We start from the raw sequence: 230,686 nt of genomic DNA on the forward strand, positions 1-230,686 counted from the left end.
TTTTTCTGCTAGCGAATCTATTGAAATAATCATAATATCACCTCAGAATAATCCAGTGATATTACCTTTAGCATCCACATCTATTTTTTCTGCATTTGAATGTTTTGGTAATCCGGGCATTCTCATAATTTCTCCAGCTAGCGCAACTATGAATCCTGCACCAGCGGATAATTCAAAATCTCTGATTGTGAAATTATAATTTGATGGAGCACCTAATTTTTTAGGATTATCAGAGATTGAATATTGTGTTTTAGCTACAATTACTGGTAAATGATCATATCCATATTTTTTTAGGAATTTCATTTTGCTTCTAGCAGCCATTTCATAATCAACATGTTTTGCTCTATATATTTCTTTAGCTAATTTCATAATTTTGACTTCTAAAGGATCATGCCAATTATATATAGTATTTAATTCGCTTTTAATTTCAGTAGCTTTTATAACTTTTTCTGCTAAATCCAATGCACCTTCTGAACCCTTGTAATATGCTTCGTTTATAGAAATAGGCACATTCATATTTTCTACAAAATCTACTACGTAATTTATCTCCGCATCTGTGTCTGTATCAAATTTATTAAGAGCAACAACTATTGGAATACCAAATTTTTGTAAGTTTTCAATATGTACTCTTAAATTTGCTATACCATTTCTTAATGCATCGATATTTTCTTCATTAAAATCTTTAGTTCCACCATTATATTTTAAGGCTCTAATAGTGGCAACTAAAACAATTGCATCTGGTTTGAAGCCTGCAGTAGGAGATACAAAATCCAGGAATTTCTCTGCACCCAAATCTGCACCAAAACCACTTTCAGTAACAACATAATCTGATAACTTCAAAGCCATTTTAGTAGCAATTAATGAATTTGTACCATGTGCAATATTAGCAAATGGACCCCCATGTATAAGTGCAGGAGTATTTTCTATTGTTTGAACCAAATTAGGATCGAGCGCATTTTTTAATACAGCTGCTAAAGCACCTTCAATTTTTAAATCTCCTATTGTTACTGGTTTTCCTTTTCTTGTTCTAGCTACAACAATATTTTGTAATCTTCTTTTTAAATCAGGAATATCTTCTGCTAAACATAGCACTGCCATTATTTCAGAAGCAGCTGTAATTATAAATCCATCTTCTCTTGGAGCACCATTAGAGTGCCCACCAAGAGCAATTACTATTTCTCGTAAAGCTCTATCATTCATATCCATAGCTCTTTTCCAGTAAATCCTTGTTGGATCAATATCAAGTTCATTACCATATTTTATATGAGCGTCAATAACAGCAGATACGAGGTTATGAGCTGTGGTAACAGCATGAATATCACCAGTAAAGTGTAAATTTATATCTTCCATAGGCAATACCTGTGCATAACCGCCTCCAGCAGCACCACCTTTTACTCCCATAACAGGACCCAATGAGGGTTCTCTTAATGTAACTATAGATTTTTTCCCTAATTTATTAATTGCCATCGATAATCCGATACTTGTTGTTGTTTTACCCTCACCAGCTGGTGTAGGATTAATAGCTGTAACAAGAATTAATTTCCCATTTTTTTTATGGTGCAATTCTTTTAAATAATGATGAGATATTTTTGCAATATGATTTCCACACTGATGTATATATTCTCCTTTAATATTTATATTCTCTGCTATTTTAATGATTTTTTCCATTTTCGCGTTTTTTGCAATTTCAATATCGTTAAGCATGTTCCTCCCCCTTTTTTATATTAATCTTCAGCTATTTTGGCTAAATTTAACAATTTATCTAAATTTACTTTTATTTCGCTTAATGCTTCTGAAGTTTGTTTAATACCTTCTAAAACTTCATTCATTGATAATCTTGTTGTATGAGAAAATCCTGTTAAAGAATCAACATTTTCAGCGAAATTTTCTACAACTTGAGAAATAGAATCTAATGAATTTTCTACATTTACTAATTCTTTTGAAATTTTTTCTGAAAGCAATACATTTGAAGTAATACTATTTTCTATTTCTTTTAAAACATTTTCTGAATTTCTAGATGTATTTCTTGCATCAGTTGCTAATTCATTAATAAGATCTGCTATTTTCGATATTCCTTCCTTATCAATATTTTCTTTACTTGTTTCAATTGATGAGTTAATTGATAAAATGGAAACTGTATCGGAAATATCTTTTATCTTATCATTTAATGAAGATAAATTGTTGATAAATTCAGCTATTTTTAAAGTCATTTGATTCATAGATTGAATATTTGAAAAAAATTCTTTCATATTCATCAATGTAGCGTTTAATTCACTTCTTCCTTCTTCAACTGAAGAAGAAAAGTTTTGTATTAATTCATCTAATTTTTCAACATTAGTCTGCGTATTATTTGCAACTGATTCTATTTCACTAGCTGCTGAGCTGTTTTCTGCAATATATGATGAAACATTTGTTGTAAATTCCTCAATAGTTTTTATTTGTTTTTTAAATTCTTTTCCTATCGCTTTACTAATAACAAAAGATAAAATATAAACAATTACAATAAATATAATTAATATAAAAATTAAAGTGTTCCTGGATTTTCTTAATCCACTAAATAGTTCAGATTCTTTTACAGCGTGAGCAAAATAATATGTAAAAGCGTTAAAATTAAATTTAGAAAAAGCAACATACCTTTTTTCGTTTTCATATACATATTCATAAACACCTTTTTCATTTTTTTTCATATATTCCCAAAGATCAGATAATTTAGCATCTTCAAGAATATTGATACCCACTTTTGTTTTATCAGAATGAAAAACCACATTGCCATTTTCATCTAAAATATAGTAATAACCCTTTCCTCCATTACCAAATCTTTCATTAAAATTTGTTTCATTAATACTATTAAAGTTATTTTTTAATCCTATAACTATTCCACTTATTGATGATAAATATTCATTTTTCATATCCTCTCTTATAATATTAGAAAATATAACATATGATAAATAAAACATAGTGCTTATTGCTACTGTAAAAATTATTGAAATCAAAAAAGAGTACTTTAATTCAATTTTCATTTTAATTCCTCCCCTGTAATTATTCTATTTTTCCCCAATTTTTTTGCTAAATATAATGCTTTATCCGCATCATTTATAAATTCAGTTAAACTTTTTCCTATGTAATTACAACATATACCTCCACTAAATGTAATTGGTTTTATTATCCCTAATTTCTTCCAATTATAATTTCTAATACTTTCTAATGCTCTTTCTAAGGCTAATTTTGCTTCATGGCAATTTGTTCCGGGCATTATAACTAAAAACTCTTCACCGCCATATCTACCAATAAAATCATTTTCCCTCATTTCAGAAACTAAAATGTCCGAGAATATCTTTAATACTTTATCCCCCGCTAAATGTCCATAATTATCATTTACTTGTTTAAAATCATCAATATCTATCATTGCTATTGATAAATCAAAATTTTTTCTTTTAAATGAGGTTATTAAATCACTTAATTTTTCTGTTATAACTTTTTTATTATATAAATTAGTTAATCCATCTCTTTCAGAAGCTGTTCTATAATCAAGAAAGACACTTAATGTTTTAAATAAAATACCAACCGAATCATTTAGAAAATTCATATAATATAATAAATTATTTTTATTTTCAACGCCATCAAAAACTATTATTCCCAAATCATTATTTTCATGCATAATATTAAATGATAAGAAATCAACAGGAGTGTTTGTATTTTTTTCATTAAATTCACCTTTAAAAAACCATTCAGTAGGTGTTATTGGCCTAATTAAATTAGAAAATAAAAAATTCCTTATACTATTTTGTGAATATTTTTCCTCTTTTGAAAAAGAATACACTCTACCTGCACTTGTTGAAAGTAATAATATATGTAGTCCTTTAAATGAAAAAAATTCTTTAAATAAAAGGTATAAATTATTCATTACAAATTCTTCATCATTCACTTTATCTACAAGATCTAAAATAGTAGATTTTAACACTTCCATCTTTAATGTTTCCTCTAATATATCTACTAATTCACTAAAAGGATTAATTCTGAATTTATAAAATTCTCTTGTCCATTCAATTGAAAAATTACTACTTTCTATAAATTCATTTATCTTTCTTACTAATTCATCTGGTTTTATATCTTTTCTTAAAAACATGTTGGCTCCACTTTTTTTGGCCCAAAATTCATTTATTGACTCATTAGCACCTGTTAATATCAAAATACCAACATTCGAAAAAGAACTATAACTTCTTAGAAATCTGCATAAATGCACACCATTCATTTTAGGCATAACATAATCTGAAATAATTATATCAGGTAAAAAATCAAAAAATTTATTTAAACCATCTAAACCATCTTCTGCTACTTGAACTTCATAACCTAATTCTGATATAGACTTTTTTAAAAACTCTCTCCACGATACGCTATCATCAATTATCAAAACTTTTTTCATCTTACCACCTTCTTATTTAATGATAATAATAATCCATTAAGTTCTTTTAATGTTTTTAAATTATATCGTTCTAGTTCACTCATTGCACTTTTTGTCATATATGGAAATTGTGCATCTTTTTGAATATAAATATTTGCATTTGTATTTTCTAATTTTATTAAACCATCTGTTCCATCATTTCCTAATCCACCAAGTAAAAATACATATGTATTAATATCTGCATATGGAGTTAAACTAGTAAAAAGATGGTTAATAGATGGTGAAACTACATCACTTTTTTTGTCTACTGCAATTGTAGATTCACTAAAAAATATCAAATCTTTCCCACCTTGAGGAATATATATTCCTTTATCTAAAACAGTTAATTTATCTACAATATGTACATTTTGTTTAGAAATACTATATATATATCTTTTAAAATTATCAGTTTGATTTTCCAAATTGTGCATTGCTAGAATAATAGGATATTTTAATTGTGTATTAAAATTAAATAATACTTTTAAAGCTTGTGGTCCCCCAGCAGATGCACCCACTACTACTTTTAAAATAATATCATCCCCTTAAAAATTTATTCAAAAGATTTAATATTTTTTCTGTATTTTCTCCTTTAACTACATATGCATTAGCTCCAGAATCAAGACCTTTTTTAATATCTTCTGTAGATGATTTAGTAGAAAGCATTATAACAGGTATATCCTTATTTTCTTTTTTTATATGCTTTACAACTTCATAACCATTTATTCCTGGAAGCTCAACATCTACAATAGCTACATCATACCCCTTTTTCTTAATAGCTTCTTCCCCTGTTTCAGCTTCGATAACATTATATCCATTGTTTTTTATCATCCTAGATATAACGAATCTTGTGAGTACAGAATCATCTAATACTAAAACAGTTTTCTTGTTAATATCAATATTTTCTTCTTTAGACAATGCTTTTTCTGGAGAAATAATAGGAATTGGAAATGAAAAAATATTTTTAGCAAATCCCACGATTTCATTAAAATTATATGGAGAAATAAACGCTTCAAAATGGCCTATAATTTCATCTGCAATAATAGCTCTATTATTTTTCGTTATAACAGCAAACTTAATTGTTCCATTTCCATAATCTATTATATCCAACAGTTTATTTCCATAATTTATTTTCCCATCAATTACTTCTATTTTATTAATAACTTCTTTTATATCATTTGAATCTACAGAGAATATATTATCACTTCTTTTTATAACCAATACCTTTTTAGAGGTTATTTTTGTTTTAAAGGAAATTATAAACTTTGAACCTTTATCTTTTGTAGTTTCTAATTTCACAAAACCACCTTTTGCTTCCGCAAATGCTTTTACAGAATCAAGCCCAACTCCTCTACCTGATGATTGATCTGCACTATCTTTAGTAGAAAAACCTGAGTAAAAAATAACCTCTAATGGATCAACATTAGAATAACCTAATTTTTCCGCTTTTTCTTTAACTTTTTCTAAATCTATACCTTTACCATCATCAATTACTTCTAAATATATAAAATCATTTTTAATATAACTTTTTACTGATATATTACCAACTTCATTTTTCCCTTTTTCTTTTCTTTCTTTGGGTGATTCTATGCCATGTGCAATAGAATTTTTTATTAAATGAACCAAAACATCTTTAAGACTTTCTGCATCATCTTTTTCTATCTTAGTATTTTCAACTTCTATATTTAAATTTACTTTTTTCTTATTAAAAACTGCCTCTTGAAAAACTAAATTCTCAAAACTTTTTATTATATTATATATAGATATAAATTTATTTTCTTCAATTAAATTTTGAGTATAAAATCTCAAATTTTTTGCTTCTTTTAAAGCAATTGTATAATTCTTATTTATTAAATTATTTTCTAACTTTAATATTCTTTCATAAAATTTTTCTAATAATTCGACAGATATCTTTTCTGATTCTATATTACCTACAGTGCCTTCTTTTAAACTGATTTCTCCATTTAAAATAGATTCAAAATAATTTACTTCTTCATCAGTTAAATCATTCTTCTTATTTATTATTTCTGTAGAAATTTTTATAACTCTAGCAATAAATTCTTCGTCTAAATCTTCATTCAGCTTTTCTTTAAAAGCTGATTCTAATTTATGCATAAACTCTCCAATTTTAGGTAATCCAACTAACCCTGCAGAACCTTTTAAAGTATGATAAATTCTATATAAATCCTTAACAATTACAGGATCATGTAACTGAAGATATTTTTTCATCAAATCTATGGCCTCATTTAGCTTTTCTTCCATTTCAGCAAAATAAATATCCATAAATTCCATAATATCACTCCAAAATAGGTAAAGTTTTATCTTTAAATTTTAATACTTTTTTATCTTCTGAATCAAAAATTTCACCATATTCGAATTCAATCTTTTCACTTAATAATGCCATTTTTTTACTTATTACAATCCATTTTGGATTATCAGATGTTTTCTTTACATTATAAATTTTATTTTTATATTCAACAAATCCATCATATTCATCTGATTTAAACGGACAAAATCCACTAGTATCAATAATACTTATAATATCATTTTTTAATATTGATATCTTGTTATCAATTACATATGCATTAGGTTTAATAACATGTTCTTTTTCCTCTTTCTTTTTACTTGGAGTTTTAACAACAATATTCTCAGGAATTTCATCATAAACTTTATCAATATTAAAAATAAAAATCTCCTCATTATTATATTCAAAATATCCTGAGAATATTTTTAAATGAGGAAATAATTCTAATGTTTCCTTATTAAATTTTTCAATTTTATCTATTTTTTCATTCTTTATTATATTAGTAACTCCAAACGCAAAAGATTTATATATTAAAAATATTTTTAATATAAATTCTTTTTTTTCAGGCAAAGTGAGAGCTGGATATAAATGATCTTTAAATTTAACATATCCCAAAAAATTTCCTTCTATATTCTTTTTTATAAACTCTGAAGATACTCCTATTATTTCATCTTCCAAAGCTATTTTTATAGATTCATTATTATTATTATCGACAATTTCACAAATATAGTATTTCATCCTCTCATCTCCCATAATTTTTCATATTCCATAGTTCTTCATCATCTGGATTTAGAAAAATTGCTTTATTCAGCGAATCTTTATAATCTAAATTTAATTGAATTTCTAAAAAAGCTTTATATTTCCATATTAGATAATTTAAAGATTTATCGGCTATTTTTTTGATTAAATTATATGCAAATATATAGTTTTTTTCTGATATTAGGTTCTCTATTATCTCTAAATATTCTTCTTCGGAAATATTAGCCATCGATTCTATTAATTTTTTCTTTTTATTAGATTCTATAGGCTTCTTTAAATTAGTATTCTCTTTTAATACACTTTTTCTAAATGTTTTAAAATTTTGCAGTTTATGACTAATATTTTTATTTATACTACTTGTTTTTTTCCATAATACAACATTATTTATTGTCTCAAATTCAAACAATTCTGTAATGTAAGGATAAAATTCTCCATGTCCTAAAATCAATAAACCTTCATTATTAAGTATATTTTTTATATTTTTTAAAATAGAATTTATCTGTATTTCTGTAAAATATATTAAAACTCTCCTTAAAAATATTATATCATATTTAATATCTCTTTTTATGTATTTTCCAATATCACTTACTTCAAAATTAATATTCTTTTTATATTTTTCTTTAACAAAATAATAATCATCCTTTTTTTCAAAATATTTATTAATTTCTATTTGAGATAATTTTCTAATACTCCAATACTTATATTTACCCTCTTTAGCCTGTTTAATTCTTTCAAAAGAAGCATCTACACCTGTAATTTTATATTCAATATTTTTAATGTCGTTAAGAACAAAAGATAGAGTGTATACTTCTTCACCTCTGGAACATCCTAAACTTAATATGTTATATTTATCCTTTTTATTTAAAGACAAATATTTTTTTAAACTATCCCATAATTCTTTATCTCTAAAAAAATATGATTCACCTATTGTATAATTTTCCAGGATTATATTTTCTAATTCGTCATATGACATATTTTTAAAATAACCAATTATATTTTCGATATTTTTAATTCTTTTTTTATCATATTTAAGACTATATTTATCTAAAATTTCTTTAATCTTTTTTTTAAGCATAAAATCCCCCTTTAAATTTGTTATAATTATTATATCAAATAATTAAGGTTTTTTGACAAAAACATCGAAAAATATAATGAGAGTGAATATTAATTATCTTAAAAATATTTAAACATAAAATTGAGTTTTAAGGGGAAAAATTTCTTGAGAAATAAAATTAATTGTGATATAATCTTTCGGGAAAGTTGAAATTAATTAATCAACTGATATATTAATTTTAAGTTAATAAATAAAATTTTATATTGAGAGGTCATAAAATGAGATATGGCGAGTTGATAAAAAAACATATAAAAAATTCCACAATACAAAATATGATTTTTATTTTAATTATATTAGTATTGTGGTCTTTAACTTTCTTAAATATTAACTCTACATTAAAATCTGTTTCTAAAATTAATTTAAATAATTTTAATGATATTATGAATCACTATTACTATCATTTAAAATATATTAGTATTATAAATGATGAAAAATTATTGGAGGATATTGACATATCAAAATTTTTTGTAATAAATAAAAATGGAAATATAAGAAAAACATTGCCATCTAATTTTAGTATAAATTCAGATATTTCAAATACAGTTTTTTATAATCAATTATTGAAAAATCATACAGGTATTTTTATTTTTAAAAGTAAATTTCCAGACAATATTTCTCATTTGTATATAGGTGGTAAATTTAATGAAAGTTATTTGGTTGGGCAGTTAAAAAAACCAGAATTTGAGACAGATTCCAATTATTTTTTAACCATAGAGGATGAAAAAGGAAATGTTATTTACTCAAGATATAAATTAAATCAAATAAACAAAATAATATTATTTAAAAATAGAATTTATATAAATACATCCTCAAAATGGAATAATTTAATATTAACGACTTTTTTAGATATAACAAATCAGCTATTGTATAATTTTATTATTTCTATGTTTATGTTTTTAATAATAATATGGAATTTTATTTCAAGAAAAAATAGTTTGAAATTTATGAATAGGTTTGATATCGAGTTTTCTGAAATAATAAAGAGCATGGAAAATTTTTTGAAAGAATTAAGAATATTAGACAGACAAAGTTTTTTAAATGTATCAGAAAATGATTTTCAGGAAGTTTTAAATCCTATAAAAAATGAAAATTTTTATTTTGAAGAGTTAAAAGAATTAAAGGAAGTGGAGTTTCTTTCAATAAAAGAGATGTTAGAGCTGTTTGATGAAATTAGTGCTTCTACAGAAGAGTTGGAAGCAACAAATAAGGAGCTTGAAGATTTATATTTACAGGTTGAAAAAGCATATAATGATTTGGAAGATTCGTATAGGAAATTTTCAGCGCATTTATCAGCTATTGCTGAAAAATATGATGAGATAACTGGTAATCATATTGAAAGGGTAGCAAAATATTCCAGATTAATAGCGGAGAAAATGGGATATGACTCTAAATTTGTTAATGATATAGAAGCATATGCCCCTTTGCATGATATAGGAAAATTGATGATTAAGCATGAAATTTTAAATAAACCTGGTGGTTTAACCAGGGATGAATATGAAGAAATGAAAAAGCATACAATATATGCAGACAAAATATTTGGAAATGATGAGCGCTTTATAATGGCTAAAAATATTGCTATGTATCATCATGAAAATTATGATGGAAGTGGATATCCGTTTGGATTATCTGGTGAAGAAATTCCTATTGAAGCCAGAATAGTAGCTCTTGCGGATATTTATGATGCTCTGAGAAGTGAAAGGCCATATAAAGATGAATATGATCATAAGGAAGCATATAATATCATAGTATATGGAGATTTTAAAACAAAACCGTCAATTTTTGATCCTGAAGTATTAGAAATATTTAAAAAGTATCATATTGAATTTGATAAAATATATACTGAATATAAAAAAATGGAGATTAAAAATAGAAATATTGAAAGCAAAAAAATAAAAGAATTAAAAAAAGTGAATTAACATTATTTTTTCAATTACTTAATTCTGTTTTATTAATTATTTAGTATTTTAGATTTGAAAAGTAAATAAGTGAACTCTTCCTATATAATCCTGGGAATATGGCTCGGGAGTTTCTACCAAACAGCCGTAAACTGTTTGACTATAGGAAGAGAGTTGTGGATTTTAACAATAATCGCACCTCTCTTCCTGAGAGGTTTTTTTATTTTATATGTAATATGAATATACGATTAAAGTTTACTTTATTTTAAAACTATAGAAAAAATTTAGCAAACAAATAACTATACAATATTGTTAAGGTTTTTTTATAATTATATAACTCAGGAGGTGTTAAGGGGTGGAAAAGTTTTTCAAGTTAAAGGAGAATGGAACAACAGTAACCACTGAGATTTTAGCTGGGTTAACTATTTTTTTGAGTATGGCATATATATTATTTGTTAACCCAAGCATTTTGGTAACGGCGATGGCACCTGGTGCAGGCCCAGAAACATCAGTGTATGCACAATATTTTGGTGCTTTGATGGTGGCAACTATTTTTGGTGCTGCAACAGCTACTTTAGTAATGGGGCTTTATGCTAATTATCCATTTGCATTAGCACCAGGTATGGGTTTGAATGCATATTTCACATACACAGTAGTCCTTAAAATGGGTATTCCATGGCAGATAGCTTTAGGAGCAATTTTTGTTGAAGGTATTATTTTTATTATATTAACCGCATCTGGAGCAAGAACATTTGTGGTAAGAGTAATACCTCAAAACATAAAATTTGCAACAAGTGCTGGTATTGGTTTGTTTATTGCATTTATTGGCTTAAAGAGTGCTAACATTATAGTATCTAATCCCGCAACATTTGTTGGATTAGGCGATTTAACAAAGCCGGATTCTCTATTAGCAATTATAGGATTAATTTTAACAGCTGTATTATTTGCTTTAAGAGTTCCTGGGTCAATTTTGTTAGGTATTATTTTAACAACAATTATAGGGGCCTTTCCGGTATTTGGGGTTACTCATTATCAGGGTATTATAGGTAAGATACCAAGTATTGCTCCTACTTTTCTTAAAATGCAACTTACCTGGGGAGATTTAATAACCGGATCATTCTGGGTTGTAGTTTTAACATTTTTCTTTGTTGACTTCTTTGATACATTAGGAACATTAACAGGTTTGGCTCAAAGTGCTGGTTTTATTAAAAAAGGGGAAAGTGATTTTCCAAGATCAAACAGAGCATATATGGCAGATGCTATTGGAACTACTGTTGGTGCTTTATTTGGAACATCTACAGTTACTACATACATTGAAAGTGAAACTGGTATTGCCCAGGGTGGAAGAACTGGTTTGACTTCTGTAACAGTAGCTGTTTTAATGTTGTTAATGCTTTTCTTCTCACCATTAGGGTTGACGATTCCTGCAGCAGCAACGGCTCCGGCATTGATTTTTGTTGGGTCTTTAATGCTTAAAAATTTAGTTAATATAAAGTGGGAAGATACAACAGAAGCAGTTCCAGCATTTATTACAATTATAATGATGCCTCTTACATATTCTATTGCTAATGGTATTGCTCTTGGTTTGGTAGTATATCCATTAGTTAAGGTTTTTTCTGGAAAAGGAAAGGAAATACATTGGTTCAACTGGTTCCTTGCTTTAGCCTTTGTATATTATTTGGTTTTCTTACAACATTAAAAAATTATCCCCTCGGTTAATGAGGGGGTAATTTTTTATCTTGTTTTTTAATTTTTGAGTATTTCTAAAAAAATATAAAAAATCCTTTCTTCGCCTTCTTCATGGATTAAGTGACTATGAGTTAATGTAAATAGCAAAGTTTCAATGTTTGAAATCTTTCCATTAAAGACTTTTTCTGAGAAATTTTTTAATAAATAACGTAATTCTTTTCTTGCTGTGTTTAAATTTAATTTGATTGAGTTTTTTTCAAATGGTTTAATAATTTTTTCTGAAAATACTATATATAAATCATAATTATTGTAATTTTTGAAAATATAAAGTCTTCCAATTTTTTCGTTTTTCAAAGTCGATAATTCATTTATATCGAAATTTTCTATATAATTTAAATTTATTCCGTTTTCAGTTAGTTTTATACCCACAGAAAACAATGATTTAAGTTCATCAATATCAAAAACTTTTTTTAATAGTCGTTTTAAAATCAAATTTTTAATTTTTAAAACTGTATTATATGAAACTTCCAAATCTTCAGAAATTCTTTTTATTAACCTTCCTTTTGAAAGTTCGTGAATTATTTTTAAGAATTTTAAAGGTTTTATTCTTATATCCTTAAAAATTGTACCATTATATTTAGACCATTCTCTTCTGCAACTCTTGCACTTAAAATGATTTCTTCTAATTGAATAAACTTCTGTACTACCGCAATACGGACAAACTTTATTTATTTTTAATACACCAATATCAATTAAAAAATTCTCTGCTTCTATATCATTTTTCAATTCTTCGATATTCATAAACTCACCCCTTCATTTTATATTTTACCACATTAATCAAGACTTAATTATTTGCCACCAAAATTTTCTTTATTTTTAAACAATAATGAAACAATCGAGGAGTAAAGTATATGTCGAAATAAGTATTTAACATTTGCCACCAAAGGAGGGAGAGTATGAAAATAAACAAGAAGAGTTCGATATTTATCGTTATATTAATATCGCTACTTACAGTATTTTTTGGCTTCTATGCAGCAAAAGTTAGTGTTAAAGATAATATAGCAAGTTATGTTCCCAAGAATGATCCAGACAAAAAGATATATGATGAAGTTGCAGATGAATTCGGATTAAACGGAATTATACTTACAGGTGTAAAGTTTGATAATGCATATAAACATTTTGGTGAAATAAATGCATTGACAGAAAAATTAAAAAAATTAAATGTAGTGGATAATGTTATTTCACCAGTCAATGCCCCAAGAATTAGCGTTACAGAAGACGGAGATATATCTGTTGGAAATTTGAAATCCAGTTATGATTTTTCAACAGATGATTCATATGACTTTGAGAAATTGAAAAATGAGTTATTAAATGATGATATGATAAAAGGTAAATTTATTTCAGAAGATGGAAAAAGTGTATTGTTTGCCATAGGATTAAAGAAAGATGTAGAAGAAAAATCCGCTGGATTAATGGTTAAAAATGTATTTAAAGACGCAAATGTTGATTATTACATTTTCGGGACAGCGATCGCAAATAGAGAAATTGAAGAAATAGTAAAAGATAATTTATTAAAATTAATTCCTATTGTATTGATTCTTGTTATGCTTGTTCTTTACTTTAGTTATAAAAATATAGCCGGAGTAATTTTACCTATTATCTCTGTGTTAATAGCAGATATATGGACTGTTGGAATAATGTATCTTTTAGGTATTAATTTTAATATTACAACATCAGCAGTGCCAATAGCTGTAGTTGGTATAGGAACAGCATATTCCATTCATATTATTAGTAAATATTATGAAGAATTACATAGAGGGATCTCTGCAGCAGATGCAGTTAATGAAACATTAAAACATGTTGGTACAGCGGTAGTATTAAGCGCTTTAACTACTATAGCTGGATTTTTATCATTATTAACAGCTGATTTGACTCCTGTATGGCAGTTAGGTATTTTTACATCATTAGGAATAGCTTTAGCTTTATTAATGGCTACAGTTTTTGTACCTGCTATGTTAATGATTTTTCAACCTAAATCAAATGCTAATCTTTCAGAAGAAGGTGAAAGTCATTTATTAAAAACTTTTACAAGTAAAATAATTCATCATAGAGCAATTACGTTATCAATTATTTTAGTTTTAATATTATCAACAACTTTCTTTATACCAAAAATTAAATCTGATATGCAAATTGAAAACTTTATGAGCGAAAAAACTCATATGGTTCAAGGTTCTAAATTTTTGAGAAAGAATTTTGGTGGAAATGATTATATTTTTATAGATTTTCTCGCAAAAAAAGATAATACATTTAGAGATTTTTACTTTAATAGAACAATAAGAGATATTTCGTTGTTTGCAAAAAAATATTCTGTAGTATCTCAGATTACTAATATAGGTGATGTTGTAGCGAATTTAACAGAAGGATTTACAGGTCATGAATATGTTCCCGGTTCTAATTATGCAATGGAACAAAACTATATGTTAATTGAAGGTAGTGAAGGAATAGATAAAATATTATCACCAGAAAAAAATGAAGCAATTTCTCAGATTATGGTAAATACAAAAAGTTTTAGCGATGTAAAGGTTTTAGAAAAAGCATTGAAGGAATATATTGACAAGAATATTATAAAAGAATACAAAGTAGAAGATTTTGATATAGAAAATCCAGAGCATATAAAAGTGTATGGTAAAGAAATAAAACAATTTGTTATTTCGAGAAATGGTCATTACAATGAAGATATTTTAAATACAATGATAGAAGCTAAATCAAAAGATATTGAAGAACTTGTATCAAATTTAGATAAAAAATCTTTATTTAACATGTTCAATGATTATCTTAAATACAATGATGAAGATAACATTGATTATGAAACATTTTTAAACTTAGTTAATGGTGGAAAAGTTGAAGATTATATTTCTGAATATTATGAGTATTTTTTATACGATTACGAACCAAATATAAGAGCTGATTATGCAAAAAACAAATTGTCTTCTTTAAATATAAATTTATCAGAAAAAGCATTAGATGAATTAGCTCAATATGTGAATGATGAACAGGTTCCTGTGGAAGGTGGGAATAATGTTCTTGAAGTTAGAGTAACTGGAATTCCTGTTTTAACAAATAAGGTTAACGATATGGTTTTTGATAATCAAAAAGAAAGTATGTTGTTAGCTTATGCGATGGTATTCATATTGTTTGCAATTCAAATGCATTCAATAATTTTAGGATTATTAGCATTAATTCCAATAACATTAACAATTATTGTAAACTTTGGAATAATGGGATTAACAGGTATTTCATTAAATGCAGCAACTGTTACTATAGCATCCATCACTATAGGTACTGGTATTGATTATACAATTCATTATTTATCAAGATTTAAAAAGGAATATAGAGAAAATAAAGACAAATTTAAGGCAGCTATAAGAACTTCTGCCACATCAGGAAGAGCAATATTAATCAATTCATTGGCAGTTATCTTAGGTTTCGCAACATTTATCTTTTCTGAAATAGGAATGCTTAAGCAATTTGGTATTTTAACAGCAACAGCAATGATTGTAGCGCCATTTTTAACTTTAACTATATTCCCTGTTTTAATGACTATGTTAACTGACAAATTATTAACTAAATTTTCCAAAGAATCAGTTATAAAAAGAAAATTAAAAAGTAGGAGGGTGAAAGCATGAAAAGAAAGGCAGTATTAATGACAGTTGTATTGATTTTAACTTCTTTTGTATTTGCTATTACAGGTCAGGAAGTACTTGATAATGTAAAGGATGCACATGATAACTTTAAAACAGAAAAATCTTTGATAATAATGAAATTAAAAGATTCAAATGGAGATATAAGGGAAAGAGAATTTGATATGTATTTAATGCATTCAGGTGATGATTCATTGGCTTTAGTAAGATTCAACAAACCATCAGAAGTTAAAAAAATTACATTATTGACTTTATCTGATGATGAAATATATTTATATATGCCAGCATATAGAAAGACAAAGAGGATTTCTGGTGGAGCAAAGAACGGAAAATTTGTGGGATCAGATTTTAAATATAACGATATCTCTTTATTGTATAACGAACAAACTGATGATTATGATGCTAATTTAATAAAAGAAACAGATAAAGAATATGTTGTTGAAGTTATTCCACATGAAAAAGACAATGATTATGGAAGAATAGTTATGACAATAAAAAAGGATCATATGTTATTTGAAAAAATTGAATTTTATAATCATGAAAATAAGTTAATTAAGATAATGAATTTTAAAGATGAAAAAGATTTTGATGGTCATATTTTAGCAACAACTATTGAATTAAACAATTTAGAAGAAAACCATTCAACAATTCTGGAAATAAAGGAAGTAGAATTTGATATTCCAATTACAAAGAAATTCTTTGATAGAAGAAATATATCAAAACCAGTATTGAAATATAAATGATGGGGGTGTAAAAGATGAAAGAAAGACTATTATTAATCTTAATGATATTATCGACACTTGTAATTTTCGGTTTTAACGGTGATTTGCAATATTTTTATGGATATAATTTTTCTGAAGATGCATCAACTACAATAAGTGGTTTAAAAACAAATATAACTTTTGAAAATTCTTTAGATACATTGTATTATAAATTATCTCTTGATTTATTTAAATTAAAAAATGGAAAAACAAATTTTGATTTTGATAGTAGTAATTATTCAATATTTTTACCTTCAAAAATGTATTTAATAAAACCTAATGTGCCATGGATGTTATATGTTTTAAATGAAGCATATGCTGATATATATTTTGATGAAGCAACTGTAAGATTTGGAAGATTTATTTTAAATAATGGTAGTTCTACATTATACAGCCCTTCAGTTTTGTTAAGTGCACATGATGGATTAAATCCATTTGAAAATTATAAAACATTGCCAGTAGAAGGAATTAATATAAATGGTTATTTGGGTGATTATGTATATGATTTAACAGTAATTCCAGAAACATATGATAATATACCTGATTTTGTATTATATCCAAAAACTATAAATGAAAATATCATTTTGGAAAATGCAGCAACACTGACTTATCAATTTACTGAAAGCAAAAAAGAAGTTGAAAAAGCAACTGAAGATCTTATAGCTCAATTAACAAACGCTGGATTAGATCAAAATACAATAACTGCGATGTTAGCAGATCCGGAATCATTAAAAAACGCTGGTTTGACAGAAGAACAAATTTATCAAGTATATGCCGGTCAAACATTAATGACATTACCTTCAACTTATGAAGTAAATATAATAACTGCTGAAGCAACAGATATAGATGAATTAAATGTAAAAAATATGAATTATGCAGCAAAAGTGTCTTTCAATGTTTTAGGATACGATTTAAAAATGGGATTTGTACATGATCATTATCATTTCATGGTTCCAGAAGAAATAAATATAAATTATTCTGATGACGGAACAGGCATTTCAAATACAGTAATGTATAGACCAGCAAGAAATTCTGTTACTTTAGATGTTCAAGGCATTTCAAATTTCTTTGATTCAATTAGTTATCATGGTGAAGCAGCATTTATTATGCCAGAGAAAAATTATGTAACAGTAAATACCAATTATTATGTTCCAAATACTTCAAAACCAACAGAAACAATTTTAACAAAAGATTCAACTGAAGTAGAAATATTTGATAAATATTATGTAAAAGTAATTGGAGGTATAGAATATACAAAAGGTGAAGACTTTACTTTAGGAATAGAAGGATTTAATGGATTACCAACTGAAGAATTAAAAGATCATATTTCATTTGGCGGAGATGTATATATTAAAGCTAAATATTCAAATATCTCAATAGAAGGTTTAGGATTAGCAGCTTTTTCAAAAATTAATGGTGAATACAAACCAGGATATATGACAAATTTAAAAATTACTTATTCTGGAATAGACAATTTTGAACCATCAATGCAATTAAAATATGCTTATGCTGAAGGTGATGATCATTCTTTAAAATCAATGGAAGAATTAAACTCAATCTCCTTAAATATTAAAATATACTTTTAAAAACACCTGCGCTCAAGCGCAGGTGTTTTAGTTTGCAAACAAACTCAAAATTAAATACAAAGTATTTTCAAAATTGGAATCAAAATAAAACTCATTCAAACGCTTGATTGCTAATCTGAAAAAATTAATCATTCTCGGTTTCCGTTCAGACTCGCATCCATGCTCGGCTTCACTCAAAATCACGTCCATGTGATTTTGGAAACCTCCATTCATAATTTTTTCAGGCAATCTTCGAGTTTTCATTCGTTTTATTTTTGAATTCCAATATATTCAATTCTATTCATGTTTTTTTCGGGAATTTTCAAGGATTTTTTCATATTATTTTTTTCATATTTTATTTTGTCGACAGTCTGAACTCGTTTTTCGACACAAGTGTTTTTTATTATTATGATATAATAAATAAAACAAGGAATTGAAGGAGGATTAATATGAGAATAGCAATCACAGGCGTTACAGGCTCAATTGGTACTCAAACTTTAGAAGTTTTGGAATTTTTAAAAACAAAAAATTTCGATTTTAAATTAGTAGGTATAAGTGCTGGAAGCAACGTTAAAAAAATGATTGAAATAATAAAAAAGTGGAAGCCAGAATACGCCGCTCTTGAAAATGCTGAACTTGAAGAATTTAATGAAACAAAGGTATTAACTGGAAAAGATTCAACAATAGAAATGTTAGAAAAATCCAAGCCAGACTTTGTTTTAGTAGCTACAGGTGGAGCAATTGGTATTAAACATACATTAAAAGCTATTGAAGTATCAAAAAGAATTGGATTAGCCAATAAAGAGTCAATAGTTTGTGGTGGAAAAATGTTGCTTGAATATGCTAAGAAAAACAATACGGAAATCATTCCTGTTGATAGTGAACATAGTGCTTTATTTCAATTAAAATTAGGTGATGAAAAGCCTTCTAAAATAATTATAACAGCTTCTGGTGGTGCTTTAAGAGATTGGCCTCTTGATAAGCTCAACGAAGTATCTGTTAAAGATGTATTGAATCATCCTGTGTGGTCAATGGGGAAAAGAATTACAGTAGATTCAGCTACTATGGTAAATAAAGGATTAGAAGTAATTGAAGCTTATCATTTATTTGATTTGAAAAAGGAAAATATAGATGTTTTAATTAATAGAAATAGTCATATACATGCTATAGTAGGTTATCCAGATGGTGTTATGAAATTCCATTATGGTATTCCAAATATGACAATACCAATTGCATATTCCATAACTTATCCTAAAAGAATATATGAATATCATTATCCGGATTTAACATTAGAGTCAATAAAATTTGAAAAGGTTGATTATAATAGATATCCTGCTTTAAAATTAGCTTTTGATATTTTAGGAGATCAAAAACTTCAAATTGTTTATAATGCAGCTGATGAAGTTGCTGTTCAATTATTTTTAGAAGGGAAAATCAAATATACAGAAATTTATAAATTAATATATCAAGCGATTAATAAATTTATAAATAAAAATATAAAAATTAATAATTTTAGTGATATAATATTAGTAGATAACAATACAAAAAATTTTGTGAAAGGAATGGTATTATGAAAAAAATTAAATTTCATCAAACTATGGGGTTCAAAACCATATTCATGGTATCTTTAGTAGTCGCATTAGCGTTTTTGATGAATGGATTTATTTCATATTATAATATGAAAAAATTAACGGATGATTTTGTTAAAGAAGGCCTAATGAAACAAAGTGTAGAAAATATTTCTGCTACCATTGAAACATTTAATGAGGGATTAAAAACATTAGAAAATACCTTGAGAAACGATGAAATAAATAGAATGAAAACGATAAATGATGCAACAAAAAGCTTGGTAAATGATATACTTGAAGATATGAAAAGTGGAAAAATTAATGAAGAAGAAGCAAAAAATAAAATAAAAGAAGAATTAAGAAAGATAAGATTTGACAATGGTCAGGGTTATTATTTTATATATGATGAAAATGGTGTAAATGTTATGCATGCGGTTAAACCATCGTTAGAAGGGAAAAATTTATATAATTTACAGGACAAAACAGGAATTTATTTAATTCAAGAGTTGATAAATGAGGCTAAAAAAGCTTATGAGAATAATGACAGTGGAGTAGTTGTATATTATTGGCCCAAACCAGGAGAACCTGAAGATAAATTGTTTCCAAAATTAGGAGTATCGTTTTGGATTCCAGAATTTAAATGGATGGTCGGAACAGGAGTATATATTGATGAAATCGATAAAAAGATTCAAGCAAAAAAAGAGGAATTTTTAAATAAATTATATAATGAATTATATTCAAGATCATATGTTGGAAGTAATACATACCCAATTGTTTATAATAAAGATGGATCATTCTTTATGTATAAAGATAAATCAAAAATAGGGACAAAATCTTCGGCAAAAGATCCAAAATCAGGAAAAATTATATCTCAATTAGCAATGGAAACGAAGAATGGATTTTACGAATATATGTATCCAAAAGTCAAAGGTTCAGATAAGTTATATAAAAAACTTGCTTATGTGAAAAATGTGGGTGATTTATATGTTGTTTTAGCAGTTTATGAAGACGAAATTTATCAACCATTAACGAAGTCAAATATGATAAATATAATAGTTTTACTTGCAACCATTATTATAATTATAATAGTTATATCTATTTCTATAAAAATATTGATTTCAAAACCTATTCATAAATTAATAGAAAATATTGGTAAGATTGAAAAAGGTATATTAAATGAAAAAGTTGAAGTTACATCTAAAACAGAAATAGGATTATTAGAACATTCTTTTGAAAATATGAGAAAATCATTAAAAGAATTAATTTCTTCTTTAATAAACGGAAATGAGATGATAGATAAAGGAAAAAATAAGGTTTTAGAAAGCGCAGATGAATTAAAAGAAATAGTAGAAAATGTTGAAAAATCACTTGAAGTAGCTTCTGAAGAGTCTGATAATGCAGCATCTTCTATAGAAGAAACAACATCTGGTATTGAAGAAGTAGCATCAGCAGCACAAATGGTAAGTTCTGCAGCACAGGATTTAAGTCAAAAAAGTAATGAGGTCGAAAACTCTATTAAGATTGGTGAAAATAGCATTGAAGAGATTCATAATATAGCAAATGAAGCAAAAATTGCTGCAGGGGATAATGCAGAAAAAGTAAAAGAATTACAGGAAAAATCCGCTAATATTGGTGAAATAGTGGATACTATAGTAAGTATAGCAGAGCAAACTAATTTATTAGCTTTGAATGCAGCAATAGAAGCAGCAAGAGCAGGCGAGGCTGGAAAAGGATTTGCTGTTGTAGCAGATGAAATTAGAAAATTAGCTGAGGAAACAAGAAAGGCAACAGAAAATATTTCAGAATTATTAAAAGGAATAAAAGATGAAGCGGATGCAGTAGGTGAAAAATCCACATCATTATCAAAAATAATTGAAAAAGTTTCTATTAAAAGCGAAGAAGTATCTGAAGAATTTAGAAATATTAAAGACGCAATTGAAAATATAGTATCCATGGTTGATGGGTTGGCATCAAGTTCTGAAGAACAAAGTGCATCTACTGAAGAAATGGCGGCAGCAATGGATCAAGCTTCTAAAAATGTAATTAATGTAAATGAGTATATTAGAAGTTCAAAAGATAATTTTGCAAATATTGAAAATAGAAGTAAAGAATTACAGAATGTTTCTAAAGAATTGGAAGATGCAGTTCAAAATATGAAAATCTTAATTGAAAAGTTTAGAATATAAAGGACTGGCGCAAGCCAGTTCTTTTTTATTATAATCAAATTTCTTAAGAATTATGTTCAATCTAAAAGTATATTTAACAAATTATTAAAATAATGTCTTGAAAAGTCCATATGAGGGTGTTAAAATAAATTGAAACTTATTAAAGTAGGAGGATTTATATATGAAAGAAAAACATTGTTCATTTTGCGGAAGACCAGCAAGTAAAGTAGAAACTTTAATAGCTGGACCAGGTGTGTATATTTGTAATGAATGTATAGAATTATTTTCTGATTTAATAGAAGAGGAATATGCTAAAGAAGAACCAAAAAACGCTAAATTAAATGAAAATAAAAAGTTACCAACTCCAGCTGAAATTAAAGCAGAATTAGATAAATATGTTATAGGTCAAGAACATGCTAAAAAAACTATTTCAGTAGCAGTATATAATCATTATAAAAGAGTATTTTATGGAAACACTCATGATGATGTTGAAATAGAGAAATCAAATGTGTTATTAATTGGTCCAACTGGAACAGGTAAAACATTAATGGCACGAGTTTTAGCAAAAATTTTAGGAGTGCCTTTTGCTATTGCTGATGCTACACCTTTAACGGAAGCGGGATACGTTGGCGAAGATGTGGAAAACATTATTTTAAGATTATTACAATCCGCCAATTTTGATCCTAAAAAAGCACAAATGGGTATTATATATATAGACGAAATTGATAAGATTACAAGAAAATCTCCAAATCCATCTATAACAAGAGATGTTTCTGGTGAAGGTGTTCAACAAGCATTATTGAAAATTGTTGAGGGAACAATTGCTAATGTGCCACCTCAAGGTGGAAGAAAACACCCTTATCAAGAATTTATAAAAGTTGATACTTCTAACATATTGTTTATTGCAGGTGGAGCGTTTGATGGTTTAGATGAAATAATTAAACAAAGAATTTTAACAACAACCATGGGTTTTGGTTCTGAAGTGAAAAGTAAAAATGATATGAAATTAGGAGAACTTTTAAAACATGTAACACAAGATGATTTAGTACATTATGGTTTAATTCCGGAATTTGTTGGAAGATTCCCTGTTGTAACAACATTAAATGATTTAAGTGCAGAAGATTTAGTAAAAATTATAAAAGAACCTAAGAATGCAATTTTAAAACAATATCAAAAAATGTTGGAATTAGATGGAATTGAATTAGAATTTACAGATGAAGCATTATTAGAATTAGCTAAAGAAGCATTAGAAAGAGGAACAGGTGCAAGAGCATTAAAGAGTGTGTTTGAAGATGTTATGTTAGATATAATGTTTGAAGCCCCAAGTAAAAAAGGTATAGTTGAAAAAGTAATAATAGATGAAGATGTTGTGAAAGGGGAAAAAGAACCAATTATGATTGAGCGGGAGAGTGCATAATGGAACCTATAATATTTTCAATTGAAACTTCCTGTGATGAAACAGCAGTTGCAATATTGAGGGGGAAAAATGAGGTTCTTTCTCATTTAGTAGTTTCTCAAATTGACATTCATAAGGTTTTTGGCGGAGTTGTGCCAGAAATTGCAGCAAGAAAACATCTTAATTACTTAAATAATTTGACAGAAAAAGCTTTTGAAGAAGCGGAAATAGAACCAGAAGAAATTTCTGCTATTGCAGTTACATATGGCCCCGGATTAGTCGGGGCTTTGCTTATTGGATTAAACTTTGCAAAAGGATTAGCTCTGAATTTAAATAAACCTTTAATAGGAGTTAATCATTTATATGGTCATATTTATGCGAATTTTTTAGCTTTTCCAGAATTAAAACCGCCATTTTTAGTATTATTAGTATCTGGTGGTCATACAATGATTTTACATGCAAAAGATTATTTGCATTTTGAAATAATTGGTCAAACTATGGATGATGCTGCAGGGGAAGCTTTTGACAAAGTAGCCAGAATGCTTAATCTTGGATATCCTGGAGGACCTAAGATTGATGAATTGTCTCAAAAAGGAGAACCAATATATGAGTTTCCTAAGCCGTTATATCATAAAGGATATGATTTTAGTTTTAGTGGATTAAAAACAGCGTTATTATATTTCACAAAAGAAAATGAGAATTATAAAATTGAAGATGTTGCAGCTTCATTTCAAAAAGCATTAATAGATACGTTAATACATAAAACAATAAAAGCTTCAAAAGATTTAAAAATCAATGATATTATTATAGCGGGTGGTGTTGCTGCAAATTCATATTTAAGAGAGAAAATTAATGAAGAAAAATCAAGAAATAAGAAATTAAATATATATTTCCCACCATTGAATTTATGTACAGATAATGCTTTAATGATTGCAAGAGCTGGATATGAAAAATATATAAGAAATCAGTTTGCTGATTTAAATTTAGATGCAGTTCCAAACTTGGGGTTGAAAGATATATGTTAAAAGGTAAGATAGGTTTAGCACCTATGGCTGATTATACAGATTATGCTTATAGAGAGTTATGTAGAGAATATGGTGCAGAATTTACATTTACAGAGATGATTAGTGTGGAAGCTTTGATAAGAGATAAAAAAGAGAGTTTTCAGATGCTTCCTAAAGAAAATGAAAAGAATATAGGAATACAATTATTTGGAGCGAATATTGAAAGTTTCGTAAAAGCAGGTTTAATGGTTCAAAATTATGGTGATTGGATAGATATTAATGCAGGTTGTCCTGTTAAAAAAGTAGTGAAAAAAGGTGCAGGTTCAGCTCTTTTAAAAGATTTAAATAAACTTGGAGAAATAATAAAAGCATTAAAAAATACAGTTGATATTCCTGTTGGAGTCAAAGTGAGATTGGGATTTGATGAGGATATAGGAGAAAAAATTATAAATACTGTTCAGGAAAATAATGCTGATTATGTAATTGTTCATGCAAGAACTCAAAAGCAATTATATTCAGGTCAATCTAATTGGGAAAGGTTTAAAGATTTAAGCGAAATATGTAATATACCGCTTGGTGCAAGTGGCGATATATACTCTTATAATGATGCTAAAGTATTAATTGAGGAATATGGTGTGGATTTTGTAGTAGTTGCAAGGGGAAGTATTGGAAATCCCTGGATTTTTTCTAATAGAAAACCAGACATTGAAGAATTAAAAGAGACTATGATAAAACATGCTAAAATGATGATAGATGATTATGGTGAAGAAAAAGCAATACGAAGATTTAAGAAAATTTTTATTGGTTATACAAAAGGATTAAAAAATGCTCGAGAATTAAGAAAAAAAGTGGCATATATAAACTCATATGGTGATTTATTAAATGTAGTAAGTGAACTAAAATAATATGTAAAGGTGTGATGAATATACTACGATTTGGAATAGTGCAGTATCCGAAAAAATTAAGCATGTCAGAGAAAGTGTTTAACAAATATTTTCAAGAAATAAATATTGATGCTGTTTATGAAGGGATTAATATAAATCCAAGTGATTTTGATTTTAAAATAAAAGATGTTTTGAATAATTATTATGGTTTGAATATAACCGTTCCTTATAAAGAGAGAATTTTCAAATATCTGAATGCAGCTACTGATAGTGCTATTTTTTTATCCGCAATAAATACAATACATAAAGGTATTGGTTATAATACTGATTGGATAGGTTTTTATAATTCTATAATAAATGAAGACTTAAACGGAGATATATTGGTATTGGGTGCAGGTGGAGCAGCAAAGGCTATATTATATGGATTGTATAAAATAGGAATAGATAGAGTAAAACTTATAAATAGAACATATGAAAGAGCAATTGAATTAAAAAAATTGTTTAATAAAAAAATTAAAATTGAGATTGAAAAATATGAAAAAATAAACACAATAATTAATGATGTGGATATATTTATAAATACAACTTCGTTAGGAATGTTCAATGAAAGATTACCAGTTAAACTAAATGAAAAATTAAGTTTAGTATATGATGTGGTTTATTTTCATACACCATTGCAGAAAAAAGCAGAAAGTCTTGGAATAAAGACAATTAATGGAAAAATGATGTGGTATTATCAAGCAGTTGAGAATTTAAAAATTTGGAATTTATTTAATGAAGAAAAATTTTTGAAAATTAAATTATAAGATAAAAATGAGGCGAAAGCCTCATTTTATTTTTATATGGTATAATTGAATTGGAGGTGGAAACGATGAAAAAATTACCAATAGGAATACAGGATTATAAAAAAATAATAGAAGGAAATTATATATATGTAGATAAAACAAAATATATATATGACTTAATAAGTTCAGAAGTACCAATATTTCTATCTCGTCCAAGAAGATTTGGAAAGAGCTTAACGATATCGACATTATATTACATATTCAAAGGTGAAAAAGAATTATTTAAAGATACATATCTATATAACAAATGGGAATTCAAAGAATATCCAATAATAAGGATAAGCTTATTAGATACAGCAAGTAACACAGAAGAAGAATTAAAAGAAGGATTATTGAAGATAATAAAAAAAGAAGCAATGAAAAATGAAATAGAAATAGAGAGTAATCATTATAAATATGCATTTGATGAATTAATATATAAATTATCCAAAAAAGGTAAAGTAGTAATATTAGTAGATGAATATGAAAAACCGATATTAGATAATATAAATAACAAAGAAAAAGCAGAAAAATATAGAGAAATACTAAGAGATTTTTATGTAACTGTAAAATCTAATGATGAATATTTAAAGTTTATATTCATAACAGGAATAACAGAATACACACTAAAAAGTGTGTATTCGGGTTTAAATAATTTAATGAAGATTTCTTTTGATAAAAATTATTCAAATTTTTTGGGTTTTACCCAAAAAGAATTAGAATATTATTTCAATGACCATATAGAAGAAACAGCAAAAGAAATGGGGATAAGTAAAGAAGAATTATTAAAAGAAATAAAAACATATTATAATGGATTCTCATTTGATGGAGAACATTTTGTATATAATCCATTTTCAGTATTAAGATTCTTTGATGAAAGGAAATTTCAAAATTATTGGTTTGAAAGTGGATCACCATCATTCATATACGAATACGTAAAAGGAAGAAAAATAGAATACGAAGATTTAGTAAAATACACAGTAGATTCATTAGACTTTACAACAAGAGAAATAGAAGAAGCAAATGCAAATATATTCTTTGCACAAGCAGGATACTTAACCTTTAAAGGAATAAAAAAATATGGAATAACAGAAAAGTATATCTTAGACTATCCAAATCTTGAAGTAAAAAATAGTTTTTCAAAACTAATATTAGAAGCAAATTATAGCCTAAACGAAGAATCATATGAAAAAATATATGAAATATATGAATTAGTAGAAGAAAATAAGATAGAGGAATTAATAGAAGAAATAAAAAGGATAATAAGTGCAATACCGTATAACTTACATCAAAAAAGAGAAAGTTATTATCACTCATTAATATATACAATATTAGCCTCAGCAGGATTAAACGTAACAGCAGAAGAATTAACAAATCTTGGAAGAATAGATTTATTATTAGAGCATAATGACAAAATATACTTATTTGAAATAAAACTAGATAAAAGCGCTAAAGAAGCAATAAATCAAATAAAAGAAAAGAAATATCATGAAAAATACAAAATTAAAAATAATGAAATATACATAATAGCGGCTTGCCCCCTGGATATTGGAGAATAAATAAGGAAAACTCATTTTTTCACACAAACAATAAAATCATTAAATTTAATAGATTTAATTTCGTCTAAGTTAGAATCAATATCTTGATTAGAAAAAAGATTAAAAACAAAATCAGGAGTAAAATAATTTAAAGAACCGTGAGGCCTTAAATTATTGTAAAAATAAATGTATGAAATATAGTAATTATAAACATCATCAATATGTTCAAATTCAATAGATTCAACAAATTCACGTTGAACACTAGAATGAAAAGATTCAATATAAGCTTGAGAATTAGGATTATTTTTGTAACCAAATTCATGAATAATATTTAATTCATCCATAAAAGCAGCAGTAATTTTAGCTTTAAATTGTGGTCCATTATCTGTCCTAATAATGAGATTATCAGGAGTAGCACCTCTAAAATTAATAGCTTTTCTTAAAGTTGAAATAAAATCTTTAGCTTTAATAGAATTACCAATATAAACACCAACAACAGCCCTATCAAAACTATCGATTATAGTAAGTATTGCGATATAACCATCATATTTAGTGGGGATAAATTTAATATCTGATTCCCAGTATTGATTAGGTCTGGTAATATCGTGATTTTTAGGTCTTCTTTTAGGATGTTTTGGATGATGACGATAATTTCTAATAAGATTTAATTCTTTTCTTAATCTATGAATCTTTTTGTGATTAATAATAATATTATACTTGTGTCTAAAAATAGCAGCTAACTTCTTAGAACCAAGAGTTTTGTAAAAGAACTCAGGATTCAAAGGGTCATCAATAGATAACAAATCAACAAGCAATTGTTTAATATAATCATCAGAAACTTTTTTACCGTCAGCAGTATAGGAATGACCTTTAAAATAAGACTTTCTGGTTCTTTTAACAACAAAAAACAACCTGGTATTATAATAAAAAGAACTGGAACTAATGTTATAACGATTGAGTAAAAAAGAAGTAGAAACACCAAAATCTCTATATTTAAAAACAATCAAAAGATTACCAATAAAAGTCACTTTTTCCAGTTGTGTTTTTTTTTCAAAAAGTTAATCTCATCTTCTTGCATTTTAATAAGCAACTCTTTTTCAATAAGAAGACGTTCATAATATTCAATTTTTTTCTTTAAAGAATTAGTATCATTGGAATTATTATCAGGTTTAACAATACCAGCAGACTCATAAATAAAAGGAGGAACCTTAGAAATATCAGAAATAATGGACTTAGGCCTTCCTTTCTTAGAATTGAAGATATTGTCATCATAACCAGAATCTTCATATTTTTTAACCCATTTATGTAAAGTATGAGGGGAAGGAATACCATTCTTACTAGCAATATCGGATAAAGACTTATCAGAATTAAGATATTCTTTAACAACTTGAAGTTTGAAATCAGGAGAATACTTATTTCTATTTTTCATACCAAACACCCCTTTCATTCCTTTAGTTTAATGATATCATTTTCTTATTTTTTCTCCAAATATTCCATGGGGTGATTACGAATAGGAATAAATATAAATTCAGAAAAGAGAAATATTGAAGATTATATTATAGAAAAAATATAATAATTAATATAGGCTATAAATAAAGCAATTATTTTAGTTTATAATATATAAAATTTCGCGAAGCGAAAGTTTAGGAGTGGTTTTATGAACTTTATTATATCAGGAGATTCTCATGGACCTATGATGATAGGTACAATAACTAATATTCCAGCAGGGCTAAAAATAGATATTGATAGTATTAATGAAGATTTAAAGAGGCGTCAGAAAGGTTATGGGCGTGGTAAAAGAATGAAAATAGAAAATGATAAAGTTGAAATCGTTTCAGGTATCTGGAAAGGTTATACAACTGGAGCACCGTTAACTTTGATCATTCAAAATAAAGGAAGTAATACAGAAAAAGAAGTTAGAAGTGTTCCAAGACCAGGACATGGTGATTACAATGCATATATGAAGTACAAAATTCCAGATTTGAACATCTATACTGAGAGAAATAGTGCAAGATGGACTGCGGTATTAACGGCATTGGGGTCTATAGGAAAGCAATTTTTAAAAGAATTTAATATTGAAATAAATGGATACGTTAAAAATATAGGAAAAATGAATATTAAGGATGGAGAAATAACCGAAGAAGTAAAAAAATATATTGATGAGATGAAAAATAGAGGCGATACATTAGGTGGTACAGTAAAAGTAGTTGCAAAAAACGCAAAAGCTGGTATAGGTGGATATTCAACTGTTTTTGAAAGATTGGATTCAAAAATAGGAAAAGTATTTATGTCAATACCATCTGTAAAGGGTATTATTATAGGTAATGAAGATTTTTCTTTAACTGGTAGTGAATACCATGATGAATTTTATATAGAGGAAAATAAAATTAAAAGAAAAACCAACAATGCTGGCGGAATAGAAGCAGGATTTACAAATGGTGAAAACATAGAAATAACCGTATTTTTAAAACCAATTCCAACATTGGGAAATCCCCTTAATTCTGTGGATTTAAAAGAAAAAAAGGAAGTGAAATCCCCATATATAAGATCTGATGTCACTGTAATTCCATCAAGTATAATAATTTTTGAAAATGCTTTAGCTTTAATTTTAATGGGGAGTATAATAGAAAGATTTGGAAATGATAATATAGATGAATTAGTAAGGAGGTACAATAGTGCCAATTTATTTGATTGGAATGATGGGTTCTGGAAAGACAACAATAGGTAAAATTTTAAGTGATATTTTAAATAAAAAATATATTGATATCGATGAAAAGATAGAAAAAAATGAAAATATGAAAATAAAAGAAATATTTTCCCAAAAAGGGGAAGAATATTTTAGAGAAATGGAGAGTAGAATACTTGAAAAAACAGAGAATGAAGATGCGATTATTTCAACAGGTGGAGGAATAATATTAAAAGAGAAAAATAGAAAAATTTTAAAGAAGCATAAAACGTTATTCTTATATGTTCCAATGGAGGAATTAATAAAAAGAGTAGAGGTAAAGAATAGACCGCTATTGAAAGAGGGAAAAGAAAAATTATATGAAATATGGGATAAAAGAAAAGAATTATATGAGGAATTTGAAAAGATAAACTTATCAAATTTAAATCCATATGAATCTGCAGCGAAATTATTATATTCTATATTAGAATCCGCTCAAGAAAAAATAGATAATGACTTTCAAAATGTAGTTTTAAAGATTAAGGGATTAAATGATTTAAAAGACAAAAATAATGTATTTGTTAATAAAGATGTATATAGGATATATAATGATAAATTCAATAATGTATATATTTTAGAAAATGGTGAAAAAATAAAAAAGATAGATAATGTAAAAAAAATATATAAATATTTAATAAAAAACAATGTAGGTAGAAATGATACAATTTATGCAGTTGGTGGAGGTACAGTAACAGATTTAATTGGATATATTGGAGCTACGTTTAAAAGAGGAATTAAATTTCAATTTTATCCTACCACATTATTATCTCAAGTTGATGCTTCAATAGGTGGGAAAAATGCAATAAATTTTGAAGGAATAAAAAATGTTATAGGAACATTTAAAGTTCCGAATAATGTAATTATAGACCCTTTAACAGTGATTTCGCAAAAAGAAGAAAATTATTTAGAAGGTATAATCGAAGCTTTTAAAATTGCAATTATCAATGGGAATGTTTCGTTATTTTTGAACAACATAGAAAAAATAAAAAAAAGAAATTTAAATTTAATTACAGATATTATAAAATATGCTGTAAAAGTAAAACTCGATATTGTTACCAAAGATCCTTTTGATAACGATATAAGGAAATTGTTGAATTTGGGACACACATTAGGGCATGCTTTTGAAAGCTATACAGGTATTTCACATGGTCTTTCTGTAGGTTGGGGGATAAAGAAAGAAATAGAATTTTTTAGTAAAGAGATTAAGTTAAAGGATAAAAATATTATTTTCGAATTTTTAGAACAAATTATGCCAGATGATGTTTTAAACAAAAAAATCAATATAAATAATTTATTAGAATATATTTTTCAAGATAAAAAAATAATCAATAAAAATAAAATTGATATTCCAATAATTAAAAACATAGGAAATGTTGAATTAAAAAGTATAGGTCTATTTTTGCAGTAACAATATTGGAAAGGTTGAGTTAAGAATAAAAATAATAAAAAAATTTATGGAGGAAGTATGATATGATATTAATAGTTAATGGTCCTAACCTTAATATGTTAGGGAAACGTCCTAAAGAAGTATATGGGAACTTTACTTATGAAGATTTAGTTAAAAAAATAAATAACTGGTCTGAAAAAAATGGTATTCCTGTTGAAGTTTTTCAATCAAATATTGAAGGAGAAATAATAAACAGACTTCAAAAAGAAAATTATAAAGGACTAATAATTAATGCAGGTGCTTATACACATTATAGTTATGCAATAAGAGATGCATTGGAAATTTTAAAATTACCAAAAATAGAATTGCATATTTCTAATATATATAAACGAGAAGAATTTAGAAATAAAAGTGTGATAGCCCCTGTGTGTGATGGACAAATTACAGGGTTAGGACTCGATGGATATCTTCTGGCATTGGAGTATCTGAAAAAATTATTATGGAAAGAGGTAGAAAATGGTAAAATTAGAAAAGTTTAGAGAGTTAGGTTTATCAGAAGGGACATTAAAAGCATTGAAAAAGAAAGGTTTTGAAGAGCCGACACCGATACAGGAAAAAGTTATACCATTATTATTGGCTCAAGATGTTGATATTATTGGACAAGCACAAACAGGAACAGGTAAAACTGCTGCATTTGGACTGCCTTTAATTGAAAAATTAAAACCTTCAAAGAAAGTAAAAGCTATAATCTTAACGCCAACAAGAGAATTAGCAGTACAGGTTGCTGAAGAAATAAATTCTTTAAAAGGTAGCAATAAATTAAATGTTTTACCTATATATGGTGGGCAATCCATAGAAAACCAAATTAGCAGATTAAAAAAAGGTGTAGATATTGTTGTAGGAACACCAGGTAGGGTTTTAGATCATATAAGAAGAAGAACACTAAATTTAAGTTATGTAAAGTATTTTATTCTTGATGAAGCTGATGAAATGTTGGACATGGGTTTTATAGATGATGTTGAAGAAATATTATCAAATGCTCCAGCTGATAGGCAAATCTTATTATTTTCAGCAACAATGCCTTCAAGAATTATATCTTTAGCTAAAAAACATATGAAAAATTATAAAATTATTTCTGTAAAACCAGAGCAATTAACAACAGAATTAACAGAGCAAATATATTTTGAAGTTTCAGAACAGGATAAATTTGAGGCATTATGTAGAATTATAGACATTGAACCGGAATTCTATGGCCTTGTATTCTGTAGAACTAAAGTAGATGTAGATACAGTATCTAATAGGTTAATTGATAGAGGATATAATGCAGAAGCATTACATGGAGATTTATCTCAATATCAAAGAGAAAGAATATTAAAAAAATTCAAATCAAAAAGAGCAAATATATTGGTAGCTACAGATGTTGCAGCAAGAGGTATAGATATTAATGATTTGACTCATGTTATCAATTATTCTTTACCTCAAAATCCAGAATCCTATGTTCATAGAATTGGAAGAACTGGCAGGGCTGGAAAAGAAGGAACAGCTATAACTTTTGTAACACCTGAAGAATATAGAAAATTATTGTTTATTAAACGAATTTCAAAAAGCAATATTAAAAAAATGCCTATACCAAAGGTTAAAGATGTTATAGAAACCAAGAAATTAAGGATAAAAAATGAAATAAATAGTATTTTAGAACATGGAACATATGAAAATTATATGTCTTTAGCAAAAGAAATGCTTGAGGATCATGACCCTCAGGAAGTAATGGCAGCAGTATTAAAATACGCATTTCAAGATGAACTTGATGAAAGAAATTACAGGGAAATTAAAGAGGTTTCTTCTGTTGATAAAAAAGGAAAAACAAGATTATTTGTTGCGTTAGGAAGAGATGATGATTTAACAATAGAAAAATTAAAGAATATGATAAAAGAATATACAAATATCCAAAATATATATTTAAAAGACGTTAGAATACTTGATAAATTCTCATTTATGACTGTACCATTTGAAGAAGCAGAAATAATTTTACAGGCATTTAAAAAGAAAAAGAGAGGCAGAAAGCCTATAATATCAAAAGCAAAAGAAAAAAAGAGAAAGGCGGACTAATATGAAAGTACAAAAAGGAAGTGTAGTGAAATTACATTACAAAGGAACATTAAATGATGGAACTGTATTTGACTCATCAGAAGGAAGAGAACCATTAGAATTTACTGCAGGCGCAGGGCAGGTAATTCCAGGTTTTGATAAAGCAGTTATGGATATGGAAGTTGGAGAAAAAAAGACGTTCACAATTCCAGCTGCAGAAGCATATGGTGATTACTCAGAAGACAAAGTTTTTGAATTGCCAAGACAAAGCTTTCCACCAAACATCAACGAAGCTTTAGGTCAAACAGTACAATTAGGCGATCAGTCAGGAAATGTATTTTTAGCTAAAATTTTAGAAGTTACAGATGAAACAGTAAAAATGGATACTAATCATCCATTAGCTGGAAAAGACTTAACTTTTGAAATTGAAATTGTAGAAATTAATTAATCAATTTCATTCATAGGAGGAAAGACGATGAAAAAAGTTGAGTTGCTTTCCCCTGCTGGTAATATGGAAAAATTAAAAATGGTTTTCCGCTATGGTGCTGACGCAGCTTACCTTGGCGGAAAATTTTTCAATTTAAGAGCATTAGCAGGGAATTTTTCAAATGAAGAGATTATAGAAGCAGTAAAATATGCACATTCTTTAGGAAAAAAAATATATGTTACATTAAATATAATTGCTCATAACAACGAAATAGAAAAGGTTGCAGATTATGCAAAATTTCTTGAATCTGCTGGCGTTGATGCTGTAATTGTAGCAGATTTAGGTATATTCAAAGTTGTTAGAGATAATACTAATTTAGAGATAAATGTGAGTACCCAGGCAAGTAATACAAATTGGATGAGTGTTAAAGTATGGAAAGAAATGGGAGCTAAAAGAATTATTTTAGCGAGAGAGCTTTCATTGAAAGAAATTAGAGAAATTAGAGAAAAAGTTCCAGATGTTGAACTTGAAGTGTTCATACATGGCGCAATGTGTATGTCTATATCTGGAAGATGTTTATTAAGTAATTATTTAACAGGTAGAGATGCAAATAGAGGCGCATGTGCTCAACCATGTAGATGGAAATATCATCTGGTTGAAGAAAATAGGCCTGGGGAATATTACCCGATTTATGAAGATGAACGTGGCACGTTTATAATGAATTCACGCGATTTGTGTACAATAGAATTTATAGATCAGATTTTAGACACAGGTATTGATAGTCTAAAAATAGAAGGTAGAATGAAGGGTATATATTATGGTGCAATGGTAACTAAAGTATACAGAGAAGCTATAGATAGATATTATGAAGGAAACTTTAAATATGATCCTAAATGGATGGATATGTTAAATTCTGTAAGCAATAGAAAATACACAAAAGGATTCTTTTTTGGAAATCCTGGTTCAGAAGGTCAAAATTATGATTCATCATCATATAATAAAACTCATGACATAGTAGCAAAAGTTATTGGAAAGTCTAAAGATAATAAAAGTGTTCTTGAAATTAGAAGTAAAGTAAATGTAGGCGATGAAATTGAGATTATAAAACCAAAAGGAGATCCTATTAAAGTGGTTATGCCAGAAATGATTAAAATGAGAAAAGGGCAAGAAGAAGGCAAAATAGAAACAGCAAATCCAAACGTAATTGTTAAAGTGGATCTTGATTTAGAAGAAATGGATATATTGAGGAAAAAGATAAACTAAGCCACAGCATTTGCTGTGGCTTTTAAATTATTTAAGAATGATATTATTACATTATAATATTTTCAATAAAGTTTTTTAAGTTATTAAACTGTTCAGCAAAAGATGGATTTATAATATTCCATATTAGATTTTCTTGATCTAAAATAACTTTTGTGGAATAGATTAATTTATTTTTAGGAGATATAATCATAAAAGTTTTTGGTAATAATACTTTCATTTTTTGTTGGATTTCGTCAAATTCATTTTCCATATTAATTGGAATAATTTTTATGTTTGGGTAAGTATTCTTGATATTATTTAAAACATCAGTATAACTACCATTGCAACAATTTTTATTATAAAGATACATATATTGAATTTCTACATTTTTTATATTAATATGATTCAAATAAGCAAGAACAGTTTTTATTTCATCATTAAAAATTCCAGAAACAAGGATTTTCCACTTGCCTTTTTCTATTTTTAATTCTTTATTGGAATATAAAATATCTTCGGGAATATCACTGTTAACAACAGGATTAATTATATTTTCATTTGTTTTTTCAAAAGTTAATTCATCTCCGTTACTAGATATACTTGTAACAATATAACTTTCTCTGTCAATTTGGAAATATTTATTAAATATTTCATAACTTTCGAAAATTCCATCATTATTTAAATCAATACCGGCAATAAAATTATTGAGATCAAATATACCATCAGAATTTGTTTCAGATATAAAAAGTTTATATTTTTCTCCATTTAAATCCACTAAACCTTCTTTCCTGGTGATTCCAAAAAACCCCCATTTATCTTGACATTTTTTTATTATAATATAATAAGGTTCAGAGTTGCCATTTGAAATAATATATAGTTTTGAAAGAATTACAGGTGTATTTTCATCATATCTTATTATTTTATTTGATGAATAATCATCCGTAAAGTTTTTATTCCTATTACTATCAACTATTGCTATTTCTTTTCCATTTGAAATTCCAATTATAACATTATAATATGAATTAGCTATATAAATCCTTCCAAATCTTATATTTTCAAGTGATGGATAAACTAATAACTCTGAAGAATTATTATGTAATTCTATAGGAACAAATAATGTTTGCATCATACCAGGAACAACATTTTCTAAAGAAACAGAAAAAGAAGCATAGATAAATATAGGTATAAATAACAAAATTAAAAAAATCATTTTTTTCATTATTCCGCCCCCTTAATCACAGCAACTAATATTTTTATAGCAATATGCCTCACTTCCAGCTGGATGACAGTCAATAGTACCAGAAACATTACCATAGCCATCAAAACTTTTACTTGAATTACAAAGAGTAACATTAAAAGAATTTTTACAATACATCGACATATTTAAAGTTACAGGTAATGGAGATCCATACTCGGTATAATGTTCTGCTGAAGCTTCAACAGACCATATAAAGTCTCCTAAATACATAGGTCCTAAAATCATTGTTACTGAACATCCTGGATCAACTACTTCCGGTTGTGGAAGATTATTAAGATTTGCTAACATAGAACTTGTGATTAACAATACAATCATAATGAATAAAAAATGCCTAAATTTCATAAAATCCCTCCCTTTAAAAAATGTTAATTTTTTAGAACGATAATTATAATATTTTACATATATGATATAATTATATATAATAATTATAATATTTATCACATGGTTTTCAAATTATTAGCTTATCAAAAAATAGATATAATAATAATTTAGTAGTACTTTATTTGTCAAATGTATTTTTTATTAGTTTTTAACATATTTTGAATTTAATGATTTTTTGAAAATTAATCTATATAGCAACTTCTATACTTTCAATTAATTAATCAATGATAAAATTTTCAATAATATAATAATTATAAAAAAATATTAAAATTCGATTACGTTTCTATGTCTGGGGGTAGGATAATGAAAAATATAAATGTTAAAGAGTTTAGGGAATTGCTTTTTTATTGTGATTATTCGAAACCAATAATAAATATTTTAAAAGAAAATATTGAAGACAAAGAAAAAAAATCATTTTTTCAAAATTTAATTAGAATTTGGAATTTTGAGTCGGGTGATTTTATTTATTATCAAAATAAAGAGAAAGATATGATTTCTATGATTTCATTGAGAGAAATAATTAGATTTTTTAGGATAAAAAGATTAATAGATTTTAAATATTATAATACCGCAAAAAAAGAAATCAATATATTAAAAAGAAATTTATCGCATTTACCAGCATACATCAGGGAAATAATTATACCTACTATAGTATTTATTAGTATTGAAAGTTATGAAAAAACTTTAATAAGGAAATACAATAAAAAAGCTTATTCAAATGATTTTTTAGAATTATTATATTTAAAAATATTGCTTGAAAAAAATAAGGGAAAAAAATATTATAATGAGTTAGACAATATTTTATCTAAAATGTACGAATATTCTCTTGAATTAAAACATCCACATTTGATATGTAAAACTCTGGAAGATACTATTAAAGTTTTTAAAGAAAAGGATAAAATAAAAGTATATTATGCATATAAACTACTTCAATATTATACTGGATATTATTTTGATGATTTTTTTAGAATAACAAAATGGTTAAGTCTAACTTTTGAAAATCAACTTTTAAATAATGATATTAGTATATTTTTTACTGCACAGATATTATTTGAATATAATAAAAATCATAAATTAGAAAACAAAAAAATAAGAAAGTATTTACCTAACTTAAAAGCAAAAAAATATATTCTTGATAAAGGTTTAAAAGATTTTATTTCTAAAAAAACAGGAGAAAAAATAAAGTCAAAATTTATAAATTCTAAAAAGGTTAAAGAACTTATAAATAATAATAATGTTAAATATCTTTCAAAAAAACCTTATGCAATTAAAAATGAGTTATATAAAATACAAATAAAAGATATTTTTAATATTAATATAAAAAAATCAAAAAAAATGAAGAAAAATATGATTATTTCCAATTTCATAGCAACTGTAATTTCATATGTAAATAAACCTAGGTTTTTAAAAAAATCATTATTATCCCTAATTCTTATTGGAAATAAAGCGAATATTATAAAATATTTTTCTGGTAGTCATGACAAAATGCTTTTTTTTAATATAATGATTTCAGAAAATATAATTAATTGTGATAGTCCATTTATATTAGGAAGAAAAAAAATCCTTTTAAATATTTTAAAAGATTTAAAGAATGTAAAAGATTTTATATATACATATTTTAACCTTAAAATATATAGGAAGTATAAATTTGATATTTTTTTAAGAAACAGTGCAAGATATAATGGGGTAGTAGGAAAAGAATATCTGCACTATGGGCAAAATGAAGTATTAATAAGAATAAGTAAGAAATATAATATAGAATTAGATAATCTAATTTTTGGATATTATAGTTTTGATTTTCGAGAAAGAATTTTATTAAACGAAATTTTGGAAAAGTTCTAATAACTGAATCAATATTTAAATTCTGGCGCCAGATAATTAAATCAAAAAGATTTTAGAATAAGAAGGGGGTTATTATGTTTTTACTAGGTAATTTGTTATTTATATTATTTGGTATTGTATCATTTATTTTAAAGCGAAAATACAAAGATATGTTTTATAGGTATTATCCTATTTTATTATTAGCATGGACAATAATAGGATTATATTTCAAATTTCACTTTATCACATTATTAGGACCTGTTTTTATCACAGCTTTTGAATATAAAAGAATTAATAATAATCATGTAGGAATTTTGCTAATTACGGTAGGTTTATTCTTTATTTTTACCATATTTGGAGTTGACAAAATTTTATCATTATATCTAATATCATTAATTTTAATAAACTATTTTATTATTTCTCTATATAAGAATGTAATAGCTATATTACTTCTTTCTTTATTATTTGTTTTTTCTAATTCTATTTTTAAATTTTCTTCGCTTGAAACCAGAATTTTATTATATAAGATTTTTTCATTATATTTACTAATAGCTTTATTTATTTATATATATACAATGATGGCAAAAATTTTAAAAAGAAAAGATATTTTAAAATAACAAACGGCTCTGCATTTGCAGAGCCGTTTGAGTATAGACAGTATTTTTATTTATTGAATAAATGACAACTAACTTCATGTTGATCATCTAATTTTATTGTTTGTGGTTCTTCAACTTTACATATATCCATTGCATATGGACATCTTGGATGGAATCTACATCCTTTTGGTGGATTTACTGCATTTGGAACCTCGCCTTTAGGAATAATTTTCTTTTTTTGTAATTTTGGATCTGGTTCAGGGACAGCAGAAATTAATGCTTTAGTATATGGATGTGCGGGATTCCTATATATATCTTCAAAAGTTCCAATTTCTACTATTTTTCCAAGATACATAACTGCAATTCTATCACATATATATTTGGTCGTTGCTAAATCATGCGTAATAAATAAATATGTAAGATTAAATTCTTCTTTTAAATCAATCATAAGTTTTAAAAGTTGCGATCTAACAGATACATCAAGCATAGCAATTGCTTCATCAGCTACAACAAATTCAGGTTTTAATACTAAAGCTCTTGCTATAACAACACGTTGTCTTTGACCACCAGATAAATCTCTTGGATATCGATTATAATATTCTTCTGCAGGTTTTAAATTAACTCTTTCCATAATTTCATAAACAAGCTTTTTTTGTTCAGAATAATTTTTCCCAATTTTATGAATTTGCAGTGCATGACGAATAGCTTCGCCTATTTTCATATAAGGATTTAATGCCGCCATTGGATCCTGGAAAATAATTTGTATTTTCTTTCTGAACTTCCTTAATTCCTCATTAGACAATGAAGTTATATCAATATCGTTAATTTTTATTGTACCTGATGTGGGTTCTAATAATCTTAGAACCATTCTTCCGGTAGTAGTTTTTCCAGAACCAGATTCTCCTACTAATCCCAGAGTTTCACCTTTTTTTATAGTAAAAGAAATATCATCAACCGCTTTAACATATTTTTGTTCTTTTCCAGTTAAAAATTCTGAAATGGATCTTTTTAAAGGAAAATATTTTTTTAGATTTTTTACTTCGATTAATGCATCACTCATACTCTCACCTTCTCATCTTTATACAACCAGCATTTTACTCTTGTTCCATCTACTTCAAATTCAGGTGGAACTTCTTTATGACAAATATCTTTTGCATATGGACAACGAGATGCAAATCTACAGCCCTTTGGTGGTTTAACTAAATTTGGTAAATCTCCTGGAATATATCTTAATTCTCTGTCATCAATATTAGTATTTGGTATTGATTTTAATAATGCTTGAGTGTATGGATGTTTTGGTTCATAATATATTTTTTCTGCTGTAGAAAGTTCAACAAGATGACCAGCATACATAACTCCAATTCTATCCGCTAATTCTGCAACAACCCCTAAATCATGGGTTATTAGGATCATAGACATTTTATGTTCATCCTTTAATTTTTTCAATACTTCCATAATTTGAGCTTGAACAATAACATCTAATGACGTTGTAGGTTCATCTGCAATAACTATTTCTGGTTTTAATACTAATGATAAAGCTATCATAACCCTTTGACGCATTCCACCAGAAAATTGAAAAGAATATTCATTCATACGAATAGGGTCTATACCAACATCCGATAATATTTTTCCTGACATTTCAAGAGCTTCATCTTCTGGAATTTCTGGATAATGAGCTTTTATTGTTTCTAAAAATAAATCTTTTACCTTCATAATGGGATTTAATGATGTCATTGGATCCTGAAAAATCATAGAAATATGTTTCCCTCTAATTTTTCTCATTTCTTTTTCATTATAATCAGCTATATTTTTACCCTTAAAATTTATTTCACCAAGTATTTTTGCATTTTTTGGAAGTATTTTCAATAATGATTTTCCTAATGTGGATTTTCCACACCCTGATTCTCCGACGAGTCCAAGTGTTTCATTTTCTGAAAGATCGATATTTACATTTTGAACAGCACTAACATAACCATTTTTTACTTCATAATTTATATTTAAGTCTTTTATTTGTAATATCATCAAGCGTCACCTTCTTTCACGAATAGTAGGATTCAATAGTTCATTAAGTCCTTCACTGAATAAGGAAAATCCTAAAACTATAGTAATTATAGCCATACCAGGATATAATATTCCCCACCATGCACGTGATAGAACAAATCTTTGGCCATTACTTAAATCATAACCCCAATCAGGAGTAGGTGGAGCAATTCCTAAACCTAAAAAGCTTAAACCGGCCTCTGTCATAATAGCATCAGCTAAGTTCATAGATAAAACAACAACAACAGAAGGCAATACGTTTGGAAGAATATATTTAAATAATATTTCCCAATTTTTTGCTCCAATAGCTCTTGCTCCTTCGACATATAATTCGTTTTTAATACCAGAAACTTGATTTCTTATTACTCTAAAATATGTAGGAGTATAAACAACAGCAATAGATAAAGCAATATTAATCATACCAGGTCCTAATACCGCTGCAATAGCTATTGCCAGAATTAAACCAGGGAATGAATATATTGCATCCATAATTAAAGTAAGAATTCTATCTAATGGACCTCCAATATAACCAGATAATAACCCCAATGGAATTCCAAAGACAGAAGCAAACCCAACAGAAATAAAAGCAATAGATAGAGCAATTCTTGCTCCATACATTATTCTGCTGAAAATATCTCTTCCAAGGTTATCTGTGCCAAAAATAAAATGATTATTTGGAGCACTTAAAGCTCTACCAACTCTTTGAATTGGATTATAAGGTGCTAATTGTGGTGCAAAAATAGCCATTAATATATAAAATAACAAAATCATAGCACCTATAAAAGTGATCCAGCCAGTCCCGGTTTTAAATAAATCTTTGAAAAATGAAGCTATTTTATGTGATAAAAATTTTTCTTCCATCATATCACCTCAATATCTAACTCTTGGATCTATAAGTGCATTAATTATATCAACAACAATACTAATAACTATGACAAAAAACGCAAAAAATACAATTGTTCCCTGTATAGCAGGAAAATCTCTATACCTTATTTTCATAACCAAATAACTTCCTAATCCTGGCCATGAAAATGTTGTTTCTGTCAAAACCGCACCTGCTAATAATATAGCTAATTGAAGTCCCATTACTGTTAATATAGGAACCATTGCATTTCTTAATGCATGTTTATATAACACTCTTCTTTGGCTTATTCCACGTGCTCTTGCAGCAGTAGAAAAATCTTGAGATAACATCAATATAGTGTTATTTCTCACCATTCTTAAAAAAATACTTGAAATTACCAACCCAAGCGTAATACCAGGCATTAATAAATGTTTTAGAACATCAATAAATGCTTCCCAATTCCATGTTATTATAGAATCGAGTAAGAAAAATCCTGTTTTGGTATCGAGAGATACGATAGGTGATAATCTTCCTGCAACAGGTAGCCATCTTAAAACCATTCCAAAATAATATTGCATCATTAAACCAAACCAAAATACAGGAATAGCATATATAAAAACAGAATATACTCTTGCAGAAACATCAAATATCCCATCTCTATGCGCCGCTGCCTCAGCGCCCCAGAAAATACCAATCAGAACTGCTACTAAAAATGCAAACAGTGTTAATTCTACTGTTGCTGGAAATCTATCTTTTATTTCATTCCATACTGGTCTTGAAGTTAAAGTGGATTTACCAAGATCTCCTTTCAATAAATCTCCAACATAATCAAAAAATTGAACTATGATTGGTTTATCCAATCCTAATTCATGACGTTTTTGATCTATAACTTCCTGTGGAGCTTTACCCCCTAAAATTGCAAGAACAGGATCTCCTGGTATTATTCTAAGAACAAAAAATATAACAATCAATAGTATAAACATCATAGGGATTGCTAATAAAATTCTTGTGAGTATGTAATCTTTTAAGGACACCAGTCATCACCTCTTTTAAAAACCCCGCCATTTGGCGGGGAGATTATTATTTCTTTTCAATAAGATAATATCTAAATATTTGTGTAGGTTCTAATAATACACCTTTTATGTTCTTTTGTGTAGCAACTACTGCAACACCCTGCCATAATGGAATATTTGGAACGTCTACAACTAAATGATTTTGAACTTGATCATAAAGATCTGATCTTGTATTTTGATCAACACAAACTCTTGCAGCTTTCATAACAGCTTCTGTTGTTGGGTTTTCATAGAAGCTCCCCATTGATTTTGCACCATTTACACTTAAGAATGGCCATAAATAATCGTCTGGATCAATATAATCTGGATACCAACCTAATAAGAATAATCCCATTGTACCATTTAAGAAATAATCTACATATGTTGACCATTCTGCATATTTAATATTAACCTTTATAATACCTGTTTCTTCTAATGATTCTTTTAATACTTGAGCAACATCTGCTTCAGTTGTACCATAATGTGTAGGTGAATACCATAAGTCTATTGTTAATGGCTTATCTGTCCAATATCCAGCTTGTTGTAGTAATCTCTTTGCCGCTCTTAAATTTCTTTTTGGGAATATATCTTCATGACTCCACATTCCCATTGGAACCATTGAATATAATGGTTGAGCTAATCCAACAAATACATCATCAACTATTCTCTGTCTATCAACAGCATACATTATAGCTTTCCTTACAAGAGGATTTGAGAATGGAGCTTGTTTTGTGTTTAATACTAAATATCTTATTTGAGGACTGCTACCTTTTATAACATTAATATTTGGATTATTTTCAAGATCAGAAATATCCCTTGGATCTAAATGTCTAAATGCAATATCAATTTGACCTGTTTCTAAAGCCAATCTCAAAGTTGCAGCGCTTTCATAGAATGTAATAACAACTTTATCAACTTTTGGTGCTGGCCCAAAATATTTATCATTCTTTTCTAAAACAATTCTAACATCTCTTATCCATTCAGCAATTTTGTATGGTCCTGATGAAGAAGGAGCTCCTTCATAAAATGCATTTTCAGGATATAAATTTGGGTTTACAGGCCATGCTACAGTATATCCTAAAACAGATAAAAATGCAGAGAATGGATATTTCAATTTAATTTGGAATGTATATTTATCAACAACTTTAGTGCTATCAACGATATCTGTTAATAAAAATGCAGGATCACCATTTAATTTCATAGCTCTGTCAATAGAATATTTCATAACAGAAGCATCAATAGCAGTTCCATCCTCGAATTTAGCATCCTTTCTAAGATGGAATGTGTAAACTAAACTGTCAGGAGAAACTTCCCAACTTTCTGCTAACGATGGAATGAGATTAGAAGTATTTACTTCATAATCAACTAATCCTGTTAATACATTCTGCAAAATATTACTGGAAAAATAATCATAACATTTTGCAGGATCTAATGTCCTAATTTTATCAGTTGTACCAACAACTAATACTTTTGATGAAAAAGCCAAAATAGAAACAACTAACAATAAAACAAGTAAAACTTTCTTCATACTATCCCTCCCTTATATAATGATGTATGTAAAAATAATACTACTGAAATGTAAAATTTAACAAACTTTATTTTTTTATAATCATATTATAACACAAAAAATATCTTATTTACAAGAGGGAAAAATAAAAAAGTGCAATTTCACTTGAAATTGCACTTTAAATGTATTTAAATGCTTATAAACAAAGAATTTTATAAATTAAATATTATTATTATTTTTTTAAATATCCTAATACAACTTCTCTAAAATCTGGAGCTCTTCCTATATTTTCGTCTGTTTTTACTAAAATTCCGTCATCTAAAGGGGTTATTATTTCCATTTCTTCTGTCATTTCACTCTGTTTAACAATTTTATGAGCAGATAATGCTTTTTCTATATTTCCTTCAAACGTAGTTTTTCCAGAATTTATTATAGCAAATCTTGTTGCAATTAATTCTACTTCTTCTATATGATGGGTAGACATTATTACCATATTTTCATTATTAGAAACAAATTCTTTTAGCATCTTTAAAATTTTATCTTTTTTAACTGGATCAATATTTTGTGTAGGTTCATCTAAAATCATTATTTTGGGCTGAGAAGCAAACATTAAAATTATATAAAATAATGTTTTCATACCTGAAGAATAAGTATGAACAGGTTTATTTATTGGTAAATTAAATTCCATCATTAATTCTTTATATTTTTTATCATTCCAATTTGGATATAATATTTTCCATAATTCTGCATAATCATATGGAAATAAACCTTTAAATGTAATTCTATCTTCCAATAAAACAGTTATATTTCTCTTTCTAAACTTATTTAATTTTTTGCCATTTATTAAAATTTTTCCTTCATCTGGTTTTAAATCTCCATATATACATTTTAATGTAGTTGTTTTTCCTGCACCATTTGGCCCAACTAATACATATATATCTCCGGGATTAATAGTAAGATTAACGTCAATTAGTGCTGGTTTTGGTCCATATGATTTTTCTAAATTTATAACTTCTATCATATTAATCACCTCAATGAATTTGTAATTAGCCATGCTACAATTATTAAGACAAAAATGAGACCAATAATAGTAAATAATTTATTTTTATTTTTTGTATAATTAGATGAATCAGAAAAATGAAAAATTATCATTACAGAAAAAAATAAGAATAGTGAGATAAGATTTATAAATATATTTTTTTGAGTAACCAAACTATAATTTTTTATCATATCATTAGATTTTAAGAATAAATCTACTAACCAAATAGAAATAGGTATATATATTCCACCTAAACCTTTAATTGAAGATAATACGCTTAAACTATAAAAAAAAGCAAAAAACAATAAACTTCCAAATAAACCCATCCAATCCGAATTTTTTGTTATTCCAAAATATAAAGCTTTTGAAAAAAAGAGTAAACTTGCTCCAAATATATAATATGATAAATAAAAATCCATTCTGGATATAGGCAAAGTTGCAATTAAGGAATAATTTTTATTTTCTATCTCTCGTGTCAATAATGTAGAAGCAAAAACAACTGCAAATAAATTTCCTAAATCATTTGGTAAAAAAAGTAATATAGAAATAAATATTAAATAATATGATCTTTGCCTAAATTCTTTTTCAAAAACAAATCTTATAGTTTTTATCATTATAATCACCTCATTATTTTATCGTTAGAACAAAATTAAAATCTGGAATATAATTTGTAATTATTAAAACAAATATAGCAAAGAAAATAATTAGATATAACCATTTACCTTTTTCAAATACCATGGAAAAAACAACAGCGGCCAATGCCTCTAAAACTATTGGTAATATTGGTATTTGTGAAAAAAAGACACCTAAAATAGCTATAAAAATAGCAGCATAAAAAATTAATATTTTCATAAAAACACCCCTTATTTATTGATATTGAAAACTTCTTGGAGCTTTAATAATGCGAACAATTTTTTAATTTTTTCATTCATATTTATTAGAACTAACTCTTTTCCCATTTCTTTTAATTTTCTTTGAAGGGAAATAAGCTGTCCTATTCCAGTACTATCAATTGTTATTAATTCTCTAAAATCCATAATTATTGTATTTATATCCTTTTTGGTTATTAGAGGCTTAACCTCATTTTCAAAATCATGAATATCATACAATGTAAATTCTCCAATAATTTTAACTGTATAAATCTTATTTCTTTGTACTTTTATTATTTTCATAAATCACCTCATTAATTAAAAATAATTTCAATATATATTATATCATATCACAAAAACCTCCTTTTCAGGAGGTTATATTACAAACCGTTGACAAAATAAAATATAAAAAAATAATATGAGTGAATCTTTGAAAATTCCCGAAAAAATGTGAATGAAGCCTGGCAATTTTGCATGGATGCAAAATTGAGCGAAACCGAACATGAATGTGAGTTTTCGTGACAGGCGAGAATGAACATTTTTGAGGAATAAGAATTTTCACTGGATGAACAAATATTATTTTGATTATTTTATTTTGTACTTTGTCTACAAACTGAAATATAAACCTCCTTTTCAGGAGGTTTTTTGTTGTTAAATATCAAATATTTTTCTTGAATTTTCTACTAAAATTTGTGAAGTATCTTCTATATTCATATTTTTAATTTCAGCTATTTTTTGTATTACGTATTTCACATATGTAGGATTATTCTTCTTTCCCCTAAAAGGAACTGGTGTTAAAAAAGGTGAATCTGTTTCTGGTAATATATATTCAATAGGTGTATTTTTTACAACTTCTACTAATGTATTATTATTTTTAAAGGTTATAGGACCATCAATACCAATATAAAATCCAAGATCTAAGAACTTTTTGGCCGTTTTCCAATCAGCAGAAAAGCAATGTACAACACCCAATTTATCTGGTAATCCTTCATTAATCAATATGTTAAATGCATCATCGTAAGCTTCTCTTATATGTAAAATCAAAGGTAAGTTTAATTCTTTAGCTATTTGAATTTGATTTATAAATGAAGAAAACTGATCTTTTTTAGATGTGTATTCCCTGTAATAATCTAAACCTATTTCCCCAATAGCAATAACCTTCTCATTTTGTGCAAGAATCTTAATTGTATCAAAATCTTTATTTGATAAATTAGATGAATCATTTGGATGGATGCCTACTGAGCAATAGATATTTTCATAAGAATTAGCTAACTCTACAGTTTTAAAAGAGTTTTCTACGTTTATTCCAACTTCTATTACAAATTCCATATTTTCTTTTTCAAATGAATTAATTATTTCATTCTTATTGTCTATTAAATTTAAATGGCAATGTGTGTCCACTAATTTCAATTATCATTCCCCTCCACTTTTTGGAATTACACAAATAAATTGACTTTCACCATCATTAATATTTTTAAATTGATGTTCAACATTTGGCGGAACAAAAACAAAATCTCCTTCTTCAGCAACAATGTATTCTTCACCATTAAATACTTCTAATTTACCTTTTAATACAAATACTTCGTGTTCCCAATTATGTGTATGTTTTGGGGAAAAACCATCTTTTTCTAAAGTAAATAATCTCATAACAAAATTTGGAGCACCTAACTTATTTCCAATTAAAACCCTTTTATGTGCCCCCTTTACAGTTTTACCACCGTCATCATATGTAATTGGTTCAACATCCATAGCTTTTCCAATATAAGCTTTTTCCATAATCTACCTCCTCAACAGAAGACTTATAAATTTTAATTTCTTTGATATTTTTTTAGCGTAAAATACATTATTATACCAATAAATATAAATAAAATACTAATTAATACAGCAACTTTCATTCCCGCGAACATTAATGAATCTGTTCTTAAAAGTTCTATCCATGCCCTTCCAGCAGAGTATAAAATTAGGTATAAAGAAATAATCTCTCCATCAAATTTCTTTTTATTTCTTGCATAATAAAATAAAAATAGAAATATTCCTAAATCCCATATTGATTCATATAAAAATGTAGGATGAAAATATTCGAATTTTTCATATCCTGGCATTCTATATGGAGCTGGAATATACATTTTCCACGGAAGGTTTGTAGGACCACCGTAAGCTTCGTAATTAAAAAAGTTTCCCCATCTTCCAATTGCCTGTCCCAAAGGTAATACGTGAGCCATTAAATCTAACCCTTTTAAAAAACTAAAAGTTATATTTTTTTTCAATTTGGTATAAAGATATACTGATAATAAAGCTCCCAAAATTCCACCATGTATAGCCATCCCACCATGCCATGTTTTAAATATTTCAGAAGGTGTTTTGGAATATATTTCCCAATTAAAAGTTACATAATATAATCGAGCGCCAATAATTGCGAAGACAATTCCTATTATAACAGCTGTAGATAAATCATCCTCGGAAATATTCCACATTTTTGCAGTATTGTTAGCCAGATAAAAACTAAGAAAAACTCCTGTTGCTATAAGTAGTCCATACCATCTAATTTGTAAATTTCCTAAGGTTAATAATACAGGATTTAAAATAATCTTGCCAGAAAATACACCAGGTAATAAAAAAATTATCAAAAGTAAAATAAAAGATGTAGAAATGATAAAAACATTTTTAAATAGTTTATCTTGCATAAAGTACCCCCTTGAAAAATTTTTCGAAAAATGATATAATAAATAACCGATGCGGGTGTAGCTCAGTTGGTAGAGCATCAGCTTCCCAAGCTGAGGGTCGCGGGTTCGAGTCCCGTCGCCCGCTCCATTTTTATTCTATCATAAGGTGATCCCTATTCTTATCGGCAAAGATTTCTTTAAAAATGGCGTGTAAATCAGCTTTTGAAAAAATTCCACCTTTCTTTGCTACTTCTTCATCGATTTTTTCCAAGCTTTCTAACCCTTTGACGTTTGAAACAATTATAGCTCCTTCTGGTTCAGACATAATTTTATTATATTTTGTGATTACATCTATATTTGGTTTAATAGTTTCTATATTATCTAAATTATCCATTTTTTCATTTTCTATAAAAGATTCAATATTATCATTTTCGTTTTTAATTTCCTCTTCGATTTCACTTTCGTTTGCATTTTTAGTTTCAATTTCGGAATGTTCTTCTGTATTTTCTGGAATTACGTTTTCTTCTTCTAAAACATCTTCGATATCTATATTAATATCTTTATTTTCTTCAGGTAAAGATTCTTCTAATAAGGAATTAACATCAAGTTCTTCCAGATTAGTTTCAACAGTTTCAACGGATTGATTATTTGGAACATTAATAGGTTCAATGGGTTCACTTTCATCTATATCCATTTTCTTTTTCATTTTTTCATATTCATTCCATAGTTCTTCTAACTCATCTATTTTTACTTCAAGTATTTCTTCCACAGGAATAGAAGCTTCTTCCTCAACTTCTTCGAGTTCGAGAGGTTCTTCGATAGTTTTAACTTCTGTTACTTTTTTACCAAATGAATATTTCTTTAGAATAAAAAAGTAAATTAAAAACGCCATAACTGCTACAACGAAAAATATTACGAATGAAACTAATATGTAATAAAACCAACCAATCTTCAAATTATTATTTGTAGTGGCTTCAGTAGCTGGTAATGAAGATTTTATTTTTAAAGATTCAAAATGTAAGTTTTCCTGAATATTTCCTTCTTCTATGCTTTTTAGAGCAAGTGCGACTTTTGGATCACTTGCATAATCTTTTAAATAATTTTTTGCCTCCTTATACTTTTTTAAATAAAATTTTGTCCAACCCAGCATATATCTAATATCAGGATATTTTATTTCAATTTCAGCGGAAAGTTTTAGAGCTTCTTCAAAAAATCTTTCGGCGCTTTTATATTCACCAGTTTGAAAAGCACTTTTTCCGTTAAAATAATATACTTCTGCCTTATCCAGAAATGTCTGGCTGTATAAGGACAATATTGATAGTAAAAATAGAATTAAAAAAATTTTTTTTAATAATGAGCTATCCATAACTCAAATCCCCCATCTTTTTTTATAAAAATTAAGAATGAATTTTTATCATAATACGTAACATCAATAATGTCTAACTTGTTAAATGTTTGATATTCACCAGGAAATACTTTGTTTTTCATATCAATATATGTAATATAGTTTTTATCAAAAATCCATAGTTTATCATTATTCTCTAACATTTTTAGTTTTCCAACATCGCTGTCACCAAGAATTTGAACCTTTGAATTTTTTGTATCATATACCAATAATTTATAATCTGAGGTTAGAAGGTATATGTAGTAGGAGCGTGAAAAATAATCTACAAAATAATCAATATCTTTTTTTATTATACTTTCAATTCCAGATTTAGTTACAACAGTTTTCCATTGTCCATCTTTTCTTTTTAATATTTTGTCTCCTAAAATTATATAATAGTCATTATTTAATACTTTTAAACCAATAAACAATTTTTTAGTGTCAATAAGTTGATCATTCTCGGAAATTTTAGCCAGTCCATCAGCGTAATCAACATAAATATATTTTCTTATTTCCGGTAAATAAAAAACATTATCATGAATATCAAAATCAATGTTTCTAATCTTGATAAATTCATGTGAACTATTGTCAATAGCATAAACGCCATCATTTGTTGTGACATATAGTCTGTTTTTATATTCTAAACTACCTAAGGTTTTTTTATTCAAAATATTTTTTCCATCCAGATCAAAAATCCCTTTATTTGTAATCAAGAGGACGTTACCATTTAGATTATAAATTTTTCCATATGTAATATTATTTAAATATAGTAATTGTTCTGAAAAATTTAATAAATTTTCTTTTTGATATTTTATAGGTTTTTTATAGATTTCAGAAATAACTTCTTTTTTCTTTTCTTCAGTAATAATTTTTTTAGAGAGTTCTTTTTTGTTTTCTGGAAAGTTATCATCTTTAATTTCTGGTATATTGACTTTCTCTATTCCATAAGAAAGATTTTTTTGTAACAATTTTAGAACATTGTTATCAGAAAACAATTTATTATATGGCAGTTTAAATGTATACATTTTAGCACCATCAAGTTTTGCGCTGTCGATTGTAACCAAACCGTCACCATATCCGCTAATAAATTCAGGATAAAAGGTAGCTAATTTAGTATTTTTTATATGGATAGTAATATCTGGTATAGTGCCAGTATAAATATAATATTTAATATCTTTTCTTCTTTCTAATGAATTTATTTTTTTAATAAATTTAGAATCTGGTAATAGTTCTTTATAATATGAAGAAATAAGTTCGATTTTAGATGAAATGTTTAAAAACAAAGAGTTATATTCTTCTTTATTAAGTCCATAGGTTAATTCTATAACCTCAGGACTTTTTTTATAAATAACGTTATAATAAATTGGATTAACTGTATTTATTCCTTTGTTTGGTGGTGAAAACATACTGATAGTTCTAACATTTTTAATCTCAGGATGTTTTTCTAAAGCATAACGAACAATTAAGCTTCCAATACCTTGAGTTATTATGTCGAATTGTTTATTTTGTTTAGCCTTTAGTTCTGAAGCAAAACGTTCAGCTTCAAATTCAAGATAGCTGTTTGACCCTGTTCTGATATAATATCCAAAAAACGCATCCATATAACTTTTGGGTTTTGTTTCCAATAATGGATATTTATAATACCATATGGTTCTATTAGGGAAATATAAACTCCATACATTTTCTCCATATATATTGTTTATGGTTTGTGTGTTGGGTATAAAACCAAGAAAGTTATTATCTATACCTGGTACTAATAACAAATCAGGTTCTAAAGAAGGTGGCTTATCTATTAATGTTTTTAAACCAAAAGAAACTTCTTTGGGACTAGGATCAACATATAATCCAAATTTTGAAAAATGAAAGGTATTTGCCTGAACAACATATGAACCTAATGATTCATCTTTATATATTTCACATCCTGGTAATTTTTTTATTATGGGTGGATTATCATCTGAAGCATAAATAATTGAGAAATTATTAAAATTATCACCATAATAAAGATCCATGGGAATTCTATATTTGATTTTAATAGGTTTTAAAGATGATTCTTCTTTTTTATCATCTGGGATTATTTCATAAATTGGGCCATAAAAGTTCCCCATAGTTTTTAAATTTTGATATTCTGCTGAGTTTTCTTTTAATGGTTTTATTGTAAAAGTTTTTTTATATTGAAAAGCATCTGGAGGAACATATAAAAATAAATCTGATATAGAAGCAGATTTAGCTTCTTTTTCGATTTTTAATCTTTTTGTAGTAAAACGAGGAATAAAGAAAATAATGCCAACAATTAATATGATAAAAAGCAAAAAACCTCCAAGCAACACTATCTTTTTCTTTTTCTCAAGCTGCTTGAAGTTTTTAATATTATTTATTATCTCTTTTAAGTTTATTTTTTTTCCTTTTTCTGCTTTTTTAAATTTAACCTTTTTAAAGATTCCCAACAATTTACTTAAATCGAACTTTTTCTCTTTTTTTAGCTCATTATTTTTTTCTTTTTTCTTTTCTTTTTTAGCCATTCTCATTTCCTTTCAATTAAGGATTTTATTTTTTGTAATTCTTCAATAAAGTCAATAAATTTTAGGCTTAAAAGTATTGAAATTGTTTCACTGAATAAATTATTGGCATAAATTTTAGCTTTTTCTGGAGATAAGATTTTTAAGAATGTAAATTTGTTTTCATCTCTATTTAAATCCTTTCCAACATCTTCGAAATTTCCATATATATCTTTTAAATCATCATAAATTTGAAAAGCTATTCCAAAATTCTTACCTGCTTTTTTTAAAGAATTGAATTCCTCTTTTTTATTTAACAATAATGGTGAACACGCAAAGGAAAATTCAAATAGTGCCGAGGTTTTTTTTCTATACATATTTTCTATATCTGACTTTGTTGGTTTGATTATATTTTTCTCAAATGCTACATCTAAAGTTTCACCTTCGATTAGGTTTAATATTGTTTCAGAAAAAAAAGCGTTTAAATATCTCGATTCATTATCATCAAATTCTGCAAATATTTTAAAGGGTAAAATAAAACCCAGATCTCCTGTTAAAATAGCTCTCCACTCACTAAATTTTTTATGATTTGACATATTGCCACGACGATAGTTGCTATTATCTATGGCTGGTAGATCGTCGTGTATTAATGAGGCCGTATGAATAATTTCAGTTGCAAAACCTATTTTAAGAAGTTTTTCTTCATCTATATCATAATATCGTCCAATATTGTAAATTATCCATGGGCGTAATCTTTTTCCTCCAGAAAAAAAAGAATATTCCAGTGAAGTTTTTAAAAGATTAGATAAATCTAAAGATTCAAAAAAAGAATGAGATTTTTTATCAAATAAATTTTTAAAATCACTTATTTTCATCGTTTTCATTATTTTCATTCCCTTCATCAAAAAAATGCTTCTTTATAGTATCAATATCAAAATTTTCCAGGAACTCCTTGAATTCTTTTCTTTTATTTTCCTCATTTTCGGAATCATGGTCTTCTATGGGGATAAAAGATATATCTATTCCATTATCGATAGCTAACTTATCTTTAACGTATATGGGTATCTTACTTTTAATAGCTAATATTAATGCATCAGATGGTCTTGAGTCAATTACTATTTCGTTATCATCCTTTTCAAGGAAAATGTTGGAATAATATATATCATTTTCCATGTTATTTATTTCTATTTTTTTTAAAGAATATCCTTCATTTTCTAATATATTCAGTAAAAGGTCATGAGTTAATGGCCTTGGAGTTTTTTGCTCATTAATAGCCAGGGCTAGATAAGTTGCTTCACAAGCTCCTATCCATATTGGAAGACCTATATGTGTGTTTTCTATTCGTAAAAAAACAACAGGGGAATTGGAAACTTTATCTAAACCCATTGTTATCACATCAACTTTTTTTAACATCAAATCACTTCCTTTTTATCTTTATTGACTTCAGAAGCAATTAAATTGTATACATAGTCTATTAAATCAGATTCATTTTCGTATTCTTTAGGATCTATTGCTTTAAATATTTTAACTTTAATTTTATGAGGCTTTATTAAATGCTCACCTTTTTTATTCATATAATAAGTTCCATCAATAGAAACAGGGACTATTTTAATACCATATCTATAGGGTATCATTAAAGACCCTTTTTTAAATTTTTTTACATTTCCATCTAAAGTTCTTGTTCCTTCAGGGAAAAGTGCTAATTTTCTGCCTTCTAATAATTTTTTTCTTAACTCCCTTAAAGCTTTTGCTGCCTGAGAAGGATTTTTTCTATCAATAAAAACTGAACCTAATGATTTAATAAAAGAAGATATAATTGGAGCTTTTTCTAATTCTTTTTTAGCTATAAACCCAACAGGATGAACATATCCTATAATTAGGGGGATATCAAATAAACTTTGATGATTTGCTACAACTATATAAGGGCTGTTTTCTAATTCTCTCAAGTCTATTTCTTTTTCCACATCAACTTTTATTCCCATTAATTTAAAAGATCTTTTACCAAAATTATAAACCACTTTCCTTAAATATCTCTCTGAAATGTTTTCTCCTTTTATTAATTTCAATAATTTTGAAATTAATAAAACTATAGAACCGTATATTACAACATATCCTAAAAAACCTATGTAAAACCATATAGTTAATAAAATGGTATGTATATAAAAAATTATTTTTTTCATCATAACACCTCATTATCAGAAAAAATATAATTTTCGAGTACTCTACCATTTTTTATTACATAAACCAAACTCTTATTTAAAACATCATTTTCTAGTTTTTCTAAATCATTTATTCTTTCCTCATATTTTTTTAATTTATCACTGTAAGATTTGGTAGCAGGATTTTTAGGTAAAAATGCTACACAGCTATCCTTATAAGGCCATATTGAAATATCATAAGTGCCTATTTCTTGAGATTTATTAACTATTTCCAGTTTTTCATATCCCACTAAAGGTCTTAAAATTAACATATTAGTTGCGTCTGATATGGTTATCATATTTTCCAATGTTTGAGAAGCCACCTGGCCTAAATTTTCTCCTGTGATTAAAGCCTGGCTGTTGGTATGTTTAGCTAACTTAGAAGCTATTCTTAGCATGGATCTTCTTTGTAAAATCAAAGAATAACTTTCCACATTTAAATTTTTAATTGCAATTTGAACATCTGTAAAAGGTATAATATAATGATAAAATTTAAATGGGTAATATTCACTCAATTTTTTACTTAATTCAATTAATTTCATTATTGTTTTTTCATTATTACTTGGGGGGCTATAAAAAGAAATTGCATTTAATTTCATTCCACGTTTCATCATTATCCATGCAGCAACTGGACTGTCAATTCCGCCAGATAGCATTATACTTGCTTTTCCTCCGGCGCCAACGGGATATCCTGCGAAACATTCTATATTTTCAAAGTAAACAAAGGATACTTCATGTCTAATTTCAACTCTAATTAAATAATCTGGATTATGAACATCTACAGATAAATTTGGAAACTCTTTTAAAATATCTGCACCAAGATTTTTATTTAGATCGAAACTTCTAATAGGAAAAAATTTATCGGTTCTTCTCGCGTCTATTTTGAAGGAACCAGAAATTATATTTTTGTTTTTTAATAATTTTATTATGTTATTTTTTATATCTTCATAATCCTTTTTTACTTCTATAGCTGGAGATATGGATTTAATACCAAAAACTTTTTTTAAAGAATTTAACATAGTTTCATCTATTTTCTCATTTTCTTTAGGAGTTACTATAATTCTTCCGTATATTTTTTTAGCATTTACTTTATGGTTCAATTGAAGAACTATGTTATTCATTAGCTTACTTTCAAACACTTTTCTGTTTTTGCCCTTTGTACCAATTTCACTATATTTTATCACAACAAAATCATACACTTTTATTCCTCCTCTATGTATATTATACTATACTTTTAATTTTTCAAAACCTTGTCCAAAAACTCCTGCTGCAGAAGACATTGAAATAAATGCATTTTTATCATGTTTTTTGATAATTTTTAAAACAATAGGTAGTTCTTTTCTTTTTATAATAGTTAAAATAATATTTTTATTTTCTTTTGTGTACCATCCTGTACCTTGTATGACGGTAACGCCTCTTCCAAGTGTTTTTGTGATTTCATCTGCAATATAACCATAGGATTCAGAAAAAACAAATAATTGAACAGAAGACTTTCTACCCTCTAAAACAAGATCGGTTGCATATCCTGCTATTGCCATAGTTACATAACCATATATAATTTTTTCAAAAGAACCAAAAATGAAAATTGAACTACCAATAATTATTATATCAAATAGAAACATGGTTCTTCCTGGACTAACATTTTTATATTTATTTATGATCATCACAATTATTTCCGTGCCGCCAGTAGTGCCTCCGGCCAAAAATACGATTCCAATCCCAGTTCCTAATAATATACCTCCAATTACGGTTGATAAAAATTCATCATAAATAATTGGAGAGTGGAAATAACCTTGTAAAAAAGTAATAAAAAAACTTGAACTTGCTATTCCATATATAGTTTTAAACCCAAATGATTTCCCAATTATTTTCATTGCTGCATATAATAAGACTATATTCATTAATAAATAACTTATACCTACTGGGATTCCAGTAACATAATAAATCATTGTACCTATTCCGCTTAATCCACCACCCACAATTTTCCATGGAATCAAAAATAGAGTCCAACCTATAGCATTAATAAAGGTTCCAGAAGTAATAAAAAAAAGTTCCTTTATAGTTTCTTTTTTCAATTCAAAGTCTCCTTTCAAATTAATTATAACTAATTATATCAAAATAATTTTAATTTACGGGTATTATTGTTAAAAATTTTTGATTTTTATAGTATAATATAAATAGTTATAATGTTTTTTCTAAAATTTTCTGCTTTTTTCATTGAGGAGTGATTATATGATAAATGAATTATTAAAAAATTTTTCTAATGAAAAACCATCAAATTTATTAAAAACAATATTAAATGATACAGCAAAAAGTTTGTCGAAAAAATTTAATAGAGATATATTTATATTTATTCATGAACCTCCAAGAAATTTAATTAAATTATTGGGCGCATCAAAAAATTGTGAAGCTGTTGAGAAATTTAAAATATATTTTCCTGATAATAAAGGATTATATGAAGACTTAATGGAAAGAAAAACACGTAAGATTACAATAGATGAATATGAAGAGTTGAAATGTCTAAATGTAGAAAATATTTATTTAATGCCAATTGTTTTAAATGGTTCATTAATAGGTGCTTTTGGTGTGCCAGATGAATTTGAAGGAGAAAAATTAAAAGAATTTTATAATGAAACAGAAAGTTACGGAATCATATTAAAATTAACGATGGAATTTCTTGTATTAGAAGAAACAAGAAATAGATTAGAATATATAGAAGAAATTACGGATTTATTTGAAAATATTCTTGATGAAAATACTCTGATGAGAAGAACAATGGAAACAATAAAAAACATGTTACATGCTCAGGGACTATTATTATGGAAAATTGAAGGGAATAAATTAATTTTAAAAGAATATATAGGTTTTTCAGAAGAAGATATCAAAAAAAATATATTGGACGATACACTTTCGCTTGAAGGACTATGTAAAAAAAATAAAAAACCATTTTTGGTTGTGGGAAAGAGTAGATTTGAAAAGTTTGATGTTCCGCTTAATACTGAAATATTATCAGCACTCTATGCGCCAATAATAATTGATAATATTGAATATGGCATAGTAAGTGTATATAATCGTAAAGAAGGATTTGGATTCAGACCATATAAGCATTTTGATAATTTTGATTTATCTTCACTGAGAAATATTACAAGAAGATTAGGATTGGCATTGAGTAGAATATATCTTTATGATAAATTAAAAGATGAGATTGAGAAATTAATTACATTAAAAAAGAACCACGAAAATTTAATTAAAATCCAAAGAGAACATCTGGATAAATTGAATTCATTACATAAAATCAGTCAGGCTGTTAGATCAACATTTGATAAAAACAATGCAGTAAAAATAATGTTAATGGGGTTAACAAGTGTTAGAGGATTGAAGTTTAATAGAGCACTATATCTTGAAAGAGATAGAACTCGAGGTATTTTAATTCCGAAAATTTGGGTTGGACCGTCTGACGATGAAAATGTTGAAGCTATATGGAAAGAGGCAAATAAAAGAGCATTAAAATATGGAGATATTGTTCAGTATTTAAGAGAAGAAGCTATACAGTTACCTTCTAATAACAAATTAACACAAAATGTAAAAAATAAAATAATCGTGTATAAGGGTCAAACAATTTTAGAAAGAGCTGTAACGAAAAAGCATATAATTCATGTTGTTCCACAAATGATTAAATTGAAAAATGATGAGCTTCAATATCTTTATGACATAATAAAATATGATGAATTTGTAATTATACCAATAACTGGGAAATGGGAAACAAAAGGTGTAGTTATAGCAGATAACAAATTTACTGGTCAGGAAATTACTTCTGTTGATATTGAAATATTAAGATTATTTCAAGATAGTATAGGACTTTCAATAGAAACTATTGAAAATTACGAAGAATTGAAAGATAAAACCAAATCTTTGGAAGAACAAAAAAATTTGATAGATTTTTATAGAAGATTTAATGAAAATATTTTACAAAACCTTGCACTTGCTGTAATTGTTATAGACAGAAAAGGAAAGATTTTAGAATGGAATAAAAAAGCAGAGTTATTTTTTGACAAAAGCAGAGAACAAATTGTTGGAGAAAGTGCGGAAATATTAAAAGAAAAATTAGGAGTAGATGTTATTAATTCTATAGAAAGTATTTTTTTCACACGAGAAGAAATGAAGATGCCAAAATATGTAATATATCAGGGTAATGAAGAGAAAGTTTTTGACATTCAATTAGCTCCTTTATGGAATAGAGATCTGGATGTAATAGAAGGAGTTATTGTTACCTTTGATGATGTTACAGAAAATTATAAAATGGAAAAAGAGATCGCTCGAAGGGAAAAATTAGCAGCGATAGGAGAAATGACAGCCAGGGTGGCTCATGAAATAAAAAATCCTTTAACTATAATTGGTGGATTTGTTAATAGAATGATGAAAAAATTAGATCAACCAGAAAAAATAAAACAATATTCTCATATTATTATGGATGAATTATCGCATTTGGAAAGTATTGTTTCTGAAATATTGGAATTTAGTAGAGGGAGTAGAATACCTACTTTTGAATATATTGATATAAACTCTATGATTAATGAAATTATATTGATGTATAGAGATTTTCTACATCAAAAAAATTTAGAGTTGAAATTTGAAAAAATGTTTGATAAAATAGATGTAAAATGTGATAGAAGTAGAATAAAGCAAGTGCTAATTAATTTAATTAAAAATGCAATTGAAGCAACAAATGAAAAAAATTATATATATATAAAAACAGGTATTGAAAATGATTACGTTTATTTTCAGATTGAAAATAATGGGGTTCCTATTCCGGAAGAAGAACAAAACAAAATTTTCTCGCCGTTTTTTACTACAAAGGTTCAAGGAACAGGTTTAGGATTACCTATTTGTAAAAAAATAATAGAAGAAGAACATAAAGGTAAACTTTATTTAGTAAAATCAGATGAACAGTCTACTATTTTTAGGTTTGAATTACCTTTAAATTAATTTTTGGGAGGGGTTAACATGGCAAGAATATTAATTGTCGATGATGAAGATAATATTAGGCTTTTATTAAAAGAAGAATTAGAAGATATAGGTCATGAAGTGGTTGAAGCAAATTGTGCAAAAAAAGCTTTAGAGATTTTGTCAAAAGATCAAAACTTTGATATTATTTCATTGGATATAGAAATGCCTGAAATGAATGGTTTGGAATTAGCTGCAGAAATTAGAAAAAAATATCCAAATAAAAAGATTATTTTAATGACAGCTTATAGCCATTATAAGAGTGATATGGCATCATGGGCAGCAGATGCTTATGTGGTAAAATCTTTAGATTTAACAGAATTCAAAGATACTATAAATAGACTTTTACAAATTTAGTGGAGGTGCTTTACATTGGATTATAAAGATACGTTGAATTTACCCAAAACATCATTTAAGATGAAGGCAAATTTAAAAAACAAAGAACCAGAAACATTAAAAAAATGGGAAGAAATGAATCTTGAGCATTATGTTAGAAAAGAAAGAGAAAATGCTCCTACATATATTTTGCATGATGGACCTCCATATGCAAACGGACATATTCATTTAGGGCATGCTTTAAATAAAGTGTTAAAAGATATAGTAGTTAAATATAAAACAATGCAAGGATATAATGCTCCGTATGTACCAGGATGGGATACACATGGGCTTCCAATTGAACACAAGGTTACTACGGATTTAGGTGAAAAAGCAAAAACAATGTCAAAACTTGAAATAAGAAAATTATGTGAAGATTATGCTTTAAACTTTGTAAATATTCAAAAAGAAGAATTCAAAAGACTTGGAGTTAGAGGAGATTGGGAAAATCCATATGTTACTTTAAAACCAGAATATGAAGCTAAGGTATTGGAAATATTGAAAAAAATGGTAGAGGATGGAAATGTATTTAGAAATAAAAAACCTATATATTGGTGTCCAAGTTGTGAAACAGCTTTAGCTGAAGCAGAAATAGAATATCATGATCATACTTCTCATTCAATATATGTAAAATTTGAAATGATCGATGAACCAAATACTTTTGTTGTTATATGGACAACAACACCATGGACATTACCAGCAAATGTTGCAATAGCTGTTCATCCTGATTTTGATTATGTAAAGGTAAAAGTAGGAGAAGAAAAATGGATTTTAGCAAAAGGACTATTGGATAATTTATTAAAGGTTGCTGAAGTTAGTGAATATGAAATAGTGGATGAATTTAAAGGTAAAGAACTTGAATACAAAAAAACAAAACATCCATTTATGGATAGAGAATCATTGATAGTATTAGCTGATTATGTAACTCTTGAAGATGGTACAGGATGTGTTCATACAGCTCCCGGTCATGGTGCTGAGGACTATCAAACGGGTTTAAAATATAACCTTCCAATTTTATCACCTGTAAATCATGAAGGTGTGTTTACAGAAGAAGCTGGAAAATATAAAGGGTTGCACATTTGGAAAGGTAATAAAATTATAATAAATGATTTAAAAGAATCTGGCCATTTAATTGCTCAAACAGATATTAGACATTCATACCCACATTGTTGGAGATGTAAAAACCCTGTTATTTTTAGAGCAACAGAGCAATGGTTTATCTCTGTAGATAAAAATAATTTAAGAGAAAAAGCTTTAAAAGAAATTAAAAAAGTAAATTGGATTCCAGATTGGGGAGAAAATAGAATTACTGCAATGGTTCAAGATAGACCAGATTGGTGTATATCCAGACAAAGAGCTTGGGGAATCCCAATCCCTGCATTATATTGTGAAGATTGTGGAGAAACATTCTTAGATCCTAATGTATTAGATAATGTAATTAATATAGTAGAAAAAGAAGGAACAAATGCATGGTATGAAAGACCTGTTGAAGACTTCTTACCCGAAGGATACAAGTGTCCAAAATGTGGCGGGACACATTTCAAAAAAGAAGAAGATATTTTAGATGTATGGATTGATTCTGGATCATCATGGGATGCTGTAGTAAATGTTAGAGATGATTTGAAAAAATATCCTGTAGATTTATATTTAGAAGGTACTGATCAACACAGAGGTTGGTTCCAAAGTTCATTATTCTTATCTGTAGCAAAAAATGGAATTGCTCCATATGAAACAGTTTTAACTCATGGTTTTATTAAGGATAAAGATGGAAAGAAAATGTCAAAATCATTAGGTAACGTCATTAGCCCATTTGATGTTATAGACCAATATGGTGCTGATATATTAAGATTATGGGTAGCTTCCAGTGATTATAGAGGAGATATTAGAGTATCCTTCGATATCTTAAAACAACAAACTGAAGTATATAGAAAATATAGAAATACCATAAGATTTTTATTAGGTAATACATCAGATTTTAATCCTGAAACAGATGCAGTTCCTTATGAAGAGATGGAAGAATTGGATAAATGGGCATTAATGAAAATTCATCAATTAATAGAAAAAGTTACTGAAGCCTATGAGAAATATGAATTTTTCAGAGTTCACCATTTAATAAGTAACTTCTGTACAGTAGAGATGAGCTCTATATACTTAGATATAATAAAAGATAGGGTATATACAGAACTACCAAAATCAAGATTAAGAAGATCAGCTCAAACAGTTATGTACGAAGCATTAGTAGCATTAACAAAACTTATGGTTCCATTATTGGCATTTACAACAGAAGAAATTTATTCATATTTACCAACTAAAAAATATGAAACTGTTCAGTTAGAAGAATGGCCAAAAGTTAATGAAAAATATTTCGATAAAGGATTAGAAGAAAAATGGAATAAAATATTCCAATTAAGAGAAGATATAACTAAAGCTTTAGAGGAAAAGAGAAGAGAAAAATTCATTGGTCATCCATTAGATGCTAAAATAATTGTTGAACCAAAATCTGAAGAATTAAAAGAAATATTAGGCGCATATGATCCATATTTTGTAGCAGACTTATTTATTACTTCTCAATTTGAGTTAGGAACAGTTGATGAAGGATACGAAGGTGAATATGCTAAAATAAAAGTAGTAAAAGCTGAAGGTAAAAAATGTGAAAGATGTTGGAAAATTCATCCAGAAGTTGGAAAAAATGAAAAATATCCAGATGCATGTCCAAGATGTGCCAATGTATTAGAAAAACTAAAATAATATAAAGAATATAAAAAGTGCTGCATTATAAGCAGCACTTTTTTTAAAATAAATATTTTTAAGTAAGTTTATTTATTTGGTAATTTTTCAACAAATCTTTTTACCCCGAATGAATCTTTATAAACTTTTATAATACCAAATTTAGATAAGATTTTAACAGTTTTATCTATATTAAACTCTGTTGTTTCAAATAAAAAGTGTTTGGATTTCAAGATTTCAGGATAATTATTTGATAGTTTATAAAAGAAATCTTGACCGTCTTCACCAGCTTCAAGGGCTATTTTGGGTTCGTATTTTAAAGCAGAATTTTTATCAAAAAAATCTTTTTCTACATAAGGAGGATTAGATACAATAAACTCTATATTATTAAGTATATTATTAGGGACATTTTCAAAAATATCACTTTGTATAAACTTTATATTTACATTATGATTTTTAGCATTTTTTTCTGCAACTTCTAATGCTTCTTTTGAAATATCCACTCCATAAATTGTAGAGTCTGAAAATATTTTTTTTAAAATAATAGCAATAACTCCACTTCCAGTACCTATATCCATGATATATTTATAATTATTTTTTATTATTATATCTTTTGCAATATTTATTAAATCTTCAGTTTCTATTCTTGGTATTAGTACGTTGTTATCAACATAAAATCCATAGTTATAAAAAATAACTTTATTTGTTATATATTCAAGTGGATAGTCATCCAAAATAATTTTTTTTAATTTATTTAATGTATTTTCAGAAATAATAAAATCTTTTTCTATTAAAATATTGGAAAGATTTATGTTTTCTATTTCAGAAATTACTTTTGCAACAAAATAAAGGGGATTATTAATCCCCTTTTTAATAAAAATATTTTTATATTCCTTGATAATTTCTTTTAATGTCATATTCCTAAAATTGTTCTTACCTCATCTGAAGCTTTTGAAGGATCCCATGGTGGATCAAAAGTTAATTCAACATTAACACTATTAACTCCTTCAATAGAACCCACTTTATTTTTTGCATCTTCAGTTATGAATCCTGCTAAAGGGCACATAGGGGTTGTTAATGTCATTAATACATGTACGTTATTTTCTTCATCTATATTAACATCGTAGATAAGCCCTAATGAAACAACATCAAATCCAACTTCCATATCATATACATTTTTTAATGCATCCATCACTTGTTCTTTAGTTACCATTTGTCTCATCTCCTTTAAAATATTTCGAATTTATAATAACTTCAGAATCATTTTTGAATTGTTGGAAATCTGAAGAAACTAACTTATCAAATAATTTTTTAGCTTTCTCATCTTTTAAATTCTTAATTATATCAGGCCTTGCTTCTTCAAACGTCATTTGAGTTTTTGGATATTTCTTTTCTATTTTTATTAAAGCATAAGAATCATTATTATATTTCATAGGTTTTAATATAGCTCCCGGAAATGATGATCTAATTGTTTTAAGAAAATCACTTTGTTCATTATCAATATTTACTCTCATCATTGTAGCTTCATTCGATGAAATTTTATTTTTATAAATATCATCAAATGTATAGTATCCATCAATTATTTTTTGATAAGCCAATGATGCATCATCAGAAGAATTTAATAATACGAGTTTAATATCAGCAGCTTGCGGTTTAAAATATTTATCTTTATTTTTATCATATTCATCTCTAATCTCATTTTCTGAAACTGTTACATTATCAATTAGATATTGGTATATTGCAGAAACAGCACGTTGATACAGTTTATCATGATATATATTATAAATATATTGTTCTTTGTTTTCAAAACCTTTGGATATTAAATATAACAAAATATCATTTTCTGAAAGTTTTGAGGAATTAAAAATACTCTCAACTTGGGATTTTATAGAATTATATAATTCATTTCTTTTCAAATCTAAACCTTTAATTTTTTCTGTAAATTGAATAAATAAAATTTCTCCAGCTAATTTATCTAATTTTGTTTTTTCATATTTTTGAATTACACTATTTCCTTCAGTACTTCCAACTAATATTTTATAAAAAGTATTATTTAATTTATTTATACTTCTCAATATTTCAAGTGTTTTGGCCTGTGATTGAAAATAATCGTAATTTATTGATTCTCCATTAATAACAGCTATAGTTTTAGCCTCGAGATCTTCGTATTTCACAATAGCAAAAGAAGTAAAAACGAATAATAATATGAATACCAGCAATAAAGTTTTTCTCATTATAAATCCTCCCCACCTTCATTTTTTTTATATTCTTCAATAAAATGTTTTGCTGCTTTTGAAATTAATGAATCTATGTTTATATTATTTTTAACATAGAAATATATCAAATGTGTTAAAAAATCAATATTATATCTTTTATTTGATTTTTCATTTTTTATATTTTTTAAGTCATCAATTAATAAATCTATAATATCCTCATTTTCGTATGGATCATAACTTACAGATAAGGAATTTTCAATTAATCGTCTTAGATTCATTAAAGGAGGCATACCAGGATTATACTCTCCTATTTTTGAAAATTCTTTTTTTCCTTTTTCTTTAGCTTTTAATTTTTCCCATTGCTCGTAAGAATATTCACCTTTGCTTTCAAAAACATGTGGATGTCTTTTAACCAATTTCTCATTTAACTTTTCTATGACATCATTAATAGTAAAATCATTATTTTCTTTTGCTATTTGCGAATGAAAAACCACTTGCAACAAAACATCTCCTAATTCTTCTATTAAATAATTTTTATCTTTGCTATCAATGGCATGAACTAATTCATAAGCTTCTTCTATAACATATGGCTTTAAACTTTCATGAGTTTGTTTTTTATCCCACGGGCAACCATTTTCTGAACGTAAAGTTTCCATTATCTCTAATAATTTTTTAAAATTCTCTAATTCTTTCATAGTACCTCCTACAATCCTATCTTCATTAATCTCATAGAATTGAAATCATCTTTATTATATTTTATCTCATTTTTCAATAATAATGTTTTTATAGGATTAAATGTTATTCTATAAAAATTTTTTATACCATATTTTTTTATATTTTCTATATGCTCTTTGGTTGGATATCCCTTATGTTTCTGAAAATTATACTCTGGGTATTTTTCACCTAATTCGACCATAATTCTATCCCTATATACTTTTGCTAAAATTGATGCAGCCCCTATAATTTTAGATTTTGAATCTCCTTTTACAATACACTCATAATTTTCTATATTGAGTTTAAAATTTTTTCCATCTATTATAATATATTTATTTTCAATATTATAATCTTTTAAAACTCTTTTTATTCCTAAAGTTGTTGCAGAAAAAATGTTGTATAAATCTATCTCCTCGGGGGTAGCTATTTCTATGGAATATTTAAAATTTTCCACAATAATTTTATAAGCATCATTTCTGTTTTTTTCTGTCATTTTTTTTGAATCATTTGAAATCTTTTCTAATAATTTAAGTTGTTTTTCATTTTCAACCAATACTGAACCTATTACAACCGGTCCTGCTAAAGGTCCTCTACCAGCCTCATCTACTCCAATAATTTTACCATATTTTTTTAAATATTCTAAATCCATATTCCACCTCTTCTTAGACATAAGAAATTAATTTTTATCACATATTATTATTACAAATTAATATGAAAAAATTCTTAACATTTATGGTAAAATTAAATATCGAGAAAATTACTTTACAGGAGGGAATAAAATGAACTTTTCAAAAAGAGTGTTAAACATGCAGGCATCACCAATTAGAAAATTAATTCCTTATGCAGAAAAAGCAAAGAAAGCTGGGAAAAAAGTTTTACATTTGAATATTGGACAACCAGATATTGAAACACCAAAAGCATTTTTTAATTATATAGAAAATAATAAATCTGAAGTTGTGGCTTATACCCATTCCGCTGGCTTGTTTGAGCTAAGAGAAGCTTTTTCGAATTATTATAATAAACACGATATACCATTTACACCTGAAGAGATTATAGTTACTAACGGAGGAAGTGAAGCAATTATTTTTGCTTTAGGAGCAATAGCTGATCCTGGAGATGAAATTATTGTAATTGAGCCATTTTATGCAAATTATAAAGGTTTTGCAGAAATGATGAATGTAAAACTTGTTCCTGTAAGAGCATTACCAGAAACAGGATATGCTGTTCCAGCTATGGAAGAATTTGAAAAAGTTGTAACAAACAAAACCAAAGGAATTATTTTTTCAAATCCATCTAATCCAACTGGTGCTGTGTATTCTGAAGAAGAATTAAGAAGGATAGTAGACTTTGCTAAGAAATATGATTTATTCATTATATCAGATGAAGTATATAGAGAATTTACATTTGATGGAACAAAACATATATCTACAATGAGATTTGAAGAATATGATAGAACCATAGTTGTAGATAGTATTTCAAAAAGATATAGTGCTTGTGGTGCAAGAGTGGGAGTTTTTGCTACGAAAAATAAGGATTTATATAATCAGGTAATGAAAATGGCACAATCAAGATTATGTCCTCCAATGATGGCACAATTGGGAACCATAGGATTGTTAGAAATGGATGATTCTTATATTGATGAAGTATATAAGGAATATGATAAAAGAAGATTGGCTGTATATGAAGAATTGTCAAAGATTGAAGGTGCAGTATTTCAGAAACCAAAAGGAGCTTTTTATGTTTCTGTGAAATTACCAATAGATAATAGTGAGGAATTTGTGAAATGGGTTCTTACTGAATTTAGCATAGATAATACAACTGTAATGGTGGCACCTTTAACCGGATTTTATGCAACACCAAATTCTGGAGAACAAGAAATTAGAATTGCATACGTTTTAGATAGCGAAAAGTTAAAATTTGCAACATATATATTGGCAGAAGCTGTAAAAGCATATAATAATAGGTAGGTGATATTTTGAAAGGTGAAATAATTAAAGCTATAGAATATCTTGAAAAAAAAGGTTTAATAAAAGGTACATGGGGAAATTTAAGTGTTAGGGTGGATAATAAAATTTATATAACCCCATCTGGAGTACCATATGATATATTGAAGGAAGATGATATATCTATCTTAGATTTTGAAACAGAAAAACATATTGAGGGATTAAAACCATCAAGTGAAAAAGCATTACATTTGGAAGTTTATAAAAATTTTCCTGAAATAAAAGCGGTGGTACACACACACAGTTTATATGCTTCAATTTATTCGGCTTTGAGAAAGCCAGTTCCATGTTATATTGAAGATCAGGCGCAAATAATAGGTGGGGAAATTCCTGTTGCTGAATACAAATTGCCAGGAACACTTGATCTGGCACTTGAGGCAGTAAAAAAATTTAAGCTTGGAGTATATGGTATATTGTTAGCCAATCATGGTATAGTATCTATAGGAAGAAGTTTAAAGGAAGCATTAATTGCAGCAGAAATTATAGAAAAAAGTGCAAATATTGCATATAATGTTGAGTTAATGGGTGGAGGACATAAATTATCAGAAGAAGATATAAAATGGATGAGAAATTTATATATAGCCTCTTATAGCAAAAATATTTGAAATCATAAAAAGCTTATTCTTTTATAATTTTTCAAAAAAGTTAAATTTATGGTATAATAATATTACATTACCGAAAACAAAAAGGAGGGGAAATATGAAGAGTTTAAAGAGTCAAATGATATGGATAATTATTTTAATTTCTGTAGTTCCTATGGTTGTTTTTACTACTATTAGTACGTATCAAAATTATAACAAAGCATATAATAACATTACAGGACATTTGGAATTTTCAACAAAAAATCGTGCAGAAATTTTAAAAACATATTTTAAACCCATATTTGATATGGCAGATATGTTATCTGATGATGCAAATGTTAAAGGGGCCTATTCTAATAAATATAATGAGAGAACATGGTTATTGAAAAATTTTGATAATATTGTAAAAAAATATGGTAATTTTGACGCAGTGTATATAGGATTAAAAGATAAAACTATGTTAATGAAACCAGATGTTGATTTACCTGCAGGATATGATCCAACTATAAGACCATGGTATAAATCTGCTATAGCAAAACCTGGGAATGTAGTTGTTTCAGAACCATATGCAGATGCTTCAAGTGGAAATATATTAATTACGGTATCAAAAACAGTAAAAGATGAGAATGGGCAAATAATAGGAGTATTAGGAATCGACTTATCAATAAAAAATATAGTTGATTCGTTTTTAGGAGATCAGATTTTTGAAGAAGAGGTCCCATATATTATAAATGAAAAAGGGATAACTTTAATTCATGAAGATCCTGATAAATGGGGTTTAGATGTTAGTTCTATGGAATTCTTTACTAACGCAACTTCTCAAAGTGGTGTAGTGGAATATACATATAATAATGTTACTAAACTTGCCTTTTATTATAAAATACCAGAATTAGGTTGGACAGTATATACTGCAATACCTAAAGCTGTAATTCAAAATACTGTATGGAAACAAACATATATTTATATCATAATTTTTGGAATTATCATAATTCTCGCACTTGTAATTGGAATAATGTTTGTCAATAATAGTATTGTAAAACCAATCTCAAAGATGACTCAGGAAATGGAAAAAGTTGGAAAAGGAGAATTAAATGTTAGAGTTGAACTAAATTCTAAGAATGAATTAGGGAAATTAGCTCAAATAATGAATCAAACTATACAGTCTCTGGCTTTGCTTGTTAAAAAAGTAAAAGATTCATCAGAAACATTGATTCAGACCTCAACAGAAGTAGCTTCTGCTATTGATAAAAGCGTAAGTGTGAATCATAATATTTTTACTGAGGTAGAAGAAATTAATGCCAAAGTTCAGGATGCATCATCATCATTGGAAGAAACAACAGCAGGAGTAGAAGAAATAGCAGCAGCTGCACAAAGTGTTTCTAAATCCACTCAAGAAGTTATGGAAAGAACAACAGAAACTTCTAAATTAGCAAAAGATGGTGCTAAAAACGTAGAAGAAGTAAAGGAAAAAATAAATGATGTAAATGAAAAGGCAAAAGAAAATGCTAAAACAGTAAAATCTCTGGCTAATGAAACAGCAAATATTCAAGAAATTGTTGAAACAATAAATTCAATTACTGAACAAACAAATTTATTAGCATTAAATGCAGCAATAGAAGCAGCAAGAGCAGGAGAAGCAGGTAAAGGGTTTGCTGTCGTTGCAGATGAAATAAGGAAATTAGCAGAAGAAAGTAAAAAAGCAACAGAAGAAATAGCAATAATATTAGGTAAAATTCAAGAAAGTGCGAAAGAGGTTGATATAGAAACGGAAAATGTAGTAGAAAGTATTACAGAGACAAATAAGATGGTATTTCAAATTGCAGAACAATTTGAAAGTATTACAGATAAAATAGAACAAATTTCTATGATGATTGATAATACAGCAGCATCAGCTGAAGAACAAACGGCATCAACAGAAGAAATAGCAGCGGCAACTGATACAGCTAACAAAGCAGTTTTAAGTGTTTCAGAAGATGTTGTGTCATTTAAAAATGAAATAGCAGAACAAAATAAAGATTTTGAAAATGTTGCAAAGGCATCGAAAGAGTTATCAGATTTAAGTGAAGAGCTCAATGAATTAATTAAACAATTTAAAATTTAACAAATAAAAATAAGGAAGAGCTTTCGCTCTTCCTTATTATATTAATAAATTCAATAATTCATCGTAATTTTTAACTTTTTTACAATTAAGATGGGTATAGACAGATTTTGGATCATATAAAATAAAATCCATTCCAGCATTTTTAGCTCCAAGATAATCTGAATCAGGATTATCCCCAATATAAACAGAATTTTCAATTGGAATACCCGATAATTTAGCTGCTTCATAAAAGATTAGGGGATCTGGTTTGGGTTTCCCAACTTTTTCGGAAGTTAAAATAAATTCAAAATATTTATGTAAATTTAAAGCTTTACTTCGACCCTGTTGAACTTTTTCCACACCATTAGTAATAGCTGCCATTCTTTGACCATTTTTCTTTAAAATTTTTAATAGCTCTTCAGCTCCATCAAAGAAAAAACCAAGTTGAGAAAGATGTTCTAAATAAATATTTGAGGCTTCTTTTATGTCATATTTGGAATTTAAACCGATTCTTTCGAAAAATTCTCTGAATCTTTCAATAACAATAACTTCTTTAGGATATTTTCCTTCTGAAAACAAATTCCACCATTTTTCATTGATAGGTTTATATGTTTCCAGATATTTTTCTTTAGGTTCAATAGAAAAATGTTTTAACATGTTAAATAATGCAATTTTTTCAGATTTTTCAAAATCCAGTAAGGTGTGATCTAAATCAAAATAAACAATTTCGTATTTCATATTTACTCCTTTCTTACTATAAAATAATAGAATGAATTTTTTAAATGTCCATACTCTAATAAGTTGAATCCTGCATATTGAATATATTCTAAAGGCTTTCTTATCATAGATGAACCAACAGTGGGATAAGTAAGTATGTTTGTTAAATATAAAACAATATCTTTTAATAGCTGTCCAGTTAATCCATGTTCTACAAATATACCTTTTCCATCGTGCTTTAATACTCTTTTGACATTTTTCATAGACTCATAAGGATTTTTTACTGAACAAAAGACATCTATAGATAAAATAGTATCAAAAGTGTTATCATCAAAAGATAAATCTTCCACTGAAGAGTGAACAAATTCAAGATTAAGGTCATTCCTTTTTTTAGATTTTTCTTTAGCTATTTTTAACATTTCTATACTTTTGTCTATTAAAACAACATGAGAATTGGGAGGATAGTATTCTATATTATGACCTGTTCCAACAGCTAAATCCAACGTATATCCCTCAATTTTTGGAACAAAATTTTTTCTAAAATCATTCATTGTGGATTTTTCTAATGGGTAAAGAAGAGTATCATATATATTTGCTATAAAATCATATCTGGTCATATAATCACCTCATATTAATTATATCATATTTGTTTAAAAATATAGATAATTCTCTTTTATTAGTTATTATAGCTTTTTATAATTTAATATAAATGTTGCATTTTCATTTTTTTTTTGATATTATATTTAATGCAAAAAAATTTATGAGGAGGGTGAAGTATGAGAAAAGTTCTTATTGTGTTATTAGCAGTTTTATTTTCTGCTTTGATTTTTGCAAATGCAGAGTATTATGTAGTAAAAAGTGGGGATAGTTTGTCAAAAATTTCTGAAGTTACAGGTGTAAGTATTGATAAATTGATTAAATACAATAACATTCAAAACCCAGATCTTATTGTTGTTGGACAAAAATTAAGATTAATGCCAGAATATACACAAAAAGATTTAAATGAACAAATGGTTTTGGCAATGGACTGGTATCAAACATCTGGTGAAATGAAAGCTTTGGCTTATCAAGCATTTAATGTTGCAAAAATGGTTTTTGATAATGATTTAGCAAATAATAATGATCCAATGAAAAGAGCAGTTATAGTTGATATTGATGAAACTATCTTAAATAACAGCCCATATGATGCAGGGCATATTGATACAAATCATGCATACCCAACAGGTTGGAATGATTGGTGTAATGCAGCACTAGCAACAGCATTACCTGGAGCTGTAGAATTTTTAAATTATGTTGTTGAAAAAGGTGCAGATGTATATTATATTTCAAATAGGAAAGTTGCTGTAAAAGAAGGAACTATGAAGAATTTAAAAGCTTTAGGATTCCCTCAAGTTACAGATGATCATGTCTTATTAAGAACTGATACATCCGATAAAGAACCAAGAAGAAAAATGGTAGAAAAAGATCATAGAATTGTATTATTAATGGGAGATAATTTAAATGATTTTACATCAGTATTTAGACATAAAGGATTAAAAGAAAGAAATGCTTTAGTTGATCAATTTAAAAATGAATATGGAGTAAAATTCATCTTATTACCAAATCCAATTTATGGTGACTGGGAAGGTGCAATTTACAATGGAAATTGGGGTTTAAGCCCAGAAGAAAAGAGCAAAACAAGAAAATCAGTTATAACAAAATGGCCAGAACAATAATTTCTAAAATATTTACAGCCTCCTTTTAAGGAGGCTGTTCAGTTTGTTGCCAAACATAGACATATTTTTAATGCAGCGCATTAAAAATAAACAAAAAGATTTTTAATAAAAGAATTTAAATTTTGCGAAGCAAATGCTATGCATTAAAAATAAACAAAAAGATTTTTAATAAAAGAATTTAAATTTTGCGAAGCAAATGCTATGCATTAAAAATAAACAAAAAGATTTTTAATAAAAGAATTTAAATTTTGCGAAGCAAATGCTATGCATTAAAAATAAACAAAAAGATTTTTAATAAAAGAATTTAAATTTTGCGAAGCAAATGCTATGCATTAAAAATAAACAAAAAGATTTTTAATAAAAGAATTTAAATTTTGCGAAGCAAATGCTATGCATTAAAAATAAACAAAAAGATTTTTAATAAAAGAATTTAAATTTTGCGAAGCAAATGCTATGCATTAAAAATAAACAAAAAGATTTTTAATAAAAGAATTTAAATTTTGCGAAGCAAATGCTATGCATTAAAAATAAACAAAAAGATTTTTAATAAAAGAATTTAAATTTTGCGAAGCAAATGCTATGCATTAAAAATAAACAAAAAGATTTTTAATAAAAGAATTTAAATTTTGCGAAGCAAATGCTATGCATTAAAAATAAACAAAAAGATTTTTAATAAAAGAATTTAAATTTTGCGAAGCAAATGCTTTTGGAGTGATAATATGGAAATAGATGTTTATGGTGCAACATTTTATGATATTTATATTTTAGGAGATGCTCCTCACAATTCAAAAATAATAGAAATACCGGGTGGATCTGGTTTTAATATAGCTTATACTTTGTATAAATTAGGTTATGAAATAAACTTTAATTCTTTTATTGGCAATGATCATAAGGGGAAATACCTTGAAGATATGATACCATTTAAATTAGAAAAAGTTGAAGAAAAAACAGCAACATTTATTTCAAGAAATGGAAATCCACTTGCCGTAGAAAGAAAAATAAATGATAGTAATTTTAAAAAAATTGAAAAAAAATCAGATGTTGCGATAATAACTACAGAGCTTTCTATTAAGGAATTAATAGAAATAGAAAAGCTAGGATATAAAAAAATCTTCTTTGATATTGGGCCACGTCCTTTTATTGCAGAAAATATTTTTAATAATGCATTTGTATTAGGCACAGAAAAAGAATGCAAATACAGAAATTGTAATTTAATAAAACTTGGAAATAGAGGTATAAAATTTAATAATGAAATATATAATTCAAATGGTAAAATTGCAAAATACAAAACAGGATTAGGAGATATATTTGACGCATTTTTTATTCATTATATTTTAAATAATTATTCCATTGAAGAAGCTATAAAAATTTCGATAGATAAAGTCGAAAAAGTTTTAGATATACCAGGTGCATATAATAAAATAAATTATTTAATTTAATTTTTATATAAACGTAATTTTTTTTGATTATAATCATACCAACCGGTCGGTTTTTTAATAATTTTTAAGGGGTGGTTATATGAAAAAATTAGGAAATTTTGTTATTCAATATTCAAAAAGCACATTAATTTTTATTATTGGAATAACAATTATTTCAATAATTCTAATTACTAAATTAGAAATCAAACCAGGATTTCTTGATTTACTCCCTTCAGATGATCCTTATGTAAAAACATATGAAGAAGCCACTAAAAGCTTTAAAAGTGTTGACAGTATAATAATAGGTATTGAGGGATCAAAAGAGAATATCATTAAATATATAGAATATATTTCAAAAAAACTTAAAAATGTTGATTATATTGATGCTATATATTATAAAAATCCAATAGATTTTATTTCAAAAAATATTTTTTTACTTTCTTCTGATGAAGAGCAAAAATTTTTAAAGAAGCTATATACTTCATCTAATCTGGTTGATTTTTTTAATGCTTTAAATATGATGTTTGAGGAATCTGATAATAGACATAAGGTAACTGAACAAGATAAAAAACGATTTGAATATATGATTGAATCTTTTAATAAGCTTTTAATAAGCATGAAAAACGAAGATATAGGAATGGTTAAAGATGAATTTTTAAATATGTTATTTGGAGAAAAATATATGCTTTCAAAAGATGGGAATTTTGGAATGATCGTAATTAGACCTACAATAAGTTCTAATGATATAAACAAAGTAGTGAAATTAGTTAATTCTATAGAAAATATTGTGAAAAAAAATGCTGGAACGTATAATGTAAAAGCTGGTTTAACTGGAACATTGGTTATTGCAAGAGATGAAATGGTTGTTTCCGATAGAGATATGGCCGTTGCTACAACAGTTTCTTTAATATTGATTTTGATTATATTTATATTAGGATTCAGAAGTTTCAGATACATGATTTTATCTGTAATTCCACTTATTTTAGGTATATTATGGGCTTTGGGATTTACAAAAATTACTATTGGGTCATTAAATATTATGACTATTATGATGGGAGCTATTCTTGCAGGATTAGGAATTGATTATTCCATACACATAATTTCTTTATATATTGAATTAAGAAACAAGAATTTTTCTAAAATAGATGCATTAAAAGGCGTTTTTGAAAAGAATGTTAGAGGAATTATAGCAGGTGCTCTTACAACAGCTATAGGTATGGGAATTTTTGCAATTAGCTCTTTCCCTGGATTTAGAGAATTTGGTATAGCTTTGTCTTCCGGAATAATATTTACGTTATTAGCTGCAATTTTTGGATTAACTGCATTATTAAAAAAGTTTGGAACTAAATATAAAGATCCTGGTAATGCATTTATTATAGACTATAATATAAAAAAATATAGAAGTATAAGTATAGCAGTATTGGTTATTTTAATATTATTATCATTTTTCAAAATCAAAAATGTTGAATTTGATAAAAATATGATGAATATTGAAGCAAAAGGATTAGAAAGCATAAAATTAAATGAAAAAATTTTAGAAGAATTTGAGTTTTCTCCAGATAATACTGTATTTATTAGCAGAAATTTAGATGAGGCAAAAGTTTTATATGATAAATTAAAAAATTTAAAAATTTTTTCTCAGATAGATAGTATATCTTTATTTTTACCAGAAACAGATTCTCAGATTGCCAGATTAAGAAATGCATATGAAGCAAAAAATACAAAAATAGTTAATAAAAAATTGGATCAAAAAAAGCTAAAAGCAGAAATTAATAAACTCAATTTTAATCTTACCAAAACTGCATTATCAATAAATTTAATGGGTTATAAGAATCTTGCTGAAAAACTAAAAGATATAGTAAAAAGTGGTGTTTTAATACAAATAGCAAACAAAAAGACAGAAAATATTTTAAAATTGCAAAATATTATTATTCCATTAATTAATGATTTAAAAAAAGGTCTTAATTCTACAGAATTAATTTCAATTGAAAAGATTCCGGAAGAAATAAAGTCTAATTATTTAGGTAAAGATGGAAAAGTTTTAACAACTGCTTATTCTAATGGAGATATGTGGAATGCTGATTATCAAAAAGAATATTTTAATCAGTTGAACAAATTAAATTTGAAAAATGTTAGTGGTACAGCACTTATCTTCTTAAGAGTAATTCAAGTTTCCGCAAGAGAAGGAAAGAAAATTTTATTATTAACGATAATCTTTATTTTTATAATATTATTATTAGATATGAAGAGCTTAAAATATGCAATTATAGCCTTATTACCGATGATTATATCTATAATTTTAGTATTAGGGGTTATGGGATGGTTTGATATTAAGTTTAATGTAGTTAATATTATAGCCCTTCCTTTGATAATAGGAATAGGTGTAGATGATGGAATACATCTTATACATAGGTATAGAAGAGAAAATGATTTAAGAACAGCTTTAAAAAGTACAGGAAAAGCTATAACTATGACTACCTTAACAACTGGTGCAGCTTTTGGATCTTTTATATTAGCTAAATATAGAGGGTTTGTAGGCTTTGGATTATTATTACTCTTGGGTGTAACTTTTAGTTATTTGATCACAGTATTTATAGTTACATCAATTTTAAGTTATATGGAGGAAGATAAATAATGAAAGTTTGCATAATATATGATACAAAAAGGAATTCAACAAAAGAATTTTCTAATTGGATTAAAAATGAATTAGAAGATAAAAATATAAAAGTTGATATATATAAAGTAGACGAATTTAATGATAATTTTAATTATGATTTATATATAATTGGAACCCCTATATATTATGAAAAACCTTTAAAAAGTATTTATAAGTTTATAGAAAATAATAAAGAAAAATTGAATAATAAAAAAGTGGCTTTATTTATAGTATGCATAGCTCAAATGTTTGGACATACAACAAAAAAATATATTGAAAAACATTATTTATACCCATTAGAAAAAAATATTGATAATTTGATTATTTCTAGTGCAGTATTTAAAGGTTGGATAAAAAAAATCAATATTGAAGAACGGAAAAAAGTAAAAGAATGGATTGATGAATTAATAAACATTTGGAGGAATGATTATGGAGGAAACTTATGAAAAAATTATAAAAGCTGCTTATGAAATATTTTCTACAGAAGGATATCAAAAAGCTAGCATAAATAAAATAAAGGATAAAGCTAATGTTTCTAAAGGAGCTATATACCACTATTTTAAAAGTAAGGAAGAATTGTATTTAAAAGTTTTGGAATATTTTATATTTGAATTTGCTAATACTTTAGAAAATATTGAATTCCCTGATTTGTATAAAATTAGAGAATTAGGTTTAATATATATTGAAGAATATAAAAAGAATAAACAAATGCAAAAGTTTTTAATAGACTTTTTTCTTCAAGCTATGTTGAACAAAAAAATAAAAAAAATAATGAATGTTTTTTTAGAAAATTCAATAGCTCTTATTGAAAATAAAATTAAAGAAATGCAAGAAAAAGGGATCGTAGATAAAAATATAAATACTAATTTATTAGCTCAAAAAATTTTTGTAACGTTAGATTCTCTCGGTATGTATATTTCAATAGATGCGAATGTTATTAAACCAGAAAAATTATGGATAGATTTTGTAGATAATTATTTAAAAGATTTTTTTAATGCAAATTAGATGTGAAAAGTGAAATTTATTTGATAATTTGAAATTTTTATTTATTTTATTGAATATATTCTTTTTGAAAAATGATATATATATATTTAAAATAGTCAGAACATTTATTTTCTGGTTACAGATTGTTGACAAACTCTACATTTAAATACAAAGTATTTTCAAAAATAATATTCACGCACATATTTTTAATACGTAGTATTAAAAATAAATACAAGGCTTTACAAAGAATATTTAAAATTTTTTCGAACCAAAATATTTATGTTAAAAGTTTTTTATTTTCGCGGAGCGAAAGTTTGGGAATTTTCAAGTATTCGCTCATATTATTTTTTTAGAAAATACTTTGTCATCAGTCTGTAGTCAGAGCATTTATTCTCTGCCTATTAGTTAATAGTTATGTTTTTGTAAAAAGTTTAAAATTTTCTTTCCGACCAATCTTTTGAATAAAATACTGCTTTTATGACCTGTTGGGATTTTTTGAACTGAAGCATTTGGTAAAAGTGAAATTAAATCATCCGTAGCTTCTTTGGGAATAATCTTATCAAATATTCCTCTAATAAAAAGTATAGGTTGATTAACAAATTTAGCAAAAGATATTGGATCATATGAATAACATGGAATGGGAGCTTTATCAAAAACATCTTCTATTCTTTGAAATTTTTTAGATACAAAATTTACAGGGTCTTTTCTAAAATGTTTTATACAAAATTCTTCCGAATTGCATCCATATGCATTTCCTTTTGTTTTATATTCCTCTCTCACTTTATAAGTATACGGAGAATGAAAATTAATCCATCTCCAATTACCTCCTGTAATCATTAAAACACCCTTTTTAAATCTTTTATCCAATGCTAATGTCATTGTTCCTATAATACCCCCAAAAGAAATTCCGAAAAGATATAAATTATTTTCTTTGAAATCTTTAAAATTTTCAATTAAATCTATTGTCCTTCTAACATCTTTTACTGCATTATGAAATTCTATTACGCATTTATCAGGATCTGCTGAATAGAAAGGGTCCCCACCATTCATTCCTTTCGGTGTTCGCTTAAGATGATATGGTAAAATTACTACAGATGTTCTGTAACCTTGTGTTTTGAAGAATCTCGCATACCATTCTAAGTATGGAATATTATTATTGCCTATACCGTGTAAAAAAATTATGTCTCCAAGAATTTTGTTAGATTCAAATAAATGTACGTAAACATTTTTATTTTCTTCATAATGCGTAGCATAATTAACAGGGAATTTAAGAACAATATAATCGTTTTCGTTATATTTTTCATAATTTATAGTACTTTTTTTATATTGATATAAGTACATAGAAAACCTCCTGTTTTTTTGACGGCTTTCATTGATAATTTTTAAAGGCATTCTTCGAGTCTTCGTTTCTTTTATACTTTATTGTATAGTTTAAAAATCATAAATTGTCTTACTATATTATAAATATTCTATATTATTACTATAAAAAATTTTTATGTAAATATAGTTAATTTAAAAGCAATTAATCAATGATATAATATGAGTGATAAAATTTCAAGTTTATAAAGAGGAGGAGATAAAATGCCAATTAACTATGGTGCTGATACCGGAAAAGGATTTTATAAAGAAGAAGATTTATCGATATTTTTAAAAGCTATAGAGAGTTCAATAATAAAAGCTCCTGTAAAAAATAACAATAGGATTTTATTAAGTGATTTATGGGTGATTTCATCACTACCTAAAGACTTAATTATTGAGGTCTTAAAAAAATATTCAGAAGATTTAACAGTTCCAGAGGATATTAATGAAATATATGATGATGGAAATAATGAAATAATATGGATAAAAAATAAATCAATATAAAGAAAAAATAAAAAATAACCACTTAATCGAATATAATTTTATTTAAATACATATAATTCAAAATAATCGGACTTGAATAATTTTCCAAGAAAGGGTATCATATCAATGGAAATTAGCACTCGGATATATTGACTGCTAAAAATTAAAAATTAAACAAGGAGGGTGATATGAATGAAAGTAAAACCATTAGGTAACAGATTACTAATAAAACCTGTTATTGAAGAGAAAAAAACAGAAGGTGGTATTGTTTTACCAGATACAGCAAAAGAAAAACCTATGAGAGCTGAAGTTGTTGCTATTGGAAATATAGATGATGATGTAGAAATAAACGTAGGTGATCATGTAATTTTTGCAAAATATTCTGGAACAGAAATTAAAGTTGATGATGAAGATTATATTTTAATTGACGTAGACGATATTTTAGCAAAATACGAAGACTAAGGAGGTGTTGTGAAATGGCTAAAATGATGATGTTTTCAGAAGAAGCAAGAAGAGCTTTAGAAAGAGGCGTAGATAAAGTAGCGAATGCTGTTAAAATAACTTTAGGACCAAAAGGTAGAAATGTAGTTTTAGAAAAAAGCTGGGGTTCTCCAACAATAACAAATGATGGGGTATCAATTGCAAAAGAAATTGAATTAAAAGATAAATTTGAAAATTTAGGTGCTCAATTAGTTAAAGAAGTAGCTTCAAAAACAAATGATGTTGCTGGTGATGGTACAACAACAGCTACAGTTTTAGCACAAGCAATGATTAGAGAAGGTTTAAAAAATGTAGCAGCTGGTGCTAATCCAATGTTAATGAAAAATGGAATTCAAAAAGCTGCAGAAAAAGCTGTTGAAGAAGTTAAAAAAATGAGCAAAAAATTATCAAGTAAAGAAGATATTGCTCATGTTGCTTCAATTTCAGCAAATAATGAACAAATAGGTAAATTAATTGCTGATGCTATGGACAAAGTTGGTGAAGATGGAGTTATTACAGTAGAAGATTCAAAAACAATGGAAACATTTGTAGACTTTACAGAAGGTATGCAATTTGATAGAGGGTATATTTCACCATACTTTGTAACAGATACAGAAAAAATGGAAGCAATAATGAAAGAACCATATATCTTAATTACAGATAAAAAGATTTCAACTGTAAAACCGTTAATTCCTGTTTTAGAAAAAGTTGCACAAGCAGGTAAACCATTAGTAATTATTGCAGAAGATGTTGAAGGTGAAGCATTATCAACATTAGTATTAAATAAATTAAGAGGAACATTAGAATCAGTTGCAGTAAAAGCTCCAGGTTTCGGTGACAGAAGAAAAGCAATGTTACAAGATATTGCTATTTTAACAGGTGGCGTTGTAATTAGTGAAGAAGTAGGATTAACATTAGAAAATATCACGTTAAATGACCTTGGTAGAGCTGATATGGTTAAAGTAAGAAAAGATGATACAATTATCGTAGGCGGAAAAGGTGACGAAGAAAACATTAAAGAAAGAATTAAACAAATAAAAGCACAAATTGAAAATACAACATCAGAATATGAAAAAGAAACATTGCAAGAAAGATTAGCAAAAATGGCTGGTGGTGTAGCAGTAATCAAAGTTGGTGCAGCAACTGAAACGGAACTAAAAGAAAAGAAACACAGAATCGAAGATGCTTTATCAGCAACAAGAGCAGCAGTTGAAGAAGGTATTGTTCCTGGTGGTGGAGTAACATTATTAAGAGCTAAAAAAGCAATAGAATCATTATTAGATGAATTAGAAGGTGACGAATTAGTAGGTGCAAAAGTTGTATTTAATGCATTAGAAGCTCCAATCAGACAAATTGCTTTAAACGCTGGAGTAGATGGTGCAATTATCATTGATAGAATATTAGCAAAAGATGAACCATCATATGGATATGATGCTTTAAATGATGAATTTGTAGATATGTTTGAAAAAGGAATTATAGATCCAGCTAAAGTTACAAGAAGTGCAATTCAAAATGCATCATCAATAGCTTCAATGCTATTAACAACAGAAGTACTAGTAGTTGATGAACCAAAAGAAGAAAAAACACCAGAAATGCCAGAAATGCCAGCATATTAATTTATGTAAATAATGCCGCCTCGCAAGAGGCGGTTTTTTATATTATGAAAAATTTTTCATAATGTAAAGTGATTTTTTAATTTATTCAGACATAATCGTTAAAATTTGAGATTTATGGTATAATATAACTGATAATAGGTAATAGACAATATTTCAATAATAAATATAAAGCGAGGGGAAAGAAATGGCTAAAAAAATAAGAGGATTAGGTGGTAGAAGTTTGAAATCTTCTGGTGGAAAAAAGAATGATATTATGAAATTAATGCAAGAAGCACAAAAAACTCAAGAATTGATGGAACAAGAAATGAAAGCTTTTGAAAATGAACTTGCTTTAAAAGAGTTTGAAGCAACGAGTGGTGGTGGAGTTGTAAAAGTTGTTGTTACTGGTGATTTAAGAGTAAAAGATATTATTATTTCTGATGAATTAGCTGATGAAGAATTTGAAATAGTAAAAGATATGATAATAGCTGCAACTAACGAAGCAATTGAAAAAGCAAAACAGTTTAAGGAAGAAGAAACAGAAAAAATATCTCAAAAATATTTAGGTGGGCTAAATTTAGGTATGTAATTAACAATATTTAAATATAATCAACTATAAAACTTTAAAAATGCAAAATATAACCTTTAAATATGAGGTATATAATACAATTAGAGAAAAATATAACAATTTATCATAAATCAGGAGGTGTTATTAAATGGGTATTAAGATTGCTATTAATGGTTTTGGGAGAATTGGGAGAGTAGTATTTAGAGAAATGATGAAAAGAGGAAATTTCGATGTTGTAGCTATAAATGATTTAACAGATCCAAAAACTTTAGCTCATTTATTAAAATATGATAGTGTTCATGGAAAATTTGATGGAACTGTAGAAGTTGTTGACGGTGGATTTATTGTTAATGGTAAAGAAATAAAAGTATTTGCAGAAAGAGATCCAAGAAACTTACCTTGGGGAGATTTAGGTGTTGATATTGTTATAGAATCAACAGGAGTTTTCAGAAACAAAGAAAAAGCTATGCCACACATTGAAGCCGGAGCAAAAAAAGTAATTATAACAGCTCCAGCAAAGGGAGATGTAGATTTAACAGTTGTTTTAGGAGTTAATGATGAATTATTGACAAAAGAACATGTGGTAGTTTCAAATGCATCATGTACAACAAATTCAATTGCTCCTGTAATTAAAGTATTAAACGATAAATTTGGTGTGAAGACAGGATTATTAACTACTGTTCATTCATTTACAAATGATCAAAGAGTTTTAGATTTACCTCATTCAGACTTAAGAAGAGCAAGAGCTGCTGCAGTTAATATTATTCCTACAACAACAGGTGCTGCAAAAGCTGTAGGAGTTGTTATTCCAGAATTACAAGGAAAATTAGATGGTATTGCTATGAGAGTTCCAACACCAGATGGATCAATTACAGACTTAACAGTTGTTGTTGAAAAAGCTACAACTGCTGAAGAAGTAAATGCTGTAATGAAAGAAGCATCAGAAACTTACTTAAAAGGTATTTTAGGTTATAATGAAGAAATGATTGTTTCTTCAGATATAATTGGAACAACTTTCTCAGGTATTTTTGATGCAACATTGACTAAAGTAATGGATGGAACATTAGTAAAAGTTGCTTCATGGTACGATAATGAATATGGTTATTCCTCAAGAGTTGTAGATTTAGCAGAAAGAATGTCTGAATTACTTTAATAATAAAAGATATAATAAGGGGACTTATAAGTCCCCTTTTTTGAAAGAAATGATAAGGGGGTATGAAAATGGATAAAATGACTATTAAAGATGTAGAATTAAAAGGTAAAAAGGTTATAATGAGAGTAGATTTTAATGTTCCAATGAAAGATGGAGTTATTACAAATGATAAAAGAATAAAAGCAGCATTACCTACAATAAAACATGCATTAAAAGAAGGGGCAAAAGTTATATTATTATCTCACTTAGGAAGACCTAAAGGAGAACCTAAACCAGAATTCTCATTAAAACCAGTGGCAGAAAGATTAGGGGAACTATTGGGTCAAGAAGTGAAATTTGTTCCTGAAGTTATTGGAGAAAATGTTAAAAAAGCTGTCGAAGAGTTAAATGAAGGTGAAGTATTATTATTGGAAAATACACGATATGTGAAGGGTGAAACAAAAAATGATCCAGAATTAGCAAAGCAATGGGCAGATTTAGCTGATATCCATGTAAATGATGCATTTGGTACTGCACATAGAGCTCACGCTTCAAATGTTGGAATTGCACAATTTATCCCAAGCGTAGCAGGTTTTTTAATGGAAAAAGAAATTAAATTTTTATCAAAAGCAACAGCAAATCCAGAAAAACCATATGTAGTAATTTTAGGTGGAGCAAAAGTTTCTGATAAAATAGGTGTTATTAATAATTTATTAGAAAAAGCAGATAAGATTTTAATAGGTGGAGCTATGATGTTTACTTTCTTAAAGGCTTTAGGAAAGGAAATAGGCTCTTCAAGATTTGAAGAAGACAAGGTAGAGTTAGCTAAAGAATTACTAGAAAAAGCTAATGAAAAAGGTGTCGAAATTGTTTTACCAGTTGATGCAATAGTAGCTCAGAAATTAGAAGCTGGTGTTGAGAAAAAAGTAGTAAAAATTGATGATGGTATAGAAGATGGATGGATGGGATTAGATATTGGTCCTGAAAGTATTGAATTATTTAAATCAAAATTAAATGGTGCAAAAACTGTAGTATGGAATGGACCTATGGGTGTTTTTGAAATAGAAGATTTTGCAACAGGAACAAAAGAGGTTGCAATGATGGTTGCAGATATCACAGAAGAAGGCGCAACAACAATAATAGGTGGTGGCGATAGTGCAGCTGCTATAGAACTTTTTGGACTTGAAAGAAAAGTTTCTCATGTTTCAACAGGAGGAGGAGCTTCCTTAGAATTCTTAGAAGGTAAAGAATTACCTGGTATTGCAAGTATTGCATCCAAAAAAAAAATAAATAAAAGGAAATATATTTTAGCTGGCAATTGGAAAATGAATAAAACAAATATAGAAGCTGCTGAATTTATTTCAAAATTAACAGCTAATATTGGAAAAGAGAAAAAATTTGAAGTAATTATTGCTCCAACATTTTTAGCTTTGGAGAAGGCTGTAGACTTAACCGCAAGTACAAATATAGCCGTTGCTGCACAAAATATGCATTTTGAAGATAAAGGAGCATTTACAGGTGAAGTTTCTGCAGAAATGTTAAAATCAATAGGTGTGGATTATGTAATTCTAGGCCATTCTGAAAGAAGAAATATTTTTGGAGAAACTGATGAAGTTATTAATAAGAAAATAAAAAAAGCATTAGAAAAAGATTTAACTCCTATTTTCTGTATAGGTGAAAAGTTAGAAGAAAGAGAAAAAGATTTAACATTTAATGTTATAGAAAAACAAATAAAAGAAGGTTTTTACGGTTTAAATAAAGATGAAGCTAAAAAAATAATAATTGCGTATGAACCAGTATGGGCAATAGGTACAGGAAAAGTAGCTACACCAGAACAGGCAGAAGAAGTTCATGCATATATAAGAAAATTATTGTCAGAAATTTATGATGAAGATACTGCTGATTCAATTACTATTTTATATGGCGGTAGTGTAAAACCAAATAATTATTTTGGATTATTTACAAAACCAAATATTGATGGTGGATTAGTTGGTGGAGCATCATTAAAAGAATCCTTTATTGAATTAGCAGATATTATGAGAACAATAATATTATAAAATATAGCAGGGAGTTAAGATCCCTGCTATATTTCTATATTTTTTAAATCTTTCTGCATCATTAAAACATTTTTTATTACATCGTTAAGCATTGAAATTGTATTTATTAAATTCATTATATCCTCTTTAGACATGCTTAAATTTCCAATATTTTCTTCCAAAATTAATGTATTTGATTCTAATAAACCTACCAAGTTATCCAAAAATTTTTCATTTTTTTCAAGAATCATTAAAGAATCTTCAGTTACCCCTGCAACTAATTCAAATAATTCAGATATATAGTTTATTTTTTCCAATACAGTTTTTATTTCGTCTGAAAGATTCTTTATCTTATCGTTTATTTGTTTTGCACTCTCATTTGTCTCTGTTGATAATTTTTGTATTTCTTCAGCTACAACAGCAAAACCTCTACCATGTTCTTTTGCTTTTGCTGCTTCAATAGATGCGTTAATAGACAGCATATTTGTTTTTTTAGCTATTTTATTTATATTCTTCGTTATTTCTTTAACCTCATCAAAACTTTCTAAAGCTTTTGATACTAAATCAATAGATTCTGAAACGTCAGTCTTTACTTGATTTAAATTTCCACCAACATTATGCAATTTATTTATGATATTTTTATTAAGTTCAGAAACTTCATTTTTTTCTATTCTACTATTTTTTGACATATCTTCTATAGAATGAGCAATATTTGTGGTATTTTCAATTGTTTCAATTATTTTATATCCTACTTCATTCGTTATTTTATTAGCTTTTTCAAATCTTTCTCCTAAAACTTCATCCAAGTTTTCTATAAATGAGGTTAAAATATTTTCATGGTATATACTTTGCGAAATTTTTTCAATTGTATTCTTTAAATTGTTTGTATTTTTATCACTCATTTTATCACTTCCTAATAAATTTTATCGATAATATCTACTCCACATTTTAAATCTTTGAACCAATTTAGAAATTTCAAATATTCATTTTTTTTGAATAATAATCCATGTTGGGGAGCCATTATTTCAACATCAAATCTTGAAATTCTTTCTACCCACTTTTTGGCAGCAGTATTTGAGGCCATATACCTCTTATGAAATCCCTCCATATGTTGTTTGTATTCATCAAAATTTTCTACAAAAATTTTTTCTTCTGAAGGTTGAATAACTCCAACTCCAATATCTCCAGAGAATAAAATTTTTGATATTGGATCATATAATGAAAAATTACCAAGAGAATGTAAAAAATGTGCAGGTATAGTTTTTAAAGATTCACCATCTGAAAACTTAATTTCTCCCCCTTTATCATCAATTGGTACAAGTATAGATGGATCAAATACACCAAAATGAGGTAAAAATCTTTCCCATAGTCCAGAAATATAAATTTTTGCATTTTCTAAGGTTGAGCTCCATAAAGCCACACCTGAAGAAACATCAGGATCCTGGTGAGTATAAAATATTGCTTTTATATTCTTTGTATCAATGTGTTCTGAAACATTTGCTAGTACTCTTGGAAAAACATGAACTCCACCGGGATCTAATAACACTCCTTCATTGTTGTGAATAACTAAAAATTGATTTGTAAAAATCCCCTCTAGATTGTTCTTTTCAACACCAAGATAAATAAATTTGTGATTATCATTTTCAAATAAAACTATTGAATTGGACATACTAACCCTCCCTATTATAATAAATTTTTTCTATAATATCCTCTCCACACTCAAGTTTTTTAAACCAGTTCAAAAATTCAATAAATTCTTTTTTTCTAAATAGCAATCCATGTTGCGGAGCCATTATTTCGACATCAAAATTTTCAACTTTTGAAATCCACATATTAATAATTTTATTAGACACCATATATCTTTTATGAAACCATTCCATCTCTTTTTTATATTCATTAAAATCTTCCACAAATAATTTTTTTAGAGATGGTTGAATGACACCGACTCCAATATCTCCAGAAAATAATACTTTTGATGTAGGATCATATAGTGTAAAATTCCCTGAAGAATGTAAAAAATGAGCAGGTATAAACTGTAATTCCGCACCATCTTCAAAATAATATTTTCCACCGTAATCTTCTATTAAAGATACCTTATATTTGCTATATACACCATAATGAGGCATAAATCTATCCCATAACTTAGAAAAAAAATATTTAGCGTTTGGTAAATGTATATCCCATAAACTTAAACCTGCAGCAACATCTGGATCTTGGTGGGAGAAAAAAACACCTTTTATATTTCTCAAATCTATGTATTTTGATACATTTGAAAAAACCCGGGAGAAAACATGGGCTCCTCCTGGGTCTATTAAAAATCCTTCATTTTTATGAATTATTAAATATTGATTTGTAAATATTCCTTCAATATTCAATCTTTCTAATCCTAAATGAATAAACTTATGATCATCATTTTTAAACAAAAGAAAAGAAGAATTCATATATTCATCCCCCTACTAGTTATTAAACTCCCCAAAAGTCATCCAGAATATTTTTTTTACAAATATTGGATTTTCTGGATTTTGTATATTAAATATCATCATACCATTTTTCCCATCGGCAACATAAAGATAATCGTCTTTTACATATAAATCTTTTGTATTACCAGGAGTATTTATATGGGATAAAATCTTCCCATTTTTTAAATCAATTATAGCAAATCCATTTTCACCTAAAGCAGCAAAACCTAAATTATTGAAAATATGTAATTTCAAAACACCTTCATTATTTATTTTTATAATCTTTTCAACAAATGGATTTTCTCTATCTTTTATATTAATAACGTATATACCTGGATTTCCAACAGGAATCGTTTTATTTTTCAATACAGTGTATTTCCAATCAACTGAAACATATGCATAATCTCCATTTATCTCAATATCTTTTGCAAATCCATTGATTCTAAACTTAGGAAGTAAATGTTTTATGTTTGAATTTGTGATTTTGAAAGTTTCAAAACCAACATCATCAGTTACGATGAATACATAATTTCCTTTTTTAGCAATATCCATAGTTCTTCCAGACACTCTATTTATTGACATAATTTTGGGTTTTGATTTATTGGAAATATCCAGAATAACAAGATCTTTGTACCCATCAGCAATATATGCTTTATTACCTTCTATTATAAAATTATTAGTATATCCTAAAATAACATTGTTGTTTTCTTTTACATCAACATAATTTGATAAAACTTCTGGATTTTTAATATTCGATATATTAAAAATCGTAAATCCATTTTGTCTATCAGCAATATATGCAGCATCATCGATAGCATAAACACTAACAGCATCATTTAATGTTTTTTCTAATTTTTTAGGTAATAATTTTAAATTTAAAGTTTTTTTGGATGAAACTTCTAACGGATTTTCAGGATTACTAATATCAAAAATTATTAATCCATCTTTTTTATCAGCAGCATATAAATAATTACCTTTTATATATAATCCCTGTAAATCTGTATGATAATTAAAGATTTTTATTAATTCAGGTTTTTTAGCATTTGAGACATTGAATATTTCCAATCCACCCCAATTATCTGTAACAAGCAGATAATTTTTATTTATTAATTTTAAATCAATAGGAGTATTAAGTGTATAATGTTTAAAAATAGGATTAATTTTTTCCTGTTTATTATCAGCAGGTCTATTTATATCTTTCATGTCAAATACTTCCAATCCGTACCATTTATCGGTTACATATAAATAATTTCCATTTTTTAAAATAGCATTAACTCCTCCTCCTGTATCAACAGACTTAACTAAGAAAGGAAGCAATTTAAATGAAATATCAAATATGGATATGCCTTTTGCACCATCCAGAGTATATAAATGAGTTCCATCAATATATATTTTTTGTACTTCACCACCTGTTTTTAAATGTCTCATATATTTATATGAACCATTTGATTGAGAATAAATAGCCAAACCTTTAATTCCATCAGCAACGTATAAGTAATTATCAGCAAATTCAAAATCAAAAGTTTCACCTATAGAATTAATTCTTAATTTTTTGATTACTTTATCTCCAGTTATTTCAAAAGGTATGATTTCACTATTATATACAGAAACATAAATAGTATTTCCATATTGCTTTATTTGAGTGGGATAGTTTTTAAGTTCAAACACTTGAGATTCTTGATTTTTTAAGTTGATAAAATAAACCTTGTTTGATTTTAAACCAATTACCATGAAAGTGTTATTTGTGTAAAAAGAAGTAACTTTAGAATCAAAAAACACTGGTACATCTTTTATATCTAATATATTAGGATATGAGGCTATTAACTTTGGAACTACGGGATTTTCAAAATTAACCAGACTAACACCCTCTTCATAACTATTGATAAACAAAGATTGGTTTGCTATCATTAATACGGCAAACAATAAAAATGCTACTAAGAAGTATGATTTTATTTTCATATTTAAATACTTCCCCCTTTCAAAATTTTAATTTTCTTATTTATAGTATACCAGAAAAAGACTAAAATTTGACGATGTAAGATTAAAAATGGTAAAATAAATATAAAAATAAATAAGGAGTGAAAGAATGGAGGCAAAAAGATATAGAATATATGGAAGAGTTCAAGGAGTAGGTTTTAGATGGTTTGTAAATAGAATTGCTGAATCTCTTGGATTGAATGGTTATGTAATGAATATGCCAGATGGAAGTGTTGAAATATGGGCAGAAGGGAAAGCTGAAAAACATGAAAAACTAAAAGAATATATAATTAAAGGAAATGGTTTTTCTTATGTTGAGAATATTGAAGAAGAGATTGTACCACCAGAGGGATATACATATTTCCAAATTAAATATTAAACAAAAATAATGGTTTAATTGAAAGTGGGTGTAATATATGTGGAAAGAAATATTTAAAAAAATTTATGAAAATAAAATTGAAGGATTAGGAATTTTACCCCATTATGAAGAATATTCCATATTAAATATTGCGAATTGGGTTATTGAAAATTTTGAAGGTGTTCCTTTTTATAAGCCATATCCATTGCCGTTTAAAGGAAAAAAACACGTAGTTTTATTTTTAGTTGATGCTATGAGTTATAATACATTTAAATTAGTATTAAAAGAGAAGAAAAATGAATTTAAATTTTTAGGGAGAAATCAATTTTTTCCAGCAACTTCAATATTTCCTTCTACCACAGCTAATGCAATTACAACTTTTATGACAGCAAAACCTCCTGCTGAACATGGTATTTTAGGTTATATATTATTTTTAAAAGAATTAGGAGCATTGGTGAATATGATAGAATTTTCACCACTATTTGGTGGGAAAGGGATTTTTGAACCTTATTTAGTAAATGATATATTGGAGGTTGAAACAATAAATGAAATTTTAGGGAAATATGGAGTAAAAACCTTTACACATACACATTCTGACATAGTAAGAAGTGGATTAAGCAAAATTCACAATAAAGGAAGTAATATAAAAGGATATAAATCTTTAGTTGAAATGTTTGGTATGGTTTATGATAAACTTGTTGATTTTATAAATAAAGATGAAAAATCTTTTCAATTTGCATATTATGGTTATGTTGATGGTATAGGGCATAAATACGGCGCTAAAGATTATAAATATAAAGCACAAATATATTGGTTTTTGAAAATGTTAGAAAATGAATTTTTAGAAAGAATAAATGATAAAATACTTAAAGATACAGTTATAATAATAACTGCGGATCATGGGATGTTGGAATCACCATTAACAAAAGAAATAAGATTTTCTAATGAAAATGAAATATCAAAACATCTATGGATTCCACCAGGGGGAGAAATGAGAATGATGTATTTTTATACAAAAAATAAAAAGAATTTTTATGAATTTTTTAACTCGAATTATAAAGATTATGGAAATCTTATTGATATTGAAGAAGCAGAAAAAATAAACTTATTTGGTGCAAAATTAAATCAAAAATACAGAGAAAGAGTTGGGGATTATATTATGATTTCGAAAAGTAATTATAGTTTTGTATATAAATATGGTGGATCGTTTGTTCATTTAAAAGGGAAACATGGTGGATTATCTTTTCATGAAATGATTGTACCTGTTATATTTTTTGGATAAATTATATGTCAGTATTAAGGATATTAAAGATGTAAATCCAATAAATATAAAAATATTAGTAGATAATTTTGTGTTAAGCAAAAAGGAAAATATCGAAGAACAAATACCTCCAAATGAAATCATGAAAAACATTGATTTTATTATTATATAACGCTCTTTCGGATCAAAAAAGGTTAAACTATACACTAAAACAGTGTTCCATATTATAATTTGAATGGCTATGTTCAACAATAAAAAATAAGCTATTTGTATTCCTGAAAAAGCAAAAATACTAATAAAGGAAATAAAGATTAATAATAAGTTCAAAGAAAAAATCAAAAAAAATTTGCTGAATTTATTATATAAATATATAGATATGAGATAACCAAATATTATGCTGATTGAGAATAGTATTAAATAAAAATGTACAATAACATAATCTTTAGAAAAGTGAACGAGTATGTTTTTTATATTTAAGGTTATGATATAATAATTATTTCCAATAATAAAATATATACCCATAAATAAATACAACAAAGTTTTTTTTTCTTTTGAAAATGACTTTAATTCTAAATATGAAATATCTTCAATTTCGGGTAAAAAGCTGACCATAATAATAATAAAAATTCCTACTAAGAGAATAAAAAAAGCAAAGTTCCACCCTAAAAAAGGTACGAGATAATAGGTAGAAAGTGCTGCAAGTAAAACACCAAATGCTTTTCCCCATTCTAAAGATACATTTTTTATATTCAGTTCTGATCTATAATAATAGTAATAAGCACTAAGATAACCAAAAAGACAACCGAATCCTATTCCCGAAATAAATCTAATTATAAGGAAGTAAATATACTTTTTTATAAAAAAATAAAAAAAGTTTATAATAATTGAAAATAAAAGAAAAGAATAAAATAGTTTTTTATTTTTTACTTTGTAATGTGAAATATATACCCCAAAACACATTCCAACAAAAATTGGAATATTTAATAAAGGCAAAATATTTTGTTTAAGATTAAAAGAATATTGCAGTTCTGTAGAAACAAATCCCTGGATAATTACACCATATGATATATAAACGAAAACAAGGAAAATTGCTGGAATTAAAAGATATCCTACTGATTTTATTCTTATTTTATTAGAACGATCATTCATTGTTATTCACTCCAATTTAATTAGACAATCTAAGATATATTTTGTTTTTTAGATTTACACTATAACTTATAATATCGACATAATTATATAATGTTAAGAAATAATTGTCAAATTAGATAAAAAAATCTATTGACTGGTGATATAAAATATGATATAATAATGTGCAGTTCGGGGCGTGGCGCAGATGGGAGCGCGTTTGCATGGGGCGCAAAAGGTCGCTGGTTCAAGTCCAGTCGCCCCGACCAAAGCCAACCTATTTGGTTGGCTTTTTTTATATGAATTAGGAAAGGGAATTTTATTTGTAGAATAACAAATTGAATAAAATAATATAGAGGTGATGGGTTTGAAATTAAAATTTATAATACTTGCAATATCAGCGTTTATAGTTGTAATGACAGGGGTTGTCATTTTCCCTATTATATATAAAAACGAACCGCCTTCAATACCAGATTTATATACTCCTAAAAATGGAGCTGTTGATATTCCTGTAAATACAGTTTTTACATGGGGAGCAACAGATCCGGATGGGGATAAATTAACTTATGATTTATATTTATCAACAGACAGATATAATCTCACACCTATTGCTTCAAATATAACAGAAACTTCTTTTACCAAAGTTTTAAAATATAATAAAACCTATTATTGGAAAGTAGTGGCAAAGGATAAAAAACACAAAACAGATAGTGATATATGGCTTTTTAGTACAGAAAATGCAATCCCTTTAAAACCGCATTCACCCAAACCTTCAGATGGTGAAATTAATGTTCCATTAATAACAACATTAAATTGGCAATGTGAAGACCTTGATGGGGATAAAATATTTTATGATGTTTATTTAGGTCGTTCTATAGACACTATGAAACCTATAGTAACAGGAACAGAAGCAACATCTATTGAGGTTAATTTAAAAGAGGATGCAAGATATTACTGGAAGGTAGTAGCAAAAGATGGACATGGTGGTATTAGATATGGTGAAATATGGGCTTTTCAAACAAAATCAGTAAAAGAACTTGGGAAACCATTTAATCCAATACCAACAAACGGAGCAACAAATTTGGAAACAAAAATTACTTTAGAATGGAAATATGAAGGTAAAGAAGCGTTATTTGATGTTTATCTTGGACTTGATCCGAAAGATATGACATTAATAGCTCAAAATTTGGGATATCAATTTTATGATATTTCTGTTGATTATGGAAAAGATTATTATTGGAAAGTGGTAGCAAAATCTGGTAATGAAGTAAAAGAAAGTTCTATATGGAATTTTTCTACTAAAAAGTTATTAATAAAAGAAGAAATTTCTGAACCATCAACAGAATTAACAGTTGAAAGTAGTGTTATATCTATAGAATCTACTATAACAAAAGAGATTACACCGACAATTTATATGGAGAAAACTAAAAAAATGAATAAAAAATATGTTTATACTACAGGTAGTGGAATTGGTATGTATATTATAGATGTTACAGATCCTAAAAAACCTAAAATTGTAAATCATGTATATACAGAAGGTTGGGCTGTTGGACTATATGTAAGAGATAAACACGCCTATATAGCTGATTGGATAAACGGAGTGGTTGTTGCTGATGTTAGTGATGTAAAAAAACCTAAAAAAGTAGCAAAACTTAAGACATTTGGTAAAGTATATTCTATTTTCGTAAAAAATGATATAGCCTATATTCTTGAAGGAAATTCGGGTATGGAAGTTGTAAAAATTGGCAAAGATTATTCGTTAAATACTATGAGTTACCTTGAGTTAAAGGGTTCATCTGGGAGAATATTTGTTGAAGATAATTATGCATATGTGCCAATGGGATATGATGGTTTTGTAATAGTTGATGTTTCGGATCCTAAAATACCAAAATTGTTAAGTTATTATGATGCAGAAGGATTTGCATATAATGTATTTGTAAAAGATGATATAGCTTATATTGCAGATGGTGGAAAAGGATTGAAAGTAGTAAATGTAAAAGATAAAAAACATCCTAAATTAATTTCTAAATTGAACATAAATTCTAAGTGGGGAAGAGTTTATTTGGATAATAATATAGTTTTTTATTCAAAAGGAGAAAATGGATTTTCTTTAATTGATGTATCTGACAAATCAAATCCTATATTGTTATCAACTGTTGATACAAAAGGTTTTTGCTATGGTGGATATATTAGAGATAATTATTTATATGTTGCAGATGGAGAAAATGGACTTCTTATATACGATATTTCAGATCCACAAAATCCTGTATTATTATCTAATTTAAAAAATTTATATTTACAAAACATAATTTTAGAGGTTAAATAAAATTGAACAAAATATAATAATTATAGTCTAAAGTAATGTAGCAGCCTCTTTTGTGGTATAATAAAAAAAAACCACAAAGAGGTGATTTTTCTTGAATGAAAAAAGATTAGTTGAAAAATTAAAAAGGAAGGACAAAGAGGCATTTGAGGAATTATACAATCAATATGCACCTAAAATATATGTAACATTGAAAAAATATGTTGATTTGAGTGAAATAGAAGATGCGTTGCAAGAGGTTTTTTTTAAGATTTTTAAAGGTATACATACATTTAGAGGTGATTCAAAATTATCTACATGGATATATCAAATTACTATTAATGTTGGGAAAGATTATATTCGTAAAAAAAAGAAAAATGTTGTTGAAAATATAGATCTAACAGAAAATTATACAGAAGGGATAGGAATACAACCTGAAGCAGATGTTAATGTTTCAAATGAGGTATTAGATGAAATGGAAATGGATAAAATAACCAAAATTATGGAAAAGCTATCTGAAGAAGATAGAATTTTAATAAAATTAAGGGATATAGATGGCTTAAGTTATGATGAAATTGCAGAAAAATTGAATAAGCCATTAGGAAGTGTAAAAAGTCGTTTGCATTATGCAAGAAAAAAGTTCCAAAAGTTATTAAAGGAGGAGAACCTCGCATGATTGATGAAAAAAAATATGATTTATTAAATAAAGTTTTAGATGGCGAGTATATGGAACAGATAGATAAATCATTAGAAGAAGAAGTTGAAAAATATAAAACATATATAAAAGCATATTTTCTTTCTCAAGAAAGTTATGCTATTATTAATAAGTGTAAAAAGACAATAATTTCGAAAATCATTATTGATATAGATATGGAGGAATAGCATGAGAGAAGTTTTTGTAGTTAATACTATAGATGAGAAAAGGGTTAATTTAATAAGTACGAGAAGTTCAAGTTGTGAAAGTTGCGCTTTAAGTGGTGCATGTAATCTAACCGGAAGTAATAGTGAGAGAATAATGGGAATAGAGAAAGAGCAATTTAAAAAAATTCCCGAGATTGGAGATTATGTAATAGTTGAAATTCCAGATTTTTCTGTGTCTAAAATTTCTTTTATAATTTATGGGTTTCCTCTATTATCCTTTTTAATTACCTTATTAATTGCATATTCCATTACAGGCAAAGACATGATTTCATTTTTATATGGACTTCTTGGATTAGGGATTTCCTATGGAGTCATAGCTTATTTAGATAGGACAGTATTTAAAAAGAAATACAAACCATCAGTTGTAGAAGTTTTACCTAAACAAAATAATTTGAACTTAAAATTAGGAATACAAAATTAAAATGGGCGGATTAATATCCGCTCATTATTATATCAATTTTTCTATTTCTTCATATGGTGGTTCTTTTCCAGGATCTTCTGAAATCCAGGTATATATAACGGTACCTTTTTCGTCAATTATATATACAGATCTTTTTGAAACAGTGTAATTTTCTATACCTACAAAATTTTTATGAACTCCTCCATAATTTTTTGATACTTCACCACAAAAATCAGATAAAAGATCAAATTTTAGTCTATTCTTTTCTGAAAATTCTTTATTAGAAAATGGAGTATCTACACTAATGCCTAATACTTTAACATTTAAATTATTAAATTTAGTAATCATATCTCTAAATGTGCATAATTCTTTTTGACAAACACTTGTAAATGCTCCCGGATAAAAAACTAAAACTACTTTTTTCCCCAAAAAATCCTCTAGTTTTACTTTTTCAAGTTTTGTATTTACGAGTTCGAAATTTATACTTTTATCTCCCGTTTTTAACATAATACCACCTCTTATAATTTTAAAATCATTATAATTATATCATAATTTTAATAAATTATCAAATTATTTTTTAATTATAACAAAATTAATTAGCATGAGTAATGAAGAAATAATAATTAAAGAAATTCCTATATCGAATTTATCAGCCATTAAACCCATTAAAGGAACTAATATTGCACCTAAAATAGTTTTTAATTGTGATTCAACAGATAATACAGAAGCTAATATATTGCTGTTTATATTATCAGAAATATAAGCAACACCAATAGGTCGTCTGAGATTTTCTATTAAATAAATACCAATGTATAATATTATTGAAAATAAATATAAATTATATTCATATAATATTCCACTGAGAATTCCAAATATAAATCCTAAATTCATAGTTATTATTAAAGGTGAAAATAGATTATTGAATCGTTCTGAAAAATAACCAGATTTTCTTGAAAAAAATGAAGTTGCTAAATATATTAGAAAATATGTTATCCCAATAACAATAGAGGATCTTTTTGTATTATCTAAATAAATAAAAATAGGAAGAGCTAATGCAAAATTTTTCAAAACCGGTTGTAAAAAATCTTTTATTGCAGAATAATAACCACTATATGTTGCGGTTAAAAATATGCTTTTTAAAAGGTTGATTTTTTTAAATGAAATTGCAAATTCTCTTAAAACATTAGAAAAAGATTTTTTTAAATTTTCTATATTAAATTCTTTTATTTCCCCATCTAATTCTTTTGGATAGGTTAGCATTAAAATAAGATCAAGAACGTATGGAATAATAGATGCCAGAAATATAGATTGATAACTTCCTGAATAGAATACAATGCTTGCAGCTATCAAAGAAGATATTGCCGAGCCTAATTGAGAACATGATCTGGTATTTCCATAATAATAAACTTTCATATCTTTCCAACCTTTGATTTTTAAATATTCAAGGATCATAGCTTTATGTGTACCACTTCTAAAAGCTTCACCAAAAGCATAAATAATCATTGAAAGAGAAAAAATCAAAAAATTTTTTGAAATATAAAAGATAGAAAAGGAAATAATGTAACTCGAGAAAGAAAAAACCATAGCCCTTCTTCGCCCTATAGAATCTGCAATAATACCAGTAGGTATTTCTAAAATATTAGTTGAAATTTTCATTATTGAATATAGGATACCTATTTGAAAGTAAGACAATCCTTTTTCAAGAAAAAACAAAATTAAAAATGGTTCAAAAAATCTTAAATTTTTTAAAAATCCATATGCACAAAATTTATAAAATTGAATATCTTTGTATTTTCTGTCCATTTTTACCCTCCGCATATTTAATTTGTCATACAAATTATTATATCATAAAATATTCTCTTAAAGTATTAGAATTAAATGTTAAAATTATTTTGAAGTTATATTTTTATATTTCATATATCCTTGGATTTATTTTGTAATAATAAAGCAATGAAAATTTAACTTATCTTGTATAGAATATTATTGAAATAATTTTAATTTTGTATCTATTAAATTAAGAAAGGGGGATATATTATGGTTAAAAAAGAAATGACAAGAAAATTTTTAGAAGATGCATTTTGTGGAGAATCTAAGGCTCATATGAAATACTCTATTTATGCAGAGGATGCAGAAGCACAGGGGAAAAAGAATTTAGCAAAATTATGGAGAGCAATAGCTTATGCCGAGTTTGTCCATGCAAGAAATCATTTTAAGGCATTGGGATATTTAGGTGCTGTGGATACTAATTTAGAAGATTCAGCTGCAGGAGAACACTTTGAAATTGAAGAGATGTATCCTGTTTATAAGAATGCTTCAGAATTTCAAGAAGAAAAAGAAGCCGTTAGAAGCGCTCATTTTGCATTAGAAGCAGAAAAAATTCATGAAAAAATGTATAATGATGCCAGAGAATATTTAAAATCAAATGAAGATTTAGAAGATAAAAAAATATTTATCTGTGAAGTATGTGGTTATACAACATTCGATGCTGCTCCAGAAAAATGTCCAGTTTGTGGAGCACCTAAAGAAAAATTCAAAGAATTTTGAGGAGGGATAATATGAAATTAGGAGATGTAATTAAAAGTGCCGATTTTAAAAATGAAAAGCACGTTCCAGTAATAGACGCACCAGAAAAAGTAAAAGCTGGTGAATTATTTAAAGTAGAAGTACAAGTTGGAAAGGATATTCCACATCCAAATACTGTAGAACACCATATTTCATGGATTGATTTATATATTCATTATGAAGGTAATCCAAATACAGTTCATTTAGGAAGATTTGAATTTGGCCCTTCTGTAACAGAGCCGCATGTAATTACACATATAAAACTTGATAAAAAAGGTACTTTAATAGCACACTCTTATTGTAATTTACACGGTTTATGGGAATCAGAAAAAGAAATAGATGTTGAATAAAATAAGCGAGCTTTTGGCTCGCTTATTTTATTAGATTTATTATTTTATTATTTCTTAACATTTTTGTAAAATGTGAATGTTATAATAATCACAAATAAATGTGAATAATTTCTCCTGAGATGAAGGGTGAAAACCTAACATCAAGGGAGGGGAAAGAAAAGGAATATAATATTCCCCTTCCTTGATGTATAAAAAAGGAAGGGGGTTTTTATTTTGGAGAAAAAGATTAGTACCATTTCTATAATTGTATATAACAGAGAATTAGCCTATCAAAAAGTAAGCGATATTTTACACAATTACGGTGAAAAGGTTCTTTTAAGAGTAGGATATCCGATGAAAGAGAAAGACATAGCTATAATATTTTTAATTGTTGAAATGACGACTGATGAATTAGGAGCTTTATCAGGCAAATTAGGTCAGGTTGAATCTGTCAAAGTGAAGACAAATACTTTAAGAATATGAGGTGAGATTATGATGTATTTTATTAAAGATAATGAGAATTTAAAATCTTTTATTCCACAACAGACTATTTTAGATTTATTAGAAAAAACAAAGAATCCTGATCGTGCTAAGGTTAGAGAGATTATTCAAAAATCACTCGATAAAAATAGATTGGATCCTGAAGAAATGGCTACATTATTAAATGTAGAAGATGAAGAGTTACTTGAAGAAGTATTTGAGGGAGCAAGAGAGTTAAAAAGAAGAATATATGGTAATAGAATTGTATTGTTTGCACCGTTGTATATTGGTAATGAATGTATTAATAATTGTCAATATTGTGGTTTTAGAATTACAAATAAAACAATTGAAAGAAGAAGTTTATCGTTAGATGAAGTTGTTGAAGAAGTAAAAGCTTTAGAAAATAAAGGTCATAAAAGATTGATAGTAGTTTTTGGAGAACATCCAAAATATGATGCAAAATTTATGACAGAGACAATTAAGACTATATATAATACAAAGTTTGGTAAGGGTGAAATAAGAAGAGTTAATGTTAATGCTGCGCCTCAAACTGTAGAAGATTATAAGCTGTTTAAAGAAGTAGGAATAGGAACATTTCAAATTTTCCAAGAAACTTATCATTATGAAACGTATAAAAAATATCATTTAAGTGGTCCGAAATCCAATTATTATTGGAGGTTATATGGATTAGATAGAGCATTCAAAGCAGGATTAGATGATGTTGGAATAGGAGCATTGTTTGGATTGTATGATTGGAAATTTGAAGCAATGGGATTATTATACCACACAATACATTTTGAAGAAAGATTTAATGTAGGGCCCCATACAATATCGTTCCCAAGGATGGAACCTGCATTAGATACTCCACTTGCAGAGAGGCCTCCTTATGCAGTTTCTGATAACGATTTTAAAAAATTAGTAGCAATTTTAAGACTTGCTGTTCCATATACTGGATTAATATTAACTGCAAGAGAACCAGTAGAAATAAGGAATGAAGTAATGAAGTTTGGTGTTTCGCAGATAGATGGTGGTTCTTCAATTGGTGTTGGAAGTTATCATGAAACAGATGAAGAAAAATTAAAAAGAAGTCAGTTTTTATTGGGAGATAATAGAACATTAGATCAGATAATAGAAGAATTAGCTGAGGAAGGATATTTGCCATCATTTTGTACAGGATGTTATAGATTAGGAAGGACAGGAGAACATTTCATGGAATTTGCAATTCCTGGTTTTGTTAAAAGATTTTGTACTCCTAATGCTATATTAACATTTTTAGAATATATTGAAGATTATGCCCCTGAGAAAACAAAAATAATTGGTATAAAAAGAATAGAAGAAGAATTAAAAAATATGAATAATAATCCTTTAAAGGAACAATTACTTGAAAAAATCAAAAAAGTAAAAGAAGGAGAGAGAGATCTTTATTTTTAGGCGGTGATGAATATTTCAAAGAGATTAGAGAGATTGAAAATAAAATTAATAGAATTGAAAAAAGAAATGCCGTTGGAGATAAATGAAGTAATTGACTATTTTTTAAAACATATGACTTTAAATTATGAAAAAGTGTTATGGATACTTTCTTTAAATGAAGAAAATTTAAAAGAGAAAATATATAAAGTAGCAGATATAGTAAATAAAACGCTAAATACTGATATTGTAACCTTAAAAGGTGTAATTGAATTTAGCAATTATTGTAAGAAGAGTTGCTATTATTGTGGTATAAGAGTTCAGAATGATATAATAAAAAGGTATAGAATACCTATAGATGAAATTTTTGAAATAGCTAAAAATGGTGTAGAGAGTGGGTTAACAACCATAATATTGCAATCAGGAGAAGATGATTTTTATAGTGATGATGATCTGGAAAAATTAATATTTAGAATTCATCATGAACTTAAAACAGCGGTATCTATTTCTATTGGTGAGAGGAGTAAAGAAGCTTATAAAAGGTTTAGAAATGCTGGTGCTTCAAAGGTGTTGTTGAAACACGAGGCGATTAATAGAAAGATATTTGAAGATGTGCATCCTGATAAGGATTATGATTTGAGAATAGAATTGCTTGATTATTTAGTAGAATTGGGGTATATAACAGGTTCAGGTAATATTATAGGATTACCAGGTCAAACATTAGAAGATATAGCGAAAGATATAATCTTTATGAAAGAACATAATATTAAAATGATAGGAATGGGGCCGTTTATTTCTACACATAATACACCATTGGAAAATTTGGAAAATGGTTCAGCAGAGTTAACATTAAATGCATATGCAGCAACAAGATTAACAATACCATTTGCTCAAATGCCAGCTACAACAGCGCTGGGTACTATAGACAGGAATTATCAATTTAAGGCTTTAAACTGTGGATGTAATGTAATTATGGTTAATTTAACTCCTGACGAATATCGAGAAAATTATAATATATATGATGAAAAAATAAAAGTTGATTTATTGGGAACAGCTCAAAGAATATTGGATATGGGATTAAAAATTCCGCCATATACATTGAGAAATTTATTTATTAAGGAGGCACAGTATGGCTTCTCCAATGAAAGGTTATAGAAAATACATAGCAATAACAGGAAAAAGAAATGTTGGGAAATCGACTTTAATAAATGCTATTTTGAATCAGGATATTGCTATTGTCAGTGATTTTCCTGGAACTACAACAGATCCTGTATATAGAACAATGGAATTAGTTCCTTTAGGGCCTGTAACCATTGTGGATACACCTGGAATAGATGATGAAGGGTTAGTTGGAGAAAAAAGAATAAAAAAGGCTACAAAAGCATTATATAAGGCTGATATAGCATTATTAGTTGTAACAGATGTAATATCTAATTATGAGAAAGAATTAATTGATAATTTTAAAAAATTAAATATTCCATTTTTAATAATAATAAATAAAATAGATGAAATAGAAAATATAGAGAAAATAAAGAAAACATATCTAGAATATACAAGTAAGATAATAGAGATTTCAGCAAAAGAAAAAAAGAATATTGAAAAATTAAAAGAAGAAATTGCAAAATTATTGCCAAATGAAGAAGAAGTACCTTTAATAGCGGATTTAGTAGAACCGGGACAGCTGATTATATTAGTTGTTCCAATAGATCTTGGAGCACCAAAAGGAAGGTTAATAATGCCACAAGTTACTGCAATTAGAGAAATATTAGATAGAGAAGCGATCGCAGTAGTTACAAAGGAAAGAGAGCTAAGGCATACATTAGAAAAATTAAATCAAAAGCCGGATTTGGTAATTACAGATTCTCAAAGTGTAATGAAAGTTGTTTCTGATATTGATTTTGATATACCACTTACTACATTTTCTATATTAGAAGCACGACATAAAGGAGATTTGAAAATATTATCTGAAGGAATAAAAGCGATAGAAAATTTAAATGAAAATGATAAAGTAATAATAATGGAAGGTTGTTCTCATAGACCGTTGACTGAAGATATAGGTCGAGTAAAAATACCAAGATGGCTTACAAATCATTTAGGAATTAATTTAAATATAGAGTTTTTTGCTGGAACGGAATTTCCTGATTATGATATAGTAAAAGATGCAAAATTGATTATTCATTGTGGTGGATGTACTTTAACTAGAAAGAGTATGATAAGAAGAATAAATATTGCTAATATGTATAATATACCAATTGTTAATTATGGAGTTATAATATCTTATTTACATGGTGTCTTAGATAGAGCATTAGAGGTATTTCCAGAATTAAAGAGGGTGTAAAAATGAGAGTCGAAAAAGATTTTATAGGTGAAGTTGAAATTCCAGATGATGTTTATTATGGAATCCATACCTATAGAGCTTTAAATAATTTCCCGAATACAGGTGAGAAATTAAATAATAGCTTTATTTGGGCGTTTTTTATGATAAAAAAAGCAGCTGCTATTTTAAATTTTGAATTAGGATATTTGAATGAAAACGAAAAAAATGCTATTGTTCAAGCATGTGATGAATGGGAGTCTTTAAAAAATCATATAGTAGTTGATCCATTGAGTGGTGGAGCTGGTACATCGATAAATATGAATATAAACGAAGTAATAGCTAATAGAGCTACGGAAATACTTGGAGGAAAGAAATCTGAATATATCATTGATCCCTTAGATCAAGTAAATATGCATCAATCAACTAATGATGTTTTTCCTACAGCTGGAAAAGTAGCAATTATAAAAGAGTTAAGAGAGTTAGTAGAAAATGTGATAAAATTACAGGATTCAATACAAGTTAAAGAAAAAGAATATATTAAAATAAGAAAAATAGGAAGAACACAATTAATGGATGCTGTTCCTATTTTATTAGGTCAAGAATTTGGTGCTTGGGCAGACACTCTAAGCCGGGATAGATGGAGATTATATAAAGTTGAAGAGAGAATAAGAAGTGTAAATATTGGAGGTACAGCAATAGGAACAGGAATAGCTGCACCAAAAGAATATATTTTGAAAATAGTAAATAAGGTTAGAGAAATAACAAAAATTGGCATAGCAAAAGCAGAAAATTTAATAGATGCAACACAAAATTTAGATGTATTTTCTGAAGTTAGCGGATTATTAAAATCTTTAGCAGTAAATTTAGTAAAAATATCTAATGATATAAGGGTTTTAGGTTCAAATGCAGTAAATGAAATTAAATTACCAAAAATACAAGCAGGGAGTTCTATAATGCCTGGTAAAGTAAATCCAGTTATACCAGAATATGTTATACAATTATCAACTAGTGTGATATCTTTTGATAATTTAATTACATATGCGTCAAGTATGGGAAATTTAGAGTTGAATCATTTAACACCTATGATTATTCATTATACGTTAAAATCAATAGATTTTCTAAAAAAAGCAACATATTCCCTAAAAAATTATATAGAATTAATTCAACCAAACGAAGAAAAATGCCATGAAAACTTAGTTAAATCATTTACTTTGGTAACCCCATTAATAGAAATATTTGGATATAATGAAGTATCAGAGAGCTTAAAAGAAAATAATTTCGACATAGAAAAGACAGTAAAAGATTTATCAAAAAAGAGGAATTTTGATTTTAAAGAGATAATGAATAAAATAAATTCAAATAGATCTGCAGGATTAGGATATCGCCTAAAGTGAATCTTTAGGCGTATCTAAATATATAGTTTGACTTGGAAAAGCAAAATCTATATCATTGTGTTTGGAAAATTCATCTAAAATGTTTTCCCATATTTCATGGGCAGTTCCTCTTCTTTTACGCGGATGACATAAATATCTGATTGTTAATAAAATACCGCTGTCCTCAACGCTTGTATAAACTATCGGTGTTAGTTTTTTATAATATATCATATATTTTGCAGCAGCTTTTTTTAATTTTTCTTCAGCTTCTTTACTTAAATGTTCGGAATGTTCAGTTGCTATGTTTAATAATATTTCTTTTGCTTTTTTCCAATTGCTATTAAATGTAACAAGAACAGGAATTTCATTCCATATATATCTAAAATCTTTTGTATAATTTGCCAGATTTTGATTGAAGATTATTCCATTAGGAATATGAACGATTCTCCCTGTACTTTGATCTGCATTAACCCAATTCCCTATTTCAAGAATAGTAAAATTTAATATACTTATATCTATAACATCACCTGAAAAATTCCCAATTTCTATTCTATCGCCGATTTCAAACGGTTTTTTTGAAATTATATAAATCCATCCAGCAAAATTTGTAATAAGCTCTTTCAAAGCTATAGCTAAACCAGCAGAAAATAACCCTAAAAATGTTGATAAAGATTGAAATCCCACAAACCATATTCTACCAACTGCTAAAAAAACTATAATAACTAATAAATAATTAGTTGTCTTATTCCAATAATATTTATATTTTGGTTCTTTTATTTTTTCTATAATGAGTTTTTCATTTATTTTTTTCAATAAATATATAATAAATATTACTATAAATGAATATAGTATTTTCTCTCCGTAGTTACTATTTATAAAACTATTCAAAAAATCCATAATTCACCCCATTTTAATCTAAAATTTTTTTAATTAATATATCTAAAGTAAATGGTTTTAAAATATAATTATCTATATTATACTTTGATAGTTTTCTTAAAGTTTCAGGTGATTTATCAGAACCTAAAATATTTATTTTCATGTCTTTAAAAAAGATGTTATTTTCTAATTTGTACAAAAAATTTGTTAAATCATCAAAGTCATTATAATCAACGAAAATACTATATACATTTTTACAATTATTAAATAAATATCTATATCCTTCCAAAAAATCTTTTGCTTCAATAACATTATAATTTAATTTTTCTCCTACAGCTTTAATTATTTTTCTAATTGTAGTGGATTCACTAATTACTAAAATTTCTTTTTTAAAAATAGTTTTTAGTAGTAGATTAACTAAAATATTTAATAATACTTTTTCTGATAAATCATATATGATTCTGATATTTCCTATTAGTTTTTCAATATTTGTATTTTTATCCTTTATATAAATCAATGAAGGAAGATTTTTTAATAATTCTATATTTTCTAAATAAATATCAATGTCTGTAAAAATAATATTTTTCCCTTTAATATTTTTAATATCGTTTAATATTGTAATTGGATAATTAATCTTTTTTGAAATTTTATCAAGCACATTAATTAATTCTTTATCTTGGCTAAAGATATTTAATTTAACATCTATGCTTTTGAGTATATAAGGTAATAATCTGGATAATATATTGTTTTTTGAAAATGGCTTAACTATAAAATCATTTATTCCCTTTTTTACTGCTAATAACACACTCTCCTTTTTGTATTTTTCTCCGGTAATCATAATAATTGGTATATTTTTTGTTTTTTCATTATGTTTTAATACATCTAAAAATTCAATACCGCTTTCTCCAGGTAAATTCCAATCTAAAAATATTAAAGAAATATCTTCTTTTTCTAATATTACATTAGCTTTTAATGTGTTCTCAGCAAATAATATTTCTATATATTCAGAAAATTCATAAAAACAATATTTTATATATTCTCTTGAAGTATTTGAGTCATCAATAACCAGAAATTTTCCCATATTATTCCCCCGCATTTTAATAAAATCATCATAAATATTATATCATAAATAAAAAAATTATATTATAGAAATACTGAGTTAAAAATTTATATATATAATTCTTAGAGAAAATATAAAGGAGGTTTTTTTAATGCAAGTATCTTTAGATCAATTGATAAATGTTATAATGGCAAAATTAGAAGGTTTAGAAATGTCTCTCGAAGATTTAAAATTCAGAACTAATATAGCTTTAAGGGTTTTATACAAAAATGAATTATTGACAGAAGATAATTTAGTAGAGGCTATAAAAGATGAATTTAAAGCAAATACCGAATTAGAAGGAAAGGCTATTGAATTACCTGATGAAAAAGCAAAAGAAATGTCTAAAGATATTTTAAATTGGATTAAAATTGATTTAGAAGAAATGAAGAAAAAAATGAAAGAGTATGAAGAACAATTAAAGCAATTGATGCAGCAAGCAGAAGCACCAGATATTAGCGTTGCTCCGCCTGATTTATTGAATCAATTAGATCAGATGAAAAAAACAAATAATAAAGGTAATAGTGGATTGATATTTTAAAAAGCTCGCATTTTTGCGAGCTTCTTTATTTAATATTAGGATTTCCGGTATGTTGTATATTAAATTTATATTGATTAATTGGATTATCATTGACATCGATAATCGCTATTACACCATTTGAAGATGCACAATATAAAAATCCATTTTTATCCATAGATAAATTATGTGAATATCCAAGATTAAAAATCTTTTCTATTTTTCCATTATTTCTATTAATAAATAAAATTTCATGAGTTAAATTATTAATAATAACATATTTATCGGTCAAAACCCCAGTGCCAGAAAAATATCCAACTTTAGATTTCCAGAGTATTTTTCCATCTTTTAAAGCATAAAGATATAAATCTTTTGAAGTAACATAAATAGTATGCGTTTTATTATCAATTAAAGGAAATGAATATGGAATATTTTCCATTTTATAAGAAAATAACATCTTTCCATTTTTATCGAGTACTGTAAAAGTTTTATCAGGACCGTTAATATATATATTATTATCAATATCTATATTATAGAAGTCAGTTTTACCATTTAAAGATAATTCAAATATTATATTAAAATTTTTATCTATTTTTTTTAGATTACCATTAATATCTAGATCTATAATGTTTCCTTCATAATCTATTAGAGGACTTCTTTTAGAAGTCGTTGTATTAATTGATGAAATGATATTTTCTTTTTCTATAAGATAAAGGTATTTACTCCATAAATGAATTAAATATCTATTTTCGTTTAAAATAGTAACGCCAGAATAAGGATCTGAAATATCGACTTCTTTAATTTTTTTCGATTTTAAATCTACTATAGTTAAATTTTTTCGAAAATTTGAAATATAAATATTATCATTATAGATTACAGGAAAATCAAACGAATATGAGCTAATGTTGTATTTATTTAAAATTTTTCCAGAATATGATAGTTCATATAAATTTTTAGAATAACCAGATACATATAATTTTTCGTTGTATGTAGAAATTCCACTGTAAAAAACATCAGGTAAAATAAATAAATTTATTATAGAATTTGAAATGAATTTAATATTTGGATTTTTAATAATTTCATTTTCTAAAATAATTTTGTTATCTTTGATTTCATAATTATCTAAGAAATAATTTTTATCATTAACATTAAGCCTAAATAATTTTTTAGATTTGATTTTTAAAGGCGAAAAAGAATGGTCTTTTAAAAATAAAATATTACTTTTTTGGATTTGAATAGAAAAATTATATATATAGAAATTAAATAATGAATTTTTTATAGATATAGAATCATAAAAGAAATAATCGCCATTAGTTAAATACAGAATATTTTTATTTTCACTTGAAATATTTGGTCTAAAAGATGATTGTATAGACTCTGAAGGTAAGATTAAAATACCATAATCGGTATTTACTTTCCAGAATTTATCAGAAATAATTTCAAGTGGTGAGAAGTGAAATCTCCCAAAATTGGTAGCTAAAATTTTTGATTCTACTCTTTTTTTTGATATTATGATTTTTAAATCTTTTTTTGAAATTCTATATGTTTTTTCTGAATTTTTAAAAACAAAGTAATCATTTTCTATTTTTTTCAATATGCCTTTAAAGGTATAATTATTTACTAGTGAAAAAAACATATTTGACTTTTCTTCTGGACTAAATTCAACATTTTTTATTTCTTGTATGGGTAATTTTGAAACTTTTCCGTTAACTTTAAAAAAAAGTTGTGTATTAGTCATTGAAAGAAATTCTCCATTTAAAATTTCACCTGAAAAAGAAACGATTTTTATTCCAAACAAAATCGTTATGTTCACTAAAATTAAAATAAATATTAATATTTTTTTCATATCGTTCCTCCTTTTATTAATATATCACCTGATTAATTAATATTATATCATGATAATATGTAAAAGTGGAGCATAGAATTGAAGATTTTATATATGAAATGAATAAAAAAATAAAAGATAAGGTAAATTTTAGTTTAAAATTCAATTACATTATTATTAATAGGTATAAGTGAAGGTAGTAGTGGGATTGAAGAGTTAAAAATTTAACAATAAAAATAAAAAAACTTGACAAAAAAAATAAAATATATTAAAATATTAAGAGAGAATAAAAAAAACGGGGCAATAAACCCCGTATTGGTGGGCTCGGGTGGATTCGAACCACCGACCTCCCGGTTATGAGCCGGAAGCTCTCACCAACTGAGCTACGAGCCCAAATAACTTAAGCGATTAGATTATAACATCTAATTTTATTTTTGTCAAGTGTTTTTTTGAAGGGAGTGATAAAAAAATGAAAACATTAGATGTTAAAAGTAAAGAAAATTTTAATAATACAGATCCAATTAAAATAACATTAAACAAATATCCGAGAGTTCTTGTATTAAAAGCTGCATTTGAAACGTTAAAAGAGGGAAATAAAGTAACATTGGTAGAGTTAGAAAGAAAAATAGTATTGTTTTTGAACTATTCATATAATATTAACAAAAAAAGATCCCATTAAATATTGCTTGGGATCTTTTTTATTTTATTGTGTTTTTGGTATTTAAGAAAGGTTATTGTTTTTTAAAAAAAATATGGTAAAATAATCCTGTCAATAAAATCGAAGGAGGAAAAAAAATGAACTTTGAAAAGTATATTAGAGATATTCCTGATTTTCCGAAACCAGGTATTATATTTAAAGATATCACACCCTTATTGGCAACACCAGAGGCTTTTAGAGAAGTAATAGATGCTATGGCTGAAAGGGTAAAAGATTTAGATTTTGATACGATATTAGTTCCAGAAGCTAGAGGATTTTTATTTGGCTCAGCATTAGCTTATAAATTAGGGAAAAAATTAGTTCCTGTAAGAAAGCCTGGTAAGCTTCCTTACGATGTTGTAGAAGTATCTTATTCTTTGGAATATGGTGAAGCTAAGATACAAATGCATAAAGATGCTTTATCAAAAAGTGAAAAAGTTTTAATTGTGGATGATGTATTAGCTACAGGAGGCACTATAAAAGCAATAGAAACTTTAGTAAAAAAGTTAGAAGCAGAAGTTTCAGGTGTTTTATGTTTAATTGAACTGAGTTTTTTGAATCCAAGGGAAAAATTGTCTGAGGTTAAGGTAGAAAGTATATTGGTATATTAATTTTCACTTTATTATGGTGAATGGGAGGGGTAATATGAAAGGTATAAAATTTGATTTCACAAATATGTTTTATCCCAATATTGAAAAAGGAATAAAATATGAAGAGATAAATGAATATAAAGATAAAATAGAAAAAATAGTTTCTGAAATATTAGAAGAAGAACCAGGTTTTTTGAAACTTCCTAAAAATACAAAGTATTTGGATAAAATATTGGATATTCAGGAATGGGTTCAATCGTTCGAAAGTTTTGTAGTATTGGGTATTGGAGGTTCAGCATTAGGAAATATAGCGTTGCAAACAACACTAAATCCTTTAAATTATAACTATAGAAATGATAGAAAAACACCAAAAATATTTATTGTTGATAATGTGGATCCTGATTTTGTTGCTTCTGTTTTAGATCAAATAGATCCACACACTACATTGTTCAATGTTATTTCAAAATCAGGGACAACAGCAGAAGCTATGTCAAACTATCTTATTGCAAGAGGTATTCTAGAAAGTTATGGATTAGATCCTAAAAAACATATAGTATTTACAACTGATCCTGAAAATGGCATTTTAAGAAAAATTGCTCAAGAAGAAGGAATTGAAACTCTGGAAATTCCACCTGAAGTAGGTGGAAGATTTAGTGTTTTAACTCCAGTAGGATTATTATCCGCATTGGCGGGCGGTATAGATATAATCGATTTGTTAAATGGTGCGAAAACCATGCTTGAAAAAGTTTCAAATAAGAATATTTATGAAAATCCAGCTGCATTGAATGCGCTACTTCATTTCCTCTATTATAAAAAAGGTTATAATATATCAGTAATGATGCCATATTCTAACAAATTGTTGTTATTGGCTGATTGGTACAGACAATTATGGGCAGAAAGTTTAGGAAAGAAATATGATATAAATGGTGAAGTTGTAAATGTTGGTCAAACACCGGTAAAAGCATTAGGAGCAACTGATCAACATTCTCAAGTTCAATTGTATAATGAAGGACCAGATGATAAAATTATTACATTTATTAAATTAGAAAAATTCGAAAGGGATATAAAAATTCCGAAAATACATGAAGAATACTCTGCATTATCTTATCTTGGTGGAAAGACATTATCAGAGTTGCTGAATACAGAATTATTTGGAACGGAATATGCTTTAACAGAACATGGAAAACCGAACATGAAAGTAATTTTTCCAGAAATTAATGCTTTTAATGTTGGACAATTTTTCTTTGCATATGAATTTCAAACAGCAATTATGGGGAAATTATTGGAGATAGATGCATATGATCAGCCAGGAGTGGAATTAGGTAAAAAAGTTACATATGCTCTTATGGGAAGAGAAGGATATGAAGAATTTTCTAAAGAAGTGAAACAAAAAGTAGAGAAAAAGGAAAAGTTCATACTATGAAAATAATAGGTATAACAGGATACGCTGGTAGCGGAAAAAGCACAATAGCCAGGATTCTTAGGAATCTTGGCTATGTTGTTATAGATTTAGACGTTGAAGGACATGAAATTCTTAAAGAAGACGAAACTAAAAAGAAATTAGAAAAATTTTTTGGTAAAAAAATATTTGAAAATAATGAAATTAGAAGAGATAAATTGGCGAAGATTGTATTTGAAAATAAGAATAAATTAGAATTATTGAATTCAATATTACATCCAATAATAAAGGAAAGAGTGAAAAATAAAATAAAAAAAAGTGACGAAGAAATAATATTTATTGATGGAGCTTTAATTGAAAAGATAGGTTTGGATGAAATCTGTGATTATATTATTTTTATAGAATCTTCAGAAGAAAAAAGATTAAAGCGTCTTGTAGAATTACGAAAAATACCTGTAAGAAAAGCAAAAAATATTATAGATTCTCAAAGAAATATAAAATATAAATATGACTTTAAAATAGTTAATAATAATGGATTAGATGTAATTAAAAAAGAATTATTAAAAATACTAAAAAAAATTTAATTTGATTTTACATTATTTTATGTAGTATAATATTATGTTAAACAAATCTATTCAGGAGGTGTTATTTGTGAAGAAACTACTTTTAGTAACATTATTGTTGTTTGTTATGGTTTTTTCTTTTGGTGAAAAAATTAAAGTAGAATTTTGGCATGCCATGGGTGGGGGACATGGAAAAGCATTGGAAGAGTTAGTGGCAGCATTCAATAGAGAAAATCCTTATGTTGAAGTTGTTCCAGTTTATGTAGGTAATTATGGTGCATTGTCAAGAAAATTATTGAGTACTGTTGTTGCATATAATGAAGGTACAAGAGATAATTTGCCAGTTATAGCACAAGCATACTCAAACTGGACATCAAAATATCTTCAAAGTGAAGGTATAGTAGAGCCATTAAACAAATTTATTTATGGAGATTCTGAATTTAAAGAAGTATGGGAAAATCAAATATACAAAGTATTTAAAGATATGTGTACATGGGGAGATACAATTTATTCCATTCCATTTAATAAAAGTGTATATACCAATTATTATAACGTAGATTTATTTGATTTATATGGTGTGGAACCTCCAAAGACATTGGATGAATTATATGATGTTGCAAAACAATTGACGGAAGATATTGATGGAGATGGGCAAATTGATCAGTATGGTTTAGGTTTTAGAACAACAGTTGATGATTTCCAGACATTTTTATATGCAATGAATGGAAGAGTATTAGACTATGCAGGAAATGGAAAATGGAAAATAGTTTTAAATAAAGAAACTACAATAAAAGCATTAAATTTTATGCATAAATTAAAAGCAGATGAAGTAGCTTTTGTTCAAGGTGGATACTTAAATGATCCATTTGGTAATGGGCAAATTGCGATGTATATGGGGACAATTGCAGGAAAACCATATGTAGAAAAATCAATAAAAGGTAAATATGAATGGACATGGGCACCATTACCATCAGTAGATGGAGTACCACATTCTCCAATAGCCGGAACAGATTTAATAATGTTTGCATGGGCAGATAAAGCACAAAAGCAAGCAGCATGGATGTTCATGAAATTCTTATTAGATAAAGTAAATCAAGCATATTGGGCAGTAAATACAGGCTATGTTCCAGTTAGAAAAGATGTAGTAGAAACTTCACAATGGAAATCATATATTGCAAATGATGAAAAACCAACAATAGCATTGAATTCATTAAAAACAGCAGTTCCAGATCCAAAACCAGCAGCATGGTATGATATTAGAAACGCTTTGGGGACAATTACAAGTGATTTCTTATATGACAAAATTACTGCTGAAGATGCATATAACAGAATGATTGAAGAAATAAAGAATTTATTAGTTGAAAACGAGGAATTAGCTGAATAATTTCTATAAATTGGGGCGCAATGCGCCCTATTTTTTTGCATCGTCATATTGTTACAAAAAATTAACTTATTAAATATATCAGGTGATTTGACAATGATATAAAATGATGATATAATTTGTTTATAAAATGATAAAAAGGAGGTTAATTTTTATGGCAAGAAGGCCAAATCCAACATTAAGAGCAAAAAGAAAAGAAAATTTAATGGATTCTATAATAAAAATTATAACTGAAGAGTCAATAGCAGAAGCAACTACAAGACATATCTCAGAAATGTCAAATTTAACAATAGCATCGTTACATTATTATTTTGGTTCAAAAGATGGGGCTCTTGTAGCAACAGGAGAAAGTATTTTGGAAGATTGGATAAATGAAATTTTTAAAAAACGAACATTAACTGCAGAAGAAAAAATAAGGAGAATTTATACTCCTCCAAAATATATGATCGCTTTTTCTCAAATATTAACATACCCTTATAGGCAAAAGGAAGTTTCCAGAAAAGCCAGGCTTTTAGATATGAATTTTACTAATACTATAAAAGAATTTTTGAAAATGCATGAAATTGGGTTGGACAGAATAGAAGATAATTCTGAATTAATAAAAACTTTTTTGATTGGATTGAGTTTTAAAATAATTGTTAATCCAGATGTATTAGATGCGGAGCTCACAAATCTTAAAAACTTTTTTAATAAAAAAGAAGAACTACCAGATATTAAAGGATTTAAATGAGGAATTTTTATTCCTCGTTTTTTTTTAAAAAAAGGGAGTATTACGAAGATATTTAGATTTATCTTATTGTAATCATTCTTTATAAATAGTGATAGAATTTTGTTGAATAATACTTTTGTTATAGAATATATTCTTGTAATGCACTTTAGATTATGCAAAGAAGGTGAAAAGATGTTTTTCTATTTATTACCAGCGATATTTTTTGGCTGGTCTTTGGGAGCTAATGATGCAGCTAATATATTTGGAACAGCGGTATCTAATAGAGTAGTAAAGTATAGAATTGCTACTATAATATCTGCAATTTTTATTTTAATTGGAGCGATTTTAGGTGGAGCTAAAGGTATAGAAACAATTAGTAATGTAACATCCCAAAGTTTATTATCAGGTTCTATATCTGTATTATCCGCTGCAATTACAGTAACGGTAATGACTTATTTTGGTGTTCCGGTGTCTTCATCCCAAGCAATAGTTGGTTCTATAATGGCTGTTGGTTTAATAGAAGGTGGGGTTAATTGGGGAATTATAACTAAGCTTGTATTAGCATGGGTAGGAACCCCGATAGGCGGAGCTATTTTTGGTTATCTTTCATATATAATTTTGTCTATTCCATTTAATAAGATAAAATCTATTTATGTGAAAGAAAGAGTAGTTCAAATTGCTACTTTAGTTATTGGAGCATATGGAGCGTATTCATTAGGGGCAAATAATGTTGCGAATATTACAGGTGTATTTGCGAGTAGTATAGGAGTAAGTATGGCTGCATTAATAGGTGGTTTAGCAATATCTTTTGGAGTTTTAACCTATAGTTATAAAGTTATGATGACAGTTGGAAAACAAATAATAGAACTTGATTATTTTTCTGCTCTTATTGCTGTATTGGGTGAGTCAATAACAGTATGGATATATGCGTTATTGGGTATTCCAGTTTCAACTTCCCAGGCAATAGTAGGAGCTGTAATAGGTGCAGGATATGCAAGAGGGTCAAGATTGGCAAATAAAAAAGTATTATTAAAGATAGTAGTTGCATGGGTGAATACTCCAGTATCAGCAGGTTTAATTACGTCTTTAATATATTTTCTATTTAAAGTTGTTTTTAAAATAAATATTTAGTAGGAGGTGTTTAACCTATGGGATTATTTTTTGGTAAGAAAGAAAAAAATATAATAGAATTGTTCAATAAACATCTTGACGCTGTTGATAATACAATTGAAGAGCTTGTTGAACTTATAAGAAATTTAGATAAAGATTTTCAAAAAGTTAAAGAATTAGCTGAACAAGTTAGAAATGCTGAAACAGAAGCAGATCATATAAGAAGACAAGCGGAATCAGAAATGTATTCAGGAGCATTTTTGCCAAACTTTAGAGGAGATTTACTTGGAACTATAGAAGCTATGGATAGAATTGCAAATAAAGCAGAAACAGTTGCAGATGAAATAGAATTGCAATCTATGGAAGTTCCTGAGGAAATATTAGAAGATTTAGAAGAGTTAATTCTAAAGTCACAGGTGACTTATAAAGCTGTTAAAGAAGCAGCTAAAGAAATGTTTGAAGATTTTGAAAAAGCAAATGAAATGATATTAAAAACAGAAAATTATGAACATGAAACAGATATTATTGAGAGAAGTACAATAAGGAAAATATTTTCATTAGACATATCTTTAGCCGAAAAGATTCAATTAAAAAAATTGGTTCATAGAATAGCCGATATCTCAGATACATCAGAAGATGTTTCTGATAGAATTCAAATTATTATATATAAAAGAAAAGTTTAAAATAGCCCCCGAAGGGGCTATTTTATTGAACATTTATTACCACATGATATTCAAATGATGTGTTGTCAGACCAATTATAAATAACCAGCTCTATTATATAAAATCCAGAAGTATCAAAAATATAAGAAGGTATGGAATAACTAAGATCTGTCATGCTGAAATAAGGAGTACTGCTATCATAATCATCTGCTACTCTTATTCTATTTTCCCAATCAAAATCTCCAGTAAAATCATCATATTTAAATACATTAATTTCTGCACCCTCATAATAAGGTAATGTATTATTTGGTATATTCCATGTGAATTGAATGTTATCTCCTAAATTAAAAGTATCATTATTTAGAGGATTGGTTACTTCAAAAGTGTCAACAGGATACAATATTCCTAAATATAATGTGGCAGAATCAACAAGTGTATTAGAGTAATCATAAACTTCCAGTGTATAATCACTATTTTCAAGATAAGAAGTATCTGTTATATCATAATATTCTTCATTATAGAAATAATCTTCATCAATCCAGTATAAATCTGTTATATAATCATTATCTTTATATATTTCTGCATAACTAACGTTTTCAGGACTTGAAATGTGAGAATCAAATCTTAAAGCAATCTCTGGATATACATAACCATATTCATCTGGTATGGGTATTCTTGTAATTCCCTCCATTTTGAAATCAATTATATGAACGTTTGTAGAAGGTAATTCAGGAGGTTGAAAAATATTAGGATTCTCTATTATTATAGGGTTCTGAATTCCGCTGACTAAATCTCCAAAATGGGGATCTGGAAAATCAATTGTTATTTTGCTGATTTTAGGTATTTCGCTATTAAGAGTCCCTTCCAGGGTTATATCTGGCAAATAACTTCCTAAATCATGAAAATCTTCAGTATTTTCAAAAAATACAGCAGGATATAACATTATAGGTCCTCCGATATTAACAGGTGCATTAATATCTGTCATGAATAATTTTGTAATTTTACTATCCGATAATGTCCATAAATCCATTAAATCCCTAGGACCAGATGTAGGATCGTGTGGGATAGATAAATAATCAGTTATAGAGTCATCTATAGCATATTTTATTGGAATATCTCTTGTTATAAATGAATGTTGTATAGAAGAAACACGTGTTTCAAAATCACTTTCGGCTGTTAACATATTTCCAAAAATATTATCAATTAACTCCTGTTGAGAGATGATATTGTCATCTTTTGCCATATTTAATAATAATTCTGTGATAGAGGCATCAAAAGAATGATTTTCAAGTATATTTATAACTGTTGCTGTAGGTGTGAGATTATATAAGAAAGGTATATTTCCATATCCATATATATTCTTTAAAATGAAATCTATCATGGAAACGAACCCTTCATCAATTAATAAATAATCATTTTCGTCAAATACAGGTGTATATCCAGCCGTTACTGCACCATTATTACTTAATTGTTCTACTAAATCCCAATCGAGGATAGCATCACCAGGGGTATTAGAGTCAATCCCGATGAATTCAATATTTTCTATGTTAGACATATCGCCTAATATCAAATCTGAGTATATTCCTAAACTTTCCTTTTGTACAGTATTATCCATATAAGTTACAGTGGCTTCTATATGCAGTTCGGCATTATTTGTTATTACTCCATCATTATTCCAATCAAAATCGTTTATCATCCATTTAATATCTTCATATAGATAATCGTTCAGTTGCAGTTTTTCAGCATAAGTACCTAATTTTTCTAAAAGAGTTAATATGTCATTTTTAAAATCCGGAGGCATATTTATCAAATTTAATAATAATCCATTAGGATCTTCATTGTTTAATGCCTCTAAAATAGAAGAAATATAATCTTCATGAGTTGAGATAGTATTTGATAAATTATGTATAAAGTTAGGTATATCTGTTAAGAAATAAGCTATATTACTATATGTTGGTGTAGAAATTGAATCTGGTATAGTAGAAGAATTTATAGTTATAGTTCCAAGAGGGGTTTCGGAATTTATATTTTGACCATAATTAGCTGTAAAGATTGAGAAGTCTATAATATTAACATTCCAATCTTCTAATTTATAATCATAAATATCAGACCATATTCCTTTTTGAGAAATATTTAATGCCGGGCCAATATCAAATCTTGAAAACTCTTCAGGAACATTATCTCTCCACGGTTCCATACCGTAATAATATACAAAAGAAGCAAAATCCGTTAGACCAACTTCTCCATCCAAATTAAAATCTCCTAAAAGTCCTCCCCATTTCCAATTATATGGATCAATATCATAATATTCTTTTGTGACAGAATTTCGTGAATAATAATCTATATTTTCTACATTAAAAGAGTTAGAGTGGATTTTTAATAAAACTTCACCAGGTTTTACATTATCAGCAGTAGAAATTGCTATTAATAGTTTACCTTCTTTGTTTTTTGTTATATTCATAAATTTATTTGGAATTTCAATGTTTTCTGCGTCAACCCCACTCAAAAGAAATTCAAAAGAATCACCTTCAACCTTAGAAAGTATTAAAGAGTTATTGTTTTCATAAATTATATCAATAATATTTTTAATTTCTGTGTTTGCTTGCGTTTTATGTGTTTTTGTTTGTAGACAGCCAACTAATATAATTGATATTATCAATATACTTAAAATAAATTTTATATATTTTCTCATATCCTCACCCCCCTCACTCTGAAGTTACATTGAGAATATTTCCTACCTCAAGTTTTACAGGTGCAATATTCTCTTCGAAGGTTACATAAGCGTCAATGATGTTTATGTTAGTAAATATATTAGTGTATGTAGAACTTATTGTGAACTTGGCTATATCTGTATTTGATAGATCTAAATTGTTATTTGAATATAGTGAGATAATTACTTCTAAATAATCTTCATTATTCCAATCATCATGTCTCATAAAAGATTTGATAAAACTATTTTCAGAGTTAAGTATTATTGAACTGGAATCAATGCTTATAATTTCAGGATCTATTCTTAAATGTATTTCTAAACCATTAACATTACTAATATCAGGACCTTGAGTTCGTATAGTAAAAGTTGAATCTTGAGATAAATTGATTTGTTCTTTGTCAAAAGAAACAAAATTTCCATATAATGTGTCATCATAATAGAATGATTGAACAGGAGATATTATCATATTTTCACCATCATTAGCAATTATTGCATAATAATAAAGATCACCAAACTGTTTATTATTAAATAACTCCCACATTCCTAATTCTACGGGAGAACCTGAAGGATGAATTAGATCATTTTCAAATGAATTTGGAATCACATATATTTCTCCCCATGAATTCATTATTAATATATAATATGTTATTTCTGAATTGCTTAAACTTGTAGCAACAAAAGAAATAGTATCAAGTGGAGTAGCTCTTTCTTTATTTGTTGGCCCTATAACATCTAACTCAATATTTTGATTGTTTAATATGTTAAAACTTCTTATAGGGGATTGATATTCTACATCATTTAAATAGTCATAAGTACGTATATTCCATAAATATATTCCGTTTTTTAATTCAAGCGAATAAAAGTTATTTGGAGTATAATCTATTTCATCAATATGCCCTCGTACCGAATCTAAAAACATATTTGCTGGAATAAAGTTAAATGAATAACCATCAATATTTTCAACATTACTCCATGAAAAATCAATATTTGTATAAGTAGCATTTGACAAAATAATTTCACCATTTAAAGGAGTATATAAACCTATTTCATTTTCTTCTGGTGGATTCCACCAATCTTTTATTTCAAAATTAAATGTATCACTTATAATATTTCCACTGTTATCTTTTACTCTCCAGAAATAGACTCCTGGATTGTTAAATGTAACTGTTGTCCAGTCATCACTGTTTTTATAATCTTCTGTGTATACAATATTATTTTCATCATCTATAACTTCAAAGGTTAAATCTGTAATATTTGTGTCATTTAAATAATACCAATTTTTATGCCAGCCAAATGAAATTGTATAATAATCAAATACAGCCATAGGTTCTGGATAATCTAATAATATATCAAATGGAGTTTCATTCACAAATAACCATCTGTGCTCTGTTTCTTCATAATTATCGGTATTTTCTTGTGGAATGGCAACCCACCATTTATAAATACCATCAGGCAAAGTTAATGTATAATTAAATGTCATTTCTCCTGTAATAGGGTCTGTATCTGTAGAGTAATCAGTTGGAGTAATTAATGTATCATATGTCTCTTCCCAGGTATTAGTAGGTCGTACATGTAATTCAAAATTACCCGTGTAATCTGGATCATATCCCCATGTGAATTTTACATTATTTGTAGTAGCTTCACCATCCATAGGATGAATGGAATGTAGATTTAATAACCATATTTCTTCTTCTATTGAAAAATACCATATAGGACTTTCAATATAGTCTGAATCATTAATATATGCACGTATTTTCCATTCATAAGATTTATTAGGAACAAATCCTGAAATAAAGGCTTCAGCTTCATAATTACCGTAATCATCATGCCAATAAATATTTGTATTGGTTGTTGATTGCCATGTATCTGATTCTTCATCCTTATAGTATAATTCGAAAATATTAGAAATTCTTTCAGTTTGAAGATTATTAGTTCCCCATGCGAAATAGATTTCTATTGATGTAGTTCCAGGAGAAACAGGAATAAAGTCATAAGGCTCTATAGGATAAAAATATGCATTTTCAACGACATTTCCTGCTTTAAAAGTATAATAATTACTATGTATTTCAATTGTTTCGAATGTTTCTGGATCTGTATAATAACCATCAACCCACCATCCATATTTTCCATCTTCGATTATTTCGATGGTTGTGGAATTAATAGTTTCTTCACTTTCAATATATATACCTGTTCCATCAAGTTTTTCAAGGTGGAATATATAATAATCAACATCAATAGGATTATCTTCACCATTTTCTGAATTAAATGCCTGCCAGCTAAATGTGATGTCTGTAGGTGTTTCGGAGAAATCAGTTTCATCTAAAGGATTTATAAGGTCTATATAATAATATATATTCTTTAAAAATACACTGAACCAGTATGGATTTTCTGGATATATTTTTTCAATCTTTCCATTACCAAAATCAGCATATCCTATAACTGCCCAGAAGTAATCGCCTTCATCCAATTGTAGAGTTATTTGAGTGTTGGAAGTTTTAGCAAATATAAGCAAATCCTGAGAAGGTATATTACCTTCAATATAATTCCATACATTATCTTCATTTCTGTCAACTATTATTTCATAGGTTATAGTTGCGTTTAAATCTGGTGAAGGATACCATTTAAATGTGACTGAAGTTCCTATAACAGTAATGTCTTCTTGATGAATGAAATATTCTTTTTTCCCAAATTCTTCAAGATTTATAGTAAGGGTTGCAGGTAACCCTTCAATCAAACCTTTAAATGTTGGATCAGGTAATTCTATCAAAAGATTGGTAGAGTCGAATGTTGAAATAATAGAAATATCAGGGAGAAAAATATTTAGATCTGAAAAATCTTCAGGGTTATTGAAAAATACTCCTGGATGCAATGTAAAGTATTCATTATATCCAAGTGGAATATCAACTCCCTCAGCGGGATTATTTATTAAATTGGCCATTTTTTCTGTTTCGTGCAATAAATTCATGGACATTTCAAAATCATTTTTGAGAATAGGAGGTTTTTCTCCAGAGGTAGGATCATGTGGTTGAACGATGTAATCCATAACTTTATCTTCAAATAGCATTTTAATTAAATCATGAAAAGAGGAGAGATCATTTTTTATGTGATTAATTAACTCAATAGATTTTGTAAAATCTTTAAATTTTAGCATATTTCCAAAGATTGATGCTTGTAATTCGCTGCCTAATATTTTTTGAGAATCAGAAGGTGGTGGATTTTGCAATAAAGTCAATAAAAGTTCAGGTATATATTGTGTTAAATCTTCATTGTTATTAATAGCATTTTTTATATTAATTGAAGGATCACTTAAATCATATATAAATAATGCTTTTCCAATAATTCCTAATATTTTACTGAAAACACTCATTCCAGCGGCGGTACCTTCGTCTACTAATAGATAATCATTATCGTTAAATTCAGGAATATAATTTTCATCAATATTCCCCAAGAACATATCATAATCAAATATAGCATCACCTCCAGTTTGATCAATCTCAATTGACTTAGGAGGACCATCTAAAGTAAAAATATCATAGAAAGGAATTGATATATCTGAACCATCATGAGTTATTACTTTAAATTTTAAAGGAGAAGTATTTTCAATGTTACCATCTAAATCCCAATCAAAATTATTAATTTCATACTTAATATCTTCATATAAATATCCATCTTTTACAACACCAACAAGATTTGAAAAATCATTTATATCTTCTATAATGTTTAAAACTGCTGTTTCTGTGGCATCAGAAATATTGACAACATATTTCAATAATGATGTTGGTGAAGGATTTTCCGTTGCTAAAAGATTTATTAAATCACCATTCTGAGAAATAAAATTCAATATTTCCGAATAAATATTATAAATTTTTATAAGTCCTGTGACAACATTCATTTCCGTTTCATCGGCTATAGTTGATGGGTCAGTATTACTGTTTACAACAATAGTTGATTGTGGAGAGAAAATATCAATATCATAATTTGCTGCAAAAATAGAAAAATCAGCTAAGCTAATTCTCCCATCAGGTTTTGCTAAATCAAATACATTATTCCATATGCCTTTATGAGCAAAATTTTCTGCGGGACCAATATCTGCTAAATCAAAGTCTTTCATATTGCCATAAAAATCTTTTCTTTCCTGACCGTAAAAAGTAGTGAAACTTGAAAAATCACTAATACTAACTTTACCATCGAAATTAAAATCACCAAGCAACCCAAAAGAAATGCCTTTATCATACATCGTGTCTTCGTCGAAGTTTTTAGAAACCACATATCTGTTATATATTTCAACATGTTTAATATCCGGTTTTTTACTCTTTATTTTCATTAAGACAGTGCCAGGGTTTATCAATTTTGGAGAAGAAATGGCGATTTTCAATCCATCATTATTTTTTATTATTTTTAAAAAATCTGGTGGTATATATATATTTTCTTTATCAATATTTTTTATTGTAAATTCAAAAGAATCTGCTTTTGTATTTGATTTTATAATATATTCATCATTAATTTTTTCTATAGTTATAGAGCCTCTATTATTTTCAATAGCATCTATTTTTTTGAAATTAAAACATGAAGATAGAGTTAATACAATAATAATTAATATTAAAAAAATTTTTTTATTCTTCATAATCTCACCCCCTTACTCTGATACGGTGACTGTTATTGGGCCACCGATTGTGAATATTATTTCTGGTTCATTAGGACCGTATATATATGTTGATTTTTCAAATTTTATAATTGTTTCTCCGTTATTTATTGGTGTAAAGTTGATTGTAATAATATTTTCAGGTAATTCGAAATTACCATTTAAAGAAATTATAGTGAAAATGAACTCATTATGATCAGGATATTCAATTATCTTCTTAATAGGAAGGAATTTATTATTATCATTAAAAATATTATTTATTACACAATCTTGTGTGTCTATATTTATAAATTCAGGATTATATCCGAATCTTATATCAAATCCATAAATATTGTCAGTAAATGATGTTTTTAATGTAAAAGAAGATTGTGTATTGATTGATGTATGTATTTCTATAGGGTTAAAGTAAAGGTCTGGTAATTCCCCTTCTTCTTTTTTTACAAATTCAAAACTCCATACTGGTCCTGGAATTACATACATATCATCTTTTGCAACTATTCTCCAGTAATATGTGGATGAATAATCTAGTTCAATGTTTTCCAGATATTTGTTCTTTAAATTATATTTGGTATATTTATTTTTAATAAGATTCTCCACATCTGATTTAACATCTGAAATATAGAAATCGAAGTTTAAAGGAGTTCCTTCAGGATCATATGCGTTCCATTCAAAAGATACAGTAGTTCCAACAACAGTAGGAATATCTGGTTTATGAAAATCACTTATGACAGGTGGTTTGTTTTGAGAAGAAATAGAGAATTTTCGAATCTCACTTTTTACTGGAGGATTTATTTTATCTGAAACGTGAACTTGCCAGTAAAATTCTCCTGACTCTGAAAGTTTATAAGAATATTTTATTTCTTTATTTTGCATATTATCCATAGATAAAACTTCACTCATATTTGTTATAGTTTTTCCAATTAATAATTTATAATTGAGTGTAGAATTATCGGTATCTGTTGCTATCCATCTAAATTCAATGTCATTTGTATCAAAAGTTGCATTATCTAAAGGCGAAATTAATGAAATTACTGGAGGAGAATTTGGTGGCGGATTATATGTAAATGAACTAATATTAGATTCTGTTGTTTCTTTACCATCTGAAACTAGAACTTGCCAGTAATATAAGCCTGTTGATTCAAGTGAATAGGAATATGTATTTTTATTATAATTAGATACTATATTTGTAAAACTATTATGAGACTTTCCAAGGAATAAATCAAAAGTAAGGGGATCTTTATCGGTATCAGATGCTTCCCAGGTAAATATTACTTCAGAGTTTTCTAAAGTTACTCCATTAATAGGTTCTTTTAGTACGATAGTTGGCTTATGGTTTATTGTAGAATCTGAAGTTGGTTCATAATCAAATGTTGGAGCTTCTAATACCATTATTTTATGTTCGATATTTGGTTCATCCCAGAGTTCGATTTTCCATTGATATTGTCCTTTTATTGGAGGTTCATATGTATATGTATTATCTGTTAGTGGAACATCGTTTAATTTAATAAAACTGTTACCTACATACTTGAGATAAATATTATAATAGATAGTATCATTTTCAACATCATTTGCATTCCATTCGAAGTCAACTTTTTGTGTTTTAACGATCTGATTATCAATAGGTGATATATATCCTATAAAGGTAGGAGGATTATTTTCGGTTGGTTCTAATAACACCTCTACTGTTCTACTTTCATTAGGATATACTTTGACATTACCGTTTGTGGGAAAATAATTTAATTTTGTGACTTCATAATTATATTCTCCTTCTGCTAAAGTGAAATTATATTCTCCGTTTTCATCTGTAAAAGCTGAAACTTTTAAAGCACCATTTTGAGTTATTTTGATTTGAGCTCCAGAAATAGGTTCTTCTGAAATTTTATCTTTTACTATAAATTTTAGGGTTCCTTCCTTAACAGGTTGTAGCCTTTCGCATGAAAATAGAAAAAATGAAGAAATTAGAATTAAAATCAAAATAAATAACTTTTTTCCCATGTTTTCACCCCCTATATTAATTTATTTTTAAAACAATATTAACCTTATAAGTATTTAGACAGCTTTTATTATAGAAAGTTCGTTAATAAAAAGTAAAAATTGAACTTTTTTATATTGATTTAGTCTAAAACAAGTGAGGATATTATATAAAGGGAGGGAGCCCTGATGAGAATTGGTAATAATTATTTGAATCAAACGAACAGATTATCAAATTTATCAAATTTATTGCTACAGAGATCTCAACAGCTTGCAAGTGGAAATAGATTGGTTAATGCAGCAGTGGATCCTGCGGGATTTACTATAGCCCAAAGGTTAAATACACAGTTTAGATCGGCATATCAGGCTGTAAGAGATATTTATGATGGAATTGGAGCATTGAATGTAGCAGATCAAGGTGTTTCATCAATTCAAGATACATTAAACAGGATGAAAGAGTTGGCTACAAGAGCAGCAAATGATACTTTGCCAGAAGAAGCAAGGAGTGCAATTCAAGAAGAATTTAATCAATTAAAACAGGGAATTACTGACACTGTAAGAGAAACACAATATAATAATCAGCAGTTGTTAAATGGGGAGTTTAATGCAGAGCTTCCATTGGATACAACGGGGAAAAACAATTTAAATGTTGAAATTCAAGACATGAGACCAGATGCACTTAATTTGGAAAATATAAATTTAACTACTCAAGAAGGAGCGGAAAATGCGTTAAATACATTGGAGAATGCTTTAGACCAGGTAAATGGTACAAGAACTCAGATTGGTTCATATGTGAATAGATTGGGAAAAGCGGCAGAAAATCTTTTAAATACAGCTGAAAATGCTGGAACAGGTGAAGAAAGAATAGCAGGAGCAGATATGGCAAGGACAATGGCAGAATACATGCGAAATCAGAATTTACGACAAATGACATCTATGTTATTAGGTCAAACTGGCCAGTTAAATGCAGCATCTGTTTTAAATATCTTACAATCCCCATAATTAATTAACTAACGGGGCCAAAAGGCCCCGGTTAATCAATGATTTTTGTTTATTATTGATAATAAAAAAATTTAATTTTATATGTGTATGTAATCAATAAGGGCAGGAGCATTTAATTCTTGCCTTTATTGATTATCAATTAAGTATAATAAAGCTCTGGCAGCATAACCTGGACCGGAATCTTCAAACCCATTAATTCCAAGTTGTGTTTTTACTTCTCCAACTTTTACGCCTGTTTTAATCATTTGTTCTAGAAATTTTTGAGCAATTTTTTCATGTTTTTCCTTTCTTTGAATAGCTCCAAATGGATTTGCAAAATAACTATAGGTTAATCCTACTTCTGCTGTTGTACCCTTTGCCATTCTTGCGCCTTTTGAAAAAATTTCATAAGCTTTTTTCCAATCATCGTAAAAAATAATATAGTCATCTTTTTCAACTTTAGAATAATTATTGGCATAAAAGAAATAGTCAATTTTAGTTGGTTTTATAATTTCTTTATAATTTGAGTAAGGTACAATAACTCTTGCATTTGTCTCATTAGGGTTCATAAATATACTTCTATCTATTGCTGAATAAGCGTATCCGGGTTGCAAATCATCCAGTCTTACAAAAGCACCAGTTTCTGTTCCAAAAGCAACTATATTTCCGTTAGCATCGATTTCTAAAGATCCCATATCATCAATTAAAATATTAACTTCTGAAACTTCTTTTGATAATCTGTTTAACGCATCCAATGTTTCAGATTTTCCTGCACCACTATCTCCCATTAACATAATATTTGCTTTTTTACCATTTTTTAATACTATTTCAGCTAAAGCGCCATGTATTGGCAGATTACCTTCATCAATAACTTTCAAATTATGTATGGTTAAAATCATTTTTTTCATATATCCAAAATAATCGACAGAATCATCTCTTCCTAAAAGCCCAACATATGTTCCATCATCTTCTTTATATATAACCCCATTTTTATATTCAGGTTTTTCAAAATAGCTGTCTTCCATACCATAAAAATAAATACCATCAGGTTTTTTTCTTTGAACAATACCAAATCCTGCTAGTTCAAATAAATTTGTTAATCCTGCAGCCATAGCTAAAAATTCTTTGTATACATAAACTAAAATATATTTTTTCCCTACATGTATTGGAAATGCAAACCAATCATGTGGATTTTCAATATTTATTTTATTTAAAATAGGTGAATCGATGACCTTGAATAAACCTTTTCTTTTATTTGATTTTGTATAGAATATTACAGGAGGTTCAAAAACAACACCCCATACAAATGGAACCTTATATAAATTTTCATCTCCGTTTAAAACTTTATCTTTAAAATTTGGGGTATCAATGGAGAAAGCAACTTGAGCTCCACTTGGTAATTGCCTTAAAACTTTTAATCTATCATCGGAAACATTAATTAATATTTGTCTATAAAAATTAGTAATCAGACTTTTGAAATCTGTATTATTTTTTACCAACATCATTTCCTTATATATTTTTTGAATACCATTAGAAACAAATTTATTTTTTTGTATCATAAATCTATGTTTGTTTCTCCAGAGATTATAGATACGTTCAACGAATTTTACTATTTGTTCTTTTTTATCACTTAATTTTGGAAAGCTATAAAAAGGTGATGCATCTATTTCATCAATCTTCTCAGCTGATAATGCAAATAACATTTTTACTATTTGATCTAGATCATAACGTTCCTCTATTTCCACCGCATCTTCGTTTTTAAGAAATAACGTAAAAAATGTTAATAAACTTTCATTTCTTTCTTCTAAATCTTTTAAAAATTCTATAACTAAATCTTTTAAAATTTTACTATGAATAATTTGTGCGTTTGATGAATAAGATACACTACCATCAATTAAAACAGTTCTCGACATAAAATCACCCCTTATCTTGTATTTTCAATACAATTATACCACAAAATATCTTTCTTGACATTTTTTAGAATAAAAAATATAAAATTCCATATTTTTAAATCAAAAATACAACTTTTAATGATAAAATATAAATAGAAATATTGTATAGAAAATACAAAAAAGATGTAGGAGGTAATTACTATGTTCAGAATATTATTGAAGGGAAAAATTCATAGGGCAACCGTTACCGAAAAAAATATTCACTATGAAGGAAGTATTACTGTAGATGAAGAATTAATGGAACTTGCAGATATTGAAGAGAATGAATTGGTTCAAATAGTAGATGTAAATAATGGAGCGAGATTTGAAACATATGTTATAAAAGGCGAAAGAGGGTCAAGAATAATAGGTTTGAATGGGGCAGCAGCAAGAATGGTTGAGTTAGGAGATAAGGTAATTATTATGGCATATGGACTATATTCAAAAGAAGAAAAAAGTAACCCAAAGATAGTTGTAGTAGATGACAAAAATAATCCAAAAATATTGAAAAATCATGAAGAACCGAGAACGGAGTGTTGAATTTGAAAGTATTGGGGGTAGTAGTAGAATATAACCCTTTTCATAATGGGCATTTATATCATTTAAAAAAAGCTAAGGAACTTATAAATCCAGATTTTACTGTAGCAGTTATGAGCGGTAATTTTGTTCAACGCGGGGAACCAGCTATTATTGATAAATTTTCTAGGGCAGAAATAGCACTAGAAATGGGAATAGATATAGTTTTTGAACTCCCGTTTTTATACTCAATTCAAGATGCTAATGGTTTTGCCTTTGGTTCGATAGGGTTATTAGATAGAACAAATGTAGTAACAGATGTAGTATTTGGTAGTGAATCTGCTGATATAAAAACGTTAAACATAATAGCCGAAACTTTGTATAAACAACCAGAAGATTACCAAATATTACTAAAAAAATATTTAAAAAAGGGTTATTCTTTCCCAAATGCCAGAAAATATGCTTTAATAGACTATTTTGAAACTAAAAAGTTATTAGATAAAGATGAAATATTAATTATTGAAAAATCAAATGATATTCTTGGTTTAGAATATCTTATAGCATTAAAAAAATTAAATTCTAAAATTATTCCTCATACAATAAGGCGAAAGGGATCAAATTATAATGATGAAAATTTTAGCGGTAATTTTTCTAGTGCTACAGCAATTAGAAAATTATGGAAGGAAAAAAAATATGATTTAATAAAAGCTTCGGTACCATCAAAAACATTTGAAATAATAAAAAGAGAAGAACAACTAGGCAAAGCACCCATATTTATTGAAGATTTTGAAATTTCATTTTTATCTTATTTAAGAACGCTAAGTAGAGATAATTTAAAAAAATATTATGGTGTAAATGAAGGTCTTGATCAAAGAATAATAGAAGCTGCAAAGCATACCAATACAATTAAAGAGTTATATCATAATATTAAATCTAAAAGATTTACATATACGAGAATTAAAAGGACATTATTAAATATATATTTTGGCATAACAAATGAATTAATTGAAAATATAAATAATACAGGCCCTCAATATTTAAGAGTCTTGGGCTTTACGGAAAAAGGTAGAGAATTATTATCAGTAATGAGAAATAGGGTTGAATATCCTATAATAACAACACCCTCTAATTATATTTCAATAATAAAGAATATTGAAAGAGATTTAAAGAATAAAAGAAAAATGTGGAGCATTGATAAAAAGACATATTTTAAAATGATAGAATATGATTTTAAAGCTACCAATGTATATTCACTTTATTATAAAAATAAAGAATATTCTAAATATGAGTTAGACAAAAAAATGAAAATAATATATAGAAAGGGGAAAGTATGAAAAAACATATTTTAATAATTGTAATTATTGTCTTATCAATAATGCTGTTTTCAAGAAATGTAACTATTTATTATACACAAGCTGCATCATCTGTGTATATACTAGGGGATTTTACCGATTTTAAACCTGTTAGTATGGATAAATCAAATACTGGTATATGGAAAAAAGTTTTTAATTTAAATGAAGGAAAATATAAATATTTATTTTTAGTTGATAATGAAAAGATTTTGGATTATAAAAATCCAAATACAATATATTATAATGGAGAATTATATTCAGTATTAACAGTAGAAAGTGAAGAAACATATATTCCGTCTATAAATGATGGAATAATTGGAGTAGTAAAGCATAATGTTGAAAGAAAATTTATAAATCCAGTTAAACCAGGAGAAATATATCTTTCCTTGGAAGTTCAAAAAAATGATGTTCAAGATGTTATATTTATAGGTAATGGAAAAATGTTAAAAAAAGAAAAATTAATATATGACAATTCAGAAATGTATAGATTTCATATTTTTACACCTTCAAATATTTTAAAATATAAATTTTTGATAAAAGATGGAAAAATTTCTTTAGAATATCCTGAAAATTATTATTTTGAATTTGACTTTGATAAACCAATTATCAAATATTTAAATGTTCCCGAATGGTCTAAAGGAAGAATATATTATCAAATATTTCCAGAAAGATTTAGAAATGGCGATAAAAATAATGATCCAAAATATACAAATAATTGGTATGGACCTTACACATCTTCATCTTTAGGATCAAATGGTTTTTATGGTGGTGATCTTGAAGGTGTGATAAAATCCATAGATTATTTGAAAGATTTAGGAATAGAGGCAATTTATTTCAATCCTATTTTTGAATCTGTATCCAGCCATAAATATGATACAAAGGATTATTTAAAAATAGATCCACATTTTGGAGATGAAAAAACATTTGAAAAATTAATAAATGAATTAAAAGAAAATAATATTAAAATAGTCTTAGATGGTGTTTTTAATCATTCTGGGGATGAATTTTTTGCCATGCAGGATATATTTAGAAATCAAAAAAATTCAAAATATTTGAATTGGTATTTTATAAAAAAATTCCCTGTAACAAAATCAGCTGATAGTTATCTTTCGTGGTGGGGGTATGCTGATTTACCTAAATTAAATGTGGATTATTATGGTGTTAAAGCATACATCTCTTCTGTAATTGGTAAATGGATGGAATACGGGATTGATGGATGGCGTTTAGATGCTGCAGATCAAGTTAAAGAATCATTTTGGGAAAAGTTCTTTTATCCTTTGGTGAAAGGAATTAATAATAAAGCAATAATTAGTGGTGAATATTGGAAAGACTCTACAAGATTTTTTGAATATCCAGCATTTGATACTGTAATGAATTATCTTTTTAGAGATGCAACTCTTGGTTATGCAAAGGGTGGAAGTGCTTCTAATTTTGTAAGAAATACCAATTCATATTTAGAAAAATATCCACCTCAAGTTTTAAATTCTCTGTGGAATATGTTGGATAGTCATGATACTTCTAGAGTATTGACAGAATTAAATGGTGATATTAATAAATTAAAAATAGCTGTAGGAATTCAAATGACATTTGTAGGAGCTCCAGTAATATATTATGGTGATGAAATTGGATTAGATGGTGGAAAAGATCCATGGTGTAGAAAACCATTTCCATGGGATAAAGAATTTTGGAATATGGATATATATAATTATTATAAAAAAATGATTAAATTAAGAAAAGAACATGAAGCATTGAGATATGGAGAGTATGAAGTTTTAAAAACAAAATTAGGAGCGTTAGTATATAAGAGATATACAGATACTGATGAAGTTATAGTAATAACAAATTCAAGAAAAATACCAGTAAAATTAAATATGAAATTAAATGGAAAATATATAGATTTTTTCACAGGTAATGAGGTTAATTCAATAGACAAAATATCAGGATTAAGTATCCAGATTTTAATAAGGCAGTGATTTATATGTATTATTATGAAGTAGCGGTGTTTGGTACATATACATATAATACATTTACATATTCATATGAAGAAAAATTAGCACCCGGTCAAAGGGTGCTAATTGAATTTAGAAATCAACAAAAGTTAGGAGTAATTCTTTCGGAAACCAATAAAAAAGATTACAAAATAAAGGAAATAGAATTAGTAATTGATAATATTCCATTGATAAATAATTCTCATATAAAATTGATTTATTCTGCATCTAAGAAATTTTTCATGCCTATAAGTGAAATAGCAAGATTGTTATTTCCTCCATTATCTTCAGATAAACTTAAAATTAAAATATTACCAAAATCATCACTATCAGGTATTGAAAAACCAATATTTTTAAATGAATATTATAAAAAATTTAAAAATAGAAAAGAAGCTAATAAACATATAAAAGAATTAATAAAAAATGATTTAATCAGTTTATCGGTTCATATTAAAAAAACTATTGAAAAAAAGAACAATATTATAATACTGAAGAAAAATATAGATGAAATACTAAATGAAAAAATATCAAAATCTGCGATGAGAGTAATAAATTATTTAATAGAAAAAGAAAAAGTATTAGAAGAAGAATTATATAATAATAAAATTATTTATAGGGGGTCAACGGTACTAAATACGCTTGTTAAAAAGGGTATTATTGAAATTATAAGTTCAAAAGAAGAAAATAATGAAGAATTTAAAGTAGAACTAACAGAGAAACAAAATGAAATATTGGAAGATTTATTAAAAGAAAAAGAATCAATAGATCTTTTATATGGAGTAACAGGAAGTGGTAAAACGGAAATATTTTTTGAAGTAATGGAAAAATATATTGAAGAAGGGAAGAAAATTTTAATTATAATTCCTGAGATTTCATTAACTCCACAATTTTTATACAGAATAAAAAGAAGATTTCCAGAAAATAAAATAGGAATTTATCATTCTAATATAAATTCCACCGAAAGAATAAAAACTTGGTACAAAGCAGTAAATGGTGAAATAGATATTATAGTTGGTACAAGAAGTGCTGTATGGATACCAATAAAAGATTTAGGAATGATAATAATAGATGAAGAACATGATCATTCATTATATCAATTTGATCAAATTTCTTATGATGCTGTAGAAATAGGTTATATGAGGGCAAAAATAGAAAATATTAAATTAATATTATCATCTGCCACACCTACTCTAAAAGAAATGAAAAGGGCATTTGAAAATAAAATTAATTTATATGAATTAAAAGAAAGAGTCTATACAGAAATGCCAGATATTGAAATTATTGATATGAAAAAAGAAGAAAAGTTAAGCTGGATATTTACAAAAAAAGTATTAGAAGAAATAAAAGAAACTTTAAAGAAAGAAGAAAAGGTTTTAATATTTTCACCGACAAAAGGGTATGCAAATTATTTAATTTGTACAAATTGTGGTAATGTGTTAAAATGTGAAAATTGTGATGTTTCATATACTTATCATAGATACGAAAATAAATTAAAGTGTCATTATTGTGGAAGTGAAAAAAAAGTTCCGTCAGCCTGTCCTGCCTGTGGGAATCCAGAGTTACAATTAAGGGGTTATGGTACAGAAAGAGTTGTAAATGAATTATTGAAATTTTTTCCAAATAAGAAAATTATCAGAATGGATAGAGAAATAATAAAAACAAATGATGATTTATATAAAGCATTTGAGGAAATAAAAAAAGAAGGGCCAGCTATAGTAGTTGGGACTAAAATGATTACTAAAGGGTTAGATATAGCAGATATTAAGTTAGTAGTAATTTTAGATAGCGATAGATATTTAAATTTTCCAGAATATACATCACAAGAACATACAGCTTCTTTATTAATTCAGGTTGCTGGACGTTCGGGAAGAAGAGAAAAAGGGAAAGTATTAATACAAACATTTAAATCGGGAAGCCCATTTTTCGAATATATTAAAGAACATGATTTTGATAATGTGATTGAATTGGAATTAAATAACAGAAAAAAATATAAATATCCACCTTACTCAGATCTGCTATTGCTGATATTTTCTCATCCTAATCAAGAGCAAGCATTAAAAGAAGCAGAAGAGTTTTATAAATTATTAGAAAAAAAGTTTACTGAGATAGAAATAATGGAACCAACAGAACCATTAATATCAAAATTAAGAGGACAATATCGATATCAAATTGTGATTAAGGGAAATATTGATCATGATAAATTTTATGAAATAATAAAAAAATATAATAAAAAAATGTATGTTTATTTAAACCCACCGACAACATTATTATAAACCCAAATTTGACTCTTATCAATATTTTATATTTTCTATCATAGTATTATACCAAAATTTTATTTATGTAAATCAATTTTAGGTAAATTTTTAGGAGGTATTATTATGAAGAAGTTATTTTTAGGGGTATTTTTATTGCTTGTTTTTATTTCTTTTGCAGCTTTTAGTGGTACAAAATTTTCAGTATTGGGTATTTATACAATGAATTTAGATGATCCTGATAATTATGTTGATGTTTTTCCAATAACTTATTTTGATATTGGAATTACATCAAATGTAATGTTAAGGTTCAATGATTATGTAACACTACCTTCATCCACACTTTCATATGATTTAAATGATAAGACGTTAAAATTTAAACTTCCAAGATATTATTATTTACAATATAAAATAGGATATGATGTTTTGCTTATGTTTGGTAAATTTAAATTTAGAGATTATCCATACGATATAAGATCAGATTATTCATTTAGAGTAGGTGGTTTTAGAGATGATTTAGGAGATAAAAATTACACTTTGAATCCTATGAATATGGCAGTAGGTGGATACATAAAACCATTTGGTGAGATAAAATTTGGTGGTGCATATGATTTAGAAAATAAATCAATTTATGCTTATGCTGGTTTAGATGATAGATATACAAAATATATGTTCTATTTGTCCCAGGATAATAGTCGTAAAAAATATGAATATAGAAATATTGATGTATTATCGGCTTCCTTTGCGGGATATAATTCCGTAAAATGGAGCAGAAAACTTATTACTCAATTATATTATGGTGTGGGATATGCTGTACCTTCAACCGTTGATTCTATTTCTGAAATAACAAATAATATTTCAGATTTAGTTAAAATATTACCATCACCTAAAATTGCTTTAGGTGGAAAGATAAATTATTATCCAGTTTATTTAAAGGGAATAATGTATTATAATATGGATCAAAATAATGAGAATATATATTATCTTGATGTAGATGCTGCTACAAATAATCCTTCAAATAAAACATGGTTATTTGAAGGAAGATTAGGTTATTATTTGCCTAGACCATGGAAAATGGAATTATTCTTCCAAGGGAATTCTTTGGATGATGGAATTTTAACTGATTACATTACAAATTATGGAATTAAATTAATGGGTGAAGATTTTGATTTGACTTTTGCTATGAAAGATATTAATGGTAGAGTAGATGGAGAACAAAAATTTGTTATGAATTTTACAACATGGACAGATTTTGTTATAACTGAAAGACCATTAACAAAAATATTGTTTTAAAATATCAAATAGTGAAATGGTTAGCGTTAAATCATTAAAACAAGGTATAAAAGGAATTAGATATAGATTCACAAATGATTAACGAATTTTACAAACCTGTAAGTTGACAAATAGACAGAAAAATGATAAGATATATCTCGGACGCGGACGAAGAGGTCTGCGAGAGAGAAAGAAGAGGAAAAGAAGAAGCTCCTTGACAAGTGAACAGAGACACCCAGCGGAAGTAAAAAAGTGAGAGTTGAGATCGAACTCGAAATCTTGGATGGAGGGTTTGATCCTGGCTCAGGGCGAACGCTGGCGGCGTGCTTAACACATGCAAGTCGAACGAGGAGGCAGTCTTCGGGCTGTAGTACTAGTGGCGAACGGGTGAGTAACGCGTAGGAAAGTGTCCTCCAGACCGGGACAACCACTGGAAACGGTGGCTAATACCGGATAAGACCGAGAGGTGAAAGCGTGCTACGGCATGGCTGGAGGAGCTGCCTGCGACCCATCAGGTAGTTGGTAGGGTAAAAGCCTACCAAGCCGACGACGGGTAGCCGGCGTGAGAGCGTGGCCGGCCACAGGGGGACTGAGACACGGCCCCCACTCCTACGGGAGGCAGCAGTGGGGAATATTGGACAATGGGGGAAACCCTGATCCAGCGACGCCGCGTGGAGGAAGAAGTCCTTCGGGACGTAAACTCCTGAACTTATCGAACAATAAGGTGAGTAGGGAATGACTCACTGATGAGGGTAGATAAGGAAAAGCCCCGGCTAACTACGTGCCAGCAGCCGCGGTAATACGTAGGGGGCGAGCGTTGCCCGGAATCACTGGGCGTAAAGGGGGTGTAGGCGGTCAATTAAGTCAGATGTAAAAGATCCTGGCTCAACCAGGGGGTTGCGTCTGAAACTGATTGACTTGAGGTTACTAGAGGGAGACGGAATTACCTGTGTAGCGGTGAAATGCGTAGATACAGGTAAGAAGGCCGGTGGTGAAGACGGTCTCCTGGGGTAAACCTGACGCTGAGGCCCGAAAGCTAGGGGAGCAAACCGGATTAGATACCCGGGTAGTCCTAGCCGTAAACGATGCCCACTAGGTGTGAGCGGTAGTACCGTTCGTGCTGAAGCTAAGGCGATAAGTGGGCCGCCTGGGGAGTACGTCCGCAAGGATGAAACTCAAAGGAATTGACGGGGACCCGCACAAGCGGTGGAGCGTGTGGTTTAATTCGAAGCTAAGCGAAGGACCTTACCAGGGCTTGACATATAGGTGGTAGGATGCAGAGATGTATCCGACCTGGTACTTCGGTACTGGGAGCCTAAACAGGTGGTGCACGGCCGTCGTCAGCTCGTGCCGTGAGGTGTTGGGTTAAGTCCCGCAACGAGCGCAACCCTTGCCGTTAGTTGCCAGCACGTAAAGGTGGGAACCCTAACGGGACAGCCGCCGACGAGGCGGAGGAAGGAGGGGATGACGTCAGGTAATCGTGCCCCTTATGTCCTGGGCGACACACGCGCTACAATGGTAGGGACAGAGGGCAGCGAGGCCGAAAGGTGGAGCGAATCCCAGAAACCCTACCCCAGTTCAGATTGCAGTCTGAAACCCGACTGCATGAAGCCGGAATCGCTAGTAATCGCAGGTCAGCCACACTGCGGTGAATACGTTCCCGGGTCTTGTACACACCGCCCGTCAAGCCACCCGAGTTGGAAACGCCCGAAGATGGCCAGGCTAACCGAAAGGAGGCCGGTTATTGAGGGTGGAGTCAGCGAGGGGGGCTAAGTCGTAACAAGGTAGGTGTACCGGAAGGTGCGCCTGGATCACCTCCTTTCTAAGGAGAAAAAAATGGGTGTCTCTGTTCAGTAGTGAAGGAGTAGGGGTAGTAGCTCAACTGGGAGAGCGTCTGCCTTGCACGCAGAAGGTTAGGGGTTCAAGTCCCCTCTACTCCACCAGCTCATTGACAAGTGCATAGTGAAAGATAAGGTCAAGGTAAAAAGGGCTTACGGAGGATGCCTAGGCGACGGGAGGCGAAGAAGGACGTGGCAAGCTGCGAAAAGCCACGGGGAGCTGCAAGCGAGCGTAGATCCGTGGATATCCGAATGGGGCAACCCGAAGATCCCGAAAGGGAGGCGAACCCGGGGAAGGGAAACATCTTAGTACCCGGAGGAAAAGAAATCAAGAGAGATTCCCTGAGTAGTGGCGAGCGAAAGGGGAGGAGCCCAAACCAGTTAGGTGTAAAAGGGTGCAGCCGTTGCCTAACTGGGGTAGAGGGAAGTAATCGGAGCCAACTGCATGAGGCTCGGGAGTGAAATATGTATAGCCGAAGTATCTGGGAAGGTACACCGAAGAGGGTGAAAGTCCCGTAGGCGAAATACATAGAAGCTCCTGGATTACTCTCCCAAGTAGCGTGGGACACGAGGAATCCTGCGTGAATCAGGGTGGACCACCATCCAAGGCTAAATACTACCCGTCGACCGATAGCGGAAAAGTACCGTGAGGGAAAGGTGAAAAGGACCCCGGGAGGGGAGTGAAAGAGAACCTGAAACCGTAAGCCTACAAGAAGTGGGAGCTCTGAGAGGAGTGACCGCGTGCCTTTTGATTAATGTGCCCACGAATTGCATGCATTGGCGAGGATAAGCCGGGAGAGGTGGATCCGAAGTGAAAGCGAGCCTGAAAAGGGCGTAGAGTCAATGTATGCAGACCCGAAGCCAGGTGAGCTATCCATGGGCAGGGTGAAGTTGCGGTGAAACGCAATGGAGGCCCGAACCGGTATGCAGTGAAACGCATTCGGATGACCTGTGGATAGGGGTGAAAAGCCAACCGAACCTGGTGATAGCTGGATCTCCCCGAAACGTGTGTAGGCACGGCCTCAACCAAGAGTAACGGGGGTAGAGCACTGATAGGCGTAGGGGGGTAACCTCCGAAACTTGTCAAACTCCGAATACCGTTACTTAGTGGTTGGGAGACAGACTGTGGGGGAAAAGCTCCATGGTCGAGAGGGAAACAGCCCAGACCGCCAGCTAAGGGCTCGAAGAGATAGCTAAGTGTGAAAGGTAGTGGACTGCCAGAGACAGCCGGGATGTTGGCTTAGAAGCAGCCATCATTAAAAGAGTGCGTAACAGCTCACCGGTTGAGGCGGACTGCGCCGAAAATGTAAGGAGGCTGAAGCTATACTCCGAAGCTGCGGAATCTGCGGATTGGTAGGGGAGCATTGTGCAGTAGGGAGAAGGCATATCGTGAGGTATGTTGGACGAAGCACAAGAGCGGATGTGGGCATGAGTAACGAGAGGAAGGTGAGAATCCTTCCCCCCGAAAGCCCAAGGGTACCTGGGGAAGGGTCGTCCGCCCAGGGTAAGCCGGGACCTAAGGTGAATCCGAAAGGAGTAACCGATGGAAAACAGGTAAAGAATCCTGTGCCATACATGACCGATAGTAAGAGGGGTGACGCAGAAGGTAAAGCCTCGTGAGCAAGTGGCAGGCTCATCTAAGCGCAAAGGTCTGAGAAGCTGGTAGGTAAATCCGCCGGTGGAGGCTGAAGCGTGATGGGGAGGACGTAGGTCCAACGAGGTGGTAGCCAGGCTGCCAAGAAAAACCTCGCTTACTGGTTGATGTATGCCCGTTCCGAAAACCGACACAGGTGGGCGAGCTGAGAAGGCTAAGGGGAGCAGGCTAACCTCCGCTAAGGAACTCGGCAAAATAGCCCCGTAACTTCGGGAGAAGGGGTGCTCCTTGATGTGGTTTATACTGCATTGGGGAGTCGCAGTGACAAGGTCCAGGCGACTGTTTACCAAAAACACAGGACTCTGCGAACTCGAAAAGAGGACGTATAGGGTCTGACGCCTGCCCAGTGCCGGAAGGTTAAGGGGAGTGCTGAGAGGTACGAACCGAAGCCCCGGTAAACGGCGGCCGTAACTATAACGGTCCTAAGGTAGCGAAATTCCTTGTCGGGTAAGTTCCGACCTGCATGAATGGCGTAACGATTTGGACACTGTCTCAGCGGAGGGCCTGGTGAAATTACAGACTGGGTGAAGATGCCCAGTACCCGCAGTTAGACGGAAAGACCCCGTGGAGTTTTACTGTAGCCTGACATTGTAACTTGTCATGTTGTGTACAGGATAGGTGGGAGGCAGAGAAACCTGCTCGCAAGGGTAGGTGGAGCCGCTGGTGGGATACCACCCTCAGCATGATGGGTTACTAACCATTGACTGTGAAGAGCAGTGATGGGACAGTGTTAGGTGGGCAGTTTGACTGGGGCGGTCGCCTCCTAAAGAGTAACGGAGGTGCGCGAAGGTAGGCTCATGTGGGTTGGAAATCCACAGGAGAGTGTAAAGGCAAAAGCCTGCCTGACTGCGAGACTGACAGGTCGAGCAGGGTGGAAACACGGTCTTAGTGACCCGGCGGATCCGAGTGGAAGGGCCGTCGATCAACGGATAAAAGTTACCCCGGGGATAACAGGCTTATCGCGCTCAAGAGTTCATATCGACGGCGCGGATTGGCACCTCGATGTCGACTCATCGCATCCTGGGGCTGAAGTAGGTCCCAAGGGTTGGGCTGTTCGCCCATTAAAGCGGTACGTGAGTTGGGTTCAGAACGTCGTGAGACAGTTCGGTCCCTATCTGCTGCGGGCGTAGGAAACTTGAGGGGGGTCACACCTAGTACGAGAGGACCGGTGTGAGGGTACCGCTAGTGAATCAGCTGTTCCGCCAGGAGCAGGAGCTGAGTAGCTATGTACCTGACCGATAACCGCTGAAAGCATCTAAGCGGGAAACGGGCCCCGAGATGAGGTTTCCCACTCTTCGGAGGTAAGGGCAGTTCGAGACGAGGACGTAGATAGGCCGGAGGTGTAAGTACAGTGATGTATTGAGCCGACCGGTACTAATAGCCCGAGGCCTTGACCTTATTAAGTAACTATGCACATGTGAATGAGTATTGAGGGGTGCAGATACCAGATATGGAAACACGCGGATCCATGCCGAACCCGACCGTTAAGCATATCTGGGCCGATGGTAGTATGGGCAATCCATGCGAGAGTAGGTAGCGCCCCTCTTTTTATTTTTCCCCTGTCTCTATGACAGGGGTTTTTCTTTTAATAGTAAAATTATTTATTACTGGAATTCAAAAATAAAACGAATGAAAATTCGAATGAAGCAGGTCAATTTTGCATGGATGCAAAATTGAGTGAAACCGAACATGGATGTGAGTTTGATGCGACCTGCGAAAATGAGAATTTTCGAGGATTTAGAATTTTTACTTGGTGAAGAGCATTATTTTATAATTTTCTTCGTTTTTTCCAGATTAGCAATCGAGCGTTTGAATGAGTTTTATTTTGATTCCATTTCTTTACAAATTAATGAGGAGCATAAAACTCCTCTTATTTAAAAATTTTGAATAATGTTTTTTCTGGGTTTATTGAATAAATTACTATTTTCTTTTCATCAGGAAAATGATTAAACTTTTTAGAATGCTTTTTTAGAATTTTAATGTCAATATCTAAATGGTTTCTATATTCAATTATTAAACTCTTATCATATATTTCAATATTTTTTGCTCCTTTTTTATATGCAATAATTCTTAATTTTGTATATTCTAACAAATTGTTGACTTCTTCAGGTATTTTACCGAATCTATCTTCAATATCCTTTTTTATGTTTTCAATATTTTCAATATTATTTTCATTAGCTATAGTTCTATATATTCTCATTCTTTCAATTGGATTTTCTATATATTTTTCAGGTATAATTATAGGCATTTTTATTCCTTTAATATCAAGATTAATTTTTTCTTTAACTTCTTTCATTTCTAATTGTTTTGAATAATATTCTGCTATAGTTCTATTTAATATTTCTTTATACATGTGCAATCCAACATTATTAATATGTCCTTTTTGTTCAATGCCTAGTAAATCTCCAAATCCCCTAATTTCTAAATCCTGTAGAGCCAACTTAAGTCCGCTACCAGGTCCTGAAATATTTTTAATAGCCTCTAATTTTTTTATTGTTTCTGTTTTTAGTTTTGTTTTGTATAAAAAATAAGCAAAAGCTCTTTTATTACTTCTTCCAACTCTACCTCTTAATTGATATAATTGAGATATGCCATATCGTTCTGAATCATCAATTATTAATGTATTAGCATTTGGTATATCAATCCCATTTTCAATTATTGTTGTAGATATTAAAACATCAATATCTCCATTGTAAAACATTTTTATTATTTTAGATAAGTATTTTTTGGGCATTTTTCCATGTACTGCAACAGTATTTACTTCAGGAACAATTTTTCTAACTTTTTCTTCAATTTCTTCTAAATCATTAATTCGGTTGTGAATGTATAATACTTGACCACCTCTTGATTTTTCTCTTAAAATAGCAGTTCTTATGATATTATCCGAATATTTAAAAACAAAAGTTTCTACTGGAATTCTTCCATATGGTGGTGTAGATAATACAGATAAATCTCTTAAACCTGTAATTGAAAAATAAAGTGTGCGGGGAATAGGAGTTGCACTCATTGTTAAAACATTTATTCCATGAGAAAGCTCTTTCAATTTTTCTTTTTGAAAAACACCAAATCTTTGTTCTTCATCAACTACCAATAATCCCAATTTTTTGAATTTAATATTTTTATTTAATAATGCATGAGTTCCTATTATTACATCTAATTTTCCTGAATTAATTTTATCAATTATAATATTTTTTTCTTTTTGAGTTTTAAATCTATCTATTAATTCTACAGTTATTCCTACTTCTTCAAATCTATCTTTTACGTTATCATAATATTGTTGAGCTAGTATTGTTGTAGGAACTAAAATTGCTGCTTGATAACCAGAACTTACAGTTCTTACTACAGCTCTTAAAGCTACTTCTGTTTTTCCAAATCCAGCATCACCAGCTATAAGTCTATCCATAGGTTTTGTTGAAGATAAATCATTTAATACTTCCTCAATTGCTTTTTCTTGATCTATTGTTTCTATATAATCAAAGGTTTTTTTAAATTTTTCTTCAATTTCTTCATCGCCACTTAATGAAATTCCTGTTGTATGTTCTCTCAATGCATATAATTTAATTAATTCCCTTATTTTATTTCTTATATTATCTTCAATTTTTTTCTTGCGTTTTTGCCATGATGAAGAACCTATTTTGTCAATTTTTACTAAATCTTTATCCCCAACATATTTAGTAATTTTATCAATTCTTTCAATTGGTAAAAATACTTTTGCGTTATTTTCATATTCTATTTTGATTAATTCTTTTTCACCAGAATATGTTTTTATTTTTTCTAAACCTTTATAAATACCAATTCCATAGTCTTCATGAACAATAAGATCATCAATTTTTAAATCTTCCCATTCTAGAATAGGCAATTCATTGCTTTTTTCCTTTGAGGTAACTTTTTTCACTAAAAGATTATGTTTGTCAACTTCTAAATTTTTATATTTTAATTTCAATATTTTTTCTATATTTTGACCACTGAATTCTTTATACAAATCTTTTTTTATATCAGAAAAAATAAATTCTAAATTTTCTTTTTCTCTTTCATAATATGATTTTATGTTTTCTTTTTCATTTATGATAAATATTTCTAAATTGTTTATATCAATATAATCAAGTAATGTATTTTTCTTTTCATATAATACAGCAGGTAATGTTTCAAATGTTTCTATATCAAAGGAAACATTTTTGTATTTATGGTTTATAAGGAAAGTTTCCAGATTTTTGTTATAAATATTTTCATATTTATACATGAATTCGGATCCAGGAACGAAAATAAAATTATTGATTGACTTAATACTTTTTTGAGAATATGGATCAAAAAAATTAATTCTTGTAATTTCATCATCAAATAATTCTATTCTTATAGGGAAGTCATAGATAGGAATAAAGATATCCTTAACGAAACCTTTTTGAGAAAATTCACCATATTCATATACATTCCATGTTTTTTTATAACCTGAAATTAAAGGGTTTATATTCAAATTTTCATTGATTTTAAAAGATAATATTTCATTTTTAAAGAGATTTGGTGGAATTGTGTATCTACTCAATGAATGAAATGTAGTAAATATTATTGCATCATTATTTTTATTTAAAAGATTATAAAGCGTTTTTATTCTATATGCTTTTATTTTATTTGAAACATCAATAGATTCAAAAGGAAAAATATCATAATTCGGATAAAATAAAATATTGTCTTCAATTAAATCTTCAATATTCCATGCTTCTGGAAAGATAACGATTTTAAATTTTTTCGTTGATTTTTTTATTATGTCCAATATGTCATTTAGTATAATAATCACCTCTACATAAAAAAATACGGACTTCAAGTCCGTTTTTATATTCGTACATCCAGAGAATGACCTCTATAGTCATCAATGACTATTTTTTTCTCTTCATTATTTTCTTTATGTTTTCTTTTTTGATTATTATATTCAGAGGAATGTTTTTTTTGATTATCATTTATATGTTGAGATTCAGATTTTTCCTCTGTATTTTTTACCTGAGATCGTGCTTCCTGATTTTTTTTGATGTGTTCTTCTAAATCTGTACTTTTTGCAGCAATTAGAGCATTATTTAAATGTTGAATATTATTAGACACATCAACATTAGTAATATAAGAAATACTTAAATTAATAGGATCAGGCATATTAATCACCGCCTAACATTTTCTTCAGTTTAATAATTATAGAAGAATGTATTTGCGATACTCTTGATTCTGAAATATCCAGAATTTTTCCAATTTCTTTGAAAGTCATTTCTTTTTCATAATATAATGATAAAATAAGTTGTTCTCTTTTATTTAGACTTAATATAGCTTTTTTGAGTTCGTTTTTTAACATATCTTTATAAGCAAGTATTTCTGGATCATTTTCAGCATTATCAGATTCAATATTTATTTCATTGTTAGTAATCAAAAAAGAATCTAAACTTAAAATATGACTTCTATATAATTCTGCTTTTAATTTTTTAACATCTTTTTCAGATATTTCTAAAATTTTTGCTAATTCCTCATCATCTATATAATCGTCGATATTTTGCTCTGCTAAAACTTCTTCCATTTTTTTAATCTTATGTCTTAAATCTTTTGGTAACCAATCTATTTTTCTTAAATAATCAAGCATAGCACCTCTAATTCTTTTTATAGCAAAAGAATAGAAAGTAACTCCTTTTTGCGGATTATATTTTTCCAATGACTGTAATAAACCGATAATCCCTTCCTGTATTAAATCGTCAAGTTCAACATTCTTTGGAAGGGAAGATAGTAAATTTAAGGCAATATATTTTATCTTTGGCAAAAAATTTTTTATTACATCATCTTTATTTATATTTTTCATTATCTATTAATCACTGCCTTTATGGTTGTATTAAGTATTATGACTACAGCAATACTTATTATTGAGCGCAAAACAGAGGTTATGAAAAAGTTTTTTGAAATAAATAGGTTTATAAATAAGAATATAAAAAATAATATACCATAAAAGATAAGCTCAATATTTGAAAATTTCAACTTTTTCACCACCGCCTACCTTTTTCACCATTACCTCACCAGTATCAAGATTAAATTCAATACTCCTAGCTCTATTTCCTCCAGTATCTTCAGCAATTATTCTAATATTATTCTTTTTTAATTGCTCTTTTACAGCAAGAGTGTTCTTTTTACCCACATCCATTGAGGATCCTTTAAACATAGCAGCTCCACCAAATATTTTTGCAGTAAAATTTGAACCACCTAATTTCTTTAAATCTTCAATTAATAATGGAATACCTAAATCAGCATATTTACCCGGCTTTGGAACATTTCCATTTGGAGAGTTAGGTAACATTACATGGATCAATCCTCCAACTTTTTTATTTTTATCCCATATACAGACACCAACACATGATCCTAAACCTAAAGTTATTAATATATCAGGACTTTTTGATGAGGCATATTCACCAATTCCAATTATTTTTTTCATTTTTTAACCCCCATAAAACACTTTTTTGACATATTCGAACAATTTGTTTCTATTTTCTTCATTCATTAGAAAAACAATTTTTCCTTTTATAACGTTTTCCCAGTCTTCAACTTGAATTTCTGTTTCTGTTAATATAACTTCATCTTCAAAAGTAATACTCATAACAATAGATTCTGCAATTAAAGAAGCGAATGTATCCACAGCAACTTGTGGGGGGGTAACCTGTAAATTTATATTTAAAAATTGAGAGATAGCACTTGTATATGAACCAAACATAATATTTCCTAATTCTCCTATCATTGACGAGGACATTTCGTCAAGTTCAACTATATTTTTTATGTCAATACCAACGCTTTCTTTTATTAATCTTTTTACTGAATCTTTTTCAATTAAAAAAATCAGTGAAGAATCTAAATCTCCTTCCATTTTAACATAAGAACATGCGTATATTTCATCAGGTTCTTCCATATTTAAAAATATATCGGAAAGTTTTATTACATCTAGGTTAGGAACTGATATATCAACTTTTTTATTTAGCATCATTGATAGAGAGCTAACAGCATTTCCCATCCCAATATTAGTAATTTCTTTAAAAGCTGACATGAAAAATTCAAAATTTTCGTTATTCATCTGGTTGCACCTCCGGATTTTTTTTATTCTCGAAGAAATTTTTTCCACTAATGTATTCTAAGTATTGTCCAAATAAACCTGTAGGATCCTGTAATATTTTTATTTCATATATAAACTTGCTGAGATTAAAAAATTCTTGCCTAATTTTTGCTATTGTTCCATGGAATACAATATTAAAATCAACTATTGAAAGTTTGACACTAAGACTTTTTTTTATTATGCTAAGATATTCATTTAAAACGACAACTCCAAGAAAATTCTCATTTAGATCCCAGATTAACCCTTTATAATTATCCTCAATCAAAACGGGAATAGATATATAATGTCTTTCATTTATTCTTTTATTTTTAATTTTAAATGTACTGACTAAATTTAATGAAACCATAACTTCATTTTGTCCAAAATCTTTAATATCTTTAATTTGGAATTCTGCTTGATAGTAGGCACCTTCAAAAATTGATTCTAATGTAACATTCTCCCCAAGACTAAAATCATATTTTGGAGATATTAATTCTATTTCTTTTCCTTTAAAATTTTTTATTTTAGCTTTTAAAACATCATTTTTTATATAAATCCTTATGGAATTTCCAGGAAAAAAAACAAGGAAAATCCTTTTTATGAAATTTTTTTTATCCATAATTTCACCTATTGTAAAATCCAAATAGTAAAAGTAATTTTTTTAATAAATTGTCACTGTTCTTTCGTTCATGTTCTGATGTGGTATTTTCGATTTTTTCTGCAATTATCATCAAATCATTAGCAACATGTGATGATGGTTTAAAGCTTGATATTGGAGTTTGTGATTTTACACTATCATGCACCAGATGATCGAAATTTATATAAAAAACATTTCTAATATCTTTAAATAAATATTCTTTTATTGTTTTTCTTAGAACCTGTTCAGCAGTATTAGCTTCTGACCTTTTTCTTATCATATTTATTACAACATCTACTACGCCATCAACTTCTAAAATTGATAGTGCTTTTACAACAGTATAAGCATTTACTATAGCAGTAGGTTCTGGAGTAGTTACCAATAGAATATTATCAGCAGCAATATAAAAAGGTTTTAAATTTTCATTATATCCTGCACTGACATCTATAATAACATAATCATGCTCTTTTGCAATATTAAAAAATTCTTCAATAGCTTTTCGGGTAAAATTTTTTTGAAAAGATATCCAATCTTTTATATCCATACCTGTACTTAATAATTTTATTCCGTAAGGGGTTTTTATAATACACTCTTCTAGAGTTAATTTTTTATCAAAATAATCTTTTATACTAACTGTTGGAGAAACTCCAAGCAAAATGGATGCATTTGCAAATCCAGCATCCGTATCAAAAATCAAAACTTTTTTATTCATTTTTGCAAGATTTACAGCGGTATTAACGGCTACAATTGATTTTCCCACACCACCTTTGCCTCCGGTAACAAGAATTATTTTTGTTCTATTTTTTGAAAAAGTTTTTCTTAAATTTTCAGCTTGATCTTTTATTATACTCATAATGTCAACTCCTCATAAAAGAGGTTAAATATTTTTTGCGAATTTGGGATTTCAATATCATTTGGAACATTTTGACCTGTAGTAATATAGCTTATAGGTAACTTTGTTTCTCTTATTAAAGAAGGAATTTGACCATAAGATGATGTTTCATCTAATTTGGTTATTATCAAATGTGTTGGATTACAAACGGAAAATCTATTGTATACATCTATCATATCTCTAAGTCTCATATTTGCCGACACAACTAAAAATATAAAATCTGGTTTTACAGAATCAATATACATTTTTAATTCCCCAATCTGAATATCATCTTTATGGCTTCTTCCAGCTGTATCTATTAACAATATGTCATAGTTTTTAAGAGATTCTACTGTAGTTTTTAATTCAGTTGGCGTATAACAAACTGAGGCAGGAATATCCATTATTTCTGCATATGTTTTTAATTGTTCTGTTGCGGCGATTCTGTAAAGATCAATAGTGGCAATTGCAACATTTTTGCTGCTATTTAATTTATTTAATGCAGCAATTTTTGCCAATGTAGTAGTTTTACCAACTCCAGTTGGTCCAATAAGCATTATTGTTCCGTGAATATTAGGAACCTCAACTTTGAAATTGTTCTTAAACATGTCAAATAATAGATTTTTAAATCTTTCATCAGATTTCCAATTTTCCTTATTTAAATCAGTTGGAATATTGTTTAATATATCTTCTATTATACTATCAGAGAGATCTTGTTTCTTTAAAGATTCAATTAGTTCTGATATTAATGGATTAGCCCCATTTAAGATAACTCGTTTGGAAAGCTTTTCTATTAAATTTTTAATTTCTATTAATTCATTTTGAGAACTCTTTACATTATTTAATGTATTATTTTGTGTATTTGATATGCGATTATTATATATAGATGCATTAGAATTTAAGTTGTTATTTTTTGGGGGATATTTGTTATAAGTAACTTTTCTATAATCCAGATTTTTGAATTCATTTTTTTCTTTATTATAGAATTTTTCAGCATCTTCATCGATAAGTTTAGAAATTTCACGTTGCTCTTCAATTAATTTTAAGATTTCATTTCTGGCGGTGAGTTCTAATTTATCTTTTCCTGGTGCATATCGTTCTTCATAATCGTCTATATTTTTCATTCTTTTTATTCTTTCATCTAATTTTTTATTTCTTTCAACCATCTCTCTAATTTCATTGATTCTACCCTGAGTATTATTAGAAAAACCAGGTCCAGAAGGTTTCTTAATATTTTTTACCACATTTTCCGGATTATCATCAAGAACGGCGGTAACTTCTATATACTTTTTGCCACCAATTCCCAAAAATCCCCCTTTATTTATCCTTTTTGTATCTAATATATATGCATTTTCTCCTAGTTCTGTTCTAATTTTTTCCATTGCTTCAGGAATAGTAGTAACAATATATTTTTTTATTTTCATAAACTCACCTCTAAACACTTATATTTCCGTCTGCAGAAATAGGAATCTCTTGAATAATCTCATTATATGAAATCACATTAACATTTGGAATATTTGATAATAACCATCTTGAAAAATAGAATCTTAAAGGTGAACTACATAATATTACAGGATTATAACCCTTCATCATTTGAGATTCTAACGCCTGACTTATATTATCAAGTAATTTTTGAGAAAGTTGAGGAGATAAAGCTAAAGTATAATTTCCACCATATTCAATAGTATAATTATTTAATGTATTTTCAGTATTTTTATCTAAGATGATTAAATGTAAAATACCATCACCAGATTTCATTGATTCACATATTTGTCTGGCAAGAGCGCTTCTCACTCCTTCAACAAGAGACACTATATCTTTAACTTCATTACTACCAAGTTCCATTAATTTTTCAAAAATAACAGGCAAATTTCTTATGGAAATCCTTTCGTATAATAATTCTTTTAATACATTACGTATTTCAAAAGTTTTGAAAATTAAAGGAGTTAATTCTTCAACTAATGATGGTTCTTTTATCCTTAAACCTTCTATGAGCATTTCAGTTTCTTTAGAACCAAGTATTTCATGAGCATATTTTTTGATTACTTCAGATAAATGAGTTGCAAAAACACTCGGAGAATCAACTACAGTGTAACCAAGATTAACAACTTCTTCTTTTTGGGATTCGTCAATCCAATAGGCATCTAAATTAAACGAAGGTTCTTTTGTATGAATTCCTGGTATTTCTTCAGAAGCCATTCCAGAATTTATTGCTAACAATTTTTCAGGAAATAATTCAAATCTTCCAACTTCTACACCTTTTAATTTAATTATATACTCATTTGCACTTAAAAGGACACTATCTCTTACCCTTATAGGGCTTATTACAATTCCGAGTTCGTAAGCAATTTGTTTTCTAACCATTGTAATTCTTTCAAGTAAATCTCCACCTTGACCTGGATCTGCTAAGGGAATTAAACCATATCCAATATCAATTTCTAAAACATCGCTCTGTATTATTTCTGAGACTTCTTCAGCAGATGTTAAAGGAGGACCAGAAGGAGCTTTCGCTCCGCCACTAATTCCTTCTTCTGGTGCTGAAGTTGGTGTTTCAAAACCTTCTTTTGGACCTGTCGCAGGGATCATTTTTTGTAAATATCCTTTAGTTGTTAAATAAGCTAAAGTTAGCATTCCTCCCCCCAATAATAATGCTGGCATTATAGGTAAAGGTGTAACTAATCCGAGGGTTAATATTACTCCGCCGGTCATATATAAGACTCTCTTTTCTGATGAAAGTTCTTTGAGTAAATCTTTTCCTAAATTTTCTTTAGATGCAGCCCTTGATACAACAATACCAGTTGCAGTTGAAATTAATAAAGCGGGTATTTGAGCTACTAATCCATCTCCGACAGTAAACAAAGTGTATAATTGAGCAGCTTCCCCTATATCTAATCCTTGCTGTAATACACCAATAATCAAACCACCTAATATGTTTATAAGGGTTATAATAATACCTGCTATAGCATCTCCTCTAACAAATTTAGAGGCACCATCCATAGCTCCGTAAAAATCAGCTTCACGTCTAATATCTTCACGTTTTTGTCTTGCTTCTTCTTCTGTAATAATCCCGGCACTTAAATCTGCATCGATACTCATTTGTTTTCCAGGCATAGCATCAAGAGTAAACCTTGCTGCAACTTCTGCAATTCTTTCGGCACCTCTTGTAATTACTACAAACTGAATGATTACAAGAATCAAGAAAATTACAATGCCAACTACGTAATTTCCACCAACAACAAAATCTCCAAATGCCCTTATAACTTTACCCTGAAAATTCTTTCCTTGTAAAAGGATTAATCTTGTTGAAGATACATTTAATGATAGTCTAAATAAAGTAGTTACCAGTAATAATGTTGGAAATGCAGAAATTTCAAGAGCATTTTTTATATACATTGTAACCAGCAACAAAATAATTGCTAATGAAATATTAGCCATTTGTAAAAAATCTAAAAGAAATGGTGGAATAGGGATAACCATTAATATAACAACACTAACTATTAATAAAGGTACTATTAGATCTAGTTGTTTGAAAAATTTATTTGTAAATTCTCCCATTTAATCACCTCGTAACTTTTAAAACAGAAGCAATAATTTTTGCGACAATTTCATACATATCTTCTGGTATTTCTTCGTTTATGTCAACTCTTTCATATAATTGTCTTGCGACAGGCGGATTTCTAAGCACAGGGACGTGATTTTCTCTTGCTATTTCTTTTATTCTAAAAGCAATTTTATCATATCCTTTTGCTACAACAATAGGAACATCATTTTCCAATTCATCATATTTTATAGCAACAGCATAATGTGTTGGATTTGTAACAACAACGGTTGCTTTTGGAACTTCTTTCATCATATTTTGATTGATAATTTGTCTTAACCTACGCATTCTTGCTGCTTTTATCTGTGGATCTCCCTCAATATCTTTCATTTCCTGCTTAACTTCCTGCTTGGTCATTCTTAAATTCTTTTTATATTCTTTTTTTTGATACCAAAAATCAAAAAGTCCTAATAATAACATTAACATCCCAAGCTTAAAAAATATTTCTATAATTATTGAATATAAAAAGGATATAGCTGATGAAATATTTGTATATGGTAGGGAAATGATGCCATTCCATCGAGATTTTACAATACTAAAAGCAATATATCCAACTAACACTAATTTTATCAGAGATTTTAAAAGCTCAAAAAGAGTTTTCATAGAAAATATTCTTTGAAATCCCTTTATTGGATTGAGCTTTCCTAAATCAAATTTCATAGCTTTAGGTGAGAATAAAAATTTTGTTTGTAACATTCCTAAAACAAGGCTAATAATAGCAGAAGAAAACAAAAAAATAGATATTAAGGTAAAGAGATTTCTCTGTTGCAAAATTAATGTCATTAATGCATTTTCATCTAAAAAGCTGGTATCAAGAGTTAAATATCTCATAAAAGCACTTTTTAAATCAACAAATAAATATTTTGAAAGAACATAAAAGACAGCAGCAACACCCAAAAATGAAAATGCTGTTAATAGTTCCTTTGAAACAGGAACATTTCCTTCCTCTCTTGCTTGTTGTAGCCGCCTTGGGGTTGGCTCCTCTGTTTTACTTGGGTCAGCAAAAAGCTGAAGATTTATTTTAAAATCAAATTCATTATAGAATTTATCCATTTTATTATCTCCGTCATATTATTACTAAAAATTTCTACCCAAACACCAATAATAGTTAAAAGTATTAAAGAACCAACTAGAATATTTAATGGTAATCCAACAATAAAGACATTTATTTGAGGTATCATTCTTGAGACAATTCCCAGACTAATATTTACACATAACATAAATGCACTCATCGGAACTGCAAGTTGAGCCCCAATTTCAAAAACTTTTCCAAATGTGGATAATATTTCAGGAAGAAAAGCGGTATTTATAGAAAAAATTAAAGGAATAGAATGAAATGAATTAATAATTACCTGAAATAGCAAAATATGTAATTTAAAGGATAAAAAGGCAAAGATTCCTATTAAAAAAGATAATTGTCCTATAATAGGAGACTCTTCACCACTTATTGGATCAAATATTCCAGCCATAGCAAATCCCATTTGAAATGCAAAAAATTGTCCAGCAAATTGAATAGCTGCTATTGGTATATAAGAAATTAGTCCAATTAATATTCCTAAAAAGAAATTTATTAGTATAATTGTTATCAAATAAAATATAGGTAAATCTGGTATTGTTAGATTGACAAGAGGTAATGTTATCCATGAAATAAATAGAGAAGAAAATAATCTTAAATAAAAAGGTATTGTTCTTGAACCTATAACTGGTGCAGAAATTGTTAATCCAACAATTCGAGCAAATATAATAGCCCAAACCCAAAATTTGGTTTCTAAAAAAACAATTACATCCATATTAGATCATTCCAAAAAATGTAGTTAATATTTGATATGTAAAATCCATTAATTTTTGTGCAATCCATCCAAATAGCAAACCGACAACTAGAAAAGTAATAATAATTTTAGGAGCAAAGGTTAGTGTTTGCTCATTTATAGAGGTTATGGTTTGGAAAATGCTTATTATAAGACCAACACCTAAACTTACTAGTAGGATAGGTGAAATAATTGATAAAAAAACAGTTATTCCATCTCTAAAAACATCAATAAAAGCTTCTAATGTCAATTTTATAGACCTCCTGAAGTTTGGAAACTTCTTATTAATCCTCCAATTAATAAATCCCATCCATTCACAAGGATAAATAGTAATAGTTTAAAAGGCATTGAAATCATAATAGGAGGAATCATCATCATTCCCATAGATAAAAGGATGCTTGCTACAACCATATCGACAATAATAAATGGAATATAAATTAAAACCCCCATTTTAAATGAAATCTCTAATTCACTTAATGCGAATGCAGGAATTAGAATTTCTGGAGGTGTATCGTTTATATTTTTAATTTCTTTATGTACGCTTGAAGCTAACATAAAAACATTATCCTGATTTTTATGTGCAACTATTTCATTGATCATAAATCTTTTTATTGGATTCCACGCATTTTCAAACATTTGAGTATAACTTATTTTTTCTTCAGTATATGGAATGATAGCATTTTGATATATTTGGTTAAAAACAGGGGACATTATTAAAAAAGTTAAAATCAATGCAATACCTATCAATACCTGATTAGGAGGCGCTTGACGACTTCCCATAGCTGTTCTTAAAAAAGATAAAACAATTATAATTCTCATAAATGATGTGAACATCATAATAAAAGATGGTGCAAGAGTTAATACAGATAATAGCAGTAATATTTCTAAAGTTGGCATTAGTGTATTAGGACCAGGAACATTTCCTCCAATATTAATAGAAATTTCAGGTATTGGTAATGGTTCTTGAGCTGAACCAACAAAAAATAAAAACAGGAATAAAACAATTAAAAATAATTTTTTATTAAAGCATTTCTTCATCTGATTTTTTCTCCCTTTTTAAGGCTCCAATAAAAGTATCAAAAAATTCTTTTTTCCCTTTTAAAAGTTCTGAAAGTTTTTCATAATCTAATTTATCCAGATAGGATATGGAATTATTATTAGTTAATACTAGATAATACTCATCCAATACTTTTATGATATTTAAAGTTAAATTTCTATCAATATAAAATTTTTTAACAATTCTAACAGCAGGACTATTTAGCAATCCTTTGTTAATAAGTTTTTTTTGAATAAACAATAACAGTAATATAAAAAGCAAAAAGAAAAAAATTAAAAAAAACGCCCATAATGTCCAGCTTGTCATAAAACTTGTTTGGGTTGATGAAAAAGTAAGGGGCGTAAAATCACCCCCTTGATACCTTTTGAATGGCTTCTATAACCCTATTTGCCTGGAAAGGCTTTACAATAAAATCTTTTGCACCAGCCTGTATAGCTTCAATAACCATTGCTTGTTGTCCCATAGCACTACATACAATAATTTTAGCAGCTGGATCCTGTTTTTTAATCTCTTTTATTGCCTGAATTCCATCCATTACAGGCATGGTAATATCCATAGTAACAACATCAGGTTTTAATTCATTATATTTTTGAATAGCCTCTTGACCATTAGCAGCTTCACCAACTACTTCCATCCCCGCTTTTGTAATAATATCTTTTAATAACATTCTCATAAAAGCAGCATCATCAACTATCAAAACTTTTAACGCCATTAAAAGCACCTCCACTTAAATATTATTATATTTCTATAGATTCAAAGAGTTTTTCGAGATTGAGATACACAATAAGTCTATTATTTATCTTTAAAACACCATTAACTTTCCCTATAAATTTACCACTTTTGGCAGGTAATATATCCAACTCTTCATCATTAAATGAAATTACATTATTTACCTTATTTACTAATATCCCTAGTTCTTCTTTTTCATGTTTCATAATAATTATGCTATCAAAATTAAAGTCTTCAGCAATTTCAAGATCTAATATTTTTGTCAAATCGAATACAGGAACAATTCTTCCACGTAAATTTACAATACCTTCGATAAAATCTTTAGAATTTGGAACTGGAGTTATATCCTCTTTTTCAATAACCATTTCAACGTATTCGACATCAATTCCAAATTCTTGATTGGAAATTTCAAAAGATAAAATTTCTTTTTGCATAGTATCACCTCATCATAATTCGTTTAAGTTTGTAATGTCGAGAATTAAAGCAATTCTACCATCACCTAGTATAGCACCACCACTAAATTCTTTTACGCTATTTAAGTATTTACCGAGAGATTTTATAACGATATCATCCTGTCCTAAAAGATTATCAACAACAACACCATATTTTCTGTTGGCAGTTTTTACAATAACAACCTTTTCTGTTAATGAGTCTTCAACGTTAGGCATATTAAATACATCTCTTAGTCTAATTAATGGTATTACTTCACCTCTTAACACAAATACTTCGTTGCCCTGAACAATTCTTATATCTCCGTCTGTGATTTTTTGTGTTGTATCAATATTAGCAATTGGAATAGCATATACATAATCATCTATTGTTACCAATAAAACCTGGATAATAGAAAGAGTTAAAGGCAATCTGATAATTATTTTTGTTCCAATATCTTTTTTGGAAGATATGGTTACACTTCCGTTTAAAGATTCAACTACGGTTTTAACAACGTCCATTCCCACGCCACGTCCGGACAGATCGGTAGCTTTACTTTTAGTAGAAAATCCGGGCAAAAATATAAACGAAAATACTTCTTCATCGCTCATTGTGGGAATCATTGATGGGTCAACTAATCCTTTTTCAATAGCTTTGTTTGCAATAATATCTCTATCCAATCCTTTTCCATCATCTTCAACACTGATTACAACTCCATCCCCTTCATGCCATGCGGATAATTTTATAGTACCAACTTTTGGTTTTCCTTTTTTTATTCTTTCTTCAACTGGCTCTATACCATGATCAATCGAATTTCTTATTAAATGAATTAAAGGATCACCGATTTCATCTACAACAGTTCTATCGAGTTCTGTATCTTCACCCTCTATAATTAGATTTACTTCTTTACCTAATTTTTTTGCAGTATCTCTAACAACCCTTGGAAATCTGTTGAAAACAAAAGCAATTGGAATCATTCTTATTTTCATAACAATATTTTGAAGGTCGAGAGTTATTCTGCTTAAATTTGCCAAACTTTCATCAACATCTTTTATTTCATATTTTCTTAGTGTTTCGGTTATCCTACTCCTTGAAATAACCAATTCAGCCATTAAATTCATTAATTGATCCAACTTTTCAATATCAACCCGTACAGATTGAAGCTGTATTTTCTTTTTTTGATTTGTTGAATTTTCTACAGTAACATTTGATTTTTGTTGCGGTGAGTTATTTTCTGATGATTCAAATTTTTCCTGTTTTTCAAAATCAGAAGATTCAAATTCATTAACCGCAACACTTTCTACTTCAGAAATACTTAATATATTATCTCTAAGTTCATCGGCAGGAGTATTGATAATCACACCCAGTTCTATTTCTAAATCAAATTTTTCATCTTCAATATCCTGAGATGAAGGATTTGTATAAACCACTTCTCCACCTAAATCATCGATTTTATGCAATACCATAAAAGCTCTCGCAGCTTTTAATTGAACATTTTTATCAAACTTAACTTTTATCAAAAAGAAATTTAAATTCTTTTCTTTAGCGACATTAAAAAGATTTTTCAATGATTCTCTTGTGATATCATCAAGATGTAAAAGTTTGTCAGAATCGTTTGAAGTAATTTCTTTAGTATTTTCAGATGTTTTTTCATTAATTTGTTCAGAAGTACTAATATATTTCTCAAGTATAGAAATCAGATCATCTAGTGATTTTAAATTTCCTTTCCCACCATTAGAAATATCTACTATACTTTCATTTAACGCATCAAGAGTTTTGAAAAGAAGATCTATTAGTTCAGTATCAACTTTGGTTTCTCCTTTTCTAATTTTATCCAGAATGTTTTCCATCTTATGAGATACTTTTGCAATTTTATCAAATCCCATTGTTCCAGCCATACCTTTAAAAGTATGCATAACCCTAAATATTTCGTTGACTTTTTCTAAATTTTCTGGATTATTTTCAAGTTCTAAAAGTTCTTCATTTAATCTTTGTAAATTTTCATTAGCTTCTTCGATAAATACATTTAAATAAACATCCATTTCTCCCATAAAAAAACCTCCTATAAAAACAGTTTTAATAATCTTATTAGCGAGTAATAAGCGGCTTTTTTTCTAATTAAATCTCGATTACCAGAAAATATCTTTTTTTCTATTATGATTTTATCATAAAATTTATTATAAAATCCAAAATAAACTGTGCCTACAGGTTTATTAAGAGATCCTCCCTTTGGTCCCGCAATGCCGCTTACGGAAATTGAAAAATCGGTTTCGAGAATATTAGCTATATTTTTTGCCATTAATTCTACAGTTTCTGCACTGACTGCTCCAAACTTTTTCAAAATATTTTCATCAATATCTAATAGTTTATTTTTTACATCATTAGAGTAAGCAACAATAGTACCTTTATAAACCTTTGATGAGCCAGGTGTATCAGTTATAATCTTTCCTATTAATCCACCTGTACACGATTCGGCAGTGGAAATTGTTTTGTTTTTAGATACTAATTTATTTAAAATAATTTTTATTAGATTATTTGGAACAATATATTGAGAAAAATTTTCATGAATAAAATTAATAATATCTTTTATTTTTTCTTTATTGTCTTTAAAAATCAAAGACGGTCCTATTGGTAATTCTAATTTTGTTGAATATCTAATATTTTCCAATTTTTTTTCTAGCATAGACATTAATTGTGATTCAGTAATATTATAAAATTGAATTTTATAAATATTTCCCTTTTTTAAATTAAATTTAGATATAATATAGTCTAAAAATTTTTTAAAAATATCAATAGCCTCATTTGGCGGGCCTGGTAATAAGATATAATGTTTATTGTATTTTGTAATATATAAACCAGGGGCACTACCAATATCGTTTTTTAAAATTAAAGAGTTCTTAAACACAAAAGCCTGTTTTTTTATTAATTTATTAGGAGTTTTTCCAAATTTTTTATATCTCATATGGATATTATCAAAAATTTCTTTATTAAAGATAAGATCTTCATTTAAAAATTCTGAAACAGCATCTCTTGTTATATCATCATTTGTGGAGCCTAATCCACCTGTAATTACAATTAAATCATTATATTTTGAAAGAAAATCCAGAGATGATATAATATTGTCCTTTTTATCATTAACATTAATATGGAAAGAAATATCAAAACCTATTGAATATAGTATATTCGATATTTCTTTTGCTGTGGTGTTTAAAATATCTCCTTCAACAATTTCATCACCGGTGCTTAGAATAGCAGCTTTAATATTTATCACTCCCGTAATTTTCTTACTTATATTTTACCACAAAAAAGAAAAAAGTGTAAATTTATAAATTATTTAGAAATTAAAACAATAATACTTTTTGATTTAACTGTGTAATAATTAGTAACTTTTTGTGGAAATTCGAGAAAGTCATTTGGAGAATCAAAATATGTATCAATTACACGAAACCAATTTTTATTATGAAGTTTTGGTAATGTGAATTCTAAATCTTTTTCATAAAAATTCAAAGCAACATAAATATCATTATCTGGAGGAACATCCTGATTTACAAAATCTATTCCACTAATCATAAAAGCTAATGATTTTGAATTATATGAAAAATCAGGTTGATATAAATTTACACCATGCCAGGTAATATCGGGTATTCCATCACCTGTATAATCTTTTCCAGTGAAAAAATGTTCTCTTCTTAAGGTGTGGTGTGATTTTCTAAAGTTTATTAGATGTCTAACAAATCTAAAGATATCCTGAAATTTTTCTTTTCTTTCCCAATCAACCCAATTTTTAATTGTATCCTGACAATATGCATTATTATTTCCATATTGGGTTCTACAAAATTCATCACCCATATATATCATAGGTGTTCCCTGAGATATCATAAGTATAGTAAAGAAATTTTTTATTTGTCTTTTTCTTATATTAAGTATATTTTCATCGTTTGTTTCGCCTTCTACTCCATAATTAAAACTATAATTATCATTGGCACCGTCATTATTATTTTCACCATTTTCTTCATTATGTTTTTTATTATAGGAAACCAAATCCCACATTGTAAAACCGTCGTGAGAAGTTATAAAATTAACGCTTGCAACAGGAGATTTATTTCCGTATAAATCCTCACTTCCGGCAATTCTACATGCAATTTCTCCAACTAAACCTTTATCGCCTTTAACAAATTTTCTTACAGAATCTCGGAATTTTCCATTCCATTCAGCCCATCCTTCCGGGAATGATCCCAAAAAATATCCACCTGCTGCATCCCAACCTTCTGCTATTAATTTAGAATCTGAAATAATAGGATCTTCAGCTATATCTTTTAATAAAGAAAGATCTCCTATCCAATTTCCATTAGTATCTCTTCCTAAAATAGATGCTAAATCAAACCTAAATCCATCCACATGCATTTCTGTTACCCAATATCTCAAACTATCAATAATAAGGTTTTTAACTACAGTATGGTTACAATTAAAAGTATTCCCACAACCCGAATAGTTTTCGTAATATCTTTTGTTTTTACTTAAAATATAATAAATAGGGTTATCAAGTCCTCTAAAAGATAATGTTGGGCCTAATTCATTGCCTTCGCCGGTATGGTTATATACAACATCCAAAATGATTTCAAAACCTTCTTTATGAAGTATTTTTACAAAATCTTTAAATAAAAAAACTTGTTCTCCAATTTTTAAACCGTCTGAATAATTTCCTGTTACAGCAAAAAAACTTAAAGGATTGTATCCCCATACATCTTTTAGTCTCTCTCCGGTAATAGGATTTGTTCTAATTATAGAGTTAGGGTTAAATTCAAAAATAGGCATTAATTCTATAGCATTAACTCCTAATTCTTTTAAATAATCCAATTTTTCAATAATGCCTTTAAATGTTCCTCTGGACATAACACTTGAATTAGGATTCATAGTATATAATCTTATATTCATTTCATATATTATTAAATCTTTTAAAGGAATTCTTGGATGAACATCATCTTCCCAATCATATACAGAATCATCTATTACTATGGATTTTGTAGGACTTTTTGCTGAATCAATAGTGGAGAAAGATAAATCGAGTAATGAAGAATTTTTATCATAACCGTAAACGCTATCTTCATCCCAATTATATGAACCAGAAATAGCTTTGGCATATGGGTCTGAAAGTAGTTTATATTTATTAAATCTATATCCATTCATTGGGTCGTATATTCCATCAACGCGCCAACCATAAAACTGTCCATGTTTTATACCATGAATATATATATGCCATATATTTCCAGTTTTGTTCTTTACAGGATGAAGGTGAAAAACATGAGAAGGTTCATCATCATAAAAGTTTTGATATAATTCTAAAGATACATTTTTACCATTTTTTGTAAATAAAGCAAAATTAACTCCCCCAGCATCAACTGTGGCTCCTAATTTTGGGAAACCTCTTTCTGTTTTCAGTGGAACGCTTTTATCGGGGTTATCATAATAAAAATAATTTTCCATTTAATCATCCTTTATTTTTTCATTTAATGCTTTTTTCAACGCTTTTTTTACCTCAAAATCCTCCTGTTTCAATTCGTTTATTAAATCACCAATTTTCCAATTAACATTTGTTTTTGTAGTTGTAGCAAAGATAATTCTTGGTAATCCATCAACGTTTTTAATAGCTTTCATTATTTTATTTATTTCCTCACTATCAAATCCATTTAAAATAATTACAGGTGTATCTTTTACTTCGTTGAACATGCTTTAACCTCCAATGTGAAAATTTATCTATTTTTATTATACCACAATCTAAAAAATATAAATAATTACTATTTAGAACATTTAATATTTTTTGTTAGTTCTCTTGACAAAAATAAAAAAAAATAGTATAATATTTTTGGAACCATTACAAAATTAAAAAAAATAAAATTTAAAATGGAGGGATATTTATGAAAAAATATGTATGTACAGTTTGTGGTTATATTTACGATCCTGAAGAAGGAGATCCAACAGCAGGTATTCCTGCAGGAACATCATTTGATGATTTACCAGAAGATTGGGTATGTCCAATGTGCGGTGTAGGAAAAGATATGTTTGAAGCACAAGAATAATTAAAAAAATTAAGTGCAGCATATATTGCTGCACTTTAATTATTTATATAATATTCTTTTTAAATAATTTCCAGTATATGTGTTTGCTTTAATAATATCCTCTACGCTTCCTTGAGCAATAATATATCCTCCGTTTTCACCACCTTCAGGGCCAAGATCTATTATATAGTCTGCATTTTTTACAACATCTAAATTGTGTTCAATAATAATGACAGTATTGCCTTTCTCCACTAATTTATGTAAAACTTCAATTAATTTTTTTACATCTTCAAAATGAAGACCTGTTGTTGGTTCATCCAAGAAATATACAGTTTTTCCAGTAGATCTTTTCCTTAATTCAGAGGTTAATTTTATTCTCTGTGCTTCTCCACCTGATAATGTAGTTGCAGGTTGTCCTAATTTGATATAACCTACACCAACGTCGGTTAATAATTTGAGGATGTTTTTAATTCGTGGAATATTTTGAAAGAAATCTAAAGCTTCTTCTACAGACATGTCTAATATATCAGCGATAGATTTTCCTTTGTATTTTACACTTAATGTTTCTTTGTTATATCTTTTGCCTTTGCATACGTCACAGGTGACATATACATCAGGTAAAAATTGCATTTCAATTTTTAGATATCCATTTCCGTTACATGCTTCGCAACGTCCTCCTTTAACATTAAAACTAAATCTGCCTTTTTTAAAACCTTTCATTCTTGCTTCTTTGGTGGCTGCAAATAAATCTCTTATTAAATCAAAAACTCCTGTATAAGTAGCTGGATTACTACGTGGAGTTCTACCAATAGGTGATTGATCAATCGCAATAACATTATCTATGTATTCTAAACCTTCTATTTTTTTATAATATCCCGGTTTTACTTTTGCACTGCGTAGTTCTTTTATTAATGCTGGATATAGCGTATCCATTATCAATGAAGACTTCCCAGAACCAGAAACACCTGTAACAACAATAAATTTGCCCAATGGAAATTCAACATCTATATTTTTTAAATTATTATGTGAAGCTCCATATAATTTTAGAGATGTGTTTTTTTCTACTCTTTTGGTTTTATATTTGATTATTTCAATTTTTTTCTTTCCCGTTATATATTGACCTGTTAAAGAGTCTTTTGGATTTTTTAACAAATTTCTAATCCAACCGCTATATACAACATTGCCTCCATTGATACCAGCACCAGGTCCTAGATCTACTATATAATCCGATGATTTTATAACTTCTTCGTCATGTTCTACAATCAATACAGTATTTCCAAGATCTTTCAATTTTTTTAATGTATTTATTAATCTTTCATTATCACGTGGATGTAGCCCAATTGTTGGCTCGTCTAAAACATAGGTAACTCCAGTTAATCCAGAACCTATTTGAGTGGCTAATCGCACTCTTTGAGACTCTCCACCAGAAAGTGTATTAGCGCTTCTGGAAAGTGAGATATAACCAAGTCCAACATCTGTAAGAAAACCCAGACGTTTTTTTATTTCATTTAGTAGCTCACCGACAATTTTATATTCGAAATCAGTTAACTCAATATTTTCGAAAAATTCTTTTGCTTTTTCTATAGGCATATCTGAAATTTCCTGTATATTCTTGTCGTTTATCTTAACACTTAAAGATTCATTTTTTAATCTTTTACCACCACAAGTCTGACATGTTTTCATCGTCATAAATTCATTTTGATAATAAGTTCTCATTTCATCTGAGTCAGTGGATTTATATCTTCTTTCATACATGTTATATAGTCCTTCAAATTGTTTTTTAAATGTATAAACACCATTTGGAGTAATATATTCAAAAGAAATCTTATCTTTGGACCCATACAATAGAGCATTTTGAGTTTCAGTTTTTAAATCTCGTATTTTCTTGTTAGGATCATCATTATAATGCAAAATAACACGTTCTAATGTTTTAATTAAATAACTATCTTTTCCACTTTTTGCCGCTCCGTTATAGATAGTTTTATCTGGGTCTAAAATATAAGTAGGTTCAAATTCGAACTTAAATCCAAGGCCATGACAATCAGGACAGGCACCGTAAGGGCTATTAAATGAAAATAATTTTGGTGTTATTTCTGGAAAACTGAATCCACAATTTGGGCAAACCAATTTTTCGCTGTATGTTTTTGATTTAATTGTTTTTTCATTGATATCTAATTCTCTAATTTCAACAAAACCATCAGATTCTTTTAGGGATAATTCAATTGCCTCATATAATCTTTCAAAATTTTCTTTTTTTAGTTTAAGTCTATCGATTAATAAATTTATAGTATGCCTATAGCTTTTTTTTAATGAAGATATATCTTCTAAATCATATATTTCTCCATCTATTTCAACACGTTTATATCCATTTTTTTTCATTTGTTCTATTTCTTTTTTAAATTCACCTTTTTTTTCTTTAGCAATTGGTGCAAACACGTATATTCTTGAATTATTATCAAATTCACTATATACTTTATCTATTATTTCGTCAATAGATGATTTTTCTACTGGAATATTACATTTTGGACAATAAGGTTTGCCTATTCTTGCAAATAAAACTCTCATATAATCATAAATTTCTGTAACAGTTCCCACAGTTGAACGTGGATTGTGAGATACAGATTTTTGTTCAATAGCAATAGCGGGGGATAACCCTTCTATATATTCAACATCTGGCTTTTTTAATTCACCTAAAAACATTCTTGCATAAGAAGATACAGATTCAAGATAGCGCCTTTGTCCTTCAGCATAAATTGTATCCATAGCCAGTGTGGATTTTCCAGAACCTGATAAACCAGAAATTACAACTAATTTATTTTTAGGAATTTTTACATCTATATTTTTTAAATTATGTTCTCTTGCACCTTTTACAAAAATATAGTCCATTTTAACACCTCAATTTTAATAAAAATTGTCACATTTATATTATAACACAAAGCGCCCAAAGGCGCTTCAGACTGTTGACAAAATAAAATATGAAAAAATAATATGAGTGAATTCTTGAAAATTCCCAAACTTTCGCTTCGCGAAATTTTAAATATTATAAACTAAAATATTGCTTTATTTATAACCTATATTAATTATTGTATTTTTTTAATATATAAACATTTGTTTATTTTTAATGCTGCGCATTAAAAATATGTTCATGAGCATTTTTGAGGAATAAGAATTTTCACCGGATGAACAAATATTATTTTGAATATTTTATTTTGTACTTTGTTTACAAACTGAAGCGCCCAAAGGCGCTTCAATTATATTTTTTATATATTCTATAAAATACTGGAAAATCAATTAAAAAATGAATTATTATAACGCTTAATAATCCATATTTATAATTTACAATTGAAAAAAAGAATCCAAATGCAAATCTCACAGGAGAAATAAGTAAAAAATATCTTTTGCTTTCTATTCCATTAAAATAATTAAAAATATGCATTAATGCAAATAAAGTCGAAGATATTATCGCTACTATAATTATATTTTCTACTGCTTGAAATAAATATTTATTCAATATCCCTCTAAAAAACACCTCTTCACTTGTTGCAGCAGATAGTGGAATTAAAATTAATCTTTTAATATTTAAATATATCCCAAATGATGGAAGTTTTACTATTTTTTCTGGTAATAATACAATAACTATTCCATATACAATAAATATAATATAAAGTTGTAATGGTATATTTTTATATAGTTCCAATTTAAAAATTGGAATAAATAAAGAAAATATAATTATTTTTGTTAAAAGGCCCTTTTCAAATGGTATTTTTTTTTCTATAAAAAACACCATTAAAAAATATAAGGCAATTAGTAAGAACAATATCAAGTAGATCATTTTAACCCCTTTAACTCTTTTAATTTTTCTACGAATGCTTTAAAAATTGGATGTGGTTTCCCTACTTTACTCTTTAATTCTGGATGGTACTGAACTCCAATGAAAAATGGATGATCTTTTATTTCTACAGCTTCAACAAAATCTGATTTTGCTGAAATTATTAGTTTATTAGATATGCTTTCATCATCAGGATAAGCAAATAATTCTTTAAATTTTTCTAAATTCACTTCGTATCTGTGTCTATGTCTTTCAAAAACTGTTTCTGTTTTATATATATCATACAATCTTGAATTCTTCAATATTTTTGTTTCCTGAGCACCTAATCTCATTGTGCCACCTAATTTTAATATTTCTTTTTGCTCTTCCATCATATCAATAACTGGATAAGGTGTATCAGGATCAAATTCTGAAGAATTTGCATTTTCTAATTTTCCAACATGTCTTGCAAATTCAATAACCATTATCTGCATTCCCAGACATATACCAAAAATCGGAATTTTATTTTCTCGAGCTATTTTAACAGCTTTTATTTTACCTTCAATACCTCGTTTCCCAAAACCTCCAGGAATAATAATACCATCGTATTTTGAAAGAAGTTCTTTTGTTTCTTCCTCTGTTAATTCTTCAATTTGCTGTGAATCTATTAAATCTGGCTTCTCTGCTCCACTTAAAAATATACTTTCTATTATACTTTTATATGCATCATCTGTTCCAAGATATTTTCCAATCATGGCTATTTTCAGAGGATGAAAAACTTTTGGATATTCCCAATTCAATTTATTTTGAATTTCAAGATTTAAATTTTCAGCAATTATTTTTTGAATACCTAAATTATATAATTTTTCTGGCACTTCATAAACATTATCTGCATCAGGTAAATTAATAACATATTTTCTATTTACACCTGCAAATAATGAAATTTTATCAAGACTACTAGAATCAATAGCTTTTTCAGTTCTAATAATTAACATGTTTGGATGTATCCCAATTTTTCTAAGTAATTGAACAGATTGTTGTGTTGGTTTGGTTTTAAATTCATTTGTAACACTTAAATATGGAACAAATGTTACATGAACAAAAAAGAAATTTTCAATACCCTCTTCTAATGACAATTCTCTTACTGCTTCTAAAAATATCTCACCCTCAATATCTCCAACGGTTCCGCCAATTTCTATCATCAATAAATCTGTATCTATACTTTTTATTCTATTTTTTATTTCTTCAGTAACATGAGGCACCATTTGTACGGTAGCTCCAAGATATTTTCCTTCTCTTTCTTTTTCTATAATACTTTTAAATATTTGTCCTGCAGTTATATTATTAAATCTTTTCATATCAATACCTAAAAATCTTTCATAATGTCCTAAATCTAAATCTGCTTCATAACCATCGTCTGTTACAAAAACTTCACCATGTTGATTTGGATTCATTGTCCCAGCATCAACATTTAAATAAGGATCTATTTTTAAAGAATTTACTTTTATACCACAATCTTTAAGTACTCTTCCTATAGAAGCAGAAACAATACCTTTGCCAATTCCACTTAATACTCCACCAGTTACAACAATATATTTTTTAGCCATGTCTTAGCCTCCTTTTTATTTTAATATTATTTTTACTCATTTTAACAAATAAAATAAGGGAAGCGAAAGCTTCCCTTATAAAGGTCATTATTCTTCTTCTATATTTAATTTTTCAGACAACGAATTAATAACATCTTCAACAGTTTTGATGTTTTCCAACTCTTCATCTTCTATAGTTACACCAAGTTCAGATTCAAAAGCCATTGTCAAATCAACGAGTTCTAAAGAATCAGCATCTAAATCGTCTGTAAATGATGCATCAAGAGTAACATCTTCCTCTTCAACATTTAATGTTTCTACAATAATTTCTTTTACCTTTTCAAAAAGTTCGTCTCTTGTCATATTAATACCTCCCTATTAGATTTCACAAGACAGCCATTGCATTAGATAATAAAATCGGTATTATTATATTAATATTTTAGCAAGTTGTCAAGTAAAAGTTTCGTGTACTTTTTGTAAAAATTAGAATAGTTTTTTAATTTTTTCTATATCTTCTTTTGTTAATAGCTTTTTTTGAAGCATTTCATCCATTTTTTTTAATCTGGTAACAGTATCTAATTTTGATAATTCTGAATATACATAGCTTAAAAATTCTTCTTTTGTATTAAATTTATCAGGTGTAATTAACTCAAAAAAAGTTTCTTTTTGTTCTTCTTGCGTTTTTTCATATTTATCTTTTATAGTAATTTCTTCAATATTTTTATATGTTTCATCAGCTATATATAAAGAAGTTGTTTCTTTTATTAAAGAAATAAGTAAAAACCATTCATATAAGTTAAATGTTATTATCCTAAGGAACATAACAAAGTTAGAATCGCGATATTTTAAAATTGGTTTATCAATTAAGTTTTTTTGAATTTCGATATTTTGGATATAAAACTGATCTTTTATTATTTTATTTATTAAACGTGTATAAGTGAACCAGATAAAAAACAGGAATAAGAAAAATAAAAAAGAATCAAATTTTGGCAAAGAATATTCTAAATTTTGTAATTCTTCAATAGAAGATATTTTATTATACACCTTTTCCAATTGATTTGAGATTTTTATAAAAATTAGCGAAAAACCAGTAAAAGATATAAGATAGCCAAAAAGTATCTTTAAGGAATTTTCTTCTTTAAATTTATTTAATAATGATAAATCAATATTTTTTAATTTAAATAATATTTTTAATCTTTTTATATGTTCATCCCTATTTTTTAGTAAAATATGATATACAAACATAGTAATCGCAAAGCTTAATGGCCACAAATAAGGTATTATATACATAATCATCCCTATAATGACAATAAAAGGATTTAAAAAAACCATTTAATCACTCCAATAAAGATTTTTCTTTTAGAATTTGAGGTACCCAAAATTTTTCGACTTCAAACTGTTCTCCTGTAGTCATATTTTTAATGGTAACGGTATCTGTTTTCAATTCATTTTCACCAATTATTGCAACAAAATGTGCATTAACTTTATTTGCATGTTTCATTTGATTTCTAATACTTCTTTCTGAGAGATTTAAGAATACTTTTAAACCTTCATTTTTTAGCATTTTAGACAATTTTAGTGCCTCTATATCTGTGTTTTCACCAGAATATGCAATATATACATCAATTTTTTCTGGATTATCAATTTCAACATTTTCTTTTTTTAATGCAAGAATAATTCTTTCTATTCCCATTCCGAAACCTATGGCAGGAGTTTCTTTACCCCCAATTTCTTCTACTAAGGAATTGTATCTTCCACCACCTAAAATGACAGATTGGGCTCCTAATCCTGTATGTTCAATCTCAAAAGCAGTTTTTGAATAATAATCCAATCCTCGAACAATCTTTGGATCAATTTCATATTTTATTTCCATTGAATCAAGATAATTGATAACTTTGTTGAAGTGAGTTTTGCAATCATCGCATAGATGATCAATAATAATAGGTGCTTTTTTTGCATATTCTCTGTCAATTTTACAATCGAGTAATCTCATAATATTTGTTTCATATCGTTTTTGACAATCATGGCATAAATTTGGGAGTAAGGTTTTATAATATTCTTTTAAGGCTTCTCTATATTTAGGTCTACATTTTTTGCATCCTATACTATTGATTTTAATTTTGTAATTTTTTAAGCCAAGAGATTTTAATAATTCATCAGCTAAAATAATAGTTTCTGCATCCGAAATGGGTGTATCTGTACCAAAAATTTCTATTCCAATCTGATGAAATTGTCTTAATCTACCAGCTTGTGGTTTTTCGTATCTGAACATTGGACCGATATAATAAAGTTTTATAGGTGATCCTAAATTAATCATAGAATTTTCTACATAAGCTCTCACAACTGAAGCAGTTCCTTCTGGCCTTAATGTAACAGAACGTCCTCCTTTATCTTCAAATGTATACATTTCCTTTTGAACAATATCAGTGCTTTCACCAACGCTTCTTTTAAATAATTCAGTTGGTTCTATTATTGGAGTTTTTATTTCTTTGAATCCATATTTTAAAAATATTTCTCTAGATTTTTTTTCAATAAAATACCAATATTTTGATTCTTCACCAAAAATATCCTGTGTCCCTTTAAACTTCTTATATTGACCCATATATTACCCTTTAAAAGGGCTCACCTCCTCTGAAGTTGGAAATTTTTATTTGTATAATATCTTTTATATCTCTGAAAATTTTTATAACAGCAAAGAATATTACAAAGAATTCAAGTCTTCCTAAATACATTCCCAAAGTTTCAATCCATATTACTCCTAATGGAGAATTGGGGGTTGTTATCCCAACAGATAATCCCACTGCAGATAAAGCAGAAGCATATTCAAACATAGAATCTTCTAACGAATATCCATAAGATAATAAAACTAAAACACCTATAGTATAGATTAAAAAATACATGAATACAACAGCAATTACATCTTTTAACGTATCATAAGATATTTTCTTTTTTGAAATACCTTTATATACTTCAATATGAAAAATACTTCCTTCAGGTTTAAAATAATTTTTTATTTGGTGAATAATGATTTTCCATATAACAAAAATTCTGAAAAGTTTTAAACCACCTGATGTTGAATCCATCATACCACCTAATATCATCAATATAGTCATAATTAAAAGTCCAAAACTATTCCAGTTATCAAAAGAAACAGTAGAAAAACCAGTTCCAGTTAAAGCGGAAACAGCTTGGAATATTGAATGTCTCAATCCGCCCCAAAAACCATATAAAGTTTTTGTTGTAAAAAACAAAATTAAAGGAATTGATATTACTAATATAAAAAACATAGTTTTAGGTTCTGGATTCTTCTTAAACAAATCTCTCCTTTTTAAAGCTGCATAGTGTACTCCAAAACCAGTACCACCTGCAATCATTAACGCTATAATAATAATTTCGGCATTAATATTATTAAATTCACCAACACTATTTATTTTTGTGGAAAAACCACCTGTAGCTAAAGCTGTTAAAGTATGGTTAAAAGCATCAAACAATGATAAACCTGCAGCAAATTTTAAAAGCAAAATTCCTATTAAAGCCCATGAGAAATAGATTCCAAAAATAATTTTTGCTGAATCTCTCAAATTTGGAACAACATTATCTGTTCTCCCCTCAGCTTGATATAATCCCACGCCTAGGGCACCAGTTGCAATAACCATAATTAAAGCAAAACCAGCACCACCAAAATATTGCATCAAACTTCTCCATAACAAAAATATTTTTGGTATTTTTGTAACATCAACAAGAGTTAAGCCAGTAGTCGTCCACCCACTGGTTGATTCAAAAATTGCCTGATGAATGTTTAAAATACCAGAAAACACAAAAGGTAAAGCAGAGAAAAAAATAGACAAAGTCCACACCAAAAATATGATAACAATAGCATCTTGAATATTTATTGCAGAATTTTTAACATTCCAGCTTAATAAAATAAAGAAAACACCTGTAAATATACTTATTAAACCAGATTCAAAAAAACTGTAAAATGAGCTAAAATCTTTAAAAAAGATTGAGAGAGATCCAAATATTATCAATCCAATGCCAAAAGTCACAAGCATTAATCCTGTATTTTTGAAAACTAATTTATAACGATATTTTAAATTTGAAAGATATTTTGGCATATTTTCATCCTTTCAAAAGTTTGAGTTTCACCTGTGGAACTTTATCCTTTAGCGAAAAAATAACCAATTTATCCCCAGGAAGTATTTCTGTATTTCCTTGAGGTACGAAAATTTCATCTTTCCTTATTAACATACTGACAATTGAATTTTCAGGCATTCGTAAATCTTTTAATTTTTTGTTTGCAGCATAATCCTGCTTTTTTATTCTAACTTCTATGATAGCCAATTTATCAGCATAGGGATTGAAAAAACTTAAATTTGTTTGATATTCTATAGAGGCCTCAATTAATTTTTCGACCCAATTTGTTATACTCACAGTTTCTATATGGTTTTTTAGAAATAGCTTTTCATTTTCTGGATAATTGACAAGAGAAATTACACGTATATCTTCATATAGTTGTTTTACAAGCCATGAAACAACAAAATTTAATGCATCATCACTTGATAAGGAAATAACTCCACCTATCCTATTAGGAGCCATATCAAGACTTTCTAAAAATGTTATTTCCGTAGGATCATGTAATATTCCTTCTAGATTTGAATAATATGCTTTTAATGATAGTATCCTACTTATTGTTTTTTGATCAGATGAAATATAGTATACATAATGTCCTTGATATAATAAATTTCGTACGATGGAATATGCAATATTCTCCCCTTCTACTATATAGAATATTTTATTCTTCATTCTTTACACCTTCGTTTCCAACCAATTCGTCAACAGCGTGTTCTATTGGACAAAAAATATTTAAACCAGCCTTTTTAAAAAGACTTTTTTTATGTGGATCATTAACCCTTGCAATTATTTCAAGGTTAGGATTTTTTGATTTATAAAATGTATTACAGGCATTAGCAAGCATAAAATTCAAATTATCATCAGGTGTTACAATATATATCAAATCAGCCTTTTCTGCTTTTACCTGTTCTAAAATAGCTATATCAGAACTGTCTACAACCATGGAAAATCCTGTAAAATTGTATTTTTTTAAACGCTCAAGAGCCTCTGGTAACTTATCTACAACAATTACATTGTGATCTTTTGAGAAACGTCGAGCTAATTCCGAACCAAGCCTCCCACAACCAATTATTATTATATATTTTATTTTATTTTTCATTTTTATGAGCCTCCAGAATTTTTACAATAATACTTTGAAACTCTTTATCTTTAATAGTTCCTTCAGCAAGAGCTAACGCGGCATTATAATGTTTTTTTAATAAAGTTATATTTTTTAATTTTTTCCAATATAAATAGCCCAGTAAAAGATGTCCTTCATATCTATTGGGATTATCGAATATTAATTTGCTTATTTTATCCTCTAAAATAAAAAATTCAAGATTATTATTTTCAGAAAATGTTGCTAATTCATTTTTTAATTTTCTATATCTGCTTTCAAAAGTCTCACCTTTAAATACAGATTCAGCAAGCATAATGGAAAATTCTTCTGGTACAATAGGTTTTTCGATCCAATCCGTTGCCCCAATTTTAAAAATAGTTCTAATAGAGTTTAAATTCATTTTATTACTTACAATATATAAAGGTGTTTTTGGTTGGTATGTTTTTAGTATTTCCAAATATTCTGTTATATTTTCACCATGAAGTTCTATTTCACTCAATATCAGTGAAAATTTTTCTTTAAAATTTTCTTCATTATTTAAAAAATCTTTTAATTCATGTGTTGTATAAAGGATTATATTGATATGATCGATGTTTTGGAGATAATTATTAATCATTTTTTCATATAAAATTACTATTTCAGGCGAATCCTCAATAATTAAAATTTTATGCATAATATTCCCCCTAAAGGACAAACTCACTTAAATCCTTATTTTCCGCAAGATTTCCAACTCTCTGTTTTACATATTCTTTAGTAATTTGTATTTCCACCTCTGAACCCAATGGTGCTTCAAAAGAAATTTCTTCAAGGACCTTTTCAACTACAGTATATAGTCTTCTGGCACCAATATTCTCTATTTTTTCATTTAAATTAAAGGCAATATTTGCAATTTCACTAATTCCTTCTTCTGTAAATACTAATTTTACACCGTCTGTTTCTAATAAAGCTTTATATTGTTTTGTAACAGCATTTTCTGGTTCAACTAAAATTCTAACAAAGTCTTTTTCGGTTAAGGCATCTAATTCAACTCTAATTGGAAATCTTCCTTGCATTTCAGGTATTAAATCAGATGGTTTTGCAACATGAAAAGCACCTGCTGCAATAAACAACATATAATCTGTCTTTATTGGGCCATGTTTTGTTACAACGGTAGTTCCTTCTACTATAGGCAATAAATCTCTCTGAACTCCTTCTCGAGATACATCAGGTCCTGAACCTCCAGATTTAGCTGCTATTTTATCCATTTCATCAATAAATATAATGCCTCTATTTTGTGCTCTATCAATAGCTTCTTGAATCATCTTATCTTTATCAATTAATTTTTCTGCTTCCATAGGTAATAAAACATTTCTTGCATCTTTGATTTTCATTTTTCTTCGTACAGTTTTTTTAGGCATCATATTTGAAAACATCTCACCAATTTGTATTCCCATATCTTCAAATTCAGGCCCTAACCCTGCAAACATAGGTGCTGGTGATTCTTCAACTTCAATTTCTATTTCAATATCTTCCAATTCTTTATTTTTTAATTTTTGTTTTAATTCCAGTCTTCTCTGATAATTATTTGTATTCTGAACTGGTTCTTCTTTTTTAGGTTGATTTTGACCAAACATGTTTAATAGTTCCATAAAATTACCAGCAGAAGGTTGTTTCTGCTTTTTTATCCCCATTAAAGCATCAAGAATTTTTTCCTCAACCATTTCTTCAGCTTTTTCTTCAACATCTTTCATCATTTCATTTCTTACCATATTTATGGAGACATCTACAAGTTCTCTTATCATTGATTCAACATTTTTTCCAACATACCCCACTTCAGTAAACCTTGTAGCTTCCACTTTTATAAAAGGTGCATTAGCAATTTGGGCTAATCTTCTTGCGATTTCTGTTTTACCAACTCCAGTAGGACCGATCATCAATATGTTTTTTGGCATTATTTCTTTTTTCATTTTTTCTGGTAATTTTAGCCTTCTGTATCTATTTCTTAGTGCAACTGCAACAGCTTTTTTTGCTTCATTTTGACCTATAATGTATTTATCTAATTCTTTCACAATTTCTTTTGGGGTTAATTCTGCCATTAATATCACCTCCGCTTAAAGGTTCAAATCCCCCGGATGGGGGATTTTATCATTTTCCAGTAATAATATTATTAATATTATTATAAGTAGTATATCCAGTATTAAAGAAACTCATGAAATTATTTACTGTACTCATAACGCTAACAACATTTGTTAATATATTTTTTGGAATGTAAATAATATTTCCAGGTTCTAATAATTTGTTCATACTATCAGGAACATTACCACCATTATAGAAATCTTTTAAATTCAATACAATTGGTGGTTGATTAGGTCCATCAGTAAATAAAAATACATTTGATAATTCTGCAGTCTGTGTATTTACTCCAGCTTTAAATAAAGCTTCTATTACATTCAAACCTTTTGTATAAGGAATCATGCCTGGATGTAATACTTCGCCAAAAACATAAACATATTGATTATGTGTCGAAGGGACATAAACAACACTACCTGGTTGAATTAATACTGTATTTAATTCTTTAACTTTATCTAAATCTATTTTTTCCATATTTCCATTTGGTTTATAAATATCAATATATTTTTGAGTTCTCCAATCTATGGATAATTGTCCCAAAATTTCAGTTAATGGAATAGCTATTTCTGTTTTTATACTTCTAGGTGTAGTGCTTCCTAATACAGTAATATAATTTAGATTTACGTCTAAAACAAAATTTACATAAGAACCTTGAGGGATTTTTGCTAAAGGATTATTTATTACATCTAATGAATTATATTCAGCGATTTTCTTTTCATTATTATATACCATAATTGTACCTTCATTAGAAGGTGAAAAACCATTAACACTACTAAATACATCTATGAGAGTGACATAATCTTTTATTTTAGGAGTAATAACTTTAACAGAACCATTTTTATAAATTAAAACATTATCATTTTTGACTTTCTTTACATTTACATAGATTTCACCAGAAATTGGGATTTTATTGAGCATTTGTTCAGCTTCTATTCCATTATACTTTTTAATGGTTTCGTTATATTTAACTTCGATTTCATATTTATCTGAAGGTACATAACCGGCTCTTAATAAAACATTCCATAAAGAATCATTAAGTTTTGCAGTATAAACTCCATTTGAAACGCCATCACCCAAAATATATACATCTCTTCTGGAGGCTTTTGCCATAATCATCGTACCTGGTTCAATAATATCATTATATATTTTATTTTCTTCTATAGTTAGTGTTTTTGTTGTATTGTTATTAACAAGTATTAATTCTCCGTTAAATTCATTATTAAATCCTCTTGCTTTTGAAATGATAGCTGATAGAGTAATTGGCTCTGATATATCAAAATCCAATCTTCCAGTATAATTAAAAGCACCTGAAGTATAAACATAGTTCTTTTTAATCTTGATTTTTATGATACTACCAGGTTCTAATTTATCATACTCAAAATTTTCTATTTTATCTTCTGTAAGACCCAATTTAGCTAAAATAGTTTTTTTATCAATATTTTCTTTTTTATCAAAATAAATCGTTTTTGAAATATCACCAACAACATAAACAAACTTTTTAATAGGAATAATATCGATATACATATTATTTTTTAAAGGAATATTCTTATCAGCAACAAAAGTTTCTTTAGAATCAGGATCAAAAATTTTAATTTCAGACATTTGTTTATCGATACCCAATTTACCAATTAAAGTATCTAAATCAAAAGTTTCGGTTTTAGAGAATAAAACTTTACCTTTATCAGCAACATAAACAAATTTTTCCACAGGAATAATATCGATATACATATTATTTTTTAAAGGGATATTATTATCAGCAACAAAAGTTTCTTTAGAATCAGGATCAAAAATTTTAATTTCAGACATTTGTTTATCGATACCCAATTTACCAATTAAAGTATCTAAATCAAAAGTTTCGGTTTTAGAGAATAAAACTTTACCTTTATCAGCAACATAAACAAATTTTTCCACAGGAATAATATCGATATACATATTATTTTTTAAAGGGATATTATTATCAGCAACAAAAGTTTCTTTAGAATCAGGATCAAAAATTTTAATTTCAGACATTTGTTTATCGATACCCAATTTACCAATTAAAGTATCTAAATCAAAAGTTTCGGTTTTAGAGAATAAAACTTTACCTTTATCAGCAACATAAACAAATTTTTCCACAGGAATAATATCGATATACATATTATTTTTTAAAGGGATATTATTATCAGCAACAAAAGTTTCTTTAGAATCAGGATCAAAAATTTTAATTTCAGACATTTGTTTATCGATACCCAATTTACCAATTAAAGTATCTAAATCAAAAGTTTCGGTTTTAGAGAATAAAACTTTACCTTTATCAGCAACATAAACAAATTTTTCCACAGGAATAATATCGATATACATATTATTTTTTAAAGGGATATTTTTATCAGCAACAAAAGTTTCTTTAGAATCAGGATCAAAAATTTTAATTTCAGACATTTGTTTATCGATACCTAATTTACCAATTAAAGTGTCTAAATCAAAAGTTTCAGTTTTAGAGAATAAAATTTTACCTTTATTGGCAACATAAACATATTTTTCTATAGGAGTGAATTTTACTATCATACCTTTAACAAAAGAGAAATTTTGTGTTGCATCGATTGTTAAACCGTTTTCTGGATTAAAAATTTCAACAGTATAATCATTTTTGTCTATACCCATTTTTCCTAATAATGTATTTAAATCGAAATTTTCTTTTACATCAAATAAAATTTTACCTCCGCCAACATTTGAACTAACATAAACATAATTTTCTATAGATTCAAATTCAATAATTTCTCCAACCTTTAAATCGAAATTTTCTTGAACATTATCCAATTTACCTTTCTCTTTATCATAAATAGTATAAGTTACGTATTTTGGTTCAACCCCTAATTTCGCCATTAATGTTTTTAATGTAAATGGCTCATCTTTTTCAAATAAAATTTTACCCCCTTTATTCAAACCAAAAACATAAACATATTTTTCTAACTTATTAAATATAACAGTATCTCCTTTTTCAAGAAGAATATTTTTATTATCTTTTAAATCTTCAAATGAAAAATTTAAGATTTTGTTATTTCTTAACACAATTATAGAACTTTCAAAATTTTGGGGATTAATATTAGAATTAGATACAATATCTTTCAAAGTAATCCCATTAAAATAAGGAATGTTTTTTATTCCAAAATCAGTGTAAACAGTGATATTTGTATTGTATTCAAATGGAATAACTATAGTTGAATTTTCAGGTACTACAGGGTCTTTTTCCAATAATAAACCTTTAAATAAATTGGTAATATTATATTTTTCTTCTTTCCCATTGGGATATTTTACAATAGCATAAGTGCTCTTCCATGGTTCAGCAAAACCACCGCTTAGTGAAATAATTTTAGTTAATGTCAATGCAGGTTTTGGTAATTGTATTATTCCAGATCTTTTCACATTACCAATAACCTGTACTTCAAAAGGTGCATAATTAACTATTCCTAAAGTAACATTTGGAGATTTTATATATGTGCTTATTTTTTCTTTTATTTCTTTTTCAAGAGTTTCTATTGTTTTACCATAAGCATTCAATCTCCCGATTGGTGGTACAGTAATTTGTCCATCAGGACCTACCAATATTTTTTGGTTAGAATATTCAGGGTAACCAAAAACCCATAATCCCAATACATCTCCCGTTCTAATTGTATAATTTGCAAAAAGAGAAATCCCAAGTAAAATAATAAAAAAAATAGATGTTTTCAACTTCACAGCTAAGACCTCCTATATGTTTTTTGAATTAATTATTCTTTCCATCAAATTTAACTCCTGACTGGAAAAGCCACTCATTTTCAGAGTTTCTACTATATTTTTTGCATAATTATATTTATTTATTTTCATAGCAGCTTTTATTTTAATTAAACTCATATCAATAAAAAATTTTTCATTAACCTTGATTTTTAGACATTCATCATAATTTCCAGAATCAAATAATGCTTTTAAGTAATAATAATATGTTTCTTCAGTTTCGAATCCATTTTCTATACATTTTTTAAAATTTTCCAGAGCAGATTTTGAATCGTTTTTCAATAAATAACAAACACCGAGATTATGATATATAAGAGGATTTTCTGAATTTTCATTTAAAGCCAACAGGTAATTTTTTATTGCTAATTCGACATTGTTTAAACCTAAATATTTATTTCCTAACTTTAAATAGTAATTACTTTTATTCTGCAATTCCAACACCTTCCGAATAATAATACATAGTATCGCTTATTATTTTACTATCTATTTGTAAATAAATCTTTACCGGCCTAATTCCTGGAGCAATAGGAGGAAAAATTTTGTAAGTAATATTTTGTATTATTTTTTTATTATTATTTATATAATTCTCAAACACATTGAAATAATCATTTGGAACAATACATCCCCCAGTTAAATTTATAAGCTTTCTAACTTTTTCACTGACAGGATTATTTGTAATTACATATAAAGACATATTTGTAAATATAAAAGGAGTAATATTTTTAATATTAATGTATTTTTCAAAGTTAGAATTTTCTTTATCATTTAAAATAACGATAGAATCATTCTTCAAAAGAGGCAACATTTCTAAAAACAAGTGTTCCATATTATCAAATTTATAAAAATAAGGTGTTTTTAATTTTTTCTGATATGTAAATGCATATCTTCCTTCAGAATCAGTGATATAAATCTTTTTATCAATAAAGTCTATCAAATTACTTTCAGGAGAAATAGTGCTTATTTTTAAATTTAATGTCATATTTGGAATGTTAAAATCAATTCCATATAAAAATACATAGTATGGTATAGCATCAGAAATAAAATCAATACGATCTATTACTAATTCATATTTTTTATAATCAAATTTCATTAATATACCATTCTTATAATTTAATAAATAGGGAAAATTAAATAATTTAATGAATTTATTATTTTGAAATAAATAAGTACCATCATTCATAAAAGAAATTAGATAAATATTATATGGAAGTGAAATAACCTTTAAAGGAAAATGTTTATTTTTTAGAGGGATAATTTCTACAATTTTTTTTGAAATGGTAGAATAGACAATTATTTGTTTATTCTTAATATCTAATAAATTTATTCTATTATTACTGTAACTACCTGAAGTTATGACATATTTGCTATTTAAAGGTATTTTTTCCAGAAGGTTTCCGTTATAATCAAGAATTAAAATACTGTTGTTTTGTGCATAATAAGTCCAAAACCTGCCTATTCTATCCAACCCAATCAATAAAAGATTATTATAATCATTTAATTTTTGAAAATAAAAGTCTTTTTGTTTTGAAAAATTTTTTATGACATAGAGTCCTGTACTTCCAGAAATATAGAAATAATCAGTTCTATTATCATAATATAATTTAAATGGAACAAACGACTTATCAATAGCCTTTGGTAATTTTATCCAGTTTTCATATGAATTATCCAGGTTTGTGTAATATATTAATCTGTTTTGTATGTCCAATAGATATACAAAAGAATTTACTACAACAAAATCATTAGCAATAAAAAATTTCTCATTAGCATTTATAATATTTTCAATTTTTTTAAGCTCTTTAATTTTTACTTGTGGTGAGCTTGTTTTTTCTATATTATTTAAAGATTTAATAAAGTTCAAAAGTGAAATGGCTTCGCCATTTGATGGAGAAAAAAATAAAATATTATTTAAATCTTCCTTAGCTTTTTCCACATTTCCTAATAAAAGGTCGAGTTTTGCAGCATAATACCAAAAATATGGAACATCTTTTAAGTAAATTTGATTTGTCATAGCTTCTTCTAATTTTAAACGTGCTTCGTATTTTTTTCCAGCAAAAAAATCACTTAGGCTCTCTGAAAATAATTTTCGAGCCATTTTTTCGCTTTCTGTTAAAGTTTGTGAAAAAGCTAAAGAGCATAATAATATGAATATAATCAATAGTCTTTTCATTTTTTAAATGATTTTTTAAATATTTCAACTATATCAGTTTTTCTTTCAGTCTTATTTAATAACCTTTCTATATTTGATTTATGTTTATAAATACTTAACAAAGCTAAAAGTACATTTAATATACCGAGTTTTGGTGAATAAATAAAGCTCAATAACCCTATTACAGATAATGTTGTGATAGAAGCTAACGATACATATTTTGTTGTTAGAGTCAAAGGGAGCCATAATAAATAAAAAATCAATGCTAATACAGGATTTAATGCAAAATAAGTGCCAACTGTTGAAGCCACGCCTTTACCACCCTTAAATTTTAGCCATATTGGGTAAATATGACCAATTACAGAAAAAAATGCCACGAAATATGCAATATTTCCACTGTATTTTAAGGCTAAATAAGTTGGAATAAATGATTTTAAAAGGTCCAATATCATACTTAAAACACCGTAAAACGCACCGGCATTTCTTAATACATTAGTACCACCAACATTACCGCTTCCAACTTTGGTAATATCAATTCCTTTAAGGCGTGCAATGATGAAACTAAAAGGTATAGAGCCACATAAATAACCAAATAATATCCATAAAAAAGCTGTCAATATAATCACCTCGTTATTTACTTCTGTTTTTAAATTTTATAAATATTGGAGAACCAATAAACGGATCAATATATCTTCTGATCATATTTTGTATAGCTCTTTGATATGATTTAGGGATTTGTTGTGGCATATTACTGAAAAATGTAAATACAGGTGGTTTTACGTCAACCTGTGTTCCATAATAAATTTTTATACGTTTCCCTTTTCTAACAGGTGGCGGAGAAACCATCATAAACCTTTCTAACGCTGCATTTAATGCGCTTGTGGGAATTCTTCTTGTATAAGATTTGTATGCAGTATCAATTGCATCCATTAATTTTTCAATTCCCCAATGTTTTGCAGCAGAAGTAAAAATAACAGGGCTATAATTTACAAAATATAATTCTTTTTCAAATAAAGTTAAATATTCTTCTATTCTTTTATCATGATATTTAACAAGATCCCATTTGTTGAATGCTATTACAGTAGCTTTTCCCCTATTTTCGGCTGTTCCCACAACTTTTTTATCCTGTTGAGTAATACCCTCAACTGCATCTATAAGCAGAACTACAACATCAGAATTTTCAATAGCTCTAATAGTTCTAACAGTACTATACATTTCAACGCTACCATACTTGGTTTTTGATTTTCTTTTTAAACCTGCCGTATCGATAAACAAATATTTTTGTCCATTTATTTCCACCATCTCATCAATGCTATCTCTTGTTGTTCCAGGAACATCTGAGACAATAGCCCTTTCAATACCAGTAATAGCATTAAATAAAGAAGATTTTCCAGCATTAGCTCTACCGATTAAAGCCACACGTATTACATCTTCATGGTTTTCATCTTTTGCGTTATAATGAGGAATTTTCTCGAATATTTTATCAATTAATTCATCCAGGTTTTTATTATGTTCTGCGGAAATTGGAATAGGATCACCTAAACCAAGTGTATAAAGTTCAGGTAAAATATTAATTTCAAATTTATCATATGATTCCACTTTATTAGCAACAAGTAAAACTTTATCTTTTACTTTTCTCAACACATTTGCTAAATAATGATCTTCTGCAGTTAATCCATTTTTCCCATCCACTATAAATAATATTAAGTCAGAATCACCTAAAGATTCCATAACTTTATTTTTTGCAGTTTCTTCCAGTTCATTGGCTGGTTCTTCAAAAATACCGCACGTGTCAACTAAGGTGAAGGCACGCCCATCATAGCGTGCCTCACTAAATATTTGGTCTCTAGTAACTCCTGGATAATCCATTACAATAGCTTTTTTTTCTTTAATCAACCTATTAAATAAAGTTGATTTACCTACATTTGGTTTTCCAATTATTAGCACAACTGGTTTCATTTATTTCACCTCTATTATTTTAATAAACTTACAACCATACTTCCTTTTTGTTCTTCGTTTTCAAATTCAATAGAAAGGATTTCACCTTCAACAGTACTACCAATTTCCAAAACGTTTTCTATACTATCATTTTCACCTAAATTGATTTTTGACTTAGGTATAAATGCTTCAACTTCATAATCATCAATAAGAATTACAGCCCCTTTTCCAACATATTTTAAAACTTTACCATTGACTTTATCTCCTGTTTTTAATTCATTTGATACTCTTTTCCATGGGTTTTCTTTTGTTTGCTTAACACTCAATTTGATTTTTCTATTTTCTTTATCTATATGCAATACTTTAACTTTAATTCTATCTCCTTCTTTAAATAAATCTTCAACATTGTCTACGAAATTCCATGACAACTCTGAAACATGAGAAAATCCTGTTAAATTATTATCCAATTTCACAATAATTCCATTTGGTAAAAGTTTTTCAACTTCACCTTCAACTATGTCTCCTTCTTTAATTTTTTCTTCAATGTTTTCCCATGGATCACCTAATACTTGTTTATAGCTTAATGTAATCTTCTTTTTATCTTTGTCAATGGAAAGAACCTTAACTTTAACAAAATCACCGACTTTAACAATATCTTCTATTCTACCTTTTCCAGTCCAGAAAATTTCTGATTCATGAACAAGTCCCTCAACACCTTCATCTAATTTAATAGCAAAACCAAATGGGAAAATATCTACAACTTCACCAGTGACAATCGAATCAACAGGGAATTTCTTTTCAACTTCTTCCCATGGATCATTTTTTAATCTTTTAACTGAAATTGAAACTTTTTTGTTTTCTTTATCAAGCTTTACAATAACACCTTTTATTTTATCACCAATATTATAAACTTTTGTATGATCGAATTTTTTATCCCATGATAGCTCGCTTTTTGGAGCTAAAGCAGTTACATAAGGACTTAAATTAACAAATAGCCCAAATTCTTTTATTCCACTTATTATACCTTCAACAATCATGTTTAAATGATGATTATTGAAAAATTCCTCAACATACTTATCTATCAACCCTTTTCTTGATACAACAATATTAATTCTTTTTCTCCTTTTTTCATTTTTCAATACGAGAAAATCCATTTCTTCTCTTGGGAAATCAGAATGAGGATTCAGCATAGATAAAGATCCTGGTAAAAAAGCATTGATAACATTTTCCAATTCAACAATATACCCTTTTGCTACTTTTTCAATGATTCTACCTTTAACGACTTTTCCTTCTACTATTTCATCGATAATAGCATCTCTTTTAGCAGCTTTTTCAGAACCAAATGCCTGTCCTTCAGCTTCATTAATTTTTAATAATTTAACAGTGATCTTATCTCCTAATTTATATTCTTTGATGTTATTTAATAAATAATCTTTTCCAACATATACGTCAAAAGGTTTTCCTTCTGCTGAAACAAATAAACCATCAGAACTAATTGAAATAATTTCGCCGTTAATTATATCCCCCTTTTTTATTTGAAATTCTGTTTCCTCGCTTAAAAGTTTTTCGAATTCGCTTTTATCTCCAACCATCAAAAACCCCTCCTTAAAAATTCAATAACTTCATTGATAGATTTATTTGGTGTAGAGGTACCCGTTAAGATACCTATTTTTTTAAATTTTGATAAATTTTGCTCTTTTAATTCATTAACCGAGTCTATATGAATAGAATTTTCATTATATTTTTTAGATATTTCATACAGTTTTCTTGTATTTGAACTATGTTTTCCTCCTATTATTATAACAAATTCTGCCCAAATTGCAATATCTTTTGCTTCATTTTCTCTTATTTTTGTTTCGTAACAAATCGTATCTTTTATAATTAATTCATTATATTCTGATATTTGTGCAATATTAGAAGCAAAATTTTTAAAATTATGATAATCCATTGTTGTTTGTGTAATAATACAGATTTTATTATGTTTGAAAGGGATTGGTTCTTTTATAATTTCAATTTTATTTTCATCAATATTGCCTTTTAATCCAATCATTTCAGCATGTTCCTTTTTCCCATATGCAACAATAAAATATCCTTTTTGTTGCATTTCATAAGCGTAATTAAACACTTTTTCTACAATAGGACATGTTAAATCTATTATTTTATAAAAATGTTCACTTAAAAATTTTTTATCTTTTTTGGGAATACCATGTGCGCGTATTATGCATATAGACTCTTTTGAATCTAAAGGTAATTCTCTTAAAGAATAAAAGAAATTAACACCTCTGGATATGAGTTCGTTTTTTACTTCATTATTATGAACTAGATCTCCATAAATATATACTTTTTTATTTTTGTCAACTAATTCCAAGGCTTTTTCATATGCTCTTTCGACACCATAACAAAAGCCCACTTTTGACGCAAGTTTTATTTCCACACAATCACTCCAAATTTATTTTATTTAAAATAATATTTTTTATTTCTTTTACAACAGTTTCGATATTTTTTCCTGTAGTATCTACTATAATTGCATCATCGGCTGGTTTTAAAGGAGCAATTTTTCTAGTGGAATCTGCCTTATCTCTTTTTTCAATGTCTTTTAAAATATCTTCTAGTTTTACATTTTTCCCTTTTCCGATTAATTCTTTATAACGCCTTTCTGCTCTTTCTTGAATAGAAGCGGTTAAAAATATTTTTACTTCAGCGTCAGGCAATACTACGGTACCAATATCTCTACCATCGATAACAACACCATGTTTTTTTGCAATATTTCTCAAAATTTCATTTACTTTTTCACGAACAAACGGATTTTTTGCCACAATAGAAGCGGCTTTTCCGATTTCTGGAGTTCTAATCTGAAAATCTAGTTTTTCATCAAAAAGATAATAATCACCATTTATAATTTTCACGTTAAAAGTTTTCAACGCATTTATTATATCATTTTCATTATTTAAATCAAAATTTTTCTTCTTTAGATAATAGCCAAAAGCTCTATATAATGCACCGCTATCTAAATAATATAAATTGAATATTTGCGCAATTTTTTTTGCAATAGTACTTTTGCCTGATCCAGCTGGCCCATCAATAGCTACATTGAAGTTACTCATTACATACCTCCTCAAAGATCTAATTTAATCTTTAATTCTTTCAATTGTTTTTCAGAAACAGCTGAAGGTGCTTCTGTCATTGGATCTGAACCACTTGCAGTTTTTGGGAAAGCAATAACTTCCTTAATAGATTCTTCTCCGGCCATTATTGCAATTAATCTATCAAATCCTATAGCTGCTCCTCCGTGAGGTGGCGGTCCATATTTAAATGCTTCAATTAAAAATCCAAATTTTTCATTTATTTCTTTTTCTGATAAACCAATTAATTCAAAAATCTTATTTTGTAGATCTCTTCTATGAATTCTTATACTGCCACTTGCCATTTCATACCCATTAATAACCAAATCATAACATTGTGCTCTTATTTTTAATGGGTCAGAATCTGCATATTTTTCAAATTCATCTAATTTTGGCATGGTAAATGGATGATGTTCAGCAACCAATCTATTTTCTTCTTCATCCCATGCAAACATAGGGAAATCAACAACCCATAATACATCAAATCCATCTTTTTTATCCATTTCTTCTCTAATTAATTTAACTCTAATATGTCCTAAAATTTTATTTATTTCTTCTCTATTACCAACTAAAACAAATGCAATATCATTTTCTTTTAAAATATTATCTTCAACCATTTTATTTAATTCTGGTTCGGCAATTTTTTTAATAGATGATTTTATATTACCTTTTTCATTTTTTACCCATATTAATCCACCTGCGCCAACGGATTTTGCAAATTCTGTATATTCATCTATTCTTTTTCTTGAAAATTTATCAGCTTTATTTTCTAAAACAATTCCTCTAACTTTTTCTCCTTTTTCAATTGCATTTTTAATAAATGTTGCTCCAGTATTCTCAAATCTGTTTGTAAAATCTTGTATTTCTAATCCATATCGTGTATCTGGCTTATCAGAGCCATATTTATCCATTACTTCATCATATGTAAATCTTCTAAGAGGTAATTTTAAATCATAATTAACTAATTCTTTAAATAATTTTTTTAATAATCCTTCTGTTAAATTTAAAATATCATCCATTTCTACAAATGACATTTCAAAATCTATTTGTGAAAATTCAGGTTGTCTATCTGCTCTAAAATCTTCATCTCTAAAACATCTTGCAATCTGGAAATATCTATCAAATCCAGAAACCATCAATAATTGTTTGAATAATTGTGGTGATTGAGGTAAAGCATAAAAAGATCCTGGTTTTAATCTTGATGGAACTAAGAAATCTCTGGCACCTTCTGGAGTACTTTTAGTTAAATAAGGAGTTTCAATTTCCATAAAATCATTTTCAGAAAAATATTGTCTTGTAATTTGTAAAGCTTTATGTCTTAATAATAAATTATTTTTCATTTTGTCTTTTCTTAAATCCAAATATCTATATTTTAATCTTAAATTTTCAGATGTTTCCTCGTCTTTATTTACATAAATTGGTGGGGTTTCAGATTCAGATAGAATTTCCAAATCTTCAACTAATATTTCAATTTCACCCGTTTTCATATTTTTATTAATAGCATCTTCAGGTCTTTTTCTAATTTTTCCTTTTATAGCTATAACATATTCATTACCAACTTCTTTAGCAATATCATATATTTTCTTATTTTCTGGATCGATAACAAATTGGATTTTCCCATATCTATCTCTTAGTAATCCAAACTTAATGCCACCCAAATCCCTGATTCTCTCTACCCAACCATTCAAAATAACAGTTTTTCCGATATTTTTACTATTCAATTCACCGCATTTATGAGTTCTTTTTAAACGCATTTGAACACCTCCAGATTTATATATTTTTAAGGAATTTGTTATAATAATATAGAAAATAAAATTAGTATCATCTATATTCTAAAAAAGTTTATTAAAGTATATCATAAAAATGTGTCTAAAAATACCAATTTATTTTACCATTTTTTTTGAATTTTGTGGTAAAATAGTACTGAGAGTTTGAAAATAATAAAAATTTTTTGGAGGTGTTAGGATGAAAAAGCTTTTAATCATTTTAATGGTATTAGCTTTGGCTGTGTTTTCATTCGCAGCAACAACTTATAAGGATGTTCCTGTTAATCACTGGGCATTCGATTCAATTGAAAGATTATCATCATTAGGAATTATTGAAGGATTTCCAGATGGAACATATCAGGGATTATCTCAAGTAAATAGATACCAACTTACAGTAGCTTTAGACAGAGCATTAAAGTATGTAGAACAACAGTTATTTGCAACATTGGCCGAAAAGGTAGTTACACTGGATAAACAAGTTCAACAAATATCCAAACAATCAAAAGGATTATCAAAAGATGAAGTAAATGCAATGATTAAAAGTGCAATGGCAAATATTGACACAACTTCTTTAGATAATAAAATTAACGAATTAGAAGCATCAATAAATGAATTGAAGAGTGCATATGATGTTATTAGCTTTTTAAGTTCAAAGATCGATAATGTTGAAAAGAAAGTATCTGCGTTAGAATCAAACAAAACAGTTGAACAAAAAATTGCATCTTTAGAAAATGACTTAAATACATTAAAATCATTATCAACGGATTTAGATGCATTAAAGAAAGATGTTGCTTCAAATAAAGCAGCAATAGAATCAATAGGTGTTTTAGCAAATAAATTAGCAGATTTAGAAACAAAAGTAAATGCAATTGATTTAGATTCTGTTAAATCAGAAATATCTGCTTTTGAATCTAAATTAGCTTCAAAAGCAGATATGGATTCAGTAAATACTGCTATTGATACAAAAGTAGCAGAATATTTAAAGGATTATGCAAAATTATCAGATTTAGAAAATTTAAATATCGATTCTTTAGTAAACAGAGTTGCTTCAGTTGAAACAGACTTAAATACATTAAAAACCAATATGACAAAAATTGATGAATTAAGTACAAATCTTGAAAGTGTAAAGACTTCAGTAAATGCAAATTCAGAAAAAATAAAAGAACTAGGATTAAGGTTTGATAATTATGTAACAAAAGACACATTAAAAGAATATCCAACATTTGCAGATTTGAAACAATATGCAACATTAGGCGATTTAAATGCATCATTGAAAAATTATGCATTAAAAACAGATTTAAGCAAATATGCAGTAGCAGCTGATGTTGATTCTAAACTTGGAAATTACGTGACAAAAACAGATTTAGAAGCACAATTAGAGAAATACGCAACATCAGATTCTATTGTTGATAAAGCAAGAGTAGATAAAATTGAAAAAACTGCGAATCAAGCAAATATTTTAGCCTGGTTAGGAATATTAGCAGGTGTTGCAGGAATTGCTATTTACTTTATTAATCCTTCTAATTATTAATATTATTATTAATAATCCCTTCGAATTTATTTCGAGGGGATTTTTTAATTTTATGATATAATATAATATAAATTAATAATAATCCTTTTGGAGGTGAACTATGAAAAGAGATAAAAATTTTAGCTGGAAAGAAAAGTTTGATGAATATAAAAATAACGATGAAATGAAAGAAGAATTAAATAAATTTAGATCCGGATATTATAGAAGGAATGACGATTGTACAGAATGTTTGCAATGTATAGGAACAATTGCTGTTGCTGATACATGTTGTGAATGTGCTGGAGGAGATCTTTGCCCGTGCATTTAATAAAGAATAAAATTGTTCAAACCAGCGTATATTTAGTAATTGCATTTCTGTTATATATGATTTCAAAAATTTTTCATATAGCACCAAATATAATACCTTTATTGTTACCAATTTTCATACCACTGTTGAATAATCTTTATCATTCTATTATTTTCACAGTGGGATTTTTCTTTTTGAATTTATTTGTTGGATTACATATGCAAGTTTTACCATTAATTCTATTATTTTTCTTGCCTTTAATTTTGTTTATCTATTCAAAAAAATACATATACTCCATAATTACTTCCATTATTTCAATATCTATTTTTTTATCTTTTTTTAAATTTTTGATTCCTTCTTTTTTAAAGGAAAATAAAATATTATATATATTATCCATTTTATCTTATTTAATCGGAATCCATATATATAACATTATAATTATTGAATTATCAACAAGAGTAAAAAAATATTTGAATAAATATTTGGAGGGGTAATATGAAAAAAACTATATTATTATTTTTTCTGGTTTTATCTATATTATTGTATTCTGATAGTGACCCGTTTTCAATGCCAGATATTAATACTGATGTAAACATGGATATTAGCATGGATAATATGTTTGATACAGATTTATTTTCTGAAGATTTTAATAAATATTTTGAAGAAATGAATCAAGAATGGAATGAGCATTTGCAATATATGGACGAACAATGGAGAAAATTATACGAAGAAAGTCAAAAAGAGTGGGATAAATATTATGAAGAATATGCTAAACAAGAAGCAGAATTTATGAAGAAATTTGAAAAAATATGGGGTGAAACCTTCGAATATACACCTGATAAATGGTACGATTTTTCCGATGATTTAAAATCTTTTAGTATAGTCACTTTTAAAGGTGATGAGAAAAATAAATATGGATATGTAGAAGTTAAGATCATAACTGATAAAAATGAATCTAAGCAAGAAATTGAAAAGAAAATAAAGAAACAGGCAGAAAAAACTATTAATAAAAAAGATGAATATACAAAAAAACCTATTTTGGATAATCTTGTTAAGAAAGAAGATATAGAGAAATCTAAAATAGTAAAAGAAAAAGAAATAAATAACAAAGTTGTTTATATAGCGAAAATTCCCATTATAAATAATCCATTTTTAGAAAGAGCAAAAGGATATATTCCTTTAATTACAGAGATGAAAAATAAATATGGAATACCAAGACCATTTATTCTCTCTATAATACAGAAAGAATCTTCATTTTTACCAAAAGCAAAATCAAGAAGTGGAGCATTAGGATTAATGCAATTAATTCCAAGATATGCTGCTACTGAAGCATACATTTACTTATATAAAAGAAAACCTAATCCAAGATCATTAGTATATGAACTATATGATCCAGAAAAAAATGTGTTATATGGAACAACCTATATATATTTATTGCATAAAAGATATTTTAAATTCGAAAAAGAATATGCAAAAAGGAAATATATGGTTATTGCCAGTTATAATATGGGGCCTGTTGCAATTTCTAAAAAAGTAAGAAGTTTAAATATTGATAATATGAATTTATCTTCGCTGTATAATTATTTATTAAATAACACTAGAAAAGAAACATCTGATTACTTAAAAAAAGTTTTACAATATGAAAGAAAATGGAATAAAATTTATCCTTAGGGGAGTGATTATATGAGAAAAAGAATTTTAGGTAAAACTAATGAAAAGTTATCTGTTGTTGGATTTGGGGGAATAATTTTAGATGGATTAGATGAAAAAACTGCACAGAAGTATATAGATGCTGCTATTGATTATGATGTAAATTATTTTGATGTATCACCTTCTTATGGGAATGCAGAAGAAGTTATGGGGCCTGTTTTGGAAAAATATAGAAAAAAAATTTTTTTATCATGTAAAACAGATTCATATGATTATGCCAACGTAAAAAAGGATTTGGAAACGTCTTTAAAGAAATTAAAAACAGATTATTTTGACTTATATCAATTTCATGCAATTACTGAAATTAGAGAAGTAGATATGATTTTTTCACAGGGGGGAATAGATGCATTAATTGAAGCTAGAGAAAAGGGTTTAATAAAATATATTGGTTTTTCTTCACATTCTCAAGAAGCAGCTTCAGCTATGATGGATAGATTTGATTTTGACACTATCATGTTTCCTGTAAATTTTGCTAATTGGGAAAAAGGTTATTTTGGTGAAATTGTATTAAAAAAAGCTAAAGAAAAGAATATGGGGATTATTGCCATAAAAACATTAGCAAAAAGAAAATGGTTAGAAAACGAAAACAGAGGTAATCTTAGAACATGGTATAAACCTGTTGAAAATAAAGAAGAAGCAGAATTGGCTATGAAATTCACATTATCTAAAGGGGTTACAACCTGCGTTAGTCCAAATGATTTTGAAAGATTTACCTGGATGTGTGAAATAGAAAAAGAACTTGATGAGACACTTTCGGAAAATGATATGAAAAAAATACATGAACTAATAAAAGAATTGAACCCTGTTTTTCCATTGTTAAAAAGGGATTAAAAAAGCTCCGGATTGAACCGGAGCTTTTTTAATTATTTGGATTTTGTGTATCTTCTGGATTTGGTCCAGGATTTGCACCAGCATTAGCTGTTTGTTGTGCTTGTTGATAAATAAATTGTCCTAATTTCATTGATTCATTTTTCAAATCTTCCATAACAATCTTTAATTTTGCAATATCATTCTTATTTATAGCATCTCTTACCTCATTAATTAATGACTCTAATCTTGTTCTTTGATCTTCTGGAACTTTATCTTTATTTTCATTAATTAACTTTTCTACTTGATATGCTAAATCATCAGCCTGGTTTTTAAGCTCAATTTCTTCTCTCTTTCTCTTATCTTGTTCTTCATATTCTTGAGCTTCTCTAATCATTCTTTCAATATCTTCTGAAGATAGTTTGTTTCTTCCTGTAACAACCATTGATTGTTGTTTTCCAGTACCTAAATCTTTAGCTGAAACATTAACAATACCATTAGCATCTATATCAAATGAAACTTCTATTTGTGGAACTCCTCTTGGTGCTGGTGGTATTCCAGTTAATTTAAAGCTTCCTAAAAAGAAATTATCTCTTGCAAGAGGTCTTTCTCCCTGGAATACTCCAATTTCAACTTCAGTTTGGAAGTCTGCTGCTGTTGTAAATACTTTACTTTTTCTAATTGGTATTTTACTATTTTTTGGAATAATAACTTCCATTAATCCACCTTTAACTTCAACACCTAAAGACAGTGGTGTAACATCAACCAATACTAAGTCTTGTTCAGTATTACCTGTCATGATAGCTGCCTGAACTGCAGCACCTACAGCAACAGCTTCATCAGGGTTAACACCTTTACTTGGTTCTTTCTGGAATATTGATTTTACCAATTCTTGTACAGCAGGAATTCTTGTAGAACCACCAACTAACAATACATCATCAATTTCCTGAGCTGATAATCCAGCATCTTTTAATGCTGTTTCTATTGGGCCTCTTGTTGATTCAACTAAATCTCTTACCAATTCTTCGAATTTCTTTCTTGTTAATGTTTTTTGTAAGTGAACTGGTTGCCCGTTAACTACCGTAATAAATGGTAAATTAATTTCTGTTTCTAATTTTGTTGATAATTCAATTTTTGCTGTTTCTGCAGCTTCTTTTAACCTTTGCATTGCCTGCCTATCACCAGATATATCAGAACCATGTTCTTTCTTAAACTCTTCTACTAACCAATTAATGATTCTTTGGTCAAAATCGTCACCACCAAGATGGTTATTACCTGATGTAGAAACTACTTCAATAACTCCTTCTCCAACATCCAAAATAGAAACGTCAAACGTACCTCCACCAAGGTCATATACTACGATTTTTTTATCTTCGTGAACTTTGTTCAAACCAAATGCTATTGATGCAGCTGTAGGTTCATTTATAATTCTCAAAACTTCTAAACCTGCAATTTCTCCAGCTTCTTTTGTTGCTTGTCTTTGCGCGTCGTTGAAATATGCTGGAACTGTGATAACAGCTTTTTTGATTTTACCACCCAAATATGCTTCAGCATCTCTTACTAATTTTTGCAAAACAAAAGCGCTAATTTGTTGTGGGGTGAAACTTTTGTTATCAACAGTCACTTTATAATCTGAACCCATTTTTCTTTTAATTGATCTAATTGTTCTTTCTGGATGTAGAACGACTTGTCTTTTTGCAGGTTCGCCTACAATAACTGTTCCGTCTTTTGAAAAATGTACAATCGAAGGTGTTGTTCTTTTACCTTCGGCATTAGGTATAACTTCAACGTTTCCATCTGGCTTCATCCATGCTATTGCTGAGTTGGTTGTACCAAGGTCAATACCAACTACATATTCTTTTTCGGCCATATTATCTACCTCCTTAATTTAAACTTTTGATTTCCGTATATATTATACTCCAAAAAAAGGAAAAATGTTCAATTGAAATATTTTTTTAACAAACTTTTATAATTAACTAATAATAAATATTATAGCTATATATAATTTTTAATTTACCAAAATTTATAGCAATCTTAACTATAGATTGCTATAAAAATAAAATCAAAAAGAATAGATTCCATTATATTAATTTATTCTTTTTTTAACAAAATCTATGTTATAATTATAATAATAAAAACAACAATGAAAGGGGAGTGAAATTATGAAGCTCATAGAAAAAATATTAGAAGAACTATTAAAAAAGTCTGTCGAAAAGATATATCCTGAAATTGAAATAAAAAATCCTATAGTTCAAAGAACAGCAAATGAAAATTTTGGAGATTTTCAAACTAATTTTGCAATGATTAATGCTAAAAATTTGAAGAAATCTCCAAGAATAATTGCTCAAGAAATAATAGATAATATTCCTGAAAATGAAATTATAGAAAAAATTGATATTGCTGGACCAGGATTTATTAATATCTATGTAAAAAATGAATTTCTTGTTAGCTATTTATCAAAAATAGAAAAAGAAGACCCTGATTTTTCATTTATTGAAGACAAAGGAACTGTAGTAATAGATTACTCTTCCCCAAACATAGCTAAACCTATGCATATAGGTCACTTAAGAAGTACTGTAATTGGCGATTCAATAAAAAGAATATACAAATATTTGGGATATGATGTTATAGGAGATAATCATTTAGGAGATTGGGGAACGCAGTTTGGAAAGTTAATTGTAGCGTATAGATTATGGCTAGATAAAGAAAATTATGAAAAAGATCCAATTGGAGAGATGGAAAGAATATATGTAAAATTCGAAAAAGAATCAGAAAATAATCCGGATTTATTAGAAGAAGCAAGACAGGAATTAAAAAAATTGCAGGATGGAGATCCAAAAAACAGAAAACTCTGGCAAGAATTTATTGATTTATCATTAAGAGAATATAATAAAATTTATAAAAGAATGGATATAGAATTTGATACTTATTATGGTGAATCACATTATCATAATATTATGCCAGAAATAGTAAAAATGTTATTAGAAAAAGGTATTGCTACATATAGTGAAGGAGCAGTTGTTGTGTTTTTTGATGAAAAGGAAAATCTTCCACCAGCCATAATACAAAAGAAAGATGGTGCTTTCTTATATGCAACATCAGATTTAGCATGTATAAAATTCAGAAGGGAAACATATCACCCAAATAGAATATTATATGTAACAGACGAAAGACAACAAACACATTTCAAACAAGTATTTAATATTGCAAGAAAGTTAGGTTGGGATGATAATTATCAACATATATGGTTTGGATTAATGAGATTTGCTGACGGAGTATTTTCTACAAGAAAAGGTAATGTAATAAAATTAGAAGAACTGTTGAACAAGGCAGTAGAAAAGGCAAGAGCAATTATTGAAGAGAAAAATCCTAATTTAACAGAAGAGGAAAAAAATGAAATTGCTGAAGTAATTGGTATAGGTGCAGTTAAATATGCAGATTTAAGTCAAAATAGAATTAGTCATATAATTTTTGATTGGGATAAAATGTTAGCTTTTGATGGCAACACAGCACCATATTTATTATACACGTATGCAAGGATCCAATCATTAAAAAGAAAAGCAAAAGATAATGGGTATACATTGGAAAATGCAGAACTAATAATAAATGAAAAATTAGAAAGAAAATTGGGCTTATTATTAACGCAATTGCCAATAGTAGTAATGAGGGCAGCAGAAGATTATAAACCTAATCTAATAGCAGATTACTTATTTGAATTAGCCCAAACTTATAATTCATTCTATAATAATTTACCTGTATTAAAAGAAGAAGAAAAAATATTAAAATCAAGATTATTACTATCACACTTAGCAGGTGAAGTTTTAAGAAAAGGATTAGATTTATTAGGAATAAAAGTTGTAGATAAGATGTAAGGAGTGAAATAAATGATATATTCTGTAGTTTTTTCAATACTATTATCGGGATTAGCTGCTTATTATTTAAAAGCTAATATACTTTTTATGGTTTTATCTGTAATATTAGGATTAATAACAGCCATATTTTCATTTTTATCTAAAAAATATGATAAACTAACAATTACTTTTTTGTTCATAGGTCTTTTATTATCAGTATTTGGTATAATAAGGAGTTTTAATATAGACTTATTTATAGTATTGGTTTTAGGTTCAACCATATTTTCTTCATTATATAATTATAAAAATAGTAAGATATTCATCACATTAGCTTGGTTAATAAACGCTATTGCTATAGGGACATACATATATGTAAATATTTCAACTGCTTCTGCTTTGATTATAGGCATATTGGTATTTGCTTCAGGATTAAGAGATATACTACCAAAGAAGAAAGCTGAGGAGGATATAGTTGAAAAAGATAATCTTTAGACTTTTTAAATCCAATAGATATTCGATCGTTGCTTTAATTGCAGCAATTGAAAAAGAAAATATAAATATAGAAACAATATTAGAAAAAAACTTTAAAAAAATATTAGATTATAATCCAGAAGATACTTTAATAGTTTATTCTTTTATGAGTTTTGATATCTTTGATGTAGAAAAAGAAGTTCCTATATTAAAAGAAAAAGGATTTAAAGTTATAGCAGGTGGGCCACATCCAAGTGCTATGCCTGAAGAAACATTAAAAATAGGTTTTGATCATATATTTGTTGGTGAAGGTGAAAAAACCTTCACCAATTTTTTGAAAAATGGATCTAATGAAAGAATAATATATTCCAAAGAATTTGTTGATTTAAATTTTTATCCACCTTATGCAATTAAAAATAAACATTTTATGCCAATTGAAATTACAAGAGGGTGTCCCTTTGTATGTGGATATTGTCAAACACCTAATCTTTTTGGAAGAATAGTCAGACACAGAGATGTAGATATTATAATTGAATATGCAAAAGAAGGAATAAAACACAATAGAAAAATTGCAAGGTTTATTACTCCAAATTCATTTGGCTATGGATCAAAAAATGGTGTTATTCCAAATGTAGAAAAGATTGAAGAATTATTATTTAATTTAAAAAAAATAGGGATGGAAGAAATATATTTGGGGTCTTTTCCATCTGATGTAAGACCGGAATCAGTTACACCAGAAGTTTTGAAAGTAATAAAAAAGTATGTAAATAACAAAATGGTGATTATTGGAGCTCAAAGTGGTAGTGAAAATATATTAAATAAAATAAAAAGAGGACATAATTTAGAAATTGTTGAACATTCATTAGCATTATTACACGAACATGGTTTTATTCCTTATGTAGATTTTATATTTGGATTTCCTTTTGAAACCGAAGAAGATATAAAAAAGACATTTGATTTTATGGATAAAATCACAGAAAAATATAATGCTGTGATTCACTCTCATACGTTTATGCCTTTACCTGGAACTCCTTTATTTAATGTTGGACCTGGTAAATTAAATAAGAAGTATTATAAGAAGTTAGGAGATTTATCAAGAAATGAAAAGTTAGCAGGTTACTGGCATAAACAGGAACAATTATCTATAAAATTATATAATCATTTTTTTGGAGGCGAATAAAATGAAAAAAATGGCAGTATTATTAGTTGTGTTAATCCCATTGTTTATGTTTTCAAAAATTATTATTCAAAAGGATGTTGACTTGAATGGTGATATGATTAATGAAAAAGTTATATTAGAAGGTGATTATATTAGTTCTATTTATATTGATAATCTTAAATTAAGTATTATTGGTAAAGAATCAACAACAATTGAATTAGGATTTGGAGCATATAAACCTACAATGGAATTTTATGATTTTGATGGAGATAAAAAATTAGATATATTTGTAAAAGGATATTCTGGAGGAAGTGGAAATTTTTTATATTACTATCTCTATTCATATGAAAATGGTGAATTATTGAGTTCAAAAGATGAAATATTAGATCTAAAAACATCATTTATGGATAATTTTAAAGCCTTAGTAAAATACCAGGATGCTTTTACCTATCTAGATTTATCAGATAGGAAAGATGAATATATAAAAATGAAAGCATATAATAAATATGGTCAATTTATTGGTAAATTCAAAGAATTATTTATTGATGGAGTAGGAGAATTAGAACCTTTTGATTTTGGAAATGATGGTGTTTATGAATTAAGAGGAACAATAGGAATATCAGGATTATATCATGCTGATAGAATAGGATATGCACATTTTGTTTATTCAGTAAAAGAAAAAAGGATTAGATGGCTTGAAATATCAAAAGTTATTTATGTAAAATAAAACAAGATTTAATATTTGTAGCAAAAATTTTTCTTGATTTATTCTAAAAGTTATGCTATAATATACTTTGGAGTTGTTCCGGCGTAGCTCAACGGTAGAGCGGGTGGCTGTTAACCACTAGGCTGGGGGTTCGAATCCCTCCGCCGGAGCCATCGTAAAAGGCCCAGCGAAAGCTGGGTCTTTTATTTTTTTATCTTGACATTATAATTAAATTTTGATATAATACAAAAAATTCGGAGGGATTTGTATGAAACAACAATTATTTATTATTTTGAAAAAAATAAATAATTTATTAGAAAAATTCAATAACTACTGTTATTATTATGCAGGAGAGCACTTATGGTCTCCTGCGGGTTTTGTTGTTTAAAACCATCAGGATATAAAAAAGCAGTGGCCGTAAGTGCAATAAAAAAGCACTTGCGGCTTTTTTTATTAGAATAGTAATATTATAATTAAAGGGAGGGGTATATATGGGAACTGATTTAAAAGATTTACGTTTAGTTTCAAAAAAAAATGTGGGAAAAAGTTTAGTGAAAGTATCTAGTAGTTCTTTAAATTCAGAAGTTGTTTTTGGAAAAGATTTCGTATTTATTGCTGGTCCATGTTCAGTAGAAACAGAGGAACAAACTATTCAAACTGCAATTGCCGTAAAAGAAGCTGGAGCACATATGCTTAGAGGTGGTGTATTTAAGCCGCGAACATCTCCATATTCATTTCAAGGGTTAGGATTGAAGGGATTAAAAATTTTAAAAAAAGCTTCTGAAATAACTGGGTTACCTATTGTTACAGAAGTTCTTGATCCAAGAGATGTCCATTGGATAGCTGAATATGTAGATATGCTTCAAATTGGTGCTAGAAATATGCAGAACTTTTCCTTACTTCGTGAAGTTGGAAAGAGCAATAAGCCAGTATTATTAAAAAGGGGAATGAATTCTACATTAGTAGATCTTCTATATAGTGCAGAGTATATATTATCAGAAGGAAATAAAAATGTTGTTTTATGTGAAAGAGGAATACGTACATTTGAAAATTATACAAGAAATACTCTTGATATTTCAGCAGTTCCCTCTTTAAAAGAACTTACCCACTTACCAGTTATTGTTGATCCTTCACATGCTGCTGGCAAGAATTCTCTTGTAATTCCACTTGCTCAAGCTGCAGTTGCTGCTGGAGCGGATGGAATAATTGTAGAGGTTCACATATGTCCTGAAAAAGCATTGTCAGATAAAGAACAAGCATTAACTCCTCAGCAATTTAAATATCTTGTAGAAAATGCCTTGGCTATTAAAAAAGCATTGAAGAATGCAGAAAATAAAAAAATTATATAATATAATTAATAATTTTAAATCTTAAAAGGAGTTGGAAAAAATGATAAAAAAATTGAATAATGCAATAAAAGTAACTAAGTCTACAGTAAACGGTATGTGTTTAATTCCCCCTTCCAAGAGCTATTCTATTAGAGCATTATTTGCAGGATTACTTAATTGCGATGAAGCTAAATTATACAATATTTCAAAATGTGAAGATGTATTAGCTACAATTGAAGTTATAAAAAAATTAGGAGCTAATATATCTATAATAAATGAATCAGAAGTAAGCATGGATATATTAATTTCTGGTAATTGTGGATTTAGTAATTTTAATTCTAAGGGTATTTCTATTATTAATTGCGGAGAGTCTGGATTATGTGCTAGAATGATAATTCCTATACTTGGATTAATAAAAGATAATAAACAAATTTATACAGTTACAGGGAGAGGTTCACTTTTGAAAAGACCGTTTAATGTTATTAGTTTTTTAAAAGATTTTGGTATGAATATTCAATTAACAAATAGTAGTGTGCCGGTATTAGTTAGTGGAAATTTGAAACATCATAATGGAGTTATAGATCTTTCATTAACAACACAAGTTTTTTCAGGATTATTAATGGCATTGCCAATAATTGCTGGAAAAAGCCAATTAAAAATTATCAATAAAACAAGTATTCCATATGTAATGGCGACTTTAGAAGTTTTGAAAGATAGTAATATAAATATAAAGTATTCTAATAATATGAATGAGTTTGAAATTGAAGGTAATCAGAAATATTCTTTTTCAAAGTATATTGTTGAAAATGATTGGTCTAGTGCAGCTTTTATATTAGTAGCTGGAGCAATAGCAGGAGATAAAATTGGGATTTATGGCTTAAAAGAAAATTCCTCACAAGCTGATTCTGTAATAATAGAAATACTAAAAGAAATAGGGCTAGATGTTAAATTTTCAGAAGATGTTATATATGTTTCTAAATCTCAAGATATATATAATTCTTTTAAATTTGATGCAAAAGATGCCCCAGATGTCGTTCCTGCTTTAGTTGCATTAGCAACTAGTTGTAAAGGGATTAGTGAGATTACTAATATAGACAGATTAAAATATAAAGAAAGTAATAGAGTGGAAAGTTTAATAGCCTCTTTTAAAAATATAGGCATTGATATATGGTATGAAACAAAAAATGGAGGAACAATGTTCATAAAAGGAGGAAAGATTAAAGGTGGAATTGTTGATTCACAAAACGATCATAGAATAGCTATGTCTCTTGCTGTTTCTGGCCTTGTTAGTGAAGAAGGAGTAATTATTAATAACCCATATTGTGTAAGAAAATCTTTTCCGAATTTTTTTGATGTATTAGTCAAAATATCAAATAATAAGTAATAAAAATAAGAAAGAGGGTGAAAAAATGTTAGAAAATAAAAGGTTATTGATAATAGGTCACGGGAGGATGGGTAAATGGTTTGCTAAAGAATTATCCAAAATAAATAATATTGAGATAATGGTTTATGATATTAAAAATCAAGATTTTCAAAAGAGTAGAAATTATGTTATAACAAATGATTTAAAAAAAGTTTCTGAATTTAATCCATCTTTCATATTAAATTGTGCACCACTTTCGAATACAATAGATGCATTTGAGAATATTGTAGAAAATATTAATAATAAGAAAAATATTGTTTTTGGAGATATAGCTTCTATAAAAAATGATGTAAAAAAATTTTATCAATTACATAATTTAAAATATGTATCTTTTCATCCAATGTTTGGTCCAACATTTGCAAATATGGGGAATTTAAAAGGAGAAAATGTTATTTTTATTTCAGGTTCAGAAAATAATTATTTGGAATTTTTTAAATCGTTTTTTACTAAATACAATTTAAAAATTCATACTCTTAGTTTTGATGAACATGATAAAATGATGGCATATTCATTAAGTGTACCATTTATATCTTCGTTGGTTTTTGCTGGTCGTGTTGATAAAACTATTGTTCCTGGAACAACATTTGCAAAACATTTATCAATTGCAAAAGGGGTTCTTATGGAAGATACAAATTTGATTTCAGAAATATTATTTAATTCTCTTACAGTTGAAGAAATAGGACGAATAAATTCGAATTTGGAGTATTTAAAGCATATCATAATGACAAAAGATAAAGAAGAATTGGAAAAATTTCTAAGTAAATTAAGAAATAATGTTCTATGAATTAATAAGGAGGAATTTATATGAAATTTGTTGATAAAATACCAATATCAAAGACAATAGAAATTAATACTTTAGCTAAGAAATTAATTGAAGATGGAAAAGACGTAATAAACTTAACTGCAGGCGAACCTGATTTTCCCACGCCCAATATTATTAAAGAAAAAGCAAAAGAAGCTTTAGAAAAAAATTTTACAAATTATACAGATAGTAAAGGTATTCCAGAGTTAAGAGAATCAATATCAAGAATGCTTTATAAAAAAGATATACACTTTTTACCAAATGAAATTTTAGTGACAAATGGAGGGAAACAAGCTTTATTTAATACATTTCTTTCTATTTTGGATAGAGAAGATGAAGTTATTTTATTTTCACCATTTTGGGTGAGTTATGTTCCTGGGATTTTATTAACTGGAGCGAAGCCAGTAATTTTAAAAACCGAATTTGAAAATAATTTTTTACCAGATATAAATAAACTAAGGAAATTAGTTACTTCGAAAACCAAAGCGATTTTAGTAAATTCTCCGAATAATCCTACAGGTGTTATATATCCAGAAGAGATTGTGATAGAAATATCGAGAATAGCAAATGAGAACAAAATTTTTGTGATTACTGATGAGGTTTATGACTTTTTAGTATATGAAGATAATTTTTCATCTTTTGCTAAATATGTTGATAAAAATCAATTGATTTATATCAATTCTTTTTCAAAAAGCTATTCAATGACTGGATGGAGAATAGGTTTTGTTGCGTTAAAAAATCAATTAATTTACAATAGAATAGTAAAAATACAGGGGCATTCAATAACATCTGTAAATTCAATTGCTCAATATGCATCAACAGTTATTGATGAAGTGGATAATTCTTATATGCTAAAAGAATTCAAAAAAAGAAGAGATTTTGTCATAAGCAAATCAAGGGAAATAGGATTAACTTTTGTTAATCCTAAAGGAGCTTTTTATCTATTTTTCAAATCACCGATTGAAGATGATAGTTTATTTTGTAAAACAATTCTTGAAGAAAAATTAATTGCTTTAATTCCCGGAAGTGCATTTAACGAAAAAGGATTTGTAAGACTATCCTTTACAAATTCAATAGAAAAATTAGAAGAAGGTTTTAGAAGAATCAAAGAATTTGTGTAATATTTATCACATCCATTTTTTCTTTTTAAATATATATAACATTATTGCAGAAATTATAGCCATAACCATAAGAACAATCGGATATCCATATTTTGATTGAAGTTCTGGCATATATTTGAAATTCATACCATAAATACCAGTGATCAAAGTCAATGGGATAAATATAGTTGAAATAATTGTAAGTATTTTCATTATTGAATTCATTTTATTATTTACCATATATAAATAAAAATCGAACAAATCATTTGCGGAATTTATAAGTGTTTCTGATATATCAGTTATTTGTATGGTGTGATCATATAAATCTTTGAAATATTTGAATGAATCTTTTATCAATTTGGGTTTATCATTAACAATTAAAGCAATTACATCTTTTATGTGAAGAATTGATTTTATCATTATATTTAAATTCTTTTTTATATAATATATTTCTTTTTCCTTTTCTGGTGAAGATTTTATTAATAAATTCTCTTCAATGATATTCAATTTTTCCTCGATTTCTTCTAACCTAGCAAAATAAAAATCAATTATAGAATCCATTAAACTAAACAATAAATAATCATTTTTTTTCTTTCTAATGAGTCCCTCATTAGCTCGAATTCTTTTTCTGACAAAATCAAAGACATCACCTTTTTTTTCCTGAAAGGTTATTATATAATCTTCACCTAAAATTATACTGACTTGTTCAATTTCTATAGAAGAAGTAATTTCATTATAAGATAACATTTTTAAAACAATAAAAATATATTCTTCAAAAACTTCTATTTTAGGATGCTGATGTATATTCAGTATATCTTCTATTACTAAAGGATCAATATTATATCGATCACATAACTTTTTTACAGAATCGGTATCATGAATCCCTATTAAATTTATCCAGCGTGTTTTTTTCTCTTCCTTTTTTAAGAAGCAATCTTCAATGTTTTTAGTGTGTATTTCATTATATTCATCTTTATCATAATCAGAAACTTCAATTTCAAAATCTCCATAAAATTTTCCAGTATATATCAATGTTGCTGGAGGAGTACCAAATTTTTTAGTATATTTTTTCTTTTTAGACATGTTTTTTAACCTCCAATAGTTTTTAACCATCTAAAATAGACTAAACATCCTTTAGAATAGGATATTTCAACAATATTATTAATAGTCTCATTACTTATTCCAATAGGATTATCAAAATATAATGTTCCATTTTTCAAAGTGTATTTAAAACCTTCAAAATAAATTCCTTCAGTTTTTTCTGCTAATGAAAAAATAGACCATGTTTCACCAATTTCTACATTTTTTTCAAAAATTTTTGGGATTTTTTGTATCTCTAAAAATTTTTCTGAAAAAATAATATTTGAATTATATTTTTTTAGCAATAACAATGCCCCTAAAATATGATCTATTCTATTCCCTAAAAAGCCAGAAATAAATATATTGTCGGCGTTTTTTTCAATAGAAAATTCAATTGCAAGATCGATATCTGTAAAATCTTTTTCAGGCCTATATTTTATTATCTCAACATCGTTAGATTCTGCCCATTCAATAGATTTTTGAGATGCTGAATCCAGATCTCCAATTAAATAATCTGGCTCTATATCGAGTTTTCTGTATAATTCTATTCCTTTATCAACAGCAATTAAAATATCAGAATTATCAATAATGTTTTTATAAAAATTTAAAGGGCTTTTTGTTTCTCCACCTGATACTATAAACACTCTCATTTTAATTACCATCCTTTTTTATTTGGTTTTTATACTTATTTACTGTTCTTCTGGAAATTTTTATGTTCAATTTTTCTTCTATTAATTTTGATAATTTATTATCAGATATGTCCATGTGTTCTTTTATGAATTTAATAATAATATCTTTCTCATTTTTTTGAGAATCTTTAGTATTAAATATACTGGAAAATGGTAATATTGTTTTTTTTAGATTGACAAAATATTTTGATGATACGCTTCTGCTAACAGTAGATGGGGAGAGGTTAAGAATTTTTGCTACAGTTCTTATACCGAGTCTTTTGGGATTTATACCGGTTTCCAGAAAGGTTTTATTTTCTTTTACTATTAATTCAGCCAGCTTATTTAAATATTCTTTTCTTTTTTTTAATGCATTTTTTAATATATATAATTTTTCCATTTCTTTCTCTATATACTTTTTTAAGTTTTTTTCTTTTACTGATTTTAAGTTTTTTAAATAAACTTCATCAATTTCTGGAATTCTTGGAGTATTAATTTCCCATTTTATATTTTCTCCTTTTTTAAAAAATACAATATCTGGTTTCGAATTTATATATACAATATTTTCGTTAGTCTCTAAACTGGAAAGAGGCATTCCATTTTCTCCCTCTTTTTCCCTAATTTTCAAAGCTTTTTCAAGTGATTCCTCGGCAAAACCGGAAGGTCCAAGATTTTTAAGCGTTTCTATGAGTAAATCATAATCTTTTTTTTGTAATTTATATTTTTTTATGAATTCTTTTTTTGAAATGGTTAATATACCATTATTATCAAGATAATTAAATAAAGTTTCAGCTATTATTTCAAGTTCATCTGGAATAATAGCAAGAAATATAGGTTTTATTTCCTCTAAAAAACTCCTTTTATATGCAGTTGTTTCTAAAATATAATCCATGTAATCTAAGCTATACAAATTTAAATTTTCATCTTCAAACTTTAAAAAAACATTTTCTAAAATGAAATTGTTTATTTCATTATCAAGCTTATTTAATGGCATTTGAACAATATTTAATGCCTGAATTTGTTTTTGAGTTAATAATTGTTTTTGTTTTAATTGTTGAAGAAGTTTCCTTTTAATCATTCATAACCTCCAATAATGCTCTATATAAATTTTTAGCAATATCAAGAGGTGTAGAATAATATTCAGATTTTTCAGAGCTAACTATTTCAGCAGTTCTTCCCGATAAATAAGAAGCTATAATACTCGCCTTCATAACATCTAATCCCTGAGCTATTAGCCCGGCTATTATTCCAGTTAATAAATCTCCGCTACCACCTTTTGATAAAGCAGTGTTGCCAGTAATATTGAAATATGTTTTTTCACCATTTGTGATTATGGTTGTGGCATCTTTAAATACAATAGTTGCTTTTTTATTTTTGGCAAAATATTCAGTATATTCATAATTTTGCCTTATTTCTATTTCGTCTGTCCTTACGATTCTTTGCATTTCTCCTACATGTGGAGTTAAAACAATATTTTTTCGTAATGTTAATGCATCGACAGCATATAATGCATCTGCGTCTACGACAATAGGTCCTTTAGAATTTTCAACAACTCCCCTTACAAATTGCATAGTTTCATTAGAACGTCCTAATCCAGGGCCTATAACTATTACAGAAGCTTTTTTTATATTTTTTGATATTACATCAATATCTCTTAATGAAAACTTATCTTTATTCAGTGATTTGTATATTATTCCTGGTTCATGTTCTAAAACAGATGAAGATAAAGAACATGGAGTTATCAATCTGACCAAACCAGCACCAATTTTTTGAGCACCGATAGCAGATAACACAGAAGCACCAGGGAACTCAGCAGAACCTGCAAGGATTAAAACATTACCGAAATCATACTTTTGCGAAAACTTAGGTCTTTTGGGTAAAAGCTTTTTTATCATATCGCGGGTTACTAGTTCTCTATGAGAAATGCTAAATAATTTTTTTGGAAAAGAAAGTGGAGCCACAATTATTGAACCGGAATATTCCCTTCCAGGAAAGAAGATATGTCCAAGTTTATAGCTTCCAAAAGTTATAGTTTTATCTGCTTTTATAGCATTTCCGAATACTTTTCCAGTATTGGCATCTATTCCTGAAGGTATATCTATAGAAATTATTTTCCCACGTTTTTTAGAATTAATTATATTGATTATTTCCAACATTTCTTTTTTTAGTTCTCCTTTTAATCCAATTCCTATTAAACCGTCAACTATACAATCTGCTACGCTTACATGATTTTTAAAATCATCATTAATTTCAATAAAATTATCAAATCCAAATTTTTTTATGGTTTTTAATTGTTTTTTAAATAATTCACTTTGATTTTTGCCTATAATAGCAATTTTTATATTTTTATATCCTTCATTATATAATAACCTTGCGGTAGCTAATCCATCTCCACCATTATTTCCTGTTCCTAAGACAAATAAAAAATGTGTATTTTTATTAAAATTCTTTGTAATCTCATTATAGATTGAAATAGCAGCTTGTTCCATTAAAACTTCTGAAGTGATCCCATATTCTTTTGATGTAGAGTCATCAATTTTTTTCATTTCATCAGCAGTTAATATATGCATATAAATGCCTCCTTTTAATAATCTAATTTTATTTTATCACATTTAATATTAATAAAGAAATTTGACAAAATTAATCAAAAAATATATAATTATTTTGAGGTGATAATATGCATCCGTTAGGGACAATATTTTCAAAAATGATAATTTTTAGAAAGCTAAAAATAGGTGAAATAGAAAATTTATTAGATAAAAATATATTAATTATAAAAGAATATGAAAAAAATGAAATAATAAAAACAAGAGGAGAAGAAATAAAAGAAGTAATGTTATTATTAAAAGGGATAATCAAAACTGAAATGACAGAAATAGATGGTAAAGTTATTCAGATAGAAGAAATAGAAGCACCAAATATTCTAGCGTTAGGTGCAACCTTTTCAAAAAGTCCAAATCTTCCTGTTGATATTATTACAGAAGAGAAATGTCTTATTGGATATATTCAAAAAGAAAAAATATATGAACTTGCTATGGAAAATAAAGAGTTTTTAATAGAATTGATAGAGCATTTAGGTACAAAGTTTAATTTTATCTCTCAAAAATTATGGTTTATAACATTAAATAATTTGAAAGATAAAATACTATTTTATTTACATGAAAAAATAAAAAAAAACGATGATGAAAATGTAATAATATTAGACCATTCTATAGAACAACTCTCTCATTTGTTTGGAGTTACAAGACCAGCGCTTTCTCGAGCATTTTCTCGATTAGAAAGTGAAGGTATAATAAAAAAAGAAGGAAATAAAGTGTATATATTAAATACAAAGTATTTTCAAAAATAAGTTTACTTATACGGGAAAATCTAATCTTCAAAGTTGACCTGTTCCATTGGAGTTTTCATTCATTTTATTTTTGAATTTCAGTTATATATCTGGTTTCATTCATATTTTTTCAGTAGTATGGCTCCCTTGAAAAAGGGAGTTTTTTATTTTTACCAAAAGATTAGTTGTTTATGAAGTTTAGATTAAATTTTTTGGAGCGTAACATAGGTTACAGATAAATTGGATAAAAAAAGTTATAATTAATATGTAAAATAAAAATAAAAATTTCACAAAGTTGGTGATATTATGAGTGAATTATTTAATAAAAAAGAATATTTGAAGAATTTGATAAAAAGAGCAAACAAAGAAAAAGATAATGAAGAATTGAAAAAAGAATTACAAAAAACCATAAAAGAATTATCAGCAGAAGATGTAGCTTTAGTAGAGCAGGATTTAATGGATAATGAAGGGATAACGATTGATCAAATTCAATCTGTTTGTGATGTGCACTTGGAGTTATTTAAAGAGTATATAGATAAAGAAAAAATTGATGTAGAGCCATGGCATCCTATATATATTTTAATGAAAGAACATGAGTTTATTATAAAAACGACAGAAAAAATAAGAGATATAGCAAAAGATGTACTAAATAAAAAATCTGTTCAGGAAGCATTTCCGTTATTTATGAAACTAAGTATATATTTGGATGATCTGATGGCAGCAGAAAATTATTTTTTAAAGGAAGAAAATGTTTTATTCCCTTATATTGAAAAACACGGTATAACTAAACCACCTGCTGTAATGTGGAAAGAGCATGATCAGGTGCGTGAGATAAGAAAAGAGATAATAGCTATTAAAGAAAACAAAGATTTTGAAAAAGCAAAAAATAAATTTTATAATTTAACTTTACAATTACAGGAATTTTTTATGAATCATGTACATAAAGAACATTCGGTATTATTTCCAACTGCTTTAAAATTAATTAGTGATGAAGAATGGATAAATATCAGACATCAATTTGACGAAATAGGATATTGTGGTTTTGATCCAGAACCAATGAATTCAGAAAAAAAAGAAGTAGAAGAAATTATTAAAGGGAAAATAAAATTACCTAGTGGAGAATTAACAATAGAACAATTAAAGTTTATGCTTAATACTTTACCTATTGATATTACTTTTGTAGATGCAAATGATGAAGTAAAGTATTTTAGTGAATCAAAAGAAAGAATTTTTGTTAGAAGTAGAGCAATAATAGGAAGAAAAGTTCAAAATTGTCATCCACAAAAAAGTATAGATATAGTTAATAAAATAGTAGATGATTTTAAGTCTGGTAAAAGAGATCATGCGGATTTTTGGCTAAAATTAGGGGAAAAGTACATATATATAAGATATTTTGCTGTGAGGAATGAAGAAGGAAAATATTTAGGTACTTTAGAAGTTACTCAAGATATAAAACCAATTCAGGAAATTACAGGAGAAAAAAGGATTTATGATGAATATTAATAAAATTATGGAGGTGTAGAATATGGGTATGTTTTGTTATCAATGTTCAGAAGCAGCAAGAGGTGTGGGATGTGACACTATAGGTGTTTGTGGAAAAACTCCAGAAGTAGCTACATTACAAGATATGTTAATATGGCTTACTAAAGGATTATCATATTGGACATTAAAAGCAAAAGAATATGGTGTAAAAGATGATGAAGCTAATTTATATGTTGCTGAAGCTCTGTTTAGTACAATAACAAATGTAAATTTTTCTGTTGAAAGAATGGTGGAATTTATTGAAAGAGCTATAGAATTAAGAGATAGAGTAAAACACAAATTTTTAGATGCATATGTGGCTAAAGAAGGAAAACCATTTGATGAAAAAGTTCCAGAAGCAGCTGAATGGTATAAACCGGGAGGGGCAGAAGTATATGAATTAAAAGGAATGGAAGTTGGAGTATTTCTTGATAAAAATGAAGATATAAGATCATTGAAGCAATTGTTAATATATGGTTTAAAAGGTATTGCAGCATATACAGATCATGCATATGTTTTAAAATATGCAAATGATGATATATTATATTTCATTCAAAAAGGATTAGTAGAAACATTAAGAGATGATATTACTGTAGATGAACTAATAAACTTAACTATGGAAGCTGGTAAATATGCAGTAGAAGCAATGGCATTATTGGATAAAGCGAATACTTCAACATACGGAAATCCGGAAATTACAGAAGTATATACAGGAACATATAATGCACCTGGAATATTAGTAAGTGGTCATGATTTACTTGATTTAGAGGAATTATTAAAACAAACAGAAGGCACAGGCATTATGGTTTATACACATGGTGAAATGTTACCAGCAAATGCATATCCAGAATTAAAGAAATATAAACATTTAGCTGGAAATTTTGGAAGTGCATGGTGGAAGCAAGATAAAGAATTTGAAGAATTTGGTGGAGCAATATTAATGACAACAAATTGTTTAGTTCCTCCAAAGGAATCATATAAAGATAGAGTATTCACAACAGGGTTAGTTGGATTTGATAAATTAACTCATATTCCAAATAGAACAGATGGAAAACCAAAAGATTTTTCACCAGTAATTAAGAAAGCGTTAGAATTAGGTCCTATTCCTGAAAGAGAAGGTAAAAAATTAGTTATAGGTTTTGCACATGAACAAGTATCTCAAGTAGCAGATAAAGTTATTGAAGCAGTAAAATCAGGTGCAATAAAAAAATTCTTTGTAATGGCAGGTTGTGATGGTAGACATAAAGAAAGAGAATATTATACAGAATTTGCAGCAAAACTTCCGAAAGATAATGTTATTTTAACAGCTGGTTGTGCAAAATATAGATATAATAAATTGGATTTAGGAGATATTGGAGGAATTCCAAGGGTATTAGACGCTGGTCAATGTAATGACTCTTATTCATTAGTAGTTACAGCATTAAAATTAAAAGAAGCATTTGGATTGGACGATATAAATGAATTACCAATTGAATATAATATTGCATGGTATGAACAAAAAGCAGTAGCAGTATTATTAGCATTATTGTATTTAGGTGTAAAAGGAATAAAATTAGGTCCAAAACTTCCAGCATTTGTTTCACCAAACGTATTAAAAGTATTAGTAGATAATTTTGGAATTAATCCAATTACAACAGTAGAAAAAGATTTAGAATTTTTCTTAAGTAAATAATATTAATAATCCCCTCTGTTTCTTAGAGGGGATTATTATTTTTTCTTTACGAAGAAGAAATGGTGTCAGATATATTATTCCTATTATTTCTCTTTTTCTTACTGAAAAATCCACACCTTTTATTGCTTCAGTTCTACTATGATATTGCTTTTTTACTCCTTTAAATTTTATTATTTCCATATATATCCTCTCCTCACATTCTTCTGTTTTTCCAAGATGCAGTTTCCAATATTTATCTATTTTATTTTCTAAAAATATTTCTTTAAAAACATTTTCATTTTTTGAAACATCACCAATTATTTCATTTTCAATTTAAGGACAGGGCAATATTTTTCCTTCTGCATTCAATGTTATGGTTCTATTCAAAAACGGATGGTAATAATAATTATTTCAGAAAGTTTCAGGTGACACTCATTATTAATACATGATAACAATCGACTTTGTTCAATAATATCGTTATATATATCGCGAATTTTTAATTTATTGAATTATAATAATACTTCATAAAGTATACAATTTTTTATTAGATTAGTGTTAATTGAAATAAAGAGAATATTTTTACTTATCAATTTATGTTAATTTTATCAAAAAAAAGAAATAAATCAATAAAGTTAACGTAAATCTCTGATAAATTTTTATTTGCTAAAATTTAATAAATTTACATATTTATAATATCGCTTGATACATTTTTATTGTTAATTTTTTATTATTTATCAGTTTAATTATATTTTTGGTTCGATGAAAAAATAAAAGAGTTACCTCATATGATTAAAATTTACACATTTATTTCACCAAATGTATTAAAAGTATCAAAAGAAAAATAATTGATTCTTAGCAAAAAATAAATATTATTTTTTGTTATTATAGTTTATAATATTCAATTATTATTAAATATAATCCTTTTTTTCTAATTTTTAAAAAATATTTTCCGATTATTATATTTTTAAAAGTACATTACAAATAGTATAATCCAAAGTGTAATTGGGTGGGGATTAATTTATATTTTAGGGAGGTATGGACAAAGTGAAACGCTTTTTTTTGAATGTTTTAGTTATTATTACATTGATTTTGTTATTGTTAACAGGGTGTGTGAAACAAGTTGATGAAAATTCTGGAGAAATTATAACTTCTACCAGTATTGTTAAAGGCGAATGGGCTCAGGCGTATTTCAGAGGAACTCCAAACAATTGGGGAACAACATTAATGCAAAAGGTCGCGCCAAACACATGGGAGATTATAATAACATTTAATAATGGTGATGGATATGGATCTCCACGATTCAAGATAGATCATTATGGGGATTGGAGCGAAAGTTATCCTGCATCTGATTATGTGGTCGAACCATATACTACTTATAAAATAACTTTTTATGATGATACGCATTATATTGATGTAAAAAAATATACAAGTCCTATAAATGGAGTTATGTTACAGGCTTTTCAATGGTATTTACCAGAGTATGATGAAAATACACAAAGAGGTTTATGGGTAGAACTTTCTGAAAAGATGTCTGATTTTGCATCTATGGGAATAACTGCATTGTGGATGCCTCCAGCATATAAAGGCCAAGCAGGAAAAAGTGATGTGGGATATGGTGTGTATGATATGTATGATCTTGGAGAATTTAATCAAAAAGGAAGTATTGCAACAAAATATGGAACAAAAGATCAATATTTAAATGTTGTAAGTTCTGCACATTTATATAATCTCCAAGTTTATGCTGATGTTGTATTTAATCATAGAATGGGTGCAGATGCAACAGAATGGGTTAATGCTACCAAAGTTTCTTGGAATGACAGAAATTTGGAACTTGAAAATAGAGAAATTGAGGCATGGACTGTTTTCGATTTTCCAGGGAGGGCAAATAAATATTCTGATTTCAAATGGAGATGGTATTATTTTGATGGAGTTGATTGGGATCAAAGTACTCAGGAAAGTGCAATATTTCGATTTAACGGAATAGGAAAAGAATGGGATTGGGAAGTTGACACTGAGAATGCAAATTATGATTATTTAATGGGTGCAGATTTAGATATGGAACATCCAGATGTTGTTCAAGAACTAAAGAATTGGGGGAAATGGTATGTTGATTTTACAAATGTTGATGGATTTAGACTGGATGCTGTGAAGCATATAAAGTTTGATTTTTTCAATGACTGGTTAGACTATATGAGAAACACAACAGGAAAAGAATTATTTACTGTTGGAGAATATTGGAGTACAGATATAAACAAATTAAATAACTATATTACAAAAACTGAAGGAAGAATGTCATTATTTGATGTGCCTTTACACCAACATTTTCATGATGCTTCAAATGCTGGTGGATATTATGACATGAGAAATATTTTCAATGGGACACTTGTACAATCAAATCCAGTAAAAGCTGTAACCTTTGTGGAAAACCACGATACACAACCTGGTCAATCACTATCTTCTTCAGTAGAAGATTGGTTTAAACCATTGGCATATGCAATGATTTTATTAAGAAAAGATGGTTATCCGTGTGTTTTTTATGGAGATATGTATGGTGCTCCTAATATAACAGCGCAATATGAAATTATAAAAAAATTAATAGAGGCAAGGAAATTATATGCTTATGGTGATCAATATGATTATTTAGATCATTGGGATATAATTGGATGGACCAGATTAGGAGATTTAGAACATCCAAAAGTTATGGCTGTAATATTAACAGATGGTCCCGGTGGAAGCAAATGGATGTATGTTGGAAAGAAAAATGCAAAATTTGTAGATTATTTAGGAAACAGAAGTGATGAAGTGTGGTCAAATTCTGATGGTTGGGCAGAGTTTAAGGTAAATGGCGGTTCAGTTTCTGTGTGGGTAGAGCAATAAAATAAAGAATAATAAATATGAATTAATTTAGTTTTATTGGAGTGATTGATTTGATAATAGATTAAATCAATCACTCCAATATTATTGATTTTGCTAATAGCTATATACGACAAAAATAGTCTAATATAATTATTTTTTAATAAAAACGAAATATTAAATAGTTATAATTTAATTATAATACCCCTATACAGAGGGGAAAGGAGTGAAATTATGAAGTATGATTTAATAATTATAGGTGGAGGAGCAGCAGGGTTTGCGGCAGCAATGAAAGCAAATGAATTGAATAAAAAAGTATTGATAATTAATGATAACAATAATGTTGAAATTGGTGGTACATGCGTTAATGTGGGATGTTTTCCAACAAAACATATGTTATATAAAGCAGAATTAATACATAAAATATCTAATAATATTTTTGATGGAATAACTGCAAATGTAAAAATAAATTATGAAAAAATTGTTGAAGAAAAAAATAAATTAGTAGAAAATGCAAGAGAAGAAAAATATAAAAAAGTTTTATCTAATTTAGAAAATGTTGATTTCGTTAATGGAAAAGCAGAATTTATAGATAATAATTCAGTTATAGTTAATGGTGAAAAATATTTTGGAGAAAAGTTTTTAATTGCAACAGGTTCAAAAACATTTATTCCGCCTATTAAAGGTATAGAAAAAGTTAAATATTTAACAAATAAAACAGCTCTTGAATTAAAAAAAATACCAGAAAAGTTAATTGTTATAGGAGCAGGTGCATTAGGATTAGAATTTGCACAAATGTTTTCGAGATTTGGTTCTAAAGTTACTATAATAGAGGCAACAGAACATATTATGGGTGGAGTAGATAATGACTTTGAAAAAATGATGAATATTTATTTTAAAAAAGAAGGAATAAAAATTATTAGAAATGTAAAAATAAAAGAAATTAAGAATAAAAAAATTTTGTTTGAAAATAATGAAACGATGGATTTTGATGATGTATTAATTGCAACAGGAAGAATTTCAAATACTGATGATCTGGGATTAGAAAATACTAATATTAAATTAGGTAAAAAGCACGAAATTATTGTTGATAAATATTATCAAGCAGATGAAAATATATGGGCAGCAGGAGATGTAATAGGTAATCCAATGTTAGAGACAGTAGCTGCTAAAGAAGGATTTTTTGCAGTGAATAATATGTTTTTAGAAGAAAAGAAAAAAATTGATTATGATCTTATACCATATGCAATTTTTACAGATCCTCAGTTTGCAAGTGTTGGAATAACTGAAAATGAAGCTAAGAAAAGAAAATTAAAATTCAAATGTAATTTTGTAAAGATAGAAAATTTACCCAAAGCTCTTGCAATTAAAGATACTAAAGGCGCTATAAGATTAGTAGTTGATAGTGAAAGTGAAACAATTATAGGTATTCAATTAATGTCTCCGATGGCTGCAGATATCATTCATGAAGCCACTATGATTGTAAAAAATAAAATGAATATTAATGAAGTAATTAACACTGTTCATATATTTCCAACATTATCAGAAATAATAAAATTAGGAGCTCAAGATTTTAAAAGGGATATAACAAAAATGAGTTGTTGTGTTGAATAGGAGGTTTGAATATGAGTAATGATACAAAAAATAAGCAAAATTTTAGAGTAATTGGTATGACATGTGCAACATGTGCTAAAACTGTTGAAAAAGCATTAAAAAAAGTAGATGGTGTAAAATTTTCCGCTGTAAATTTAGCTACTGAAACAGCGTTTGTTGTTTCAGATGAAGAAATTCCTTTCGAAGAATTAAAGAAAGCTGTTCAAAAAACAGGGTATGATATTTCTCTAGATATTAGTCAAGATATAGAGAAAAAAAGATATGAAGAAACAAAGAAAAATTTAATTTTATCATTATTATTTACTATTCCAATTTCTGTGATGATGTTAGTTCATATGTTATGGAGAGAAATACCTGGATTTTCAGTAATTGAAGTAATAATTGCCGGATTTGTTATATTTTACACCGGTAAAAAAACAATAAAAGGTGCATGGATAGCATTATCCCATTTTCATACTAATATGGATACCTTGATTTTGTTTGGATCAGTAGCGTCATGGATTACAGCCTTATTAAATTCTTTTGGTTTGCCAATAGCATCTTTTGGAACAATTGGCGCAATGATAATGGCTTTGCATTTAACAGGTAGATTTATTGAATCACATTTGAGAGATAAAGCAGCAAAAGAAATAAAAGCATTGATGAATATGCAAGCAAAAGAAGCTAGAGTTTTAGTTGAGGATGAAGAATTATTTATGCCGATTGAAGCAGTGAAAGAAGATTTTATAGTTTTAGTAAAACCTGGTGAAAGAATTCCTGTTGATGGTGAAATAATAGAAGGTAAATCATCTATAGATGAATCAATGATAACAGGGGAATCTATTCCTATTGAAAAAGAAGAGAATGAAAATGTAATTGGAGGGTCATTGAATTTAACTGGAGTTGTAAAAATAAAAGTAACAAAAGTTGGGGAAGATACATTTTTATCTCAAATGGTTAAATTAATACAAGAAGCACAAGGTGCAAAAGTTCCTATACAAGCATTAGCTGATAGAATAACATTATGGTTTGTACCCATTGTTATGACTTTAGCTGTATTAAGTGGATTGATATGGTATTTTAATTTTTATTCACTAACAGGATTTATAAATAATATGAGAAATGTATTTCCATGGATTTTAAATACAAATGATCCATTATCCTTTAGTGTATTTGTTTTTGTAGCTACTATAGTAATAGCATGTCCTTGTGCATTGGGATTGGCTACACCAATGGCTTTAGTTGCTGGTACTGGACAAGCCGCAAAAAAAGGATTGATAATCAGAAATGCAGAAGCAATTCAAACATCAAAAGATGTAAAGGTAGTAATAATGGATAAAACAGGAACAATAACCCAAGGTAAACCTATTGTAGTAGAACATAACATACCTAAAGATAAAGTTAAAATTATTTCTTCAATAGAAAGTATGTCAAACCATCCTTTAGCTAAAGCGATATCTGAAATGACGGAAGAAAGAGTAAAAATAGAAGATATTGAAGAAATATCAGGATCTGGGGTAAAGGGAATATTTGAAGGAAAAGAATATTTTATAGGTAAACCAAAAAACAATTATGATGAATTAAATAGTAAAGCATATACAGTAATTGAGGTGTATGAAGATAATAACTTATTAGGTTATATTGCAATAACAGATAAAATTAGAGAAGATTCGAAAATAGCTATTGAAGAATTTAAAAGAATTGGTATAATACCAGTTATGGCAACTGGTGATAATGAAAAAACAGCTAAAGCTGTTGCTAAAGAAGTAGGGATAGAAGAAGTTTGGGCTGGAGTTAAACCAGAAGATAAGTTAAATATAGTAAGAAATTATCAAGGTAAAGGATTTAAAACATTAATGGTTGGAGATGGAATGAATGATGCCGCAGCTTTAAAAGGTGCAGATATTGGAGTAGCTATTGGAAGCGGAACAGATTTAGCTATTGATAATGCAGATATAATAATAGTGAAAGGTGGAGTTTCAAAAATAGTTGATGCTGTTGAAATATCTAGAAAAACATTTTCTATTATAAAATCTAATTTATTCTGGGCATTTTTCTATAATGTAATTGCAATTCCTGCAGCAATGGCTGGATTATTACATCCTGCTATAGCAGAAACTGCAATGGCTTTTAGTTCAATAACAGTAGTATTAAATTCTTTGAGAATTAAAGGGAGGTAGATTGTATGGATTTAGTATTATCAGTACCAGATATGGGTTGTCAACATTGTGTAATGAAAATCACAAACGCTTTAAATGAAATAGGAGTAAAAAGTTTTGACGTGAAACTAGATGAAAAGAAAGTATATATTCAATCTCCAAGCTGCGATGTTGAATTAATTTTAAGAAAATTAGAAGAAATAGATTATCCTGCTGAGATTGTTATGGAATAAATGAGCCCTTGTGGCTCATTTATTTTTTTATACATTTTTTATATTTAAAAGTTAATTAATTAAAAATAGATTTTGAAAAAAAATTTAAATGTAGTATAATATTTTTAGAAAATATTTGGGGGATTTTATATAAAATGAATAAATGGAAAATATTATTAGTAGATGATGATAAATTAGTACATTTATTTATTGAATCAGCTTTAAAAGGTTTGGAATTTGAAAACAAACCTATTGAACTTTGTCATGCTTATAATTTAAAACAAGCGAAAGAATTTTTAGATATTAATACAGATACAGCTGTATTAATATCCGATTTGGTTATGGAAAAGGATTTAGCTGGTTTAGAATTGATAGATTATGTTAGAAATAAAATTAAAAATAGAAATGTGAGAATTATTTTAGAAACAGCAAGACCTGAAAAAGCGCCAGAGGATATTACCGTTGCAACATATGACATTAATTTATATATAGATAAAAAAGATTTAAACGAGGTAAAATTGAGAACAGCAGTATTAACTTCATTAAGATCGTATAGAGATATTATTTTACTTGAAAGAGGAGTAAAAGGACTTGAGAAAATAGTGAAAGAACCTTATGAATTATTGTTTTTAGAAGATATATATGCTTTTTTGGAAGAATGGTATGAAAGAGTAAAAATGTTTATTAAATACTATTCAATTGTTGTTGAGTATAAAGTAGGAATAAAATATAAGAATTTTGTAATAGGAGAATTAAGTGAAGAAGAATATGAGGAGTCTAATGGTAATATAATAAAAAAAGAATTTGATTATAAAGAAGATAAAGGTTTATTTATTGTTAAATTTAAATATGATATAAACCCTATTGAACACGGTATAATATCAACATTTATAGAAAATATATATCTTAGTTTTATATCAAGTAATTATTTTATAGATATGCATAAGTCACATAAAGAAATTATTTATAAACTTTCAGATATTATTGAAGCAAGATCTGGTGAAACAGGATTTCATGTAAGAAGTGTTGCTGAAATTGCATATATAATAGGAGAAGCCTATGGTTTGGATCAAAAAAGATTAGATGTTTTAAAGTTAGCTGCGCCTTTACATGATATAGGTAAAATAGGTATTTCAGATACTATATTGAATAAACCAGATAAACTTACTGATGAAGAGTTTGAAATAATGAAAGAACATCCAATAATAGGATATAATATCTTAAAAAATTCAAAATGGGAAGTTTTTGACATTGCCTCTAAGATCTCTCTCCAACATCATGAAAAATGGAATGGAAGCGGATACCCTTTTGGGTTAAAGGGAGAGGATATTCTTTTAGAAGCTAGAATTGTTTCTATAGCAGACGTATTTGATGCATTAACTCAAGATAGAGTTTATAGAAAAGCATGGCCTATTGATCAAGCGGTAGATTATATATTATCGTTAAAGGGAATATCCTTTGATCCGGTTTTAGTAGATATATTTATAGATAATATTGAGAAAATAAAAAAGTTAAAAAGTGAATTACAATTTTAATAAAAATAATGCTGCTTAACGCAGCATTATTTTATTTCAGCAATATGCAAGAAATTTGTTTTACTTGAAAAACCATAAGGAATACCCGCAGTAAAGATAATTTTTTCTCCAGGTTGAACTAATCCTTCATTTTTAGAGTTTGTTTTACAATGTAAAGCATAGTATCAGTACTTACAAATTCATTTACAATCATTGGTTTGACTCCCCAAACAAGAGCTAATCTATTATATGTTTTTTCTGAATGTGTAACAGCTATGATGTTTACATTCTCTCTATACCTTGAAACTGCTCTAGCAGTATACCCTTTATCTGTAACCGCAACAATTGTTCTTATTCCAGCAGATATAGCTATTTCATTTGCTGCTTTTGAAATAGCATTTGTTGTTGAATCTTCTTCATCAAAATCAAAAAATAATGCACCATAATGATTTATATATGGTTCTGTTTCCTTTGCTACTCTGTCCATAACCCTTACTGCTTCTAATGGATATTTACCAATTGAAGTTTCTCCTGATAGCATTATTGCATCAGTTCCATCAAGAATAGCATTAGCTATATCTGTAGTTTCTGCTCTTGTTGGAACTGGATTTTCTATCATTGTTTCAAGCATTTGGGTTGCTGTAATAACAGGTTTAGATTTTTTATTTGCTATACTAATAATTCTTTTTTGTAATACAGGTATTTTTTCTGCTTCTACTTCAACTCCCAAATCTCCCCTAGCAACCATTACAGCATCTGATAATTCTATTATTTTTTCAAGATCATTATCTATAGCTTGCTTTGTCTCAATTTTACTAATTATTTGAGCATCATTTGCATGTAAAGAATTAAGTATTTCTCTCATTTCAATAACATCTTCTGGCTTTCTTACAAAAGATAAAGCAAAATAATCTACTTCATTTTTTATACCAAATTTAATATATTCTTTATCCTTTTCTGTTAAGGCAGGAATTCTAATATCCGCTCCTGGAGCATTAATTCCTCTTCTATGAGTTATTATAGCTGTATTTCTTACTTTTGTTTTTATATTTACGCCATCTGACTCAATGACTTCTAATTTTAATTTTCCATCATTTACTAAAATTAAATCACCTGGTTTAACATCTTTTGGTAATCCTTTATAGTTTATTGAAACTTTTGTTTCATCACCTACAATATCTTCAGCAGTTAAAATAAATTCCTGACCTTCTTGCAATGTAACTTCATCTTTATTAAATTTTCCAGTTCTGATTTTTGGTCCTGCTAAATCTAACAATATAGCTACAGGTTTATCAAATTCTTTTCTTACTTTTTTAATTACTTCAATTCTTTTTTGATGAACTTCGGGACTTTCATGTGATGTGTTTAATCTTAGAACATCAGCACCAGCTTTTATTAATTCTCTTACCATTTCTTCTGATTCAGTAGCTGGCCCTATAGTAGCAACAATTCTTGTTTTTCTCATATAATCACTCCTTAAGATAATGTATTTACTAATTCAATTAATTGTGGGTCTAAAACTTTCTTTTCGCTTAAAACTTTTTCTAAAGGAACAGTAACTGTTTGTCCTTTTTCTAAAGCAACCATTGTTCCAAATTTCCCTTCTAATAGGAAATTAACTGCTGAATATCCCATTCTTGAAGCTAAAATTCTATCAAATGCTGTAGGAGAACCACCTCTTTGAATATGTCCTAAAATTGTTATTCTTGTTTCATATCCAATCTTATTTTCAAAATGTCTTGCAACAGAATAAGCACTTGCAGCACCTTCTGCTACAACTACAATACAATTTATCTTCCCTCTTTTTCTTTCTTGCCATATCCTATCTGTTAGTTCATTATAATCAACAGGTACTTCAGGTATTATTACTGCTTCAGCACCAACAGATAAACCCGACATTAGTGCAATGTATCCTGAACCTCTTCCCATAACTTCAACAATAAAAGCTCTTTCGTGTGAAGAAGCTGTGTCCTTTAATTTTTGCATTGCATCTACTGCAGTATTTAAACATGTATCAACACCTATTGCCATATCTGTGTGTGGAATATCATTGTCTATAGAAGCAGGAATTCCAATAACAGGAACATTGAATTCTTCATATAATAATTTAGCTCCTGTTAAACTACCTTCTCCACCAATAACAACCAATCCATCAACACCTAATTCTCTTAAATTTTTAGCCGCTTCTGCTCTAATCTCAGGATTTTTAAATTCTGGAACTCTTGCAGTTCTTAATATTGTTCCGCCTTTCTCCATTATTCCACCAACAGAAGAATAAGTTAATTCAATATAATCTTTATCTAAAATTCCAGCGTATCCTTTGTAAAAACCTATAACATCTATATTTTTTGATGCAGCAGTTCTTGTAACAGCTCTAACAGCAGCATTCATTCCCGGAGCATCGCCTCCACTGGTAATAATTCCAATTTTCTTAATTTCAGGCATAAAACTCTCCCTCCTTAATATTATTAAACGCGAAAATCTATGAATATATGAAATTTTTTTCATTTATCGCCATTTATTGGTATTATACCACGTTTTTTATAAAATTTCTTTTCTTTATAAATACAAATTTTAGATGTATAATACAAGAGAAAAGAGGTGATCGTAATGTGGAAAGTATTAAAATCACATGTTAACGATTTTGAAGCTCAAATAATAAAACAATTATTAGAATCAGAAGGAATAAACTCATTGATAAAAGCCCCTAAAGAATTAGGTATAGGCAGAGAATTTTTTGGTAATGGTACAATTATGAATGTATATGTTGATGAAAAAGATTATGAAAATGCAAAAGAAATTTTGGAAAATAAGGAGGCAGATTAATGGAAAACTTAAAAAGAACACCACTTTTTGAAGAACATGTAAGATTAGGTGCAAAAATGGTACCTTTTGGCGGTTGGGAGATGCCTGTATGGTATACATCATTGAAAGATGAACATCACACAGTAAGAAATAATGTAGGTATTTTCGATGTATCTCATATGGGTGAAATTGATATAAAAGGCAAAGATGCTTTGAAATTTGTCAATTATCTAATAACAAATAATGTAGAAAAAATAAAACCTGAGGAAATTGTTTATTCTCCTATGTTAAATGAAAACGGTGGGATTATTGATGATTTATTGGCTTATAAATATTCAGATGAACATGTGTTATTAGTAGTTAATGCTTCTAATATAGAGAAAGATTATAATTGGATTGTAAAACAAGCAGAAAATTTTGATGTAGAAGTAAAAAATATTTCTGATATAACAGCTCAAATTGCAATACAAGGTCCTAAAGCGGAAGAAATGTTACAAGAAATTTCAGGGGTTGATTTGAAAAAAATTTCATATTATAATTTTACTGAAGGAAGAATAAATGGAATTTATTGTTTAGTTTCAAGAACAGGTTATACTGGCGAAGATGGATTTGAAATCTATTTTGATAAAGAAGCTGCTCTTCCAATGTGGAGAAAATTAATTGAGCTTTTACCTAAATATGATGGAAAACCTGCAGGATTAGGAGCAAGAGATACATTAAGATTAGAAGCTACATATCTATTATACGGTAATGATATGACTGATGATATAACACCATTTGAAGCAGGATTAAAATGGGCTGTTGATATGGAAAAAGATTTTATAGGAAAAGAAATATTATTAAAAGAAAAAGAAACTGGTATCAGAAGAAGATTAAAGGGTATAGAAATGTTGGAAAGAGGTATTCCTAGACATGGTTATAAGGTTTTTGTTGGTAATGAAGAAGTAGGATTTATTACAAGTGGTACAGTTTCTCCTACATTAGATAAGCCTATAGCTTTAGCAATGTTAAATAAACCATATTATAAAAAAGATACAGAGGTTGAAGTGGAAATTAGAGGTAAAAGAGTAAAGGCAAAAGTAATAAAAACACCATTTTATAGAGGTAGTGTAAAAACAAGAAAATAACTTAGGAGGGTATGAAAATGAAGAAATTTACAAAAACACACGAATGGGTTGAAGTAGAAGGTAAAAATGCTACAATAGGTATTACAGCACATGCAGCAGAAGAATTAGGTGATGTTACATTTGTTGAATTGCCAGAAGAAGGAAAAGAAGTAAAAAAGGGAGAAGCTCTTTGTGCTGTAGAATCAGTAAAATCAGCTAGTGATGTTTACTCTCCAGTTTCAGGGAAAGTTATAGAAGTTAATACAGAATTAGATGCATCACCAGAAATTATTAACGAAGATGCAGAAGGAAAAGGTTGGATTGTAAAATTAGAACTTTCTGATGAAAGCGAGTTAGATGATTTATTAACAGAAGAAGAATACAAAAACTCATTATAATCATAGGCCCGGATTTCCGGGTCTTTGAAATTTTAAGAGTGAGGTGAAATAGGTGAAAAGATTTCCATACATTCCACATACAGAAGAAGATATTAAAGAAATGATGAATGTAATTGGTATCGATGATATAAAAGAGTTATATAAAGATGTTCCCAAGTTATTTGAGGGAGAATTAAATATATCAGAATCAAAATCTGAAATTGAAGTAAAAAGAGAATTGTTGGAATTATCAAACAGAAATGCAAATTTAGAAGATTATGCTATGTTCAGAGGTGCAGGGATATACAAACATTATGTTCCTTCAGCTGTATATCAATTGGCTACAAAAAGAAATTTTTTAACTGCATATACACCATATCAAGCTGAAGTATCTCAAGGTACATTACAAGCATTATATGAATTTCAAACTGCTATATGTGAATTAACAGGAATGGAAGTAGCAAACTCATCGATGTATGACGGTGGTACTGCAGTTGCTGAAGCAATATTAATGGCATCAAGGGTTAACAAAAAGCATAAATCATTAGTAGCAAAATCTATTCATCCAGAATATATAGAAGTATCAAGAACATACACAGAATCTCAAGGTCTAGAAATAGAATTGATTAATTATGATGAAAAAACAGGAAGAATAGATTTAGAGGATTTAAAAGATAAAATAGATGAAAATACAAGTTCTGTTGTTATATCTTATCCAAATTTTTTTGGAGTAATAGAAAACATAAAACGAATTAAAGAAGTTTTACCAGAAAAAGTATTATTGATAGTTAACGCATATCCAATAGCTTTAGGATTATTAGAAGCGCCAGGCAAATTAGGTGCAGATATTGTTGTAGGAGAAGGTCAATCACTTGGGAATTACATGTCATTTGGTGGTCCTACATTTGGATTTTTTGCTTCAAAACAAAAATATATAAGACAAATGCCTGGAAGAATTATAGGTGAAACAGTTGATGCTGATGGTAAAAGAGGTTTTGTAATGGTTTTACAAACAAGAGAACAACATATAAGAAGGGCGAAAGCTACATCTAATATTTGTTCAAATCACGCATTGATGGCTGTTATTGCTTCTGTTTACTTAAGTATTATTGGAAGAGAAGGATTAAAAGAAATAGCATATCAAAACTATCAAAAAGCACACTATTTAGCAGAAAAATTAATTGAAACAGAAAAATTTGATCCTGTTTTTGAAGGAGAATTTTTCAATGAATTTGTTATAAAACCTAAATTTGATTTAGATAAATTTAATGAGAAATTATTAGAAGAAAAATTCATTGGTCCATTAAACTTAGGAAGATTTTTTGATGATATGAAAAATTATGGACTATTCTGCACAACAGAATTAAATACCAAAGAAGAAATTGATTATTTGATTTCTAAGGTAGGTGAAATAGATGAAATTAATCTTTGAAAAATCTAAAGAAGGAAGAACAGCATTTTCTTTACCAAAATTAGATGTTCCAGAAGTTAAAATAGAATTAGAAAATGAGTTATTAAGAAAAGAAGAACCAAATTTACCTCAGGTAAATGAATTAGAAGTTGTAAGACATTATAATGAATTAGAAAGAAAAAATCATTCAGTAGATAGTGGATTTTATCCACTTGGTTCATGTACAATGAAATATAATCCTATGTTAAATGAAGAAATGGCAAATTTGTTTAATAACATTCATCCTTATCTTGATGAAGAGCAAGTTCAAGGTGCATTAGAATTAATGTATAATTTACAAAAATATCTTGGCGAAATAACCGGGATGGATGCTGTGACATTACAACCAGCTGCTGGAGCTCATGGTGAATTAACAGGTATGCTTATTGTTAGAAAATATATAGAAGATAATGGCTATACAAATAAAACTAAAGTAATACTGCCTGATTCAGCTCATGGAACAAACCCTGCTTCTGCAAAAATGGCTGGTTTTGATGTAGTAGAAGTGAAATCAGGTTCAGATGGTAGAGTTGACTTGGAAGAATTTAAAAAAGTAATGGATGATAGTGTAGCTGCTATTATGCTTACAAATCCAAATACATTGGGGTTATTTGAAAAAGACATATTAGAAATTGCCAGATTAGCCCATGAACACAATGCATTATTATATTATGATGGAGCTAATTTAAATGCTATTATGGGTAAAGTAAGACCTGGAGATATGGGTTTTGATATAGTTCATTTAAATTTACATAAAACATTCTCAACACCTCATGGTATGGGGGGTCCAGGTAGTGGACCTGTTGGAGTAAAAGAAAAATTGAAAGATTACTTACCTAAACCAATTGTTGATATTAATGAAGATGGAAAATATTTCTTTAATTATGATATACCAAAAAGTTGTGGAAGATTAAGAACTTTTTATGGGAATTTTAGCGTAATGGTTAGAGCGTATACTTATATTTTAATGATGGGAAAAGAAGGCTTAAAATTTGCAAGTGAAATGGCAGTTTTAAATGCTAATTATTTAAGAAAAAAATTAGAAAAAGAATTTGATATTGCATATGATGAAATATGTAAACATGAGTTTGTTATAGATGGATCTTTCTTAAAAGAGTATGGAGTAAAAACACTTGATTTTGCTAAGAGGTTGTTAGATTATGGCATTCATCCACCAACAATTTACTTCCCGTTAATTGTTCATGAAGCTATGATGATAGAACCAACAGAAACAGAATCAAAAGAAGAATTAGATAGATTTGTAGAAGTAATGCATAAAATATTAGAAGAAGCAAAAACAGATCCAGAAATATTAAAAGGTGCTCCAAGGAATACTCCTGTAAGAAGATTAAATGAGACAATAGCGAATAAACAATTGAAATTGAGAGGATAATATGAGACAGTTTATTTATATATTAAAATTAATACCTAAATATATGGATGAAAATAATTGGACAGAGGAAACAAATGAAATAATAAGTAGACATTTTTTTAGACTTAAAGAATATACAGAAAAAGGTAAAATTATTTTAGTAGGAAGAGTTCCTGATGAATCAGACCCTGAATCATTTGGTATTGTAATATTTGAAGAAGAAAATGAAGAAAAAGCAAATGAATTTATGCAAAATGATCCTGCTGTTAAAGAAGGAATTATGACTGCAAAATTATTTCCGTTTAAGGTTGCTTTAATTAGATAGCGGCTTGGCCGCTATCTTTATTTTACGAGGTGATTCTATGATAAAAAGATTTATTAGATATTACAGACCGCATTTGAAACTGTTTTTTTTAGATTTATTATCTGCTTTTACTTTATCTGTATTAGGATTAGCCTATCCTATGATTACTAGGGAAATAGTAAATGTAGGAATAAAAAACAAAAATATTGAGCTTTTGATAAACTATAGCATAGTATTATTAATAATATTCATTGCAATGTATTTTTTAGAATATGTAGTTACATATTGGGGACATGTATTGGGTTTGAGAATTCAATATGATATGAGAAGGGATTTATTTTCACATTTACAAAAATTATCTTTTAATTTTTTTGATAATTCAAAAATAGGTCATTTAATGTCAAGGATAATAAATGATTTATTTGAGATTTCTGAATTAGCTCATCATGGACCAGAAGATTTATTTATTTCTTTAATAAAAGTAGTTGGTGCTTTTATTATTTTATTGTTTATAAATATAAAACTAACTCTTATATCATTTTCTATTATTCCTATAATGGTTTATTTTATGATTTATTATAATAATAAGCTAGAAATGGCATTCAAAAAAGCTAAAGAAAAAATTGCAGATGTAAATTCAAGAATAGAAGAGTCACTTGCAGGTATTAGAGTTGTAAAATCATTTACAAATGAAGAATATGAAATAGAAAGATTTAATTATGGAAATGAATTATTTAAAAATGTTAGAGCAGAAGCATTTAAATATTTAGGTACTTTTTATCCCACAATTAATTTTTTAGGAAATATGGCTATTCTTATAATGATTTTTGTTGGGGGAATTTTTGTATATAATGGTGATATTAATGTGGGAGATTTTATAGCTTATAATCTTTTTGTAGGTCAATTTTTACAACCTTTAAAAGTTTTACTTCGCTTTGTTGAAATGTATCAACAAGGAGCTGCTGGCTTTAGAAGGTTTTTAGAAATTATGGATAAAGAACCAGAAATCGTAGATAAAGAAAACGCTATTGAATTAAAAAATGTAAAAGGAGAAGTTGTTTTTGAAAATGTGGGTTTTTCATATGATGAGGGTAAAAAAGTACTACACAATATAAACTTGCATGTATCTGCTGGTGAAACTATTGCTATTGTAGGACCATCTGGTGGCGGTAAAACAACATTATGCAGTTTAATACCAAGGTTTTATGATATCTCTGAAGGAAGTATAAAAATTGACGGAATAGATATAAGAGATATAAAAATAAAATCATTAAGGCAAAATATCGGTTTAGTTCAACAAGATGTATTTTTATTTTCGGGAACTATTAAAGATAATATAAAATATGGAAGAATGGACGCCACTGATGAAGAAATAATTGAAGCAGCGAAAGCGGCAAATGCCCATGAGTTTATTTTAGAATTATCTGATGGTTATGATACATTAATTGGTGAAAGAGGAATTAAGTTATCAGGAGGTCAAAAACAAAGAATATCAATAGCAAGGATGTTTTTGAAAAATCCACCTATATTGATTCTTGATGAAGCGACATCATCTTTAGATAATCAAAGTGAAGCGATTATTCAAAGATCTATTGAAAAATTATCAAAAAATAGAACTACTTTTATCATTGCCCACAGACTTGCAACTGTAAAACATGCTAAAAGAATTATAGTTTTAACAGAAAATGGAATCGTTGAAGAAGGAACTCATGAAGAGTTAATGAATAAGAAAGGTGAATATTATAAATTATATAATGCTCAATTTGAATCATTATTAATATAATCCGGCTTTGCCGGATTATTTTTTTACTTTTATAATATAAAATTTTATAATCAATTACTCAAATATTTTAATATTGATTTTAAAAAAATAAAAGTGCCCCTTGACATTATATAAAAAATATGATATACTTCTTATAGATTTTAAATAATAACCATTAAAATATCAAAAATATAAAATATTATTTTAAAATTTTTAAGTATAATAAAAATAGGGGGTGAGGATATGAAAAGTAATGAAAGAAAAAATATTAGAAAAAGAAAAATTAAATCTTACTATGAAGGATTTGATCAAATCGATGAATTAAAAGAGATATTAATTGAAATGAAAAGATATCAATTCTAAGGAAGTGAAAAGATGAACAAATTTCAAAAAAAGAACTTTATACTTTTTGTTATTGGTAGAATAGTGTCGTTATTAGGTAGTGGTATTCAAATGGTAGCAATGCCATTGTTTATATTGGATTTAACAGGTTCTGGAACAAAAATGGGATTATTTGCTATGATAAGTATGATTCCTGCACTTTTAATGGCTCCTTTTGCAGGCGTTTTAGGTGATAGATTTAACAGAAGAAATATTATGGTTATAATGGATTATACAAGGGGAGTATTAATTTTATTTTTGGCATATTTAACGTTTACAGATAATATAACTTTAAGTATTTTATTTGGTATGCAAGTAATTATATCATTATTTGATAGTTTATTTGGCGCAGCTACTAGCGCAATGATACCAGATCTTGTTCCAGAAAAAGATTTAATGAAAGCAGTATCAACAACAGAAAGTGCTAGTAGTGCAGCTATGATAGTAGGACCAGTTTTAGGTGGAGTAATATATGGTTTATTAGGTATGAAATGGGTATTTTTATTAAATGGAATTTCTTTTATTTTATCAGGCTTTAGTGAAATGTTTATTAAATATAATAAAACAAGTAAGTTAGAATCAAAAATAAATGCAAAAATAATATTTGATGATATTAAAGATTCTATTAAATTTATTTTTAAAAATGATGTTTTAAGAAATTTAATGATAATGGCTATATTTTTAAATTTCTTATTTAATCCAATGTTTGTAGTATTATTTCCTTATACTTTCAGAGAAGTAATTGGTTTTTCTCCTCAACAATATGGATTATTAGAAACAATGTGGACTTTAGGAATAATGATAGGAAATATACTTTTAGGGTTGTTCTTTTCAAATAGTGAAAATAAAAAATTGATGAAAAATGGAATATATGGAATGGTAGGTATGAATTTATTATTGTCATTATTTTTAATACCTCAAATTAGAAATAATTTTACTATATGGAAAATATTTTTAATTGTCGGTACAATAATAATAATTATGGGATTAACGAATGCATTTGTAAATACTCCAATATCGGTATTTTTTCAAAGGATTATTCCAAATGAGAAAAGATCAAAAATATTCTCAGTGATAGGAGTATTATTTCAAGCAGCAACACCTATTGGTATGGCATTAATGGGGCTTTTAGTTGATAGATATGAAGTGCATATTCTATTTATAATATTAGCAATATTGATATTATTAGATGTATTGATTTTTTCAAAAAAATTAGATAATATTGATTTCAATCCTTCCCTTGAAAATGAATAAAAAAGTAAGCAGCGATTTTTAATCGCTGCTTATTAATTAATAGCTTAACTTCAAACTTCTATTTTTAATTTCTTCTTTTACTGTTTTAATGAAGTCTTCAAGTTCTAAATCTTCA

At 27.9% G+C, this 230,686-nt stretch carries 197 protein-coding genes, 5 tRNA genes, 3 rRNA genes and 1 riboswitch (2 of these 206 running past the window's edge); of the genes, 101 read left to right on the forward strand and 104 right to left on the reverse strand.

Features of this window, described 5'->3' with window-relative positions; all coding sequences use genetic code 11:
- The 8 genes in view from JRV97_RS08460 to JRV97_RS08495 are tightly spaced (at most 20 nt apart) and all read right to left on the reverse strand, a layout consistent with a single transcriptional unit that may run on beyond the window.
- Positions 1-33, reverse strand: partial view of a bifunctional 5,10-methylenetetrahydrofolate dehydrogenase/5,10-methenyltetrahydrofolate cyclohydrolase gene (locus tag JRV97_RS08460; protein WP_280998017.1) — the 5' end (the start) only. Its footprint begins 768 nt before the window's first position; 33 of the gene's 801 nt are visible here — the first part of the coding sequence; it begins with the start codon at positions 31-33; its stop codon lies off the left edge, out of view.
- 9 nt (positions 34-42) lie between these two features.
- On the reverse strand, positions 43-1,704 hold the full coding sequence (locus JRV97_RS08465; RefSeq protein ID WP_280998020.1) for a formate--tetrahydrofolate ligase: 1,662 nt from the start codon (positions 1,702-1,704) through the stop codon (positions 43-45).
- A gap of 20 nt (positions 1,705-1,724) precedes the next feature.
- Complete coding sequence (locus JRV97_RS08470; RefSeq protein WP_280998022.1) at positions 1,725-3,020, reverse strand: methyl-accepting chemotaxis protein; 1,296 nt, start codon at positions 3,018-3,020, stop codon at positions 1,725-1,727.
- Positions 3,017-4,423: a GGDEF domain-containing response regulator gene (locus tag JRV97_RS08475; protein WP_280998024.1), complete on the reverse strand. Its 1,407-nt coding sequence runs from the start codon at positions 4,421-4,423 to the stop codon at positions 3,017-3,019. Before JRV97_RS08475 ends, JRV97_RS08470 begins: the two co-directional genes overlap by 4 nt.
- Positions 4,420-4,956 (reverse strand): chemotaxis protein CheB, encoded by a 537-nt coding sequence (locus tag JRV97_RS08480; RefSeq protein WP_280998026.1) that lies wholly within the window; start codon positions 4,954-4,956, stop codon positions 4,420-4,422. Before JRV97_RS08480 ends, JRV97_RS08475 begins: the two co-directional genes overlap by 4 nt.
- 19 nt (positions 4,957-4,975) lie before the next feature.
- Positions 4,976-6,730 carry a response regulator gene (locus JRV97_RS08485; protein WP_280998028.1) on the reverse strand — a complete coding sequence of 585 codons (1,755 nt, stop codon included), beginning with the start codon at positions 6,728-6,730 and terminating at the stop codon, positions 4,976-4,978.
- Positions 6,731-6,734: 4 nt separating this feature from the next.
- Positions 6,735-7,481 carry a hypothetical protein gene (locus tag JRV97_RS08490; RefSeq protein WP_280998030.1) on the reverse strand — a complete coding sequence of 249 codons (747 nt, stop codon included), beginning with the start codon at positions 7,479-7,481 and terminating at the stop codon, positions 6,735-6,737.
- Positions 7,482-7,485: 4 nt separating this feature from the next.
- Entirely contained in the window at positions 7,486-8,577 is a 1,092-nt protein-coding gene (locus tag JRV97_RS08495; protein WP_280998032.1) for a CheR family methyltransferase, read from the reverse strand.
- A gap of 257 nt (positions 8,578-8,834) precedes the next feature.
- On the opposite strand from JRV97_RS08495, the gene JRV97_RS08500 reads away from it, so the two are divergent.
- Entirely contained in the window at positions 8,835-10,532 is a 1,698-nt protein-coding gene (locus JRV97_RS08500; protein ID WP_280998034.1) for an HD-GYP domain-containing protein, read from the forward strand.
- Between the two features lie 60 nt (positions 10,533-10,592).
- Positions 10,593-10,694, forward strand: a riboswitch (purine riboswitch).
- Between the two features lie 172 nt (positions 10,695-10,866).
- Positions 10,867-12,210, forward strand: a complete 1,344-nt coding sequence (locus JRV97_RS08505; protein WP_280998036.1) for an NCS2 family permease — start codon at positions 10,867-10,869, stop codon at positions 12,208-12,210.
- 47 nt (positions 12,211-12,257) lie between these two features.
- Here JRV97_RS08505 and JRV97_RS08510 read toward each other — a convergent pair whose 3' ends face one another.
- Positions 12,258-13,001, reverse strand: a complete 744-nt coding sequence (locus JRV97_RS08510; protein WP_280998038.1) for a transposase — start codon at positions 12,999-13,001, stop codon at positions 12,258-12,260.
- A 155-nt stretch (positions 13,002-13,156) separates the two neighbouring features.
- Here JRV97_RS08510 and JRV97_RS08515 point away from each other — a divergent pair, with 155 nt between their 5' ends.
- The 10 genes from JRV97_RS08515 to JRV97_RS08560 all read left to right on the forward strand — a co-directional run bounded on the left by JRV97_RS08515 (position 13,157) and on the right by JRV97_RS08560 (position 27,627).
- The gene (locus tag JRV97_RS08515; protein WP_280998040.1) at positions 13,157-15,886 is read left to right on the forward strand and encodes an efflux RND transporter permease subunit; all 2,730 of its coding nucleotides are present in this window, start codon (positions 13,157-13,159) and stop codon (positions 15,884-15,886) included.
- The gene (locus JRV97_RS08520) at positions 15,883-16,644 is read left to right on the forward strand and encodes an outer membrane lipoprotein-sorting protein (RefSeq protein ID WP_280998042.1); all 762 of its coding nucleotides are present in this window, start codon (positions 15,883-15,885) and stop codon (positions 16,642-16,644) included. Before JRV97_RS08515 ends, JRV97_RS08520 begins: the two co-directional genes overlap by 4 nt.
- Positions 16,645-16,658: 14 nt before the next feature.
- Positions 16,659-18,248 carry a hypothetical protein gene (locus JRV97_RS08525; RefSeq protein WP_280998044.1) on the forward strand — a complete coding sequence of 530 codons (1,590 nt, stop codon included), beginning with the start codon at positions 16,659-16,661 and terminating at the stop codon, positions 18,246-18,248.
- Positions 18,249-18,676: 428 nt separating this feature from the next.
- Positions 18,677-19,801, forward strand: coding sequence for a 1-deoxy-D-xylulose-5-phosphate reductoisomerase (dxr, locus tag JRV97_RS08530; protein ID WP_280998046.1), 1,125 nt, complete (start codon positions 18,677-18,679; stop codon positions 19,799-19,801).
- Positions 19,798-21,981, forward strand: a complete 2,184-nt coding sequence (locus JRV97_RS08535) for a methyl-accepting chemotaxis protein (protein WP_280998048.1) — start codon at positions 19,798-19,800, stop codon at positions 21,979-21,981. The genes dxr and JRV97_RS08535 overlap by 4 nt, the downstream gene beginning before the upstream one ends.
- 160 nt (positions 21,982-22,141) lie before the next feature.
- Entirely contained in the window at positions 22,142-23,377 is a 1,236-nt protein-coding gene (clpX, locus tag JRV97_RS08540) for an ATP-dependent Clp protease ATP-binding subunit ClpX (RefSeq protein WP_280998050.1), read from the forward strand.
- The gene (gene tsaD, locus JRV97_RS08545; protein WP_280998052.1) at positions 23,377-24,381 is read left to right on the forward strand and encodes a tRNA (adenosine(37)-N6)-threonylcarbamoyltransferase complex transferase subunit TsaD; all 1,005 of its coding nucleotides are present in this window, start codon (positions 23,377-23,379) and stop codon (positions 24,379-24,381) included. Before clpX ends, tsaD begins: the two co-directional genes overlap by 1 nt.
- The gene (locus JRV97_RS08550; protein ID WP_280998054.1) at positions 24,375-25,265 is read left to right on the forward strand and encodes a tRNA dihydrouridine synthase; all 891 of its coding nucleotides are present in this window, start codon (positions 24,375-24,377) and stop codon (positions 25,263-25,265) included. Before tsaD ends, JRV97_RS08550 begins: the two co-directional genes overlap by 7 nt.
- A gap of 14 nt (positions 25,266-25,279) precedes the next feature.
- Positions 25,280-26,050 (forward strand): shikimate dehydrogenase family protein, encoded by a 771-nt coding sequence (locus JRV97_RS08555; protein WP_280998056.1) that lies wholly within the window; start codon positions 25,280-25,282, stop codon positions 26,048-26,050.
- A 65-nt stretch (positions 26,051-26,115) separates the two neighbouring features.
- A complete protein-coding gene (locus JRV97_RS08560; protein ID WP_280998058.1) occupies positions 26,116-27,627 on the forward strand; it encodes an AAA family ATPase in 1,512 nt (503 codons plus the stop codon).
- 11 nt (positions 27,628-27,638) lie between these two features.
- On the opposite strand, the gene JRV97_RS08565 is transcribed toward JRV97_RS08560, so the two are convergent.
- On the reverse strand, positions 27,639-28,613 hold the full coding sequence (locus JRV97_RS08565) for an IS3 family transposase (protein ID WP_280997953.1): 975 nt from the start codon (positions 28,611-28,613) through the stop codon (positions 27,639-27,641).
- Positions 28,614-28,630: 17 nt separating this feature from the next.
- Positions 28,631-29,035 (reverse strand): transposase, encoded by a 405-nt coding sequence (locus JRV97_RS08570; protein ID WP_280997950.1) that lies wholly within the window; start codon positions 29,033-29,035, stop codon positions 28,631-28,633.
- A 228-nt stretch (positions 29,036-29,263) separates the two neighbouring features.
- Between JRV97_RS08570 and aroC the strand changes: the two genes are divergently transcribed.
- The 6 genes from aroC (at position 29,264) to JRV97_RS08600 (ending at position 35,496) form a co-directional block, all read left to right on the forward strand.
- Positions 29,264-30,334, forward strand: coding sequence for a chorismate synthase (gene aroC, locus JRV97_RS08575; RefSeq protein ID WP_280998060.1), 1,071 nt, complete (start codon positions 29,264-29,266; stop codon positions 30,332-30,334).
- Positions 30,282-31,739, forward strand: coding sequence for a shikimate kinase (locus tag JRV97_RS08580; RefSeq protein WP_280998062.1), 1,458 nt, complete (start codon positions 30,282-30,284; stop codon positions 31,737-31,739). The genes aroC and JRV97_RS08580 overlap by 53 nt, the downstream gene beginning before the upstream one ends.
- 62 nt (positions 31,740-31,801) lie before the next feature.
- Positions 31,802-32,257, forward strand: a complete 456-nt coding sequence (gene aroQ, locus JRV97_RS08585) for a type II 3-dehydroquinate dehydratase (protein ID WP_280998064.1) — start codon at positions 31,802-31,804, stop codon at positions 32,255-32,257.
- Positions 32,235-33,827 (forward strand): DEAD/DEAH box helicase, encoded by a 1,593-nt coding sequence (locus JRV97_RS08590; RefSeq protein ID WP_280998066.1) that lies wholly within the window; start codon positions 32,235-32,237, stop codon positions 33,825-33,827. The genes aroQ and JRV97_RS08590 overlap by 23 nt, the downstream gene beginning before the upstream one ends.
- Before the next feature lies 1 nt (position 33,828).
- Positions 33,829-34,254 carry an FKBP-type peptidyl-prolyl cis-trans isomerase gene (locus JRV97_RS08595; protein ID WP_280998068.1) on the forward strand — a complete coding sequence of 142 codons (426 nt, stop codon included), beginning with the start codon at positions 33,829-33,831 and terminating at the stop codon, positions 34,252-34,254.
- Between the two features lie 27 nt (positions 34,255-34,281).
- Entirely contained in the window at positions 34,282-35,496 is a 1,215-nt protein-coding gene (locus JRV97_RS08600) for a peptidase U32 family protein (RefSeq protein ID WP_280998070.1), read from the forward strand.
- A gap of 46 nt (positions 35,497-35,542) precedes the next feature.
- Here JRV97_RS08600 and JRV97_RS08605 read toward each other — a convergent pair whose 3' ends face one another.
- Both JRV97_RS08605 and JRV97_RS08610 read right to left on the reverse strand, forming a co-directional pair.
- Complete coding sequence (locus tag JRV97_RS08605) at positions 35,543-36,691, reverse strand: hypothetical protein (RefSeq protein ID WP_280998072.1); 1,149 nt, start codon at positions 36,689-36,691, stop codon at positions 35,543-35,545.
- A gap of 12 nt (positions 36,692-36,703) precedes the next feature.
- Positions 36,704-37,072 (reverse strand): hypothetical protein, encoded by a 369-nt coding sequence (locus JRV97_RS08610; RefSeq protein ID WP_280998074.1) that lies wholly within the window; start codon positions 37,070-37,072, stop codon positions 36,704-36,706.
- Positions 37,073-37,414: 342 nt separating this feature from the next.
- On the opposite strand from JRV97_RS08610, the gene JRV97_RS08615 reads away from it, so the two are divergent.
- Entirely contained in the window at positions 37,415-38,953 is a 1,539-nt protein-coding gene (locus JRV97_RS08615) for a hypothetical protein (RefSeq protein WP_280998076.1), read from the forward strand.
- A gap of 74 nt (positions 38,954-39,027) precedes the next feature.
- Entirely contained in the window at positions 39,028-39,549 is a 522-nt protein-coding gene (locus JRV97_RS08620) for a hypothetical protein (protein ID WP_280998078.1), read from the forward strand.
- Between the two features lie 46 nt (positions 39,550-39,595).
- Here the strand turns inward: JRV97_RS08620 and JRV97_RS08625 are convergent, their stop codons facing one another.
- The 12 genes from JRV97_RS08625 to lgt all read right to left on the reverse strand — a co-directional run bounded on the left by JRV97_RS08625 (position 39,596) and on the right by lgt (position 49,563).
- Positions 39,596-40,588 (reverse strand): ABC transporter ATP-binding protein, encoded by a 993-nt coding sequence (locus JRV97_RS08625; protein ID WP_280998079.1) that lies wholly within the window; start codon positions 40,586-40,588, stop codon positions 39,596-39,598.
- Positions 40,585-41,553, reverse strand: a complete 969-nt coding sequence (locus JRV97_RS08630) for an ABC transporter ATP-binding protein (protein ID WP_407081545.1) — start codon at positions 41,551-41,553, stop codon at positions 40,585-40,587. Before JRV97_RS08630 ends, JRV97_RS08625 begins: the two co-directional genes overlap by 4 nt.
- Positions 41,554-41,556: 3 nt before the next feature.
- A complete protein-coding gene (locus tag JRV97_RS08635; protein WP_280998081.1) occupies positions 41,557-42,429 on the reverse strand; it encodes an ABC transporter permease in 873 nt (290 codons plus the stop codon).
- Between the two features lie 9 nt (positions 42,430-42,438).
- Positions 42,439-43,446: an ABC transporter permease gene (locus tag JRV97_RS08640; protein WP_280998082.1), complete on the reverse strand. Its 1,008-nt coding sequence runs from the start codon at positions 43,444-43,446 to the stop codon at positions 42,439-42,441.
- 46 nt (positions 43,447-43,492) lie between these two features.
- A complete protein-coding gene (locus JRV97_RS08645; protein WP_280998083.1) occupies positions 43,493-44,992 on the reverse strand; it encodes an ABC transporter substrate-binding protein in 1,500 nt (499 codons plus the stop codon).
- 211 nt (positions 44,993-45,203) lie between these two features.
- Complete coding sequence (locus JRV97_RS08650) at positions 45,204-45,992, reverse strand: ABC transporter ATP-binding protein (RefSeq protein WP_280998084.1); 789 nt, start codon at positions 45,990-45,992, stop codon at positions 45,204-45,206.
- 5 nt (positions 45,993-45,997) lie between these two features.
- Positions 45,998-46,624, reverse strand: a complete 627-nt coding sequence (locus JRV97_RS08655) for a hypothetical protein (protein WP_280998085.1) — start codon at positions 46,622-46,624, stop codon at positions 45,998-46,000.
- A 13-nt stretch (positions 46,625-46,637) separates the two neighbouring features.
- Entirely contained in the window at positions 46,638-46,862 is a 225-nt protein-coding gene (locus tag JRV97_RS08660) for a hypothetical protein (protein ID WP_280998086.1), read from the reverse strand.
- A gap of 11 nt (positions 46,863-46,873) precedes the next feature.
- Positions 46,874-47,182: an STAS domain-containing protein gene (locus JRV97_RS08665; RefSeq protein WP_280998087.1), complete on the reverse strand. Its 309-nt coding sequence runs from the start codon at positions 47,180-47,182 to the stop codon at positions 46,874-46,876.
- 348 nt (positions 47,183-47,530) lie between these two features.
- On the reverse strand, positions 47,531-48,280 hold the full coding sequence (locus JRV97_RS08670) for a TatD family hydrolase (protein ID WP_281001051.1): 750 nt from the start codon (positions 48,278-48,280) through the stop codon (positions 47,531-47,533).
- Positions 48,281-48,292: 12 nt separating this feature from the next.
- Positions 48,293-48,655: a cupin domain-containing protein gene (locus JRV97_RS08675; protein ID WP_280998088.1), complete on the reverse strand. Its 363-nt coding sequence runs from the start codon at positions 48,653-48,655 to the stop codon at positions 48,293-48,295.
- 32 nt (positions 48,656-48,687) lie between these two features.
- On the reverse strand, positions 48,688-49,563 hold the full coding sequence (gene lgt / locus JRV97_RS08680) for a prolipoprotein diacylglyceryl transferase (RefSeq protein WP_280998089.1): 876 nt from the start codon (positions 49,561-49,563) through the stop codon (positions 48,688-48,690).
- Positions 49,564-49,614: 51 nt separating this feature from the next.
- Here lgt and JRV97_RS08685 point away from each other — a divergent pair.
- Positions 49,615-49,690 (forward strand) — tRNA-Gly (locus tag JRV97_RS08685).
- A 3-nt stretch (positions 49,691-49,693) separates the two neighbouring features.
- On the opposite strand, the gene JRV97_RS08690 is transcribed toward JRV97_RS08685, so the two are convergent.
- The 7 genes from JRV97_RS08690 to JRV97_RS08720 are packed head-to-tail and all read right to left on the reverse strand — an operon-like array spanning position 49,694 to position 57,694.
- A complete protein-coding gene (locus tag JRV97_RS08690; RefSeq protein ID WP_280998090.1) occupies positions 49,694-50,908 on the reverse strand; it encodes a tetratricopeptide repeat protein in 1,215 nt (404 codons plus the stop codon).
- Positions 50,890-53,445 carry a hypothetical protein gene (locus tag JRV97_RS08695; protein WP_280998091.1) on the reverse strand — a complete coding sequence of 852 codons (2,556 nt, stop codon included), beginning with the start codon at positions 53,443-53,445 and terminating at the stop codon, positions 50,890-50,892. The genes JRV97_RS08690 and JRV97_RS08695 overlap by 19 nt, the downstream gene beginning before the upstream one ends.
- Before the next feature lie 2 nt (positions 53,446-53,447).
- Complete coding sequence (locus JRV97_RS08700) at positions 53,448-54,305, reverse strand: polyprenyl synthetase family protein (protein ID WP_280998092.1); 858 nt, start codon at positions 54,303-54,305, stop codon at positions 53,448-53,450.
- Complete coding sequence (locus tag JRV97_RS08705) at positions 54,283-54,834, reverse strand: bifunctional nuclease family protein (RefSeq protein ID WP_280998093.1); 552 nt, start codon at positions 54,832-54,834, stop codon at positions 54,283-54,285. Before JRV97_RS08705 ends, JRV97_RS08700 begins: the two co-directional genes overlap by 23 nt.
- Complete coding sequence (locus tag JRV97_RS08710) at positions 54,834-55,601, reverse strand: lysophospholipid acyltransferase family protein (protein ID WP_280998094.1); 768 nt, start codon at positions 55,599-55,601, stop codon at positions 54,834-54,836. The genes JRV97_RS08705 and JRV97_RS08710 overlap by 1 nt, the downstream gene beginning before the upstream one ends.
- Positions 55,601-56,818, reverse strand: coding sequence for a tRNA uracil 4-sulfurtransferase ThiI (thiI, locus tag JRV97_RS08715; RefSeq protein WP_280998095.1), 1,218 nt, complete (start codon positions 56,816-56,818; stop codon positions 55,601-55,603). Before thiI ends, JRV97_RS08710 begins: the two co-directional genes overlap by 1 nt.
- Before the next feature lie 27 nt (positions 56,819-56,845).
- Positions 56,846-57,694 (reverse strand): YitT family protein, encoded by an 849-nt coding sequence (locus JRV97_RS08720; RefSeq protein ID WP_280998096.1) that lies wholly within the window; start codon positions 57,692-57,694, stop codon positions 56,846-56,848.
- Between the two features lie 157 nt (positions 57,695-57,851).
- Here JRV97_RS08720 and JRV97_RS08725 point away from each other — a divergent pair, with 157 nt between their 5' ends.
- The 3 genes from JRV97_RS08725 to ileS are packed head-to-tail and all read left to right on the forward strand — an operon-like array spanning position 57,852 to position 63,746.
- Positions 57,852-60,605 (forward strand): sensor histidine kinase, encoded by a 2,754-nt coding sequence (locus JRV97_RS08725; protein ID WP_280998097.1) that lies wholly within the window; start codon positions 57,852-57,854, stop codon positions 60,603-60,605.
- 18 nt (positions 60,606-60,623) lie between these two features.
- Positions 60,624-60,980 (forward strand): response regulator, encoded by a 357-nt coding sequence (locus JRV97_RS08730; RefSeq protein ID WP_280998098.1) that lies wholly within the window; start codon positions 60,624-60,626, stop codon positions 60,978-60,980.
- Positions 60,981-60,995: 15 nt separating this feature from the next.
- On the forward strand, positions 60,996-63,746 hold the full coding sequence (gene ileS, locus JRV97_RS08735; protein ID WP_280998099.1) for an isoleucine--tRNA ligase: 2,751 nt from the start codon (positions 60,996-60,998) through the stop codon (positions 63,744-63,746).
- Positions 63,747-63,814: 68 nt separating this feature from the next.
- On the opposite strand, the gene JRV97_RS08740 is transcribed toward ileS, so the two are convergent.
- Genes JRV97_RS08740 through JRV97_RS08760 form a run of 5 tightly spaced genes read right to left on the reverse strand, consistent with a single transcriptional unit; the run spans position 63,815 to position 67,304 of the window.
- Positions 63,815-64,642, reverse strand: coding sequence for a N5-glutamine methyltransferase family protein (locus JRV97_RS08740; protein ID WP_280998100.1), 828 nt, complete (start codon positions 64,640-64,642; stop codon positions 63,815-63,817).
- Positions 64,639-64,947 (reverse strand): metal-sulfur cluster assembly factor, encoded by a 309-nt coding sequence (locus JRV97_RS08745; protein WP_407081546.1) that lies wholly within the window; start codon positions 64,945-64,947, stop codon positions 64,639-64,641. The genes JRV97_RS08740 and JRV97_RS08745 overlap by 4 nt, the downstream gene beginning before the upstream one ends.
- Positions 64,928-65,959, reverse strand: a complete 1,032-nt coding sequence (locus JRV97_RS08750; RefSeq protein WP_280998102.1) for a peptidyl-prolyl cis-trans isomerase — start codon at positions 65,957-65,959, stop codon at positions 64,928-64,930. Before JRV97_RS08750 ends, JRV97_RS08745 begins: the two co-directional genes overlap by 20 nt.
- Complete coding sequence (locus JRV97_RS08755) at positions 65,959-66,636, reverse strand: MazG family protein (RefSeq protein WP_280998103.1); 678 nt, start codon at positions 66,634-66,636, stop codon at positions 65,959-65,961. The genes JRV97_RS08750 and JRV97_RS08755 overlap by 1 nt, the downstream gene beginning before the upstream one ends.
- 8 nt (positions 66,637-66,644) lie before the next feature.
- On the reverse strand, positions 66,645-67,304 hold the full coding sequence (locus JRV97_RS08760; protein WP_280998104.1) for a ribonuclease HII: 660 nt from the start codon (positions 67,302-67,304) through the stop codon (positions 66,645-66,647).
- Positions 67,305-67,434: 130 nt separating this feature from the next.
- Here JRV97_RS08760 and JRV97_RS08765 point away from each other — a divergent pair, with 130 nt between their 5' ends.
- The 3 genes from JRV97_RS08765 (at position 67,435) to JRV97_RS08775 (ending at position 71,340) form a co-directional block, all read left to right on the forward strand.
- The gene (locus JRV97_RS08765) at positions 67,435-68,622 is read left to right on the forward strand and encodes a pyridoxal phosphate-dependent aminotransferase (protein WP_280998105.1); all 1,188 of its coding nucleotides are present in this window, start codon (positions 67,435-67,437) and stop codon (positions 68,620-68,622) included.
- A gap of 8 nt (positions 68,623-68,630) precedes the next feature.
- A complete protein-coding gene (locus JRV97_RS08770) occupies positions 68,631-69,263 on the forward strand; it encodes a class II aldolase/adducin family protein (RefSeq protein ID WP_280998106.1) in 633 nt (210 codons plus the stop codon).
- A 94-nt stretch (positions 69,264-69,357) separates the two neighbouring features.
- Entirely contained in the window at positions 69,358-71,340 is a 1,983-nt protein-coding gene (locus JRV97_RS08775) for a methyl-accepting chemotaxis protein (protein ID WP_280998107.1), read from the forward strand.
- Positions 71,341-71,376: 36 nt separating this feature from the next.
- On the opposite strand, the gene JRV97_RS08780 is transcribed toward JRV97_RS08775, so the two are convergent.
- Positions 71,377-72,057 carry a YjjG family noncanonical pyrimidine nucleotidase gene (locus JRV97_RS08780; RefSeq protein WP_280998108.1) on the reverse strand — a complete coding sequence of 227 codons (681 nt, stop codon included), beginning with the start codon at positions 72,055-72,057 and terminating at the stop codon, positions 71,377-71,379.
- A gap of 2 nt (positions 72,058-72,059) precedes the next feature.
- A complete protein-coding gene (locus JRV97_RS08785) occupies positions 72,060-72,653 on the reverse strand; it encodes a class I SAM-dependent methyltransferase (RefSeq protein ID WP_280998110.1) in 594 nt (197 codons plus the stop codon).
- A 159-nt stretch (positions 72,654-72,812) separates the two neighbouring features.
- On the opposite strand from JRV97_RS08785, the gene JRV97_RS08790 reads away from it, so the two are divergent.
- The 5 genes from JRV97_RS08790 (at position 72,813) to JRV97_RS08810 (ending at position 78,830) form a co-directional block, all read left to right on the forward strand.
- A complete protein-coding gene (locus tag JRV97_RS08790; RefSeq protein WP_280998112.1) occupies positions 72,813-73,751 on the forward strand; it encodes a 5'-nucleotidase, lipoprotein e(P4) family in 939 nt (312 codons plus the stop codon).
- 719 nt (positions 73,752-74,470) lie between these two features.
- Positions 74,471-75,190 carry a carbohydrate kinase family protein gene (locus JRV97_RS08795; protein WP_280998113.1) on the forward strand — a complete coding sequence of 240 codons (720 nt, stop codon included), beginning with the start codon at positions 74,471-74,473 and terminating at the stop codon, positions 75,188-75,190.
- A 79-nt stretch (positions 75,191-75,269) separates the two neighbouring features.
- Positions 75,270-77,804 carry an efflux RND transporter permease subunit gene (locus tag JRV97_RS08800; protein WP_280998114.1) on the forward strand — a complete coding sequence of 845 codons (2,535 nt, stop codon included), beginning with the start codon at positions 75,270-75,272 and terminating at the stop codon, positions 77,802-77,804.
- Positions 77,804-78,271, forward strand: a complete 468-nt coding sequence (locus JRV97_RS08805; RefSeq protein ID WP_280998115.1) for a flavodoxin domain-containing protein — start codon at positions 77,804-77,806, stop codon at positions 78,269-78,271. The genes JRV97_RS08800 and JRV97_RS08805 overlap by 1 nt, the downstream gene beginning before the upstream one ends.
- Complete coding sequence (locus JRV97_RS08810; RefSeq protein WP_280998116.1) at positions 78,255-78,830, forward strand: TetR/AcrR family transcriptional regulator; 576 nt, start codon at positions 78,255-78,257, stop codon at positions 78,828-78,830. The genes JRV97_RS08805 and JRV97_RS08810 overlap by 17 nt, the downstream gene beginning before the upstream one ends.
- A gap of 384 nt (positions 78,831-79,214) precedes the next feature.
- Here the strand turns inward: JRV97_RS08810 and JRV97_RS08815 are convergent, their stop codons facing one another.
- The gene (locus JRV97_RS08815) at positions 79,215-80,150 is read right to left on the reverse strand and encodes an alpha/beta hydrolase family protein (RefSeq protein WP_280998117.1); all 936 of its coding nucleotides are present in this window, start codon (positions 80,148-80,150) and stop codon (positions 79,215-79,217) included.
- A 240-nt stretch (positions 80,151-80,390) separates the two neighbouring features.
- Between JRV97_RS08815 and JRV97_RS08820 the strand changes: the two genes are divergently transcribed.
- The 6 genes from JRV97_RS08820 to tpiA all read left to right on the forward strand — a co-directional run bounded on the left by JRV97_RS08820 (position 80,391) and on the right by tpiA (position 86,483).
- Positions 80,391-80,672: a hypothetical protein gene (locus tag JRV97_RS08820; protein ID WP_280998119.1), complete on the forward strand. Its 282-nt coding sequence runs from the start codon at positions 80,391-80,393 to the stop codon at positions 80,670-80,672.
- A 171-nt stretch (positions 80,673-80,843) separates the two neighbouring features.
- A complete protein-coding gene (groES, locus tag JRV97_RS08825) occupies positions 80,844-81,113 on the forward strand; it encodes a co-chaperone GroES (protein ID WP_280998121.1) in 270 nt (89 codons plus the stop codon).
- Between the two features lie 14 nt (positions 81,114-81,127).
- On the forward strand, positions 81,128-82,747 hold the full coding sequence (groL, locus tag JRV97_RS08830) for a chaperonin GroEL (RefSeq protein ID WP_280998123.1): 1,620 nt from the start codon (positions 81,128-81,130) through the stop codon (positions 82,745-82,747).
- A 184-nt stretch (positions 82,748-82,931) separates the two neighbouring features.
- Positions 82,932-83,315 (forward strand): YbaB/EbfC family nucleoid-associated protein, encoded by a 384-nt coding sequence (locus JRV97_RS08835; protein WP_280998125.1) that lies wholly within the window; start codon positions 82,932-82,934, stop codon positions 83,313-83,315.
- A gap of 127 nt (positions 83,316-83,442) precedes the next feature.
- Positions 83,443-84,447: a type I glyceraldehyde-3-phosphate dehydrogenase gene (gap, locus tag JRV97_RS08840; RefSeq protein ID WP_280998127.1), complete on the forward strand. Its 1,005-nt coding sequence runs from the start codon at positions 83,443-83,445 to the stop codon at positions 84,445-84,447.
- Positions 84,448-84,515: 68 nt separating this feature from the next.
- Positions 84,516-86,483 (forward strand): triose-phosphate isomerase, encoded by a 1,968-nt coding sequence (gene tpiA / locus JRV97_RS08845; RefSeq protein WP_280998129.1) that lies wholly within the window; start codon positions 84,516-84,518, stop codon positions 86,481-86,483.
- A gap of 26 nt (positions 86,484-86,509) precedes the next feature.
- Here the strand turns inward: tpiA and JRV97_RS08850 are convergent, their stop codons facing one another.
- Genes JRV97_RS08850 through JRV97_RS08865 form a run of 4 tightly spaced genes read right to left on the reverse strand, consistent with a single transcriptional unit; the run spans position 86,510 to position 90,880 of the window.
- Positions 86,510-87,364, reverse strand: coding sequence for a methyl-accepting chemotaxis protein (locus JRV97_RS08850; protein WP_280998131.1), 855 nt, complete (start codon positions 87,362-87,364; stop codon positions 86,510-86,512).
- An 11-nt stretch (positions 87,365-87,375) separates the two neighbouring features.
- Positions 87,376-88,131 carry an oxygen-binding di-iron domain-containing protein gene (locus JRV97_RS08855; protein ID WP_280998133.1) on the reverse strand — a complete coding sequence of 252 codons (756 nt, stop codon included), beginning with the start codon at positions 88,129-88,131 and terminating at the stop codon, positions 87,376-87,378.
- Position 88,132: 1 nt separating this feature from the next.
- Positions 88,133-88,903 carry an oxygen-binding di-iron domain-containing protein gene (locus tag JRV97_RS08860; protein WP_280998135.1) on the reverse strand — a complete coding sequence of 257 codons (771 nt, stop codon included), beginning with the start codon at positions 88,901-88,903 and terminating at the stop codon, positions 88,133-88,135.
- A 15-nt stretch (positions 88,904-88,918) separates the two neighbouring features.
- A complete protein-coding gene (locus tag JRV97_RS08865; RefSeq protein WP_280998136.1) occupies positions 88,919-90,880 on the reverse strand; it encodes an LVIVD repeat-containing protein in 1,962 nt (653 codons plus the stop codon).
- 127 nt (positions 90,881-91,007) lie between these two features.
- On the opposite strand from JRV97_RS08865, the gene JRV97_RS08870 reads away from it, so the two are divergent.
- Both JRV97_RS08870 and JRV97_RS08875 read left to right on the forward strand, forming a co-directional pair.
- Positions 91,008-91,277, forward strand: a complete 270-nt coding sequence (locus tag JRV97_RS08870) for an acylphosphatase (RefSeq protein WP_280998138.1) — start codon at positions 91,008-91,010, stop codon at positions 91,275-91,277.
- 37 nt (positions 91,278-91,314) lie between these two features.
- Positions 91,315-92,538, forward strand: a complete 1,224-nt coding sequence (locus JRV97_RS08875) for an alkaline phosphatase family protein (RefSeq protein WP_280998140.1) — start codon at positions 91,315-91,317, stop codon at positions 92,536-92,538.
- On the opposite strand, the gene JRV97_RS08880 is transcribed toward JRV97_RS08875, so the two are convergent.
- Positions 92,494-93,666, reverse strand: coding sequence for an MFS transporter (locus tag JRV97_RS08880; RefSeq protein WP_280998142.1), 1,173 nt, complete (start codon positions 93,664-93,666; stop codon positions 92,494-92,496). The two genes, JRV97_RS08875 and JRV97_RS08880, sit on opposite strands and share 45 nt — an antisense overlap.
- A 169-nt stretch (positions 93,667-93,835) precedes the next feature.
- Between JRV97_RS08880 and JRV97_RS08885 the strand changes: the two genes are divergently transcribed.
- The 5 genes from JRV97_RS08885 (at position 93,836) to JRV97_RS08905 (ending at position 97,286) form a co-directional block, all read left to right on the forward strand.
- Positions 93,836-93,911, forward strand: a tRNA-Pro gene (locus tag JRV97_RS08885).
- A 98-nt stretch (positions 93,912-94,009) separates the two neighbouring features.
- Positions 94,010-95,968 (forward strand): LVIVD repeat-containing protein, encoded by a 1,959-nt coding sequence (locus JRV97_RS08890; RefSeq protein ID WP_280998144.1) that lies wholly within the window; start codon positions 94,010-94,012, stop codon positions 95,966-95,968.
- Between the two features lie 91 nt (positions 95,969-96,059).
- On the forward strand, positions 96,060-96,620 hold the full coding sequence (locus tag JRV97_RS08895) for an RNA polymerase sigma factor (RefSeq protein ID WP_280998146.1): 561 nt from the start codon (positions 96,060-96,062) through the stop codon (positions 96,618-96,620).
- Positions 96,617-96,826, forward strand: coding sequence for a hypothetical protein (locus JRV97_RS08900; protein WP_280998148.1), 210 nt, complete (start codon positions 96,617-96,619; stop codon positions 96,824-96,826). The genes JRV97_RS08895 and JRV97_RS08900 overlap by 4 nt, the downstream gene beginning before the upstream one ends.
- A gap of 1 nt (position 96,827) precedes the next feature.
- On the forward strand, positions 96,828-97,286 hold the full coding sequence (locus tag JRV97_RS08905) for a SoxR reducing system RseC family protein (RefSeq protein WP_280998150.1): 459 nt from the start codon (positions 96,828-96,830) through the stop codon (positions 97,284-97,286).
- Between the two features lie 27 nt (positions 97,287-97,313).
- Here JRV97_RS08905 and JRV97_RS08910 read toward each other — a convergent pair whose 3' ends face one another.
- Complete coding sequence (locus JRV97_RS08910) at positions 97,314-97,772, reverse strand: peroxiredoxin (RefSeq protein WP_280998152.1); 459 nt, start codon at positions 97,770-97,772, stop codon at positions 97,314-97,316.
- A gap of 63 nt (positions 97,773-97,835) precedes the next feature.
- A complete protein-coding gene (locus tag JRV97_RS08915) occupies positions 97,836-99,068 on the reverse strand; it encodes an MFS transporter (RefSeq protein WP_280998154.1) in 1,233 nt (410 codons plus the stop codon).
- 231 nt (positions 99,069-99,299) lie between these two features.
- On the opposite strand from JRV97_RS08915, the gene JRV97_RS08920 reads away from it, so the two are divergent.
- The 7 genes from JRV97_RS08920 to JRV97_RS08950 all read left to right on the forward strand — a co-directional run bounded on the left by JRV97_RS08920 (position 99,300) and on the right by JRV97_RS08950 (position 105,754).
- Positions 99,300-99,809 (forward strand): rubrerythrin family protein, encoded by a 510-nt coding sequence (locus tag JRV97_RS08920; protein WP_280998156.1) that lies wholly within the window; start codon positions 99,300-99,302, stop codon positions 99,807-99,809.
- Between the two features lie 11 nt (positions 99,810-99,820).
- The gene (locus JRV97_RS08925) at positions 99,821-100,177 is read left to right on the forward strand and encodes a class II SORL domain-containing protein (RefSeq protein WP_280998158.1); all 357 of its coding nucleotides are present in this window, start codon (positions 99,821-99,823) and stop codon (positions 100,175-100,177) included.
- 213 nt (positions 100,178-100,390) lie between these two features.
- The gene (locus JRV97_RS08930) at positions 100,391-100,639 is read left to right on the forward strand and encodes a TM1266 family iron-only hydrogenase system putative regulator (protein ID WP_280998160.1); all 249 of its coding nucleotides are present in this window, start codon (positions 100,391-100,393) and stop codon (positions 100,637-100,639) included.
- Positions 100,640-100,648: 9 nt separating this feature from the next.
- Positions 100,649-102,067: a [FeFe] hydrogenase H-cluster radical SAM maturase HydG gene (gene hydG, locus JRV97_RS08935; RefSeq protein ID WP_280998162.1), complete on the forward strand. Its 1,419-nt coding sequence runs from the start codon at positions 100,649-100,651 to the stop codon at positions 102,065-102,067.
- 6 nt (positions 102,068-102,073) lie between these two features.
- On the forward strand, positions 102,074-103,198 hold the full coding sequence (gene hydE, locus JRV97_RS08940) for a [FeFe] hydrogenase H-cluster radical SAM maturase HydE (RefSeq protein ID WP_280998164.1): 1,125 nt from the start codon (positions 102,074-102,076) through the stop codon (positions 103,196-103,198).
- Positions 103,173-104,381 (forward strand): [FeFe] hydrogenase H-cluster maturation GTPase HydF, encoded by a 1,209-nt coding sequence (gene hydF / locus JRV97_RS08945; protein ID WP_280998166.1) that lies wholly within the window; start codon positions 103,173-103,175, stop codon positions 104,379-104,381. Before hydE ends, hydF begins: the two co-directional genes overlap by 26 nt.
- Before the next feature lie 2 nt (positions 104,382-104,383).
- The gene (locus JRV97_RS08950) at positions 104,384-105,754 is read left to right on the forward strand and encodes an aspartate ammonia-lyase (RefSeq protein WP_280998168.1); all 1,371 of its coding nucleotides are present in this window, start codon (positions 104,384-104,386) and stop codon (positions 105,752-105,754) included.
- Here JRV97_RS08950 and JRV97_RS08955 read toward each other — a convergent pair.
- Together JRV97_RS08955 and JRV97_RS08960 are read right to left on the reverse strand one after the other, a co-directional pair.
- Positions 105,746-106,630, reverse strand: a complete 885-nt coding sequence (locus JRV97_RS08955) for a mechanosensitive ion channel family protein (protein WP_280998170.1) — start codon at positions 106,628-106,630, stop codon at positions 105,746-105,748. The two genes, JRV97_RS08950 and JRV97_RS08955, sit on opposite strands and share 9 nt — an antisense overlap.
- A gap of 13 nt (positions 106,631-106,643) precedes the next feature.
- Positions 106,644-107,690, reverse strand: coding sequence for a response regulator (locus tag JRV97_RS08960; protein ID WP_280998172.1), 1,047 nt, complete (start codon positions 107,688-107,690; stop codon positions 106,644-106,646).
- Between the two features lie 130 nt (positions 107,691-107,820).
- On the opposite strand from JRV97_RS08960, the gene JRV97_RS08965 reads away from it, so the two are divergent.
- Positions 107,821-108,249: a hypothetical protein gene (locus tag JRV97_RS08965; protein ID WP_280998174.1), complete on the forward strand. Its 429-nt coding sequence runs from the start codon at positions 107,821-107,823 to the stop codon at positions 108,247-108,249.
- Between the two features lie 25 nt (positions 108,250-108,274).
- On the opposite strand, the gene JRV97_RS08970 is transcribed toward JRV97_RS08965, so the two are convergent.
- Positions 108,275-110,071: a hypothetical protein gene (locus tag JRV97_RS08970; RefSeq protein ID WP_280998176.1), complete on the reverse strand. Its 1,797-nt coding sequence runs from the start codon at positions 110,069-110,071 to the stop codon at positions 108,275-108,277.
- Positions 110,072-110,366: 295 nt separating this feature from the next.
- Positions 110,367-110,443, reverse strand: a tRNA-Ile gene (locus JRV97_RS08975).
- A 76-nt stretch (positions 110,444-110,519) separates the two neighbouring features.
- Here JRV97_RS08975 and JRV97_RS08980 point away from each other — a divergent pair.
- From JRV97_RS08980 to JRV97_RS09015, 8 genes are all read left to right on the forward strand, one after another.
- Complete coding sequence (locus JRV97_RS08980; RefSeq protein ID WP_280998178.1) at positions 110,520-110,729, forward strand: hypothetical protein; 210 nt, start codon at positions 110,520-110,522, stop codon at positions 110,727-110,729.
- 116 nt (positions 110,730-110,845) lie between these two features.
- The gene (locus JRV97_RS08985; protein WP_280998180.1) at positions 110,846-111,358 is read left to right on the forward strand and encodes an adenine phosphoribosyltransferase; all 513 of its coding nucleotides are present in this window, start codon (positions 110,846-110,848) and stop codon (positions 111,356-111,358) included.
- A 34-nt stretch (positions 111,359-111,392) separates the two neighbouring features.
- The gene (locus JRV97_RS08990) at positions 111,393-112,760 is read left to right on the forward strand and encodes a glucose-6-phosphate isomerase (protein ID WP_280998182.1); all 1,368 of its coding nucleotides are present in this window, start codon (positions 111,393-111,395) and stop codon (positions 112,758-112,760) included.
- On the forward strand, positions 112,757-113,320 hold the full coding sequence (gene coaE / locus JRV97_RS08995; protein ID WP_280998184.1) for a dephospho-CoA kinase: 564 nt from the start codon (positions 112,757-112,759) through the stop codon (positions 113,318-113,320). Before JRV97_RS08990 ends, coaE begins: the two co-directional genes overlap by 4 nt.
- 67 nt (positions 113,321-113,387) lie before the next feature.
- Positions 113,388-114,683: an ABC transporter substrate-binding protein gene (locus JRV97_RS09000; protein ID WP_280998186.1), complete on the forward strand. Its 1,296-nt coding sequence runs from the start codon at positions 113,388-113,390 to the stop codon at positions 114,681-114,683.
- A gap of 151 nt (positions 114,684-114,834) precedes the next feature.
- Entirely contained in the window at positions 114,835-115,410 is a 576-nt protein-coding gene (locus tag JRV97_RS09005) for a TetR/AcrR family transcriptional regulator (protein ID WP_280998188.1), read from the forward strand.
- A 171-nt stretch (positions 115,411-115,581) separates the two neighbouring features.
- Positions 115,582-116,520: an inorganic phosphate transporter gene (locus tag JRV97_RS09010; RefSeq protein WP_280998190.1), complete on the forward strand. Its 939-nt coding sequence runs from the start codon at positions 115,582-115,584 to the stop codon at positions 116,518-116,520.
- A gap of 17 nt (positions 116,521-116,537) precedes the next feature.
- Entirely contained in the window at positions 116,538-117,182 is a 645-nt protein-coding gene (locus tag JRV97_RS09015; protein ID WP_280998192.1) for a TIGR00153 family protein, read from the forward strand.
- Between the two features lie 22 nt (positions 117,183-117,204).
- Here JRV97_RS09015 and JRV97_RS09020 read toward each other — a convergent pair whose 3' ends face one another.
- The 3 genes from JRV97_RS09020 to JRV97_RS09030 are packed head-to-tail and all read right to left on the reverse strand — an operon-like array spanning position 117,205 to position 126,508.
- Positions 117,205-119,853: a hypothetical protein gene (locus JRV97_RS09020; protein WP_280998194.1), complete on the reverse strand. Its 2,649-nt coding sequence runs from the start codon at positions 119,851-119,853 to the stop codon at positions 117,205-117,207.
- A gap of 13 nt (positions 119,854-119,866) precedes the next feature.
- The gene (locus JRV97_RS09025) at positions 119,867-124,495 is read right to left on the reverse strand and encodes a hypothetical protein (protein ID WP_280998196.1); all 4,629 of its coding nucleotides are present in this window, start codon (positions 124,493-124,495) and stop codon (positions 119,867-119,869) included.
- Positions 124,496-124,507: 12 nt separating this feature from the next.
- Positions 124,508-126,508 (reverse strand): carboxypeptidase-like regulatory domain-containing protein, encoded by a 2,001-nt coding sequence (locus JRV97_RS09030; protein WP_280998198.1) that lies wholly within the window; start codon positions 126,506-126,508, stop codon positions 124,508-124,510.
- A 165-nt stretch (positions 126,509-126,673) separates the two neighbouring features.
- Between JRV97_RS09030 and JRV97_RS09035 the strand changes: the two genes are divergently transcribed.
- Complete coding sequence (locus tag JRV97_RS09035; RefSeq protein ID WP_280998200.1) at positions 126,674-127,486, forward strand: flagellin; 813 nt, start codon at positions 126,674-126,676, stop codon at positions 127,484-127,486.
- Between the two features lie 125 nt (positions 127,487-127,611).
- Here the strand turns inward: JRV97_RS09035 and JRV97_RS09040 are convergent, their stop codons facing one another.
- Positions 127,612-129,378 carry an ATPase gene (locus JRV97_RS09040; protein WP_280998202.1) on the reverse strand — a complete coding sequence of 589 codons (1,767 nt, stop codon included), beginning with the start codon at positions 129,376-129,378 and terminating at the stop codon, positions 127,612-127,614.
- Positions 129,379-129,558: 180 nt separating this feature from the next.
- On the opposite strand from JRV97_RS09040, the gene panD reads away from it, so the two are divergent.
- The 9 genes from panD (at position 129,559) to rrf (ending at position 141,813) form a co-directional block, all read left to right on the forward strand.
- A complete protein-coding gene (gene panD / locus JRV97_RS09045) occupies positions 129,559-129,936 on the forward strand; it encodes an aspartate 1-decarboxylase (protein WP_280998204.1) in 378 nt (125 codons plus the stop codon).
- Positions 129,937-129,938: 2 nt separating this feature from the next.
- On the forward strand, positions 129,939-131,246 hold the full coding sequence (locus tag JRV97_RS09050; protein WP_280998210.1) for a nucleotidyltransferase: 1,308 nt from the start codon (positions 129,939-129,941) through the stop codon (positions 131,244-131,246).
- Complete coding sequence (locus tag JRV97_RS09055; protein ID WP_280998212.1) at positions 131,243-133,237, forward strand: alpha-amylase family glycosyl hydrolase; 1,995 nt, start codon at positions 131,243-131,245, stop codon at positions 133,235-133,237. Before JRV97_RS09050 ends, JRV97_RS09055 begins: the two co-directional genes overlap by 4 nt.
- Positions 133,238-133,242: 5 nt before the next feature.
- Complete coding sequence (priA, locus tag JRV97_RS09060) at positions 133,243-135,525, forward strand: replication restart helicase PriA (protein ID WP_280998214.1); 2,283 nt, start codon at positions 133,243-133,245, stop codon at positions 135,523-135,525.
- A 105-nt stretch (positions 135,526-135,630) separates the two neighbouring features.
- Positions 135,631-136,797, forward strand: coding sequence for a hypothetical protein (locus JRV97_RS09065; RefSeq protein ID WP_280998216.1), 1,167 nt, complete (start codon positions 135,631-135,633; stop codon positions 136,795-136,797).
- A 259-nt stretch (positions 136,798-137,056) separates the two neighbouring features.
- Positions 137,057-138,598: ribosomal RNA gene (locus JRV97_RS09070) — 16S ribosomal RNA — on the forward strand.
- Between the two features lie 45 nt (positions 138,599-138,643).
- Positions 138,644-138,719: transfer RNA gene (locus JRV97_RS09075), tRNA-Ala, on the forward strand.
- A 30-nt stretch (positions 138,720-138,749) separates the two neighbouring features.
- Positions 138,750-141,666 (forward strand): 23S ribosomal RNA (locus tag JRV97_RS09080).
- Between the two features lie 33 nt (positions 141,667-141,699).
- Positions 141,700-141,813 (forward strand): 5S ribosomal RNA (gene rrf / locus JRV97_RS09085).
- The 16S, 23S and 5S rRNA genes sit together here with 1 tRNA gene alongside, the layout of an rRNA operon.
- A gap of 325 nt (positions 141,814-142,138) precedes the next feature.
- Here rrf and JRV97_RS09090 read toward each other — a convergent pair.
- From JRV97_RS09090 to JRV97_RS09185, 20 genes are all read right to left on the reverse strand, one after another.
- A complete protein-coding gene (locus tag JRV97_RS09090; protein WP_280998218.1) occupies positions 142,139-145,060 on the reverse strand; it encodes a helicase-related protein in 2,922 nt (973 codons plus the stop codon).
- A gap of 35 nt (positions 145,061-145,095) precedes the next feature.
- Positions 145,096-145,407, reverse strand: a complete 312-nt coding sequence (locus tag JRV97_RS09095; RefSeq protein WP_280998220.1) for a hypothetical protein — start codon at positions 145,405-145,407, stop codon at positions 145,096-145,098.
- 1 nt (position 145,408) lies between these two features.
- Entirely contained in the window at positions 145,409-146,095 is a 687-nt protein-coding gene (locus JRV97_RS09100; RefSeq protein ID WP_280998222.1) for a FliA/WhiG family RNA polymerase sigma factor, read from the reverse strand.
- Between the two features lie 153 nt (positions 146,096-146,248).
- Entirely contained in the window at positions 146,249-146,719 is a 471-nt protein-coding gene (gene cheD, locus JRV97_RS09105; RefSeq protein ID WP_280998224.1) for a chemoreceptor glutamine deamidase/glutamate methylesterase CheD, read from the reverse strand.
- 3 nt (positions 146,720-146,722) lie between these two features.
- A complete protein-coding gene (locus tag JRV97_RS09110) occupies positions 146,723-147,349 on the reverse strand; it encodes a chemotaxis protein CheC (RefSeq protein WP_280998226.1) in 627 nt (208 codons plus the stop codon).
- Positions 147,342-147,986 carry a hypothetical protein gene (locus JRV97_RS09115; RefSeq protein WP_280998228.1) on the reverse strand — a complete coding sequence of 215 codons (645 nt, stop codon included), beginning with the start codon at positions 147,984-147,986 and terminating at the stop codon, positions 147,342-147,344. The genes JRV97_RS09110 and JRV97_RS09115 overlap by 8 nt, the downstream gene beginning before the upstream one ends.
- 4 nt (positions 147,987-147,990) lie before the next feature.
- Positions 147,991-148,857 (reverse strand): MinD/ParA family ATP-binding protein, encoded by an 867-nt coding sequence (locus JRV97_RS09120; RefSeq protein WP_280998231.1) that lies wholly within the window; start codon positions 148,855-148,857, stop codon positions 147,991-147,993.
- On the reverse strand, positions 148,854-150,299 hold the full coding sequence (flhF, locus tag JRV97_RS09125; protein WP_280998233.1) for a flagellar biosynthesis protein FlhF: 1,446 nt from the start codon (positions 150,297-150,299) through the stop codon (positions 148,854-148,856). The genes JRV97_RS09120 and flhF overlap by 4 nt, the downstream gene beginning before the upstream one ends.
- A 10-nt stretch (positions 150,300-150,309) precedes the next feature.
- Entirely contained in the window at positions 150,310-152,430 is a 2,121-nt protein-coding gene (gene flhA, locus JRV97_RS09130; protein ID WP_280998235.1) for a flagellar biosynthesis protein FlhA, read from the reverse strand.
- 4 nt (positions 152,431-152,434) lie between these two features.
- On the reverse strand, positions 152,435-153,526 hold the full coding sequence (flhB, locus tag JRV97_RS09135) for a flagellar biosynthesis protein FlhB (RefSeq protein WP_280998237.1): 1,092 nt from the start codon (positions 153,524-153,526) through the stop codon (positions 152,435-152,437).
- Complete coding sequence (gene fliR / locus JRV97_RS09140; RefSeq protein ID WP_280998239.1) at positions 153,490-154,263, reverse strand: flagellar biosynthetic protein FliR; 774 nt, start codon at positions 154,261-154,263, stop codon at positions 153,490-153,492. The genes flhB and fliR overlap by 37 nt, the downstream gene beginning before the upstream one ends.
- Before the next feature lies 1 nt (position 154,264).
- Entirely contained in the window at positions 154,265-154,531 is a 267-nt protein-coding gene (gene fliQ, locus JRV97_RS09145; protein WP_129408207.1) for a flagellar biosynthesis protein FliQ, read from the reverse strand.
- Positions 154,532-154,533: 2 nt separating this feature from the next.
- Complete coding sequence (gene fliP, locus JRV97_RS09150) at positions 154,534-155,319, reverse strand: flagellar type III secretion system pore protein FliP (protein ID WP_280998243.1); 786 nt, start codon at positions 155,317-155,319, stop codon at positions 154,534-154,536.
- Entirely contained in the window at positions 155,303-155,545 is a 243-nt protein-coding gene (locus JRV97_RS09155; RefSeq protein WP_280998245.1) for a flagellar biosynthetic protein FliO, read from the reverse strand. Before JRV97_RS09155 ends, fliP begins: the two co-directional genes overlap by 17 nt.
- Positions 155,546-155,684: 139 nt before the next feature.
- Positions 155,685-156,050, reverse strand: coding sequence for a response regulator (locus JRV97_RS09160; RefSeq protein WP_280998246.1), 366 nt, complete (start codon positions 156,048-156,050; stop codon positions 155,685-155,687).
- 25 nt (positions 156,051-156,075) lie between these two features.
- Positions 156,076-156,501 carry a chemotaxis protein CheW gene (locus tag JRV97_RS09165; protein ID WP_280998247.1) on the reverse strand — a complete coding sequence of 142 codons (426 nt, stop codon included), beginning with the start codon at positions 156,499-156,501 and terminating at the stop codon, positions 156,076-156,078.
- Between the two features lie 12 nt (positions 156,502-156,513).
- Entirely contained in the window at positions 156,514-158,547 is a 2,034-nt protein-coding gene (locus JRV97_RS09170; RefSeq protein WP_280998248.1) for a chemotaxis protein CheA, read from the reverse strand.
- An 11-nt stretch (positions 158,548-158,558) separates the two neighbouring features.
- Positions 158,559-159,767, reverse strand: a complete 1,209-nt coding sequence (locus JRV97_RS09175) for a nicotinamide-nucleotide amidohydrolase family protein (RefSeq protein ID WP_280998249.1) — start codon at positions 159,765-159,767, stop codon at positions 158,559-158,561.
- Positions 159,768-159,826: 59 nt separating this feature from the next.
- Positions 159,827-161,980, reverse strand: coding sequence for a glycogen debranching protein GlgX (gene glgX, locus JRV97_RS09180; RefSeq protein WP_280998251.1), 2,154 nt, complete (start codon positions 161,978-161,980; stop codon positions 159,827-159,829).
- A complete protein-coding gene (locus JRV97_RS09185; RefSeq protein WP_280998253.1) occupies positions 161,981-162,223 on the reverse strand; it encodes a DUF3783 domain-containing protein in 243 nt (80 codons plus the stop codon).
- A 188-nt stretch (positions 162,224-162,411) separates the two neighbouring features.
- Between JRV97_RS09185 and rd the strand changes: the two genes are divergently transcribed.
- Positions 162,412-162,573, forward strand: a complete 162-nt coding sequence (gene rd / locus JRV97_RS09190) for a rubredoxin (RefSeq protein ID WP_280998255.1) — start codon at positions 162,412-162,414, stop codon at positions 162,571-162,573.
- Between the two features lie 39 nt (positions 162,574-162,612).
- Here the strand turns inward: rd and uvrA are convergent, their stop codons facing one another.
- The 20 genes from uvrA to aspS all read right to left on the reverse strand — a co-directional run bounded on the left by uvrA (position 162,613) and on the right by aspS (position 187,995).
- A complete protein-coding gene (gene uvrA / locus JRV97_RS09195) occupies positions 162,613-165,438 on the reverse strand; it encodes an excinuclease ABC subunit UvrA (RefSeq protein WP_280998257.1) in 2,826 nt (941 codons plus the stop codon).
- A gap of 361 nt (positions 165,439-165,799) precedes the next feature.
- Positions 165,800-166,384 carry a CPBP family intramembrane glutamic endopeptidase gene (locus tag JRV97_RS09200; protein WP_280998259.1) on the reverse strand — a complete coding sequence of 195 codons (585 nt, stop codon included), beginning with the start codon at positions 166,382-166,384 and terminating at the stop codon, positions 165,800-165,802.
- A complete protein-coding gene (locus tag JRV97_RS09205; RefSeq protein WP_280998261.1) occupies positions 166,381-167,967 on the reverse strand; it encodes a CTP synthase in 1,587 nt (528 codons plus the stop codon). The genes JRV97_RS09200 and JRV97_RS09205 overlap by 4 nt, the downstream gene beginning before the upstream one ends.
- Positions 167,968-168,054: 87 nt before the next feature.
- On the reverse strand, positions 168,055-168,309 hold the full coding sequence (acpP, locus tag JRV97_RS09210; protein ID WP_280998264.1) for an acyl carrier protein: 255 nt from the start codon (positions 168,307-168,309) through the stop codon (positions 168,055-168,057).
- A gap of 120 nt (positions 168,310-168,429) precedes the next feature.
- On the reverse strand, positions 168,430-169,278 hold the full coding sequence (locus tag JRV97_RS09215) for a hypothetical protein (RefSeq protein WP_280998265.1): 849 nt from the start codon (positions 169,276-169,278) through the stop codon (positions 168,430-168,432).
- 4 nt (positions 169,279-169,282) lie between these two features.
- Entirely contained in the window at positions 169,283-170,548 is a 1,266-nt protein-coding gene (gene hisS, locus JRV97_RS09220; RefSeq protein WP_280998266.1) for a histidine--tRNA ligase, read from the reverse strand.
- A 10-nt stretch (positions 170,549-170,558) separates the two neighbouring features.
- Positions 170,559-172,061 carry a TrkH family potassium uptake protein gene (locus JRV97_RS09225; protein ID WP_280998268.1) on the reverse strand — a complete coding sequence of 501 codons (1,503 nt, stop codon included), beginning with the start codon at positions 172,059-172,061 and terminating at the stop codon, positions 170,559-170,561.
- Positions 172,062-172,065: 4 nt separating this feature from the next.
- Positions 172,066-172,749 (reverse strand): potassium channel family protein, encoded by a 684-nt coding sequence (locus tag JRV97_RS09230; RefSeq protein WP_280998270.1) that lies wholly within the window; start codon positions 172,747-172,749, stop codon positions 172,066-172,068.
- Positions 172,739-173,176: an NAD(P)-binding protein gene (locus JRV97_RS09235; RefSeq protein ID WP_280998272.1), complete on the reverse strand. Its 438-nt coding sequence runs from the start codon at positions 173,174-173,176 to the stop codon at positions 172,739-172,741. Before JRV97_RS09235 ends, JRV97_RS09230 begins: the two co-directional genes overlap by 11 nt.
- Positions 173,166-173,849 carry a response regulator gene (locus tag JRV97_RS09240; protein WP_280998274.1) on the reverse strand — a complete coding sequence of 228 codons (684 nt, stop codon included), beginning with the start codon at positions 173,847-173,849 and terminating at the stop codon, positions 173,166-173,168. The genes JRV97_RS09235 and JRV97_RS09240 overlap by 11 nt, the downstream gene beginning before the upstream one ends.
- 10 nt (positions 173,850-173,859) lie before the next feature.
- Positions 173,860-175,251: an ATP-dependent protease ATPase subunit HslU gene (gene hslU, locus JRV97_RS09245; RefSeq protein ID WP_280998276.1), complete on the reverse strand. Its 1,392-nt coding sequence runs from the start codon at positions 175,249-175,251 to the stop codon at positions 173,860-173,862.
- 49 nt (positions 175,252-175,300) lie between these two features.
- Entirely contained in the window at positions 175,301-178,999 is a 3,699-nt protein-coding gene (locus tag JRV97_RS09250; protein ID WP_280998278.1) for a polysaccharide biosynthesis/export family protein, read from the reverse strand.
- Positions 179,000-179,011: 12 nt separating this feature from the next.
- Positions 179,012-179,467 carry a tetratricopeptide repeat protein gene (locus JRV97_RS09255; protein WP_280998280.1) on the reverse strand — a complete coding sequence of 152 codons (456 nt, stop codon included), beginning with the start codon at positions 179,465-179,467 and terminating at the stop codon, positions 179,012-179,014.
- Positions 179,457-181,127, reverse strand: a complete 1,671-nt coding sequence (locus tag JRV97_RS09260; protein WP_280998282.1) for a hypothetical protein — start codon at positions 181,125-181,127, stop codon at positions 179,457-179,459. Before JRV97_RS09260 ends, JRV97_RS09255 begins: the two co-directional genes overlap by 11 nt.
- Before the next feature lie 71 nt (positions 181,128-181,198).
- On the reverse strand, positions 181,199-181,798 hold the full coding sequence (gene plsY, locus JRV97_RS09265; protein WP_280998284.1) for a glycerol-3-phosphate 1-O-acyltransferase PlsY: 600 nt from the start codon (positions 181,796-181,798) through the stop codon (positions 181,199-181,201).
- Positions 181,799-181,811: 13 nt separating this feature from the next.
- The gene (gene der / locus JRV97_RS09270) at positions 181,812-183,140 is read right to left on the reverse strand and encodes a ribosome biogenesis GTPase Der (RefSeq protein ID WP_280998286.1); all 1,329 of its coding nucleotides are present in this window, start codon (positions 183,138-183,140) and stop codon (positions 181,812-181,814) included.
- A 14-nt stretch (positions 183,141-183,154) separates the two neighbouring features.
- A complete protein-coding gene (locus tag JRV97_RS09275; RefSeq protein WP_280998287.1) occupies positions 183,155-184,711 on the reverse strand; it encodes a S1 RNA-binding domain-containing protein in 1,557 nt (518 codons plus the stop codon).
- Positions 184,711-185,553 (reverse strand): 4-hydroxy-3-methylbut-2-enyl diphosphate reductase, encoded by an 843-nt coding sequence (gene ispH / locus JRV97_RS09280; RefSeq protein WP_280998288.1) that lies wholly within the window; start codon positions 185,551-185,553, stop codon positions 184,711-184,713. Before ispH ends, JRV97_RS09275 begins: the two co-directional genes overlap by 1 nt.
- A gap of 4 nt (positions 185,554-185,557) precedes the next feature.
- On the reverse strand, positions 185,558-186,223 hold the full coding sequence (gene cmk, locus JRV97_RS09285) for a (d)CMP kinase (RefSeq protein ID WP_280998289.1): 666 nt from the start codon (positions 186,221-186,223) through the stop codon (positions 185,558-185,560).
- 11 nt (positions 186,224-186,234) lie between these two features.
- The gene (aspS, locus tag JRV97_RS09290; protein WP_280998290.1) at positions 186,235-187,995 is read right to left on the reverse strand and encodes an aspartate--tRNA ligase; all 1,761 of its coding nucleotides are present in this window, start codon (positions 187,993-187,995) and stop codon (positions 186,235-186,237) included.
- Positions 187,996-188,206: 211 nt separating this feature from the next.
- Between aspS and JRV97_RS09295 the strand changes: the two genes are divergently transcribed.
- The 4 genes from JRV97_RS09295 (at position 188,207) to JRV97_RS09310 (ending at position 192,365) form a co-directional block, all read left to right on the forward strand.
- The gene (locus JRV97_RS09295) at positions 188,207-189,538 is read left to right on the forward strand and encodes an S-layer homology domain-containing protein (protein WP_280998291.1); all 1,332 of its coding nucleotides are present in this window, start codon (positions 188,207-188,209) and stop codon (positions 189,536-189,538) included.
- A gap of 100 nt (positions 189,539-189,638) precedes the next feature.
- A complete protein-coding gene (locus tag JRV97_RS09300; protein ID WP_280998292.1) occupies positions 189,639-189,845 on the forward strand; it encodes a hypothetical protein in 207 nt (68 codons plus the stop codon).
- A 474-nt stretch (positions 189,846-190,319) separates the two neighbouring features.
- Complete coding sequence (locus JRV97_RS09305; RefSeq protein WP_280998294.1) at positions 190,320-191,495, forward strand: transglycosylase SLT domain-containing protein; 1,176 nt, start codon at positions 190,320-190,322, stop codon at positions 191,493-191,495.
- Between the two features lie 12 nt (positions 191,496-191,507).
- Entirely contained in the window at positions 191,508-192,365 is an 858-nt protein-coding gene (locus tag JRV97_RS09310; protein WP_280998296.1) for an aldo/keto reductase, read from the forward strand.
- 28 nt (positions 192,366-192,393) lie between these two features.
- On the opposite strand, the gene dnaK is transcribed toward JRV97_RS09310, so the two are convergent.
- On the reverse strand, positions 192,394-194,211 hold the full coding sequence (gene dnaK, locus JRV97_RS09315) for a molecular chaperone DnaK (RefSeq protein ID WP_280998298.1): 1,818 nt from the start codon (positions 194,209-194,211) through the stop codon (positions 192,394-192,396).
- A 292-nt stretch (positions 194,212-194,503) separates the two neighbouring features.
- Here dnaK and argS point away from each other — a divergent pair, with 292 nt between their 5' ends.
- The 9 genes from argS to JRV97_RS09360 all read left to right on the forward strand — a co-directional run bounded on the left by argS (position 194,504) and on the right by JRV97_RS09360 (position 203,202).
- Positions 194,504-196,213, forward strand: coding sequence for an arginine--tRNA ligase (gene argS / locus JRV97_RS09320; protein WP_280998300.1), 1,710 nt, complete (start codon positions 194,504-194,506; stop codon positions 196,211-196,213).
- Positions 196,214-196,225: 12 nt separating this feature from the next.
- Complete coding sequence (locus JRV97_RS09325; protein ID WP_280998302.1) at positions 196,226-196,684, forward strand: hypothetical protein; 459 nt, start codon at positions 196,226-196,228, stop codon at positions 196,682-196,684.
- A complete protein-coding gene (locus JRV97_RS09330) occupies positions 196,665-197,843 on the forward strand; it encodes a TIGR04013 family B12-binding domain/radical SAM domain-containing protein (RefSeq protein ID WP_280998304.1) in 1,179 nt (392 codons plus the stop codon). Before JRV97_RS09325 ends, JRV97_RS09330 begins: the two co-directional genes overlap by 20 nt.
- A gap of 1 nt (position 197,844) precedes the next feature.
- Positions 197,845-198,549, forward strand: a complete 705-nt coding sequence (locus JRV97_RS09335) for a hypothetical protein (protein WP_280998306.1) — start codon at positions 197,845-197,847, stop codon at positions 198,547-198,549.
- A 77-nt stretch (positions 198,550-198,626) separates the two neighbouring features.
- Positions 198,627-198,701 (forward strand) — tRNA-Asn (locus tag JRV97_RS09340).
- 318 nt (positions 198,702-199,019) lie between these two features.
- Complete coding sequence (aroF, locus tag JRV97_RS09345) at positions 199,020-199,877, forward strand: 3-deoxy-7-phosphoheptulonate synthase (RefSeq protein WP_280998308.1); 858 nt, start codon at positions 199,020-199,022, stop codon at positions 199,875-199,877.
- Positions 199,878-199,917: 40 nt separating this feature from the next.
- A complete protein-coding gene (gene aroA, locus JRV97_RS09350) occupies positions 199,918-201,240 on the forward strand; it encodes a 3-phosphoshikimate 1-carboxyvinyltransferase (RefSeq protein ID WP_280998310.1) in 1,323 nt (440 codons plus the stop codon).
- A 25-nt stretch (positions 201,241-201,265) separates the two neighbouring features.
- A complete protein-coding gene (locus tag JRV97_RS09355) occupies positions 201,266-202,063 on the forward strand; it encodes a prephenate dehydrogenase/arogenate dehydrogenase family protein (protein ID WP_280998312.1) in 798 nt (265 codons plus the stop codon).
- 14 nt (positions 202,064-202,077) lie between these two features.
- Positions 202,078-203,202, forward strand: coding sequence for an aminotransferase class I/II-fold pyridoxal phosphate-dependent enzyme (locus JRV97_RS09360; RefSeq protein WP_407081585.1), 1,125 nt, complete (start codon positions 202,078-202,080; stop codon positions 203,200-203,202).
- Between the two features lie 6 nt (positions 203,203-203,208).
- Here the strand turns inward: JRV97_RS09360 and corA are convergent, their stop codons facing one another.
- Genes corA through JRV97_RS09380 form a run of 4 tightly spaced genes read right to left on the reverse strand, consistent with a single transcriptional unit; the run spans position 203,209 to position 207,499 of the window.
- Entirely contained in the window at positions 203,209-204,264 is a 1,056-nt protein-coding gene (gene corA, locus JRV97_RS09365) for a magnesium/cobalt transporter CorA (RefSeq protein ID WP_280998316.1), read from the reverse strand.
- 5 nt (positions 204,265-204,269) lie between these two features.
- Positions 204,270-204,911, reverse strand: coding sequence for a thiamine diphosphokinase (locus tag JRV97_RS09370; RefSeq protein WP_280998318.1), 642 nt, complete (start codon positions 204,909-204,911; stop codon positions 204,270-204,272).
- A 1-nt stretch (position 204,912) separates the two neighbouring features.
- Entirely contained in the window at positions 204,913-206,007 is a 1,095-nt protein-coding gene (locus tag JRV97_RS09375; protein ID WP_280998320.1) for an RNA polymerase factor sigma-54, read from the reverse strand.
- Positions 206,000-207,499, reverse strand: a complete 1,500-nt coding sequence (locus JRV97_RS09380) for an NAD(P)H-hydrate dehydratase (RefSeq protein WP_280998322.1) — start codon at positions 207,497-207,499, stop codon at positions 206,000-206,002. The genes JRV97_RS09375 and JRV97_RS09380 overlap by 8 nt, the downstream gene beginning before the upstream one ends.
- A 107-nt stretch (positions 207,500-207,606) precedes the next feature.
- Here JRV97_RS09380 and JRV97_RS09385 point away from each other — a divergent pair, with 107 nt between their 5' ends.
- From JRV97_RS09385 to hcp, 3 genes are all read left to right on the forward strand, one after another.
- Positions 207,607-208,278 carry a Crp/Fnr family transcriptional regulator gene (locus JRV97_RS09385; protein WP_280998324.1) on the forward strand — a complete coding sequence of 224 codons (672 nt, stop codon included), beginning with the start codon at positions 207,607-207,609 and terminating at the stop codon, positions 208,276-208,278.
- A 285-nt stretch (positions 208,279-208,563) separates the two neighbouring features.
- On the forward strand, positions 208,564-209,760 hold the full coding sequence (locus JRV97_RS09390; protein WP_280998325.1) for a DUF438 domain-containing protein: 1,197 nt from the start codon (positions 208,564-208,566) through the stop codon (positions 209,758-209,760).
- A 28-nt stretch (positions 209,761-209,788) separates the two neighbouring features.
- Entirely contained in the window at positions 209,789-211,450 is a 1,662-nt protein-coding gene (gene hcp, locus JRV97_RS09395; RefSeq protein WP_407081586.1) for a hydroxylamine reductase, read from the forward strand.
- Here the strand turns inward: hcp and JRV97_RS09400 are convergent.
- A complete protein-coding gene (locus JRV97_RS09400; protein WP_280998327.1) occupies positions 211,439-211,630 on the reverse strand; it encodes a hypothetical protein in 192 nt (63 codons plus the stop codon). The genes hcp and JRV97_RS09400 overlap by 12 nt on opposite strands.
- Before the next feature lie 843 nt (positions 211,631-212,473).
- Here JRV97_RS09400 and JRV97_RS09405 point away from each other — a divergent pair.
- From JRV97_RS09405 to JRV97_RS09425, 5 genes are all read left to right on the forward strand, one after another.
- Positions 212,474-214,306 (forward strand): alpha-amylase, encoded by a 1,833-nt coding sequence (locus tag JRV97_RS09405; protein ID WP_280998328.1) that lies wholly within the window; start codon positions 212,474-212,476, stop codon positions 214,304-214,306.
- A 210-nt stretch (positions 214,307-214,516) separates the two neighbouring features.
- Positions 214,517-215,896, forward strand: coding sequence for a mercury(II) reductase (gene merA, locus JRV97_RS09410; protein ID WP_280998329.1), 1,380 nt, complete (start codon positions 214,517-214,519; stop codon positions 215,894-215,896).
- Positions 215,897-215,907: 11 nt separating this feature from the next.
- Positions 215,908-218,055 carry a heavy metal translocating P-type ATPase gene (locus JRV97_RS09415; RefSeq protein ID WP_280998330.1) on the forward strand — a complete coding sequence of 716 codons (2,148 nt, stop codon included), beginning with the start codon at positions 215,908-215,910 and terminating at the stop codon, positions 218,053-218,055.
- 5 nt (positions 218,056-218,060) lie between these two features.
- The gene (locus tag JRV97_RS09420; protein WP_280998331.1) at positions 218,061-218,267 is read left to right on the forward strand and encodes a heavy-metal-associated domain-containing protein; all 207 of its coding nucleotides are present in this window, start codon (positions 218,061-218,063) and stop codon (positions 218,265-218,267) included.
- Positions 218,268-218,401: 134 nt separating this feature from the next.
- A complete protein-coding gene (locus tag JRV97_RS09425; protein ID WP_280998332.1) occupies positions 218,402-219,781 on the forward strand; it encodes an HD domain-containing phosphohydrolase in 1,380 nt (459 codons plus the stop codon).
- A 118-nt stretch (positions 219,782-219,899) separates the two neighbouring features.
- On the opposite strand, the gene pyk is transcribed toward JRV97_RS09425, so the two are convergent.
- The gene (pyk, locus tag JRV97_RS09430; RefSeq protein WP_280998333.1) at positions 219,900-221,225 is read right to left on the reverse strand and encodes a pyruvate kinase; all 1,326 of its coding nucleotides are present in this window, start codon (positions 221,223-221,225) and stop codon (positions 219,900-219,902) included.
- A gap of 11 nt (positions 221,226-221,236) precedes the next feature.
- Entirely contained in the window at positions 221,237-222,196 is a 960-nt protein-coding gene (gene pfkA, locus JRV97_RS09435; protein WP_407081587.1) for a 6-phosphofructokinase, read from the reverse strand.
- 174 nt (positions 222,197-222,370) lie between these two features.
- Between pfkA and JRV97_RS09440 the strand changes: the two genes are divergently transcribed.
- From JRV97_RS09440 to JRV97_RS09475, 8 genes are all read left to right on the forward strand, one after another.
- Positions 222,371-222,586, forward strand: a complete 216-nt coding sequence (locus JRV97_RS09440) for a putative signal transducing protein (RefSeq protein WP_280998335.1) — start codon at positions 222,371-222,373, stop codon at positions 222,584-222,586.
- On the forward strand, positions 222,586-223,692 hold the full coding sequence (gene gcvT, locus JRV97_RS09445; RefSeq protein WP_280998337.1) for a glycine cleavage system aminomethyltransferase GcvT: 1,107 nt from the start codon (positions 222,586-222,588) through the stop codon (positions 223,690-223,692). Before JRV97_RS09440 ends, gcvT begins: the two co-directional genes overlap by 1 nt.
- 11 nt (positions 223,693-223,703) lie before the next feature.
- Positions 223,704-224,069, forward strand: a complete 366-nt coding sequence (gcvH, locus tag JRV97_RS09450; RefSeq protein ID WP_407081547.1) for a glycine cleavage system protein GcvH — start codon at positions 223,704-223,706, stop codon at positions 224,067-224,069.
- A gap of 52 nt (positions 224,070-224,121) precedes the next feature.
- Positions 224,122-225,480 carry an aminomethyl-transferring glycine dehydrogenase subunit GcvPA gene (gene gcvPA / locus JRV97_RS09455; RefSeq protein ID WP_280998341.1) on the forward strand — a complete coding sequence of 453 codons (1,359 nt, stop codon included), beginning with the start codon at positions 224,122-224,124 and terminating at the stop codon, positions 225,478-225,480.
- Positions 225,464-226,891 carry an aminomethyl-transferring glycine dehydrogenase subunit GcvPB gene (gene gcvPB / locus JRV97_RS09460; RefSeq protein ID WP_280998343.1) on the forward strand — a complete coding sequence of 476 codons (1,428 nt, stop codon included), beginning with the start codon at positions 225,464-225,466 and terminating at the stop codon, positions 226,889-226,891. The genes gcvPA and gcvPB overlap by 17 nt, the downstream gene beginning before the upstream one ends.
- A gap of 1 nt (position 226,892) precedes the next feature.
- Positions 226,893-227,195, forward strand: coding sequence for a YciI family protein (locus JRV97_RS09465; protein WP_280998344.1), 303 nt, complete (start codon positions 226,893-226,895; stop codon positions 227,193-227,195).
- A gap of 37 nt (positions 227,196-227,232) precedes the next feature.
- The gene (locus JRV97_RS09470) at positions 227,233-228,957 is read left to right on the forward strand and encodes an ABC transporter ATP-binding protein (RefSeq protein ID WP_280998346.1); all 1,725 of its coding nucleotides are present in this window, start codon (positions 227,233-227,235) and stop codon (positions 228,955-228,957) included.
- Positions 228,958-229,311: 354 nt separating this feature from the next.
- Entirely contained in the window at positions 229,312-230,571 is a 1,260-nt protein-coding gene (locus JRV97_RS09475) for an MFS transporter (protein ID WP_280998348.1), read from the forward strand.
- Positions 230,572-230,607: 36 nt separating this feature from the next.
- Here the strand turns inward: JRV97_RS09475 and thrS are convergent, their stop codons facing one another.
- A protein-coding gene (gene thrS / locus JRV97_RS09480) for a threonine--tRNA ligase (protein WP_407081588.1) crosses the window boundary here: on the reverse strand, positions 230,608-230,686 show its final stretch. Its footprint extends 1,838 nt past the window's final position; 79 of the gene's 1,917 nt are visible here — the last part of the coding sequence; the start codon falls outside the window, past its right edge; it ends in the stop codon at positions 230,608-230,610.

It is taken from the genome of Marinitoga aeolica, assembly GCF_029910535.1.
Classification (GTDB): domain Bacteria; phylum Thermotogota; class Thermotogae; order Petrotogales; family Petrotogaceae; genus Marinitoga; species Marinitoga aeolica.

Excerpts from the sequence above, each read along its gene's own strand:
- JRV97_RS08465 (WP_280998020.1), bottom strand. The coding sequence starts at position 1,704 with ATGCTTAACGATATTGAAATTGCAAAAAACGCGAAAATGGAAAAAATC.
- JRV97_RS08470 (WP_280998022.1), bottom strand. The coding sequence starts at position 3,020 with ATGAAAATTGAATTAAAGTACTCTTTTTTGATTTCAATAATTTTTACA.
- JRV97_RS08475 (WP_280998024.1), bottom strand. The coding sequence starts at position 4,423 with ATGAAAAAAGTTTTGATAATTGATGATAGCGTATCGTGGAGAGAGTTT.
- JRV97_RS08485 (WP_280998028.1), bottom strand. The coding sequence starts at position 6,730 with ATGGAATTTATGGATATTTATTTTGCTGAAATGGAAGAAAAGCTAAAT.
- JRV97_RS08490 (WP_280998030.1), bottom strand. The coding sequence starts at position 7,481 with ATGAAATACTATATTTGTGAAATTGTCGATAATAATAATAATGAATCT.
- JRV97_RS08495 (WP_280998032.1), bottom strand. The coding sequence starts at position 8,577 with ATGCTTAAAAAAAAGATTAAAGAAATTTTAGATAAATATAGTCTTAAA.
- JRV97_RS08500 (WP_280998034.1), top strand. The coding sequence starts at position 8,835 with ATGAGATATGGCGAGTTGATAAAAAAACATATAAAAAATTCCACAATA.
- JRV97_RS08510 (WP_280998038.1), bottom strand. The coding sequence starts at position 13,001 with ATGAATATCGAAGAATTGAAAAATGATATAGAAGCAGAGAATTTTTTA.
- JRV97_RS08515 (WP_280998040.1), top strand. The coding sequence starts at position 13,157 with ATGAAAATAAACAAGAAGAGTTCGATATTTATCGTTATATTAATATCG.
- JRV97_RS08520 (WP_280998042.1), top strand. The coding sequence starts at position 15,883 with ATGAAAAGAAAGGCAGTATTAATGACAGTTGTATTGATTTTAACTTCT.
- JRV97_RS08525 (WP_280998044.1), top strand. The coding sequence starts at position 16,659 with ATGAAAGAAAGACTATTATTAATCTTAATGATATTATCGACACTTGTA.
- dxr (WP_280998046.1), top strand. The coding sequence starts at position 18,677 with ATGAGAATAGCAATCACAGGCGTTACAGGCTCAATTGGTACTCAAACT.
- JRV97_RS08535 (WP_280998048.1), top strand. The coding sequence starts at position 19,798 with ATGAAAAAAATTAAATTTCATCAAACTATGGGGTTCAAAACCATATTC.
- clpX (WP_280998050.1), top strand. The coding sequence starts at position 22,142 with ATGAAAGAAAAACATTGTTCATTTTGCGGAAGACCAGCAAGTAAAGTA.
- tsaD (WP_280998052.1), top strand. The coding sequence starts at position 23,377 with ATGGAACCTATAATATTTTCAATTGAAACTTCCTGTGATGAAACAGCA.
- JRV97_RS08550 (WP_280998054.1), top strand. The coding sequence starts at position 24,375 with ATGTTAAAAGGTAAGATAGGTTTAGCACCTATGGCTGATTATACAGAT.
- JRV97_RS08555 (WP_280998056.1), top strand. The coding sequence starts at position 25,280 with ATGAATATACTACGATTTGGAATAGTGCAGTATCCGAAAAAATTAAGC.
- JRV97_RS08560 (WP_280998058.1), top strand. The coding sequence starts at position 26,116 with ATGAAAAAATTACCAATAGGAATACAGGATTATAAAAAAATAATAGAA.
- JRV97_RS08570 (WP_280997950.1), bottom strand. The coding sequence starts at position 29,035 with ATGAAAAATAGAAATAAGTATTCTCCTGATTTCAAACTTCAAGTTGTT.
- aroC (WP_280998060.1), top strand. The coding sequence starts at position 29,264 with ATGAACTTTATTATATCAGGAGATTCTCATGGACCTATGATGATAGGT.
- aroQ (WP_280998064.1), top strand. The coding sequence starts at position 31,802 with ATGATATTAATAGTTAATGGTCCTAACCTTAATATGTTAGGGAAACGT.
- JRV97_RS08590 (WP_280998066.1), top strand. The coding sequence starts at position 32,235 with ATGGTAAAATTAGAAAAGTTTAGAGAGTTAGGTTTATCAGAAGGGACA.
- JRV97_RS08595 (WP_280998068.1), top strand. The coding sequence starts at position 33,829 with ATGAAAGTACAAAAAGGAAGTGTAGTGAAATTACATTACAAAGGAACA.
- JRV97_RS08600 (WP_280998070.1), top strand. The coding sequence starts at position 34,282 with ATGAAAAAAGTTGAGTTGCTTTCCCCTGCTGGTAATATGGAAAAATTA.
- JRV97_RS08605 (WP_280998072.1), bottom strand. The coding sequence starts at position 36,691 with ATGAAAAAAATGATTTTTTTAATTTTGTTATTTATACCTATATTTATC.
- JRV97_RS08610 (WP_280998074.1), bottom strand. The coding sequence starts at position 37,072 with ATGAAATTTAGGCATTTTTTATTCATTATGATTGTATTGTTAATCACA.
- JRV97_RS08615 (WP_280998076.1), top strand. The coding sequence starts at position 37,415 with ATGAAAAATATAAATGTTAAAGAGTTTAGGGAATTGCTTTTTTATTGT.
- JRV97_RS08620 (WP_280998078.1), top strand. The coding sequence starts at position 39,028 with ATGTTTTTACTAGGTAATTTGTTATTTATATTATTTGGTATTGTATCA.
- JRV97_RS08625 (WP_280998079.1), bottom strand. The coding sequence starts at position 40,588 with ATGAGTGATGCATTAATCGAAGTAAAAAATCTAAAAAAATATTTTCCT.
- JRV97_RS08635 (WP_280998081.1), bottom strand. The coding sequence starts at position 42,429 with ATGGAAGAAAAATTTTTATCACATAAAATAGCTTCATTTTTCAAAGAT.
- JRV97_RS08645 (WP_280998083.1), bottom strand. The coding sequence starts at position 44,992 with ATGAAGAAAGTTTTACTTGTTTTATTGTTAGTTGTTTCTATTTTGGCT.
- JRV97_RS08650 (WP_280998084.1), bottom strand. The coding sequence starts at position 45,992 with ATGATAGAAGTTATAAATTTAGAAAAATCATATGGACCAAAACCAGCA.
- JRV97_RS08655 (WP_280998085.1), bottom strand. The coding sequence starts at position 46,624 with ATGATAAAAACTATAAGATTTGTTTTTGAAAAAGAATTTAGGCAAAGA.
- JRV97_RS08660 (WP_280998086.1), bottom strand. The coding sequence starts at position 46,862 with ATGAAAATATTAATTTTTTATGCTGCTATTTTTATAGCTATTTTAGGT.
- JRV97_RS08665 (WP_280998087.1), bottom strand. The coding sequence starts at position 47,182 with ATGAAAATAATAAAAGTACAAAGAAATAAGATTTATACAGTTAAAATT.
- JRV97_RS08675 (WP_280998088.1), bottom strand. The coding sequence starts at position 48,655 with ATGGAAAAAGCTTATATTGGAAAAGCTATGGATGTTGAACCAATTACA.
- lgt (WP_280998089.1), bottom strand. The coding sequence starts at position 49,563 with ATGCAAGATAAACTATTTAAAAATGTTTTTATCATTTCTACATCTTTT.
- JRV97_RS08690 (WP_280998090.1), bottom strand. The coding sequence starts at position 50,908 with ATGGATAGCTCATTATTAAAAAAAATTTTTTTAATTCTATTTTTACTA.
- JRV97_RS08695 (WP_280998091.1), bottom strand. The coding sequence starts at position 53,445 with ATGGCTAAAAAAGAAAAGAAAAAAGAAAAAAATAATGAGCTAAAAAAA.
- JRV97_RS08700 (WP_280998092.1), bottom strand. The coding sequence starts at position 54,305 with ATGAAAACGATGAAAATAAGTGATTTTAAAAATTTATTTGATAAAAAA.
- JRV97_RS08705 (WP_280998093.1), bottom strand. The coding sequence starts at position 54,834 with ATGTTAAAAAAAGTTGATGTGATAACAATGGGTTTAGATAAAGTTTCC.
- JRV97_RS08710 (WP_280998094.1), bottom strand. The coding sequence starts at position 55,601 with ATGAAAAAAATAATTTTTTATATACATACCATTTTATTAACTATATGG.
- JRV97_RS08725 (WP_280998097.1), top strand. The coding sequence starts at position 57,852 with ATGATAAATGAATTATTAAAAAATTTTTCTAATGAAAAACCATCAAAT.
- JRV97_RS08730 (WP_280998098.1), top strand. The coding sequence starts at position 60,624 with ATGGCAAGAATATTAATTGTCGATGATGAAGATAATATTAGGCTTTTA.
- JRV97_RS08740 (WP_280998100.1), bottom strand. The coding sequence starts at position 64,642 with ATGACATTAAAAGAAATTATCAAGGAATATAAAAATATTTTTATTAAA.
- JRV97_RS08745 (WP_407081546.1), bottom strand. The coding sequence starts at position 64,947 with ATGAGACAAATGGTAACTAAAGAACAAGTGATGGATGCATTAAAAAAT.
- JRV97_RS08750 (WP_280998102.1), bottom strand. The coding sequence starts at position 65,959 with ATGAGAAAAACTTTATTGCTGGTATTCATATTATTATTCGTTTTTACT.
- JRV97_RS08755 (WP_280998103.1), bottom strand. The coding sequence starts at position 66,636 with ATGAAAGAATTAGAGAATTTTAAAAAATTATTAGAGATAATGGAAACT.
- JRV97_RS08760 (WP_280998104.1), bottom strand. The coding sequence starts at position 67,304 with ATGGATTTAGAATATTTAAAAAAATATGGTAAAATTATTGGAGTAGAT.
- JRV97_RS08765 (WP_280998105.1), top strand. The coding sequence starts at position 67,435 with ATGAACTTTTCAAAAAGAGTGTTAAACATGCAGGCATCACCAATTAGA.
- JRV97_RS08775 (WP_280998107.1), top strand. The coding sequence starts at position 69,358 with ATGAAGAGTTTAAAGAGTCAAATGATATGGATAATTATTTTAATTTCT.
- JRV97_RS08780 (WP_280998108.1), bottom strand. The coding sequence starts at position 72,057 with ATGAAATACGAAATTGTTTATTTTGATTTAGATCACACCTTACTGGAT.
- JRV97_RS08785 (WP_280998110.1), bottom strand. The coding sequence starts at position 72,653 with ATGACCAGATATGATTTTATAGCAAATATATATGATACTCTTCTTTAC.
- JRV97_RS08790 (WP_280998112.1), top strand. The coding sequence starts at position 72,813 with ATGAGAAAAGTTCTTATTGTGTTATTAGCAGTTTTATTTTCTGCTTTG.
- JRV97_RS08795 (WP_280998113.1), top strand. The coding sequence starts at position 74,471 with ATGGAAATAGATGTTTATGGTGCAACATTTTATGATATTTATATTTTA.
- JRV97_RS08800 (WP_280998114.1), top strand. The coding sequence starts at position 75,270 with ATGAAAAAATTAGGAAATTTTGTTATTCAATATTCAAAAAGCACATTA.
- JRV97_RS08805 (WP_280998115.1), top strand. The coding sequence starts at position 77,804 with ATGAAAGTTTGCATAATATATGATACAAAAAGGAATTCAACAAAAGAA.
- JRV97_RS08810 (WP_280998116.1), top strand. The coding sequence starts at position 78,255 with ATGGAGGAAACTTATGAAAAAATTATAAAAGCTGCTTATGAAATATTT.
- JRV97_RS08815 (WP_280998117.1), bottom strand. The coding sequence starts at position 80,150 with ATGTACTTATATCAATATAAAAAAAGTACTATAAATTATGAAAAATAT.
- JRV97_RS08820 (WP_280998119.1), top strand. The coding sequence starts at position 80,391 with ATGCCAATTAACTATGGTGCTGATACCGGAAAAGGATTTTATAAAGAA.
- groES (WP_280998121.1), top strand. The coding sequence starts at position 80,844 with ATGAAAGTAAAACCATTAGGTAACAGATTACTAATAAAACCTGTTATT.
- groL (WP_280998123.1), top strand. The coding sequence starts at position 81,128 with ATGGCTAAAATGATGATGTTTTCAGAAGAAGCAAGAAGAGCTTTAGAA.
- JRV97_RS08835 (WP_280998125.1), top strand. The coding sequence starts at position 82,932 with ATGGCTAAAAAAATAAGAGGATTAGGTGGTAGAAGTTTGAAATCTTCT.
- gap (WP_280998127.1), top strand. The coding sequence starts at position 83,443 with ATGGGTATTAAGATTGCTATTAATGGTTTTGGGAGAATTGGGAGAGTA.
- tpiA (WP_280998129.1), top strand. The coding sequence starts at position 84,516 with ATGGATAAAATGACTATTAAAGATGTAGAATTAAAAGGTAAAAAGGTT.
- JRV97_RS08850 (WP_280998131.1), bottom strand. The coding sequence starts at position 87,364 with ATGAGTGATAAAAATACAAACAATTTAAAGAATACAATTGAAAAAATT.
- JRV97_RS08855 (WP_280998133.1), bottom strand. The coding sequence starts at position 88,131 with ATGTCCAATTCAATAGTTTTATTTGAAAATGATAATCACAAATTTATT.
- JRV97_RS08860 (WP_280998135.1), bottom strand. The coding sequence starts at position 88,903 with ATGAATTCTTCTTTTCTTTTGTTTAAAAATGATGATCATAAGTTTATT.
- JRV97_RS08865 (WP_280998136.1), bottom strand. The coding sequence starts at position 90,880 with ATGAAAATAAAATCATACTTCTTAGTAGCATTTTTATTGTTTGCCGTA.
- JRV97_RS08870 (WP_280998138.1), top strand. The coding sequence starts at position 91,008 with ATGGAGGCAAAAAGATATAGAATATATGGAAGAGTTCAAGGAGTAGGT.
- JRV97_RS08875 (WP_280998140.1), top strand. The coding sequence starts at position 91,315 with ATGTGGAAAGAAATATTTAAAAAAATTTATGAAAATAAAATTGAAGGA.
- JRV97_RS08880 (WP_280998142.1), bottom strand. The coding sequence starts at position 93,666 with ATGAATGATCGTTCTAATAAAATAAGAATAAAATCAGTAGGATATCTT.
- JRV97_RS08900 (WP_280998148.1), top strand. The coding sequence starts at position 96,617 with ATGATTGATGAAAAAAAATATGATTTATTAAATAAAGTTTTAGATGGC.
- JRV97_RS08905 (WP_280998150.1), top strand. The coding sequence starts at position 96,828 with ATGAGAGAAGTTTTTGTAGTTAATACTATAGATGAGAAAAGGGTTAAT.
- JRV97_RS08910 (WP_280998152.1), bottom strand. The coding sequence starts at position 97,772 with ATGTTAAAAACGGGAGATAAAAGTATAAATTTCGAACTCGTAAATACA.
- JRV97_RS08915 (WP_280998154.1), bottom strand. The coding sequence starts at position 99,068 with ATGGACAGAAAATACAAAGATATTCAATTTTATAAATTTTGTGCATAT.
- JRV97_RS08920 (WP_280998156.1), top strand. The coding sequence starts at position 99,300 with ATGGTTAAAAAAGAAATGACAAGAAAATTTTTAGAAGATGCATTTTGT.
- JRV97_RS08925 (WP_280998158.1), top strand. The coding sequence starts at position 99,821 with ATGAAATTAGGAGATGTAATTAAAAGTGCCGATTTTAAAAATGAAAAG.
- hydG (WP_280998162.1), top strand. The coding sequence starts at position 100,649 with ATGATGTATTTTATTAAAGATAATGAGAATTTAAAATCTTTTATTCCA.
- hydE (WP_280998164.1), top strand. The coding sequence starts at position 102,074 with ATGAATATTTCAAAGAGATTAGAGAGATTGAAAATAAAATTAATAGAA.
- hydF (WP_280998166.1), top strand. The coding sequence starts at position 103,173 with ATGGCTTCTCCAATGAAAGGTTATAGAAAATACATAGCAATAACAGGA.
- JRV97_RS08950 (WP_280998168.1), top strand. The coding sequence starts at position 104,384 with ATGAGAGTCGAAAAAGATTTTATAGGTGAAGTTGAAATTCCAGATGAT.
- JRV97_RS08955 (WP_280998170.1), bottom strand. The coding sequence starts at position 106,630 with ATGGATTTTTTGAATAGTTTTATAAATAGTAACTACGGAGAGAAAATA.
- JRV97_RS08960 (WP_280998172.1), bottom strand. The coding sequence starts at position 107,690 with ATGGGAAAATTTCTGGTTATTGATGACTCAAATACTTCAAGAGAATAT.
- JRV97_RS08965 (WP_280998174.1), top strand. The coding sequence starts at position 107,821 with ATGCAAGTATCTTTAGATCAATTGATAAATGTTATAATGGCAAAATTA.
- JRV97_RS08970 (WP_280998176.1), bottom strand. The coding sequence starts at position 110,071 with ATGAAAAAAATATTAATATTTATTTTAATTTTAGTGAACATAACGATT.
- JRV97_RS08980 (WP_280998178.1), top strand. The coding sequence starts at position 110,520 with ATGAAAACATTAGATGTTAAAAGTAAAGAAAATTTTAATAATACAGAT.
- JRV97_RS08985 (WP_280998180.1), top strand. The coding sequence starts at position 110,846 with ATGAACTTTGAAAAGTATATTAGAGATATTCCTGATTTTCCGAAACCA.
- JRV97_RS08990 (WP_280998182.1), top strand. The coding sequence starts at position 111,393 with ATGAAAGGTATAAAATTTGATTTCACAAATATGTTTTATCCCAATATT.
- coaE (WP_280998184.1), top strand. The coding sequence starts at position 112,757 with ATGAAAATAATAGGTATAACAGGATACGCTGGTAGCGGAAAAAGCACA.
- JRV97_RS09005 (WP_280998188.1), top strand. The coding sequence starts at position 114,835 with ATGGCAAGAAGGCCAAATCCAACATTAAGAGCAAAAAGAAAAGAAAAT.
- JRV97_RS09010 (WP_280998190.1), top strand. The coding sequence starts at position 115,582 with ATGTTTTTCTATTTATTACCAGCGATATTTTTTGGCTGGTCTTTGGGA.
- JRV97_RS09015 (WP_280998192.1), top strand. The coding sequence starts at position 116,538 with ATGGGATTATTTTTTGGTAAGAAAGAAAAAAATATAATAGAATTGTTC.
- JRV97_RS09020 (WP_280998194.1), bottom strand. The coding sequence starts at position 119,853 with ATGAGAAAATATATAAAATTTATTTTAAGTATATTGATAATATCAATT.
- JRV97_RS09025 (WP_280998196.1), bottom strand. The coding sequence starts at position 124,495 with ATGAAGAATAAAAAAATTTTTTTAATATTAATTATTATTGTATTAACT.
- JRV97_RS09030 (WP_280998198.1), bottom strand. The coding sequence starts at position 126,508 with ATGGGAAAAAAGTTATTTATTTTGATTTTAATTCTAATTTCTTCATTT.
- JRV97_RS09035 (WP_280998200.1), top strand. The coding sequence starts at position 126,674 with ATGAGAATTGGTAATAATTATTTGAATCAAACGAACAGATTATCAAAT.
- JRV97_RS09040 (WP_280998202.1), bottom strand. The coding sequence starts at position 129,378 with ATGTCGAGAACTGTTTTAATTGATGGTAGTGTATCTTATTCATCAAAC.
- panD (WP_280998204.1), top strand. The coding sequence starts at position 129,559 with ATGTTCAGAATATTATTGAAGGGAAAAATTCATAGGGCAACCGTTACC.
- JRV97_RS09055 (WP_280998212.1), top strand. The coding sequence starts at position 131,243 with ATGAAAAAACATATTTTAATAATTGTAATTATTGTCTTATCAATAATG.
- priA (WP_280998214.1), top strand. The coding sequence starts at position 133,243 with ATGTATTATTATGAAGTAGCGGTGTTTGGTACATATACATATAATACA.
- JRV97_RS09065 (WP_280998216.1), top strand. The coding sequence starts at position 135,631 with ATGAAGAAGTTATTTTTAGGGGTATTTTTATTGCTTGTTTTTATTTCT.
- JRV97_RS09095 (WP_280998220.1), bottom strand. The coding sequence starts at position 145,407 with ATGCCTGATCCTATTAATTTAAGTATTTCTTATATTACTAATGTTGAT.
- JRV97_RS09100 (WP_280998222.1), bottom strand. The coding sequence starts at position 146,095 with ATGAAAAATATAAATAAAGATGATGTAATAAAAAATTTTTTGCCAAAG.
- cheD (WP_280998224.1), bottom strand. The coding sequence starts at position 146,719 with ATGAAAAAAATAATTGGAATTGGTGAATATGCCTCATCAAAAAGTCCT.
- JRV97_RS09110 (WP_280998226.1), bottom strand. The coding sequence starts at position 147,349 with ATGAATAACGAAAATTTTGAATTTTTCATGTCAGCTTTTAAAGAAATT.
- JRV97_RS09115 (WP_280998228.1), bottom strand. The coding sequence starts at position 147,986 with ATGGATAAAAAAAATTTCATAAAAAGGATTTTCCTTGTTTTTTTTCCT.
- JRV97_RS09120 (WP_280998231.1), bottom strand. The coding sequence starts at position 148,857 with ATGAGTATAATAAAAGATCAAGCTGAAAATTTAAGAAAAACTTTTTCA.
- flhF (WP_280998233.1), bottom strand. The coding sequence starts at position 150,299 with ATGAAAATAAAAAAATATATTGTTACTACTATTCCTGAAGCAATGGAA.
- flhA (WP_280998235.1), bottom strand. The coding sequence starts at position 152,430 with ATGGGAGAATTTACAAATAAATTTTTCAAACAACTAGATCTAATAGTA.
- flhB (WP_280998237.1), bottom strand. The coding sequence starts at position 153,526 with ATGGATAAATTCTATAATGAATTTGATTTTAAAATAAATCTTCAGCTT.
- fliR (WP_280998239.1), bottom strand. The coding sequence starts at position 154,263 with ATGGATGTAATTGTTTTTTTAGAAACCAAATTTTGGGTTTGGGCTATT.
- fliP (WP_280998243.1), bottom strand. The coding sequence starts at position 155,319 with ATGAAGAAATGCTTTAATAAAAAATTATTTTTAATTGTTTTATTCCTG.
- JRV97_RS09160 (WP_280998246.1), bottom strand. The coding sequence starts at position 156,050 with ATGGCGTTAAAAGTTTTGATAGTTGATGATGCTGCTTTTATGAGAATG.
- JRV97_RS09165 (WP_280998247.1), bottom strand. The coding sequence starts at position 156,501 with ATGCAAAAAGAAATTTTATCTTTTGAAATTTCCAATCAAGAATTTGGA.
- JRV97_RS09170 (WP_280998248.1), bottom strand. The coding sequence starts at position 158,547 with ATGGGAGAAATGGATGTTTATTTAAATGTATTTATCGAAGAAGCTAAT.
- glgX (WP_280998251.1), bottom strand. The coding sequence starts at position 161,980 with ATGGAAAATTATTTTTATTATGATAACCCCGATAAAAGCGTTCCACTG.
- JRV97_RS09185 (WP_280998253.1), bottom strand. The coding sequence starts at position 162,223 with ATGTTCAACGAAGTAAAAGATACACCTGTAATTATTTTAAATGGATTT.
- rd (WP_280998255.1), top strand. The coding sequence starts at position 162,412 with ATGAAAAAATATGTATGTACAGTTTGTGGTTATATTTACGATCCTGAA.
- uvrA (WP_280998257.1), bottom strand. The coding sequence starts at position 165,438 with ATGGACTATATTTTTGTAAAAGGTGCAAGAGAACATAATTTAAAAAAT.
- JRV97_RS09200 (WP_280998259.1), bottom strand. The coding sequence starts at position 166,384 with ATGATCTACTTGATATTGTTCTTACTAATTGCCTTATATTTTTTAATG.
- JRV97_RS09205 (WP_280998261.1), bottom strand. The coding sequence starts at position 167,967 with ATGGCTAAAAAATATATTGTTGTAACTGGTGGAGTATTAAGTGGAATT.
- acpP (WP_280998264.1), bottom strand. The coding sequence starts at position 168,309 with ATGACAAGAGACGAACTTTTTGAAAAGGTAAAAGAAATTATTGTAGAA.
- JRV97_RS09215 (WP_280998265.1), bottom strand. The coding sequence starts at position 169,278 with ATGGTTTTTTTAAATCCTTTTATTGTCATTATAGGGATGATTATGTAT.
- hisS (WP_280998266.1), bottom strand. The coding sequence starts at position 170,548 with ATGGGTCAATATAAGAAGTTTAAAGGGACACAGGATATTTTTGGTGAA.
- JRV97_RS09225 (WP_280998268.1), bottom strand. The coding sequence starts at position 172,061 with ATGCCAAAATATCTTTCAAATTTAAAATATCGTTATAAATTAGTTTTC.
- JRV97_RS09230 (WP_280998270.1), bottom strand. The coding sequence starts at position 172,749 with ATGAAGAATAAAATATTCTATATAGTAGAAGGGGAGAATATTGCATAT.
- JRV97_RS09235 (WP_280998272.1), bottom strand. The coding sequence starts at position 173,176 with ATGAAAAATAAAATAAAATATATAATAATAATTGGTTGTGGGAGGCTT.
- JRV97_RS09240 (WP_280998274.1), bottom strand. The coding sequence starts at position 173,849 with ATGCATAAAATTTTAATTATTGAGGATTCGCCTGAAATAGTAATTTTA.
- hslU (WP_280998276.1), bottom strand. The coding sequence starts at position 175,251 with ATGGCAGAATTAACCCCAAAAGAAATTGTGAAAGAATTAGATAAATAC.
- JRV97_RS09260 (WP_280998282.1), bottom strand. The coding sequence starts at position 181,127 with ATGGCTCGAAAATTATTTTCAGAGAGCCTAAGTGATTTTTTTGCTGGA.
- der (WP_280998286.1), bottom strand. The coding sequence starts at position 183,140 with ATGAAACCAGTTGTGCTAATAATTGGAAAACCAAATGTAGGTAAATCA.
- JRV97_RS09275 (WP_280998287.1), bottom strand. The coding sequence starts at position 184,711 with ATGGTTGGAGATAAAAGCGAATTCGAAAAACTTTTAAGCGAGGAAACA.
- cmk (WP_280998289.1), bottom strand. The coding sequence starts at position 186,223 with ATGAGTAACTTCAATGTAGCTATTGATGGGCCAGCTGGATCAGGCAAA.
- aspS (WP_280998290.1), bottom strand. The coding sequence starts at position 187,995 with ATGCGTTTAAAAAGAACTCATAAATGCGGTGAATTGAATAGTAAAAAT.
- JRV97_RS09295 (WP_280998291.1), top strand. The coding sequence starts at position 188,207 with ATGAAAAAGCTTTTAATCATTTTAATGGTATTAGCTTTGGCTGTGTTT.
- JRV97_RS09300 (WP_280998292.1), top strand. The coding sequence starts at position 189,639 with ATGAAAAGAGATAAAAATTTTAGCTGGAAAGAAAAGTTTGATGAATAT.
- JRV97_RS09305 (WP_280998294.1), top strand. The coding sequence starts at position 190,320 with ATGAAAAAAACTATATTATTATTTTTTCTGGTTTTATCTATATTATTG.
- JRV97_RS09310 (WP_280998296.1), top strand. The coding sequence starts at position 191,508 with ATGAGAAAAAGAATTTTAGGTAAAACTAATGAAAAGTTATCTGTTGTT.
- dnaK (WP_280998298.1), bottom strand. The coding sequence starts at position 194,211 with ATGGCCGAAAAAGAATATGTAGTTGGTATTGACCTTGGTACAACCAAC.
- argS (WP_280998300.1), top strand. The coding sequence starts at position 194,504 with ATGAAGCTCATAGAAAAAATATTAGAAGAACTATTAAAAAAGTCTGTC.
- JRV97_RS09325 (WP_280998302.1), top strand. The coding sequence starts at position 196,226 with ATGATATATTCTGTAGTTTTTTCAATACTATTATCGGGATTAGCTGCT.
- JRV97_RS09335 (WP_280998306.1), top strand. The coding sequence starts at position 197,845 with ATGAAAAAAATGGCAGTATTATTAGTTGTGTTAATCCCATTGTTTATG.
- aroF (WP_280998308.1), top strand. The coding sequence starts at position 199,020 with ATGGGAACTGATTTAAAAGATTTACGTTTAGTTTCAAAAAAAAATGTG.
- aroA (WP_280998310.1), top strand. The coding sequence starts at position 199,918 with ATGATAAAAAAATTGAATAATGCAATAAAAGTAACTAAGTCTACAGTA.
- JRV97_RS09355 (WP_280998312.1), top strand. The coding sequence starts at position 201,266 with ATGTTAGAAAATAAAAGGTTATTGATAATAGGTCACGGGAGGATGGGT.
- corA (WP_280998316.1), bottom strand. The coding sequence starts at position 204,264 with ATGTCTAAAAAGAAAAAATATACTAAAAAATTTGGTACTCCTCCAGCA.
- JRV97_RS09370 (WP_280998318.1), bottom strand. The coding sequence starts at position 204,911 with ATGAGAGTGTTTATAGTATCAGGTGGAGAAACAAAAAGCCCTTTAAAT.
- JRV97_RS09375 (WP_280998320.1), bottom strand. The coding sequence starts at position 206,007 with ATGATTAAAAGGAAACTTCTTCAACAATTAAAACAAAAACAATTATTA.
- JRV97_RS09380 (WP_280998322.1), bottom strand. The coding sequence starts at position 207,499 with ATGCATATATTAACTGCTGATGAAATGAAAAAAATTGATGACTCTACA.
- JRV97_RS09385 (WP_280998324.1), top strand. The coding sequence starts at position 207,607 with ATGCATCCGTTAGGGACAATATTTTCAAAAATGATAATTTTTAGAAAG.
- JRV97_RS09390 (WP_280998325.1), top strand. The coding sequence starts at position 208,564 with ATGAGTGAATTATTTAATAAAAAAGAATATTTGAAGAATTTGATAAAA.
- hcp (WP_407081586.1), top strand. The coding sequence starts at position 209,789 with ATGTTTTGTTATCAATGTTCAGAAGCAGCAAGAGGTGTGGGATGTGAC.
- JRV97_RS09400 (WP_280998327.1), bottom strand. The coding sequence starts at position 211,630 with ATGGAAATAATAAAATTTAAAGGAGTAAAAAAGCAATATCATAGTAGA.
- merA (WP_280998329.1), top strand. The coding sequence starts at position 214,517 with ATGAAGTATGATTTAATAATTATAGGTGGAGGAGCAGCAGGGTTTGCG.
- JRV97_RS09415 (WP_280998330.1), top strand. The coding sequence starts at position 215,908 with ATGAGTAATGATACAAAAAATAAGCAAAATTTTAGAGTAATTGGTATG.
- JRV97_RS09420 (WP_280998331.1), top strand. The coding sequence starts at position 218,061 with ATGGATTTAGTATTATCAGTACCAGATATGGGTTGTCAACATTGTGTA.
- JRV97_RS09425 (WP_280998332.1), top strand. The coding sequence starts at position 218,402 with ATGAATAAATGGAAAATATTATTAGTAGATGATGATAAATTAGTACAT.
- pyk (WP_280998333.1), bottom strand. The coding sequence starts at position 221,225 with ATGAGAAAAACAAGAATTGTTGCTACTATAGGGCCAGCTACTGAATCA.
- JRV97_RS09440 (WP_280998335.1), top strand. The coding sequence starts at position 222,371 with ATGTGGAAAGTATTAAAATCACATGTTAACGATTTTGAAGCTCAAATA.
- gcvT (WP_280998337.1), top strand. The coding sequence starts at position 222,586 with ATGGAAAACTTAAAAAGAACACCACTTTTTGAAGAACATGTAAGATTA.
- gcvH (WP_407081547.1), top strand. The coding sequence starts at position 223,704 with ATGAAAATGAAGAAATTTACAAAAACACACGAATGGGTTGAAGTAGAA.
- gcvPB (WP_280998343.1), top strand. The coding sequence starts at position 225,464 with ATGAAATTAATCTTTGAAAAATCTAAAGAAGGAAGAACAGCATTTTCT.
- JRV97_RS09465 (WP_280998344.1), top strand. The coding sequence starts at position 226,893 with ATGAGACAGTTTATTTATATATTAAAATTAATACCTAAATATATGGAT.
- JRV97_RS09470 (WP_280998346.1), top strand. The coding sequence starts at position 227,233 with ATGATAAAAAGATTTATTAGATATTACAGACCGCATTTGAAACTGTTT.
- JRV97_RS09475 (WP_280998348.1), top strand. The coding sequence starts at position 229,312 with ATGAACAAATTTCAAAAAAAGAACTTTATACTTTTTGTTATTGGTAGA.